General features: G+C 59.6%; 205 protein-coding genes and 1 pseudogene (1 of these 206 cut by a window edge). 114 read left to right on the top strand and 92 right to left on the bottom strand.

Going from position 1 to position 228,760, the window contains the following annotated elements:
• From PMI25_RS26035 to PMI25_RS25995, 9 genes are all read left to right on the top strand, one after another.
• On the top strand, positions 1-612 hold the 3' portion of the coding sequence (locus tag PMI25_RS26035) for an electron transfer flavoprotein subunit alpha/FixB family protein (protein WP_007961977.1). It extends 318 nt beyond the left edge of the window; 612 of the gene's 930 nt are visible here — the last part of the coding sequence; its start codon lies beyond the left edge, outside the window; it ends in the stop codon at positions 610-612.
• 80 nt (positions 613-692) lie between these two features.
• Positions 693-1,514 carry a substrate-binding periplasmic protein gene (locus tag PMI25_RS26030; protein WP_007961978.1) on the top strand — a complete coding sequence of 274 codons (822 nt, stop codon included), beginning with the start codon at positions 693-695 and terminating at the stop codon, positions 1,512-1,514.
• A gap of 9 nt (positions 1,515-1,523) precedes the next feature.
• Positions 1,524-1,880, top strand: a complete 357-nt coding sequence (locus PMI25_RS26025; protein WP_177325746.1) for a DUF4398 domain-containing protein — start codon at positions 1,524-1,526, stop codon at positions 1,878-1,880.
• Entirely contained in the window at positions 1,877-2,689 is an 813-nt protein-coding gene (locus PMI25_RS26020) for an OmpA family protein (protein WP_007961980.1), read from the top strand. The genes PMI25_RS26025 and PMI25_RS26020 overlap by 4 nt, the downstream gene beginning before the upstream one ends.
• 201 nt (positions 2,690-2,890) lie before the next feature.
• Entirely contained in the window at positions 2,891-4,330 is a 1,440-nt protein-coding gene (locus PMI25_RS26015) for an aminotransferase-like domain-containing protein (RefSeq protein ID WP_003226969.1), read from the top strand.
• Positions 4,331-4,408: 78 nt separating this feature from the next.
• Positions 4,409-4,900 carry a hypothetical protein gene (locus PMI25_RS26010; RefSeq protein WP_024164500.1) on the top strand — a complete coding sequence of 164 codons (492 nt, stop codon included), beginning with the start codon at positions 4,409-4,411 and terminating at the stop codon, positions 4,898-4,900.
• Positions 4,901-5,065: 165 nt separating this feature from the next.
• Entirely contained in the window at positions 5,066-5,320 is a 255-nt protein-coding gene (locus PMI25_RS26005; RefSeq protein WP_007965643.1) for a YkgJ family cysteine cluster protein, read from the top strand.
• A gap of 41 nt (positions 5,321-5,361) precedes the next feature.
• On the top strand, positions 5,362-5,967 hold the full coding sequence (locus PMI25_RS26000; protein ID WP_007965645.1) for an START domain-containing protein: 606 nt from the start codon (positions 5,362-5,364) through the stop codon (positions 5,965-5,967).
• Between the two features lie 311 nt (positions 5,968-6,278).
• Positions 6,279-8,372 (top strand): LTA synthase family protein, encoded by a 2,094-nt coding sequence (locus PMI25_RS25995; protein ID WP_007965647.1) that lies wholly within the window; start codon positions 6,279-6,281, stop codon positions 8,370-8,372.
• Positions 8,373-8,429: 57 nt separating this feature from the next.
• Here the strand turns inward: PMI25_RS25995 and PMI25_RS28375 are convergent, their stop codons facing one another.
• Positions 8,430-8,588 carry a DUF3309 family protein gene (locus PMI25_RS28375; protein ID WP_169432680.1) on the bottom strand — a complete coding sequence of 53 codons (159 nt, stop codon included), beginning with the start codon at positions 8,586-8,588 and terminating at the stop codon, positions 8,430-8,432.
• 322 nt (positions 8,589-8,910) lie between these two features.
• Here PMI25_RS28375 and PMI25_RS25985 point away from each other — a divergent pair, with 322 nt between their 5' ends.
• The 3 genes from PMI25_RS25985 to csrA all read left to right on the top strand — a co-directional run bounded on the left by PMI25_RS25985 (position 8,911) and on the right by csrA (position 10,454).
• On the top strand, positions 8,911-9,726 hold the full coding sequence (locus PMI25_RS25985; RefSeq protein WP_007965649.1) for an SDR family oxidoreductase: 816 nt from the start codon (positions 8,911-8,913) through the stop codon (positions 9,724-9,726).
• A gap of 63 nt (positions 9,727-9,789) precedes the next feature.
• Complete coding sequence (locus PMI25_RS25980; RefSeq protein WP_007965651.1) at positions 9,790-10,122, top strand: YnfA family protein; 333 nt, start codon at positions 9,790-9,792, stop codon at positions 10,120-10,122.
• Positions 10,123-10,268: 146 nt separating this feature from the next.
• The gene (gene csrA, locus PMI25_RS25975) at positions 10,269-10,454 is read left to right on the top strand and encodes a carbon storage regulator CsrA (RefSeq protein WP_007965653.1); all 186 of its coding nucleotides are present in this window, start codon (positions 10,269-10,271) and stop codon (positions 10,452-10,454) included.
• 4 nt (positions 10,455-10,458) lie between these two features.
• Here csrA and PMI25_RS25970 read toward each other — a convergent pair whose 3' ends face one another.
• From PMI25_RS25970 to mnmC, 5 genes are all read right to left on the bottom strand, one after another.
• Positions 10,459-10,686 (bottom strand): YheU family protein, encoded by a 228-nt coding sequence (locus PMI25_RS25970; RefSeq protein WP_007965656.1) that lies wholly within the window; start codon positions 10,684-10,686, stop codon positions 10,459-10,461.
• 170 nt (positions 10,687-10,856) lie between these two features.
• Positions 10,857-12,047, bottom strand: a complete 1,191-nt coding sequence (locus PMI25_RS25965) for an osmoprotectant NAGGN system M42 family peptidase (RefSeq protein ID WP_007965658.1) — start codon at positions 12,045-12,047, stop codon at positions 10,857-10,859.
• Positions 12,048-12,206: 159 nt separating this feature from the next.
• Complete coding sequence (ngg, locus tag PMI25_RS25960; RefSeq protein ID WP_007965659.1) at positions 12,207-13,955, bottom strand: N-acetylglutaminylglutamine synthetase; 1,749 nt, start codon at positions 13,953-13,955, stop codon at positions 12,207-12,209.
• Positions 13,956-13,958: 3 nt separating this feature from the next.
• Entirely contained in the window at positions 13,959-15,731 is a 1,773-nt protein-coding gene (locus PMI25_RS25955) for an N-acetylglutaminylglutamine amidotransferase (protein WP_007965661.1), read from the bottom strand.
• 149 nt (positions 15,732-15,880) lie between these two features.
• On the bottom strand, positions 15,881-17,860 hold the full coding sequence (gene mnmC / locus PMI25_RS25950) for a bifunctional tRNA (5-methylaminomethyl-2-thiouridine)(34)-methyltransferase MnmD/FAD-dependent 5-carboxymethylaminomethyl-2-thiouridine(34) oxidoreductase MnmC (RefSeq protein ID WP_024164499.1): 1,980 nt from the start codon (positions 17,858-17,860) through the stop codon (positions 15,881-15,883).
• 335 nt (positions 17,861-18,195) lie between these two features.
• On the opposite strand from mnmC, the gene pap reads away from it, so the two are divergent.
• Positions 18,196-19,710 carry a polyphosphate:AMP phosphotransferase gene (gene pap / locus PMI25_RS25945; protein WP_007963588.1) on the top strand — a complete coding sequence of 505 codons (1,515 nt, stop codon included), beginning with the start codon at positions 18,196-18,198 and terminating at the stop codon, positions 19,708-19,710.
• A 102-nt stretch (positions 19,711-19,812) separates the two neighbouring features.
• Complete coding sequence (locus PMI25_RS25940; protein WP_007963594.1) at positions 19,813-20,997, top strand: thiolase family protein; 1,185 nt, start codon at positions 19,813-19,815, stop codon at positions 20,995-20,997.
• Between the two features lie 132 nt (positions 20,998-21,129).
• Here the strand turns inward: PMI25_RS25940 and PMI25_RS25935 are convergent, their stop codons facing one another.
• Positions 21,130-21,318, bottom strand: a complete 189-nt coding sequence (locus tag PMI25_RS25935; protein ID WP_007963596.1) for a DUF6316 family protein — start codon at positions 21,316-21,318, stop codon at positions 21,130-21,132.
• A 208-nt stretch (positions 21,319-21,526) separates the two neighbouring features.
• Here PMI25_RS25935 and PMI25_RS25930 point away from each other — a divergent pair, with 208 nt between their 5' ends.
• Positions 21,527-22,486: a DMT family transporter gene (locus PMI25_RS25930; protein WP_007963597.1), complete on the top strand. Its 960-nt coding sequence runs from the start codon at positions 21,527-21,529 to the stop codon at positions 22,484-22,486.
• Positions 22,487-22,609: 123 nt separating this feature from the next.
• On the opposite strand, the gene PMI25_RS25925 is transcribed toward PMI25_RS25930, so the two are convergent.
• Positions 22,610-24,004 carry a class II fumarate hydratase gene (locus tag PMI25_RS25925; protein WP_007963598.1) on the bottom strand — a complete coding sequence of 465 codons (1,395 nt, stop codon included), beginning with the start codon at positions 24,002-24,004 and terminating at the stop codon, positions 22,610-22,612.
• 193 nt (positions 24,005-24,197) lie between these two features.
• Here PMI25_RS25925 and PMI25_RS25920 point away from each other — a divergent pair, with 193 nt between their 5' ends.
• The 5 genes from PMI25_RS25920 (at position 24,198) to PMI25_RS25900 (ending at position 28,704) form a co-directional block, all read left to right on the top strand.
• Positions 24,198-24,716: a DUF2059 domain-containing protein gene (locus tag PMI25_RS25920; protein ID WP_003226938.1), complete on the top strand. Its 519-nt coding sequence runs from the start codon at positions 24,198-24,200 to the stop codon at positions 24,714-24,716.
• A gap of 12 nt (positions 24,717-24,728) precedes the next feature.
• Positions 24,729-25,028 carry a BolA family protein gene (locus tag PMI25_RS25915; protein WP_007963599.1) on the top strand — a complete coding sequence of 100 codons (300 nt, stop codon included), beginning with the start codon at positions 24,729-24,731 and terminating at the stop codon, positions 25,026-25,028.
• Between the two features lie 286 nt (positions 25,029-25,314).
• Complete coding sequence (gene trhO, locus PMI25_RS25910; protein WP_007963600.1) at positions 25,315-26,256, top strand: oxygen-dependent tRNA uridine(34) hydroxylase TrhO; 942 nt, start codon at positions 25,315-25,317, stop codon at positions 26,254-26,256.
• Positions 26,257-26,291: 35 nt separating this feature from the next.
• Positions 26,292-26,894, top strand: a complete 603-nt coding sequence (locus PMI25_RS25905; protein WP_174823774.1) for a DsbA family protein — start codon at positions 26,292-26,294, stop codon at positions 26,892-26,894.
• Positions 26,887-28,704: an ABC transporter ATP-binding protein gene (locus tag PMI25_RS25900; RefSeq protein ID WP_007963606.1), complete on the top strand. Its 1,818-nt coding sequence runs from the start codon at positions 26,887-26,889 to the stop codon at positions 28,702-28,704. The genes PMI25_RS25905 and PMI25_RS25900 overlap by 8 nt, the downstream gene beginning before the upstream one ends.
• On the opposite strand, the gene PMI25_RS25895 is transcribed toward PMI25_RS25900, so the two are convergent.
• A complete protein-coding gene (locus PMI25_RS25895) occupies positions 28,705-33,321 on the bottom strand; it encodes a deaminase domain-containing protein (protein WP_007963609.1) in 4,617 nt (1,538 codons plus the stop codon). It abuts the gene before it with no gap.
• 173 nt (positions 33,322-33,494) lie between these two features.
• Here PMI25_RS25895 and PMI25_RS25890 point away from each other — a divergent pair, with 173 nt between their 5' ends.
• Positions 33,495-35,954, top strand: a complete 2,460-nt coding sequence (locus PMI25_RS25890; RefSeq protein ID WP_007963611.1) for an EAL domain-containing protein — start codon at positions 33,495-33,497, stop codon at positions 35,952-35,954.
• A 79-nt stretch (positions 35,955-36,033) separates the two neighbouring features.
• Positions 36,034-36,795 (top strand): TenA family transcriptional regulator, encoded by a 762-nt coding sequence (locus PMI25_RS25885; protein ID WP_443200895.1) that lies wholly within the window; start codon positions 36,034-36,036, stop codon positions 36,793-36,795.
• Positions 36,796-36,930: 135 nt separating this feature from the next.
• Here PMI25_RS25885 and PMI25_RS25880 read toward each other — a convergent pair whose 3' ends face one another.
• The 5 genes from PMI25_RS25880 to PMI25_RS25860 form a co-directional block, all read right to left on the bottom strand.
• Positions 36,931-37,857, bottom strand: a complete 927-nt coding sequence (locus tag PMI25_RS25880; protein ID WP_007963615.1) for a GGDEF domain-containing protein — start codon at positions 37,855-37,857, stop codon at positions 36,931-36,933.
• A gap of 362 nt (positions 37,858-38,219) precedes the next feature.
• Entirely contained in the window at positions 38,220-38,960 is a 741-nt protein-coding gene (locus PMI25_RS25875) for a YciK family oxidoreductase (RefSeq protein ID WP_003226924.1), read from the bottom strand.
• Positions 38,961-39,139: 179 nt separating this feature from the next.
• Entirely contained in the window at positions 39,140-39,811 is a 672-nt protein-coding gene (gene mupP, locus PMI25_RS25870; RefSeq protein ID WP_003226921.1) for an N-acetylmuramic acid 6-phosphate phosphatase MupP, read from the bottom strand.
• 4 nt (positions 39,812-39,815) lie between these two features.
• Positions 39,816-40,514: a bifunctional 2-polyprenyl-6-hydroxyphenol methylase/3-demethylubiquinol 3-O-methyltransferase UbiG gene (gene ubiG, locus PMI25_RS25865; RefSeq protein ID WP_007963616.1), complete on the bottom strand. Its 699-nt coding sequence runs from the start codon at positions 40,512-40,514 to the stop codon at positions 39,816-39,818.
• 57 nt (positions 40,515-40,571) lie between these two features.
• The gene (locus tag PMI25_RS25860; RefSeq protein WP_007963617.1) at positions 40,572-41,906 is read right to left on the bottom strand and encodes a TRZ/ATZ family hydrolase; all 1,335 of its coding nucleotides are present in this window, start codon (positions 41,904-41,906) and stop codon (positions 40,572-40,574) included.
• 108 nt (positions 41,907-42,014) lie between these two features.
• Between PMI25_RS25860 and mtnA the strand changes: the two genes are divergently transcribed.
• From mtnA to PMI25_RS25740, 26 genes are all read left to right on the top strand, one after another.
• Entirely contained in the window at positions 42,015-43,091 is a 1,077-nt protein-coding gene (gene mtnA / locus PMI25_RS25855; RefSeq protein ID WP_007963618.1) for an S-methyl-5-thioribose-1-phosphate isomerase, read from the top strand.
• A 424-nt stretch (positions 43,092-43,515) separates the two neighbouring features.
• Entirely contained in the window at positions 43,516-46,170 is a 2,655-nt protein-coding gene (gene gyrA, locus PMI25_RS25850) for a DNA gyrase subunit A (protein ID WP_007963619.1), read from the top strand.
• 223 nt (positions 46,171-46,393) lie between these two features.
• Positions 46,394-47,479, top strand: coding sequence for a 3-phosphoserine/phosphohydroxythreonine transaminase (serC, locus tag PMI25_RS25845; protein ID WP_007963620.1), 1,086 nt, complete (start codon positions 46,394-46,396; stop codon positions 47,477-47,479).
• On the top strand, positions 47,479-48,573 hold the full coding sequence (gene pheA, locus PMI25_RS25840) for a prephenate dehydratase (RefSeq protein WP_007963622.1): 1,095 nt from the start codon (positions 47,479-47,481) through the stop codon (positions 48,571-48,573). The genes serC and pheA overlap by 1 nt, the downstream gene beginning before the upstream one ends.
• A gap of 13 nt (positions 48,574-48,586) precedes the next feature.
• The gene (gene hisC / locus PMI25_RS25835) at positions 48,587-49,699 is read left to right on the top strand and encodes a histidinol-phosphate transaminase (RefSeq protein WP_007963623.1); all 1,113 of its coding nucleotides are present in this window, start codon (positions 48,587-48,589) and stop codon (positions 49,697-49,699) included.
• A 28-nt stretch (positions 49,700-49,727) separates the two neighbouring features.
• Complete coding sequence (locus tag PMI25_RS25830; protein WP_007963624.1) at positions 49,728-51,935, top strand: bifunctional prephenate dehydrogenase/3-phosphoshikimate 1-carboxyvinyltransferase; 2,208 nt, start codon at positions 49,728-49,730, stop codon at positions 51,933-51,935.
• The gene (gene cmk, locus PMI25_RS25825; RefSeq protein WP_007963625.1) at positions 51,932-52,621 is read left to right on the top strand and encodes a (d)CMP kinase; all 690 of its coding nucleotides are present in this window, start codon (positions 51,932-51,934) and stop codon (positions 52,619-52,621) included. The genes PMI25_RS25830 and cmk overlap by 4 nt, the downstream gene beginning before the upstream one ends.
• Before the next feature lie 119 nt (positions 52,622-52,740).
• A complete protein-coding gene (rpsA, locus tag PMI25_RS25820; RefSeq protein ID WP_007963626.1) occupies positions 52,741-54,426 on the top strand; it encodes a 30S ribosomal protein S1 in 1,686 nt (561 codons plus the stop codon).
• A gap of 213 nt (positions 54,427-54,639) precedes the next feature.
• Positions 54,640-54,918 (top strand): hypothetical protein, encoded by a 279-nt coding sequence (locus tag PMI25_RS25815; RefSeq protein WP_007963627.1) that lies wholly within the window; start codon positions 54,640-54,642, stop codon positions 54,916-54,918.
• Between the two features lie 152 nt (positions 54,919-55,070).
• Positions 55,071-55,367, top strand: a complete 297-nt coding sequence (ihfB, locus tag PMI25_RS25810) for an integration host factor subunit beta (protein WP_003189779.1) — start codon at positions 55,071-55,073, stop codon at positions 55,365-55,367.
• Positions 55,368-55,394: 27 nt separating this feature from the next.
• Positions 55,395-55,634: a LapA family protein gene (locus PMI25_RS25805; protein WP_007963628.1), complete on the top strand. Its 240-nt coding sequence runs from the start codon at positions 55,395-55,397 to the stop codon at positions 55,632-55,634.
• A 225-nt stretch (positions 55,635-55,859) separates the two neighbouring features.
• The gene (gene rfbB, locus PMI25_RS25800; RefSeq protein ID WP_177325745.1) at positions 55,860-56,936 is read left to right on the top strand and encodes a dTDP-glucose 4,6-dehydratase; all 1,077 of its coding nucleotides are present in this window, start codon (positions 55,860-55,862) and stop codon (positions 56,934-56,936) included.
• Positions 56,933-57,826: a dTDP-4-dehydrorhamnose reductase gene (gene rfbD, locus PMI25_RS25795; protein ID WP_007963632.1), complete on the top strand. Its 894-nt coding sequence runs from the start codon at positions 56,933-56,935 to the stop codon at positions 57,824-57,826. The genes rfbB and rfbD overlap by 4 nt, the downstream gene beginning before the upstream one ends.
• Positions 57,823-58,713 carry a glucose-1-phosphate thymidylyltransferase RfbA gene (gene rfbA, locus PMI25_RS25790; RefSeq protein ID WP_007963634.1) on the top strand — a complete coding sequence of 297 codons (891 nt, stop codon included), beginning with the start codon at positions 57,823-57,825 and terminating at the stop codon, positions 58,711-58,713. The genes rfbD and rfbA overlap by 4 nt, the downstream gene beginning before the upstream one ends.
• A 56-nt stretch (positions 58,714-58,769) precedes the next feature.
• Positions 58,770-59,693: a glycosyltransferase gene (locus PMI25_RS25785; protein WP_007963636.1), complete on the top strand. Its 924-nt coding sequence runs from the start codon at positions 58,770-58,772 to the stop codon at positions 59,691-59,693.
• Entirely contained in the window at positions 59,690-60,652 is a 963-nt protein-coding gene (locus tag PMI25_RS28370; RefSeq protein ID WP_007963638.1) for a UDP-glucose 4-epimerase family protein, read from the top strand. Before PMI25_RS25785 ends, PMI25_RS28370 begins: the two co-directional genes overlap by 4 nt.
• A complete protein-coding gene (locus tag PMI25_RS25780) occupies positions 60,649-61,665 on the top strand; it encodes an MraY family glycosyltransferase (protein ID WP_007963642.1) in 1,017 nt (338 codons plus the stop codon). The genes PMI25_RS28370 and PMI25_RS25780 overlap by 4 nt, the downstream gene beginning before the upstream one ends.
• A gap of 324 nt (positions 61,666-61,989) precedes the next feature.
• Positions 61,990-62,928 (top strand): glycosyltransferase family 2 protein, encoded by a 939-nt coding sequence (locus PMI25_RS28365; RefSeq protein WP_007963643.1) that lies wholly within the window; start codon positions 61,990-61,992, stop codon positions 62,926-62,928.
• Between the two features lie 181 nt (positions 62,929-63,109).
• Complete coding sequence (locus PMI25_RS25775; RefSeq protein ID WP_007963646.1) at positions 63,110-63,940, top strand: ABC transporter permease; 831 nt, start codon at positions 63,110-63,112, stop codon at positions 63,938-63,940.
• Positions 63,930-65,333, top strand: a complete 1,404-nt coding sequence (locus PMI25_RS25770; RefSeq protein WP_007963648.1) for an ABC transporter ATP-binding protein — start codon at positions 63,930-63,932, stop codon at positions 65,331-65,333. Before PMI25_RS25775 ends, PMI25_RS25770 begins: the two co-directional genes overlap by 11 nt.
• Entirely contained in the window at positions 65,326-66,525 is a 1,200-nt protein-coding gene (locus PMI25_RS25765) for a sulfotransferase (protein ID WP_007963650.1), read from the top strand. The genes PMI25_RS25770 and PMI25_RS25765 overlap by 8 nt, the downstream gene beginning before the upstream one ends.
• Before the next feature lie 23 nt (positions 66,526-66,548).
• Positions 66,549-68,564, top strand: coding sequence for a rhamnan synthesis F family protein (locus tag PMI25_RS25760; protein WP_007963652.1), 2,016 nt, complete (start codon positions 66,549-66,551; stop codon positions 68,562-68,564).
• Between the two features lie 114 nt (positions 68,565-68,678).
• Positions 68,679-70,508, top strand: a complete 1,830-nt coding sequence (locus PMI25_RS25755; RefSeq protein ID WP_007963653.1) for a rhamnan synthesis F family protein — start codon at positions 68,679-68,681, stop codon at positions 70,506-70,508.
• Between the two features lie 77 nt (positions 70,509-70,585).
• Positions 70,586-72,013: an MBOAT family O-acyltransferase gene (locus tag PMI25_RS25750; protein ID WP_007963654.1), complete on the top strand. Its 1,428-nt coding sequence runs from the start codon at positions 70,586-70,588 to the stop codon at positions 72,011-72,013.
• Positions 72,014-72,016: 3 nt separating this feature from the next.
• Positions 72,017-73,516 (top strand): alginate O-acetyltransferase AlgX-related protein, encoded by a 1,500-nt coding sequence (locus PMI25_RS25745; RefSeq protein ID WP_007963656.1) that lies wholly within the window; start codon positions 72,017-72,019, stop codon positions 73,514-73,516.
• A gap of 28 nt (positions 73,517-73,544) precedes the next feature.
• Positions 73,545-74,609, top strand: a complete 1,065-nt coding sequence (locus PMI25_RS25740) for an NAD-dependent epimerase/dehydratase family protein (protein ID WP_007963657.1) — start codon at positions 73,545-73,547, stop codon at positions 74,607-74,609.
• A 79-nt stretch (positions 74,610-74,688) separates the two neighbouring features.
• On the opposite strand, the gene PMI25_RS25735 is transcribed toward PMI25_RS25740, so the two are convergent.
• On the bottom strand, positions 74,689-76,068 hold the full coding sequence (locus PMI25_RS25735) for an FAD/NAD(P)-binding protein (RefSeq protein ID WP_007963658.1): 1,380 nt from the start codon (positions 76,066-76,068) through the stop codon (positions 74,689-74,691).
• Entirely contained in the window at positions 76,065-76,658 is a 594-nt protein-coding gene (cysC, locus tag PMI25_RS28360; RefSeq protein ID WP_007963659.1) for an adenylyl-sulfate kinase, read from the bottom strand. Before cysC ends, PMI25_RS25735 begins: the two co-directional genes overlap by 4 nt.
• Before the next feature lie 369 nt (positions 76,659-77,027).
• Between cysC and PMI25_RS25730 the strand changes: the two genes are divergently transcribed.
• The 4 genes from PMI25_RS25730 to fabF all read left to right on the top strand — a co-directional run bounded on the left by PMI25_RS25730 (position 77,028) and on the right by fabF (position 81,770).
• Positions 77,028-79,022, top strand: a complete 1,995-nt coding sequence (locus tag PMI25_RS25730; protein ID WP_045122199.1) for a nucleoside-diphosphate sugar epimerase/dehydratase — start codon at positions 77,028-77,030, stop codon at positions 79,020-79,022.
• Positions 79,023-79,132: 110 nt separating this feature from the next.
• Complete coding sequence (locus PMI25_RS25725; protein ID WP_007963663.1) at positions 79,133-79,468, top strand: ComEA family DNA-binding protein; 336 nt, start codon at positions 79,133-79,135, stop codon at positions 79,466-79,468.
• A gap of 212 nt (positions 79,469-79,680) precedes the next feature.
• A complete protein-coding gene (locus PMI25_RS25720) occupies positions 79,681-80,478 on the top strand; it encodes an SDR family NAD(P)-dependent oxidoreductase (RefSeq protein WP_007963665.1) in 798 nt (265 codons plus the stop codon).
• 17 nt (positions 80,479-80,495) lie between these two features.
• Positions 80,496-81,770, top strand: coding sequence for a beta-ketoacyl-ACP synthase II (gene fabF, locus PMI25_RS25715; protein WP_007963666.1), 1,275 nt, complete (start codon positions 80,496-80,498; stop codon positions 81,768-81,770).
• On the opposite strand, the gene PMI25_RS25710 is transcribed toward fabF, so the two are convergent.
• From PMI25_RS25710 to eat, 3 genes are all read right to left on the bottom strand, one after another.
• The gene (locus PMI25_RS25710) at positions 81,767-82,324 is read right to left on the bottom strand and encodes a TetR/AcrR family transcriptional regulator (RefSeq protein ID WP_007963668.1); all 558 of its coding nucleotides are present in this window, start codon (positions 82,322-82,324) and stop codon (positions 81,767-81,769) included. The genes fabF and PMI25_RS25710 overlap by 4 nt on opposite strands.
• 158 nt (positions 82,325-82,482) lie before the next feature.
• Entirely contained in the window at positions 82,483-82,650 is a 168-nt protein-coding gene (locus tag PMI25_RS28355; protein WP_003226857.1) for a DUF2897 family protein, read from the bottom strand.
• 137 nt (positions 82,651-82,787) lie between these two features.
• Entirely contained in the window at positions 82,788-84,152 is a 1,365-nt protein-coding gene (eat, locus tag PMI25_RS25705; RefSeq protein WP_007963671.1) for an ethanolamine permease, read from the bottom strand.
• 409 nt (positions 84,153-84,561) lie between these two features.
• Between eat and kdpF the strand changes: the two genes are divergently transcribed.
• The 6 genes from kdpF to PMI25_RS25675 all read left to right on the top strand — a co-directional run bounded on the left by kdpF (position 84,562) and on the right by PMI25_RS25675 (position 92,631).
• Positions 84,562-84,651: a K(+)-transporting ATPase subunit F gene (kdpF, locus tag PMI25_RS25700; protein ID WP_007963673.1), complete on the top strand. Its 90-nt coding sequence runs from the start codon at positions 84,562-84,564 to the stop codon at positions 84,649-84,651.
• An 8-nt stretch (positions 84,652-84,659) separates the two neighbouring features.
• Complete coding sequence (gene kdpA / locus PMI25_RS25695; protein WP_007963676.1) at positions 84,660-86,354, top strand: potassium-transporting ATPase subunit KdpA; 1,695 nt, start codon at positions 84,660-84,662, stop codon at positions 86,352-86,354.
• A gap of 10 nt (positions 86,355-86,364) precedes the next feature.
• The gene (gene kdpB / locus PMI25_RS25690; protein WP_007963678.1) at positions 86,365-88,428 is read left to right on the top strand and encodes a potassium-transporting ATPase subunit KdpB; all 2,064 of its coding nucleotides are present in this window, start codon (positions 86,365-86,367) and stop codon (positions 88,426-88,428) included.
• A gap of 131 nt (positions 88,429-88,559) precedes the next feature.
• The gene (kdpC, locus tag PMI25_RS25685; protein WP_007963680.1) at positions 88,560-89,105 is read left to right on the top strand and encodes a potassium-transporting ATPase subunit KdpC; all 546 of its coding nucleotides are present in this window, start codon (positions 88,560-88,562) and stop codon (positions 89,103-89,105) included.
• A 127-nt stretch (positions 89,106-89,232) separates the two neighbouring features.
• Positions 89,233-91,884: a sensor histidine kinase gene (locus PMI25_RS25680; protein WP_007963682.1), complete on the top strand. Its 2,652-nt coding sequence runs from the start codon at positions 89,233-89,235 to the stop codon at positions 91,882-91,884.
• 48 nt (positions 91,885-91,932) lie between these two features.
• A complete protein-coding gene (locus tag PMI25_RS25675) occupies positions 91,933-92,631 on the top strand; it encodes a response regulator (protein ID WP_007963684.1) in 699 nt (232 codons plus the stop codon).
• A 124-nt stretch (positions 92,632-92,755) separates the two neighbouring features.
• Here PMI25_RS25675 and PMI25_RS25670 read toward each other — a convergent pair whose 3' ends face one another.
• Complete coding sequence (locus PMI25_RS25670) at positions 92,756-93,793, bottom strand: patatin-like phospholipase family protein (RefSeq protein WP_007963691.1); 1,038 nt, start codon at positions 93,791-93,793, stop codon at positions 92,756-92,758.
• Between the two features lie 217 nt (positions 93,794-94,010).
• On the opposite strand from PMI25_RS25670, the gene PMI25_RS25665 reads away from it, so the two are divergent.
• The 3 genes from PMI25_RS25665 to PMI25_RS25655 all read left to right on the top strand — a co-directional run bounded on the left by PMI25_RS25665 (position 94,011) and on the right by PMI25_RS25655 (position 96,172).
• Positions 94,011-94,289 carry a hypothetical protein gene (locus PMI25_RS25665; RefSeq protein WP_007963692.1) on the top strand — a complete coding sequence of 93 codons (279 nt, stop codon included), beginning with the start codon at positions 94,011-94,013 and terminating at the stop codon, positions 94,287-94,289.
• 79 nt (positions 94,290-94,368) lie between these two features.
• Positions 94,369-95,133, top strand: a complete 765-nt coding sequence (locus PMI25_RS25660) for a CHAD domain-containing protein (RefSeq protein WP_007963693.1) — start codon at positions 94,369-94,371, stop codon at positions 95,131-95,133.
• A 244-nt stretch (positions 95,134-95,377) separates the two neighbouring features.
• The gene (locus tag PMI25_RS25655) at positions 95,378-96,172 is read left to right on the top strand and encodes an acyl-CoA thioesterase (RefSeq protein WP_007963694.1); all 795 of its coding nucleotides are present in this window, start codon (positions 95,378-95,380) and stop codon (positions 96,170-96,172) included.
• Between the two features lie 5 nt (positions 96,173-96,177).
• Here the strand turns inward: PMI25_RS25655 and PMI25_RS25650 are convergent, their stop codons facing one another.
• The 3 genes from PMI25_RS25650 to PMI25_RS25640 form a co-directional block, all read right to left on the bottom strand.
• Positions 96,178-96,543, bottom strand: coding sequence for an Mpo1-like protein (locus PMI25_RS25650; protein WP_007963695.1), 366 nt, complete (start codon positions 96,541-96,543; stop codon positions 96,178-96,180).
• Positions 96,544-96,756: 213 nt separating this feature from the next.
• Positions 96,757-98,238, bottom strand: coding sequence for a methyl-accepting chemotaxis protein (locus PMI25_RS25645; protein ID WP_007963697.1), 1,482 nt, complete (start codon positions 98,236-98,238; stop codon positions 96,757-96,759).
• 175 nt (positions 98,239-98,413) lie between these two features.
• Positions 98,414-99,220 (bottom strand): TatD family hydrolase, encoded by an 807-nt coding sequence (locus tag PMI25_RS25640; RefSeq protein WP_007963698.1) that lies wholly within the window; start codon positions 99,218-99,220, stop codon positions 98,414-98,416.
• Positions 99,221-99,454: 234 nt separating this feature from the next.
• Here PMI25_RS25640 and PMI25_RS25635 point away from each other — a divergent pair, with 234 nt between their 5' ends.
• The 3 genes from PMI25_RS25635 to PMI25_RS25625 all read left to right on the top strand — a co-directional run bounded on the left by PMI25_RS25635 (position 99,455) and on the right by PMI25_RS25625 (position 101,976).
• Positions 99,455-100,876 carry a transglycosylase SLT domain-containing protein gene (locus tag PMI25_RS25635; protein WP_024164498.1) on the top strand — a complete coding sequence of 474 codons (1,422 nt, stop codon included), beginning with the start codon at positions 99,455-99,457 and terminating at the stop codon, positions 100,874-100,876.
• Between the two features lie 108 nt (positions 100,877-100,984).
• A complete protein-coding gene (locus tag PMI25_RS25630; protein WP_007964771.1) occupies positions 100,985-101,419 on the top strand; it encodes a DoxX family protein in 435 nt (144 codons plus the stop codon).
• A gap of 248 nt (positions 101,420-101,667) precedes the next feature.
• A complete protein-coding gene (locus PMI25_RS25625; RefSeq protein WP_003226820.1) occupies positions 101,668-101,976 on the top strand; it encodes a hypothetical protein in 309 nt (102 codons plus the stop codon).
• Between the two features lie 5 nt (positions 101,977-101,981).
• Here PMI25_RS25625 and greB read toward each other — a convergent pair whose 3' ends face one another.
• From greB to PMI25_RS25610, 3 genes are read right to left on the bottom strand one after another with little or no spacing between them, the layout of a single operon-like run.
• On the bottom strand, positions 101,982-102,479 hold the full coding sequence (gene greB / locus PMI25_RS25620; RefSeq protein ID WP_007964774.1) for a transcription elongation factor GreB: 498 nt from the start codon (positions 102,477-102,479) through the stop codon (positions 101,982-101,984).
• A gap of 34 nt (positions 102,480-102,513) precedes the next feature.
• On the bottom strand, positions 102,514-105,018 hold the full coding sequence (locus PMI25_RS25615; RefSeq protein ID WP_007964776.1) for an ABC transporter permease: 2,505 nt from the start codon (positions 105,016-105,018) through the stop codon (positions 102,514-102,516).
• On the bottom strand, positions 105,018-105,701 hold the full coding sequence (locus PMI25_RS25610; protein WP_007964778.1) for an ABC transporter ATP-binding protein: 684 nt from the start codon (positions 105,699-105,701) through the stop codon (positions 105,018-105,020). The genes PMI25_RS25615 and PMI25_RS25610 overlap by 1 nt, the downstream gene beginning before the upstream one ends.
• Positions 105,702-105,711: 10 nt before the next feature.
• Between PMI25_RS25610 and PMI25_RS25605 the strand changes: the two genes are divergently transcribed.
• Positions 105,712-106,317, top strand: coding sequence for an arylesterase (locus PMI25_RS25605; protein WP_007964780.1), 606 nt, complete (start codon positions 105,712-105,714; stop codon positions 106,315-106,317).
• A gap of 18 nt (positions 106,318-106,335) precedes the next feature.
• Here PMI25_RS25605 and hxsC read toward each other — a convergent pair whose 3' ends face one another.
• From hxsC to hxsA2, 4 genes are read right to left on the bottom strand one after another with little or no spacing between them, the layout of a single operon-like run.
• Positions 106,336-107,499, bottom strand: coding sequence for a His-Xaa-Ser system radical SAM maturase HxsC (gene hxsC, locus PMI25_RS25600; protein WP_045122198.1), 1,164 nt, complete (start codon positions 107,497-107,499; stop codon positions 106,336-106,338).
• Positions 107,493-108,950: a His-Xaa-Ser system radical SAM maturase HxsB gene (gene hxsB, locus PMI25_RS25595; protein WP_007964784.1), complete on the bottom strand. Its 1,458-nt coding sequence runs from the start codon at positions 108,948-108,950 to the stop codon at positions 107,493-107,495. Before hxsB ends, hxsC begins: the two co-directional genes overlap by 7 nt.
• Positions 108,943-109,245: a hypothetical protein gene (locus PMI25_RS25590; RefSeq protein WP_007964786.1), complete on the bottom strand. Its 303-nt coding sequence runs from the start codon at positions 109,243-109,245 to the stop codon at positions 108,943-108,945. Before PMI25_RS25590 ends, hxsB begins: the two co-directional genes overlap by 8 nt.
• 1 nt (position 109,246) lies before the next feature.
• A complete protein-coding gene (gene hxsA2 / locus PMI25_RS30040; RefSeq protein ID WP_081755238.1) occupies positions 109,247-109,531 on the bottom strand; it encodes a His-Xaa-Ser repeat protein HxsA2 in 285 nt (94 codons plus the stop codon).
• A 161-nt stretch (positions 109,532-109,692) separates the two neighbouring features.
• Here hxsA2 and PMI25_RS28345 point away from each other — a divergent pair.
• The 3 genes and pseudogenes from PMI25_RS28345 to PMI25_RS25580 all read left to right on the top strand — a co-directional run.
• A pseudogene (locus tag PMI25_RS28345) lies at positions 109,693-109,827 on the top strand (arylesterase); the annotation flags it as partial.
• A gap of 57 nt (positions 109,828-109,884) precedes the next feature.
• Positions 109,885-110,178 carry a hypothetical protein gene (locus tag PMI25_RS25585; protein WP_003226812.1) on the top strand — a complete coding sequence of 98 codons (294 nt, stop codon included), beginning with the start codon at positions 109,885-109,887 and terminating at the stop codon, positions 110,176-110,178.
• A gap of 136 nt (positions 110,179-110,314) precedes the next feature.
• Positions 110,315-111,286 (top strand): L,D-transpeptidase family protein, encoded by a 972-nt coding sequence (locus PMI25_RS25580; protein ID WP_007964790.1) that lies wholly within the window; start codon positions 110,315-110,317, stop codon positions 111,284-111,286.
• A gap of 121 nt (positions 111,287-111,407) precedes the next feature.
• On the opposite strand, the gene oprI is transcribed toward PMI25_RS25580, so the two are convergent.
• Positions 111,408-111,659, bottom strand: a complete 252-nt coding sequence (gene oprI / locus PMI25_RS25575; RefSeq protein WP_003199355.1) for an outer membrane lipoprotei OprI — start codon at positions 111,657-111,659, stop codon at positions 111,408-111,410.
• Between the two features lie 635 nt (positions 111,660-112,294).
• Between oprI and PMI25_RS25570 the strand changes: the two genes are divergently transcribed.
• Complete coding sequence (locus PMI25_RS25570) at positions 112,295-112,576, top strand: GNAT family N-acetyltransferase (RefSeq protein ID WP_003226804.1); 282 nt, start codon at positions 112,295-112,297, stop codon at positions 112,574-112,576.
• Positions 112,577-112,636: 60 nt separating this feature from the next.
• Here the strand turns inward: PMI25_RS25570 and PMI25_RS25565 are convergent, their stop codons facing one another.
• Positions 112,637-113,713 (bottom strand): 3-deoxy-7-phosphoheptulonate synthase, encoded by a 1,077-nt coding sequence (locus tag PMI25_RS25565; RefSeq protein ID WP_007908583.1) that lies wholly within the window; start codon positions 113,711-113,713, stop codon positions 112,637-112,639.
• A gap of 129 nt (positions 113,714-113,842) precedes the next feature.
• Positions 113,843-114,286, bottom strand: coding sequence for a PilZ domain-containing protein (locus PMI25_RS25560; RefSeq protein ID WP_007964792.1), 444 nt, complete (start codon positions 114,284-114,286; stop codon positions 113,843-113,845).
• On the opposite strand from PMI25_RS25560, the gene PMI25_RS25555 reads away from it, so the two are divergent.
• The 5 genes from PMI25_RS25555 to cysB all read left to right on the top strand — a co-directional run bounded on the left by PMI25_RS25555 (position 114,285) and on the right by cysB (position 118,251).
• A complete protein-coding gene (locus PMI25_RS25555; protein ID WP_052026419.1) occupies positions 114,285-114,671 on the top strand; it encodes a thioredoxin family protein in 387 nt (128 codons plus the stop codon). The two genes, PMI25_RS25560 and PMI25_RS25555, sit on opposite strands and share 2 nt — an antisense overlap.
• A complete protein-coding gene (locus PMI25_RS25550) occupies positions 114,672-115,628 on the top strand; it encodes a putative 2-dehydropantoate 2-reductase (RefSeq protein WP_007964796.1) in 957 nt (318 codons plus the stop codon).
• A gap of 28 nt (positions 115,629-115,656) precedes the next feature.
• Positions 115,657-116,562, top strand: coding sequence for a 5'-nucleotidase (locus PMI25_RS25545; RefSeq protein ID WP_007964799.1), 906 nt, complete (start codon positions 115,657-115,659; stop codon positions 116,560-116,562).
• 97 nt (positions 116,563-116,659) lie between these two features.
• Entirely contained in the window at positions 116,660-117,163 is a 504-nt protein-coding gene (locus PMI25_RS25540) for a universal stress protein (RefSeq protein WP_007964801.1), read from the top strand.
• A 113-nt stretch (positions 117,164-117,276) separates the two neighbouring features.
• Positions 117,277-118,251, top strand: coding sequence for an HTH-type transcriptional regulator CysB (cysB, locus tag PMI25_RS25535; RefSeq protein WP_007908591.1), 975 nt, complete (start codon positions 117,277-117,279; stop codon positions 118,249-118,251).
• A 9-nt stretch (positions 118,252-118,260) separates the two neighbouring features.
• Here cysB and PMI25_RS25530 read toward each other — a convergent pair whose 3' ends face one another.
• Both PMI25_RS25530 and PMI25_RS25525 read right to left on the bottom strand, forming a co-directional pair.
• Positions 118,261-118,743, bottom strand: a complete 483-nt coding sequence (locus PMI25_RS25530; protein ID WP_007964803.1) for a GreA/GreB family elongation factor — start codon at positions 118,741-118,743, stop codon at positions 118,261-118,263.
• Between the two features lie 2 nt (positions 118,744-118,745).
• Positions 118,746-119,156: a hypothetical protein gene (locus PMI25_RS25525; RefSeq protein WP_007964805.1), complete on the bottom strand. Its 411-nt coding sequence runs from the start codon at positions 119,154-119,156 to the stop codon at positions 118,746-118,748.
• 124 nt (positions 119,157-119,280) lie between these two features.
• Between PMI25_RS25525 and earP the strand changes: the two genes are divergently transcribed.
• Both earP and PMI25_RS25515 read left to right on the top strand, forming a co-directional pair.
• Positions 119,281-120,426: an elongation factor P maturation arginine rhamnosyltransferase EarP gene (gene earP / locus PMI25_RS25520; RefSeq protein ID WP_007964806.1), complete on the top strand. Its 1,146-nt coding sequence runs from the start codon at positions 119,281-119,283 to the stop codon at positions 120,424-120,426.
• Positions 120,427-120,474: 48 nt separating this feature from the next.
• Complete coding sequence (locus PMI25_RS25515; protein ID WP_003226785.1) at positions 120,475-121,044, top strand: elongation factor P; 570 nt, start codon at positions 120,475-120,477, stop codon at positions 121,042-121,044.
• A gap of 190 nt (positions 121,045-121,234) precedes the next feature.
• Here the strand turns inward: PMI25_RS25515 and PMI25_RS25510 are convergent, their stop codons facing one another.
• From PMI25_RS25510 to PMI25_RS25500, 3 genes are all read right to left on the bottom strand, one after another.
• The gene (locus PMI25_RS25510; RefSeq protein ID WP_007964807.1) at positions 121,235-121,654 is read right to left on the bottom strand and encodes an organic hydroperoxide resistance protein; all 420 of its coding nucleotides are present in this window, start codon (positions 121,652-121,654) and stop codon (positions 121,235-121,237) included.
• 323 nt (positions 121,655-121,977) lie between these two features.
• Positions 121,978-122,445, bottom strand: coding sequence for a MarR family winged helix-turn-helix transcriptional regulator (locus PMI25_RS25505; protein WP_007964808.1), 468 nt, complete (start codon positions 122,443-122,445; stop codon positions 121,978-121,980).
• Between the two features lie 73 nt (positions 122,446-122,518).
• A complete protein-coding gene (locus tag PMI25_RS25500; protein ID WP_007964809.1) occupies positions 122,519-123,475 on the bottom strand; it encodes a LysR family transcriptional regulator in 957 nt (318 codons plus the stop codon).
• Positions 123,476-123,585: 110 nt separating this feature from the next.
• Between PMI25_RS25500 and PMI25_RS25495 the strand changes: the two genes are divergently transcribed.
• Entirely contained in the window at positions 123,586-124,335 is a 750-nt protein-coding gene (locus tag PMI25_RS25495; RefSeq protein ID WP_045122197.1) for a sulfite exporter TauE/SafE family protein, read from the top strand.
• Here PMI25_RS25495 and PMI25_RS25490 read toward each other — a convergent pair.
• Positions 124,325-125,179, bottom strand: coding sequence for a LysR substrate-binding domain-containing protein (locus PMI25_RS25490; RefSeq protein ID WP_177325748.1), 855 nt, complete (start codon positions 125,177-125,179; stop codon positions 124,325-124,327). The genes PMI25_RS25495 and PMI25_RS25490 overlap by 11 nt on opposite strands.
• 96 nt (positions 125,180-125,275) lie before the next feature.
• Between PMI25_RS25490 and PMI25_RS25485 the strand changes: the two genes are divergently transcribed.
• Positions 125,276-125,497, top strand: a complete 222-nt coding sequence (locus tag PMI25_RS25485; protein WP_007964812.1) for a DUF1127 domain-containing protein — start codon at positions 125,276-125,278, stop codon at positions 125,495-125,497.
• Positions 125,498-125,561: 64 nt separating this feature from the next.
• A complete protein-coding gene (locus PMI25_RS25480; RefSeq protein WP_007964813.1) occupies positions 125,562-126,788 on the top strand; it encodes a winged helix-turn-helix domain-containing protein in 1,227 nt (408 codons plus the stop codon).
• Positions 126,789-126,905: 117 nt separating this feature from the next.
• On the opposite strand, the gene PMI25_RS25475 is transcribed toward PMI25_RS25480, so the two are convergent.
• The gene (locus PMI25_RS25475) at positions 126,906-128,252 is read right to left on the bottom strand and encodes a class II 3-deoxy-7-phosphoheptulonate synthase (RefSeq protein WP_007964815.1); all 1,347 of its coding nucleotides are present in this window, start codon (positions 128,250-128,252) and stop codon (positions 126,906-126,908) included.
• A gap of 153 nt (positions 128,253-128,405) precedes the next feature.
• On the opposite strand from PMI25_RS25475, the gene PMI25_RS25470 reads away from it, so the two are divergent.
• Positions 128,406-129,161 carry a spermidine synthase gene (locus tag PMI25_RS25470; protein ID WP_007964817.1) on the top strand — a complete coding sequence of 252 codons (756 nt, stop codon included), beginning with the start codon at positions 128,406-128,408 and terminating at the stop codon, positions 129,159-129,161.
• Positions 129,162-129,270: 109 nt separating this feature from the next.
• On the opposite strand, the gene PMI25_RS25465 is transcribed toward PMI25_RS25470, so the two are convergent.
• Complete coding sequence (locus tag PMI25_RS25465) at positions 129,271-130,062, bottom strand: crotonase/enoyl-CoA hydratase family protein (RefSeq protein WP_007964819.1); 792 nt, start codon at positions 130,060-130,062, stop codon at positions 129,271-129,273.
• Between the two features lie 422 nt (positions 130,063-130,484).
• Here PMI25_RS25465 and PMI25_RS25460 point away from each other — a divergent pair, with 422 nt between their 5' ends.
• Positions 130,485-132,158, top strand: coding sequence for a DEAD/DEAH box helicase (locus tag PMI25_RS25460; RefSeq protein ID WP_007964821.1), 1,674 nt, complete (start codon positions 130,485-130,487; stop codon positions 132,156-132,158).
• Positions 132,159-132,323: 165 nt separating this feature from the next.
• On the opposite strand, the gene PMI25_RS25455 is transcribed toward PMI25_RS25460, so the two are convergent.
• Positions 132,324-133,091, bottom strand: coding sequence for a DODA-type extradiol aromatic ring-opening family dioxygenase (locus PMI25_RS25455; protein WP_007964823.1), 768 nt, complete (start codon positions 133,089-133,091; stop codon positions 132,324-132,326).
• 104 nt (positions 133,092-133,195) lie between these two features.
• On the opposite strand from PMI25_RS25455, the gene PMI25_RS25450 reads away from it, so the two are divergent.
• The gene (locus tag PMI25_RS25450; RefSeq protein ID WP_007964825.1) at positions 133,196-133,843 is read left to right on the top strand and encodes a thiopurine S-methyltransferase; all 648 of its coding nucleotides are present in this window, start codon (positions 133,196-133,198) and stop codon (positions 133,841-133,843) included.
• A gap of 201 nt (positions 133,844-134,044) precedes the next feature.
• Here the strand turns inward: PMI25_RS25450 and htpX are convergent, their stop codons facing one another.
• Positions 134,045-134,932 (bottom strand): protease HtpX, encoded by an 888-nt coding sequence (gene htpX / locus PMI25_RS25445; protein ID WP_007964827.1) that lies wholly within the window; start codon positions 134,930-134,932, stop codon positions 134,045-134,047.
• 304 nt (positions 134,933-135,236) lie between these two features.
• A complete protein-coding gene (locus PMI25_RS25440; RefSeq protein WP_007964828.1) occupies positions 135,237-136,448 on the bottom strand; it encodes a pyridoxal phosphate-dependent aminotransferase in 1,212 nt (403 codons plus the stop codon).
• 223 nt (positions 136,449-136,671) lie between these two features.
• On the opposite strand from PMI25_RS25440, the gene msrB reads away from it, so the two are divergent.
• The 3 genes from msrB to PMI25_RS25425 all read left to right on the top strand — a co-directional run bounded on the left by msrB (position 136,672) and on the right by PMI25_RS25425 (position 138,200).
• Entirely contained in the window at positions 136,672-137,067 is a 396-nt protein-coding gene (msrB, locus tag PMI25_RS25435; RefSeq protein WP_007964829.1) for a peptide-methionine (R)-S-oxide reductase MsrB, read from the top strand.
• A 189-nt stretch (positions 137,068-137,256) separates the two neighbouring features.
• Positions 137,257-137,742, top strand: a complete 486-nt coding sequence (locus PMI25_RS25430) for a glutathione peroxidase (RefSeq protein ID WP_007969099.1) — start codon at positions 137,257-137,259, stop codon at positions 137,740-137,742.
• Complete coding sequence (locus PMI25_RS25425) at positions 137,739-138,200, top strand: MarR family winged helix-turn-helix transcriptional regulator (protein WP_007969098.1); 462 nt, start codon at positions 137,739-137,741, stop codon at positions 138,198-138,200. Before PMI25_RS25430 ends, PMI25_RS25425 begins: the two co-directional genes overlap by 4 nt.
• Here PMI25_RS25425 and PMI25_RS25420 read toward each other — a convergent pair.
• A complete protein-coding gene (locus PMI25_RS25420) occupies positions 138,184-140,505 on the bottom strand; it encodes a hybrid sensor histidine kinase/response regulator (protein ID WP_007969097.1) in 2,322 nt (773 codons plus the stop codon). The genes PMI25_RS25425 and PMI25_RS25420 overlap by 17 nt on opposite strands.
• 166 nt (positions 140,506-140,671) lie before the next feature.
• Here PMI25_RS25420 and PMI25_RS25415 point away from each other — a divergent pair, with 166 nt between their 5' ends.
• Together PMI25_RS25415 and PMI25_RS25410 are read left to right on the top strand one after the other, a co-directional pair.
• Positions 140,672-141,562, top strand: a complete 891-nt coding sequence (locus PMI25_RS25415) for an ATP-binding protein (protein WP_007969096.1) — start codon at positions 140,672-140,674, stop codon at positions 141,560-141,562.
• Positions 141,559-142,041 (top strand): GAF domain-containing protein, encoded by a 483-nt coding sequence (locus tag PMI25_RS25410; protein ID WP_007969095.1) that lies wholly within the window; start codon positions 141,559-141,561, stop codon positions 142,039-142,041. Before PMI25_RS25415 ends, PMI25_RS25410 begins: the two co-directional genes overlap by 4 nt.
• On the opposite strand, the gene PMI25_RS25405 is transcribed toward PMI25_RS25410, so the two are convergent.
• The 8 genes from PMI25_RS25405 to PMI25_RS25370 form a co-directional block, all read right to left on the bottom strand.
• Positions 142,042-144,987: an HD domain-containing phosphohydrolase gene (locus tag PMI25_RS25405; RefSeq protein WP_007969094.1), complete on the bottom strand. Its 2,946-nt coding sequence runs from the start codon at positions 144,985-144,987 to the stop codon at positions 142,042-142,044.
• 48 nt (positions 144,988-145,035) lie between these two features.
• Positions 145,036-148,680: a transporter substrate-binding domain-containing protein gene (locus PMI25_RS25400; RefSeq protein ID WP_007969093.1), complete on the bottom strand. Its 3,645-nt coding sequence runs from the start codon at positions 148,678-148,680 to the stop codon at positions 145,036-145,038.
• Between the two features lie 8 nt (positions 148,681-148,688).
• A complete protein-coding gene (locus tag PMI25_RS25395; RefSeq protein WP_007969092.1) occupies positions 148,689-149,315 on the bottom strand; it encodes a response regulator transcription factor in 627 nt (208 codons plus the stop codon).
• Between the two features lie 343 nt (positions 149,316-149,658).
• Complete coding sequence (locus PMI25_RS25390; protein ID WP_003226741.1) at positions 149,659-150,987, bottom strand: deoxyguanosinetriphosphate triphosphohydrolase; 1,329 nt, start codon at positions 150,985-150,987, stop codon at positions 149,659-149,661.
• A 76-nt stretch (positions 150,988-151,063) separates the two neighbouring features.
• Positions 151,064-152,227 (bottom strand): EAL domain-containing protein, encoded by a 1,164-nt coding sequence (locus tag PMI25_RS25385; RefSeq protein ID WP_007969090.1) that lies wholly within the window; start codon positions 152,225-152,227, stop codon positions 151,064-151,066.
• A gap of 124 nt (positions 152,228-152,351) precedes the next feature.
• Positions 152,352-152,690, bottom strand: coding sequence for a hypothetical protein (locus PMI25_RS25380; RefSeq protein WP_007969089.1), 339 nt, complete (start codon positions 152,688-152,690; stop codon positions 152,352-152,354).
• On the bottom strand, positions 152,687-153,073 hold the full coding sequence (locus PMI25_RS25375) for a phage holin family protein (RefSeq protein ID WP_007969088.1): 387 nt from the start codon (positions 153,071-153,073) through the stop codon (positions 152,687-152,689). The genes PMI25_RS25380 and PMI25_RS25375 overlap by 4 nt, the downstream gene beginning before the upstream one ends.
• Positions 153,074-153,075: 2 nt before the next feature.
• A complete protein-coding gene (locus PMI25_RS25370; protein ID WP_003226733.1) occupies positions 153,076-153,390 on the bottom strand; it encodes a DUF883 family protein in 315 nt (104 codons plus the stop codon).
• A gap of 305 nt (positions 153,391-153,695) precedes the next feature.
• On the opposite strand from PMI25_RS25370, the gene PMI25_RS25365 reads away from it, so the two are divergent.
• Positions 153,696-154,904 carry an ammonium transporter gene (locus PMI25_RS25365; RefSeq protein WP_007969087.1) on the top strand — a complete coding sequence of 403 codons (1,209 nt, stop codon included), beginning with the start codon at positions 153,696-153,698 and terminating at the stop codon, positions 154,902-154,904.
• Here PMI25_RS25365 and PMI25_RS25360 read toward each other — a convergent pair.
• Positions 154,901-156,613: a cation:proton antiporter gene (locus tag PMI25_RS25360; RefSeq protein ID WP_007969086.1), complete on the bottom strand. Its 1,713-nt coding sequence runs from the start codon at positions 156,611-156,613 to the stop codon at positions 154,901-154,903. The two genes, PMI25_RS25365 and PMI25_RS25360, sit on opposite strands and share 4 nt — an antisense overlap.
• A gap of 201 nt (positions 156,614-156,814) precedes the next feature.
• Here PMI25_RS25360 and PMI25_RS25355 point away from each other — a divergent pair, with 201 nt between their 5' ends.
• The 3 genes from PMI25_RS25355 to PMI25_RS25345 all read left to right on the top strand — a co-directional run bounded on the left by PMI25_RS25355 (position 156,815) and on the right by PMI25_RS25345 (position 158,504).
• Positions 156,815-157,051 (top strand): glutaredoxin family protein, encoded by a 237-nt coding sequence (locus PMI25_RS25355; protein ID WP_007969085.1) that lies wholly within the window; start codon positions 156,815-156,817, stop codon positions 157,049-157,051.
• A gap of 166 nt (positions 157,052-157,217) precedes the next feature.
• On the top strand, positions 157,218-157,535 hold the full coding sequence (locus PMI25_RS25350) for a transcriptional regulator (RefSeq protein ID WP_003226726.1): 318 nt from the start codon (positions 157,218-157,220) through the stop codon (positions 157,533-157,535).
• A gap of 78 nt (positions 157,536-157,613) precedes the next feature.
• Positions 157,614-158,504: a pseudouridine synthase gene (locus tag PMI25_RS25345; RefSeq protein ID WP_007969083.1), complete on the top strand. Its 891-nt coding sequence runs from the start codon at positions 157,614-157,616 to the stop codon at positions 158,502-158,504.
• A gap of 76 nt (positions 158,505-158,580) precedes the next feature.
• On the opposite strand, the gene PMI25_RS25340 is transcribed toward PMI25_RS25345, so the two are convergent.
• Positions 158,581-158,802, bottom strand: a complete 222-nt coding sequence (locus PMI25_RS25340) for a YgdI/YgdR family lipoprotein (protein ID WP_007908660.1) — start codon at positions 158,800-158,802, stop codon at positions 158,581-158,583.
• A 78-nt stretch (positions 158,803-158,880) separates the two neighbouring features.
• Positions 158,881-159,480, bottom strand: coding sequence for a molybdenum cofactor guanylyltransferase MobA (gene mobA, locus PMI25_RS25335; protein WP_007969082.1), 600 nt, complete (start codon positions 159,478-159,480; stop codon positions 158,881-158,883).
• An 82-nt stretch (positions 159,481-159,562) separates the two neighbouring features.
• On the opposite strand from mobA, the gene moaB reads away from it, so the two are divergent.
• Both moaB and PMI25_RS25325 read left to right on the top strand, forming a co-directional pair.
• A complete protein-coding gene (gene moaB, locus PMI25_RS25330; protein ID WP_003226719.1) occupies positions 159,563-160,102 on the top strand; it encodes a molybdenum cofactor biosynthesis protein B in 540 nt (179 codons plus the stop codon).
• Positions 160,086-161,312, top strand: coding sequence for a molybdopterin molybdotransferase MoeA (locus PMI25_RS25325; RefSeq protein ID WP_007969081.1), 1,227 nt, complete (start codon positions 160,086-160,088; stop codon positions 161,310-161,312). The genes moaB and PMI25_RS25325 overlap by 17 nt, the downstream gene beginning before the upstream one ends.
• Positions 161,313-161,369: 57 nt before the next feature.
• Here the strand turns inward: PMI25_RS25325 and PMI25_RS29525 are convergent, their stop codons facing one another.
• Positions 161,370-161,678, bottom strand: coding sequence for a hypothetical protein (locus tag PMI25_RS29525; RefSeq protein ID WP_177325744.1), 309 nt, complete (start codon positions 161,676-161,678; stop codon positions 161,370-161,372).
• A gap of 318 nt (positions 161,679-161,996) precedes the next feature.
• On the opposite strand from PMI25_RS29525, the gene yegS reads away from it, so the two are divergent.
• Positions 161,997-162,914 (top strand): lipid kinase YegS, encoded by a 918-nt coding sequence (yegS, locus tag PMI25_RS25315; RefSeq protein WP_007969080.1) that lies wholly within the window; start codon positions 161,997-161,999, stop codon positions 162,912-162,914.
• Here the strand turns inward: yegS and PMI25_RS25310 are convergent.
• From PMI25_RS25310 to PMI25_RS25300, 3 genes are all read right to left on the bottom strand, one after another.
• On the bottom strand, positions 162,898-163,557 hold the full coding sequence (locus PMI25_RS25310) for a response regulator (RefSeq protein ID WP_007969079.1): 660 nt from the start codon (positions 163,555-163,557) through the stop codon (positions 162,898-162,900). The genes yegS and PMI25_RS25310 overlap by 17 nt on opposite strands.
• Positions 163,554-164,447, bottom strand: a complete 894-nt coding sequence (locus PMI25_RS25305; protein ID WP_007969078.1) for a sensor histidine kinase — start codon at positions 164,445-164,447, stop codon at positions 163,554-163,556. Before PMI25_RS25305 ends, PMI25_RS25310 begins: the two co-directional genes overlap by 4 nt.
• 492 nt (positions 164,448-164,939) lie before the next feature.
• Positions 164,940-165,410 (bottom strand): hypothetical protein, encoded by a 471-nt coding sequence (locus PMI25_RS25300; RefSeq protein WP_007969075.1) that lies wholly within the window; start codon positions 165,408-165,410, stop codon positions 164,940-164,942.
• 454 nt (positions 165,411-165,864) lie between these two features.
• Here PMI25_RS25300 and PMI25_RS25295 point away from each other — a divergent pair, with 454 nt between their 5' ends.
• The gene (locus PMI25_RS25295; RefSeq protein ID WP_003226705.1) at positions 165,865-166,800 is read left to right on the top strand and encodes a chemotaxis protein CheV; all 936 of its coding nucleotides are present in this window, start codon (positions 165,865-165,867) and stop codon (positions 166,798-166,800) included.
• A 191-nt stretch (positions 166,801-166,991) separates the two neighbouring features.
• A complete protein-coding gene (locus tag PMI25_RS25290; RefSeq protein ID WP_007969074.1) occupies positions 166,992-167,798 on the top strand; it encodes an MOSC domain-containing protein in 807 nt (268 codons plus the stop codon).
• A gap of 71 nt (positions 167,799-167,869) precedes the next feature.
• On the opposite strand, the gene ppnP is transcribed toward PMI25_RS25290, so the two are convergent.
• The 8 genes from ppnP to PMI25_RS25250 form a co-directional block, all read right to left on the bottom strand.
• Positions 167,870-168,154, bottom strand: coding sequence for a pyrimidine/purine nucleoside phosphorylase (ppnP, locus tag PMI25_RS25285; RefSeq protein ID WP_003226701.1), 285 nt, complete (start codon positions 168,152-168,154; stop codon positions 167,870-167,872).
• A gap of 115 nt (positions 168,155-168,269) precedes the next feature.
• Entirely contained in the window at positions 168,270-168,812 is a 543-nt protein-coding gene (locus tag PMI25_RS25280; RefSeq protein ID WP_007969073.1) for an exonuclease domain-containing protein, read from the bottom strand.
• 70 nt (positions 168,813-168,882) lie between these two features.
• A complete protein-coding gene (locus PMI25_RS25275) occupies positions 168,883-170,844 on the bottom strand; it encodes an acetyl/propionyl/methylcrotonyl-CoA carboxylase subunit alpha (protein WP_007969072.1) in 1,962 nt (653 codons plus the stop codon).
• 109 nt (positions 170,845-170,953) lie between these two features.
• Positions 170,954-171,751: an enoyl-CoA hydratase/isomerase family protein gene (locus PMI25_RS25270; protein WP_007969071.1), complete on the bottom strand. Its 798-nt coding sequence runs from the start codon at positions 171,749-171,751 to the stop codon at positions 170,954-170,956.
• A complete protein-coding gene (gene atuD, locus PMI25_RS25265) occupies positions 171,748-172,905 on the bottom strand; it encodes a citronellyl-CoA dehydrogenase (RefSeq protein ID WP_007969069.1) in 1,158 nt (385 codons plus the stop codon). Before atuD ends, PMI25_RS25270 begins: the two co-directional genes overlap by 4 nt.
• A 30-nt stretch (positions 172,906-172,935) precedes the next feature.
• Entirely contained in the window at positions 172,936-174,552 is a 1,617-nt protein-coding gene (gene atuC / locus PMI25_RS25260) for a geranyl-CoA carboxylase subunit beta (protein WP_007969068.1), read from the bottom strand.
• 3 nt (positions 174,553-174,555) lie between these two features.
• Positions 174,556-175,425, bottom strand: a complete 870-nt coding sequence (locus PMI25_RS25255; RefSeq protein ID WP_007969067.1) for an SDR family oxidoreductase — start codon at positions 175,423-175,425, stop codon at positions 174,556-174,558.
• A 12-nt stretch (positions 175,426-175,437) separates the two neighbouring features.
• Positions 175,438-177,228, bottom strand: a complete 1,791-nt coding sequence (locus PMI25_RS25250; protein ID WP_007969066.1) for an acyclic terpene utilization AtuA family protein — start codon at positions 177,226-177,228, stop codon at positions 175,438-175,440.
• 183 nt (positions 177,229-177,411) lie between these two features.
• Between PMI25_RS25250 and PMI25_RS25245 the strand changes: the two genes are divergently transcribed.
• The 3 genes from PMI25_RS25245 to PMI25_RS25235 all read left to right on the top strand — a co-directional run bounded on the left by PMI25_RS25245 (position 177,412) and on the right by PMI25_RS25235 (position 180,023).
• Entirely contained in the window at positions 177,412-178,035 is a 624-nt protein-coding gene (locus PMI25_RS25245; RefSeq protein ID WP_007969065.1) for a TetR/AcrR family transcriptional regulator, read from the top strand.
• A gap of 92 nt (positions 178,036-178,127) precedes the next feature.
• Entirely contained in the window at positions 178,128-178,925 is a 798-nt protein-coding gene (locus tag PMI25_RS25240; RefSeq protein ID WP_007969064.1) for a substrate-binding periplasmic protein, read from the top strand.
• 84 nt (positions 178,926-179,009) lie between these two features.
• On the top strand, positions 179,010-180,023 hold the full coding sequence (locus PMI25_RS25235) for a GNAT family N-acetyltransferase (protein ID WP_007969062.1): 1,014 nt from the start codon (positions 179,010-179,012) through the stop codon (positions 180,021-180,023).
• Positions 180,024-180,121: 98 nt separating this feature from the next.
• On the opposite strand, the gene PMI25_RS25230 is transcribed toward PMI25_RS25235, so the two are convergent.
• On the bottom strand, positions 180,122-180,676 hold the full coding sequence (locus PMI25_RS25230) for an RNA polymerase factor sigma-70 (protein WP_003226680.1): 555 nt from the start codon (positions 180,674-180,676) through the stop codon (positions 180,122-180,124).
• A 367-nt stretch (positions 180,677-181,043) separates the two neighbouring features.
• Here PMI25_RS25230 and PMI25_RS25225 point away from each other — a divergent pair, with 367 nt between their 5' ends.
• Positions 181,044-194,042 (top strand): non-ribosomal peptide synthetase, encoded by a 12,999-nt coding sequence (locus tag PMI25_RS25225; protein ID WP_007969061.1) that lies wholly within the window; start codon positions 181,044-181,046, stop codon positions 194,040-194,042.
• Positions 194,043-194,270: 228 nt separating this feature from the next.
• Entirely contained in the window at positions 194,271-195,086 is an 816-nt protein-coding gene (locus tag PMI25_RS25220; protein ID WP_007969060.1) for an alpha/beta fold hydrolase, read from the top strand.
• A gap of 112 nt (positions 195,087-195,198) precedes the next feature.
• Here PMI25_RS25220 and dsbG read toward each other — a convergent pair whose 3' ends face one another.
• The 3 genes from dsbG to dsbD are packed head-to-tail and all read right to left on the bottom strand — an operon-like array spanning position 195,199 to position 198,548.
• Entirely contained in the window at positions 195,199-195,969 is a 771-nt protein-coding gene (gene dsbG / locus PMI25_RS25215) for a thiol:disulfide interchange protein DsbG (RefSeq protein ID WP_007969059.1), read from the bottom strand.
• A complete protein-coding gene (locus PMI25_RS25210; RefSeq protein WP_003226672.1) occupies positions 195,945-196,814 on the bottom strand; it encodes a TlpA disulfide reductase family protein in 870 nt (289 codons plus the stop codon). Before PMI25_RS25210 ends, dsbG begins: the two co-directional genes overlap by 25 nt.
• Positions 196,815-198,548 carry a protein-disulfide reductase DsbD gene (gene dsbD / locus PMI25_RS25205; protein WP_007969058.1) on the bottom strand — a complete coding sequence of 578 codons (1,734 nt, stop codon included), beginning with the start codon at positions 198,546-198,548 and terminating at the stop codon, positions 196,815-196,817.
• A gap of 153 nt (positions 198,549-198,701) precedes the next feature.
• Here dsbD and PMI25_RS25200 point away from each other — a divergent pair, with 153 nt between their 5' ends.
• From PMI25_RS25200 to PMI25_RS25180, 5 genes are all read left to right on the top strand, one after another.
• Positions 198,702-199,382 (top strand): response regulator, encoded by a 681-nt coding sequence (locus PMI25_RS25200; RefSeq protein ID WP_007969056.1) that lies wholly within the window; start codon positions 198,702-198,704, stop codon positions 199,380-199,382.
• Positions 199,379-200,704: an ATP-binding protein gene (locus tag PMI25_RS25195; RefSeq protein WP_007969055.1), complete on the top strand. Its 1,326-nt coding sequence runs from the start codon at positions 199,379-199,381 to the stop codon at positions 200,702-200,704. The genes PMI25_RS25200 and PMI25_RS25195 overlap by 4 nt, the downstream gene beginning before the upstream one ends.
• A 221-nt stretch (positions 200,705-200,925) precedes the next feature.
• Entirely contained in the window at positions 200,926-201,411 is a 486-nt protein-coding gene (locus PMI25_RS25190) for a GNAT family N-acetyltransferase (protein ID WP_007965482.1), read from the top strand.
• A gap of 143 nt (positions 201,412-201,554) precedes the next feature.
• The gene (locus PMI25_RS25185; protein WP_007965480.1) at positions 201,555-202,967 is read left to right on the top strand and encodes an aspartate aminotransferase family protein; all 1,413 of its coding nucleotides are present in this window, start codon (positions 201,555-201,557) and stop codon (positions 202,965-202,967) included.
• 83 nt (positions 202,968-203,050) lie between these two features.
• The gene (locus PMI25_RS25180; protein WP_003226665.1) at positions 203,051-203,275 is read left to right on the top strand and encodes an MbtH family protein; all 225 of its coding nucleotides are present in this window, start codon (positions 203,051-203,053) and stop codon (positions 203,273-203,275) included.
• A gap of 176 nt (positions 203,276-203,451) precedes the next feature.
• Here the strand turns inward: PMI25_RS25180 and PMI25_RS25175 are convergent, their stop codons facing one another.
• The 8 genes from PMI25_RS25175 to PMI25_RS25140 form a co-directional block, all read right to left on the bottom strand.
• Positions 203,452-204,357, bottom strand: a complete 906-nt coding sequence (locus PMI25_RS25175) for a metal ABC transporter substrate-binding protein (protein ID WP_007965477.1) — start codon at positions 204,355-204,357, stop codon at positions 203,452-203,454.
• Positions 204,358-205,257, bottom strand: a complete 900-nt coding sequence (locus tag PMI25_RS25170; RefSeq protein ID WP_003226663.1) for a metal ABC transporter permease — start codon at positions 205,255-205,257, stop codon at positions 204,358-204,360.
• Positions 205,257-206,102, bottom strand: a complete 846-nt coding sequence (locus PMI25_RS25165) for a metal ABC transporter ATP-binding protein (protein WP_024164497.1) — start codon at positions 206,100-206,102, stop codon at positions 205,257-205,259. The genes PMI25_RS25170 and PMI25_RS25165 overlap by 1 nt, the downstream gene beginning before the upstream one ends.
• A gap of 179 nt (positions 206,103-206,281) precedes the next feature.
• Positions 206,282-207,211, bottom strand: a complete 930-nt coding sequence (locus PMI25_RS25160) for a metal ABC transporter substrate-binding protein (protein WP_007965475.1) — start codon at positions 207,209-207,211, stop codon at positions 206,282-206,284.
• A 35-nt stretch (positions 207,212-207,246) separates the two neighbouring features.
• Positions 207,247-207,822, bottom strand: coding sequence for a DUF6162 family protein (locus PMI25_RS25155; protein ID WP_007965474.1), 576 nt, complete (start codon positions 207,820-207,822; stop codon positions 207,247-207,249).
• Complete coding sequence (locus PMI25_RS25150; protein ID WP_007965473.1) at positions 207,819-208,160, bottom strand: hypothetical protein; 342 nt, start codon at positions 208,158-208,160, stop codon at positions 207,819-207,821. The genes PMI25_RS25155 and PMI25_RS25150 overlap by 4 nt, the downstream gene beginning before the upstream one ends.
• Complete coding sequence (locus PMI25_RS25145) at positions 208,157-208,699, bottom strand: hypothetical protein (protein WP_007965472.1); 543 nt, start codon at positions 208,697-208,699, stop codon at positions 208,157-208,159. The genes PMI25_RS25150 and PMI25_RS25145 overlap by 4 nt, the downstream gene beginning before the upstream one ends.
• The gene (locus tag PMI25_RS25140) at positions 208,696-209,886 is read right to left on the bottom strand and encodes a PepSY-associated TM helix domain-containing protein (RefSeq protein ID WP_007965471.1); all 1,191 of its coding nucleotides are present in this window, start codon (positions 209,884-209,886) and stop codon (positions 208,696-208,698) included. Before PMI25_RS25140 ends, PMI25_RS25145 begins: the two co-directional genes overlap by 4 nt.
• A gap of 403 nt (positions 209,887-210,289) precedes the next feature.
• Between PMI25_RS25140 and leuC the strand changes: the two genes are divergently transcribed.
• Both leuC and leuD read left to right on the top strand, forming a co-directional pair.
• Positions 210,290-211,708 carry a 3-isopropylmalate dehydratase large subunit gene (leuC, locus tag PMI25_RS25135; RefSeq protein ID WP_007965470.1) on the top strand — a complete coding sequence of 473 codons (1,419 nt, stop codon included), beginning with the start codon at positions 210,290-210,292 and terminating at the stop codon, positions 211,706-211,708.
• A complete protein-coding gene (leuD, locus tag PMI25_RS25130; protein WP_007965468.1) occupies positions 211,705-212,319 on the top strand; it encodes a 3-isopropylmalate dehydratase small subunit in 615 nt (204 codons plus the stop codon). Before leuC ends, leuD begins: the two co-directional genes overlap by 4 nt.
• Before the next feature lie 123 nt (positions 212,320-212,442).
• On the opposite strand, the gene PMI25_RS25125 is transcribed toward leuD, so the two are convergent.
• From PMI25_RS25125 to soxR, 4 genes are all read right to left on the bottom strand, one after another.
• Positions 212,443-213,393, bottom strand: coding sequence for a LysR substrate-binding domain-containing protein (locus PMI25_RS25125; protein ID WP_007965465.1), 951 nt, complete (start codon positions 213,391-213,393; stop codon positions 212,443-212,445).
• A 23-nt stretch (positions 213,394-213,416) separates the two neighbouring features.
• Positions 213,417-214,292 (bottom strand): alpha/beta hydrolase, encoded by an 876-nt coding sequence (locus PMI25_RS25120; RefSeq protein ID WP_007965463.1) that lies wholly within the window; start codon positions 214,290-214,292, stop codon positions 213,417-213,419.
• 239 nt (positions 214,293-214,531) lie between these two features.
• The gene (locus PMI25_RS25115) at positions 214,532-214,990 is read right to left on the bottom strand and encodes a VOC family protein (protein WP_007965461.1); all 459 of its coding nucleotides are present in this window, start codon (positions 214,988-214,990) and stop codon (positions 214,532-214,534) included.
• 102 nt (positions 214,991-215,092) lie between these two features.
• Positions 215,093-215,542 carry a redox-sensitive transcriptional activator SoxR gene (gene soxR, locus PMI25_RS25110; RefSeq protein ID WP_007965460.1) on the bottom strand — a complete coding sequence of 150 codons (450 nt, stop codon included), beginning with the start codon at positions 215,540-215,542 and terminating at the stop codon, positions 215,093-215,095.
• A gap of 95 nt (positions 215,543-215,637) precedes the next feature.
• Here soxR and PMI25_RS25105 point away from each other — a divergent pair, with 95 nt between their 5' ends.
• A complete protein-coding gene (locus PMI25_RS25105) occupies positions 215,638-216,003 on the top strand; it encodes an antibiotic biosynthesis monooxygenase (RefSeq protein ID WP_007965457.1) in 366 nt (121 codons plus the stop codon).
• Here the strand turns inward: PMI25_RS25105 and PMI25_RS25100 are convergent.
• From PMI25_RS25100 to msuE, 4 genes are all read right to left on the bottom strand, one after another.
• A complete protein-coding gene (locus PMI25_RS25100) occupies positions 216,000-217,103 on the bottom strand; it encodes a sigma-54 interaction domain-containing protein (RefSeq protein WP_007965456.1) in 1,104 nt (367 codons plus the stop codon). The two genes, PMI25_RS25105 and PMI25_RS25100, sit on opposite strands and share 4 nt — an antisense overlap.
• Positions 217,104-217,127: 24 nt before the next feature.
• The gene (locus PMI25_RS25095; protein WP_007965454.1) at positions 217,128-218,315 is read right to left on the bottom strand and encodes an acyl-CoA dehydrogenase family protein; all 1,188 of its coding nucleotides are present in this window, start codon (positions 218,313-218,315) and stop codon (positions 217,128-217,130) included.
• Positions 218,316-218,445: 130 nt separating this feature from the next.
• Positions 218,446-219,591 carry an FMNH2-dependent alkanesulfonate monooxygenase gene (gene ssuD / locus PMI25_RS25090; protein ID WP_007965452.1) on the bottom strand — a complete coding sequence of 382 codons (1,146 nt, stop codon included), beginning with the start codon at positions 219,589-219,591 and terminating at the stop codon, positions 218,446-218,448.
• Positions 219,592-219,601: 10 nt separating this feature from the next.
• Positions 219,602-220,165: an FMN reductase gene (msuE, locus tag PMI25_RS25085; RefSeq protein ID WP_007965449.1), complete on the bottom strand. Its 564-nt coding sequence runs from the start codon at positions 220,163-220,165 to the stop codon at positions 219,602-219,604.
• Positions 220,166-220,556: 391 nt separating this feature from the next.
• Here msuE and PMI25_RS25080 point away from each other — a divergent pair, with 391 nt between their 5' ends.
• From PMI25_RS25080 to PMI25_RS25065, 4 genes are all read left to right on the top strand, one after another.
• Entirely contained in the window at positions 220,557-220,814 is a 258-nt protein-coding gene (locus tag PMI25_RS25080; protein WP_007965447.1) for a hypothetical protein, read from the top strand.
• A gap of 99 nt (positions 220,815-220,913) precedes the next feature.
• Complete coding sequence (locus tag PMI25_RS25075) at positions 220,914-221,528, top strand: LysE family translocator (protein WP_007965446.1); 615 nt, start codon at positions 220,914-220,916, stop codon at positions 221,526-221,528.
• A gap of 205 nt (positions 221,529-221,733) precedes the next feature.
• Positions 221,734-222,900, top strand: coding sequence for an aminotransferase class V-fold PLP-dependent enzyme (locus PMI25_RS25070; RefSeq protein ID WP_007965444.1), 1,167 nt, complete (start codon positions 221,734-221,736; stop codon positions 222,898-222,900).
• 56 nt (positions 222,901-222,956) lie between these two features.
• Entirely contained in the window at positions 222,957-224,765 is a 1,809-nt protein-coding gene (locus tag PMI25_RS25065) for an aminopeptidase P family protein (protein ID WP_007965442.1), read from the top strand.
• A gap of 48 nt (positions 224,766-224,813) precedes the next feature.
• On the opposite strand, the gene PMI25_RS25060 is transcribed toward PMI25_RS25065, so the two are convergent.
• Positions 224,814-225,410, bottom strand: a complete 597-nt coding sequence (locus PMI25_RS25060) for a 2-hydroxychromene-2-carboxylate isomerase (RefSeq protein ID WP_007965440.1) — start codon at positions 225,408-225,410, stop codon at positions 224,814-224,816.
• Positions 225,411-225,449: 39 nt separating this feature from the next.
• The gene (locus PMI25_RS25055; RefSeq protein WP_007965438.1) at positions 225,450-226,178 is read right to left on the bottom strand and encodes an SDR family oxidoreductase; all 729 of its coding nucleotides are present in this window, start codon (positions 226,176-226,178) and stop codon (positions 225,450-225,452) included.
• Positions 226,179-226,270: 92 nt separating this feature from the next.
• Between PMI25_RS25055 and PMI25_RS25050 the strand changes: the two genes are divergently transcribed.
• Positions 226,271-226,849: a TetR/AcrR family transcriptional regulator gene (locus tag PMI25_RS25050; protein ID WP_007965436.1), complete on the top strand. Its 579-nt coding sequence runs from the start codon at positions 226,271-226,273 to the stop codon at positions 226,847-226,849.
• Position 226,850: 1 nt separating this feature from the next.
• Here PMI25_RS25050 and PMI25_RS25045 read toward each other — a convergent pair whose 3' ends face one another.
• Both PMI25_RS25045 and rhtA read right to left on the bottom strand, forming a co-directional pair.
• The gene (locus PMI25_RS25045; RefSeq protein WP_007965435.1) at positions 226,851-227,132 is read right to left on the bottom strand and encodes a hypothetical protein; all 282 of its coding nucleotides are present in this window, start codon (positions 227,130-227,132) and stop codon (positions 226,851-226,853) included.
• Between the two features lie 169 nt (positions 227,133-227,301).
• A complete protein-coding gene (rhtA, locus tag PMI25_RS25040) occupies positions 227,302-228,189 on the bottom strand; it encodes a threonine/homoserine exporter RhtA (protein WP_007965433.1) in 888 nt (295 codons plus the stop codon).
• Positions 228,190-228,760 lie beyond the last annotated feature (571 nt).

Raw genomic sequence — 228,760 nt, 5'->3', positions numbered from 1 at the left:
GACGTTGACCAGATCTCCGAGATCATCTCGGTAGAAAGCGCCGACACCTTCAAGCGTCCGATCTACGCCGGTAACGCTATCGCTACCGTGCAATCGACCGCTGCGATCAAAGTGATCACCGTGCGTGCCACCGGTTTCGACCCGGTTGCCGCTGAAGGTGGTTCGGCGGCTGTTGAAGCCGTAGCGGCTGCGCACGACGCCGGCACGTCCAGCTTCGTCAGCGAAGAACTGGCCAAGTCCGATCGTCCAGAGCTGACCGCTGCCAAGATCGTCGTTTCCGGCGGCCGCGGCATGCAGAACGGTGACAACTTCAAACACCTGTACGCCCTGGCCGACAAGCTGGGCGCAGCCGTCGGTGCTTCGCGCGCTGCGGTCGACGCAGGTTTCGTACCGAACGACATGCAGGTCGGTCAGACCGGCAAGATCGTTGCGCCACAGCTGTACATCGCCGTCGGTATCTCCGGCGCGATCCAGCACCTGGCCGGCATGAAAGACTCCAAAGTGATCGTTGCGATCAACAAGGACGAAGAAGCGCCGATCTTCCAGGTGGCCGATTACGGTCTGGTGGCGGATCTGTTCGAAGCGGTACCTGAGCTGGAGAAGCTGGTCTAATCCGGCAGCTTCACTTATAAAGAGCCCGGCCTTGTGGTCGGGCTTTTTTTTGTCTCGAATTTGAGTGGGAGTGTTTTGCCATGGATCTGCGCCGCTGGCTGTTATCGGGATTGATCCTCTTGCCGGGCATGGCTGCGGCCGCCGGCAAATGTGAGCGCCTCGTCGTCACCGGCAGCCCGGATGCGCCGCCATACCTGTGGCAGGATCCGCAGAATCCCAAGCAGTTGATCGGCGCCAGTGCCGACCTGTTGCAGCAAGCGGCCAAGGATCTGGGGATCAAGGTCGAGCTGCTCTACGCCGGCAAACGCTCACAGGCCCTCGATGAAGTGCGCAGCGGGCGCATGGACATGCTGGCCGACACACCGCTGATGTTCAATGAACTGGAAAACCTCGACTACATCTATCCGCCGTTGCTGGAAAACGACTATCTGGTGTGGACGCGCAAAGGCTCGACGCTGGTCTACAGCGAAGCCAAAGACCTGCACGGGCACACCGGCGGGATGTCGGAAAAGTCTCGAATGACCCAGGCATTCGGCACTTTCGCCGAGCAGAATCTGACCCTGACCCGGACGGCAAACCTCACTCAGGCCCTGCAGAAACTTCTGCTGGGCGAGGTGGAATATATACTCGCCGGTCGCTACTCGGGGATGGCGGCCGCGCAGGCACTGGGTATGGCCAATGATCTGCTGGCCTTCGAGCAACCGATTGACCGGCCCGGTCTGTTCCTTGCGCTTTCCCACAACTCGGCCTGCAACGATCCGTGGTTACGCGGACAGCTGGCCAAAAAGATGACAGAATTGCCCGCGTCCGGCCTGACGGAAGCCGCGCTGCAACGCAACATCGAGCGCTGGAAGGCGCAGCAGCAACAGCCGCAGCCACCTGTCAGTGCCCCAAAACAGTAGGGATTCTTAGTGAGTATTCGACCTCTTTTCGCGGCCATGGCCGTTCTGGCCCTGGCCGGCTGCGCCAACGATCCTGCGCCCATTGAGCAAATGCGCCTGACCGAGCAGGCCATCACCCAGGCCAAGGCTGTCGGTGCGACCGCCGATGAAATGCCGGAAATGAAACTGGCCGAAGACAAGTTCAACCGGGCCAAGGGCAACATGACCGACGAGTCTTACAAGAACGCGCGCATGCGTTCCGAACAAGCTGAACTGGATGCGCGTCTGGCCGAAGCCAAAGTGCTGACGCAAAAGAGCGAAGAGCAATTGAATGTGTTGAACACCCGCATCATCCGTCTGCGCAAGCAACTGGGAGATGCCCAATGAGCCTCAAGTCCAAAGCCCTCGGCGGGTTGATTCTGGCCGGTTGCGCGAGCCTCTACGGTTGCGCCGGTCAACACAGTGAAGCCGCCTTGCAACAGGCCAGCAGCGACTTCCAGAAGGTCAAGGAAGATTCCAACGTGCTGCGTATCGCGCCCAAGGATGTGATCCGCGCCGGTGAGTCGCTGGCCCGTGCCGATCGCCTGTCGACCTATTGGGGCAGTGGCTCGGACGTGGTGCATTACGCCTACCTGAGTCAGCGCTATAGCGAAATCGCCCGCGAACACACCAATCTGGTGCTCAACGAAGAGCGCGCGGCGAAGCTGGAGCTGGAGCGCCAGCGCCTGCAGCTGGCCCTGCGCGAGTCCAAACTGCTGAGCGTGCAGCAGCAGGGCAAGTGGCTCGAAGAACAAATCGTCGCGCTGGCCACCACGCAAACCGATCGCGGTCTGGTGATGACCCTCGGTGACGTGCTGTTCGACACTGGCGAAGCGGAGCTGAAGAACTCGGCCAATCGCGTGGTGTTGAAGATCGTGCAGTTCCTGCAGCTCAACCCGAAACGCGTGGTGCGCATCGAGGGTTATACCGACAGCACCGGCGGCAAACAGGAAAACCTCAAACTGTCGCGTGATCGCGCGCAGGCGGTGGCCGATGTGCTGATGGACCTCGGGATTGAGGACAAGCGCATTCAGGTCGAAGGTTACGGCGATGAGTACCCGGTGGATGCCAACGCTTCCGAGCGCGGGCGGGCACAGAACCGTCGGGTGGAAATCGTGTTCTCAGACGAAAAAGGCCAGCTCGGCGCCGCCCGCTGAGGGCTGCGTCTCTGGAAAGCCCGGCCTGTGATGCAGCGCCGGGCTTTTTTACGTCTGTCGAATAGCGCGCAAATCCATACAGTTGTAGCTGACACTGCACTGTATGGTCGACTATGGTGGCAACTGTCCCAGTACACTTCTAAACTGTTCCGGTATTGTTTCACACAAGAATAAAATGCCCGTGAAATCGAGTGCTGCGTCATGACCAACCTCTTGCTCTATCAGCGTATTGCTCAACAACTGGCGGAAGACATCCGGCGCGGTGTCTATCAGCCCGGAGAACGCGTGCCGTCGGTGCGCAAGATGAGTTCGCAGCTCAATGTCAGCCATGCAACGGTGTTGCAGGCTTACGCCAATCTCGAGGATCAGGGCCTGATCCGTGCGCGGCCGCAGTCCGGTTACTACGTGCACCAGACACCGGCACTGACGGCGCCGACCCCGGACATCGCCCGGGTCGAGCGGCCAGGGCTGGTCACCCGCGCCAGCATTATTCAGCAAGTGTTGGTCGAATCCCGGCGCGAAGGGGTGTTCCCGTTGGGCGCTGCGGTGCCGAGTGTCGATTACCTTCCGGTGCGCGCGCTGCATCAACAACTGGCCAAGGTCACCCGATTCCATAGTCCGCGCGCGTTCAGTTACATGTTCAGCCCCGGGTTCGAACCGCTGCGTCGGCAAGTGGCGATCCGCATGCGCGACGCCGGGGTCGTGGTCGATCCGTCAGAAGTGGTGATCACCCACGGTTGTGTCGATGCCTTGCAGATGTCATTGCGCGTGCTGACCCGTCCGGGCGATCTGATCGCCGCCGAATCGCCAACCTATTACGGCTTGCTGCAACTGGCCGACCTGCTGGGCCTGAAAGTGATCGAGATCCCCAGCGATCCGGCCACCGGCATGAGCCTCGAAGCCTTGCAGCTGGCGGCGAACCAATGGTCGATAAAAGCCTTGGTTCTGACCACTCGCCTGAGCAATCCACTGGGCGGCACCATGCCCGAAGAGCGGCAGAAGCAGCTGCTGCGCCTGGCCTCGGACTTCGATATCCAGATCGTCGAAGACGACATCTATGGCGAGTTGATGTTCGAACAGGGCCGCACCAAAGCCCTCAAGGCCTACGACCGACTGGATCGGGTGATCTACTGCTCGAGTTTCTCCAAAACGTTATCGCCGGGTGTGCGCGTCGGCTGGATGATTGCCGGCAAGTATCAGCAGGAAATTCAGCGTCTGCAGACCTTCACCACGCATTCGGCGTGCAGCGTCACGCAGATGGCGATTGCCGCTTATCTGGAAAATGGCGGTTATGACCGGCATTTACGGTACATCCGCCAGGAATACCGAAAAAACCTCAGCGCGTTCCAGCTGGCGGTGCAGCAGTACTTCCCCGAAGGCACGCAAATGACCCGGCCTACGGGCGGTTTCATCCTCTGGGTGAGTCTGCCGGGCAGGGTCAATACCCAGGAATTGCACGTGCGCGCCTTGCAGCAGGGCATCAGCATTGCACCGGGGCTGATCTTCAGTAATACCGAGCAGTTCAATCACTGCATTCGCCTGAACTGCGGCACGCCGTGGAATCGCGAGGCGGAAAGGGCGCTGATGACCCTCGGTTTGCTGGCGACCCAACTGTGTCAGGAAACCGCTGGCGGTTTCTGAACGAGCGGCGCGTCGTGCTTGTCTTGTGACGCTCAACAAGCGAGCATATGGCCCTCTGCCGTTAGTGTTGTGGGGCTCATGAAAGCGATTTTGCCTGCTGCCTGGATTTTGCTTGGTGTGTTGACGATGGGCGATGCGCCCGGTGTCATGGCAGCCGCCGTTCAGGAAAAGCCTGCGGCGTCAGCTCCGGCGAGTAAAACCGCCAGCAGCAAAGCCGTTGCGGACAAGAAGGCTCAGGTTAAAAAAGCCCCGCAAAAGAAAGCTGCTCCGGTGAAGAAGCGGCCTCCAATCGCCTCCAAGTCAAAACCGGCCAGTGAGGTGGTGAAAACCAAACTGCCGCCGGCCAAGCTCGATTTGAGTCTGCCCAAGGACATGGTTCAGCAACTCAAACCCGCCGGCACCGTGTCGCTGCCCAAGCACGAGGCGATCCTGCCGCAGATGTTCGGCGAGAAGAACAGCGGCTTCCAGCTCAACGGCCGCCTGCTCAGCAACGAAATGCAGTTGCAGCTGCGCAACGAAGAGCGCCGCGAAGTCGAAGGCGCTGCGCTGGATTTCGAGTTCAAGCAATAAACTCAATCGATCCGTGACCCGCGAACCAGACGCTTTGTCGGAGACTGGTCAGTCACATTCAGTTATCGGTAAAAACCCCGGTTCAGGGAATTTGAAACAACCGTTTTAGCGGTTACTCTGTCCGTGTCTCTTTAACACATTGCCCGTCGCGAGGATTTGCTCGTCATGAAATGCCGTGAAGGCTGTGGCGCTTGCTGTATTGCCCCTTCCATCAGTTCTGCCATTCCGGGCATGCCCGACGGCAAACCTGCCGGCGAACGTTGCGTGCAGCTGTCGGTCGAAAACCTGTGCAACATTTTCGGCCAGCCGGAGCGTCCGGCGGTCTGCTCGGGATTTGCCGCCGATGTCGAAGTCTGTGGCAGCAGCTCGGAAGAGGCGATCAAACTGATCGGCTGGTGGGAGCAGATGACGGCGGCGTGATGTGTCAAACGAACGGAACTTCAACAATAAGGAATAAGACTATGGGTTCGCTGCATCGTATCGCTGTGTTGTGTGGTTTGACGGCTGTGCTGGCTACTTCGGTGGCTCAGGCTGAGGACTGGAAGGTCGCCAAGAACGAAGACGGGATTAAGGTCTCGCTGGCCGAAGTGCCGGGTTCCGATTACAAGTCCTATCAGGGGGTTGCCCTGATGAAGACCACCGTTGCCAAACTGCGTGCCTTGCAGGAAGACGTGGCCGGAGCCTGCGCGTGGATTCACGAATGCAAAACCCAGAAACTGCTCAAGCACGAGGGCGATCAGAGCTGGACCTATACCCAATTCAATACGCCGTGGCCAGTGACCCCACGTGATTCGGTGTTGCACATCACCACCGTTGAGGGCGCCGATGGCAGCCTGACCCGCAACCTCGAAGGCGTGCCGAAGTACCTTCCCGAAGAGAAAGGCTTTGTCCGTGTCGCTCAGGTCAAAGGGTTCTGGAAGTTCGTACCCAAAGGTGATCAAGTCGAAGTGACCTATCAGGTGCACACTGAGCCCGGCGGCAGCGTACCGAGCATGATTGCCAACAAGTTCGTGGTCGACGCGCCGTTCAATACCCTTAAAGCCCTGAAAGAACGCGCCGAGAAGTAAACTTTGCGCTGACAGCAAAACGCCCCGACCGATTCGGGGCGTTTTTGTTTTGTCGTTATATTGTGTTTCCAGATATGCGTTGGACGAAATTTTCACAAAGTGTTCCAGACAATTCGCCCGCGCAACCCCGCTTGTCCGTATCCGAATGCTTGCATGAAAGAGTCGGGCAGGGCGGCAGTAATCAATGGCAATGCTGCCGTTGATCGTGCAACATTTGCGCACCGCGCACGCCCCGGGGCCTGGAATGGCCAATAGAGGGCATGGCGCCGCTGTATTTTGCAACTTCAACTTCCAATGGGTCCTAAAACGACATGGCAAACCCGGACGCCCTGAATCAGCAGCGATCTTCCACTCGCCTGCTGCAACCGACCGTCAAATCGCATCTGGCCTACACACTGTTGTGTGCCCTGGTCATGATGGTGATGTTTTCCGTGCTGCGCCTCGCGCTGCTGGTCTACAACCGCGAGATGATCCTCGATACCCCGGCTTCGACCTTCCTCGAAGCCTTCGCCAACGGCCTGCGTTTCGACCTGCGCCTGGTGGTCTACGTCTGCGTTCCGCTGCTGCTGGCGCTGTTCAGTGCCCGGGCGATGGCTGCGCGTGGCTTCTTCCGGCTGTGGCTGACCGTGGCGTCCAGCATCGCGCTGTTCCTCGGTCTGATGGAAATGGACTTCTACCGTGAGTTCCACCAGCGCCTCAATGGCCTGGTGTTCCAGTACGTGAAGGAAGACCCGAAAACCGTGATGAGCATGCTCTGGTACGGTTTCCCGGTAGTGCGTTACCTGCTGGCGTGGGTCATCGGCACGGTGATCCTGACCCTGGCGTTCAAGGGCGCCGACCGCGCGACCCGGCCACGTGGCCCGTTCAGCGGCGGCAACGTCGGCACCCGTCAGGTGGCGCCGTGGTACACCCGCCTCGCGGTGTTCGTGGTTTGTCTGCTGATCTGCGTCGTGGCTGCCCGTGGCACCCTGCGCCAGGGCCCGCCGCTGCGCTGGGGTGACGTGTACACCACCGAATCGAACTTCGCCAACCAGCTCGGCCTCAACGGTACGCTGTCGCTGATCGCCGCTGCCAAAGACCGCATGGGCGAGGATCGCAACAACATCTGGAAAGCCACCCTGCCGCAGGAACAGGCGCAGAAAGTAGTGCGCGAGATGCTGGTGATGCCGGACGACAAACTGGTCGATGCCGACATCGCCGCCGTGCGTCGTGACTACACGCCACCGGCCGACAAGACCCTGCCGATCAAGAACGTAGTCGTGATCTTGATGGAAAGCATGGCCGGGCACTCGGTCGGCGCCTTGGGCGCACCGGGCAACATCACGCCGTACCTCGACAAACTGTCGAAGGAAGGCCTGCTGTTCGACCGCTTCTTCTCCAACGGTACGCACACCCATCAGGGCATGTTTGCGACCATGGCGTGCTTCCCGAACCTGCCGGGCTTCGAATACCTGATGCAGACTCCGGAAGGCAGCCACAAGCTCTCCGGCCTGCCGCAACTGCTCAGTGCGCGCAAGTATGACGACGTTTACGTCTACAACGGTGACTTCGCCTGGGACAACCAGTCGGGCTTCTTCAGCAACCAGGGCATGACCAACTTCGTGGGTCGTAACGACTTCGTCAACCCGGTGTTCTCCGATCCGACCTGGGGCGTGTCCGACCAGGACATGTTCGACCGTGGTCTGGTGGAGCTGAAGGCGCGGGAAAACGGCAAGCCGTTCTATGCGCTGCTGCAGACCCTGTCCAACCACACGCCGTATGCGTTGCCGACACCATTGCCGGTGGAGCGCGTGACTGATCGCGGCAGCCTCAACGAACACCTGACCGCCATGCGTTACGCCGACTGGGCGCTGGGTCAGTTCTTCGAGAAGGCGCGCAAAGAGCCGTACTTCAAGGAAACCCTGTTCGTGATCGTTGGTGACCACGGTTTCGGCAACGAGCGCCAGATCACTGAAATGGACCTGGGCCGCTTCAACGTGCCGATGCTGATGATCGCCCCGGGCATTCAGGAGAAGTTCGGTACCCGTGACCACACCGTGGGTACGCAGATCGACATCGTGCCGACCATCATGGGTCGCCTGGGTGGCGAAGTGCGTCATCAGTGCTGGGGTCGCGACCTGCTCAACCTGCCGGCCGGCGACACCGGTTTCGGTGTGATCAAGCCGTCGGGCAGCGAGCAGACCACCGCCATCGTCACTGCCGATCAGATCCTGGTGCTGCCGAAAGAGAAGGAAATGGCGCCGAAGATCTACCAGTACCAACTGGGCGCGAACCCTTCTGCCGAGATCATTCCGGACGCACCGCGTACCGCCGAACTGAAGCTCAAGCTTGAAGCGTTCCTGCAAACGGCGACCAAGAGTCTGATGGACAACACCGCCGGTGTGATCAACGGCAAGCCGGACTGATAAAACCGCTGCATAAAAAAAGAGGCCCCTGAAGGCCTCTTTTTTTGTCTTGGGGTTTTATATCCTGCCAAGTAACAGCAAGACCAACAGCACCACCAACACCACGCCGATAATGCCCGAAGGACCGTAACCCCAACTTCTGGAGTGCGGGAAGACCGGCAGACCACCGATCAGCAACAGGATCAGGATGATGATAAGAATTGTGCCCATGTCGATTTCCTTGTTGATAGTGTTCGAGAAGTCTTGGTGTTCAAGGGCGACTGGAGGCTAACTAATTCCAGACGGCTTACAAATTCCGACCGGTGCGCGTCAAAGAAAATTCAATGTTTTTTTAATGTATTTGGATTACTCGTTTATTTCCTTTAAAGCGCGAGATCAAAAGATCGCAGCCTTCGGCAGCTCCTACAGGAATCGGTGTAGGAGCTGCCGAAGGCTGCGATCTTTTGATCCTCCATTCAGCAACTTGATGGAGAGTGGGCGCACGCACAACCTTCGCTACACTTCGCGCAACTCCTACAGAACAACAAGGCTGTTTGCTATGCAAAATCGCATGATGATCACCGGTGCGGGCTCAGGTCTAGGTCGCGAAATCGCGCTGCGCTGGGCGCGTGAAGGCTGGCAGCTGGCCTTGTCCGACGTCAGCGAAGCCGGCCTGCAGGAAACCCTGAAACTGGTGCGCGAGGCTGGTGGCGACGGTTTCACCCAACGTTGCGACGTGCGTGATTACAGCCAGCTCACCGCGTTTGCTCAGGCTTGCGAAGTGAAGCTCGGCGGCATCGATGTCATCGTCAACAACGCCGGTGTGGCGTCCGGCGGATTCTTCAGCGAACTGTCGCTGGAGGATTGGGACTGGCAGATCGCGATCAACCTGATGGGCGTGGTCAAGGGCTGCAAAGCGTTTCTGCCGCTGCTCGAACAGAGCAAAGGCAAGATCATCAACATCGCCTCGATGGCGGCGTTGATGCAAGGCCCGGCCATGAGCAACTACAATGTGGCCAAGGCCGGTGTAGTGGCGTTGTCGGAAAGTTTGCTGATCGAACTGGCGCAGCAGGAAGTCAGCGTACATGTGGTCTGCCCGTCGTTCTTCCAGACTAACTTGCTCGACTCGTTCCGTGGCCCGACGCCGGCCATGAAAGCCCAGGTCGGCAAGTTGCTGGAAAGTTCGCCGATCACGGCTGCCGACATCGCTGACTATATCTACCAGCAAGTGGCCGCCGGCGAGTTCATGATCCTGCCGCACGAGCAGGGGCGCATGGCCTGGGCGATCAAACAGAAGAACCCGCAACTGATCTACAACGAAATGACCACCATGGCCGATAAAATGCGCGCCAAGGCCAGACAAACCAACGGCTGAACTTGCCCGAAGGGTGTCGCGTCGTTAGGGTGGCCGCAATGGTCACCCTGTCGAGACACATCAATGCTCAATTACCTGTGGTTCTTCCTTGCGGCGCTGTTTGAAATCGCCGGTTGTTTCGCCTTTTTCATGTGGCTGCGTCAGGGCAAGAGTGCCTTGTGGGTGATCCCGGCGCTGCTCAGCCTGACCCTGTTCGCCCTGTTATTGACCCGCGTCGAAGCGGCTTACGCCGGTCGCGCCTATGCCGCGTATGGCGGGATCTACATCGTCGCATCGATCGGCTGGCTGGCGGTGGTCGAGCGGGTGCGCCCGCTGGGTTCGGACTGGATCGGCGTGGCGCTGTGCGTGATCGGCGCCAGCGTGATCCTGTTCGGACCGCGATTTACTGCCGCTTGAGGCGAGACTGTTTAGCCATTTGCAGGAAACGTCTGAAGGGCGTAGCGACTCAGGATGTAGGGCAAGACTGAATTGCGCGCGACCCATTGTAGAGCGCGTGCCCACCGCGCATCTTCAGGGCTGGCTAACCCTGAAGGACGAACTCCATGCTTGTACTCAGCCGTGTTGTGGGCGAGTTGATTTCCATCGGTGACGACATTTCCGTACGGGTGTTGTCAGTCAACGGTTCCAGTGTGCGCTTTGGTGTCGAGGCGCCACAGAAGGTCAATGTGCACCGCTCTGAAGTCTACGAGCGGATCCAGCGCAAACAGATCAGCGAAAAGGTTCGCTGAGGTTTCACTCGAACAGATGTTTGGGCACATCGTGTTTGAGCATCAACTGGCATTGCTCGCTTTCCGGGTCGAACACGATCAGTGCCTGACCTTTGGTCAGCGCCTGGCGCACGCGCAACACGCGGGTCTCCAGCGGTGTGTCATCACCGTTGTCGGTACCGTCGCGGGTGACGAAATCCTCGATCAGACGGGTGAGGGTGTCGACTTCAAGAGCGTCGTAGGGAATCAGCATGGGCACCTCGGCTAAATCAATGACGGGATGCTACGGCGATTGGTGGTTGGCTGCCAGTTTTGTGTGGGCTGTATCGGCCTCATCGCGAGCAGGCTCACTCCTACAGGGAAATGCATTTCAACTGTAGGAGTGAGCCTGCTCGCGATAGCCATGGTTCAGACAACAAGGATTCAACTGTCTGAGCGCTGCCCCACCAGACTGTCCACCGACGGCACCCGCGTATCGCTCTCCATCTGCGTGTCATGCTCGATCTGATGACTGAAGCGATCCAGCGAAGCATTGGCCGGCGCCGCATCGCTGGCGAACACCGGCGGGCTCAGAATGTACGCCCCGAGCAGACGACTGAGCGCCGCGAGACTGTCGATGTGCGTACGCTCATAACCATGGGTCGCATCGCAGCCAAAGGCGAGCAGGGCGGTGCGGATATCGTGTCCGGCGGTCACCGCCGAATGCGCGTCGCTGAAGTAATAACGGAACAGGTCACGCCTCACTGGCAATTCGTTTTCACCGGCCAGGCGCAGCAAATGCCGTGACAGGTGGTAGTCGTAAGGCCCGCCGGAATCCTGCATCGCCACGCTCACCGCGTGTTCGCTGGAATGCTGGCCGGGCGCGACCGGCGCAATGTCGATGCCGACGAATTCGCTGACATCCCACGGCAATGCCGCCGCTGCGCCGCTGCCGGTTTCTTCGGTGATGGTGAACAGCGGGTGGCAATCGATCATCAATTCCTGACCGCTGTCGACGATGGCCTTGAGCGCGGCGAGCAATGCCGCCACACCGGCCTTGTCATCGAGGTGGCGGGCGCTGATGTGGCCGCTGTCGGTGAATTCCGGCAGCGGATCGAACGCCACCACGTCGCCGACGCTGATGCCCAGTGAATCGCAGTCGGCCTTGGTTGCGCAGTAGGCATCCAGACGCAGCTCGACGTGATCCCAGCTGATCGGCATCTCGTCAACGGCAGTGTTAAACGCGTGCCCGGAGGCCATCAGCGGCAACACGCTGCCGCGAATCACGCCGTTATCGGTAAATAGGCTGACCCGGCTGCCCTCGGCAAAGCGGCTCGACCAGCAACCGACCGGGGCCAGCGTCAGACGCCCGTTGTCTTTCACTGCACGCACGGCGGCGCCGATGGTATCCAAGTGCGCGGAGACGGCGCGGTCGGGGCTGTTTTTCTTGCCCTTGAGCGTGGCGCGAATGGTGCCGCGACGGGTCATTTCGAAAGGGATGCCAAGTTCTTCCAGACGCTCGGCGACGTAACGCACGATGGTGTCGGTGAACCCGGTAGGGCTGGGAATGGCGAGCATTTCCAGCAGGACTTTTTGCAGGTAGTTCAGATCCGGTTCGGGGATTTGTGTGGTCATGGAAACTCCTGATGAGTTGAGGCGCATCGATGGTTTCGATGAGAAGGATTTGTGGCGCCTGATGCGGCCCCTTCGCGAGCAAGCTCGCTCCCACATATGGATGCGTTCCCCTGTGGGAGCGAGCTTGCTCGCGAAGACATCAGCCCAGACAAAGCAGAATCAAGAAACAGCCGGCTGACTGTGCGGAAACAACAAATCGACAAACCGCTCCGCCGTCGGCTGCGGTTCGTGATTGGCCAGGCCGGCGCGTTCGTTGGCTTCGATAAACACGTACTCCGCTTGATCCGCCGCCGGCACCATCAGGTCGAGGCCAACCATCGGAATGTCCAGCGCCCGCGCCGCGCGCACCGCTGCATCGACCAGCGTCGGGTGCAGAATCGCCGTGACATCCTCCAGCGTGCCACCGGTGTGCAGATTGGCCGTGCGGCGCACAAACAGATGCTCGCCGGCCGGCAGAATGCTGCTGTAGTCATAACCGGCGGCATGCAAGGTGCGCTGGGTTTCGTGGTCCAGCGGGATCTTGCTCTCGCCGCTGGTGGCAGCTTGCCGACGGCGACTTTGAGCTTCGATCAATGCACCGATCGAATGGTGCCCGTCGCCGACTACTTCGGCGGGACGACGAATCGCTGCCGCCACCACCTCAAAACCGATCACCAGAATCCGCAGGTCGAGGCCTTCGTGGAAGCTTTCCAGCAGCACGCGGCTGTCGAAACGCTTGGCGGCTTCAATGGCCTGCTGCACCTCTTCGATGCTCTGCAGATCCACTGCCACCCCCTGACCCTGTTCACCGTCGAGCGGCTTGACCACCACGCGTTGGTGTTCGTCGAGAAACGCCAGATTGTCGTCGGCATTGCCCGCCAGTTGCTGCGAGGGCAGCTTCAGGCCGGCGGCTTTCAACACTTTGTGGGTCAGGCTTTTGTCTTGGCACAGACTCATGCTGATTGCGCTGGTCAGGTCGCTCAGTGATTCGCGGCAGCGCACTCGGCGCCCGCCGTGACTGAGGGTGAACAGCCCGGCTTCGGCATCGTCCACCTGCACGTCGATACCACGGCGATGCGCTTCCTCGACAATGATCCGCGCATACGGGTTGAAGTTGGCTTCCGGCCCCGGCCCGAGGAACAGCGTCTGGTTGATGCCGTTCTTGCGCTTGATGGCGAAGGTCGAGAGATTGCGAAAACCGAGTTTGGCGTAGAGGTTCTTGGCCTGACGGTTGTCATGTAGCACCGACAGGTCCAGATAGCTCAGGCCGCGACTCATGAAGTGTTCGATCAAGTGCCGCACCAGCACCTCACCGACACCAGGCCGCGAGCACTGCGGGTCAACCGCCAGGCACCACAGGCTGCTGCCGTGTTCCGGGTCGTTGAAGGCTTTCTGGTGATTGAGGCCCATGACGCTGCCGATCACCGCGCCGCTGTCTTCATCTTCAGCCAACCAGTACACCGGACCGCCCTGATGATGCGGGGTCAGTCGTGTGGCATCGATCGGCAGCATGCCGCGCGCCTGATACAGCAGGTTGATCGCCTGCCAGTCCGCTTCGCTTTGCGCCCGACGGATACGGAAGCCGCGAAACACCCGCGTCGCCTGGCGGTAATCGCTGAACCACAGGCGCAGAGTGTCGGACGGGTCGAGAAACAGCTGCGTCGGTTCCAGACCGAGAATCTGCTGCGGTGCGGCGACGTACAGGGCGATATCGCGCTCGCCGGGCTGTTCGTTGAGCAGTTCCTGCGCCAGCGTCGCCGGGTCAGGAAAGGTGTGACCGATCAGCAGCCGGCCCCAGCCGCAATGCACGGCAATGGGGTCGGCACCGAGTTCGCTGCCGTCTTCGGCCAGACGCGCCTGCAAGCGTTCATACGACGGGGTCTGACCGCGTAACAGGCGTTGGTTGATCGCCGTGGCGTGAGGTTTCATCAATCAGATTCCTTGTTCACTGAGCCACAGGTTCAGGGCCGCCAGTTGCCACAGTTTCGAGCCGCGCAATGGCGTCAGTTGGCCTTGCGGATCAGTCAGCAGTTTGTCGAGCATGGCCGGGTTGAACAGGCCACGATCCTGGCTCGGATCCAGCAGCAGTTCACGCACCCAGCTCAGGGTGTCGCCTTGCAAGTGCTTGAGGCCCGGTACCGGGAAGTAGCCTTTCTTGCGGTCGATCACTTCGCTTGGAATCACCAGGCGCGCCGCTTCTTTGAGCACCTGTTTGCCGCCATCGGGCAGCTTGAACTGGCCGGGAATTCGCGCTGACAGTTCAACCAGTCGATAGTCGAGGAACGGCGTGCGCGCCTCCAGGCCCCAGGCCATGGTCATGTTGTCGACGCGTTTCACCGGGTCGTCCACCAGCATCACTGTGCTGTCCAGACGCAGGGCTTTATCGACCGCAGCCTCGGCTCCGGGTTGGGCGAAGTGTTCCTTGACGAAGTCGCCGGCCGCGTCATTGGCGGTCAGCCATTTCGGTTGCACGGTGGCCGCATAGTCGTCGTAGCCGCGGTCGAAAAACGCTGCGCGATAGGCCGCGTATGGATCCGCCGCACCGTCGACTTGCGGGTACCAGTGATAACCGGCGAACAGTTCGTCGGCGCCCTGGCCGCTTTGCACCACTTTGCAGTGCTTGGCCACTTCGCGCGACAACAGGTAGAAGGCGATGCAGTCGTGGCTGACCATCGGCTCGCTCATCGCGCGGAACGCGGCGGGCAGTTGTTCGATGATCTCTTTTTCGTCGATGCGCAACTGATGGTGCTGCGTGCCGTAGTGTTTGGCGATCAGATCGGAATACTGGAACTCATCGCCACGCTCGCCGCCAGCATCCTGAAAACCGATGGAAAAGGTCGACAGGTTCTCCACGCCGACTTCACGCAACAAGCCAACCAACATGCTCGAATCGACACCGCCGGACAGCAGCACGCCGACATCCACCGCTGCGCGTTGACGAATCGCCACCGCTTCGCGAGTGCTGTCGAGCACGCGGTCGCGCCAGTCTTCGAGGGTCAGGTTTTTCTCGTCGTCGTGCGGGCCGTAGGGCAGGGTCCACCAGGTTTTCTGTTCGGTGCGGCCATCGGCTTCGACGCGCATCCAAGTCGCTGGCGGCAGCTTTTCGATGCCCGCGAGCAAGGTGCGTGGAGCCGGCACCACCGCATGGAAATTCAGATAGTGATTGAGCGCCACCGGATCGAGGATCGGGTTGATGTCGCCGCCCTTGAGCAGCGCCGGCAGGGCCGAAGCAAAGCGCAAACGTTGACCGGTGCGCGACAGGTACAAAGGCTTCACGCCGAGACGGTCACGGGCGATGAACAGACGCTGGGCATCGCGCTCCCAGATGGCGAAGGCGAACATGCCGTTGAGTTTCGGCAGCAGCGCTTCGCCCCAGGCGTGGTAGCCCTTGAGCAGCACTTCGGTGTCGCCACCGGAATAGAAGGCGTAGCCAAGCGCTTCGAGCTCGGCGCGCAGTTCCGGAAAGTTGTAGATCGCGCCGTTGAAGGCCAGAGACAAGCCCAATTGGCTGTCGATCATCGGCTGCGCCGAGCCGTCCGACAGGTCCATGATTTTCAGGCGACGATGGCCCAGGGCAATCGGCCCTTGGGCATGGAAGCCCCACGCGTCGGGGCCGCGAGGGGCCAGGTGATGGGTGATTCGCTCTACCGCTGCAAGGTCTGCAGGTTGATGATCAAAACGTAACTCGCCAGCTAATCCGCACATAAAGTCCTTACCGGTTTTTCCGTTGGGGAGGGGTCATTCAAGTCTGGCCAAAATGGCCGGTACTCAGAAACTGACCCGCTGCAGATGTGGGAGTTTTAGAACGATGAGTTATAAGAGGGGGCGACTGACCAGCGGCCCATCGCGAATTCTCATTTGCCGCGAATCAACGTACGCAGCGCGAAACGGTTGGGATGGCAGGCCTCGGCGACGCTTCGGGGCAGCGGCAGCGGCTCGTTGTCCAGCCACGCCGCAAGCAGTTCGCCAGACAGCGGCGCGGTGATCAGCCCGCGGGAGCCGTGGCCGCTGTTGATGTACAGGCCGTCGAGCCACGGACAAGGAATGTCCGGCACTTGTCGCGCATCCTTGCTCAACGCCGCGTAGGCCTGAGCGAAAGTTTCGCGGTCGGCGAGCGGGCCGACGATCGGCAGATAATCGGGGCTGGTGCAGCGGAAGGCGGCGCGTCCTTCCAGGGTTTCCGGGGGCAGTTGATTGATGTGCAGGCGCGCCACCAGATCGCTGGAGATCTCTTCGAGCATCGCCAGATTGCCCAGGTGTTCGGCGGTGGTCGGGGTCAGGTCGTCGCTGTTGAAGTCGAAACTCGCACCCAGCGTGTGTTCGCCCAAACGAGCCGGGGCGACATAACCTTCGGCGCAGACCACGGTGCGCAGTGTCTGGCTCTCGGTGGTTTGCGGCAGGCGCGTGATCTGTCCGCGAATGCGTTTGAGCGGCAGCTCGGCACTTTGCGCAAAGCGTTTGATCTCCGCCGCGCCGGCCAACACCACCACCGGTGCGCTGGCGAGCACGCGGTCACCATCGAGGGCTTGCCATTGCCCGTCGACCTTGCGCAACTCCAGCGCGTGGTGATGCTTGAACAATTCGATGTTCGCTTGCGTGGCTTGCGCCTGGCACAGCGCCGGCGGATGCACCCAGCCCCCTTCGGGGTAGAACAGCCCGCCGTGGGCCAGACCGATACCGGCTTGAGTTGCGGCTTGCGGCTGATCGAGCCAGTGCACCAGATCTTTCGGGAACGCCGTGGCCAGTTGTGCCTGACGCTCGGCCTCCTTGGCATTGAACGCCAGTTGCAGCACGCCGCAATCGTCCCAGTCGGTGCCGCGTTGCAGGGTTTCCAGCAGACGACGGGTGTAGCCGAAGCCGCTGACGATCAGTTGCGACAACGCAGTGCCGTGGGCCGACAGCTTCAGGTACAGCACGCCCTGTGGATTGCCCGACGCTTCCTGCGCCACAGCCTCGTGACGCTCCAGCAGACTGACTTGCCAACCGCGTGCAGCGAGGCTGGCGGCCGTAGCGCAACCGGCCAGCCCGGCGCCGATCACCAGTGCGCGACGCTCGCCAGTCAAAGGGGCAGGGCGGGCGAACCACGGTTTGTCCGGCAGCGGCGGCGCGACATCCTGCGGCCAGCCAAGAAACTCGCCGCGCAGGATCTCCCACTTGTGGCCGATGCCCGGGGTGCGTTTCATCTTGAACCCGGCCGCGTTGAGCAGACGCCGCACCCAGCCGGTGCTGGTGAAGGTGCTGATGGTCGAGCCGGACGCCGCCAGTCGCGCCAGTTCGGCGAACAGTTCGGCGGTCCACATGTCGGGGTTTTTCGCCGGGGCGAAACCGTCGAGAAACCACGCGTCGATCTGCGCATCGAGTTGCGGCAGTTGCTCCAGCGCATCGCCGATCAGCAGCGTCAGCGTCACTCGGCCATTGCCGAGAACGATCCGCTGAAAGCCCTGATGGATCGCCACGTAATGCTTGAGCAACTGATCGGCCAGCGGCTTGAGCGCCGGCCACAGGGCCAGGGCCCGTTGCAGATCCGCCGGACTCAACGGGTACTTTTCGACACTGACAAAATGCAGCCGCGCACCGGCCACCGCGTGCTGCTCGAACAGTTGCCAGGCGCAGAGAAAATTCAGCCCGGTGCCGAACCCGGTTTCGCCGATCACCAGTCGCCCGTGCGCCGACAACGCGGCAAAACGCTCGGCCAGACGGTTCTGTTCGAGGAACACGTAACGGGTTTCATCCAGCCCCGACTGGTCGGAAAAATACACATCATCGAACACCCGCGAGCGCGGACGTCCGTGGTCATCCCAGTCGAGTTGGGCGTGGGGCAATACAGGTTTCATGGCAGGCTCGGCAACGACAAGGCGGCCATTCTAGCTGAATGGGCGCGGGGTGCTTGATCCATGGCAGGTGATCCTTGAGTCGAATGCAGGATCATCACCAGCCTTTGTGGCGAGGGAGCTTGCTCCCGCCGGGGTGCGCAGCAGCTCCAAAACCTGCGACCACAATTTGTCCGGAGGACGGTGGTTGCAGGTCTTGCGACTGCTGCGCAGCCGAGCGGGAGCAAGCTCCCTCGCCACAGGTTTTCATTCATTTAACTCAACTTTGTGGGGGAATTTCTCCTCCATCGCCATGCCCAATCCGCTAGTCTTGCTGAATCCTGGAAGGAGCCGTCCCCATGTTTGAATCCGCCGAAATCGGCCATGCCATCGACAAAGAGACTTACGACGCCGCGGTGCCCGCACTGCGTGAAGCGCTGCTCGAGGCGCAGTTCGAGTTGCAGCAGCAGAAGCGTTTTCCGGTGATCATTCTGATCAACGGCATCGAGGGCGCCGGCAAGGGCGAGACCGTCAAGTTGCTCAACGAGTGGATGGACCCGCGCCTGATCGAGGTGCGCACCTTCGATCAGCAGACCGATGAAGAACTGGCGCGGCCACCGGCCTGGCGTTACTGGCGGATGCTCCCGGCCAAGGGGCGAATGGGGATTTTCTTTGGCAACTGGTACAGCCAGATGCTTCAGGGTCGAGTCCACGGTCTGTTCAAGGATCCGCGTCTGGATCAGGCAATCAATGCCGCCGAGCGTCTGGAAAAGATGCTCTGCGATGAAGGCGCGCTGATCTTCAAGTTCTGGTTCCACCTGTCCAAGAAGCAGATGAAAGCGCGGCTCAAGGCGCTGGCCGACGACCCGCTGCACAGCTGGCGCATCAGCCCGCTGGACTGGCAGCAATCGCAGACCTACGACAAGTTCGTCAAATACGGCGAGCGCGTGTTGCGTCGCACCAGTCGCGACTACGCGCCGTGGCACATCATCGAAGGCATGGACGCCAACTACCGCAGCCTGGCGGTTGGCAAGATCCTGCTGGAAGGCCTGCAGAATGCACTCAAGCGTGCGCAGGTAGAGACTGAGGAGGTCAACGCTGCACCGCTGGGCACGGCGGTCGATCAACTCAATCTGCTCGACAGCCTCGACCTCAATCAGCGGCTGGAAAAGAAAGACTACGAAGAACAGTTGATTACCGAGCAGGCACGGTTGTCCGGGCTGATGCGCGACAAACGCATGCGTCGCCATGCACTGGTGGCGGTGTTCGAAGGCAACGATGCGGCGGGCAAGGGCGGGGCGATTCGCCGGGTGGCGGCGGCGCTTGATCCGCGTCAATACAATATCGTGCCGATTGCCGCGCCGACCGAGGAGGAACGTGCGCAACCGTATCTGTGGCGCTTCTGGCGACACCTGCCGGCGCGCGGCAAGTTCACTGTGTTCGACCGCTCGTGGTACGGCCGGGTGCTGGTGGAGCGGGTCGAAGGCTTTTGCAGCCCGGCCGACTGGCTGCGGGCCTACAGCGAGATCAACGACTTCGAAGAGCAGATCGCCGACGCCGGGGTGATCGTCGTCAAGTTCTGGCTGGCGATCGACAAGGACACGCAGATGGAGCGTTTCCAGGCCCGCGAAGAGATCCCGTTCAAGCGCTTCAAGATCACCGAGGACGACTGGCGCAACCGCGACAAGTGGGACGCCTATCGCACGGCGGTCGGCGACATGGTCGACCGCACCAGCACCGAGATTTCGCCGTGGACCCTGGTCGAGGCCAATGACAAGCGCTGGGCGCGGGTCAAGGTGCTGCGCACGATCAACCGCGCGCTCGAAGAAGCCTTCGAGAAATCCGACAAGCACGCGAAAAAACACAAGCACTGAGCGATGGACACGCATACGCGGGGTGAATGATTGTCGCGGTCGGCGGCGGGCTGGACTTATCCTCGGTTCACTCTCCTCCGACAACAACAATTGAGGTATGCCATGCGTGAAGTGGTGATCGTCGACAGCGTGCGGACCGGCCTGGCCAAGTCCTTTCGCGGCAAGTTCAACCAGACCCGCCCCGACGACATGGCGGCCCATTGCGTCAACGCGCTGCTGTCGCGCAACGACATCGACCCGGCCAGCGTCGAGGACTGCATTGTCGGCGCCGGCTCCAACGAAGGCGCGCAGGGTTACAACATCGGTCGCAACGTGGCGGTGCTGTCGCGGCTGGGCACCAACGTGGCCGGCATGACCCTCAACCGTTTCTGCTCTTCGGGTTTGCAGGCGATTGCGATTGCCGCCAACCAGATCGCCTCCGGTTGCAGCGACATCATTGTTGCCGGTGGCGTCGAGTCGATCAGCCTGACCCTGAAAAGCGTCAACACCGATCACCTGATCAACCCTTTGCTCAAGCAGCAGGTGCCGGGCATCTACTACACCATGGGCCAGACTGCCGAAGTGGTGGCGCGTCGTTATGACGTGAGCCGCGAGGCGCAGGATCGCTATGCGCTGCAAAGTCAGTTGCGTACCGCCCAGGCTCAGGCGGCCGGGCTGTTTGATGACGAAATTGTGCCGATGGCGGTCAAGTACCGGGTCGAGGACAAAAACAGCGGCGAGGTGCAGATCCTCGACGGCAGCGTCGATCACGACGACTGCAACCGCCCGGACACCACTTACGAAAGTCTGGCCGGACTGAAACCGGTGTTTGCCGAGGACGGTTCGGTGACCGCCGGCAACTCATCGCAGCTGTCCGACGGTGCGTCGATGACGCTGGTGATGAGCCTGGAAAAAGCCCTGCAACTGGGGCTCAAGCCCAAAGCGTTTTTCCGTGGCTTCACCGTCGCCGGGTGCGAGCCGGATGAAATGGGCATCGGCCCGGTGTTCTCGGTGCCGAAACTGCTCAAGGCCAAGGGCCTGCAAGTGGCGGACATTGATCTGTGGGAGCTCAACGAGGCGTTTGCTTCGCAGTGCCTGTATGCCCGCGATCGGCTGGAGATCGACAACGACAAATACAACGTCAATGGCGGCTCGATTTCCATTGGTCACCCGTTCGGCATGACCGGGTCGCGGCAGGTCGGACATCTGGTGCGGGAGTTGCAGCGGCGCAATCTGCGTTACGGCATCGTGACCATGTGCGTGGGTGGCGGGATGGGGGCGACGGGGTTGTTTGAGGCTGTTCGCTGACGGGCCAACACAATCCTTGTGGCGAGGGAGCTTGCTCCCGCTGGGCTGCGGAGCAGACCTGAAATTTCCCGGTAAAGCCTGAAACGAGGGCCGCTGCGCGCCCCAGCGGGAGCAAGCTCCCTCGCCACAGGTCTACGCTGTCTGCGCCTGCATCCGCGCGATATACGCCTGAATTTCCTGCTCAGCCTTCTCCGGGGACTCAAACGGCCCCTCAAGAGTGTTCTCCCGCGTGCAGAAAAACAGTTCGCCATTGACCCGGCACAACCGGTCGCTGCGAAAGTGCGTGGCGGGGGCGGTGTCGTGGGCGCGCATTCCGTACATGATTGGCTCCTTGTGTGATCCGTTGAAAGGATCCAATCAGCTTATGCCTGAAGCACTTGGCACGCCCGGCGAGCCGATCAACGGCAAAGCGTCAAATTAATACTGCGACCTGCACAGTTTCATTCGCGGCCTGGCCCGAACTGTCCCTGTGTTACGCCGGCGGGCGGGCCTAGAATGACCGCTCTTGTCAGCAGGCATTGGGGTTCGCATGCACATTTCATCCGGTCGCTGGGTTTACGGTCTGTTCCTGGCGCTGCTGACGGCGTTTTTGTGGGGCATCCTGCCAATCAAACTCAAGCAGGTGCTGCAGGTGATGGACCCGATCACCGTGACCTGGTTTCGCCTGTTGGTCTCCGGTGGATGCCTGTTCATTTATCTGGCTTCGGTCAGGCGCTTGCCCAGTCGCAAGGTGCTAGGGCCAAAGGGCGGCTGGCTGGTGTTGATGGCGGTACTCGGGCTGGTGGGCAACTACGTGTTGTACCTGATGGGCCTCAACCTGCTGAGCCCCGGCACTGCGCAACTGGTGGTGCAGATGGGGCCGATCATGTTGCTGATCGCCAGCCTGTTTGTGTTCAAGGAGCGCTTCAGCATCGGTCAGGGCATTGGCCTGGCGGTGCTGCTGATCGGCTTTGTGCTGTTTTTCAATCAACGGCTGGCTGAACTGCTCACCTCGTTGTCGGACTACACCGCCGGCGTATTGCTGGTGCTGTTGGCCTCGACGGTCTGGACCTTCTACGCGTTGGGCCAGAAGCAGTTGCTCACGGTGTGGAATTCGCTGCAGGTGATGATGGTGATCTACCTGTTCTGCGCGCTGCTGTTGACGCCGTGGGTGCATCCACTCGAAGCACTGGAACTGAGCCCGTTGCAGGGCTGGCTGTTGCTGGCGTGCTGCATGAACACGCTGATTGCCTACGGCGCCTTTGCCGAGGCGCTGGCGCACTGGGAGGCGTCGCGGGTCAGTGCGACGCTGGCGATCACGCCGTTGGTGACCTTTGGCGCGGTGGCGATTGCCGCCGCGGTGTGGCCGGACTATGTGCACGCCGAGCAGATCAACGGGCTGGGTTATGGCGGGGCGGTGCTGGTGGTGCTGGGGTCGGCGCTGGTGGCGTTGGGGCCGTCGCTGATTGCCGGGTTGAAGGCGCGGCGGATGCGCATTGCAGCCAGTTAGACCGCGCTGCTCCCATTCGCGAGCAAGCTCGCTCCCACAATTGACCGCGATCCCATGTCAGGAATGCGATCGAATGTGGGAGCGAGCTTGCTCGCGAAGGCGGCCTGTCAGGCGCTACGAACCTCAGCCCTTGGCGCCAGCCTCGATCATGTTCTCCGGCCGCACCCAGGCATCGAACTCTTCATCGGTCAGATAGCCCAGCTGCAGCGCCGCCTCACGCAAGGTCAGGCCATCGCCGTAAGCCTTCTTGGCGATTTCCGCCGACTTGTCGTAACCGATGTGCGGGTTCAGTGCGGTCACCAGCATCAGGCCACGTTCCAGATGCTGGGCCATGACCTGCGCATCCGGCTCAAGCCCTGCGATGCAGTGCTGCTGGAAGTTGCTGCACCCGTCAGCGAGCAGGCGAATCGATTGCAGCACGTTGTGGATGATCACCGGTTTGTAGACGTTCAGTTGCAGGTGACCCTGACTCGCCGCGATGCCGATGGTGACGTCGTTGCCCAACACCTGGCAGGCCAGCATCGACAGCGCTTCGCACTGAGTCGGGTTGACCTTGCCGGGCATGATCGAGCTGCCCGGTTCGTTGGCCGGCAGCTTGACTTCGGCAAAGCCTGCGCGAGGGCCGGAGCCGAGCAGGCGCAGGTCGTTGGCGATTTTCATCAGCGCCACGGCCAGGGTCTTCAGAGCGCCGGACAGGCTGGTCAGCGGCTCATGCCCGGCCAGTGCGGCAAACTTGTTCGGCGCGGTAACGAACGGCAGGCCAGAGAGGGCAGCGAGTTCGGCGGCAATCGCTTCGCCAAAACCGTGCGGCGAATTCAGGCCGGTGCCGACCGCGGTACCACCCTGCGCCAGTTCACACACCGCCGGCAGTGCAGCGCGGATCGCCCGTTCGGCGTAATCCAGCTGCGCTATAAAGCCTGACAGCTCCTGACCGAAGGTGATCGGCGTCGCGTCCATCATGTGCGTACGGCCGGTCTTCACCAGTTTCATGTGCCGCGCGGCCAATTCGGCCAGGCCGCCGGACAGCTCGGCGATCGCCGGCAGCAATTGCTCCTGCACGGCTTTGGCAGTGGCAATGCTCATGGCCGTGGGGAAGCAATCATTGGAGCTTTGCGAGCGGTTGACGTGATCGTTGGGATGCACCGGCGTCTTGCCGCCGCGCGGGTTGCCGGCCAGTTCGTTGGCACGGCCGGCGATCACTTCGTTGACGTTCATGTTGCTCTGGGTGCCGCTGCCGGTCTGCCAGACCACCAGCGGAAACTGGTCGTCGTGCTGGCCGTCGAGGACTTCGTCGGCGGCTTGTTCGATCAGGCGGGCGATGTCGGCGGGCAGGTCGCCGTTGCGGTCGTTGACCCGGGCGGCGGCTTTCTTGATCAGGGCCAGGGCGTGCAGTACCGGCAGCGGCATGCGTTCCTGGCCAATGGCGAAGTTGATCAGTGAGCGTTGCGTCTGAGCACCCCAGTAGGCGTCGTCCGGGACTTCGATCTGGCCCAGGCTGTCGGTTTCGATACGGCTCATCGTGCACACTCCTGTTGGTTCGTTTGCGCAGTTTAGGCCCGGTCAGGCCCAGGTGGTTCCCTCGAACCGATTGTTGACCGGTAAAACCCGGCCAATCAAGCACGGCAAGGCTCGGGGGTTGAGCCACGAGGTTTTTTAGGCGCAGAATGGTCGCCCTTGGGGTTTTACCTCGCCTAGCTGAAAAGGAAACTCGATGACTCGTCTTCGTGCCATCTGCACCGCGGTTGCACTGGTTTGCGCCAGCGGCCAGGTGCTTGCCGATACCGCCAGCCACAACGCCAGTGCTGAAGCTTTCCTGACCCTGGCGCACGCTGACAAGCTGGGCACTCCGGTGTACATGCAAGTGCAGCAAATGTTCGCTCAGCGTTTTGAACAGACCAAAGCCCCGGAATCCAAGAAAGCCGTACTGGAAACCTACCAGGCCAAGGCCAACGCCGCCCTGGACCAGGCCATCGGCTGGAACAAGCTCAAGCCTGACATGGTCAAGCTCTACACCAGCAACTTCAGCGAATCGGAGCTCAAAGACCTGGTCGCGTTCTACCAGTCGCCACTGGGCAAGAAAGTCCTGGAGAAAATGCCGCAGCTGACCCAGCAATCGGCCCAGATGACTCAGGCCAAGCTGGAAAGCGCCGTGCCTGTCGTCAACAAGCTGCTCGACGACATGACCAACGAGCTGGCACCGAAAGGCGCTGCGCCGGCCAAGAAGAAATAAGCGGAGTTCGTGATGAGCATGCAACAACGCATCGAATCGACGCTGGGCCTGCTGCAGCCTGAGCATCTGCAAGTGCTGGACGAAAGCCACATGCACAGTCGCGGGTTACAGACGCACTTCAAGGCAGTGGTGGTCAGCGCGCAGTTCGAAGGCCTGAACCGGGTCAAGCGCCACCAGAAAGTCTACGGCACGCTCGGCGAGCTGATGGGCGAATTCCATGCGTTGGCGCTGCACACCTACACCCCGCAGGAATGGGCAGAAGTCGGCGCCGCCCCGGCGTCGCCGACCTGTGCCGGCGGTAGCAAACACTGATATTGGATGCAGTTGTGGCAGGGGCTTTTGTGGTGAGGGGATTTATCCCCGATGGGCTACGAAGTAGCCCTGAAACCATTCAATCCATTTACAACCGTTAAACCGCATTCTCAGGATTTACGACTGCTGCGCAGCCGATCGGGGATAAATCCCCTCACCACAGTAGTTTCAGCAGATCCTAAAACTGCTGTGTTTTTGCTAGAATCCGCAACGCGCCGCTCACCCGGCGCGTTTTTTTTTGAATCCGGTTCACCCTTTGCGAGGGTAGCCACCTGGAGAAATACCCATGACACAACCGATTGTCGTGGCGGCACTGTATAAGTTCGTCACCCTCGAAGACTACGTCAACCTGCGCGAGCCCCTGCTGCAAGCGATGGTCGACAACGGTATCAAAGGCACCTTGCTGATCGCCGAAGAAGGCATCAACGGCACCGTGTCCGGCAGCCGCGAAGGCATCGACGGCCTGCTCGCCTGGCTGAAGAACGACCCGCGCATGATCGACATCGACCACAAAGAGTCGTACTGCGACGAGCAGCCGTTCTACCGCACCAAGGTCAAGCTGAAGAAAGAGATCGTCACCCTTGGCGTCGAAGGCGTGGACCCGAACAAAAAGGTCGGCACCTACGTTGAGCCGCAGGACTGGAACGCGCTGATCAGCGACCCGGAAGTGCTGCTGATCGACACCCGCAACGACTACGAAGTGGCGATCGGCACCTTCGAAGGCGCCATCGATCCGAAAACCACCAGTTTTCGCGAATTCCCCGACTACATCAAGGAACACTTCGACCCGGCCGTGCACAAGAAGGTCGCGATGTTCTGCACCGGCGGCATTCGCTGCGAGAAAGCCTCCAGTTACATGCTGGGCGAGGGGTTCGAAGAGGTTTACCACCTCAAGGGCGGCATCCTGAAGTACCTCGAGGAGGTGCCGCAGGAAGAAACCAAGTGGCAGGGCGACTGCTTCGTGTTCGACAATCGGGTGACCGTGCGTCACGACCTCAGCGAAGGCGACTACGATCAATGTCATGCCTGCCGCACACCGGTCAGTGTTGAAGATCGCGCCTCCGAGCACTACGTGGCCGGCATCAGCTGCCCGCATTGCTGGGACAAACTGAGCGAGAAAACCCGCCGCAGCGCCATCGATCGGCAGAAGCAGATCGAACTGGCCAAGGCGCGCAACATGCCGCACCCGATCGGCTACAACTATAAACAAGCATCCACCGAGGCCTGATCATGACTGCGCGCCTGCTCTATGTGATGGATCCGATGTGTTCCTGGTGCTGGGGGTTCGCTCCGGTCGCCAAGGCCTTGGTCGAGCAGGCGCAGGCAGCCGGAGTGGAGCTGCACCTGGTGGTCGGCGGGTTGCGCACCGGCAGCGGTGCGGCGCTGGAGCCGACCACGCGGCGTTACATTCTTGAGCACTGGCAGGCGGTCACCGAGGCCACCGGTCAGCCGTTCAAGTTCGACGGTGCGCTGCCTGACGGTTTCGTCTACGACACCGAGCCGGCCTGCCGCGCGATCGTCACCGCACGCAGTCTGGCACCGGATTGCGCGTGGAAACTGGTCGGCCTGATCCAGCAGGCGTTTTACGCTGAAGGCCGCGATGTCACCCAGGCCAGTGTGTTGGTCGAACTGGCCGAACAGGCCGGCGTGCCGCGTATCGAGTTTGCCGCGCTGTTCGATCATGCCGATCAGCACAAGGCAACTCAGGCCGATTTCAGCTGGGTGCAGGATCTGGGCATCGCCGGGTTCCCGACCCTGCTCGCCGAGCGCAACGGCCAACTGGCGCTGTTGACCAACGGCTACCAACCGCTCAGTGAGCTGTCGCCATTGCTCGGCCGCTGGCTGGAGCGCGCAGCCTGTGCCTGACCGGGCCGATGACACGCCAGCCGTAAAGCGTGTCGACCGGCTGAGCTGGGCAGAAGTCCGGCGTCTGGCACTGCATCACAAAAAATCCCTGTGGATCGCCAACGGTGTGGCTGTGCTGGCGACGCTGTGCAGCGTGCCGATTCCGTTGCTGTTGCCGTTGCTGGTGGACGAGGTCCTGCTCGGGCATGGCGACGCCGCGCTGAAAGTCATGAACCACGTGTTGCCGTCGATGTGGCAGCAAGCGGCGGGTTACATCGGCCTGATGCTGCTGGTCACCCTGACTCTGCGTTGCAGTGCCCTGTGTTTTGGCGTGTTGCAGGCGCGGCTGTTCGCCCGGCTGGCGAAAGACATCGTCTACCGCATTCGCGTGCGCCTGATCGAACGCCTGAAGAGGATTTCCCTCGGCGAATACGAAAGCCTCGGCAGCGGCACCGTGACCACGCACCTGGTCACTGATCTGGACACCCTCGACAAGTTCGTCGGCGAAACCCTCAGCCGGTTTCTGGTGGCGATGCTGACCCTGGTCGGCACCGCGAGCATCCTGATGTGGATGCACTGGAAACTGGCGCTGCTGATCCTGCTGTTCAACCCGTTGGTGATCTACGCCACGGTGCAACTGGGCAAGCGGGTCAAGCACCTGAAGAAACTGGAGAACGACAGCACCTCGCGTTTCACTCAGGCCTTGAGCGAAACCCTCGATGCGATTCAGGAAGTGCGCGCCGGCAACCGTCAGGGCTTCTTCCTCGGGCGGCTTGGCTTGCGTGCGCAGGAAGTGCGCAACTATGCAGTCAACTCGCAGTGGAAGACCGATGCGTCGAACCGTGCCAGTGGCCTGCTGTTCCAGTTCGGCATAGACATCTTCCGCGCGGCGGCGATGCTCACCGTGCTGTTCTCCGACCTGTCGATCGGCCAGATGCTCGCGGTGTTCAGCTACCTGTGGTTCATGATCGGCCCGGTCGAACAACTGCTCAATCTGCAATACGCCTACTACGCTGCGGGCGGTGCGCTGGCGCGGATCAACGAACTGCTGGCGCGGGCTGACGAACCGCAATACCCGGGCGGCGTCGATCCGTTCAAGGGCCGGGAGACCGTGGGCATCGAGGTGCAGGGGCTGAGCTTCGGTTACGGCGATGAGCTGGTGGTGGATCAGATGAACCTGTCCATCGCCCCCGGTGAGAAAGTCGCGATTGTCGGCGCCAGCGGCGGCGGCAAAAGCACCTTGGTGCAGTTGCTGCTGGGGCTGTACACGCCGTCGGCCGGGGCTATCCGTTTCGGCGGTTCGACCCAGCAGGAAATCGGTCTGGAGCTGATTCGTGAAAACGTCGCGGTGGTGCTGCAGCATCCGGCGCTGTTCAACGACACGGTACGGGCCAACCTGACCATGGGCCGCACCCGCAGTGACGAAGCCTGCTGGCAGGCACTGGAAATCGCCCAGTTGGAGATGACCATCCGGGCGCTGCCGGATGGTCTCGACAGTATCGTTGGACGTTCCGGCGTGCGCCTGTCCGGCGGTCAGCGCCAGCGTCTGGCGATTGCGCGGATGATCCTCGCCGAGCCGAAAGTGGTGATTCTCGACGAAGCCACTTCGGCCTTGGACGCCGCCACCGAATACAACCTGCATCAGGCCATGGCGCGCTTCCTCAGTGGCCGCACCACGCTGATCATTGCCCATCGCCTGTCGGCGGTGAAGCAGGCGGATCGGGTGCTGGTGTTCGATGGCGGGCAAGTGGCCGAAGATGGCGACCACCAGCAACTGATCGCCGATGGCGGCCTCTACGCCAAGCTCTACGGCCATCTCCAGCGCCTCTGATCAGCCCCAGAGCACCTGCAACGCCGCCTCTCCGCCGTCATGGGCGAACTGCTTCATCACCACCGAACAGGATTCGCACGGGCGCATGGTCGTCGCGATGTCGACCGCGCGGATCTCTGTCGGATCGGGATATTTCTCGCGCAGCACGCTGATCAGTTTGCTTTCGCTGTCCAGCGAGGTCGGCCGACTGGTCTGCGTCGGTTGATAGCTTTTCAGGTCCTTGATGGTCAGCGGCACGGCGAGCAATTGCCCTTGCTCGGTAACCTCCAGCGAGGTTCGCGCAAACGCCGGGTTGTAGTCGATGTTGATGTAAGTGGTGTCGCCGATCGGCACGTGATTGGCGCCCATGTGGCGAAACAGCGGCAGACGCTGGGTACTGCCTTGAGCGCCGGAGACGCTCACGTAAATTTCCCGTTTGCCGCTGACCGTGGTGACTTCGGCATAGGCAATGTTGCGTGCGTTGACCGGCCGCTCCCGCATGGGCAACAGGTTGTGCAGTTTCTGCATGGTACTGTCGATGCGCAGTGCTGTGTTGGTGTTGGCCGGATTGATCGTCGGTGACAGAAACAGCGTATCGAAAATCTCTGCGGTTTTCTGCCGAAAGGCTTCCGGCGCCTCTTTGCTGCGCGCCCAGGTGGCGGCGCCTTCGGGCAGGCGGGTGACGATCATCCGTGTCGAGTGATCGAACATCAGCGCTTCGCCCGGGCTGGTGTCGACCTTCAGCCATTTCATGTTGTTTGCAGGGGTGGCCGTGGTGCCGATGGGGATCGCGATCTGTTCCATGGTGTGCATCGCGCGCTGCACCGATTCCAGGCCATGGAGGCGTACCATGTTGTTGGCATGCAGCGAGCCGGTGTAGACGGTCAGCAGTTCCGCACCGAGGGTGCCGTCGGCCAGTTCGGCGGGGGCCAGGCGCTTGAACGTCAGCTGCTTGCCGGGGATTTCGCCTTTGGCGAAGGTTGCCAGGTAGTACTCATGGTTGTTGACCCGGAAAAACACATGGGTGGCCGAGCCGTCGATGGCCGGCATCAGCACGGCGCCCACCTGATGTGAATCGTTGATTCCGTCATAGGTACCGCCGGTTTTTATCCGCGCATAAATGCCTTTGCGAAACTGTAGCGTGGCTTGAATCTGCTGCCTCGGCACCAGTTTGCCTTGATTGATGCCCAGCCGACGCAGGTCGCCGGTGAACAGCCGCGGGCGGTTATCCACGATCTGATAAAGCTTGGCATCGACCGCCAGCAACGGTGCGTCTTGCCGGGGCAGGGTGGCCGGCTCCGAAACCCGTTCGCCGAACCACGGGGCGTAACCTTTTTCCTTGTCGATCGTGCCGAGCGCGGGGGTCGGGGCGGGTTCTGCGGTGATGTAGCTGACGCGGCAGTCGCCCGCGCCCGGTGCGCGACGTATCCGGCACGGCAGCAGCGTCCAGTGCTGACTGTCATCGAGCAGATCGACCCGGCGCAGTTCATCGCCGTCAAGTCGATAGGGCACATCATCGATCAACACCGTGGTGCGTCCGCCAGCCTCGGGCATGAGTTCGACGCGCCTGTCGGGCATCAGCTCGATATCGATCTTGTCGTCGGTTTTTTTCACCGTGCTGTAGTGCGAACGCCCCAGCGAAAAGTCATGTTCGTGTGCGAGCAGCTGTGGCCCGTAAGGGCGGTCGGACAGCGGATCGAGCACGTGATACCGCGAGCCGCCGATGTTGCGCACCGGCACATCGTCAATGCCCCTGACCACGGCCAGATGATCGGCAGGCTTCAGCGCTTTCCAGCGTCCGGCATCCAGCGCCTGAGGCAGGCTGTGCAGCAGGTCATAGTCAGCGCTTCTGCCGGCGAGCCTTTTCAGACGCGCCACGGCACGGTGTTCCAGATGCGCTACGGCCCGCACCGCGCCGATTGCGCCTCGGCCACCGAGCTTGAGCAAGAGGGGTACGGCGGCCAGCGGGTTGACGTTTTTCAAGGTCGAAACCAGCAGGCTTTCCGACAGTCGCGCCATGCGGGGCAGGGCGACGCGAATCGACATTTTTCCTGCCACTGCGGCGAGGCGGATGCTGCCGGCGACGAACTTGCCCAAGGGAATTGCGAACGAGACGATATCGAGGAACAGGCCGAGCACGCCCAGTGCGCGTTTCCACAGCTTGTCCGATTGCAGGTCCTCGAGGCTGCCCCAGAACGGGATAAAGCCCCTGATGGCATGAATCCAGTGTTTTTTGCTGGTGTCGCGTTCGAAGCGGGTTCTTCCCCAGGCTTCACTGCGCAGCGCCTGCTCATCGACATAGAACAACTGGTTCGCGATGAGCGAGGCTAATTGCGTAGTGCGTGGCGAGATGAAGGTCAGGTTCGGTGAACTGTCGTGATGGGCCGCCGGGATCATCGAAGCCGGGAGGGGGCCGCCCAGAGGTTCGAGAATGGCAACGCACTTGGCGTCGGGGGCGGGTATCGAACCGTTCCAGTGTGCTTCTCGATCGAATGGCAGGCGGCGGGCGACGATGCGAGAGATGCTCTGGCCCTTGGTGCGTCCACGTTTGGGCGGTAGTGGTCGCAATAACAGACCGCCGATATGTGTGCCATCCAGATCCGGGCGTTGACGAATGATGCCGGCGCGTGGCAAGCATTCATAGAAGCGCGGCGGGCCCTGATACGTCGCCTGCAGCACGAAGCCCATGCGGGCCCGGTACGGCAGGATGTTTTCCGCTGTTTCCAGGTGAGCCTCGATATGCCGTGTCGGATCCCTGAGGCTGTGAATCCTCACTTCACCGTGCTCCAGTGCCCGGCGATCAGCCCACGGCAGCGTGACCAGCAGCGACTTGATCAGATATTCGTAGGCTTTGCGGGTCTTGCTCAGATAGCCGTCGAACTGCTGGTCGAACAAGGTCTTGATGTCGGGCAGAGTGCGGTTGCTCGGGAACCGGGAGAGGGGGCGGCCAGGTTGGTCGGAATTGACGAAGCCGCTTTGCAGTTTGCCTGCTGCATTGAGGCTGACCCACTCGCTGGCGTTGCGGCCATCATGACTGACGTACCAGCGCGAGTCGGTGCTCAGCCCGCCAGAGGCATAGACCTCAAGCAGCGGCCAGGTGGGCAATGCCACATCCGGGGTATCGATAATGCTGCGTCGGCTACGGTTGGGCGTTGAAGGGTGATGGCGTTTGAGGCGAATCGTCGTGTGATCGTACAGATCGTTGGCCAGCGCCTTGTCCAGTTGCTGTTTTGCCAGGGCGAGCCGCCGTGGCGGTTCGATGTCCAGTTGCAGGATCGCTGCGTTCAATTTTGTCTTGTGGTCTTCCAGCGCTTGCAGGGCAGCGTCATCGCCGGATGTCTCGTTCGCTGCGGTCTGGGCTCCGGTGGCCAGTGTCCAGGTCCGTGCGGCAGCCGCTCGGGTCATGGCGATCAGGGTCTGCAGTTCGGGGCTGGCGTTTTCGCTTTTGTGCAGCGGCAGATCGACCAGTTGCTGAAAGCTCAGATGCTCCAGCAACTGTGGATCAAGGGCATGGGCGAGGTGTACGCCATGCACGAAATTGACCCAGACCACCGAGCTGGCATACGGCAGGTCGTCAGGGATGTCTTGCACTTGAAAATCCAGTCCGAACTGCGCCAGGCATACCCATCCCAGCAGATGTTTTTCGCTGGTGGTCGAGGTTCGGTGCGTCTCCTCCAGATGCTGTAAAAAGTCCCGGCGAATGGTGGCGTAGCTGGCGCCGTGGTGAGCGCGTTGTTCCAGCGTAAAACCCGCCACTTCGGTCGAGTTGCTGTCGCCGGGCAGTTCGTACCACAGGCACAACGCTTCGAGCAGTAAACGCAGGCCGATGTCCGGGACGGTCGGCTCATCGGGCCGGGCGCCGTACCATTGCAGTTTCTGCAGCAAGCGCTGGCCCAGGTCGCGCGCCTTGGGAGTGTCGAGCAGGCGTTCCAGGCACGCGGCGGGCTGCTGTTCCAATTGCTGGCGGGTGAAGGGAGGCGTTACTTCAGCGGCCAGACTGTCGATCGCCGACAAGGTTTTGCCAGTGAGCCAGTCGCCAATCAGATCGTGAACCGCGGCTTTGTCAGCGTCGCTCATCAGTACCGTCAGCGCCGGGTGATGTCGCAGATTCAGCCGGTGGCTGGCGCGCCGTTCTTCGACCTTGGCGATCAGCCGGGCCAGTGCCGTGGCGTCCTGTGCGCCCGCAAATGTGAACCCCGACTCACTCAGCAGTTGTGACAACGGCAGCAGCCTGTCGGAACGCAGGTGTGCGCCTATACTCAGCAACGCTCGCTGAAACTCTTGAATGCAGCTGGAGGCCCGGCTGACATCCTCGATGGCGTAACGGGCGACACTGCCATCGGGACGGTTGAAGGAGAAACTGCAGTGACCGGCTGTGGCGTCGACTTGCAGCAGTGATCCTCTGGACGCTTGCAGGTGAGCCGCCAATAGGGGTTCGGCGCTGTCTTCGAACAGAGCTTGCAGAAGGTTTTGCGCCTGGTCGTGTGCAGCACCCAGGCGTGAATGTGTCTGGGGCGTGAGGTAGCAGGTCTCCACTGACGTCGAAGCGTCAAGGACGGCGCGCAGGGCGGTGATCATTGCGCGGTATTCGCTCTGTTGGGCAGTATGGCGTTGCAGCGTGGCGGAAGGTGACTGCATGGAAAACGACTCTGGAATGATTGAAAGCCGTCAGTGTCGAAGCATGGCGAACAGCGGGTGCGGTACATACGTATCGCCGGTTGAAAATGTCCTGGCTTGCTGGAAGGGGTCGCTCCCTGGTCTGGCTCTGGCGGTCTCCCCTTGAAGATGACAGTGCGTGCGCAAAGGACCTCATGAAGCAAAAAAGGACTCTCGGAACGCCACGGTTGTTGGGCATCGTCTGGCCATTTATTGCCGTCGTGTTATTTCAGGCGTTATTGGGGGGCGTGAGTCTTTACGTCCTGTCGGCCGTGCGCGGCTATGTTGCCGGCGAGAGTCTCTGGTCCAAGGGCCAGAAGGACGCCATCTATTACCTGAACCTGTATGCCGACAGCCGCGACGAGGCGATCTTTCTCAAATACAAGGAAGCGATCGCCGTGCCCCAGGGCGGTCACCAGTTGCGTCTGGCGCTGGATCGTCAGCCGCCGGATCTGCAGGCGGCACGGGAGGGGATTCTCAAGGGCGGCAACCATCCCGATGATGTGTCGAGCCTGATCTGGCTGTACCTCAATTTTCGTCATTTCAGTTATCTGGAAACCGCGATCGACCGCTGGACCATCGGCGACGCCTATCTGGTGCAACTGGACAATGTCGCGCGCGAGATGCATCAGCGCATCAGCGAAAACATCGCGACGCCGGCTGATATTCAGCACTGGAAAGCGCGGATCTTTGCCATCAACGACGGTGTGACGCCGGCGGCCAAGGCGTTCAGCGATGCCTTGGGCGAAGGTTCGCGGATGATCCTGCGCCTGCTGCTGTTCACCAACCTGGCCACAGCGCTGGGGTTGATCGTGCTGGCCCTGTTGCGCACCCACAAACTGCTCAAGCAGCGGCATGCCTTTGCTCAGGCGTTGCAGTTGGAGAAGGATCGGGCACACATCACCCTGCAATCGATTGGCGACGGGGTGATCACTACCGACGTCAACGGCGCGATCGATTACATGAACCCGGCGGCGGAGGCCATGACGCACTGGAAGTCCGAGCACGCGGCGGGTCTTCCGTTGGCGGCGTTGTTCAATCTCTTGGATGACAACGCCCAGGCCGAAGGGCTGACGCTGATCGAGCATATTCTCAGTGGGCAACTGGTCGGTGGCAGCGAACACTCCAAGCTGATCCAGCGTCTGGATGGCAGCACGGTCTCGGTGACGCTGGTAGGCGCGCCGATCCGCAATGCCGAGAAGGTCATTGGGACGGTGCTGGTGCTGCATGACATGACTCAGGAACGGCAATACATCGCCAACCTGTCGTGGCAGGCGACCCACGATGCCCTGACCGGTCTGGCCAATCGCCGCGAATTCGAATATCGCCTGGAGCAGGCGTTGCACAACCTGACGCGTCAGCCCGGTCGGCATGCGCTGATGTTTCTCGATCTGGATCAGTTCAAACTGGTCAACGACACCTGCGGTCACGCCGCCGGCGATGAGTTGCTGCGGCACATCTGCACGCTGTTGCAATCGGGCTTGCGCGAGAGCGACACCCTGGCGCGGCTGGGCGGTGACGAGTTCGGCATTCTGCTGGAGAACTGCGCCCCGGATGCCGCCGAGAAAATCGCCGAGAGCCTGCGCCAGACCGTGCAGAACCTGCACTTCGTGTGGAAGGGGCGGCCGTTCCTGACCACTGTGAGCATCGGCCTGGTGCACATCGCCCAGACCCCGACCACCCTCGAAGCCTCATTGCGCGCCGCCGACATGGCTTGCTACATGGCCAAGGAAAAGGGCCGCAACCGGGTGCAGGTCTACCATGCCGACGACTCCGAACTGTCGCTGCGTTTCGGCGAAATGGCCTGGGTGCAGCGCCTGCACATGGCGCTGGAAGAAAACCGCTTCTGCCTCTATGCCCAGGAAATTGCTCCGCTGGGCGCTACAGCCCATGGCGGCGGGCACATCGAGATACTCTTGCGTCTGCATGATGAAGCCGGACGGATGATCCTGCCGGACAGTTTCATTCCGGCGGCAGAACGTTATGGCCTGATGAGTCAACTGGATCGTTGGGTGGTCGAGAATGTTTTTAAAGTGATTGCCCAATGCATCGCCGAACAACATGAAGGTCCGTTGGCAATGTGTGCGATTAATCTTTCAGGCATTACTATCGGAGATGACGCGTTCTTGCACTTTCTGCGTGAACAGTTTGTTAGTTACTCGATACCCCCTGAAATGATTTGTTTTGAAATTACTGAAACCAGTGCTATTGCCAACCTGGGCAGCGCAATCCGATTTATTAATGAACTCAAAGGCTTAGGTTGTTACTTCTCACTTGATGACTTTTGTGCCGGAATGTCTTCATTCGCTTATTTGAAACATTTGCCTGTAGACTTCCTGAAGATCGACGGGAGTTTCGTAAAGGATATGCTGGACGACCCGATTAACCGCGCTATGGTCGAGGTGATCAATCACATCGGGCATGTCATGGGTAAGCAGACAATTGCCGAGTTTGTAGAAACAACTCAGATCGAGAAGGCATTGCTTGAAATCGGGGTGGATTACGCTCAGGGTTATGTCATCGAACGCCCGCAGTTGTTTACCTGCGACAGTTTGCAAAGTCGGCCCGCCAGACCGCAGCCGCTGTTGTTCAAGGCGCCTGGCACGTTCCGTTGAAAGCTCTTGCCGATCCTTACAATCACAAATCAAAAGGAGCCGAACAGTGATCGACACATTCAACCGAACCGGACCACTCATGGAAGCTGCAAGTTATCCTGCCTGGGCACAACAGCTCATAACGGATTGCAGCGAGAGCAAGCGCCGGGTTGTCGAACATGAACTGTATATGCGCATGCGTGATAACAAGCTCAGCGCCAAAACCATGCGTCAGTACCTGATCGGGGGCTGGCCAGTGGTTGAACAGTTTGCGTTGTATATGGCGCAGAACCTGACCAAGACCAAGTTCGCCCGCCATCCTGGGGAGGATATGGCGCGCCGCTGGTTGATGCGCAACATCCGCGTCGAACTCAATCACGCCGACTACTGGCTGAACTGGAGCCGCGCGCATGGCGTCAGCCTGGAGGATCTGCAGGCCCAGCAAGTACCGCCGGAACTGCATGCGCTGAGTCACTGGTGCTGGCACACGAGTTCGGCGGATTCGCTGATCGTCGCCATCGCTGCGACCAACTACGCTATCGAGGGGGCGACCGGGGAGTGGTCGGCGCTGGTCTGCTCAACTGGCGTGTACGCGGCGGCGTTCCCGGAAGAAGAGCGCAAGCGCGCGATGAAGTGGCTGAAGATGCATGCCCAATACGACGATGCCCATCCGTGGGAAGCGCTGGAAATCATCTGCACGCTGGCAGGCATGAACCCGAGCAAGGCGTTGCAGGCGGAACTGCGCCAGGCGGTGTGCAAGAGCTACGACTACATGTACCTGTTCCTGGAGCGCTGCATGCAACTGGAGACCGCCGAGCGTGCGTTGCACGGGCGTGAACGCCGGACACTCGTAGAGAGCTGATAGCCAATAACGCCGTAAAAAATGTAGGAGTGAGCCTGCTCGCGATCCGGTGTGTCAGTCAATGTAGAGGGTGACTGACACTCCGGATCGCGAGCAGGCTCACTCCTACAGTGGTTTTTGGGTGTCTGGAAGAATTCAGCCAGCCATCGCCAACCGATTGCGCCCCTCGCGCTTGGCCACGTACAGCGCACTGTCGGCCCGGCGCAGCAGACTGTCCGCGGATTCACCCGGCAGCAGAGTCGAGCAGCCAAGGCTCACAGTCAGGTCGATCAACTGCCCGTCCGCGAAATATTCCGCTGCCTGCGCGGCATGGCGCAGACGCTCGCCGACCATCGCCGCCGCTTCCCGGCCGGTGTTGCACAGCAAGATCAGAAACTCTTCCCCGCCATAGCGAAACACCATGTCGACGTTGCGCAGCTGGCCCTTGATCGAGGCCGCCACGGCTTTGAGCACGTCATCCCCGGCGCTGTGGCCGTGGCTGTCGTTGACTCGCTTGAAGTGGTCGATGTCGAGCATCAGCACCGACAGCGGTTGCAGGTGCCGGCGGGACATGTCGATTTCGCGTTGCAGGGTCTGCTCCATGGCGATCCGGTTGCCGGTTCCGGTCAACGGGTCGCGCAATGCACTTTGCGTCGCTGCGCGGTAGAGCAGGGCGTTGCGCATCGGGAATAACAGAGACGACAGCAGCGATTCGAGGTTGCCCTGATCCTGCTCGCTGAAGCGCTGATTGCGGCGGAAGACCAGTTCACCCAGGTGCTCGCCTTCGTGGCTGAGGCTGTAGCTGACCGAATGGTGACCGCGGGCACCGAACTCCAGGCGCAGGTCGCTGCCTGAATGCACGTAGCTCAAGGCATCCAGCGGCACAAGGCGCTGAACCTCGCGGAAAAACAGACCAAGGATTCGTTGCGGCTCAAGACTGGTTTGCAGTTGCAGGCTCATTTGCTGACGCAATTGCCCCAGGCTGGCCGGGCGTTCCAGCAGCGGAGGCAGCTGACCAAAGCCCAGGCGTTGCAATTTGGCACTGTCAAAGTCAATTGCATTGGTCTGGGAGGGTGATTTCATATGGCGTGAGCCCCTAAGCAGTAAGTCTGTCTTACAGGCTGGGTGAGAGCGGCTATGGGCTGCGCGTCATACTGATCCATCAGTCCCGTAGGACATTTGGCGTAAGTTTAGTCTGCCTGATGACGATTAGTCAGCTATCGAAATCGGCCTTGCCCCAGTGCCTTCACACGGCATGCTTTGAGGAAAATTAGAGCGAAAGTCGTGCCATTCAGTTCAGGTTTATTAAAACCTTTATGAATCAACAGGATGGCTTTTTGCTTTGAGGGCGGGTGGCGGATATTTGACTGAAGTGTGACAGCGGGAAGCGGCAATTGTGTGCCGCGACGGTAATCCGCCACGGCAACAAAAGCGACGTATGGCAGTTATTGCGCGTTGAATGCCTGGCCATTGATGCCCGTGCTGTCCGGGCCCATCAGGTACAGGTACACCGGCATGATCTCTTCCGGAGTCGGATTGTTCAACGGGTTTTCCCCCGGATAGGCCTGTGCACGCATGCTGGTACGCGTGCCGCCCGGGTTGATGCTGTTGGAGCGCACGGGTGCCACGCCATCGACCTCGTCGGCCAGCGTTTGCATCAGGCCTTCGGTGGCGAACTTCGACACCCCGTAGGCGCCCCAATAGGCGCGGCCCTTGCGCCCGACGCTGCTGGACGTAAACACCACCGAGGCATCCTGTGACAGCTTGAGCAGCGGCAGCAGGGTGCTGGTCAGCATGAACATGGCATTGACGTTGACCTGCATGACGCGCATGAAGTTTTCGCCCGACAGTTGTTCGATCGGCGTGCGCGGGCCAATGATCGAGGCGTTGTGCAGCAGGCCGTCGAGGTGGCCGAACTCGGTCTCGATCATCGCCGCCAGCTCATCGTACTGATGCGGCAGGGCGGTCTCGAGGTTGAACGGGATCACTGCCGGTTGCGGATGGCCCGCGGCCTCGATCTCGTCGTAGACCTGGGTCAGATTGGCTTCGGTCTTGCCCAGCAGCAGCACGGTGGCGCCATGGGCGGCGTAGGTTTTCGCCGCAGCCGCGCCGATGCCACGACCGGCACCGGTGACCAGAATGACCCGATCCTTGAGCAATTCGGGACGGGCAGTGTAATCAAACATAAAAACCTCTCCATAAGGCGAATGCTGAACTTTGTGGCGAGGGAGCTTGCTCCCGCTCGGCTGCAAAGCAGTCGTAACGCTAGTCAGTGCGGTGTGCCTGAGAAAATGCGCACTCAGGAAAAAAGGGCCGCTGCGCGACCCAGCGGGAGCAAGCTCCCTCGCCACAGGGGTGTGTCGGGTCAGCAGCTGCAAAGCGCGCTATCGAGCACCTTGCGCAACTCCAGCGGATGATCCACCACCACATCCGCGCCCCAGTGCCGCGGGTTATCGTCCGGGTGGATATAGCCATAGGTCACGGCGCAGGTTTTGGTGCCGGCATCGCGGCCCGACTCGATATCGCGCAGATCATCGCCCACAAACAAAACCGTCGACGGATCCAGATCAAGCATTTTGCACGCGAGGATCAGCGGCTCCGGGTCCGGCTTGCTGTTTTTCACGTGATCCGGGCAGATCAGCAGCGCCGAGCGCTCGGCCAGCCCCAGTTGCTGCATGATCGGCTCGGCAAACCGCACCGGTTTGTTGGTGACCACGCCCCAGATCAGGTTGGCCCGCTCGATGTCGGCCAGCAGCTCGCCCATGCCGTCGAACAGCTTGCTGTGCACCGCGCATCCAGCCAGATAACGCTCGAGGAATTCCTGACGCAGCTCCTCGAAACCCGGCGATTCCGGGTCCATCGAGAACGTCACAGCGACCATCGCTTTGGCGCCGCCGGAGATCTCGTCGCGGATGTGCTTGTCGTTCATCGGCGGCAAGCCACGATCCGCGCGCATCGCCTGACAAATGGCGATGAAGTCCGGCGCGGTGTCGAGCAGGGTGCCGTCCATGTCGAAAAGGACTGCTCTGATGGCCATCGGCTTACTCCTCGCGCAGGGTCTGGATCATGTAGTTGACGTCAACGTCGTTGGCCAGCTTGTAGTGCTTGGTCAGCGGGTTGTAGGTCAGGCCGATGATGTCCTTGACGGTCAGGCCGGCAATGCGGCTCCAGGCGCCCAGCTCGGACGGGCGGATGAATTTCTTGAAATCGTGGGTGCCGCGCGGCAGCAGCTTCATGATGTATTCGGCGCCGATGATGGCGAACAGGTATGCCTTCGGGTTGCGGTTGATGGTCGAGAAGAACACCTGGCCGCCCGGCTTGACCATGCGGTAGCAGGCACGGATCACCGATGACGGGTCCGGTACGTGCTCAAGCATTTCCAGGCAGGTTACGACGTCGAACTGCTCGGGCATTTCTTCAGCCAGGGCCTCGGCGGTGATCTGCCGGTATTCGACGTTGACCCCGGATTCCAGCTGATGCAGTTGCGCAACCGCCAGCGGCGCTTCGCCCATGTCGATGCCCGTTACCGTGGCGCCGCGCTGGGCCATGGCTTCGCTGAGGATGCCGCCGCCGCAACCGACGTCGAGAACTTTCTTGCCGGCAAGATTGACCCGCTCGTCAATCCAGTTCACCCGCAGCGGGTTGATGTCGTGCAGCGGTTTGAACTCGCTTTCACGGTCCCACCAGCGATGGGCCAGGGCTTCGAATTTGGCGATTTCGGCGTGGTCGACGTTGCTCATATCTATTCCTCGAAAAACTTGAAAAGGGTTGTAGCCGCGGAATCTGCTCCGCGGTGTTTACGATTCGGTGTGGCCGCTGATGCGTTGGCCCCAGGCCCGGGCGGTGGCGCCCAGCTGTTGTTCGTCCAGGCGGGTCAGGCGCCGGTCGTCGAGTAACTGTTTGCCGGCGACCCACAGGTGTTTCACGCAGTCGCGGCCGGTGGCATAGATAAGCTGCGACACCGGGTCATAGACCGGTTGCTGGGCCAGGCCGGACAGGTCGAACGCGACAATGTCCGCGGCCTTGCCAATCTCCAGCGAACCGACCTGTGCCTCAATGCCCAAGGCCCGTGCGCCGTTGAGAGTGGCCATGCGCAGCGCACGATGGGCGTCCAGCGCGGTGGCCGAGCCGGCGACGGCTTTGGCCAGCAGCGCGGCGGTACGGGTTTCGCCGAGCAGGTCGAGGTCGTTGTTGCTCGCTGCGCCATCGGTGCCGACGGCAACGTTCACGCCAGCCTGCCACAGGCGCTCCACCGGGCAGAAACCGCTGGCCAGCTTCAGGTTCGATTCCGGGCAGTGGATCACGCTGGTGTTGCTTTCTACCAGCAATGCCAGATCGTCATCGCTGATCTGGGTCATGTGCACCGCCTGGAAGCGCGGGCCGAGCAGGCCGAGGCGACCGAGGCGGGCCAGTGGTCGCTCGCCGCGATGCTCCAGCGATTGCTGGACTTCGAAGGCGGTCTCGTGGACGTGCATATGGATCGACGCGTCCAGCTCTTCGGCGATCACGCGGATTTTTTCCAGGTTCTCGTCGCCCACGGTGTAGGGTGCATGAGGGCCGAAGGTGATCTTGATTCGTTCGTGATGCTTCAGATCGCCGAACAGCTCGACGCCCTGACGAATGGCCTCATCGGCGCTGCTGGCGCCGGGGATCGGGAAATCGAGGATCGGAATCGCGATCTGCGCGCGAATGCCACTGTTGTGCACGCGCTCACTGGCGACCTTCGGGAAGAAGTACATGTCCGAGAAACAGCTGATGCCACCCTTGATCTGCTCGGCAATCGCCAAGTCAGTGCCATCACGGACAAACTCTTCATCGACCCATTTGGCTTCGGCCGGCCAGATGTGGTTTTCCAGCCAGGTCATCAGCGGCAGATCGTCGGCCAGGCCACGGAACAGGGTCATCGCCGCATGCCCGTGAGCGTTGATCAGGCCCGGGGCGAGCAGCACGTCCGGCAATTCGCGGACTTCCGTGGCGTTACACTTCAATGCTTCGGCGCGCGGGCCGATAAACACGATGCGACCGTCGCGAATGCCCAGGCCATGCTCCTTGAGCACAACGCCTGCAGGTTCGACGGGTACCAGCCAGGTCGGCAGCAATAATAAGTCGAGCGCAATGGCAGGTTTCGGCATCGAGGGTCGGTTCCAGTGCTTTTGTAAAGGATGGCGAAGTATACCCGAGCGTCTTCGCGGGGGGATCGCTATAATCGGCGGCTTTTGTTCATGAGTGCGGGGTGAGGGATGCGCGATCGACTGTTGGCTGCGGAGAAAGTAAAGGCCATCGATTGGCGAGATGGCGCGCTCCACCTGCTGGATCAGCGTATTTTGCCGTTCGAGGAAACCTGGATTGCCTATACCAGCGCCGCCGGCGTGGCTGAGGCGATTCGTTCGATGGTGGTGCGTGGCGCACCGGCCATCGGCATCAGTGCGGCCTATGGCATCGTGCTGGCGGCCCGCGCCCGGGTGACTGAAGGCGGCGACTGGTATGCGGCGCTGGAAGAAGATTTCGCCCTGCTGGCGGATTCCCGCCCGACGGCGGTCAATCTGTTCTGGGCGCTGAATCGCATGCACGACCGTCTGGATCGGCTGAAAGAAAACGCCGATCCGCTGGCGGCGCTGGAAGCTGAAGCCATTGCCATTCATGAAAGCGATCGCGAAGCCAACCTGACCATGGCTCAGCTCGGCGTCGATCTGATCCGCAAACATCAGGGCAACGCCCAGGCGATTCTCACTCACTGCAACACTGGCGCCCTCGCCACCGGCGGTTTCGGTACCGCGCTGGGGGTGATTCGTGCGGCGTATCTGGAAGGCATGGTCGAGCGGGTGTATGCCGATGAAACCCGGCCATGGCTGCAGGGTTCGCGCCTGACGGCCTGGGAGCTGGCGAACGAAGGCATTCCGGTGACGCTGAATGCCGACTCGGCCGCTGCGCACATCATGAAGACCAAAGGCGTGACCTGGGTGATCGTCGGTGCTGACCGCATCACCGCCAATGGCGACGTGGCGAACAAGATCGGCACCTATCAACTGGCGGTCAACGCCATGCACCACGGCGTGCGTTTCATGGTGGTGGCGCCGAGTTCGACCATCGACATGACTCTCGCGAGCGGCGACGACATCCCGATCGAGGAACGTGACGGCGCCGAACTGCTGGAAGTCGGTGGCAAGCGCGTGGGGGCGGACGTCGAGGCGTTCAACCCGGTGTTTGATGTGACGCCGGCGGATCTGATCGATGCGATCGTCACTGAAAAAGGCATCGTCGAGCGCCCGGATACGGCGAAAATGGCCCAGTTGATGTGCCGCAAACGCCTGCATTGATTGGCTTGATGTCTGCGTTGTCCTCTTCGCGAGCAAGCTCGCTCCCACAGGTTTTGTGAATGCCACAGAACATTGTGGGAGCGAGCTTGCTCGCGAAGGGGCCCTAAAAGTCAATAAACATCCACAAATCAGCCCCAAAATCTGCATTCAAAGAAGCTCTGAGCCTCTCTCGTCCCCTTTACGCCTGTCACCGGTCAACTAACTATGCTCCATGCGCATCTGGGGGATAGGTGCGTGGCGGCTCTTGTGATAACATCCGGCGTTTTCCGAGGCAGCTTCACGGAGCTGTCTTTACTGCGCAAATCACGGTCCGACTTGTTGATTTGTCGTAAGTCGGCGCACGGCACTCAGCCTGCCCCGACGAGCTTCGTACATCCCATATGGATATGACGAAGTTTCACCAGAAAAAGGAATCAGGCTTCTCATGGGCGAACTGGCCAAAGAAATCCTCCCGGTCAATATCGAAGACGAGCTGAAACAGTCCTACCTCGACTACGCGATGAGCGTAATCGTCGGCCGTGCACTGCCGGATGCGCGCGATGGCCTCAAGCCCGTGCACCGTCGCGTACTGTTCGCGATGAGCGAGCTGGGCAACGACTTCAACAAGCCGTACAAGAAATCTGCCCGTGTTGTCGGTGACGTGATCGGTAAGTACCACCCGCACGGTGATACCGCGGTGTACGACACCATTGTCCGCATGGCCCAGCCTTTCTCCCTGCGCTACCTGCTGGTAGACGGTCAGGGCAACTTCGGTTCGGTGGACGGCGACAACGCCGCGGCCATGCGATACACCGAAGTGCGCATGACCAAGCTGGCGCACGAGCTGCTGGCCGACCTGCACAAGGAAACCGTGGACTGGGTGCCGAACTACGATGGCACCGAAATGATCCCGGCGGTGATGCCGACGCGCATCCCGAACCTGCTGGTCAACGGTTCCAGCGGTATCGCCGTGGGCATGGCGACCAACATTCCGCCGCACAACCTCGGTGAAGTCATCGACGGTTGCCTGGCCCTCATCGACAACCCCGAGCTGACCGTCGATGAGCTGATGCAATACATCCCCGGTCCGGACTTTCCGACGGCTGCGATCATCAACGGTCGTGCCGGCATCATCGAAGCCTACCGCACCGGTCGCGGCCGCATTTACATGCGTGCGCGCTCGATCATCGAAGACATCGACAAGGTCGGTGGCCGTCAGCAGATCGTCATCACCGAACTCCCGTATCAGCTGAACAAGGCGCGTCTGATCGAGAAGATCGCCGAGCTGGTCAAAGAGAAGAAGCTCGAAGGCATCACCGAGCTGCGCGACGAGTCCGACAAGGACGGTATGCGCGTCGTGATCGAACTGCGTCGCGGCGAAGTGCCTGAGGTGATCCTCAACAATCTCTACGCCCAGACCCAGCTGCAATCGGTATTCGGCATCAACATCGTCGCGCTGATCGACGGCCGTCCGCGCATCCTCAACCTCAAGGATCTGCTGGAAGCCTTCGTTCGTCACCGTCGCGAAGTGGTTACCCGTCGTACCGTGTTCGAGCTGCGCAAGGCTCGCGAGCGTGGTCACATCCTTGAAGGCCAGGCCGTTGCCCTGTCGAACATCGATCCGGTGATCGCCCTGATCAAGGCTTCGCCGACCCCGTCGGAAGCGAAAGAAGCGCTGGTCAGCACCCCTTGGGAATCCTCGGCGGTGGTGGCGATGGTGGAACGCGCCGGTGCCGACTCGTGCCGTCCGGAAAACCTCGATCCGCAATACGGTCTGCGCGAAGGCAAATACTTCCTGTCGCCAGAACAGGCGCAAGCCATTCTCGAGCTGCGCCTGCACCGTCTGACCGGTCTGGAGCATGAGAAGCTGCTGGCCGAGTATCAGGAGATCCTCAACCAGATCGGCGAGCTGATCCGCATCCTCAACAGCGCCGTGCGCCTGATGGAAGTGATCCGCGAAGAGCTGGAAGTGATCCGTGCCGAATACGGCGACGTACGTCGCACCGAGATTCTCGATGCGCGTCTCGATCTGACCCTGGGTGACATGATCCCGGAAGAAGAGCGCGTTGTGACCATCTCCCACGGTGGCTACGCCAAGACTCAGCCACTGGCTGCTTACCAGGCTCAGCGCCGTGGCGGCAAAGGCAAATCGGCGACCGGCGTCAAGGATGAGGACTACATCGCTCACCTGCTGGTGGCCAACAGCCACACCACGCTGCTGCTGTTCTCCAGCAAAGGCAAGGTGTACTGGCTGAAGACTTACGAAATTCCGGAAGCGTCCCGTGCCGCCCGTGGTCGCCCGCTGGTCAACCTGCTGCCGCTGGATGACGGTGAATACATCACCACCATGCTGCCGGTCGAGGAATACACCGAAGGTCACTACATCTTCATGGCGACCGCCAACGGCACCGTCAAGAAGACCCCGCTGGAATCCTTCAGCCGTCAGCGCAGCGTCGGTCTGATCGCGCTGGAGCTGGACGAAGGCGACGTGCTGATCTCTGCGGCCATCACCGATGGCGAGCGCGAAGTGATGCTGTTCTCCGACGGCGGCAAAGTCACGCGCTTCAAAGAGTCCGACGTGCGTGCCATGGGTCGTACCGCACGTGGTGTGCGCGGCATGCGTCTGCCGGAAGGGCAGAAGCTGATTTCGATGCTGATCCCGGAAGAAGGCAGCCAGATCCTCACCGCTTCCGAGCGTGGTTATGGCAAGCGCACCGCGATCACCGAGTTCCCTGAGTACAAGCGCGGCGGCCAGGGCGTGATCGCCATGGTCAGCAACGAGCGTAACGGTCGTCTGGTCGGTGCGGTTCAGGTGCTCGACGGCGAAGAAATCATGCTGATTTCCGATCAGGGCACGCTGGTGCGCACGCGGGTCGACGAAGTGTCGAGCCTGGGTCGTAACACGCAGGGCGTGACCCTGATCAAACTGGCCAAGGATGAAACCCTGGTCGGTCTGGAGCGGGTTCAGGAGCCGTCGGAAGTCGAAGGCGAAGAGCTTGAAGGTGAAGAGGGTGCCGAGTTCGAGGGGGATGTCGTGATCGACGACGTTGCCGAGGACCAGCAACTCGACGCCGCAGCTGACGAAGAGCCGCAGGAATAAGCGGACAAGCGAGGGGGCGGATGAAAATTCGCCCCCTTGTTATTTGTCCGGAATGAAATATCGGCGCCCATGACGAGCCATGTGGGAGCGAGCTTGCTCGCGAAAGCGGAGTATCAGGCGACATTGTTGTTGAATGTCAGTCCGCCTTCGCGAGCGAGCTCGCTCCCACACAAGATTGGCGCCGACTGATATGTGATACCACCAAATCAGAGCGAGATTGGATGTGAGCAAGCGAGCCTATAACTTCTGTGCCGGTCCTGCGGCGCTTCCTGAAGCTGTCCTGCAACGTGCCCAGGGTGAACTCCTTGATTGGCATGGCAAGGGTCTGTCGGTCATGGAAATGAGCCATCGCAGTGATGAGTTCGTGTCCATCGCCACCCAGGCCGAGCAGGATCTGCGTGACCTGCTGAATATCCCGTCGAACTATAAAGTGCTGTTTCTGCAAGGTGGCGCCAGCCAGCAATTCGCGCAGATCCCGCTGAACCTGTTGCCGGAAAACGGCTCTGCCGACTACATCGACACCGGTATCTGGTCGCAGAAAGCCATCGAAGAAGCCTCGCGCTACGGCCACGTCAAAGTCGCCGCCACCGCCAAGCCTTACGACTACTTCGCCATCCCGGGCCAGAACGAGTGGAGCCTGTCGAAAGACGCCGCTTACGTTCACTACGCGCCGAACGAAACCATCGGCGGTCTGGAATTCCAGTGGATCCCGGAAACTGGCGACGTGCCGCTGGTGGCCGACATGTCTTCGGACATCCTCTCGCGTCCGGTCGATATCTCGCGGTTCGGCATGATCTACGCCGGCGCGCAGAAGAACATCGGCCCGAGCGGCATCGTCGTCAACATCATCCGCGAAGACCTGCTGGGCAAAGCGCGGTCGCTGTGCCCGACCATGCTCGACTACAAGGTCGCGGCCGACAACGGCTCGATGTACAACACGCCGCCGACCCTGGCCTGGTACTTGTCCGGTCTGGTGTTCCAGTGGCTGAAAGAGCAGGGCGGCGTCGAAGCGATCGCCAAGCTGAATGACGTCAAGCAGCGCACGCTGTACGACTTCATCGACGCCAGCGGTCTCTACAGCAACCCGATCAACAAGTCGGACCGCTCGTGGATGAACGTGCCGTTCCGTCTGGCTGATGATCGCCTGGACAAGCCGTTCCTCGCCGGTGCCGATGCGCGCGGCCTGCTCAACCTCAAGGGCCACCGCTCCGTGGGCGGCATGCGCGCCTCCATCTACAACGCCGTCGACATCAACGCCGTCAACGCGCTGGTGGCGTACATGGCTGAATTCGAGAAGGAACACGGCTGATGTCCGAGCAAGAACTCAAGGCACTGCGCATTCGCATCGACGCTCTGGACAGTAAAGTCCTCGAGCTGATCAGCGAACGTGCCCGCTGCGCCCAGGAAGTTGCGCGAGTAAAGATGGCCTCGCTGGCCGAAGGCGAAGTGCCGGTGTTCTATCGTCCCGAGCGTGAAGCTCAGGTGCTCAAGCGCGTGATGGAGCGCAATCAGGGGCCATTGGGCAACGAAGAGATGGCGCGGTTGTTCCGCGAAATCATGTCCTCGTGCCTGGCGCTCGAGCAGCCACTGAAAGTGGCTTACCTCGGCCCTGAAGGCACCTTCACCCAGGCGGCGGCCATGAAACACTTCGGCCACGCGGTGATCAGCAAGCCGATGGCGGCGATCGACGAAGTGTTCCGTGAAGTCGCGGCGGGTGCGGTGAACTTTGGCGTGGTGCCGGTGGAGAACTCCACCGAAGGCGCGGTCAACCACACCCTCGACAGCTTCCTCGAACACGACATGGTGATCTGCGGCGAAGTCGAGTTGCGCATCCACCATCACTTGCTGGTTGGGGAAAATACCAAGACCGACAGCATCAGCCGCATCTACTCCCACGCGCAGTCGCTGGCCCAGTGCCGCAAGTGGCTGGACGCGCACTATCCGAATGTCGAGCGCGTGGCGGTGGCGAGCAACGCCGAAGCGGCGAAGCGGGTCAAGGGTGAGTGGAATTCGGCGGCGATTGCCGGCGACATGGCTGCAGGTCTGTATGGCCTGACGCGCCTGGCCGAGAAGATTGAAGACCGACCGGACAACTCGACGCGCTTCCTGATGATCGGTAACCAGGAAGTGCCGCCGACCGGCGACGACAAGACTTCGATCATCGTCTCGATGAGCAACAAACCCGGCGCGCTCCACGAGCTGCTGGTGCCGTTTCATGACAACGGGATTGACCTGACCCGGATCGAAACCCGTCCGTCGCGCAGCGGCAAATGGACCTACGTGTTCTTCATCGACTTCGTCGGCCACCACCGTGATCCGCTGATCAAGGGTGTGCTGGAAAAGATCAGTCAGGAAGCAGTAGCACTCAAAGTGCTGGGTTCCTACCCGAAAGCAGTTCTCTAAGGGGCGGTAGCAAATGAGTGGCAACTTCCTCGCTCTGGCACAGCCGGGCGTGCAACAACTTTCGCCGTACGTTCCGGGCAAGCCTGTGGACGAACTGGCGCGCGAGCTGGATCTGGATCCGGCGAAAATCGTCAAACTGGCGAGCAATGAAAATCCGCTGGGTGCCAGTCCGAAAGCGCTGGCGGCGATCCGCGAAGAGCTGGCCGAGCTGACCCGTTATCCGGACGGCAACGGCTTTGCGCTGAAATCGCTGCTGGCCGAACAGTGCCGCGTCGAGCTGAACCAGGTGACCCTGGGCAACGGCTCCAACGATATTCTCGAGCTGGTGGCGCGCGCCTATCTGGCGCCGGGCCTGAACGCAGTGTTCAGTGAGCACGCGTTCGCTGTCTACCCGATCGCGACCCAGGCGGTCGGTGCGCAGGCCAAAGTGGTTCCGGCCAAGGACTGGGGCCACGACTTGCCTGCGATGCTCGCGGCCATCGACGCCAATACCCGCGTGGTATTCATCGCCAATCCGAACAACCCGACCGGTACCTGGTTCGGCGCCGAAGCGCTGGACGAGTTCCTGCAGGACGTGCCGGAGCACGTGCTGGTGGTGCTGGACGAGGCGTACATCGAATACGCCGAAGGCAGTGATCTGCCGGATGGTCTGGATTTCCTCGCGGCGTACCCGAATCTGCTGGTATCGCGCACGTTCTCCAAGGCCTATGGCCTGGCAGCGCTGCGCGTCGGTTATGGCCTGTCCACTGCGGTGGTGGCGGACGTGCTGAACCGTGTGCGCCAGCCATTCAATGTCAACAGCCTGGCGCTGGCCGCGGCCTGTGCGGCGCTGAAAGACGAGGAGTATCTGGCGCAAAGCCGTCAGCTCAACGAATCCGGCATGCAGCAGTTGCAGGCAGGGTTCTGTGAGTTGGGTCTGAGCTGGATCGAGTCCAAGGGCAACTTCATCTGCGTCGATCTCGGTCAGGTTGCTGCGCCGATTTTCCAGGGGCTGCTGCGTGAGGGCGTAATCGTGCGTCCGGTGGCCAATTACGGCATGCCGAACCACCTGCGGGTGACCATCGGTCTGCCGGCGGAAAACAGCCGCTTCCTCGAAGCGCTGCGCAAGGTTCTGGCTCGTGGGTGATGTCACTGCTCTGCAATCTGCTGCACCTATGATCGGTCGCCTTGTGGTGGTCGGTCTGGGCTTGATCGGTGGTTCGTTTGCCAAGGGTTTGCGCGAAAGCGGTCTCTGCCGCGAAGTGGTCGGGGTCGATCTCGACCCGCAATCGCGCAAGCTGGCGGTCGAGTTGGGTGTGGTGGACCGTTGCGAAGATGACCTGATTGCTGCCTGTCAGGGCGCTGACGTGATTCAACTGGCGGTGCCGATTCTGGCCATGGAGAAAGTGCTTGCCCGTCTGGCGAGCGTCGATCTGGGCCAGGCGATCCTGACCGATGTCGGCAGCGCCAAAGGCAATGTAGTGCGCGCGGCGACCGAGGCATTCGGCGGCATGCCGGCGCGTTTCGTGCCGGGTCATCCGATTGCCGGGTCCGAGCAGAGCGGGGTGGAAGCTTCCAACTCTGAGCTGTTCCGTCGGCACAAGGTGATCCTCACGCCGCTGGAGCAAACCGACCCGGCCGCACTGGCAGTGGTTGATCGCTTGTGGCGCGAGCTGGGCGCTGACGTCGAGCACATGCAGGTCGAGCGCCACGATGAAGTGTTGGCCGCGACCAGTCATCTGCCGCACCTGCTGGCCTTTGGTCTGGTCGACTCGTTGGCCAAACGCAATGAAAACCTTGAGATCTTCCGTTACGCTGCGGGCGGTTTCCGCGATTTCACAAGAATCGCCGGAAGTGACCCGGTGATGTGGCACGACATCTTCCTCGCCAATCGCGAGGCTGTCCTGCGCACACTCGATACATTTCGCAGCGACCTCGACGCCTTGCGCGACGCGGTCGATGCAGGGGATGGGCACCAATTGTTGGGCGTCTTCACGCGCGCCCGGGTTGCCCGCGAGCATTTCAGTAAAATCCTGGCCCGCAGGGCCTATGTGGACGCTATGAATTCCAACGATCTGATTTTCCTGGCTCAACCTGGTGGCCGCCTGTCCGGTCGGATTCGCGTACCAGGTGACAAATCGATTTCCCACCGTTCGATCATGCTCGGCTCGCTGGCCGAAGGCGTGACCGAGGTTGAAGGTTTCCTGGAGGGCGAAGATGCCCTGGCGACCTTGCAGGCATTTCGCGACATGGGCGTGGTCATCGAAGGCCCGCACCACGGTCGTGTGACCATTCATGGTGTCGGTCTGCATGGCTTGAAGCCGGCGCCCGGCCCGATCTATCTGGGCAACTCCGGCACTTCGATGCGTCTGCTGTCCGGCCTGCTGGCGGCGCAGAACTTCGACAGCACCCTGACCGGCGATGCGTCGCTGTCCAAGCGTCCGATGAATCGCGTGGCCAATCCGCTTCGTGAAATGGGCGCCGTGATCGAAACGGCTGCCGAAGGTCGTCCGCCGATGACCATTCGTGGCGGGCACAAGCTCAAGGGTCTGACCTACACCATGCCGATGGCCAGTGCTCAGGTGAAGTCCTGCCTGCTGCTGGCGGGTCTGTACGCGGAAGGCAAGACCACCGTGACCGAGCCGGCGCCGACCCGTGACCACACCGAACGCATGCTGCGTGGTTTCGGCTACTCGGTGAGCGTCGATGGCGCTACCGCGTCGGTCGAATCCGGCGGCAAGCTGACCGCGACCCACATTGAAGTACCGGGCGACATCTCGTCGTCGGCGTTCTTCCTGGTGGCGGCCTCGATCGCTGAAGGTTCGGAGCTGGTGCTGGAGCACGTGGGCATCAACCCGACCCGTACCGGTGTCATCGACATCCTGCGCCTGATGGGCGCCGATATCACTCTGGAAAACCAGCGTGAAGTCGGTGGCGAACCCGTAGCCGACTTGCGCGTGCGGGCAGCTAAACTGAAAGGTATCGAGATTCCGGAGGCGCTGGTGCCACTGGCCATCGACGAGTTCCCGGTGCTGTTCGTGGCGGCGGCCTGTGCCGAGGGTCGTACCGTGCTGACCGGCGCCGAAGAGCTGCGCGTCAAGGAATCGGATCGTATTCAAGTCATGGCGGACGGCTTGCTGGCGCTGGGCGTCAAGTGCCAGCCGACTCCGGACGGCATCATCATTGATGGCGGCCAGATCGGTGGCGGGGAAGTGCATGGTCACGGTGATCACCGTATCGCCATGGCGTTCAGTGTCGCTTCGCTGCGTGCCACTGCGCCGATCCGCATTCATGATTGCGCCAACGTCGCGACGTCGTTCCCGAACTTCCTCGCGCTGTGCGCGCAGGTCGGCATTCGTGTGGCTCAAGAGGCTCAGTCGTGAAAAACATTGCACCGGTCATCACCATCGATGGGCCAAGCGGTTCGGGCAAAGGCACGGTTGCCGGGATTCTGGCCAAGCGTCTGGGCTGGAATCTGCTGGATTCCGGTGCGCTGTATCGCCTGCTGGCGTTCGCTGCGCACAACCATGGTGTCGACCTGACCAATGAAGAGCTGCTGAAGAAACTGGCCGCTCATCTGGATGTGCAGTTCATTGCGGCGACCGAAGGTCAGCTGCAGCGCATCATTCTTGAGGGCGATGAAGTCAGCGATGTGATCCGTACCGAAAGTGTCGGTGCGGGCGCGTCCCAGGTGGCTGCGCTGCCGGCAGTGCGCGAGGCGCTGCTGCAGCGTCAGCGCGCCTTCCAGGAAGCGCCGGGTCTGGTGGCTGATGGTCGCGACATGGGCACAGTGGTGTTTCCCGATGCGCCGTTGAAGATTTTTCTGACTGCCAGTGCCGAGGAGCGGGCGCGTCGCCGATATTTGCAGTTGAAGGGCAAAGGCGAGGATGTTAGTCTGTCGAGTCTGCTAGATGAGATCCGTGCACGCGACGAGCGTGATACCCAGCGCGCAGTAGCCCCGCTCAAGCCGGCGGCTGATGCGATACAGCTGGATTCCACGGAGTTGTCCATCGATCAGGTGCTTGAACGCATCATGAGCGAGATCGCCATTCGCGATATCGCCGGGTGACCAAGAAGGCCGCAGGGGACCAGTCATAGTCCTGCAGCGCTTCTTTTAAATGAAACTAACCCACACCGTCTGGGGTGTGGAGATGGGCGTATTCTTCGCCCTCATCTACAGGAATTAAAATGAGCGAAAGCTTTGCGGAACTCTTTGAAGAAAGCCTAAAGACCCTGAACCTTCAGGCAGGCTCCATCATCACCGGTGTTATCGTTGATATCGATTACCAGGCTCGCTGGGTAACCGTTCACGCTGGCCTGAAGTCTGAAGCACTCATCCCGCTGGAACAGTTCTACAACGATGCTGGTGACCTGACTATCAATGTCGGTGACGAAGTTCACGTAGCTCTGGATTCGGTTGAAGACGGTTTCGGTGAAACCAAGCTGTCCCGTGAAAAAGCCAAGCGCGCTGAATGCTGGATCGTTCTGGAAGCAGCCTTCGCAGCCGAGGAAGTGGTCAAGGGCGTTATCAACGGTAAGGTTAAAGGCGGCTTCACTGTCGACGTTAACGGCATCCGTGCGTTCCTGCCAGGTTCCCTGGTTGACGTCCGTCCAGTGCGCGACACCACGCACCTGGAAGGCAAAGAGCTGGAATTCAAGGTCATCAAGCTGGACCAGAAGCGCAACAACGTTGTCGTTTCCCGTCGCAGCGTCCTGGAAGCCGAGAACTCCGCCGAGCGTGAAGCTCTGCTGGAATCCCTGCAGGAAGGCCAGCAAGTCAAAGGTATCGTCAAAAACCTCACCGATTACGGCGCATTCGTCGATCTGGGTGGCGTGGACGGCCTGCTGCACATCACCGACATGGCCTGGAAGCGCATCAAGCATCCTTCCGAGATCGTCAACGTTGGTGACGAAATCGACGTCAAGGTTCTGAAATACGATCGCGAGCGTAACCGTGTTTCCCTGGGCCTGAAGCAACTGGGCGAAGATCCATGGGTTGCTATCAAAGCCCGTTACCCAGAAAGCACTCGCGTTACCGCTCGTGTAACCAACCTGACCGACTACGGCTGCTTCGCTGAGCTGGAAGAAGGCGTTGAAGGTCTGGTACACGTTTCGGAAATGGACTGGACCAACAAGAACATCCACCCTTCGAAAGTCGTACAAGTCGGCGACGAAGTGGAAGTCATGGTTCTGGACATCGACGAAGAGCGTCGTCGTATCTCCCTGGGCATCAAGCAGTGCAAGTCGAACCCATGGGAAGACTTCTCTGGCCAGTTCAACAAGGGCGACAAGATCTCCGGCACCATCAAGTCGATCACCGATTTCGGTATCTTCATTGGTCTGGACGGCGGCATCGACGGTCTGGTTCACCTGTCCGACATCTCCTGGAACGAAGTGGGCGAAGAAGCCGTACGTCGTTTCAAGAAGGGCGACGAACTGGACACCGTCATCCTGTCGGTTGACCCAGAGCGCGAGCGCATCTCCCTGGGCATCAAGCAACTGGAAAGCGATCCGTTCTCCGAGTACGTCTCGGTTAACGACAAAGGCGCTATCGTTACTGGCACCGTGAAAGAAGTTGACGCCAAAGGCGCCATCATCGTTCTGGCTGACGACATCGAAGCGACCCTGAAAGCCTCCGAAATCAGCCGTGACCGCGTTGAAGACGCGCGCAACGTTCTGAAAGAAGGCCAGGAAGTTGAAGCCAAGATCATCAGCGTTGATCGCAAGAGCCGCGTAATCCAGCTCTCGATCAAGTCGAAAGACGATGCTGAAGAGAAAGAAGCCATCCAGAGCCTGAAAGCAGCTCCGGAAGGTGAAGCAGCTGACACCACTATGGCGGCACTGCTGCGTCAAGCAATGGCCAAACAGAACTAAGTTCTGCTTGATCATGAAAAAGGGCGACTTCGGTCGCCCTTTTTTGTGCCTGCGATTTGATGAGGTGTGCCACGGTTTGCGTATGTCGGGGCTGTGGTGAAACCAATCTCTTCAGCGAGTTGTCTGTTTCTTTAATCGGATCAATCGCCTATTCGCGACTAAGCTGGGTATTACTCATGCGGTAGTCGGGCGTTGCCTGGCATAAGGAAGTGGATGAACAGATTTATTGTGTTGATTGCAGTGTTGGTTTTGGCTGGATGTACCACAAGTGCCAAAACGCATGCCGTGCGCGGCGTCAGCGGCATCGAGATCGACTGCTCTGGTCTGGGTTCGGGGTGGGAGAAGTGCCAAAGACGCGCGGCGAAGGAGTGTAAGGGGGCGGGTTACAGGGTAATCACCCGATCTGACCAGGCCAGGGATGAAGATGAATATCCGTTTGGCTTCAATCCCGCAGGCTACGTCACTCGAACCATGCTGGTCATGTGTCGTTGAATGTGCGCGGCTTCGGTTTGTGCTTTTGTGCACTGAAAACAGGCGTTTCGGCACCAAGGAAGATATGTCAATCCCTGGGCTGTTCAAAATCTTCCGGGCGTGCTAAAACCTTTCAAGCGCTGATCTAGCTGCTTGAAAAAGAAGGGAAAAATATGACGAAGTCGGAGTTGATCGAACGAATTGTCACCCATCAAGGGCTACTCTCATCCAAAGATGTGGAGCTGGCCATCAAGACCATGCTTGAACAAATGTCCCAGTGCCTGGCTACCGGCGATCGCATCGAGATCCGTGGGTTTGGCAGCTTCTCTCTGCACTACCGTGCGCCGCGCGTCGGTCGCAATCCGAAGACCGGTCAGTCTGTCAGCCTTGACGGCAAGTTTGTTCCGCATTTCAAGCCGGGCAAGGAATTGCGTGATCGGGTGAACGAGGAAGAGGAGGAGGGGGTTTGACAGTCGCTGCCCTGCAAGGAGTTGCTCGTGCGTAACCTCAAACGCATACTTCTAGGTGTTTTCATATTGCTGCTGGTATTGGTGATTCTGGCGTTTGTGCTTGAGAATCAGCAGTCAATTTCGTTGATGTTTCTGGGGTTGACCGGGCCGCAGCTTCCAGTGTCATTGGTGGTGGTCATCGCACTGCTCGTTGGTATGCTGATTGGTCCGATTCTGGGGTGGTTTCTGGGGCGTTCGTCCAGAGCGGCGCGCAAACGTCTGGTCTGAGGTCGTCGGCCACTGGCTATCATTCAAATTTGGTTCGTCGCCTGTCCATATCCATTAGTAAAAGATTCATTAAGCTGTAAAATGTTACCCTTGTTCGATAGTGGCATATTCCCACATCGATTTAGACTGACTCTGACGGAAGCCTCCGGTTTGATGGCTTCTGCATTCATGGATTAGACAGTGCTCGTTGGTGTCACTGTCCGCAGCTCAAGGGTATGGTTTCGCGTGAAAATTCTAGTTACCGGCGGCGCCGGGTTCATCGGCTCGGCAGTCATCCGTCACATCATTTCCAATACCAGCGACGCAGTAATCAACGTCGATAAACTGACGTATGCCGGTAATCTTGAGTCGCTGGCAGAAGTTAGCGGTGATCCTCGCTACGTGTTTGAGCGTGTCGACATATGTGATCGTGACCAGATTGACCGTGTTCTGCGTGAGCACCAACCCGATGCCATCATGCACTTGGCTGCGGAGTCCCACGTCGATCGCTCGATTACCGGCCCATCGGAATTTATCCAGACCAACATCATCGGAACTTACACACTGCTGGAAGCTGCGCGCCAGTATTGGGCTGCACTGGATGATGTGCGTAAAGCCAACTTCCGTTTTCACCATATTTCGACCGACGAAGTTTACGGTGATCTTGAAGGGCCAGAAGATCTCTTTACCGAGACTACTCCTTATCAGCCAAGTTCGCCTTATTCGGCCAGCAAGGCCAGCTCCGATCATTTGGTTCGCGCATGGGCTCGTACTTATGGTCTGCCGACGCTGGTTACAAATTGCTCGAACAACTATGGCCCTTGCCACTTCCCCGAGAAATTGATTCCGTTGATCATTCTCAATGCGCTGGAGGGCAAGCCGCTGCCGGTTTACGGCAAAGGCAACCAGGTTCGCGACTGGTTGTATGTCGAAGATCACGCTCGTGCATTGTATAAAGTCGTCACTGAAGGTGTGATCGGCGAGACTTACAACATTGGCGGACACAACGAAAAGCAGAACATCGAGGTGGTTCACACACTTTGTGCTTTGCTTGATGAGTTGCGCCCTGATTCGGCCCATCGACCGCATGCGAGCCTGATCACTTACGTCCAGGATCGCCCGGGCCACGATCAGCGTTATGCAATCGATGCCAGCAAGATCCAGAAAGAGTTGGGCTGGACTCCGCAAGAAACGTTCGAGTCGGGAATTCGTAAAACTGTCGAGTGGTATCTGACTAATACCGAATGGGTGGAGCACGTGAAAAGCGGCAGCTACCAGCAGTGGATTGACGCCAACTATAGCGACCGTTCGGTGAAAAAATGAAAATCTTGTTGCTCGGCAAAAATGGCCAGGTTGGCTGGGAGCTTCAACGCGCTCTCGCCCCCCTTGGTGATTTGATTGCACTGGATCGTAATGCGGTTGGTGAATTGTGCGGTGATTTGGCAAACCTCGACGCACTGCGCTCGACTATTCGTCAGATCAAGCCCGATGTGATTGTGAATGCCGCGGCGTACACCGCAGTAGATAAGGCCGAGTCGGACAAGGAGCTGGCTGATCGGGTCAATGGTGAGGCGACCCGTGTGATGGCAGAAGAAGCAGCGCTTCTGAATGCTTGGCTGGTTCACTATTCAACCGATTACGTATTCAGCGGTCTCGGTGTGGATCCTTGGCAGGAGACAGACGGCGTGGCTCCGGTAAATCATTACGGAGCCAGCAAGCTTGCGGGTGAGCAGGGGATTCTGGAGTCCGGTTGCAAGCACCTGATCTTCCGTACCAGTTGGGTATATGGTGCGCGCGGTAACAACTTCGCCAAAACGATGTTGCGTCTGGCGAAAGACCGCGAAAGCCTCAATGTCATCGCTGATCAAATCGGCGCACCTACAGGTGCAGATCTCATTGCTGATGTTACTGTCTTGGCTATCCAGAAAGTGCAGCAGGCGCCTGAACTGGGTGGCTTGTATCACTTGGCCGCCGGTGGTGAGGTTTCTTGGCACGGTTATGCGGTTCACGTCATTGACTTCGCGCGAGCGGTTGGTGAGGAACTGGCAGTCAAGATGGTCAGTCCGATTGAAACGACGGCCTATCCGACCCCCGCTAGCCGGCCATTGAATTCGCGTTTGAATACTCAAAAAATCCGCGACAATTTCTCTCTGCACTTGCCGGATTGGCAAGGTGGTGTGACCCGAATGCTTATGGAAGTTTTAAATAAATGATCACTACAAATCGTAAAGGTATCATTCTCGCTGGCGGTTCGGGTACGCGCCTACATCCGCTCACCCTTGGCGTATCCAAGCAAATGCTGCCTATCTACGACAAGCCAATGATCTTTTACCCACTGTCGGTGCTAATGCTTGCGGGTATGCGGGAAATTCTCATTATTTCTACACCTGAGGATTTGCCTTGTTTCCGTAAGCTGCTGGGAGATGGCAGCCTGTATGGCATAAAGTTGACCTATGCGGAACAACCAAGTCCTGATGGTTTGGCTCAGGCATTCATTATCGGTGAGGAATTTATTGGTAAAGATCCTTGCTGTTTGATTCTTGGCGACAATATTTTCCACGGGCATCATTTCTCGGACAATCTGCGCGCTGCCAGTAATCAGGAAAGTGGGGCCACAGTTTTTGGCTATCATGTTTCTGACCCTGAGCGCTTTGGTGTTGTTGAGTTTGATGATTCTGGCCGTGCCTTGAGTATTGAAGAGAAGCCTGATCAGCCAAAATCCAGCTATGCAGTAACTGGCTTGTACTTCTATGACAATCAGGTTGTTGATATCGCCAAAAGCATCAAGCCGTCGGAACGAGGCGAGTTGGAAATTACTGATGTCAACCGAGTTTATCTTGAGCAAAAAGCGCTTAGTGTTCAAATGCTTGGGCGTGGTTTTGCATGGCTCGATACTGGGACTCATGATTCTTTGCTCGAAGCCAGCCACTTTGTGCACACCATTGAACATCGTCAAGGATTCAAGATTGCGTGTCTTGAAGAGATTGCCTATACCAATGGGTGGATTAATGCTGAGCAACTTGGGTCTCAGGCAGAGCGCTTGAAAAAAACCGGGTACGGCCAATATCTACAAAAACTATTGGATCATGGCTCGCTGTAAATAGAGCGAAGCACACTCTGGATTAGTAAATCCAGCACCGTCTATGCAGGATTCGCATGCCAGTAGAAAATCAAAGCGTTGCAGTTTTGCTGGCTGCCTATAACGGTATGCTTTGGATCGAGCAACAACTTGATTCGATTCAAGCCCAATCCATGACCGATGTATCGATCTACATCAGTGTCGATACGTCCACCGATGGCACTGAGGCTTGGTGTGCTGCCTATGCAGCACGCCACTCCAATGTGGTTGTTCTGCCGCCGCAAGGCAAGTTTGGTGGGGCCTCGCGTAATTTTTTTCGTTTGATACGGGACGTCGATTTTTCCCGGCACGACTTTGTTGCCTTTGCCGATCAAGATGATATTTGGCATGAAGAAAAGCTTGTTCGGGCGACCCGCACGCTGATTGATCATCAGTTTGACGCATATTCGAGCAACGTTACTGCGTTTTGGGCAGGCGGAAATGCTCGCTTGTTGGATAAGGCCCAACCCCAGGTCGAATGGGACTACTTGTTCGAGGCAGCAGGGCCGGGCTGCACCTATGTGTTAGGGCGCAGACTGGCAGACGCTCTTAAAGCTTCACTCCTTACTAATTGGTCTGCGCTACAGTGTGTTGATCTGCACGATTGGTACTGTTATGCGTTTGCTCGTAGTCGTGGGTTCAAGTGGGTGATTGATCCCGTGTCCACTATGCAATACAGGCAACATGACCGTAATCAAGTCGGTGCGAATACCGGATTCAAGACATTAGTCGCACGTTACAAAACAGTGCGGGACGGTTGGTGGTTCAAGCAGGTTCGAATAATTGTAGAGTTGTTGGATCTGATTGAGGAACGATTTGTTCGTCAGTGGATTGGCTTTAGCCGCAGAGAGTTAATATTTCTGTCATTGAGTTCATGCCAGTGTCGGCGACGTAAACGCGATAAAGCGCTTTTCTTTATTTTATGCTGGGTTGCAGCACTGTCAGGGACGAAGAAAAGATGAATCAGCCGTTGGTCTTGGTTACGGGGGCAACCGGATTCGTAGGTGAGGCGGTAGTTTTCAGGCTACTTGTTGATAAAGCATTTACGCCACTAGCTGCCGTGCGTTCCCAGTCAAAAATCAGTGGGCTGTGTAAAACTGTTTACTGGGATATGAATTCACCTGATATCGGGTTTGCTCTTGATGGCGTTCACGCAATCGTTCACTGTGCTGCCAGGGTTCATGTTATGGACGAAACTGCACCGGATGCACTGGCGGAATTCCGGAAAATCAATGTCAACAGTACGTTGAATCTGGCGCGAAATGCCGCCAGTTCGGGCGTAAAGCGTTTTATATATATAAGTTCAATTAAAGTTAATGGTGAGAGTACTCCTCCAGGTCGTCCATTCACGTCAGCCCTAAGCTCAGTGCCGAAAGATCCTTATGGGTTATCGAAATTCGAAGCAGAAGAGGGGCTAAGAGAAATAAGTTTAGAAACAGGTATGGAGTTGGTCGTTATTCGACCTCCGCTGGTCTATGGGCCAGGCGTCAAGGCAAATTTTCTAGATATGATGAACTGGCTGGACAGAGAGGTTCCTCTTCCGCTAGGTGCTATTCATAACCAGCGAAGCCTGGTATTTATTGAAAATCTGGTGGATTTGATTGTCACCTGTATCAGTCACCCTTCCGCTAAAGGGCGTGTATTGATGGTCAGTGATGGTGCAGATATATCCACATCGCAGTTGCTTGAATTAATGGCGAAAGCTTTAGGGAAAAAAAGTCGCTTGCTTCCTGTTCCGGTAACACTGTTGAAATTGGCAGGTTTTCTGACAGGGCGCAGGGCCGTGATTCAACGCCTTTGTAGTTCGCTGCAAGTTGATATCAGCGAAACATGCAGTTTGTTGGGTTGGTTTCCTCCGATTACAAGGGATCTAGCGTTTCGCCGCAGTGCGCTTCACTTTCAGGGTAATCGGAAAGTATGATTTTCTGTTGGCTATTAATAGTTGTTCTTTGCACCTCCCTCGCTTTGACGTGGGCTTTGCGCCATTACGCACTCAATGCAAGCATAATGGATGTCCCGAATGAGCGAAGTTCCCACACTGTGCCTACCCCGAGAGGCGGGGGCGTTGCAATTGTAATCTCTTTCATTACAGTGCTTCCGATACTTGTCGGGTTTGACTCTTTAACGCTGTCGGAGGCGGCAGCAGTTGGTGGTGCAGGCTTGCTTGTCGCCATTTTAGGCTTTGCTGATGATCATGGACATATCGCTGCTAGATGGCGACTTCTGGGGCACTTTATCGCTGCAGCCTGGCTTTTGTTCTGGTTGAATGGGTTGGCACCTGTTTTATTTTTTTCCCAAGTATTAGATATGGGGTGGGCTGGACCGGCATTGGGCGCGATGTATCTGGTTTGGGTTCTCAATCTATACAATTTTATGGATGGTATTGATGGTCTAGCAAGTATAGAGGCTATTTGTGCTTGTTTAGGGATGTGTGTCATTTACTACGTGGCGGGAATGCCAGAGCTTATCGGTGCGCCTTTGTTATTGGCTGCAGCGGTCATGGGCTTTCTCTTTTGGAACTTTCCTCCTGCGAAAATATTCATGGGGGACGCAGGTAGCGGGTTTCTTGGTATTGCGATAGGTGGACTCTCTCTTGTTTCAGCTTGGCATTCACCGCGTTTTCTATGGTGTTGGTTGATATTGCTTGGCGTCTTTGTGGTAGACGCCACATTTACGCTTTTGCGCCGAGTTGCCCGAGGCGAGAAAATTTATCAGGCTCACTGCAGCCACGCTTATCAAAATGCTTCAAGGTACTTTAGGAGCCATCGGTTTGTTACGTTGGCTGTATTCGCAATTAACATACTTTGGCTCCTACCCATTGCTGTGCTGGTCGCCGTTAACGTCTTGGAAGGTGTGGCAGGAATTTTGCTGGCCTATTTTCCCATCGCTGTTCTTGCCTGGAGGTTTGAGGCGGGAGCGGCTTCACCCCAATAGGGGGTTGCTTTCATGACTTTCGAGGATTGTCTGCCGTGAGGGCTAACGTTGGCCAGAACGTTTCTAAGAATCACGGTCCAGCGGTGATATTTTGAGATCCAGGCGTGGGTTTGATAAGATCAGACACCCTGATATTCGTATTTCCTTCGATTTCAGGATCCCCCAGCTGCTGACGTCAGAGCCAATGATTTCTGACAGTGGTCTCCGTTTTTTGACAAAAGCCCCGAAGGTATCGAACATGTTCCCCCCGAAAAACGTTTTGCACCTTGGAAAAGCGGTCTGCGTACGGTGAGTGACTCTTTTTTAGTCAAGGAAAGCAATGCGGTGAGCGTTAGTAATGAGACGATAGGGAAGGTCGCGATATTACTTTGCACCTATCAGGGGGAGCGCTATCTCGCAGAGCAGATAGACTCTATTATCAGCCAAACTTATGATAATTGGGTTATTTATGCGTCAGATGACGGATCGCAAGATCATACTTTGGAGATTTTGCGTGTCTATCAAAAAAAGATAGGCGCAGAACGATTTTTTATACTCTCCGGTCCGCAGCAAGGTTACGCGAATAATTTTATTTCTTTAGTCAAAAAACATTATATCGCAGCGGAATATTATGCGTTCTGTGATCAGGACGACATATGGTCAGAAGATAAACTCTGTGTTGCTATTCAGTGGCTAAAGAATTGTGCGGTAGACATCCCTTCACTTTATTGTGGGCGAACAGCGCTGGTCGATGAATTTGGAGTGAAGGTTGGTAACTCACCCCTCTTTAAATATCCGCCAAGTTTTAAGAATGCCCTGGTGCAAAGTCTTGCGGGCGGAAATACGATGGTTTTCAACCATGCGTTGAAAGCAATAGCTGGCGTTACCGCCAATTCAGAAATTATTTCACATGATTGGTGGTTTTACATATTGGTGACGGCTTGTGGTGGTCGAGTTTATTACGATTTCGAGTCGCATGTCAGCTATAGGCAGCATTCAGATAATGTTATTGGTGCCAATGCAGGGGTTTTATCCGGTTTTACGCGCCTAAGGAAAATGCTCGGTGGTCGTTTTCTTGAGTGGAATAGACGCAACCTTAAAGCGGTTGATCCATTAAAAGAGCGTATGCCATCCTCAAATTTGATGGTCCTGGAGAATTTTGAAAGGGCTAGATGCTCGCCGTTATTAAAACGGTGTGTCTTTTTAATACGTTCAGGTGTTTATAGGCAAACACTGCAGGGGAATTTGGCTCTCTGGGCTGCCGTGTTGCTCAACAGGATTTGAATAGGATTATGTATGCACGTGTGTAGATTTAAAGTTTTAACGGAAGAATTATCAGCTTCTGAAGGGAGTATGGGGGGTTCCCCAGTGCGTCAGTGTTGGTCTATGCAATTGATATCAGTAGTTTCTTTGATTATTGAGATTATTTTTTTTATTAGATAGTGCGATGCTTCTTGGAGTGGCTATGGCCAGTTTTGTTGGAAGTTTAAAAGCAAGTGTATTTGCACCGGTTGTTTCGGTTGTGCGTAATCGTTCGTTGATACTTGCATTGAGTAAGCGTGAAGTGCTTGGCAGATATCGTGGGGCTAGTTTTGGCCTGTTGTGGTCGATTCTAAGCCCTTTTTTGATGTTGTGTGTTTACGCTTTTGCATTCGGCAGTATTCTTAATAGCCGCTGGCCTCAGCCAGCCGGTTCGGTTAATAGTTTTGCGATAATTCTTTTTGTTGGACTTATCGTTCATGGTTTTTTTGCGGAGTGTTTCACTCGTGCTCCAATGCTGATTACCAGTAATGTAAGTTATGTTAAGAAAGTTATTTTTCCTATTGAAATACTTCCTTGGCCGATGGTGGTCTCGGCGTTGTTTCATACCTTTATGAATGTGGTAGTTCTAATCGTACTAAGGCTGGCGGTCGATCATCAATTCTCTTGGAGTATTGTTCTTTTGCCGGTAGTGTTTTTACCCTTGGTCATATTGATGTTGGGGGTTGGCTGGTTTCTTTCAGCACTAGGTGTTTATATTCGGGATGTCAGTCAGGTTACGGGAGTACTGTCCACCGCACTGTTGTTTACTTCTTCGGCTGTAGTGCCGGTTAATGCCATTCCAGAGCAATATCGATTTGTATTCTCGCTCAACCCATTGACCTTTATTATCGATCAGGCTCGAGAGGTTTCTCTTTGGGGGGGAATGCCTGATTGGAACGGATTGGGGCTGTATGCCTTGGCCAGTTCACTGTTTGCATTAGTCGGTTATACATGGTTTTCGGCGACAAGAAGGGGGTTTGGCGATGTGCTCTGATTCTGCAGTAATTGTGAGCAATGTAAGTAAAAGCTTTCCTGTGTATGACAAACCTCATCATCGACTTCTGCAGATGCTTTCTCCAGTAAGTAAGAAAAAGATATGGTTTAGAGAATTTCATGCTCTAAAAAGCATTAGTTTTGAAGTCAAACGCGGAGAAACGTTTGGGATCGTTGGTCGTAATGGTTCCGGTAAGTCAACTTTACTTCAACTAATTTGCGGCACGTTATTTCCTACTCAAGGTGAGATAAAGGTTAACGGACGAATCGCTGCGCTACTTGAGTTGGGGGCCGGCTTCAATCCGGACTTTACCGGCCGTGAAAATGTTTACTTGAATGGCTCTGTACTTGGCCTCTCCAAGGAAGAGATCGATTCTCGATTTGAGGAAATCGCAGCATTTGCCGATATCGGCGATTTTATAGAGCAGCCGGTAAAGAGTTATTCAAGCGGAATGTATGTTCGTTTGGCTTTCTCCGTAGCAATCAACGTGAGCCCGGATTTGCTTATTGTAGATGAGGCGCTGGCCGTTGGCGATGAAGCTTTCCAGCGTAAGTGTTTTGCACGTATTCAGCGTCTGAGGGATGCTGGTTCTACGATTCTGTTCGTATCTCATTCTGCCGGGATCGTGACAGAGCTTTGTGACCGAGCTATTCTCCTGGACCAAGGGGAGTTACTTGCCCTGGGTGGTCCAAAATCGGTTGTCTCCAAGTATCATAAGCTAATTTATTCTCCCGCTGATTCTGTAGAGGCACTTAGGGCAGAAATAAAATTGCAAATGAATGATGAATTACAAGGCGCTGATAAGTTTGTTTCGGTCGCCGATAGAGTCGACTCAAAGTTGGTAATCAGTGCTAAGAAAGATGCTGAGGCCAAAGAGGATGCGTATTACGACGAGGGTATGGTCCCGCAAAGTACATTAAGTTACAAGTCCAGCGGCGTGTCCATTATTAACCCTCAAATCGAGACTCTCGATGGTCGTCGAGTCAACGTGATTCAGGAAGGTGAGGCCTATAATTTTGTGTACGAAGCAGACTTTTCAGAGTCTGCCGAGAAGGTAAGATTCGGGATGATGATTCGTACTACATCCGGGCTGGAACTGAGCGGTGCAGTCAGTTCCACCATCCAGGATGCGATTGATATTGTAGAAAAGGGAACTCGAGTCAAGGCTGTTTTCCCTTTTGTTTGTCAGTTAATGCCTGCAATGTATTTTTTGAACGCCGGGGTGCTGGCCGTTCTAGATGGACAAGAGCAGTTCTTGGATCGAAAAATCGATATCGGAATGTTTCGAGTGCTGCCTAACCCATCACGCCTTTCTACCGGTTTGACGGATTTGGTTGAATCGCCCGATTTATGGTTTTCCTCGATAGATTTATCGGTAACTAATCATGAATAACCCTACAGCAATTTTAGTGTTGGGAATGCCTCGTAGCGGTACCTCGGCAGTCACCCGTGTGCTCAATCTACGCGGGGCGGCGTTGTCGGGAAATTTGTTGCCTGCAGCCAAACCCAACCCTAAAGGTTTTTTTGAAAGCGCAGACGCGTTGGCCATTCATGAGCGGCTATTAACGGCTTTAGGGCGCACTTGGTTTGATGTCAGTGAGATGCCTGAAGGATGGCTTGAGCATCCAGCGACCCATAAGGCACATGAAGAACTGGTCGAACTGGTTAGACGTGAATATGGCGACCAAGCGCTTTGGATTATCAAAGAGCCCAGAATGTGTCGTATTGTTCCTCTGTGGCTCAGAGTACTTCGCTCGCTGAACATTGCGCCCCGTGCGTTACTGGTAACCCGCCATCCGGATGAAGTTGCGAGTTCTGTCGCTCGAATGGTCGGTGAGGAAAAGTGGGGGGCCAAACATACTGAAATTCTGTGGCTTGAATACTTTTTTGAAGCTGAAAAAGCTACGCGTGAAATTCCTCGATCAATAATTACCTATGATCAATTATTGATGGATTGCGCTGTCAGTGTAGAGCGGGTTGCGGCCGAACTGGAGCTTCAGTGGCCCGTTTCGATCGAAGATTCGAAGCAAGAAGTTGATGCTTACCTGGGAGTTGAGAATCGTCATCATGATCACAATTCAAACGCAGATCCGCAACGCAAAGAGAGAACTTTTGCAGAGCGTGTGTATTCTGTGTGCAACGAAATGCGGAGTGATTACTGGCAGGTTATCGAAAATGCACAGATCGAATTCTCCGAAATGCTGGCTCTTTTCTCTTCGCCAATGCGCGAGGCAGTTGATAGGGCTCTAGAGCAACGAGATGAGCAGAATCTCTTGCAGCAGGCTGAACTACAGGCACTGAGACATCATCATAATGATGTTTTTTTTAAACAACACACTGAGTTGAGCGAGCTGAAAGAATCGCACAAGAAAATGGAGGAGGCGCTCTCCGAAAGCAGGGTGGAGATATCTAGATTGATAAATTCACTCAATGAAGTTTCATGTGAGCTTGGTGTCGTGGCTGCGCGAGAAGAAACTTGCCAGCAGCAGTTGCATGATGCCCAAGCGAGCTACGCGGACCTCCTTGCGCTTACCGCTAGCAGGACGTGGCTGGTGAAAAAAATCTTTTCGATTGCAAAAAAATAAGCCTTATTTGAATTGGTGGTTATATGAAGCGCGTATTATTTTATCTTTTCTATGATGAGCAGGGTCAGGTCGATGACTATGTTACTCATAAATTGAAATCGCTGAAGGACAGTATTGATACAATTTTTGTCGTGTCAAATTCTGCGCTGACAGTTGAGTCGAGAAAAAAGCTTGAAAATGTTGTTGATGTCGTTTATGTCCGTGAAAATATCGGTTTCGATGTTTGGGGATATAAAGAAGCTATGGAGACCTTTGGTCTCGATAAGCTAGAGGAATATGATGAACTGATTCTGATGAATTACACGTTCTTCGGTCCAATTTTTCCGTTTTCTGAAACGTTTGAAAAAATGGACGCGATGGAGTGTGATTTTTGGGGTATTACTGCGCACAAGGCGATGGTGCCCAATCCATTCACTGGCCGTGATGAACTCCCGCTTCATTTAAACTCGCACTGGATTGCTGTGCGTAAGAAAATGTTCACATCTCCGGAGTTCAAGCAGTATTGGCGTGAGATGCCAATGATCAACTCTTATGTGGACTCTATTCTTCAGCACGAGTCTCGCTTTACTAAGCATTTTAGTGATTGCGGATTCAGCTTTCAGGTTACATTTCCTGTAGAAGATTATCCAACTGAATACTCTGCGTTCCAGAGTATTGAGTTGATGTTTGAGAATCGCAGCCCAATTTTAAAACGACGCCCGTTTTTTCACGACCCAATATTTCTAGAACAAAACGCAATGACCCTGAAAGGGGTAATGAAAAAAATAGAAGAGGATAGTGATTACGACACTTCTCTTATTTGGAAGAATGTTGTCCGCAGTACTCAGCCGCGAACGCTTCATACCAATATGGATTTGCTCGAGGTTCTTCCGGGTGAGGATTTTGAAGAGCTGAGTAGTAAGCCGCGCCGTATCGCGGTACTGGCTCACTTGTATTATGATGACATGCTTGAAGAAGCTATGTCGTATATTACTAATATTCCATATGCATATGATCTTTATATCACTACTAGTGATGAGCAGAAGAAAAAGAATATCGAGCTTGCTCTGCTAAAATATGATGTGAATAAATTTGAAGTTCGCGTTACGGAGGAAAATCGTGGGAGGGACATGGGGTCCCTGTTCATGACGCTTCGTGATGTTCTTTTGTCAGGTCAATATGATTATTTGTGCCGGGTTCATTCAAAAAAATCCCCGCAAAATGGTCATAATATGGCGTTGCTGTTCAAGCAGCACATGTTCGACAATCTCTTGCACAGTCCTGGATATGTAAAGCGCGTTATTGGGTTGTTTGAAAAAAATGAAAGTTTGGGTATGGTTTTTCCTCCCGTTGTTCATATTGCCTACCCTACATTAGGACATGCCTGGTTCGAGAACCGCAAGCCCGCCACGGAGTGGGCGAAAAAGTTAGGCATTACCACCGCATTTGATGACTCAACACCAGTGGCGCCATATGGAACGATGTTTTGGTTCCGGCCAGAGGCTATCAAGAAAATTTCAACCTATCCATTCAAATGGTCCGACTTTGATCCTGAGCCGAATCATATGGACGGCGGTCTGGCTCACGTACTAGAGCGCTTGTTAGGTTATTCGGTGATGAGTGATGGCTATCACATGAGGTGTGTCATTAACACATATCAGGCATCAATCAATTACACCAAGCTGGAATACAAGCTTCAACGTCTTGGTTCTATGTTGCCTAATGGAAATATACAGTATCAAATTCAATGGTTGGATAAAGCCAAGGATATTTGTAATCGCGTAGACCATTATGCCTCAGCGAACAATACTTATGTGCCGCCTGCCGAGTGGCTGGATCAAGCGAGAGAGCTGCATGAGAAGCTGGTAACATTCTTGCCAGGTGGCACGTTTCGTGAAAAGATGGGAGCTTTGGATCAGGCTCGCCTTTTGAATGACAAATTGAACTCTTTCATGGGCGATTCGGATGTTTTGACCCGCCTGCGCTGGGTGGATCGAGCGAAGCTGTCCGTTCAACGACGAGTATTGAATCGACTCGTATCGTTGTTCAGAGGTAAGTAAGCAGCAATGATAATGGCGAATCTAACGGTTCGCCATTCTCATAAGTCTACGCATGTGCTTTTGAGTGTAGAGTACATACGGTTTGTTTGAGAGCTTAACGGAATCAGATTGAATATGCGTAGAGTTGCTTTTTATCTTTTTTATGATAATGACGGAGTTGTGGATGACTACATAGTCTATAAGCTTCGTAAGCTTCGCGCGCACGTCGATACCATATTTTTCGTTTCTAACTCTGAAATTGCTTCGGGTTGTCTCGAGAGGGTTGAGCAATTAGTCGATACTGTTTACTGCCGGAAAAATATCGGTTTTGATGTTTGGGCTTATAAAGAGGCGATAGAGAAGTTTGGTTGGGAGGAGCTCCGTCAGTACGACGAGGCGCTGTTTTTAAACTATACCTTCTACGCTCCGGTTTTTCCTTTTTCGGAGCTGTTTGATTCGATGAGTGAAGCAAAAGTGGATTTTTGGGGGGTGTCTGCTCATAATCAGATTTCGCCAAATCCATTTACTGGTAAAGGCATTTTGCCGTTTCATATTCAATCGCACTTCATCGCTGTGCGAAATGAGATGCTTTGCTCTGAAAGTTTTTATAAGTATTGGCATGATATGCCAATGATCAAGTCTTATGAGGATTCTATTTTAAAGCATGAGGGGCGTTTTACCCAGCATTTCAAAGAGTTGGGTTTTCAATTTGCTGTTTATTTAGATCCTGCGACTTACAATACCGATCATCCGGTTTTCTCCGAAATTGATTTAACCATCGAACGACGTTCGCCGATTTTAAAGCGACGGCCTTTTTTTCACGATCCCGCTTTTCTCGAATCCCAGGCAATTGATGTCAAACGTGCATTGGATTATGTACGAGAGAGGTCAGATTATGATGAAGCGTTGATCTGGAAAAACCTGATTCGTACCACGCCGTTGCGTACGATTTATACAAATCTCGAGCAATTGAGTATTCTTTCAGATTCTCATGCTAATTCCATTTCTCCTCGGCTCTCCCAGAAGAGGGTTGCAGTCATCGCGCATATTTATTACGTCGATATGCTGGATGAGATAATGGATTTGATAAAAAATGTTCCGTTGAGCTGTGCATTATTTGTCACTACTGATTCCGAAGAAAAGCAAACGCAAATCATCAATGCTCTCAGCCACTTGAGTGTGTGTGATTTTTCGGTATTGGTTTGCGCTTCCAATTTTGGCAGAGATACATCTGCATTATTTATTACTTGCCGCGATGTCGTGCTCCAAGGCGGATTTGATTATATTTGCAGGCTTCACAGCAAGAAGTCACCGCAAGATGGCTGGGCGAAAGCGTCGATGTTCAAACGCCACTTGTTCGAGAACCTTCTTTCCAGTAATGAATATGTAACCAATGTGCTTGAGATGTTTGAGGCCGAGCCGTGGGTGGGGGTTGCAATGCCGCCTGCAGTGCATATTGGTTATCCCACCCTAGGGCACGGATGGTTTCTCAATAGAGAGCGAGCTGTAGACGTTGCAAGAAAAATTGGCTTGAACGTCCCTCTAGACGTAGAGACTCCCATCGCAACGTATGGCTCGATGTATTGGTTTAAACCGGAAGCGTTGAAAAAGCTGTTTGAGCATGAGTGGAAATGGAGTGACTTTGATGAAGAGCACTATGGAGATGGAGACCTTCCCCATGTGCTTGAGCGGCTAGTTACGTATTGTGCTCAAGATGCTGGTTTTATAAGTCGGTGCATAATGACACCCGCGCAGGCGTCGAAGAACTATGTCAAGCTGGAGTATAAGGTGCAGGCGCTATCTAGTTGTTTTCCTTCGGGAGACCTGCGTGAACAGATGCAAATCGCCAGAACGGCACGCTTCGCAGGGGGAGTAATAGTTTCTTTGAAGCGTTCTATAATGTTCAGATTTCCACGGCTTGCACCACTTCTACGTAGTGGCTACCGTTGGGTGTTGAAAAAATAATAATGCCGAGAGGATGTCGATCTCGCCATTCTCTTGCGTAGGCAACAGTGCCATCGTTACCAACTGGAAAGTAGATTATGGTTTTTAGTTCTTACCTATTCATTTTTCTGTTTTTGCCCGCCTTTTTAATAGCTTACAAGCTAGTTGGGCATCGACTCAGAAATATTCTCATTCTGGTTGCAAGTCTGTTTTTTTACTACCTGGGAGACGCAAAAGGGGTCTGGATTCTCTTGGCTGCCATTGTCGGCAACTACGCGTTCGGTTACTTGATTGCTATATATCGACAGTCGGGCAGCGATGAAGGGGCAAATAAAACTGCCAGGATTTTTCTTATTGTTGGTCTTTTTTTCAACTTGTCGGTGCTAGGTTATTTTAAGTACATTGGTTTTATTACGCAGAACATCAATATCATCGCTGAGAAATTTGGTCACCCGTCGGCGGTTCCGGTTATATCGGTTCTTCTGCCTCTAGGTATCAGTTTTTTTGTTTTTCAAGGTATCAGCTATCTGGTCGATGTGTACCGTGGCACCATTCAAGCAACCAAAAGTTTATTGATTTTCGGTACATTCAAGTCGTTGTTTCCACAACTTATTGCCGGTCCTATTGTCCGTTACCGTGATATCGCAGCAGAGCTTCCGGATCGATCTGTCAATCCCGATATGGTCGTTGAGGGGATTACCCGATTTGTTATCGGCTTTGCAAAAAAAGTGTTGTTGGCTGATACCTTTGCAATCACTGCTGACGCCATTTTCGCACTGCCCTCGTCCGAACTGAATTTCGGAACGGCCTGGTTGGGTGCTGCCAGTTATACGTTGCAAATATACTTCGACTTTTCCGCATACTCTGATATGGCTATCGGATTAGGTCTGATGATGGGGTTCCGCTTTCCGGAAAACTTCAACTACCCTTATAAGGCGGCATCTATTCGCGACTTCTGGCGCCGCTGGCATATGACCTTGTCCGGGTGGTTTCGTGATTACGTCTATGTACCTTTGGGTGGTAACCGAGTTGGCGCCGCTCGAACTTACGTTAACCTCATGGCGGTTTTCATTCTGACAGGGTTATGGCACGGTGCTTCTTGGACATTCGTCGCTTGGGGTCTATGGCATGGTCTTTTCCTTGTTATAGAGCGCTTCACCAATATGGAGAGTCGCGGCATACCGTTCGTGCTGCGTTGGTTATATACCCTTGCAGTGGTGGTTTTCGGTTGGGTACTGTTCCGCTCTGAAACATTCGAGCATGCGTTCCACATGAGTGCCTTGATGTTGAACCTTCGCAGCGGCCCGGAAAATTATGTTATCGCCGAGTATATGAGCAACGGATTGTTGTTGGCCTTGGTGGTGGGAGCAATCCTCAGCTTCCCAGTTTATAAGTGGCTGTGTGATCGTCTATCATCCAGTCAACGAGTTGTTGTTGGCGTATTTGGACTCGGTTCACTCTTCCTGCTTGCAAGCATGAAAGTTCTTTCCGGCGCATACAGCCCTTTTCTCTACTTCCGGTTTTAATATATGAGATCAGTATTTAAGCCACGGGTCATCATTGGGTTGTTCATGCTCGCCCTGTGCGTGCCCGGTATTGCGGTGATGTTTTCTCCCCAATTCGCTCCTGCGATAAAATCCGTCATCAAGCATCCTGGTGAGTGGGCAAATCTGCGGGACGGAATTCGCAGAACCACACCGCTTTGGAACAACGCCGTCGAGGGCTATTCGAGTTTTCTTTACGCTCTTGGAACAACTAATGACAAGGCTATTGCTGTTGTGGGACGTGATGGCTGGGTTTTTCTTGGGGACTTCTTCAACAAGAACATGTCACAAGCCCTCGGCCGTCGTCACTACAATGAAGTTGAGCTGAACGCTTGGAGCGGCACAGTTGGGGGGCAAGAGCGGTGGTTGGCTCAACGCGATATACCGATGTTGTTTGTTGTTGCGCCAGCCAAGTGGTCTATTTATCCGGATAAGCTCCCTCAGTGGTCGGAAGGGCGCATTGGCACTCACATATTCGATCAGTTACTCAGTTCACAGCAGCATCTGCCATTGATTGATTTGCGACCAAGTCTGCAACAGGCTCGCTCAATTGGAGATACGTATTCCCCATTCAATAGTCATTGGACGGATTTTGGTGCTTGGGTAGGCTGGAAGGAAATCAGCCAAAAACTCGCCACCCTCAATCCGAAATTTAACGATCTGTACGTTCCTCCAGCTGATGGTGCCGTCGTCAATCCCGATTACGGTAGTGAATTCAAGGCAATGATCAGCCTCCCGGAGCCCAATCCCTGGACAATGCCCAAGCTGGCTTCTCCCTTGCCAGAATTTGCGATCGTGGGTGATGACGGCTCAGCTCAGATCGTGCCTGGCAGTACGCACACAGGTCTATTGGATCTACCAAGAAATACCCGTAATGAATCGGTGAAAAAACGCTTGAGAGCGTTGGTATTGCGGGATTCGATGGGTGACTCGCTATCGCCATATTTGCAAGCTGCTTTTTATGAAACGATTCAGGTTCGGCATAACATTGACAATCAGTCGCTCGCTCCCAATGTTCCGGCTCTGATTGAAAAATACAAACCGGATGTTGTGCTCTACGTGATGACTGAGCGTCATCTCGATAACGTTTTGAGCGAGAGTTATTTGTGGTTATCCGCTAATAACTATGATCTTGCTGTGAGCCAGGGCGCTCCCGTCTACGTCGCGAACGAATCCCCAGCCCTGATCACGAGCGGTAATTCGGATCTGAAGGGGCCCTTCGCTCTTACGTGGGCAGATTCGTCGAAAGGGTTGCGAACTGTGCGGGTTTTCCTGAAGGCGAGCGCCTCAGGCGTACTCAAGATTAAAGGGGTGAAGGACGGGCGACCGGTGGAGTTTGCCGAACGCTACGCACAGGGAGATAATGAACTTTTTTTGAGCCTGACCTCCGAGGTTGATGTGGCTCAAGTCAGTTTTGAAAATCTGGATCCTTCTGTTCAGGTGAGCTTGGGCAAGGTTTCCATGGTTGTGCAGGACGCGAAGTAATTTTTTGAATCAAGATCAGGAGTGGTTAATGAGCAAGACATGTCTAGTTACCGGTGGCGCAGGCTTTATTGGCTGTGCTTTGTCTCCTTTGTTGGCCGGGCAATTCAGCCGAGTTGTTGCTTTCGACAATCTCCACCCTCAGGTGCATCCAAGCGCAGAGCGTCCGGCGGCACTGGATTCGCGTGTTGAGTTTGTGAAGGGCGATGTCACCTGTCCTGAGGACTGGGATCGCGTCTTGAAAGAGTTTGCACCCGATGTTGTTATTCATTTGGCAGCAGAAACAGGTACCGGCCAATCATTGATGGAAGCGAGCCGCCACGCTCATGTCAACGTCACCGGTACGACCCAAATGCTGGATGCGCTCGTGCGCAACAATCCGGAAGCGTTGCCTGAGCGCATCGTTCTGACTTCCAGCCGTGCCGTTTATGGTGAGGGCGCGTGGAAAGATGCCAATGGCGCAATCGTTTACCCGGGCCAGCGTTCCCGTGAGCAACTAGAGCGTGCTGAATGGGATTTCCCTGGCCTCAAGGCTTTGCCATTTAACTCTCATACTACAACGCCTGACCCGACAAGCGTTTATGGTGCAACCAAGCTTGCTCAAGAGCATATCCTCAGCTCTTGGTGTCTTGCCTTGGGTGTGACGCCTGTAATGTTGCGTCTGCAAAACGTTTACGGCCCGGGTCAGTCGCTGATCAACTCTTATACCGGTATTGTTTCCTTGTTCGCGCGTATGGCGAAAGAAGGGAAGAGCATCCCGGTTTATGAAGATGGCGTAATTATTCGAGACTTCGTTTTTATCGACGATGTGGCCAATGCAATTTTTGCGGCGACCATCCATTCTGACGGTACCACCAAGCCTTATGACGTAGGTTCGGGCGAAGCGACTAGCGTAGCCCAGTTGGCGGGTATCATTTCTCGCTACTACAAAGCTCCTGAGCATCACATCAATGGCAAGTATCGTCATGGTGATGTGCGTCACGCTTCTTGCACCATTGACGAGACCAAAGAAGTTCTGAACTGGTCGCCAAAGATTATGGTTGAAGAGGGTGTACACATCCTTTGCAAGTGGATTGATGACGGCGCTCAAGCCTAAAATCGTCTGATACATGAAGGGTGATCGACTGATCACCCTTTTTTTCTGTGTTTTCTACGCAGGTGCTAATGCCGGTGCGCTAACTTTCAAACTTCTGGCATACACTTAATGCTACCGAGCGTGCAGCCACACGCAATTCGGGAACCGCAGTAAGCTCCCAATGATCGGCTTTTAACATAGGACCGACATAGCTTAGCCACTCATTAGGCTTCCCTTGAGCGTTTTTCAGATAGTAATGCTCATTTGCACAAATTCCCAATCCCAAGTTGTCCGAAACTACCAATCCCTCCTTCAATAGCTCCTTGATAAGCGGACTTTTCGTTTTTTCTGGATTGGAAGTGGGACCGGTGCAGTTCACAATCAGGTTGACTGTCAGTAATCTATTTGATGCCTTGCGACGTTCCTTTATCACCGCAGTCACAGAGCTGTTCACTACATCCATCGAGACAATGCGTCCGGCCAGGGGAATTAGTTGGCCACGATTCAGTGCATCCTCAAATATCTGGAATGTATCCGGCGCGACCCTGTGGCGATGTACGTCCCAATAGCTTTGGAGGTGGCGCAGGAATCGGCGGCGTTCGGTGTCGGGAAGGCGTCTCCAGAGCTCTGCCGTTACGGGACGAATCGATGCAATGATATCTCGCCAGTCAATCTGTTCATTCAGCCCGGTTTTTATCGCATTTCGGACGATTTTCAGATAGCCGAGTATTGACGGCTTTGACTCAAGAAGGCGGTTACGCGTTTGCATGTGATCCGTATGCTGGCCTCTCGCGACACGATGAGGTTTCGGTAACAAACCACGTCGCGAAAGCATATAGACCTTGCCGGTATGCTTTGACTTTATCAGGTTGCTGATGACATCTATTGCCGTGAGCCCGCCTCCGATCAAAAGTATTGGCTGATCCTTCTGGATTTTTGAGTCAGATCGTTGCTCCCAGGGATCCTGTTGATAGTAGTGTGTTTCGCTAACAGACCCGAGGCCCGATGGGTTGCTGGGAGGGAAATGTCCGAAAGCCAATGTGACTTGATCAGCTTTGAATATCTCTCCCGAGTCTAATTCAATTGTGGCCCCTTGACCGTTAGGGGTCAGGCTGACAACTTCGGCACTGATCTGAGTTGTTTTGACGCGAGGAGCTGAGCGTTCAATCGCCTGATTTAGCAAGTGTTCGAGATAATCGCCGTACACTTTCCGCGAAACAAACGAGCTTGCCGTCACTTCCATGTTGCGCTCGAGGCAATATTCCAGGAAGGAATCTGGCTCGTCTGCAAGGGCGGTCATATTGCCAGCTGGTACATTTAAAAGGTGCAGTGGACTATTGGTGCCATAAGCAAGCCCGCGAGCAATTAGTCCAGACCGGTTGATGATGAACAGTTGAGCTTCTTGTTGTATTCGATTCAAAAACTCGATAGCAGCAACGGTTCCGCTAAAGCCTGCTCCAACAACGACGAATGTGTTCATGCTTCCAGGTTTTCTTGAAGGACAGCAAGAATGCGCTGAACTGATTTCTCGAGATCCTCTTCAAGTGTGTTAATTCTTATTTTAGGCGCTAGAGGAACTTCATAGGCTGAATCAATTCCAGTGAAGTTCTTGATCAATCCCAGTCTTGCTTTTCCGTACAAACCTTTCGGGTCGCGTCGCTCACACTCGGTCAAAGGTGTATCGATATGGACTTCAATGAAATTTCGCTCGCCTATGACATTGCGCGCCAAGTCTCGGTCACGCCTGAAGGGTGAAATGAATGCTGTTATTACGATCAGTCCAGCGTCGAGAAATAGTTTTGAAACTTCTGAGATTCTTCGAATGTTTTCTTCTCGGTCTTGATCGGAGAATCCAAGATCATTACATAGACCTAGCCTGATGTTATCTCCGTCAAGAAGATAAGTGTGTCGTCCGGCTTTTAATAGTGCAAGTTCCAAGGCGTTGGCAATGGTTGATTTACCTGCGCCACTCAATCCTGTCAGCCATATAACAACCGGTCTCTGCCCTTTAAGGGCTGTTCGATTTTCAGATGTTACCACTTGAGGCGGTGAGGTAAGATTTCTGATCATGATATCTCTTTTGCAACAAATTGGTTACGAGCGCGGATTTATTTGATAGGCAAACAATATGTATTACTAATGTTTTCTAGAGTGCTTACATTTATTCTGAATAGCATTTCGAATGACCTCAAGTGTAGCTGATGTCCCTCTGCGTCTCAATTTCATTTCCGTTTTTTCGCCCTGACTTCTCTCAAAATATGACATTCTATGCATCAAAGGTTACATTTCAGTTGTCAGAGTTGCGGGATATTTGGTGTGCGAACGTCGTCGGCCGTCGTGGGCTGGCAACCAATTTGAGTTCACCTGGAGTCCTGGTAGACGGTTACAATGTGAAATGCTGACCTCGGTGAAAGGAGTGGGCACTAAGCCATTATGCTAATGGATAAAATTCGATCTTTTTTGTTGGGGCTACCGCGGCGCAAGAAACGCCTGATACAGGTCGCCACCGACGTCGTTCTTGTGTGGGGCGCGCTCTGGCTTGCGTTCATCGTTCGTCTGGGCATAGACGACATGTACAACCCCTTGAAAGTTCATTTCTGGCTCTTCGCTTGCGCACCGATCATCGCCATCCCGCTTTTTATCCGTTTTGGCATGTATCGCGCTGTAATGCGATATTTCGGCAACGATGCGCTCATCGCGATCATAAAGGCCGTAAGTCTCTCCTCGCTGTTTCTGGCTCTGGTGGTTTATTGGTACAGCAACCACGAGGCTGTAGTTCCTCGGTCTATCGTTTTCAACTATTGGTGGCTTAGTCTTGTCATCATTGGTGGTTTGCGCCTGTGCATGCGTCAATATTTTATGGGTGACTGGTTCACAGCAGCCCAACACGTACCCTTTACGTCCCGGGATGATGGTCTGACGAAGGTAGCTATCTACGGTGCCGGCGTTGCGGGTAACCAACTGGTCGCCGCGTTGCGCATGGGGCGAACCATGCGCCCTGTAGCGTTCATAGATGACGATTCCAGTATTGCCGATCGTTCAATTTCAGGTCTGCAGGTTTACAAGCCCAAGCATATTCAGCAGATGATTGACGCCACCGGGGCGCAGGAAATTCTTCTCGCGCTTCCGTCGTCGACGCGTGCTCGACGCAGGGAGATTCTGAATCTGCTGGAAGTATTCCCCCTTCATATACGCAGCGTTCCCAATTTCACGGATCTGGCTAGCGGTCGAGTAAAGGTTGAAGATATTCAGGAAGTAGACATTGCCGATCTGCTTGGACGCGATGCGGTGCCAGCACAGCCAGACCTGCTGGAGCGTTGTATCAAAGGTAAAACAGTAATGGTGACCGGTGCTGGTGGGTCAATCGGTTCGGAGTTGTGCCGACAAATCTTCTCACTGGAGCCGACGGCGCTATTGTTGTTCGAACACAGCGAATTCAACCTTTACAGCATTTTGACCGAGTTGGAGCAGCGTGGGTCTCGGCAATCGGTTTCCGTGCGGTTATTGCCGATCCTGGGCTCCATTCGTCATCAGGACAAGCTGCTTGATGTGATGAAAACCTGGAAAGTCGACACCGTCTACCATGCGGCAGCTTACAAGCATGTGCCGATGGTGGAGCACAACATTGCGGAGGGTGTCCTCAATAATGTAATCGGAACCCTCAATACCGCTCAGGCTGCGCTTCAGTCCGGGGTCTCGAATTTTGTCCTGATTTCTACAGACAAGGCAGTGCGGCCGACGAATGTCATGGGCAGCACAAAACGTCTGGCCGAGTTGATCCTCCAGGCGCTGAGTCGGGAGGTTGCCCCGGTGATGTTTGGTGACAAGGCCAACGTTTCCCGTGTCAATAAAACCCGCTTTACCATGGTTCGGTTCGGTAATGTTCTGGGGTCCTCGGGCTCAGTGATTCCGTTGTTTCACAGTCAAATCAAATCCGGTGGACCGTTGACAGTCACGCATCCCCGGATCACCCGCTATTTCATGACCATTCCCGAGGCTGCGCAACTGGTCATCCAGGCAGGCTCGATGGGGCAGGGCGGGGATGTATTTGTCCTGGACATGGGCGAGCCGGTAAAAATCGTCGAATTGGCGGAAAAAATGATTCACCTGTCTGGATTGAGCATCCGTTCTGAGCGAAATCCACAAGGAGACATCTCCATTGATTTTACGGGGCTTCGTCCGGGAGAGAAGTTATACGAAGAGTTGCTGATCGGTGACAACGTGGCAGCTACACCGCACCCGATGATCATGAGTGCCAGCGAAGATCATTTGCCATGGGACTTGCTCAAGCTTCGTTTGACGGATTTGCTGGCTGCCGTCGAGCAGGACGATTATGCCCGCGTCCGCCAACTCCTGCGAGAAACTGTCAGCGGCTATACCCCGGACGGCGAAATCGTTGACTGGATCTATCAGCAGCGTCGCCTCGAACCCTGATTGTTTCACATCCTGTAATAGACGCATTTTTGACACCCGCCAACCATCACCTAAGTTTGGAGAGCAGCTTCGGAAAAGCTGCTTTCTCAAACGATGATGGAGCGTCATTTATGCGTAACGGTTTTTTCTACTCTCTGGTTTTTGCTTTGCTCACCAGTGCTTCAATCGCTGTGGTGGCGGCACCTGCCGTTGTCCCGAACACGGATAACACAACGATGGTGAGCGACACCGTGACGACGTCTTCCAGTGAAAAAGTCGATCTCAACGGTGCGGATGCGATGACTCTGCAAAAACAGTTGTCCGGGGTAGGCGAGGCGAAGGCCAAAGCCATTGTTGCGTATCGTGATGCTAATGGGCCATTTGCCTCGGTGGATGAGCTGCTGGAAGTGAAGGGCATCGGCAAGGCGATCCTCGATCGCAACCGCGACAAGCTGGAAGTGAACTAAGCTGATTATTCAACGCCAAGGGGCCGGTCATTGACCGGCCTTTCTGCTTTCTGGTGGCAGAGATGCGGCAGAGGGAGCGCCGTCGCGTGTGTCGACGAGCTCAAAATTATGAGTATCATATTGTCTTGAGATTATGCCTATAATAATTTCCGTCACCTCCAGGCAAGTGAGCGTTGGAGGCCTATCTCCCAATATGTTTCAGGAGCGCTTTCATGAGTTCAGTCCAGTCTCAAGGTACGGCCGTCGTCACTGGCGCATCGTCCGGTATCGGTGCCGTCTACGCTCATCGGCTGGCAGCGCGTGGTTTTGATTTGCTGTTGGTTGCCCGTGATCAACAGCGTCTGGAAACCGCTGCGAACCAGTTGCGCGAGGCCCACGGTGTAAAGGTCGAAGTGCTCAAAGCCGACCTGACGCAAAAGGATGATGTCCTCAAACTCCAGCAACGCCTGCGCAGTGATTCGAGCATCAGCCTGTTGGTGAATAACGCGGGGGTCGCAGCCGATGGTTTGCTGGCCAATTCCGACGCCGAGCAACTGGAGCGTCTGATCCAGTTGAACGTCACCGCCGTGACGTTGCTGGCGTCGGCGGCTGCTGCCAGTTTCGCCAAGGCCGGACGCGGCACGATCATCAACATCGCCTCGGTGGTGGCGCTGTTTCCGGAGCGCTTCAACGCGACCTACAGTGCGAGTAAAGCCTACGTGTTGAGCCTGACTCAATCGCTCAACGCCGAGCTCGAAGGCACTGGCGTGAAGGTGCAAGCGGTGCTGCCCGGGGTTACCCGCACCGAAATCTGGGAGCGTTCCGGCATCGACGCCAGTGGCATACCGGCGGAGATGGTGATGGAAGCCGGCGAGATGGTCGACGCGGCGCTGGCCGGCCTGGATCTGGGCGAGTTGATTACCATCCCGTCGCTGCCTGACGCGGGTGAATGGCAGGCCTTTGTGCGTGCACGTCATGTCATGGCCCCGAATCTGTCGCGCAGTTCGGCGGCCCAACGCTACAAAAATTGATCAGAGGTAACTGCGGTATGAGTCAGCGTCGAATTGTTGTCACCGGTATGGGCCTGGTTTCGCCTTTGGGCAGTGATCTCGAGATTGTCTGGCAGCGCTTGCTCGCCGGGCGCTCGGGCTTGCGCAATTTGCCGGACGCGGTGAGCGCGGATCTGCCGACCCGGGTCGCCGGGATGGTGCCAACGGCGGCGGAGGACGTCGAGGCCGGTTTCGATCCGGATCTTGCCACGCCACCCAAGGAACAGAAGAAGATGGATCGCTTCATCCTGTTCGCCATGGAAGCGGCGCGCCAGGCGTTTGCGCAAGCCGGATGGCAGCCGTCCGAGGCCAGGGATCAGGAGCGTACCGCAACGATCATCGGCTCCGGTGTTGGCGGATTCGGTGCAATAGCCGACGCTGTACGCACCACCGACAGTCGTGGCCCGCGTCGTCTGTCGCCTTTCACCATCCCATCGTTTCTGGTCAATCTGGCGGCCGGACATGTGTCGATTCAGCACGCTTTGAAAGGCCCGCTCGGCGCACCGGTGACTGCTTGTGCGGCCGGGGTCCAGGCGATTGGTGATGCTGCACGGATGATTCGTGCCGGTGAAGCGGATATCGCGGTTTGTGGCGGAGCGGAAGCCTGTATTGATCGGGTCAGTCTGGCCGGTTTTGCCGCGGCGCGGGCGCTGTCCAGTGGTTACAACGACACCCCCGAACGAGCCTCACGACCGTTTGATAGCGGTCGCGATGGTTTCGTGATGGGCGAGGGGGCCGGGCTGCTGGTGATCGAATCGCTGGAGCATGCGCTGGCACGCGGTGCGCAGCCGTTGGCTGAGCTGGTCGGTTATGGCACCACTGCCGACGCCTATCACCTCACTGCCGGACCGGAAGATGGCAGCGGTGCGCGACGGGCGATGCAGTTGGCGTTGGCTCAGGCGGGTGTTGCGCCGGAGCAGGTGCAGCATCTCAATGCGCATGCGACCTCAACGCCAGTGGGTGATCTTGGTGAGTTGGCAGCGATCAAGGCGCTGTTCGGTACGGAGAATAAAATCGCCGTGACTTCGACCAAATCCGCCACCGGGCATTTGCTCGGCGCTGCCGGCGGACTGGAAGCGATCTTCACCCTGTTGGCCATCCGCGATCAGGTCGTCCCGCCGACGCTCAACTTCGAAAATCCCGATCCGGCGAGCGCGGGCGTAGACATCGTTCACGGCCAGGCGCGGTCGATGCCGATCGAATATGCGCTGTCCAACGGTTTCGGTTTTGGCGGGGTGAACGCCAGTGTGCTGTTCAAGCGCTGGCAGGCTTAGTCCTGCGATTGCTTGAGGTGATCGCGAGTGACGTCGAGAATGCGTTGGGCAAGCTTGGCGTCAGCGACACTGCGTGACAACAAGAGCGCGCCGACTAACGTCGACATGATGACGATGGCCTGGTCGGCGCTGTTGTCACCCTCGAGGGTGCCTTCGATTTGATTCAGTCGGGCATTGAGTACCGCATCACTGGTCGGGCTCGGCTGGCCGCGCAGACCCAGCTCTGAGGAAATGGTCAGCAGCGGGCAGCCTTCGTGCGGAGAGGTCTGATGCCATTCGGACAGGTAGGTGTCGATAAACGTCTGCAGCGGATGTTCCTGGGCAAAGATCTCGGCGCACAGGCCATCGACTTGATCGCCTGCCTCCTGCAAGGCTTTCTCGACCAGTTCGTCCTTGGATTTGAAGTGCGAGTAAAAGCCACCGTGGGTCAGCCCCAGCGCTTTCATCAGGGGTTGCAGGCCGGTAGCACCGATGCCGTCCTTGCGAAATCGCGCCGAGGCTTCCTTGATGATCCGTTGATGGGTTTGAGCTTTATGATCTTGCGAGTAACGCATGTGGAACTCTCCGCAACAAGGCCACCATCTTAACCAAGGTAAATGAAATGGTGACTGTACTTCTACTTCTTAAAAGCGTGCGGCTGAGTCCAACATGATCCTTGGAGTAATATTCTCCACAAAAAACAAACCCCGCCTGATCCGGCGGGGTTCTTCGTTCAGCGATCCTGCGCGTCCTTGATGTCCGCTTCGGCGTTTCGCTGCGCAACGCGTTTGCGTTCTTCGTCGGTCAGTTCAACCTTGTTGGCGGTGTCGCGCAGCATCATCAATCCGCCAACGATCGAGCCGATTGCAACGACCAGAATCAACCAGGCATACCAGGGCATAACGGCTCTCCTTAATGGCAGCTTGGCGGGCGAGGGTTCGCCAGCGACGCTGCATACCACTTATGAGCGAAGTGAGTTCGCAGTGGTTCCATTCTAGGCCCGATATCTCTGCCGCACCTTAATTCCTACATGATGGGTTATCGCCCCGTGAGCATCGCATCGGCCGGAGCGTCAGCGCGCAGTTGCCCGGTCAGCAGGAAGTAGCCAAAACCGACCGCCATGAAGCCAAGGAAAATCAGCCCGATCAGCGCGTTGAACCAGGCCATGGCGATCAGGCACACCACCGCCAGCACCAGTGCGATCAGCGGAATCAGCGGATAGCACGGCGCCCGGAAAGTGCGCTCGAGATTGGGTTCGGATTTACGCAGTTTGAACAGGCTGAGCATGCTCATGATGTACATCACGATCGCGCCGAACACGGCCATGGTGATCATCGCCGCGGTGAGGGTCATGCCGCCGAGGTTGATCAGGCCGTCGCTGTAGATCGCGGCGATGCCGATGATGCCGCCGGCGATGATCGCCCGGTGTGGAGTCTGGAAGCGCGAGAGTTTCGCCAGCGATGCCGGCAGGTAACCGGCGCGGGCGAGGGCGAAGAACTGCCGCGAGTAGCCGAGGATGATCCCGTGGAAACTCGCCACCAGACCGAACAGACCGATCCACACCAGCATGTGCAGCCAGCCGGAGTTGTCGCCGACCACGGTTTTCATCGCCTGTGGCAACGGGTCGTTGATGTTCGCCAGGGTGCGCCAGTCGCCGACACCGCCGGCGAAGAACATCACGCCCATCGCCAGCAGCACTAGCGTCAGAATGCCGCTGATGTAGGCCTTGGGGATCGTGCGCTTGGGATCCTTGGCTTCTTCGGCAGCCATTGCCGCGCCTTCGATGGCGAGGAAAAACCAGATGGCAAAGGGAATCGCGGCAAACATCCCGGCAATCGCTGGCGGCCCGAACACATCGGAGCCGGCCCAGCCGTTCAACGCAAAACTGCTGAAGCTGAACGCTGGCGCGACCACCCCCATGAACACCAGCAATTCGATCACCGCCAGCACGCAGACGATCAGTTCGAACGTCGCGGCCAGTTTCACCCCGAGGATGTTCAGGGTCATGAACACGATGTAGGCGCCGACCGCTGCGTGTTTCGGATCGAGGGCGGGAAACTGCACATTCAGATAAGCGCCGATCGCCAGGGCAATCGCTGGCGGTGCGAAGACGAATTCGATCAGCGTCGCCAGCCCGGCGATCAGTCCGCCTTTCTCACCGAACGCACGACGGCTGTAAGCGAACGGCCCGCCGGCATGCGGAATCGCCGTAGTCAGTTCAGTGAAGCTGAAGATGAAACAGGTGTACATCGTGGCGACCATGAACGAGGTCACCAGAAAACCCAGCGTGCCAGCCACGCCCCAGCCGTAACTCCAGCCGAAATACTCGCCGGAAATCACCAGCCCGACGGCGATGCCCCACAGGTGCAAGGTGCCCAGCGTGGGTTTGAGTTGTGTGTTCATGCGCTTGCTCCCGGAACGGTTTGGAAAGCTCGGGGGAGGGCGTGTGCAGTGGGCGTGCCATTGCTGTAAGTCAGGTCGTAAAGCGCTGAAAGCTGTCGTATCGGGGATGTTCGCGGCTGGATGAGCGTTTTTTGTGCGCCAGTTGGGTGCGATGTTGTCGGTTATGCCGTCTTCGCGAGCAAGCTCGCTCCCACATTGGATCTGTGGCGTTCACAAATCCCCTGTGGGAGCGAGCTTGCTCGCGAAGAAGCCCCGCCAACACGACGCGAAACCCACCTGTAACGAACGCATAAACCCACTCTTTACGCTTTCTTTATGCCCAGCCAACCCCCTCGGTCTCGTTCCTTTACAGCCTCCTTTCCGACAATGCCTCCACACGCGGCAATACGCCGTAACACGGAGATCTTCCATGAGCGTTCTGGACGGGGTGTCCCTGCTGTTGGCAGCCGGGCTGTTCATTTATCTGTTGGTTGCGCTGTTGCGCGCGGACCGGAACTAGGAGCGGCTATGCACAGTTATGACTATTGGCTGATCCTCGCGTTTTTTGCGGTGGTCTTGCTGCCGGCGCCGTTCCTCGGGCGTTTTTACTACAAGGTGATGGAAGGTCAGCGCACCTGGCTGACGCCGGTTCTCGGCCCGGTCGAGCGCGGTTGCTATCGGATTGCCGGGGTGGATCCGCAGGCTGAGCAGAGCTGGCAGAAGTACACGCTGGCCTTGCTGGCGTTCAACCTTGCCGGTTTCCTGCTGCTGTTCGCGATCCTGTTGTTTCAGGATCACCTGCCGCTGAACCCGCAAAACCTGCCGGGCCAGGAATGGACCCAGGCGTTCAACACCGCGGTCAGCTTCATGACCAACACCAACTGGCAGTCCTACAGTGGTGAAGCGACCCTCAGCTATCTGAGCCAGATGGTCGGCCTCACCGTGCAGAACTTCGTCAGTGCCGCCACCGGTCTCGCCGTGCTGGTTGCGTTGTGCCGTGGCATCGGGCGCAAGTCGACCAAGACTCTGGGTAATTTCTGGGTCGACATGACCCGCGCCACCCTCTATGGCCTGCTGCCTTTGTGCCTGCTGCTGGCGCTGTACCTGGTGTGGCAGGGCGTACCGCAGACCTTCGCGCAATACGTCAATGCCGTCACCATGCAGGGCGTCGATCAAGTGATCCCGCTCGGCCCGGCGGCCAGCCAGATTGCGATCAAGCAACTGGGTACCAACGGCGGTGGCTTCTTCGGTGTCAACTCGGCGCATCCGTTCGAGAACCCGACCGCGTGGAGCAACCTGTTCGAACTCGCCTCGATCATTCTGATTCCGGTAGCGCTGGTGTTCACCTTCGGTCATTACGTGAAAGACCAGCGTCAGAGCCGCGCGATCATCGCCTGCATGCTGGCGCTGTTCCTGATCGGCGGTGCGACCTCGCTGTGGGCCGAATATCAGCCTAACCCGGCGCTGAACAATGTCGCGGTCGAACAGACCGCGCCACTGGAAGGCAAGGAAGCACGCTTCGGTACCACCGCCACCGTGCTGTGGTCAGTGACCACGACTGCGGCGTCGAACGGTTCGGTCAACGGCATGCATGACAGCCTCAACCCGCTCAGCGGCATGGTCGCGCTGGTCAACATGATGGTCGGCGAAGTGATCTTCGGCGGCGTCGGTGCCGGGCTCTACGGCATGTTGCTCAACGCGCTGATCGCAGTGTTCCTCGCCGGCCTGATGATTGGCCGCACCCCGGAATACCTGGGCAAGAAACTGCAGGCGCGGGAAGTGCAATTGCTGGTGGTGACCTTGCTGGTGATGCCGGTGGGCGTGCTGGTACTGGGCGCCATCGCGGCTGCTCTGCCTGGCCCGGCGGCGACCATCAGCAACCCCGGCCCGCACGGTTTCAGCCAATTGCTGTACGCCTACACCTCGGCCAGCGCGAACAACGGTTCGGCATTCGGTGGCCTGAGTGCCAACACGCCGTTCCACAACCTGATGCTCGGTCTGGGCATGTTGATCGGTCGCTTCGGTTACATCCTGCCGGTACTGGCCCTGGCCGGCAGCCTGGCGATGAAGAAAACCGCACCGATCGGCCAGAACAGCTTCCCGACCCACGGCCCGCTGTTCGTGACCCTGTTGACCGTGACCATTTTGCTGGTGGGCGGCCTGACCTTCCTGCCGACTCTGGCGCTCGGTCCGATTGCTGAACACTTGAGCATGGGCTTCTAAGGAATCGATCATGAATATGCATGTTCCTGCAAAACCTGCAGTGCCGACCCAGTCGGCAGAAGCACCGAAAACCGCGATCTCGGCCCTGTGGCGTCCGGCGCTGGTGCAAGCCTTCGTCAAGCTCGACCCGCGTCAACTGCTGCGTTCGCCAGTGATGCTGGTGGTCGAACTGACGGCGATTTTCACCACCGTGCTGTGCTTCATCCCGGACAACGTCGTGCCGACTTTCGTCGCCGCGCAGATTGCTCTGTGGTTGTGGTTCACCGTGCTGTTCGCCAACTTCGCCGAAGCCTTGGCCGAAGGTCGCGGCAAGGCCCGCGCCGACAGTCTCAAGGCCGGTAGCGAAGGCCTCAGCGCGCGGCGCAAACTGGCCAACGGCAGCTTTCAGGTGGTGCCTGCCGCCAGTCTGCGCAAGGGTGATGTGGTGCGCGTCGAAGCGGGGGAGATGATCCCCGGTGACGGCGAAGTCATCGAAGGCATCGCGGCGGTCAACGAAGCGGCGATCACCGGTGAATCGGCGCCGGTGATTCGCGAGTCCGGCGGCGATCGCTCGGCGGTCACCGGCAACACGCGCCTGGTGTCCGACTGGTTGTTGGTGAAGATCACCGCCAACCCCGGTGAGTCGACCCTCGATCGCATGATCGCCCTGGTCGAAGGCGCCAAGCGCCAGAAGACCCCGAACGAAGTCGCGCTGGATATCCTGCTGATCGGCCTGACCCTGATCTTCCTGCTGGTTGTGGTGACCCTGCAGCCGTTCGCCCACTTCGCCAACGGCAGCCTGCCGCTGGTGTTTCTGGTGGCGCTGCTGGTCACGCTGATTCCGACCACCATCGGTGGCCTGCTGTCGGCCATCGGTATTGCCGGGATGGATCGTCTGGTACGGCTGAACGTGATCGCCAAATCCGGGCGCGCGGTGGAAGCGGCCGGTGACGTGCACGTGCTGTTGCTGGACAAGACCGGCACCATCACCTTCGGTAACCGTCGTTGCAGCGCGGTGTATGCCGCACCGGGCGTGAATGGTCGCGAACTGGCCGAAGGTGCGCTGTTCGCTTCGTTGGCGGACGAAACCGCTGAGGGCAAATCCATCGTCGAGTATCTGCGCGGTCTGCACCCGCAGCCTGAGCCTGCGCTCGACAGCTTGACCGCCGTGCCATTCAGTGCGGAAACCCGCCTGTCCGGTGTCGATTATCAGGGGCGCGTGTACCGCAAGGGCGCAGTCGATTCGCTGCTGGCCTTCCTCGGTCAACAACGCTCGGATCTGGCCCCGGCGCTGTCGCGGGAAATCGACAAGATCGCGCAGAGCGGCGGCACGCCGTTGCTGGTCTGCGCCGACGGCAAACTGTTGGGCGCGATTCACTTGAAGGACGTGGTCAAGCCAGGCATTCGCGAGCGTTTTGCCGAGCTGCGCAAACTGGGGATTCGTACGGTGATGGTCACCGGTGACAACCCGTTGACCGCTGCGGCCATCGCGGCAGAAGCGGGCGTCGATGACGTGCTGGCCGAAGCCACCCCGGAGAAGAAACTGGCGCGTATCCGCCTTGAGCAGAACGACGGTCGTCTGGTCGCCATGTGCGGCGACGGAGCCAACGACGCCCCGGCGCTGGCCCAGGCTGACGTCGGCATGGCGATGAACGATGGCACGCAAGCCGCACGCGAAGCAGCGAACATGGTCGACCTCGACAGCGACCCGACCAAGTTGCTGGACGTGGTGCAGATCGGCAAGGAATTGCTGGTGACCCGTGGCGCGCTGACGACGTTTTCCATCGCCAATGACGTGGCCAAATACTTCGCGATTCTGCCGGCGCTGTTCGCCGCGATTTATCCGCAACTGGGCGTGCTGAACATCATGCAGCTGACCAGTCCGCAGAGCGCGATCCTCTCGGCCATCGTCTTCAACGCCCTGATCATCGTGGTGCTGATTCCACTGGCACTGCGCGGCGTGCGCGTGCAGGCGGCGAGTGCCGCGGCACTGCTGCGGCGCAACCTGCTGATCTACGGACTGGGCGGGATTCTGGTGCCGTTCGTGGGGATCAAGGCGATCGACATGCTGCTCACGGCGCTGCATCTGGTGTGATCCCTTCGCGAGCAGGCTCGCTCCCACCTTAGCAATGCGGTCCCCTGTGGGAGCCAGCCTGCTGGCGATGAAGTCGACTCGGTCCACCTGAATCAACGCGGTATCCGCTTTCTGAATTCGAGGATTTTGCAATGTCCACAATGATACGTCCGGCCCTGAGCCTGCTGGTGCTGATGACCCTGATCACCGGCGTGGCCTATCCACTGGTGGTGACCGGCGTTGCGCAGGTCGCTTTCCCTGAACAGGCCAACGGCAGCCTGGTGCACGATGCCGACGGCAAGGTGCGCGGCTCGTCACTGATCGCCCAGGATTTCGTCGGTGATGCGTGGTTCCATCCGCGTCCTTCGGCGGGCGCGTTTGCTACCGTATCGAGCAGCGCCAGCAACCTCGCGCCGAGCAATTCGGCGCTGGCCACGCGGGTGATCGACGACGCCAACAAGTTGCAGGTGCCCGGCCAGGGGCCGGTGCCCTTGGCGTTGCTGACCACCTCCGGCAGCGGCCTCGATCCGCACTTGCCACCGGCGGCAATTGCCTATCAACTGGCGCGAGTCGCGCAAGCGCGCAACCTGCCGGTGTCGACCTTGCAGCAACTGCTCGATGCGCACATCGAACAGCCGCTGGTGGGGCCACCGGTGGTCAACGTGCTGGAGCTGAACATGGCGCTGGAAAAACTGTAATTCTGCGGCGCTGCCATTCGCGAGCAAGCTCGCTCCCACAAGAGCAACACTGAACCTGTGGGAGCGAGCTTGCTCGCGAAGAGGCCACAACTGGCAACGCATAAACATCTGACTGAAGAGATCAAGCATGAGCGACTCCGGCCGCGCCGACGCACTGTTAGCAGACCTGCCCCGCGACGGCCGTGGCCGGCTGAAGATTTTCCTCGGCGCCGCCCCCGGGGTCGGCAAGACCTACGCCATGCTCCAGGCCGCGCACACGCAATTGCGCCAGGGCGTGAAAATCATTGCCGGTGTCGTCGAAACCCATGGTCGTACGGAAACCGAAGCGCTGCTCGGCGGTTTGCCGCAGCAGCCGCTGGTGCGCTCGGAATACCGTGGCGTGATGCTCGAAGAAATGGACCTCGACGGCCTGCTCGCGGCCAAACCCAAGCTGGTGCTGGTGGATGAGCTGGCGCACACCAATGCCCCCGGCAGCCGCCATGCCAAGCGCTGGCAGGACATTCAGGAACTGCTCGCCGCCGGCATCGACGTCTACACCACGGTCAACGTCCAGCACCTGGAAAGCCTCAACGATCAGGTGCGCGGCATCACCGGCGTGCAGGTGCGCGAAACCCTGCCGGACTGGGTGCTGCAGGAAGCCTACGAACTGCTGCTGATCGACCTGCCGCCGCGTGAATTGCTGGAGCGTCTGCGCGAAGGCAAGGTCTACGTGCCGGAACAGGCGCGGGCGGCGATCGATGCGTTTTTCACCCAGACTAACCTCACCGCGCTGCGCGAACTGGCGATGCAAACGGCGGCGGCGCAGGTCGACAACGATCTCGCGCAAGGCTATCGCCAACTCGGTCAGGCAGCTCCGGCGGTGCGCGGGCGTTTGCTGGTCGGCGTCGATGGCGATGCGCATGCCGAACGCCTGGTACGTCACGCCAGTCGCGTGGCCCAGCGTCGGCATTTACCGTGGAGTCTGGTGCATGTCGACAACGGCACGGTGCGCGACGAGCAATCGCGCCTGCGCCTGCAAAATGCCCAGCAACTGGCCGAACGCCTCGGCGGCGAAGTGGTGTTGTTGCGCGCCGGCGAAGTGGCGAAAACCCTGATCCAGCATGCTGCCGAACGTCGTGCGAGTCTGCTGCTGGTCGGCCAGTCGCGGCCGAGTCTGCGCCGTCGGCTGTTCGGTGGCGGGCTCGCCGCACGGTTGCTGCGTCAGGCCCACGGCCTGGAAATCAACGTCCTCGACAACGACCATGAACACCCGCAGCCGCGTCTGCGGATGACGCCGACGCTGGTCTGGTTCGATTATCTGTTGGCGCTGCTTGCCACGTTGTTGGCCAGTGCCCTGGCGTGGGCGGTGTCGAGTATTTTGCCGCTGCCGAACATCTCGCTGGTGTTCCTCGCGGCGGTGCTGCTGGTGGCGGTGCGCAGCAGTCTGGGCCCGGCGCTGGCCTGTGCGGCGCTGTCGTTTCTGACCTACGACTTCCTGTTCATCCCGCCGAATTTTTCCTTCGCCATCCAGCGTGAAGAAGACGTTCTGACCTTGCTGTTCTTCCTGCTGATGGCGGCGCTCACCGGCAATCTCGCCGCACGCCAGCGCCGTCAGTTGCAGGCGTTGCGCGACACCCAGGAAGAGACCACGGAGCTGCTCGACCTGTCGCGCAAACTGACTGCGGCGACGGATCGTCAGGCCGTGATCAGCGCCGCCGCGCAGCACCTCAACGGCTGGAGCGATCTGCAATTGTGCCTGCTCAACCGCGACGGCCAGGGCGGTTGGAAAGTCGAGACCGGCGGGCCGCTGGAGTTCAGCGAATCCGAACGTGCCGCCGCCGACTGGGCCTGGCAGCACGATCAACCGGCCGGCATGGGCACCGGCACGCTGCCGTTCGGTCGCTGGTGGTGGTGGCCGCTGTCGGTGGAGGACGGCCCGCTGGCGCTGCTCGGGGTCTGCGCCAAAGAAGGCCAGACCTTGAGCGGTCAGCGTCGGCGCCTGCTCACCGCGTTGAGTCAGCCACTGGCCCAGGCGCTGGCGCGGGCGCAACTGGCGGACGATCTGGAAGCCGCGCGCCTGCACGGTGAAACCGAGCAGTTGCGCAGTGCGCTGCTGGCTTCGGTATCGCATGATCTGCGCACACCGCTGACCGCCATGCGCGGCAGCATCGACAGCCTGCTGGCCCTCGGCGAAGCCATTCCGCTTGAAGATCGCCGCGAGTTGCTCGAAGGCACCCGCGACGAGGCCGAACGTCTCGACCGCTATATCCAGAACCTGCTGGACATGACTCGTCTTGGCCACGGCGCACTGAAACTGGCGCGGGACTGGGTAGCGCCGGCGGACATCGTCGGCAGCTCGCTCAATCGCCTGCGCGCGGTGCTGGCGCCGTTGCAGGTCAGCACCGATGTGCCGGCCGAGCTGCCGCTGCTGTTCGTGCATGCCGCATTGATCGAACAGGCGTTGGTCAATGTGCTGGAAAACGCCGCACGCTTCTCGCCGCCACACGGTCGTTTGGAGTTGAGTGCCGGCGCCGATGACGAGGAGATTTTCTTCACGGTCAGCGATGAAGGGCCGGGGATTCCCGAGGACGAACGAGCGAAGATTTTCGACATGTTCTACACCGCCGCCCGCGGTGATCGCGGCGGGCAGGGCACGGGGCTGGGGCTGGCGATCTGTCAGGGCATGGTCGGCGCGCATGGCGGACGCATCAGCGTCGCCGACGGCATCGACGGGCGCGGCACCAGCATCACCCTGCACCTGCCATTGCAGGCGCAACCGGGGATGGACAATGAAGCCTGAGCCCGGCTGCGCTACTCTCTTGCCAATCTTTTGTGTTGATGTGAATTCATGAGCCAGACCGCGACCATTTTGGTCATCGATGACGAACCGCAGATCCGCAAATTCCTGCGCATCAGCCTCGCCTCACAAGGCTACAAAGTGCTGGAGGCCGGCACCGGCGCCGAGGGCCTGGCCCAGGCGGCGCTGAACAAACCCGACCTGCTGGTGCTCGACCTCGGCCTGCCGGACATGGACGGCCAGCAGGTGCTGCGCGAGTTTCGCGAGTGGGCCACCGCGCCGGTGCTGGTGCTCTCGGTGCGGGCCAGCGAAGGGCAGAAAGTCCAGGCGCTGGATGGCGGCGCCAACGACTACGTGACCAAACCGTTCGGCATTCAGGAATTTCTCGCCCGGGTCCGCGCGTTGTTGCGCCAGGCACCGGCCGGCGAGGCCCAGCAAGCGGCGCTGACGTTCGGCCCGTTGACCGTGGATCTGGCCTATCGGCGGGTGCTGCTTGACGGTGCCGAAGTGGCGCTGACCCGCAAGGAATACGCGGTGCTGGCGCAACTGGCGCGGCACCCGGGGCGGGTGATCACCCAGCAGCAATTGCTCAAGGACATCTGGGGGCCGACGCATACCGAGGACAGTCATTACCTGCGAATTGTCGTCGGGCATTTGCGTCAGAAGCTGGCGGATGATCCGACGCGGCCGCGGTTTATTGTGACGGAGGCGGGGGTTGGGTATCGGCTGTTGAGTGAGAACAGCCTGTAGCTTTGTAGTGGCCGATCCGGCGCTTTCGCGAGCAAGCTCGCTCCCACATTTGGAATGCATTCCCCTGTGGGAGCGAGCTTGCTCGCGAAGAGTCCAGAAAAAACACTGAAGTACTTTCAGGATTTCAACCCTGCTCACTCTCATACCGATCCAGCGTATCCCGCGCAATCTCCCGCCCCAGCGCGATCAGCTCCGGCGCCTTGTAGAACTCGAAAAACCGGCACACGCGCTTCGGCACGTTGATCAGAATGTCCGGCGGATAGCCGGCGATCTTGTACTGCGCCAGCGAAGTCTGCATCACCTCGAAACTCTGGTTGATCAGGTCCAGCAGTGACGCCGGCCCGACGTTGTCGATGATGAACGAACCGGTGGCGGACTTCGGCGCACCTTCGCGCTCAGGGGCGGCTGCCGGTTGCTGACTTTCCGGCTCGCTGCCCTCCAGCCACGGATTGATGTCTGCCGCTTCGGCGCGCAAGGCTTCCTGTTCGAGCAACAGCAATTGTTCGGCCTGTTTGCGGCGGAACGGCATCTTCGAACCCAGCGAACTGAGCAGGCTGTCGAAGCGCGAACGAAACGCCGGCGGGCGCTGGATCACCGGCAATTTGTAATGCCGCTGGTTGGTTGCGTTGAGATTGACGGCGATGATCAGGTCGCAATGACTGGACACCACCGGCACGATCGGCAACGGATTGAGAATGCCGCCGTCCACCAGCATCCGGTTGCCCTGCATCACCGGGGTGAACAGGCTGGGAATCGCCGCCGAGGCGCGCATCGCCTGATGCAGGCAACCTTCCTGAAACCAGATTTCCTGCTGGTTGGTCAGATCGGCGGCGACCGCGGTGTAGGGGATGCGCAGGTCTTCGATGTTGATCTCGCCGACGATCTTGCGGATCTGCCCGAAGACCTTTTCGCCACGAATCGCCCCAAGGCGAAAACTCACGTCCACCAGCCGCAGCACATCCAGATAATCGAGGGATTCGATCCAGGCGCGGTACTCGTCGAGTTTGCCTGCCGCATAGATCCCGCCGACCACTGCGCCCATCGAACAACCGGCAATGCAGGCGATGTCGTAACCGCGTCTTTCGATCTCCTCGATGACCCCGATATGGGCATAGCCCCGGGCGCCACCGGAACCCAGTACCAGTGCGACACGCTTTTTCATCCAGCTTCCTCCCCGACAAGCTTGCACAATGCACCCATCCGGGGGCGGGCGACAATCGTCAGGGTCGTTCGGGGCCGCAGGGGCGTCGTTTTTTCGATACTCCATGACCACTCGGCGCTATCCTTTGGTCACCGCAGATTCATGGGGCGCCAAGGCACTTTTCCCGCGCCGCAACGTCTTACCTGCACGACTGTTGACCTATTTTGAGGTGTGAGTGATGAAAGCCTGGATCTGTGTGCCGTTGATCGCGCTGGCATTGGCCGGTTGCGCGGGCAAGACTGCTTATCGGGACAGCTGTGGCAGTCAGCTGGATGCGGCGTGGCATGAACTGGACCTGGCCAAGGCCGAAGGTTTCGCCGGCACGGTCAGCTACTCCAAGGCGCTGTCGTTGCTGACGGCGGCCAAGACTCAACAGCAATTCGAAGGCTTTGAAGGCTGCAGCAACAAAGCCGAGAAAGCCCGTTTCTATATTCGCGAATCCCGCGCCGGGCGCTAAGCTGCTGACTTGACGCAAGGATGCGTCTGCCTTGCAGCGGCAGACTGGTCTTTCAAGCCATTTGAATCAGGAGCAAGCGATGTCTGCGTTGGTTGACCGGTTGGTGGCTCATGTCCTGAGCCTGGAAGTTCGACTGCTCGCCTGTCAGGCGCGCCTGACCGCGCGTACCGACCCCGAGGCGCTGCACGACTTGCGCACCACGGTGCGGCGCTTGCGCAGCCTGTTGCGACCCTTGCGTGGTTTGCCCGGAGTCGAGCAACTGGAAGTGGCGGCATCTGCGGTGGGGCAGTTGACCACACCGTGGCGCGACCGCGAGGTGTTGGCCGCCTACCTGCTCAAGCACGATCAGCCGCAAGCCGCACAGCGACGCATGGCGCAAATGGACGAAGCCTATCCCGCATTGGCCGCGAGCGCCGAAGTGGCTTCGCTGCTGATCATCCTCGACGCCTTCCCGCGATTCCTGCGTGCTTCCGAGCGTCAGGGGCTGCTCAAGGGCTTGGGCAAGCGCATCGAAAAACGCCTGCACAAACAATGGAAAAAACTCGACGAGGCCCTGCACGATCCGGCCCATGACCGCCATCGTCTGCGCCTGCTGATCAAGCGCGTGCGTTATGGCATCGAAGCCTACCCGGAACTCGATCGCCTGCCTGAATCAGCGCTGGCGCGATTGAAGTCTGCGCAGGGCGCGCTGGGCGACTGGCACGATTGCTGGCAGTGGCAGGCGCGGGCCGAGCTGGAAAGCGATCTGCAACCCTGCGTCGCGACCTGGCAGGCGGGCCTGATCAAGGCTGAAGCCAAGGCCGATCGCGTGCTGGATAAACTCAGTTCAGCCTGCTTCAAATAACCCCCAATATCGGCACATATCTCCTGTAGGAGTGAGCCTGCTCGCGATAGCGTTATATTCGTCAACATTGATGTCGACTGATACGAACTCATCGCGAGCAGGCTCACTCCTACAAGGGATCTGCGGTGCGGTTGATATTGAGTTAAGGCCTTTCTGTCAGTCCATTTGACCGGAATAGACGCTGCGGCGCTTTGCCATGCTGGTTAAGATCGCTGCATTCCTTTTTTCGCTTGCCGAGGTTGTCATGCGCTTTTCCGATCTGATTGAGGCGGTTCGCCGCGATCCAGAACTGACCATTCCTGCCGAATGGGGCCAGGGTCGAGCCAGTTTTGGTGGCCTGGTAGCAGCGCTGCAATACGAAGCCATGCGCGCCAGGGTGCCGGCCGAGCGCCCGGTGCGTTCGCTGGCGATCACCTTTGTCGGCCCGGTGGAGCCGGACGTCCCGGTGCGTTTCGAAGTCGATGTGTTGCGCGAAGGCAAAGCGGTCAGTCAGGTACTGGGTCGTGCGATGCAGAACGGTCAGGTGGTGACGATCGTGCAGGGCAGCTTCGGTGCTTCGCGGCCTTCGGAAGTGGCGGTCGAGGCCTACCCGGCGGTGGAAATGAAACACTGGGACGAATGCCCGGAACTGCCCTATATCAAAGGCGTGACCCCGGAGTTCATGCGGCATCTGGCGATGCGCTGGAGTGTCGGCGGCATGCCGTTCACCGGCAATCAATCGCGGCAGATGGGCGGCTGGGTGCGCTTGCGTGGCGATGTGAAGGAAGAGCCGGTCAATGAAGCGCATCTGCTGGCGCTGGTGGATGCGTGGCCACCGGCACTGTTGCCGTACCTGAAGAAACCGGCACCGGGCAGCACGCTGACCTGGACCATCGAATTCGTACAGCCGTTACGCGACTTGAGCACGCTGGACTGGTGTAAATACCTGGCGGACATCGAGTACGCTGCCGACGGCTACGGCCATGTCGCCGCCAAGCTGTGGAGCGCGGAGGGAGAGTTGATCGCCATGAGTCGCCAGACCGTGACGATTTTTGCCTGAGTCACTCAGTGCCGACGGTGGCGCTCACGCCAGGCGCGCCACCAGCCGCCGCTGAGGAAAAACCGTGGAAAGGTCAGGAACTGCTCGACCAGCAAGCGTGACACCGCATCTTTGCGATCACTGAACGGCTCGGAGACTTGCGCCTCCAGGCTGTGGCCGTGGCGCTGCAGACCCAGCGCCGCGACGATACCGATCATACCAATGGCGACACTGGCCAGACTCAGGCTGAACACCCCGGACACGATCAGCAGAAACGCAACGATGAACAGCGGCACGGCAATCAGGTGCAACACCAGATTGGTCGGGTGCTGGTGATTGTCCGGGTACGCGCGCCATTGCCACGCGGGAAGGTTAGGGTGACGTTTGCCCATGTTGACTACTCCTCGATCCATGTTGAACACATGCTTGAAGAATAGGCCGGGGCAAGGGGGGAGGCGAATCAAGGTTGGCTATGGTGGTGATAGGCGTCATCGCCGGATTCGATGTTGACCCGGCTGACGCCTTCGCGAGCAAGCTCGCTCCCACAGGATATCTGTGGTGTACACAAATCCCCTGTGGGAGCGAGCTTGCTCGCGAAGGCGCCTTCAGAGTTTCAACTGCCCGATTGCCTTGCTCAGCTCCCCGGCCAATGTCGCCAACTCATTGCTGGTAGTCGCCGAATCCACGGTCTGTTGCACAGTGTTTTCGGTCACATCACGAATGCTCACCACCGCCCGATTCATCTCTTCCGCGACCTGACTCTGCTGCTCGGCCGCCACCGCAATCTGCGTGTTGCTCTCGCGCATCTGCGCCACCGCGCCAGTGATTTCCGCCAGCGCCTCGCCCGCCTCCTGCGCCTGCTGCACGCAGTCGTCGGCCTTGTACGAACTCTCCTGCATGAAGTCCACCGCATCGCGGGTGCCGGCCTGCAGCGCCGAGACCATGGTGGTGATTTCATCGGTGGAAGTCTGAACGCGTTTGGCCAGATTGCGCACCTCGTCGGCGACCACCGCAAAGCCACGGCCCATCTCGCCGGCACGCGCCGCTTCGATGGCGGCGTTGAGGGCAAGCAGGTTGGTTTGCTCGGCGATGCTGTGGATCACACTGACCACACCGTTGATCTTCTGGCTGTCCTCGGCCAGGCGCTGGATCATCTCGGCAGTCTGCTGCACACCGCTGGAGAGTCCGGCAATCGACTGCTGCACCCGACTGACCACTTGTTGACCGCTGCCGGCCAGACCATCGGCGGTCTGCGACAGATCGCGAGTGGCGCCGGCGTGCTGGGCGATGTGATAAACCGTGGCGGTCATCTCGTTGATTGCGGTGGCGGCCTGATCGGTTTCGCTCTGTTGACCGAGCATGCCGTGGCGCACTTCGTTCATGCTCGACGCCAGACGCGCGGCGCCGACGTCCAGTTGCCGCGCCGTGTTGGCAACGGTGGTAACCACGCGCTGATAACCGGCCTGCATCGCGTTGAACGCATTGGCCATCTGCCCGACTTCATCCTTGCAGGCCAGCGGCACGCGTGCCGAGAGGTCACCGCTTTTCTCGACATGCAGCATCACGTCCTTCAACGTGTTGAGCTGACTGAGCAGGAAGCGGATCAGCAGCTGCGAAGCGCAGAGCATGGCGAACATCAAGATGAACACGGCAACGGCGTAGTTGGCAAAGCGTTCGCTGAACACCTGCGCCAGACTTGGGCCATAGGCGATGACCGCGACTTGCTGGCCGTCGGCACGACTGAACACTTCGGCACCCATCAGTGGGTTGTTGCCTAACAGCGGCAGGTGATTGACCTCGTTCCAGCCGTTGCTGTCGCTGATTTCCAGCACAGGCTGGTCGTTGAGGCGCGGTGCTTCACCCCGTTTGAAAGTCAGCACTTGATCGGCCTTGGGCAGCGCCTGCCCGGCCGGCCAGGCCTTGAGCAATTGCGCCTGGGCCTGTGCGGAGGTTTTCGACGCCTGACTGCGGGCCTGCTGCTCAAGCTGCACGGCGTACAACACCAGCAGCAGGGTGGTGACGAAGGCGACCGCATTGACCGCCCAGAATTTGTATTTCAGCGAGATATTGCTAAGCCAGGCACCCATGGAGGTCTTCTCTGATAGCGGAAACAGTTTCGGCAAGGTGCCATTATTGTGCCTCTATGTTGGAAGTCGGGCTTGATGTGGGTCAACAGATCAAAAGATCGCAGCCTTCGGCAGCTCCTACAGGGAATTCACCCTCTCAATGTAGGAGCTGCCGAAGGCTGCGATCTTTTGCTGTTTAAACCAGTGCCGGCAGGTTGAAGAACGCCCGGGCACACGCCGTGGTATGCGCCGCCAGATCGTCCTCGCTCTCGCCGCGGTGCAACGCCACTTCGCGCAGCACTTCGGTCAGATACGCCGGCTCATTACGACCGTTCTTCGGTTTTGGCCGCAAAGTGCGCGGCAGCAGGTACGGCGCGTCGCTTTCGAGCATCAGTCGTCCGCGCTTGATCTCCTTGACCAGCGGATGCAGGTGCGTGCCGCGGCGCTCGTCGCAGATCCAGCCGGTGATGCCGATGTGCAGGTCCAGATCGAGGTAACTGAACAGGGCTTTTTGCTCGCCGGTAAAGCAGTGCACCACGGCGGCGGGCAGTTGATCGCGGAAGTCCCTGAGGATTTCCAGCAGACGCTGACTGGCATCCCGCTCATGCAGGAACACCGGCAATTGCAGTTCTACTGCCAGCGCCAGATGTTCTTCGAGGACTTTTTCCTGTTGCGGGCGCGGCGAGAAATCGCGGTTGAAATCCAGCCCGCATTCACCCACGGCGACCACGTTTGGCTCTTGCAGCAGGCTGCGCAGACGGCGCGCGCTGTCAGCGTTCCAGTCACTGGCCGAATGCGGGTGAATGCCGGCGGTGGCGAACAGATGCTGGCCGCTGTCATCCAGTTGCCGGCAGAGCTCCAGCGCCTGTTCGCTACCCTCGACGCTGGTGCCGGTCAGCACCAATTGGCAGACCCCGGCGGCGTAGGCGCGATCAAGTACCGCCTGATGTTTTTCGGCGAAACTGGGGTTGGTCAGGTTGACGCCGATATCGATGAGTTGCATGGTTCTACCTCGGGCCGAAGGCCGGAAAGCATACCAGAGCAGTAGATTTATAAGAAAAGCCAAGAACTACAACGAGTTATAGCTGTCTTTTGATGCCGTGACGCAGCCCGGGTTGGCGCAAATGCCATCACTGTGCCAGTCTCTCGCACTTTGCCAGCGCTCCAGGCGCTCTGTTTTTGTCGGTGTTTTTGACCGTTCAGCGGTAAAACGCCCCGTATTCTTTCCGGAGAGTGGATGCATCGTCCCTCGGTTTTGCTCCTGCTGTGTGCGTCGCTGCTGCTGCCGATAACGGCGGTTGCGCGCTTGCCCGGGCCCCTGCAAGCCGTGCCGGCCGCCAAGGTTCGCGACCTGTCGGAGATTCGCAGCAGTCGCGTGTTGCGGGTGCTGGTCAACCAGAGCCGCAACAGCTCCGGTGAAGTCCAGGGCCAGGCCATTGGCGTCGAATACCATCGCCTGCGCGCCTTCGAGCAATACCTCAATGGCCACGCCCGTGACGGCCAGGAAATCACCCTCAAGATCATTCCCAAAGCCAAGGATCAACTGCTCGGCGCGCTGCAGCGCGGTGAAGGAGATCTGGTCGCGCCCGGTGAGCTGCTCGATCTGCAACCTGGCCACGCGGTTGCCAGCAGTGAGCCGATCGCCAGCAACGTGCCGCTGGTGCTGGTCGGCATCAAGGGCGAGCGCCGTTACACCAAGGTCGAGCAGCTTTCCGGCAAGACCCTGGCCTTGCCGACCGGCAGTGCGGCGGGGGAGGCGGTCAGCCAGCTCAATCAGAAACTGGCGTTGCACAAACTGGCGCCGATCAAGATCGAATGGGTCGACCCGACACTGGCGGTCGAAGACGTGCTGGAGATGGTGCAGGGCGGGATTTTCCACCTGACCATCGTCGAGCAACCGATCGCCGAGCGTTGGGGCAAGATCCTGCCCAAGCTGCGTTTCGACCGACAATTGATGATCAGCGAGCCGGGTGAGGAATACTGGTTCGTGCGCCGTGATGCCTCGATGTTGCGGGCGAGCATCGATCGCTTTCTGGGCGGCTACAAGAAGCCGGCGAACGAGGATGCAGAGTTTCTGCGGATCTATCGACGGCTCTACCAAGTGCACTATCCGTTGGCCAAGGCTGACCGCCAGCGTCTGGAGAAACTGCGCCCGACCCTGCAAAAACACGCCGACGCACAAAGCATGGACTGGCTGAACCTGGCGGCGCTGGCCTTCAAGGAGTCAGCCCTGCAACCCAGCGCCCGTAGCGGCAGTGGCCCGACCGGGTTGATGCAGATCACCCCGTCCGCAGCGCAGCGGGTCGGCGTGAACAATATTCAGAATCTCGATGCGAACGTGCAGGCCGGGGCCAAATACCTGGCGATGATCCGCCGCAAGTTTTTCAACAGTCCGAAACTCAATGAGCGCGAGCGCATGGCATTCACTCTGGCGGCTTACAACATCGGCCCGGAGAGGGTGCAAGGCATGCGCGCCGAGGCACGCCGGCGCGGGCTGAATCCGAACCAGTGGTTCTTTCAGGTCGAGCGCATCGCCATGGAACAGGTGGGCATGGGTCCCGTCAGCTATGTTAATAGCGTGAACAAGTACTACCTGGCGTACGACCGTGAGCGGGAGTCGTTGGAGCCCCGGGGCCAGAAAGTCGCCTCACGGAAGTAATCGAATAATTTGATTGTTATGGCGGAATAATTGCGCTTTTAACATGAATTTAACTGATTAATATAGCGGCCAATCCCAACACACTTCTCGCTAAACAAGGAATGCCCCATGAGCTCTCTGATCAACAAGGTTCTGTTCACCCGCGCCGGTTACGGCCTGACCATTCTGCGCATCGCGGTCGGCGTGATCTTCGCCGCCCACGGTTCGCAAAAGCTGTTTGGTCTGTTTGGTGGTTATGGTCTGGCGGGCACTGCGCAATACATGGACAGCATCGGCTTGCACCCGGGTTACCTGATGGCCACGCTGGCCGGCGGTACCGAGTTCTTCGCCGGCCTGGCGCTGATCATCGGCCTGCTGGTGCGCCCGGCAGCCTTGGGTTTGACCTTCCTCTCGCTGGTGGCGATTTTCACCGTACACATCAGCAACGGTCTGTTCATGGCCAACAACGGTTACGAGTTTGCCCTGGCGCTGCTCGGTGGCAGCCTCGCGGTGATGATCGAAGGCGCCGGCAAGCTGTCGGTGGATCGCGCCATCGCCGGTTGAGCGCTCTGGATCAAGCAAAAGGCCCGCATTGTGCGGGCCTTTTTTGTTGCGGCTGATTCTTGACACCCGTCGGTCACGTTCTCTAGGATGTTGCTCATGCGCCGATTTAAACAGCTACTTGCGGGGCGCCAGGTGACTCAGACAGTTGCCGTCAGAAGCCGGAACAGGGCTTCGAAATACCGCTAAAGCGCTGGTTCGGTGTTGCCTCTCACCTGCCATGCAGACTTTTGAGGCAGAGACACGACACGATGAATGCACTACGCCCTCCAGCACGTCCCGCGCCGATCACGGCACATATCACCCAGCGCAACCCGAAAATCCTGCTTGGCGGCAAACATCAGCCAACGCTGTTGCGTTATCTCGATGGCTGGCCACGTCGCAGCGGCGGTCCTGCCGCGTTCCTGATCCAGTTCGTTGAAGACGGCGAGTCGCTGGCGCGGTTCGCCAGTGACAGTTTTGATCTGGCAGTGATTCAGGCGCCGAGCGCTGAAGACGCTCCGGAAATGATCAAGCAACTGACCCGCGTTGCGCGGCAGGGTTTGATCACCCGCCGCTGAATCGCTCAGGGATAATCGATCGCCACGATATAGACAAACTGTTCACCGGTTGGCGTCTGTACCCGGACTTCGGCGTCCAGCGCCTTGCCGATCAAGGCGCGGGCCAGTGGTGAGTCGATGCTGATCAGACCCAGTTTCAGATCCAGTTCATCCGGGCCGACGATGCGGTAGCGCGATTGCTTGCCGTCTTCGTCCTCGATGGTGACCCAGGCGCCGAAGTAGACCTTGTTCGGATCGCTGGGTTTTTCGCTGACGACCTTTAGTGCTTCGAGACGCTTGGTGAGAAATCGCACGCGACTGTCGATCTCGCGCAGCATTTTCTTGCCGTAGGTGTACTCGGCGTTTTCCGAGCGATCACCCTGCGCCGCCGCTTCGCTGACCGCTTGCGTCACCTGCGGGCGGCGCACATGCCACAGCTCATGGAATTCGGCGCGCATCCGCGCTTCACCTTCAGGGGTGATCAGCGCGGTGCCGGCGGTGCGGGGAGGGCGATAACGGCTCATGGCAACTTCTTGTGGTGACGAAGGCTGGAGTCTATCAACCCTCGCGCAAGACTGTCAGCGGACTCGCATTCAACGCCCGACGCGTGCCGAACACCCCGGCACCGCCAATCAGTGCAGCGCCAATCAATGGCAACACCAGCAGCCACGGGTGCGGATGCCATGGCAGATCGAATGCGAAGCGATACAACACCAGACTCACCACTTCCGAGCCGATGGCCGCGAGCAGGCCGCTGACCGCCCCGAGCAAGCCGAACTCGATACGCCGGGCCTTGACCAGCAATTGCCGTTGCGCCCCCAGCGCACGTAACAGCGCGCCTTGGCGAATGCGTTCATCCAGCGTTGCCTGCAAGCCGGAGAACAGCACCGCCATCCCCGCCGCCAAGACAAACAACAACACGTATTCCACCGCCAGGGTGACCTGGGCGAGGATGCTGCGCAGTTGTTCCAGCAGCGCTTCGACCTGCAGGATGGTCACCGCCGGAAAGGCCCGCGACAGCTCGACAATCTGCTGATCGTGACCGGGTGCCAGATAGAAACTGGTCAGGTAGGTCGCCGGCAGATCTCTCAGCGTGCCGGGCTGGAAGATCATGAAGAAGTTCGGCTGGAAGTTGTCCCAGTTGATCTCGCGCAGGCTGGCGACCTTCGCCTCACGATTGACCCCGCCGACACTGAACACCATGTGATCGCCGAGTTTGAGCTTGAGGCTTTCGGCGACTTTGCCTTCAACCGATACGCCCGGTACATCATCCGAGGGTTGCCCGGTCCACCACGAACCGGCGGTGAGCTTGTTGCCGGCCGGGAGGTCGGCAGCCCAGGTCAGGCTCAAGTCCCGTTGCACGGCGCGGTCGCCGGCCGAATCCTTGCTGACGATTTGCTGCACCGGTTCGCCGTTGATGCTGATCAGCCGTCCCGGCACCACCGGGTACAGCGGCGCCGCTTGCGCGGACACATTGACCAGATGATCGGTGAAGGCCTGCTTATCGGCGGGCAGAATGTTCAGGGCGAAATAGTTCGGAGCGTTTTTCGGCAACTGGTTTTGCCAGGTGTCGAGCAGTTCGCCGCGCAGCAGGGCAATCAAGGCCATCGACAGCAGGATCAAACCGAACGCCAGCGCTTGCCCGGCCGCTGCCAGCGGATGACGCAGCAACTGGCCCAGACCGAGGCGCCACGGCAGCGGCGCACGGGCGAGCATCCGTCGCAGGCTGTTGAGCAGCAACAGCAGCAAGCCACCCAGCACCAGCGCGGCGACCACGCCACCGCCAAGCAGGGCGAAGGTCAGCAGCAGATCGAGACTCAGACGCCACATGATCAGGCCCAGTGCACCCAGTGCCGCGCCATAGACCATCCAGGTACTCGACGGGATCGGCAGCATGTCACGGCGCAGCACCCGCAGCGGCGGCACCCGACCCAGCGCGGCAAGTGGCGGCAGGGCGAACCCGGCGAGCGCCACCAGCCCGGTGCCGATCCCGGCGAGCGCCGGAAACAACCCACCCGGTGGCACATCGGCGGGCAACAGATCATGCAGCAGAGCGAACAGTCCCAGTTGTGCCAGCCAGCCGAGCACTGCGCCACTGAGGGCAGCGAATAGACCGAGTACGGTCAATTGAATGCTGAACAGCAGCATGGTTTCCCGACGTGACAGACCAAGGCAGCGCAATAGCGCGCTGGCATCGAAGCGGCGGCTGGCGAAGCGGTTGGCCGACAACGCGACTGCAACGCCAGCGAGCAACACTGCGACCAGACTGGCCATGTTCAGATAACGCTCGGCCTTGCCCAGCGCGCCGCCAATCTGCCGGTTGCCGTCGCGGGCATCCTGAATTCGCTGATTCGCCGCCAACCCTGGCTTGATCAGTTGTCGATAGGTTTCCAGTGCCTGTGGTTCGCCGCGCCACAACTCGCGATAGCTCACGCGGCTGCCGGGCTGCACCACACCGGTGGCGGCGAGGTCGTCGAGGTTGATCATCACCCGAGGCGTGAGGCTGTAGAAGTTGCCGGCGCGATCCGGTTCGTAGGTCAACACGCGGGTCAGCTTCAGGGTTTTCATGCCGACGTCGATGCTGTCGCCGATCTTCAGATCCAGCGCAGTCAGCAGACGAGCTTCAACCCAGGCTTCACCGGGTTGCGGCTCGCCGCCCGGCGTTTCAGCGGCAAACGGGGCCGGGGCACTTTTCAGTTCGCCGCGCAGTGGGTAGGCGCGGTCGACGGCTTTGATGCTCGATAACTGAATGCCGTTGTCGGTGGCAATGACGCTGGAAAACTCCACCACCTGCGCATGATTCAAGCGCAGCTCGGTGCCGCTGCGAATCTGTTCGTCGCGGGCCGGCGAGCTGCCCTCAAGCACCAGGTCGGCGCCAAGGAACTCGGTGGCGCGCAGCATCATTGCACCGTTGAGGCGGTTACCGAAGTAGCCGATGGCGGTGCTCGCCGCCACTGCGACGACCAGGGCAAAGAACAGCACGCGCAATTCCCCGGCGCGGGCATCGCGCAGGAGTTGACGTAGGGCGAGACTGAACAGACGCAACAGCGGCAGACGTGCCATCAAGGCTCCAGAGGGGCAACCAGCAGCCCGGCTTCAAGTCGGATCAGGCGCCGGCAGCGATGGGCCAGGCGTTCGTCGTGGGTCACCAGTACCAGAGTAGTGCCGCGTTCCTTGTTCAATTCGAACAGCAAGTCGCTGATGCGCTCGCCGGTGTGGCTGTCGAGGTTGCCGGTGGGTTCGTCGGCGAACAGCACGTCCGGCTCGGCAGCGAAGGCCCGGGCAATCGCCACGCGCTGTTGTTCGCCGCCGGAGAGCTGGCGCGGCGAGTGCGTCAGGCGCTGGCCGAGACCGACCCGTTGCAGCAGTTCGGTGGCGCGTTCGCGGGCGTCTTTGCGGCCATCGAGTTCCAGCGGCAGCATGACGTTTTCCAGGGCGTTGAGGCTGTCGAGCAACTGGAAGGACTGAAAGACGAAACCCACGTGTTCGGCACGGATTCGCGCGCGCTGGTCTTCGTCGAGATTGCTCAGGCCCTGCCCCGCGAGGATGACTTCGCCGCTGCTTGGCAGGTCGAGGCCGGCGAGCAGGCCGAGCAGGGTGGATTTGCCGGAACCGGACGCGCCGACGATGGCCAGGCTGTCGCCCTGGTTCAGTTCCAGGCTGAGTTCGTGCAGGATAGTCAGTTCACCTTCCGCGCTGGGAACCACTTTGCTGAGGTTCTTCGCGGTGAGAATGCTTGCGCCCATGGAGAATCCGATGCGTGTTTGGTTTTTGAGTGCTGGCCTGGCCTTGATGTGCATGGCCCAGAACGCAGCGGCGGGTACTGTCCTGATCGTTGGCGATAGTATCAGCGCCGGTTTCGGACTGGATACCCGCTTGGGGTGGGTATCGCTGCTCGAGCAACGGCTCAAGCAGGAGGGTTTTGACGACAAAGTGGTCAATGCCTCGATCAGCGGCGACACCAGTGCCGGAGGCCAGGCACGCCTGCCGGCGCTGCTTGCAGAGCACAAGCCGGAACTGGTGATCCTTGAGCTTGGGGGCAATGACGGCCTGCGCGGAATGCCGCCAACGCAATTGCAACAAAACCTTGCGGCGATGATCGACAGCTCGCGTCAGAGCGGCGCCAAGGTCCTGTTGCTCGGTATGCAACTGCCGCCCAACTACGGCAAGCGTTACACCGATGCCTTTGCCGAGGTCTACGGCAAACTCGCCGACGATAAAAAAATCCCGTTGGTGCCGTTTTTCCTCGACGGCGTAGGCGGGCATCCCGAGCTGATGCAGGCCGATGGTCTGCACCCGGCAGCCGGGGCTCAGGGCAAGTTGCTGGAAAATGTCTGGCCGACGCTAAAACCCTTGCTTTGAATTGGCCGTACGGAGGCTTCAGAAGGGAGTGAGCTGTTTGCTGTATCCAAACTTGATCCCGGACGCGAAAAATCCTCCGCATTCGCTTTGCCTTCGGCAGGTCAGGCATTCCGGCGCAAACTCATTTTTCCAGTCGCTGATTGATTTTCGGTAATGCGGAAGAATGTCTGGGTTGACCAGACACAGCTGATGGTTGTAGACCGAAACGTTCATTCCATATTTGGTAAGAATCTGTACCGATTTGCTGAGAATGTCTTTGTATTCAATGGGGTCAATCCAAAGCTCATCAAGATTGGCGCGGGTAAACCCCATCATTTCAAGCCCCATCAACGCAACCTGATCGACGAACAAGAGATTGCGCGCAATGAACTCACATAGCTGAGGAAGCCGCTGGATCGACAGTTTGTGCAAGACGACCCGAATCTCAACCTTCTGCCCCAAGCGTTTCAGGTTCAGAATGCCCTGAATGGTTTCGTCGAATGCACCTTGAGCTTGCACGATATAGTCATGAAGGGTTGGATCATCTGAATAGACGGGAATCCCGACCATTGCATCAGGTAGCCCTATTTCCGCATATTTTTCAGCAAACCTTGAGTCTTTGAAGCTTCTTCCGTTCGAAAGGATATGAATGGCGGTTCTCGGTAGGTAGCTTTTCGTCAGGCTGACAATTTTGAGAAAACGCTCCCTATTAGTCGTTGGCTCTCCACCAGTGAATCCTAGCTCGCGGGTTTCTTTTGGGATCAACGGGATCAAGCTTTCGATTTCATCGAGTATCCATGAGTCATCGACTGCTTTGGGCGGCTGTGAGCACATGAGGCAATAGTTGTTGCACTGCTCAGTTAGCAGAATGCTGTTGTTCGGCGACGAAGCCCGAAACAGAACCCGTATGCTTTGACGATCAGCAGAAAGCCGGACAATGTCATTGTTATCGATGTAATCGTAGTCATTCGGCAGAATCGAGTAGTCGGAATCCAGCGGGAGTTCTTTAGCCAAATCCTGATGCTGCTCAGTCAGAAGATAATGCGCAAATCCCACGGGGAGAGGGTGCCCGGTAACCAAGTAAGCCATTTCTCTTCGCAGGATCTGGGGCAGGTCCCTGTTTGTGGAAACCTTGATTAGCGTGAGATCCCTGGAAACATCAACTGCTTGGATGCGGATTATTTTGCCACTGAGCTTTAGCATCGATTGGCCCATCCCATGAAAATCCGTTTTGTGCCTTCGTCGTTTTCCATCAACTCAATGAGGTGCTTAAAGATCGCCATGTTTCGCTTACAAAAGGAGGATTCTGGCTTTCTTCCTACCAGATCCTTGTGCATGGCGTGATGGTAAACAGGTTCTGAGCCACAGAAGGGTTCAAATGCGCAGTCTGAACACATGGGCGAACTCAGTGTGAAGGAATCTTCCAAGGCATCTAAGAGTTGATCCGAGAGGATGATCTCCTCATAGGATTGTTCCAGAATATTACCTAATCTGAAGGTGTGGTCGCCCATTTCAGCAAGCATGCGACTCTCATCCGAAGCGTAAACGGAGCCATCATAATTGAAGACGATGGCAGCAATTCCAGCACCTGCGGGGTTCATCAGATCAACGAATCCGGGGTCTGTTGATGTGAGCATTTTTGCCAGCACAAGCGATGAGTACTGCTCCACAAATCGTATGCCGGACTTGTTCAGCTTGATGATGTATTCAAGACCTTCTTTGTAAAAGTCTAGCCAGCGCTCAGTATCATATGACAGGAATTTCTTGGTTTTGATTGCGAAGCCATACGGCGAGAGAGTTCGGAGAAATATCCCATCAAAGCCGAGGCGCAGGTACTCATCTATGATGGCTTTGACGTGGGGTAGGCTCTTGTCGGTGGTCGTCATCAGAGCAGACACTTGATCGTACCCGAGTGCTGCGCGTGCTTTTGTTAACCCTTCTTCGAATCGTTGGTGACTGTCCCGCCCAGGGCGCGGGCGATTGGCATTGTGGAGATTCACCGGTCCGTCGAGGGAGGATGAAAGGACAATGCGGTGCTGCTTGCAGAAAACAAGCATTTCATCTGTTAACAGCGAAAGCGTGGTTGCAATCACGAACTGAAGGTCACGGCCCTCTTTGAGGTTGCGTTTTTCAGCCTCAAGGACAATGTATTTCACCATCTCAAAATTCAGCAGGGGCTCACCGCCCTGAAACTCAATTTTGATGGCCGGATTCGGTGACATGAAAACGAAATCCAATGACCGATCAGCCATCTCTGAGGTCATGTCGAATTCATCTCTGCTTTCCGATTGCCGTGAGACTTGGCAATAGGGGCAGCTATGGTCACATCGAAGGGTTACAACAAAGATATGCAGATTGGTGAACTGAGCGAGCCTGGACAAGCGGGTGCGTATCTTGAGAGCGAGTAGCTGGAGAGGCGCCTCCTCTTCTTGAAAGCGAATGAACTGCTTCGAACGGAGCGTTGGGATCAGCTCTGAGGTAAGTGGCAGCGTTCTGCTGATCAGCGGTTCGAGTGCAGGCATTGGCAGGACGAGGTACTCGCCCGCCATATTGGTAATGACGTATTCGCAGTCATTTAAACGGTCGAATTTGAATGGCAGCAGCTCGTAAGGGCGTTGCTGAGCATAGAAATCCAGCTTCTGAAATTTACTCACTGATCAGTCCGGTTTTCGAGAAAGCCAGCCCAAGAATCAGGTTTTTGATGGGCAACGTTTCAATATTCAACTGGTAGCGCAGTTGGTAGTCGATCACGTCTTTCTTGAATTCTTGGACAGCGAGTAGAAATGAAGGCTCTTCGACGCCGATATTCGAGGACAAAACGCAGCTAAATTTTCCATCAGCGCACGCGATATCAACCGTCAGCGAGCTCATCGCCCGATAAGCAGCTTTTTGCAGAACTTGCGCTTCGTAAAGCTGCTGGTCAAATACGAGCGTCGTTTCCTGCTTCATGTCAGGAGCCAGAATGATGGGAACTATGTGAACTGTGCGACGAGTGGGAGCTGTGAGAGCTGTGGTAGGCCATGAATTGACCTTGGTCTCCGCGTTTCAGCACAAATGTGAACAGATCGTTGCCGCCGCGTACCGAAAGGTTTTCGCTCTGAGAAGGCGACTGGGTTGCGATTGTTTGGTCAATGGCGGGGACGGTGATCTGGTGAGGTGCTGATGCTGAGGCATGCTCTGTAGAAATTGCTGCTGCCAGAGTCGCCATAGGTACCAAAAAGGAGCGATTTTTCATTATTGGATTTCCTTATCAGGGGTGGGGTTACTCGCTGAGTCTCTCCGTCCGATGAGCGTGATGTCAATGTGGAATTAACTTGGCTGAGCGTTCCGCAGTAAAAATCCGACAGACGTAACAAGGAATCTAGGTTTCAGGCTGATACATCTATGAATAGTCTCCCGTTGGTGCCGTTTTTCCTCGACGGCGTAGGCGGGCATCCCGAGCTGATGCAGGCCGATGGTCTGCACCCGGCAGCCGGTGCTCAGGGCAAGTTGCTTGAAAATGTCTGGCCGACGCTAAAACCGCTGCTTTGAGGCTTTTCTAGCGGCAGGCTTTCGGCTAATGTGGCGCCCCCTTATTTGGAGCCCCCGATGCCGCGTCCTGCCTGGTCCCTGTTTGCCTACCAACTGATCGAGCCTGACGAACAGCTGGATCTGTTCGCCTGCCAGGAAGTGCGGGTGCATCTGGTGACCCGTCAGCTCGAACTCGGTGGCTCGGCAGACCGCACGTTGTGTGGCAGTCTGCTGCCGGCGCAACCGCGCTGGTCGAGTGTGGATCGCCGGGTGTTCCAGGATCAGCGTCTGTGTTCGTTGTGCCGGGCGATTCTTGAATCGCAGAAGCGCGGCACCTCGCCGATCTGGCCGGAGTTGCGTTTCGAGCTTTAAGATCAACAGATCGCAGCCTGCGGCAGATCCTACATGAAGACTTCTGGCTGCCCATCGGCGCATCTCCCCGAATTCTCGAGGTGCGGTGTACAATCGCGCTCTTATACCCTTGTTGATCATGCGAAGGATTTTCCGGATGTTGCCGCGCTTTCCTGCCGTCACCCGCTGCCTGTCACTTGCCGCCCTGTGTGTGGCCGGTCCCGTTGCTGCATTGGAGTTTCCCCTGCCACCACCCGGTGAGGACATCATCGGCCAGGTGCAGGTGATCAAGGCCAAGTACGAAGATACCTTCGCTGACCTGGGCACCCAATACGACCTGGGTTATTCGGAGATGGTTGCGGCCAACCCGGGCGTCGATGCCTGGCTGCCGGGCGCCGGTACCGAAATCGTCCTGCCGACCCGGTTCATTCTGCCGCCGGGTCCGCGTGAAGGCATCGTGATCAACCTTGCTGAATACCGCCTCTACTATTTCCCGAAAGGCCGCAACGTGGTGTACACCTTCCCGCTGGGGATTGGGCGTGAAGGTTGGGGCTCGCCAATCGCGCACACCTCGATCACCGCCAAGACGCCGAACCCGACCTGGACGCCTCCGGCGTCGATCAAGGCCGAGCACGCCGCCGACGGTGATCCGCTGCCGAACGTGGTACCGGCCGGCCCGGACAACCCGCTGGGTCCGTTCAAGTTCACCCTGGGCACTCCGGGCTACCTGATCCATGGTTCGAACAAGAAGTTCGGTATTGGCATGCGCACCAGCCACGGTTGCTTCCGCATGTTCAATAACAACGTGCTGGAAATGGCGGCCATGGTGCCGGTCGGCACTTCGGTGCGCATTCTCAACGATGCGTACAAGTTCGGCAGCAGTGGCGGCAAGGTGTATCTCGAAGCGCACACGCCAATCGATGACAAGGGCAACCCGTCGGTGGTCGACAAGCACACAGCGGTGATCAACGCGATGCTCAAGCGTGAAGATGTCACCAACAATCTGCGCGTGAACTGGGATGTGGTGCGTGACGTAGTGGCGGCCGAAGATGGCCTGCCAACTGAAATCGGCACGCCGAATACCTCGGCGCCGATGGTTTCGAGCACACCGATCGACTTGCAACAGTAAGCGCGATCCGGACCCGCCGATGCTTAAGCGTCGGCGGTTTTTTATTGCCTGGACAAAGCTGCCGGCAATAAAAAAGCCGACCCAAAAAATGGGTCGGCTTGATAACAATCCCGAGGGATTATTACTTGCGGCTAGCTTTGTCCAGCATGCGCAGAGCACGCTCGTTAGCTTCGTCAGCAGTCTGTTGTGCTTTTTGAGCAGCAGCCAGAGCTTCATCAGCTTTACGGTAAGCTTCGTCTGCACGAGCTTGGGAGCGAGCAGCTGCGTCTTCAGTAGCGGTCAGACGTGCTTCGGTTTCTTTCGATGCGCTGCTGCAACCGGTAGCCAGAACTGCGGCCAGAGCCAGAGCAGAGAATTTCAGAACGTTGTTCATCGTGTTCCCCTTCAAGGACTTTCAATTAAGTGGCTTTCTCCTCCGATTGAGGAAATAGCCGGCGTACATACTACCCATTACTTGTAGTAAGTAAACTGACGGAGCGCAAGAAGCAAAAAAAATTGTAGGCGTTGATTCTTTTTCGAGCAACTTTTAACTGGGCTGTATAAAAAATATCCAGCTGCAAGCCCCGGCCTGAGCGTGTTAATGAGAAAAAGTTCCCGCTGCCCGGTGCTGTTTCTGCGTGTTGCACCAAGTCTGCCTAGATGAATTCGTCTACACTTTTGTTCCGATTTTGCATGACGCCTCACATATCTTTGTCACTCTTGAGGTGACTTTAAAGAAGCGCCCGCGTCTTAAGTCTCGACATTCGGCAATGTTCCGGTGAGCGCTTCGGGAAGATCCTCCCTGCTCTCGCCGCTGCGTCCATCGGAGTCACCCGGTCAACCAGCATGATGACGAGCGCACCTTGAGCATTTTCGCCAATGGTGCCTACTATTTATCACGTGCTCGGTTGTGCGAGATCGGTGTGGTTTTTCTCGGTGTCCATCAGGCACGGGGTGGCGTAGATGTTCCTTCGCCGGAAAAACATCGGTAAGGTAGGGGTCAGAATTCAAGACCCGCGAGGAGTAGTGATGAGCGAGGCGTTGTCCATCCACCATGACCAGGCTGGTCATCAGTTCGAGACCAATGTGGACGGTCATCGTGCCTACCTGACCTATATGGATCTGGGGAAACAGACCCTGGATATCTATCGCACCTTCGTGCCCAATGCCTTGCGCGGCCGTGGCATTGCCGCCGCGCTGACCGAAAGCGCGCTGCAGTACGCCGAAGAAATGGGCTACACGGTGATCCCGTCGTGCTCCTACGTCGAGCGCTACATGGAGCGTCATCAGCGCCGCGCCGCCAAGATCTGAATCGCACACACAAAAACGCCGGGCAATGCCCGGCGTTTTTTTATGCCCGTGAAACGCAGATCAGCTGCGCTGACGTTTCGGCAGAACATCCTTGAGCTTGGCGTGCATGCTGCGCAGGGTGTTCTCGGTGGCGGACCAGTCGATGCAGGCATCGGTGATCGACACGCCGTATTGCAGGTCGGCGAGGTCTTTCGGGATGGCCTGGCAGCCCCAGTTCAGATGACTCTCGACCATCAGACCGATGATCGACTGGTTGCCTTCGAGGATCTGGTTGGCGACGTTCTCCATCACCAGCGGTTGCAGGGCCGGGTCCTTGTTGGAGTTGGCGTGACTGCAATCGACCATGATGTTCGGTTTGATCTTCGCCTTGTTCAGCGCCTGCTCGCACAGGGCGACGCTGACCGAATCGTAGTTCGGCTTGCCGTTGCCGCCACGCAGCACCACGTGACCGTAGGCGTTGCCCTTGGTGGTGACAATCGACACGCCACCTTCCTGGTTGATACCGAGGAAACGGTGCGGGCTGGACACCGACTGCAGGGCATTGATCGCCACGGTCAGGCCGCCGTCGGTGCCGTTCTTGAAGCCGACGGCTGAGGACAGGCCGGAAGCCATTTCACGGTGGGTCTGGGATTCGGTGGTACGCGCGCCGATGGCCGACCAGCTGATCAGATCCTGCAGGTACTGCGGGGAGATCGGGTCGAGCGCTTCGGTGGCGGTCGGCAGGCCTTTCTCGGCCAGGTCCAGCAGCAACTGGCGGCCAATGTGCAGACCGTCCTGAATCTTGAACGAGTCATCCAGGTACGGATCGTTGATCAGGCCTTTCCAGCCGACGGTGGTCCGTGGCTTCTCGAAATACACGCGCATGACCAGATACAGGGTGTCGGAGACTTCCGCCGCCAGCACCTTGAGGCGATCGGCGTATTCGTGGGCAGCCTTGATATCGTGGATCGAGCACGGGCCGATCACTACGAACAGACGGTGGTCGGTGCCATCAAGAATGTTGCGAATGACTTCGCGGCCCTTGGTGACGGTGCGCAGGGCAGCGTCGCTCAGAGGGATATCACGCTTGAGCTGATCGGGAGTGATCAGGGTCTCGTTAGAGGCGACGTTTAGGTCGTTGATCGGTAAATCAGCCATCGTTTACTCGTCAGGTCACGGGTGCCGGCCGCCAGCGATCCCCGCGCGGCGGAGCACAGCAGATTTAAGCGCGTCGGGGAGCCGAACCTTAGCGCGTCAGACGCGGCTCGACAATGGGCAAACGCGGCTTTAATCCAGCACTGGCTGGGCAAAAGCCTTGCGCACGCTGTCGTGCGAGAACTCGTCGGCGTGTTGTTCGACCCATTGCAGGGCCAGCGCCTGAATATCCTGCAGATCGTCGTGGGCCTCGTTCATGCGGCAATAACGTTCGATCTGGCACACCTGTTCGCCCATCCGGGCACTGAACAGCGTCTGCTCATCGGTGAACGCGATCCCCACCAGATAGCCTTTTTTGCGCCGCAGACACCATGCGACATAGCCCGGATAACAGATGTCGGCATTGAGTGTCGGCATGCGCACCTGCAGCGCCGTGCCGTGGCGCCAGGCGCGGTGATAATTGCAAGCGATCCCGCCTAGGCTGATAGTGTGCAGCTGTTGCCTGGAAATACACTCGGGCTTGAGCAAGGTTAATTCAACCGGCACTTCGTCCGGATGAGGAATGAAACGTCCCATGAGCACAGACTCCCTGTGTCGGCCATTTGACATTGTTTCCCCCAGTATAGTGGTCGAATCCAAGCTGACCGATTTCGACGCCGACCAGCGGCTGCTGGCGATGAGCGGCGTTTCGCTGGTGATTTTCACCAGTGTCGGCTGTTCCAGCTGCCGCTATGCCAGAGAGGTGTTGCCCGGGTTCGAGCTGGCGGTGGATCGCCTGTGCTGGATCGATGCCGGCAACAACGGCGGGTTGGTGGAGCGCTATCAGGTCTTTCATTTGCCGGCGCTGTTTGTGGTGCGCGACGGCGAGTTCTTTGGGGCATTGCACACGCGCCTGACCGCCGCTGCGCTGAACGCGGCTGTGGCTCAGGCACTGGGTCGAATTGCAGAGGAGTTGCCATAGATGGTGGGAGCAGACAGCAAACCGGTGATCGGGATCATCGGCACCGGCGCGATTGGCGGGTTTTACGGGCTGATGCTGGCGCGGGCCGGTTTCGATGTGCACTTTTTACTGCGCAGTGAATTCTCGGCGGTGGCCGAACGTGGTTTGCAGGTGGACAGTGCGGTGCATGGCACGCTGACGCTGAACCCGGTGCAAGCGTATGCCAAGGCCGAGGACATGCCGGCCTGCGACTGGTTGCTGGTCGGCGCCAAGACCACCAGCAGCGCCGGTCTGGCCCCGGCGATCATTGCTGCGGCCAGGCCCGGCGCGAAAGTGCTGGTGCTGCAAAACGGTCTGGACGTCGAAGACAGCCTGCGCGAGTTGCTCCCCGACTCCCTGCATCTGCTCGGTGGTCTGTGCCTGATCTGCGTGCATCGCGAAGGGCCGGGCCACATCACCCATCAGGCGTTGGGGGCGGTGAATGTCGGCTATCACAGTGGCTCGGCGGCGGATGAAGCGGCGCGCACGGCACTGGTCGAGGAGGGCGCCGGTCTGTTCCGCGCCGCCGGTATCGATTCGCAAGCGATGGCCAATCTGCATCAGGCACGCTGGCAGAAACTGGTGTGGAATATTCCCTACAACGGGCTCTCGGTGTTGCTCGGTGCCGGCACTACGCCGCTGATGGCTGACGCTGATAGTCGCGCGCTGATCCAGGCGTTGATGGCCGAAGTGGTGCAGGGCGCGAGGGCTTGTGGTCATGAAATACCGCCCGGTTATGCCGAATACCTATTCATGATGACTGAAAATATGCCTGACTATTGGCCGAGCATGTACCACGATTTCCTGCACAAGCGGCCGCTGGAACTAGAGGCTATTTACGCCCGGCCATTGGCCGCCGCCAAAGCGGCAGGATGTGAGTTGCCACGGATCGAAGCGCTGTATCGCACATTGAGTTTCATCGACCGACGCAACACCTGAGTCGGTTTTCTGGGGGAGTGGGGAAGGCATGGCCAAGAACATCGATGACAAACTGGTGCTGGCGATTTCGTCTCGCGCCTTGTTCGACCTGAGCGAGAGTCACAAGGTCTACCTGGCGAGCGGTGTCGAAGCCTATAGGCAATACCAGATCGAGCACGAAGACGAGATTCTCGCGCCCGGCGATGCCTTTCCCCTGGTGGAAAAACTCCTGAGCCTCAACAGTCGCCTCGACCGCGTCCGGGTCGAGGTGATTCTGGTTTCGCGCAACAGCGCCGACACCGGCCTGCGCGCCTTCAATTCAATCCATCATTATGGGCTGGACATTTCCCGGGCGGCCTTCGTCGGCGGGCGCAGTCCCTATCCGTACCTCAAAGCCTTTGGCTGTGACTTGTTTCTGTCGACGCACGCCGAGGATGTGCGCGCCGCGCTGGAAGCAGGATTTGCGGCGGCGACGATCCTGTCCGGTGGCGCCAGTCGCGCCGCCAGTGACGAATTGCGCATCGCCTTCGACGGCGACGCGGTGCTGTTTTCCGATGAGTCCGAGCGCATTTATCAGTCCGGCGGGCTGGAGGCGTTCCAGGCCAAGGAACGTGAGTCGGCACGCGAGCCCTTGCGCGGCGGGCCGTTCAAAGGTTTTCTGGCGGCCCTCAATGCGCTACAACGCGAGTTCCCCGAGGACGACTGCCCGATCCGCACGGCGCTGGTCACCGCGCGTTCGGCGCCGGCGCATGAGCGGGTGATTCGTACCTTGCGCGAATGGGATATCCGTCTCGACGAGTCGCTGTTTCTCGGCGGGCTGACCAAATCGGCGTTTCTCGAAGCCTTCGCTGCCGATGTGTTCTTCGACGATCAGACCGGCCACTGCGAGGCCGCGCGCGAAGTGGTCGCCACCGGTCACGTACCGCATGGCATCAGCAACGAACCGTCGATCTAAAGCCCCTGTGCTTCAAGACGTTGCGTGGCACGTCGTACTCGCCAAGGCACTGCTAAGCTGAATCAATCTCCGCCATGTTGGCACGCGAGGAGGTCATATGATTCGTTCGATGCTGTATGCCACTGACCTCGGTCTGTACGCACCGTTAGTGATGCAGCATGCCTTGGCGCTGGCGCGGACATTCAATGCCGACTTGTATGTGGTGCATGCAGTGGAACCCATGGGGCTGTTTGCCGAATCGGTGTTGCAGAGTTATCTCGACGAACAGGCATTGAACGAATTTCACAGTCAGGGTCTGAAAACTGTCATCGCCAATATCGAGCAGCGGGTGCTGGACAGTTTTCGTGAAGAACTCGGCGACGAGGGCGAGCAGGATCTGCAGCGGATTCGCGCGGTTCGGGTAGTGCAGGGCGATCCGGCGCAGGTGATTCTCGACCAGGTGCAGAAACTCTCTGTGGATTTGCTGATCGTAGGCACTCACAGCCACGGCGTAGGGGCGGAAACGCCTTTGGGGCGCACGGCGACCCGGGTCCTGCAATTGGCCAAGGTGCCGGTTTATCTGGTGCCGTTGGTGGAGCGTCGGCGCCGGGAGGATCGCTGAAGCGGGAATAATGGCGTTTTGATAAAAAAGTTCTAGATTTATTCGTCAAACCATTAATATAGTTATATACCGTCGCTGATGCCCGTGGCGTCTACCTGCTTTGAGGGATACATATGAAGCTTCAACAATTGCGCTACATCTGGGAAGTGGCGCACCACGACCTCAACGTTTCCGCTACCGCCCAAAGCCTTTACACCTCGCAACCGGGTATCAGTAAACAGATCCGCCTGCTGGAAGACGAACTTGGCGTTGAAGTGTTTGCCCGCAGCGGCAAGCACCTGACCCGCGTCACCCCGGCCGGCGAGCGCATCATCACCACCGCCGGCGAAATCCTGCGCAAGGTTGAAAGCATCAAGCAGATTGCCCAGGAATTCTCCAACGAGAAGAAAGGCACCCTGTCGATCGCCACCACCCACACCCAGGCGCGTTATGCATTGCCGCCGGTGATCAGCAATTTCATCAAGCAATACCCGGACGTGGCGCTGCACATGCATCAGGGTTCGCCGATGCAGATCGCCGAGATGGCCGCTGACGGCACCGTCGATTTCGCCATCGCCACCGAAGCACTGGAACTGTTCGGCGATCTGGTGATGATGCCGTGCTATCGCTGGAACCGTTGCGTGGTCGTGCCGCAGGGCCACCCGCTGACCAAGCTGCCGAAACTGACCCTCGAAGCGCTGGCCGAATATCCGATCGTGACTTACGTGTTCGGTTTCACCGGTCGTTCGAAACTCGACGAAGCCTTCAGCCATCGTGGCCTGACGCCGAAAGTGGTGTTCACCGCGGCCGACGCCGACGTGATCAAAACCTACGTGCGTCTGGGCCTGGGTGTGGGCATCGTCGCCAAAATGGCGGTCGACACCAAACTCGATAACGACCTGGTGGTGCTGGATGCCAGCGAGCTGTTCGAGTCGAGCATCACCAAGATCGGTTTCCGTCGCGGTACTTTCCTGCGTGGTTTCATGTGCGACTTCATCGAGAAGTTCGCCCCGCACCTGACCCGCGAAGTGATGGCCAAAGCCATCCAGTGCCACAACAAGCAGGAGCTGGAAGAGCTGTTCGACGGCGTCGAACTGCCGGTCCACTAAGACCCTGTCTCAAAGCACCTCGGTGACAGCGAACTGTTGCCGGGTGCCCGCCACCAGAATCTCCACCTCATCACCTTCGAACTTGCCCAGCAGGCTTTTGCCCAACGGTGAGCGCGGGGAGATGACGGTAATCGGTTGACCCACCACATCGACTTTCAGGCCCGCCGCATCCGGGGCCAGAAACAGCCATTGCTCGCGACCCTTTTCGTCTTCCAGACCCAGCAGGGCGCCGATCTCGATGCCGCGATTTTCGTCGTAGGCGCGCAGCGTCAGGTTCTGGCACAGCGCCAGTGACTGACGGATTTCCTCGACCCGTTTCGCCTGGCCCGCTGCCAGATAAGACGCCTCAAGCCCGAGCGTGTCGTACTTGTTCTCGGCGATGTTCTCCTCGTGGGTCGCGGTTTCGTAAGCGGTCTGCGCGGCGCGTTCGGCGATGTCGAGGTCGACGCGCAGTTTGTCGAGGATCAGTTGGTGGACGGTGTGTTTGTTCATGATCAATCGCAGAATTGCAAAACGTTGGCGCGGCTCTTTTCGCTCGGTGCGGTCTGGTCCTGTTGCAGCCAGAACTGGCACTTGGGATTCGACTGGTTGCGCGTGCTGCTGCGAGCCTGATCGAGGCGATTCTGCTGCTCGTTCTTGCGCAGGTTTTCCTCATATTGGTCGAACAGCGGACTCTGTGGCGGAATGTCCGGTTGCACCTGGACCGCCGCTGGCGGCTTGGCCAGTTGCTGCACGGCCTGGGCAACCGGTGCCAGTTGCTCGGTCAACACGAACCGCGAAATCAGCCAGCAGGTCAGGGCGATGGCCAGAAAGCCCAGCCACATGCCCAGGGCAATGCTGCCGGTCAGTTGCAGCGCGCTAAGCTGAACGGGCAAGGGACGACGCGGGTTGGGGCGATAGGGCATGGCTGCCTCCTGGCGGATGATTGCGGGCAAGTGGCGATTGTCGCACGAAGATTAATCGCCGTCGGCTCTTCTGCGCGAGGTCATTTATGCGGACAATCAGCGCTTTTGCCAACGGGAGACTTGCATGCCGGTACCGAAAACCCGCTGGGATATTTTTTGCACCGTGGTCGACAACTATGGCGACATCGGCGTGACCTGGCGTCTGGCCCGGCAACTGGTGGCCGAACATGGTGTGACGGTGCGGCTGTGGGTCGATGACCTGCGCGCCTTCGAACGTATCTGCCCCGAGATCGACATCCACCTGGCGCAGCAATCGCAGCAGGGCGTCGAGGTGTGGCACTGGCCGAGCGACTGGCCGCAAACGGAAGCCGCCGCCGATGTGGTGATCGCCGCATTTGCCTGCCAGTTGCCACCGGCGTACATGGACGCCATGGCCGAGCGGCAACGGCCACCGCTGTGGATGAACCTCGATTACCTCAGCGCCGAAGACTGGGTCAGCGGTTGTCACGGTTTGCCGTCAGTGAAGTACAAGTCGGTGCAGAAGTTTTTCTTCTTTCCCGGGTTTCAGCCGGGCACGGGCGGTTTGCTGCGTGAAAGAGGCCTGCTTGAGCGGCGTCGGCAATTTCAGCAGGATGCAGCTGCGCAGCGACAATTCCTGCAAGCCCTGGGCGTAGATCGCGCAGCGGACGCACAACTGATTTCGTTGTTTGCCTACGAGAACGCCGGTCTCGCCAGTTGGCTGGATGTGCTGGCCGCCGATGACGCGCCCACCCATCTGCTGGTGCCAGAAGGGCGGATTCTCGGTGACGTTGCGCGCTGGCTTCGGGTCGACTCTCTGGCTGTTGGTGACCTGAACGTGCGTCAGGCGCTGACGGTACAGGTGCTGCCGTTCGTCCGTCAGGATCAATACGATCAGTTGCTGTGGTGCTGCGATTTCAACGCAGTGCGCGGTGAAGACTCGTTCGTCCGGGCGCAGTGGGCCGGGCGACCGATGCTCTGGCACATCTATCAGCAGGACGAAGACATTCACCTCGACAAGCTCGATGCCTTTCTCGCGCTCTACACCAAAGGGCTTTCGCCGGCCGCAGTCGAGGCGATGAGCGGTCTGTGGCGGGCCTGGAGTGCCGGGCAGCCGATCGGCGAGCACTGGCTCCAGGCCCGTAAACACTGGCCAGAACTGCAGGAAAACGCCGAGGCGTGGTGTCTGGAACAAGGCTTGCAGGCGGATCTTGCCACGGCGCTGGTAAGGTTTTACCTAAATTGGATATGATACGCGGCCTAGATTTTTGTAAATCCCATCCAAATTCGGATATTCGCAATGAAAACTGGTAAAGAACTCAAACCCGGTACCGTGATCCGTATCGACAACGATCCTTGGCTGGTTCAGAAAGCTGAATTCACCAAGTCGGGCCGTAACAGCGCGATCATGAAGACCAAGCTGAAGAACCTGCTGACCGGTTACAAGACCGAAACCGTTTACGGTGCGGACGACAAGCTGGACGACGTGATCCTCGACCGCAAAGAAGCGACCCTGTCCTTCATCAGCGGCGACACCTACACGTTCATGGACACCACTGACTACACCATGTACGAGCTGAACGCCGAAGACATCGAAAGCGTTCTGCCTTTCGTTGAAGAAGGCATGACCGACGTTTGCGAAGCCGTGTTCTTCGAAGAGCGTCTGGTTTCCGTAGAACTGCCGACCACCATCGTGCGTCAGGTTGACTACACCGAAGGTTCCGCTCGCGGTGACACTTCCGGCAAGGTGATGAAGCCTGCCAAACTGAAGAACGGTACCGAGCTGTCGGTTGCTGACTTCATCGAAATCGGCGACATGATCGAGATCGATACCCGCGAAGGCGGTTCCTACAAAGGCCGTGCCAAATAAGCACTGCTTTTTACGGAAAGAAAAAGCCCGACCATTGAGTCGGGCTTTTTTGTGCCTGCGATTCCACGTCTACCACCTAACCCTGTGGGAGCGAGCTTGCTCGCGAATAGGCCCGGTCAGACAACCTGTTTGTTGAATGACACACCGCATTCGCGAGCAAGCTCGCTCCCACAGTGGATTGGCGTTGTTCTCAAACGGTGGTGTGCAGGCGTACGTCAACGTTGCCACGGGTGGCATTGGAGTACGGGCAGACCTGATGCGCCGCTTCGACCAGGCTCTGTGCATCCGCTTGCTCCAGGCCTGGCAGGCTGATGTGCAGGTCGATGTCCAGACCGAAACCACCAGGGATCTGGCCGATGCCGACGTGCGCGGTGATAGAGGCGTCGTCCGGGATTTTGCGTTTGGTCTGGCTGGCGACGAATTTCAGCGCGCCGATGAAGCAGGCGGAGTAACCGGCAGCGAACAGTTGCTCAGGGTTGGTCGCAGCACCACCGGCCCCACCCAGTTCTTTCGGAGTGGCGAGTTTGACGTCGAGGATGTTGTCGCTGGAGATCGCACGACCGTCACGGCCGCCAGTGGAGGTTGCGATTGCGGTGTAGAGAGTTTGCATGGTGTGGGCCTCGTTGGATGTATTTTTTCGCGCTAATTGTTTGCGCGCTAAGTAAGTGCGAGGTGAATGTAGCTCGCCAATGTTTGGTGCGCAAGATAATTTTTGAGAAAGCTGAATCTCGGTCCTTTAAAGGCACTGTCGAACAGCTTGAAAGTGAAGATTTAGAGCGGATGGTGGGGGCGTGGGCTGAAAAATATTTCTCCTGGGGAACCGATCCTTTGTAGTAGTGAGCCTGCTCGCGATAGCGGTGGAGCAGGCAATACGGGGGCTGACTGAACCACCGCTATCGCGAGCAGGCTCACTCCTACAAGAGGGCAGCGCTGTTATCCGGTCAGGCTGTCTTGCAGATGGCTGCGCAGGGCTTGCAGCTCGGATTGAAGATTTTGCAGGCGTTCCAGGGTGAACCCGCTGGCCCCGAGAATGCATTGCGGAATGCTGTTGGCCCGTTCACGCAAGGCCCGGCCCTGCGCGGTCAACTCGACAATCACCACACGCTCATCCTCGCGGCTGCGAGTTCTGCTCAGAAGGCCTTCACCCTCCAGACGCTTGAGCAGTGGCGTCAGCGAACCCGGATCGGTCAGCAACCGGGTGCTGATCTCGCCCACGGTCAAACCATCCTTTTCCCACAGCACCATCATCGCCAGATACTGCGGATAGGTCAGGCCCAGCGCTTGCAGTAGCGGTTTGTAGACCTTGGTCATCATCAGCGAAGTGGAATGCAGAGCGAAACAAGCCTGGTTGTCCAGCAGCAGGTGCTCGCAGTTATCGGGTGTGTCGCGTTCGGTGGTCATGGCAAAGCCTTGTTCGGTGATGGGCTTGAATCTAGCGCTCGAATGTTTAATGCGCCAGATAATTATCCAGAATCTAGTGCCGGCCCAGTTCACGCTGTAGCGCCAGATCCCACGGCGGCACCGGGCTGAAGCGGGTCTTGAGGTATTCCAGGAGCAGGCGGCTGCGCGAATGGGTCTGCTGTTCCATGCGCAGTGCATAGATGCCGGTGCTCTCTGGTTGCGGCAGACCGTTCTCGCAGAACAGCGGCAGCAGTTCGCCGCGCAGCAGGTACTCACTGGCCAGCCAGGTCGGCAAATGCGCGACGCCCAGCCCGGCCAGTGCCCCGCACACTAGCGCTTCGGCATTGTTGGCGCTCATGCGGATGCGTGCGGGGCGATGCAATTGCATTTGCCCGTCCAGTTCGAAGCGCCAGGCGAAGGGTGGGGCGAGACCTTCCCAATCAAGCCCGTCGTGTTCACTCAACTGCGCGGGATGGCTCGGTGCGCCACGGCGTTTGAGGTAGTCGGGGCTGGCGCAGGCAATGCGCACCATGCTCGCCAGGGGCGTGGCGACCAGCCGCGTATCGGCCATTTGCCCCGCACGCAGCACCAGATCAACTTTGCCCAGATTCGAGCCGTGCATGTCGATGAAGCTGTCGATCAGGTGCAACTGCACGTCGAGGCCCGGGTACAGCACCAGAAAATCAGCGATCACCGGAGCCAGATGGCGGCGACCAAAAGCGGCCGGGGCATCGATGCGAATCAAGCCTTCCGGCGCACTGCTCAACGACACCGCTTCGGCACGGGCCAGTTGCAGCTCGCTGACAATGCGCCGCGCCCGCTCGGCAAACGCCAGACCCGCCGGGGTCGCCCGCACGGCGTGGGTGCTGCGAATGAACAACTGGCTGCCGACCGCGCTTTCCAGGTTGTCGATGCGCCGCGCCACGGCAGAGGGCGTCAGCGGATGCCGACGAGAAGCTGCAGAAAAACTGCCACTCTCCAGTACATCGAGAAAAAGCCCGAGCTGTTCGGTCAATTGATTGGGATTCATGAATGCTTCGGTGGTTGTGCGAAATCGGCATAGCCATTGTGCGTTGCTGTGCGTTTCCCCGCCAGCTTCGACTGCGTAGGATGAATCGTCTGACGGATGAGGACATCGCTGTGATCGAGTTTTTGTTGTACCTGCTGTTTGGCGCCGCCCTTGGAACCCTGGGCGGGATCTTCGGCATTGGCGGTGGTTTGATCGCCATTCCGCTGCTGGGCGTGTGGTTCGGCCTCGATCAACAGATCGCCCAAGGCACGGCGCTGGTGATGGTGGTGCCGAACGTGATGCTGGCGCTGTGGCGCTATCACCAGCGCAATCGCATCGAGCTGCGTCATGCGCTGCCGTTGGCGGTGATGGGCTTTTGCTTTGCGTGGATCGGTTCGATCTGGGCGGTGGGCATCGATGCGCAGACCATGCGTATCGGCTTTGTCGCGTTCCTTGTGGTGCTCTCGGCGTACAACCTGCTGAAGATGTTTGGCAAGCGACCCGCCGCGACTTCCGAAATGCGCTATTCCTGGCCATGGCTGGGAGTGTTGGGCGCAGCGTCCGGAACCATGGGCGGTCTGTTCGGTGTCGGTGGCGCCGTGGTGGCAACGCCAGTGCTGACCAGTCTGTTCGGTACCAGCCAAGTGGTTGCCCAGGGCCTGTCACTGGCGTTGGCGTTGCCCAGCACCGGCGTAACCCTGGTGACCTACGCGGTGCATCACGAAGTGGACTGGATGATCGGCCTGCCACTGGCCATTGGCGGTCTGGCCAGCATCAGTTGGGGGGTGAAAGTCGCCCACGCCATGCCTGAACGGCTCTTGCGCGGGCTGTTTTGCGGCTTTCTGGTGCTGTGCGCGGTGATGCTCGCGTTTAAAGTTTGAAGCCTTCGACGATGTGCTCGGCCAGGCATTCGGTGATCGGCGACGGATTGTTCAGGTTGCGGATCAGCATGATGCTGGCCTCGGGCAACAGCGGCAGATCCTCGGCAGCGCCAAGAATGCGCATGTCCGGGGTGATCAGGCTTTCCAGTTGCGCGGTGATCGCCAGACCGGCGCTCACCACCGCCATCAGTGCCGACAGGCTGGTGCTGTTGTAGGCGATGCGGTATTCGCGGCCCATTGCGTCCAGCGCATTGCAGGCCCACAAGCGGCAGAAACAATCACTGTTGAACATCGCCAGCGGCAGCGGCGTCTGCTCATGGGCGCTGAAATTTTGCGCCTCGGCCCAGACGAATCGCTCCTTGCGCAGCAACTGGCCGATCTCGTTGCCCGGCTCGCGAGTGACGATCGACAGGTCCAGATCGGTGCGCTGCAACAGCTGTTTGCTGGATTCGCAGTGCACTTCGATCTGGATCAGCGGGTAGAACTGGGCAAACCGCGAGAGGATCCCCGGCAGAAACCGCATCACGTAATCGTCCGGCGTACCGATGCGCACCGTGCCAACCATGTGCGGCTCGCGCAAGGTGTTGAACACTTCGCTGTGCAATTTCAGGATGCGCCGCGCATAACCCAGCAGCACTTGGCCTTCGGCTGTCAGGCGCACCTGGCGACCGTCACGCTCGAACAACTGACGCTGCAACACGTCTTCTTCAAGGCGCTTCATCTGCATGCTCACCGCCGATTGCGTGCGGTTGACCATCTCGCCGGCGCGGGTAAAACCGCCCTGATCGGCAATTGCAACGAAAGTGCGCAGGACATCGGTATCGATACTGGGGTAGGCCGACAATTGATGAATCTCCGTGATGAATGCCATCAGAAACATTCGTTGGATTGATCTTAGCGCCAGCGCGAGACTTGAGCCATCCACAAGGAGGGCAACACGATGAAAGGTCAAAGAGAGTATGTAGACGACACAAAATTTTCCGGCCACGGCCATATCGTTTCTGATCTGCTGCACAAGTTTAGCCGTTGGTACGAACTGCACCGTGAGCGTGAGTTGCTTGCCAGCCTGAGCGATGAAGCGCTGAAGGATATCGGGGTCAGCCGTGCCGACGTCGAACACGAGGCCATCCGGCCGTTCTGGGACGATCCGATGCATAAATGATCAGGGCCTTACTACACAAACCACTTTCAGGTGAGGTAGGTTGCGAGCAGACAAGGAGATGCTCATGCCCGCGACTCTGGCCTTTTCCCTTAAACAGGCGCGACGTCTGGCGCTGGCGGCCCAAGGATTCAACGGGCGCCAGCCGCCGACGGTCAAGGCGCCGCAACTCAACCGGCTGATCGAACGGCTGGGCCTGCTGCAGATCGACTCCGTCAACGCCGTGGTGCGCTCGCACTACCTGCCGCTGTTTTCCCGTCTCGGTTCCTATTCTTCCGATCTGCTCGACCAGGCTGCCTGGAGTTCGGGTCGTCGGCGTACGCTGTTCGAATACTGGGGCCATGAAGCGTCGTTGCTGCCGCTGGCGATGTACCCGCTGATGGGTTGGCGGATGCAGCGGGCCAGAAATGGCCGGGACATTCATCAGCAACTGGCCAAATTTGGTCTTGAACAGCAGGACGTCGTACGCCGGGTTTTAAGCGCGGTTGAGGCGCGCGGTGCATTGGGCGCCGGCAGCCTGTCGACCCGCGAGGACAAGGCCGGGCAATGGTGGGACTGGAGCGCGGAAAAGCATGCACTGGAATGGTTGTTCGCCGCCGGTGAAGTGACGGTGGCCGGCCGTCGCGGTTTTGAACGTTTGTATGATTTGCCGGAGCGAGTCATTCCATCCTCAATTTTGCAGCAAGCGTTACCTAACGAGGCTGAAGCGCAGCGGGGCTTGCTGCTGCACGCGGCGCAGGCCTTGGGTGTTGGCACTGAAAAAGACCTGCGCGATTACTTTCGCCTGAATCCGGGAGATGCGCGACCACGTCTCGCGGAGCTGGTCGAGGACGGGCAGTTGCAGACCTGCGAAGTCGCCGGCTGGCGACAGATTGCCTACTGCCTGCAGCAGCCGAAAGTCCCGCGTAAAGTTGTCGCCAGTGCTTTGTTGTCACCGTTCGATTCGCTGATCTGGGAGCGCAGTCGTACCGAGCGGCTGTTCGATTTCCGCTATCGGCTGGAGATTTATACGCCGCAGGACAAGCGGGTTTTCGGCTATTACGTACTGCCGTTCCTGCACAACGAGCGGATTGCCGCGCGGGTCGATCTGCGCGCCGAGCGGGCGGCGGGGCGGTTGGCGGTGCATGCAGTGCACGAGGAAGCGCCGGGGCTGGACGAAGAGGGGATGCTGGCGCTGGCGTTGAATTTGCGGCAGATGGCCGATTGGCTGGGGCTTGCGCGGGTGCAGCTTAATTGTCAGCGCGAAAGTGCGGGGCGGTTGCGGGTGGCATTGGCTGAAATCTGTAGTGACTGAGCTGGCCTCTTCGCGAGCAAGCCCGCTCCCACATGGGTTTTGTGTACGACACAGATCCAGTGTGGGAGCGAGCTTGCTCGCGAAGGCGGCCTGCCAGACGCTTAAAATCTGACTGATTCAGCGGCGAACCTGTTTCAGAGTTTCGGCAATCAAAAACGCCAGCTCCAGCGACTGATCGGCATTCATCCGCGGATCGCAGTGGGTGTGGTAGCGGTCCGATAGCCCGTCTTCAGTGATCGGACGCGCGCCACCGATGCACTCGGTGACGTTCTGCCCGGTCATCTCGATGTGTATCCCGCCGGCATAAGTGCCCTCGGCTTCGTGTACCTGGAAGAACTGCTTCACTTCGCCAAGGATCTGCGCGAAGTCGCGGGTCTTGTAGCCGCTGCTGGCCTTGATGGTGTTGCCGTGCATCGGGTCGGAGCTCCACAGCACCTGCTTGCCCTCACGTTGCACCGCGCGGATCAGCGCCGGCAGGTGATCGCCGACCTTGTTCGCACCCATCCGCGCAATCAGGTTCAGACGGCCCGGATCGTTGTCCGGGTTGAGCACATCGATCAGTCGGATCAGATCATCCGGGTTCATGCTCGGGCCGACTTTCACCCCGATCGGGTTGTTCACTCCGCGCAGAAATTCGACGTGGGCGCCGTCGAGCTGACGGGTGCGGTCGCCGATCCACAGCATGTGCGCCGAGCAATCGTAGTAATCGTTAGTCAGGCTGTCGCGACGCACGAAGGCTTCTTCGTAGTTCAGCAGCAGCGCTTCGTGGGCGGTGAAGAAACTGGTTTCGCGCAGTTGCGGCGAGCTGTCCATGCCGCAGGCGCGCATGAACGCCAGGGTCTCATCGATGCGGTCGGCGAGGTGGCTGTATTTTTCCGCCAGTGCCGAGTTGGCGATGAAATCCAGGTTCCACTTGTGCACCTGATGCAGGTCGGCAAAACCGCCCTGGGCGAAGGCGCGCAGCAGGTTCAGGGTGGCGGTGGACTGGTGATACGACTGCAGCAGACGCTCCGGATCCGGCACCCGGCTCTTTTCATCGAAACCGATGCCGTTGACGATGTCGCCACGGTAGGCCGGCAGGGTCACGCCGTCGATGGTTTCGTCGTTGGCCGAGCGCGGCTTGGCGAACTGGCCGGCCATCCGCCCGACCTTGACCACCGGGCAGCCGGCAGCGAAGGTCATGACGATCGCCATCTGTAGCAATACTTTGAAGGTGTCGCGAATCTTCGCCGCCGAGAACTCGGCAAAGCTTTCCGCGCAATCGCCGCCCTGCAGCAGGAACGCCCGGCCCTGGGTCACTTCGGCAAACTGACGGCGCAGCTCGCGGGCTTCACCGGCAAACACCAGCGGCGGGTAGCTGGCCAGGGTCTGCTCGACCTGGCGCAGATGCGCCGCATCAGGGTATTGGGGTTGTTGCTGGATCGGCAGGGCGCGCCAGCTGTCAGGGCTCCACGGTTGGCTCATCACGGTCTCTAATTGGTTCTACGCACGGGAAGCCCATGGTAGCAGCAATTAGTGCGTGACCTGCTCCCGCCCCATCACCGACAATCGCCGCTTTGCCACGGCGCCGGAGCGGTGCCATCGCGTCACCGCGCCCGGTGACCATCAGGAGACGAAATGACTGAGGAGCGCGTCGAGCTGTTGCTCGCCGAGGTACAGGATGAGTTCGGCGTGATTCGCGTGCTGGAAGTGGCCGATTACCGCTTTCTGGAATTCGGCGATGCCATCGAGCAGAGCTGCGTGTTCACCGCCGATCCGAGCTGGCTCGAATACGACTACACCCGGGCGATGCTGATTGGCGCGTTGTGCCATGAGCAACCGGAGAGCGCGCTGTTTCTCGGCCTCGGTGCCGGCACCCTGACCCAGGCTTGTCTCAAGTTTCTGCCGCTGGAAGACGTCGAAGCCATCGAACTGCGCCCGGACGTGCCGCGCCTGGCGATCGAATATCTCGGCCTGGATGACGACCCGCGCCTTTACATTCGGGTCGGCGATGCGCTGGAACTGCTGCCGACGGCCGAGCCTGCGGATCTGATCTTTGTCGACCTGTACACCGACGTAGGGCCGGGTGTCGGGCATCTGGCCTGGAGTTTCCTCGGTGATTGTCAGAAGCGTCTGAATCCGGGTGGCTGGCTGGTGATCAACCAGTGGGCTACCGATGACGGCAAGCCGCTGGGTGCAGCATTGCTGCGCGGGCTGTATCACCGGCATTACTGGGAGCTGCCGGTGAAGGAGGGCAATGTGATTCTGATTGTGCCGGCGGATCTCGATCAGGACCTGGACATGCAAGCCCTGACCACCCGGGCCGAAGCGCTGGCGCCGCGGTTGGGGTATTCGTTGCATTCGTTGATCAAGGCGATTCGCCCGGCGACATGAGTGGTCAGTAATGGCCCCTTCGCGAGCAAGCTCGCTCCCACATTTGAAATGCATTCCAAATGTGGGAGCGAGCTTGCTCGCGAAGAGGGCCTGAAGAGCACCCGTTTTCTCAGATCCCTTTGAAGATTCCAGGGCGCCGCTCAACCAGCGACCGTACCCCTTCCTTGGCATCCTCAGTCCCCAGCAACTTCTTCACCAGCGCCGGCAACCCCTGTGCCGCCGCCGTCTCACCTTCATACCGCGCCTGCCGCGCCGACATCAGCGTCGCCTGCACACCCAGCGGTGCCTGCCGGGCAATTCGCTCGGCCAGTTCGATTGCCCGTGGCAACAGGTCTTCGCTGGCCATCACTTCCTGCACCAAACCCAATCGCAGCGCATCATGCGCATCGAACTCATCACCGGTGAGCAGCCAGCGCATCGCATTGCCCCATCCCGCCACTTGATGAAAACGTAATGTCGCGCCACCAAAAGGAAAAATCCCACGCTGCACTTCCATTTGCGCAAAACGGGTGTTGCTCGCGCACAGGTTGATATCGGCGGCCAGCATCAACTCGATGCCGATGGTCAGGCAGTAGCCCTGCGCGGCAACAATCACCGGTTTGCTCACTCGCGGTCCGACGAAAACACCCCATGGGTCGCAACCACCGGTCGGAACCTGCCAGCCTTCGGCAAGCGCAGAGCTCGCATTCAGTAAATCCAGACCGGCGGTAAAGTGCTCGCCATGCCCGAACACCACGGCCACCCGCGCTTCGGTGTCGGCCTCGAACTCACCGTAGGCCAGGCTCAGCGCGTTGAGCAGATCGAGGTCGAACGCGTTGCGTTTGGCCGCTCGATCCAGGCCGATCAGGTGGACATGACCACGACGTTCACGGCTGACGCGGCCGGGGCAGGGCTGATTCATGGGTAAATCCTCGGGCGGGGAAGGGCGGGTGCAGCGACGGTATGCCGCACATCGGTGAATCGTTTAAGCGTCATCGCCCGCAAGGCCGGGCCTTTGCAAAATAGACCTTCGCACGATTATCCGCAAAACCCCGTTACACAGCGGTGACACAGCGATTCAGCTGATAAAAAAAGCTCCCTTTTCGGGCAAATTCCGGTATAGTGCGCGCCGGCCTTTAACCGGGCCGCGTTTAGGTAGCGCAATTCCCCGAAGTCAGCTTCGGCTGCACGTCCGCACTGCGGGCTCTTCCTTGACGATTCTTTTTCATTCATACGTTTTCGCAAATCCCCGCCGACAAAGCTGCCAGGGCGACTCTTGAGTCTCAACACGGCATGTGCAGCTTTGGAGCATGGGTCTTTGCGGATGCACTTAGAGGCAGACCCATGACCCAGGAAATCGGCGGCTTCGCCGCTCTTGAACTTCATCCCAATATTGTCGCTGCAGTAGTCGCTACCGGCTATGAAGAGCCTTCGGCCATTCAGCAGCAGTCGATCCCGATCATCCTCGCCGGTCACGATATGATTGGTCAGGCGCAAACCGGTACCGGTAAAACCGCTGCCTTTGCCCTGCCTATCCTGCACCGCATTGATCCGTCCAAGCGCGAGCCGCAAGCTCTGATCCTGGCCCCAACTCGTGAGTTGGCGCTACAAGTTGCAACCGCTTTCGAAACCTACGCCAAGCAAATGCCGGGCGTAACTGTTGTGGCTGTCTACGGCGGCGCGCCGATGGGCCCACAATTGAAGGCAATCCGTAATGGCGCACAGATCGTTGTCGCCACTCCGGGCCGTCTGTGCGACCACCTGCGTCGCGACGAAAAAGTCCTCGCTACCGTGAACCACCTGGTTCTGGACGAGGCAGACGAAATGCTCAAACTGGGCTTCATGGACGACCTGGAAGTCATCTTCAAGGCCATGCCGGAAACCCGTCAGACCGTATTGTTCTCGGCGACCCTGCCGCAGTCGATCCGTGCCATCGCCGAACGCCATCTGCGCGATCCGAAGCACGTGAAGATCCAGAGCAAGACCCAGACCGTTACCGCGATCGAGCAGGCTCACCTGCTGGTTCACGCTGACCAGAAGACCTCTGCCGTTCTCAGCTTGCTGGAAGTGGAAGACTTCGACGCTCTGATCATGTTCGTGCGCACCAAGCAAGCGACCCTGGATCTGGCCAGTGCCCTGGACGCCAAAGGCTACAAAGCCGCTGCGCTGAACGGTGACATCGCCCAGAACCAGCGTGAGCGCGTCATCGACTCGCTCAAGGATGGCCGTCTGGACATCGTTGTCGCGACCGACGTGGCTGCCCGTGGTCTGGACGTTCCGCGCATCACCCACGTGTTCAACGTGGACATGCCGTACGATCCGGAATCCTACGTGCACCGTATCGGCCGTACCGGCCGTGCCGGCCGCGAAGGTCGTGCGCTGCTGCTGGTGACTCCACGTGAGCGCCGCATGCTGCAAGTGATCGAGCGTGTCACCGGTCAGAAGGTTGCCGAAGTGCGTCTGCCGGACGCTCAGGCTGTTCTCGATGCACGCATCAAGAAACTGACCAACAGCCTGTCGCCGCTGGTCGCTGATGCCGAGTCGACTCACGGCGAACTGCTGGATCGTCTGACTGCCGACATCGGTTGCACTCCGCGTGCACTGGCCGCTGCTCTGCTGCGCAAGGCCACCAATGGTCAGGCGCTGAACCTGGCAGCGATCGAGAAGGAACGTCCACTGGTGCCGAACAACGCACCGCGTGGCGACCGTCCTGAGCGTTCCGGTGATCGTCCTGATCGTGGTGACCGCGAGCGTCGCGCGCCAATGCCTTTGGGCGAAGGCCGTGCCCGTTGCCGTACCGCGCTGGGTGCGCGTGACGGTATCGCCGCCAAGAACCTGCTGGGCGCCATCCTCAACGAAGGTGGTCTGGCCCGCGAAGCGATCGGTCGCATCCAGGTGCGTGACAGCTTCAGCCTCGTCGAGCTGCCGGAAGATGGTCTGGACAAACTCCTGACCAAGCTGAAGGACACTCGCGTCGCTGGCAAGCAGCTGAAACTGCGTCGCTACCGCGAAGATTGATCCGCCCTTGGGCTGATTGATCGCACATGAAAAATCCCCGACTGGTTCGGGGATTTTTTTTGCCTGTCTTTCAAGCTCAAAAGATCGCAGCCTGCGGCAGCTGTTACAGGAGAAACGCATTCCAGATGTAGGAGCTGCCGCAGGCTGCGATCTTTTGATCTGCCTTTAACCAAAGCGATAGATATCCATGCCCAATGCACCCATGGTGAACCCCTGGTGCGCCACGCTGAACTCACCCCCGGCACCCCGTGCGAAATACAACGGCAACAAATGCTCATCACTCGGGTGGCTGCGCACGGCATTGGGTGCCTGCTGACGGTAGTCATGCAGAGCCGCTTCGTCGTTGGCTGCAAGCTTGTCGATGACCCAGTCGCGAAAATCCCTGGCCCATGGCTCGACACTGTCCGGGCCGGCATGCCAGTCCAGCTCGCGCAGGTTGTGGGTGATGCTGCCGGAACCGATCAGCAGAATGCCTTGCTCGCGCAGTGTCGCCAGCGCTCGTCCGACACGGGTTTGCAACACCGGGCCGCCGTGACTCGGCAGCGACACCTGCACCACCGGAATATCCGCCTGCGGGTACATCAGCGACAGTGGCACCCAAACGCCGTGATCGAACGGGCGTTGCGGGTCGAGGCGTGCCGGCAGATGCGCGGCGTCAAGCAATTCAGCCACTTCGGCCGCCAGTTGCGGATCCCCCGGTGCCGGGTACTGCACTTCGAAAAGGGCGCGCGGGAAGCCGCCGAAGTCGTGCCAGGTTTCTGGACGAGGGTTGCTGCTGACCAGCAACTCCTGGCTTTCCCAATGCGCGGAGACAATCACGATGGCTTTCGGCCGCGGCAGTTCGGCAGCCAGGCGCGCCAGAGCCGGGCCACTGGCACCGGGTTCCAGGGCCAGCATCGGTGAGCCGTGGGAGATAAACAGGCTGGGAAACATGGAAAGGTTCCTGAGCGGTAAGATGGCCTCATCTTCAGTCAGATCATTGATCTAAATCTAATATAAGTTTTAACGCCTTTTGATCGAATTTTTTGGGGTGATGCATGCAGCCTGAGTTTTGGCACAAGAAGTGGGAATCCAATCAGATCGGCTTTCATCTGCCTGAGGTGAACCCGTATCTGCAGCGGCACTGGGCGGTACCGGCAACGGCGCGAGTGCTCGTGCCGTTGTGTGGGAAAAGTCTGGATTTGGCGTGGCTGGCCGGGCGCGGCCATCAGGTGCTCGGGATCGAACTGTCGGAAAAGGCTATTGAGGACTTTTTCAGTGAGCATCAGGTGCAGCCGCAGATCAGCCAGAAGGGTGCGTTCAAGGTCTATAGCGGTGACGCCATCGAGTTGTGGTGCGGTGACTTTTTTGCGCTGACGGCAAGCGACGTAGCCGATTGCACCGCGCTATACGACCGCGCCGCGCTGATCGCCTTGCCACCAGCGATGCGTGAGCGCTATGCGGCGCATCTTCAGCAGATCCTGGCGCAGGGTGTGCAAGGGCTGTTGATTACCCTGGATTACGATCAGGCGCAGATGCCAGGGCCACCGTTTGCGGTGGGGGATGATGAAGTGCAGCGGTTGCTGGGTGATGTCTGGCAGGTGCGGATGCTGGAAGAGCAGGATGTGCTGGGGGAGAGCTGGAAGTTTCTGCAGGCGGGCGTGACGCGGTTGGAGGAGCGGGTTTATCGGGTTTCTGGCCGATAGGTTTTTATTGACAGGGCGGGCCTCATCGCTGGCAAGCCAGCTCCCACAGTGATCCGTGTTGTATCAGAAATCCAGAGAACACCACAAAACCCTGTGGGAGCTGGCTTGCCAACGATGAGGCCAGAACAGGCAGCGCATAACCCCCCGAGTACAAAAAAGGCCCGCATCACTGCGGGCCTTTTCGTTAATGTGCCAAACCGATCAACCGCGACGACGCAGCGCGTCGATACGCTCTTCCAGCGGCGGGTGGCTCATGAACATGCGGGCAAAGCCCTGTTTGATGCCGCCGTTGATGCCGAAGGCGTTCAGGGTGTCCGGCATGTGCACTGGCAGGCCCTGTTCGGCACGCAGGCGTTGCAGCGCACCGATCATCGCGTTGGTGCCGGCCAGGCGTGCGCCGGCTTCGTCGGCACGGAATTCGCGCTTGCGCGAGAACCACATGACGATGGCGCTGGCGAGGATGCCCAGGACCAGTTCGGCGAAGATCGTTGCCACGTAGTAAGCAATGCCCTGGCCTTCTTCGTTCTTGAAGATCACCTTGTCGACGAAGTTGCCGATGATCCGGGCGAAGAACATCACGAAGGTGTTCACCACGCCCTGGATCAGCGCGAGGGTGACCATGTCACCGTTGGCCACGTGACCGATTTCGTGGGCCAGAACGGCTTTCACTTCATCCGGCGAAAAGCGTTCGAGCAGGCCCTGGCTGACCGCGACCAGCGCGTCGTTCTTGTTCCAGCCGGTGGCGAAGGCGTTTGCTTCGTAGGCCGGGAAAATACCGACTTCGGGCATCTTGATCCCGGCTTCGCGGGACAGTTGCTCGACGGTTTGCAGCAGCCATTGCTCATGCCGGGTACGTGGCTGGCTGATGATCTGGGTGCTGGTGCTCATCTTCGCCATCCACTTGGAGATGAACAGCGAGAACAGCGAACCGGCGAAACCAAAGACCGCACAGAAAACCAGCAGCTGACTGAGGTTGAGATCAACCCCGTTGGCCGCCATGAACCCGTTGAAGCCAAACAGGCTCAGGGTGATGCTGGCTATCAGCACGACCGCCAGGTTAGTGGCCAAAAACAGCAGGATGCGCATCATGGTTGTAGAAATCTCCTCAAGCTAAAGATGTAGCGTACTGCGGGGTATATAAGGTGCGGCACCGGGTGATTCAACCGAGTGACTATTTCAAACTGTGTCCTACAGCGACTTCCCGAGTCTGCAGGTCATTGCCCACGGCCAAAACCGAAAGGGATTACAGCCAGCCGCCACCCGCCACCTCTACGCCAGAGGCGTGTGAGCCATACGAATCGCAAGTGTAGAAGGCGCAGCGGGGCGGAGAGTGCAGAAGTGTTGCTGAATCAGACAGTGCGCAACGTTCGGGCCGTTGCGCACCGTTGACCGGTTACTGGCGGTAGGACTTGAGGAAGTTGCCGATACGGCCGATGGCCATCTCGAGATCGTCGACACGGGGCAACGTCACCACGCGGAAGTGATCCGGCCACGGCCAGTTGAAGGCCGTGCCTTGCACCACCAGCAGTTTCTCGGAAAGCAGCAGGTCGAGGACGAATTTCTCGTCGTTGTGGATCGGGCAGACCTTCGGGTCGATCCGCGGGAACGCATACAGCGCGCCCATCGGTTTGACGCAGCTGACACCCGGAATATCGTTGAGCAGCTCCCAGGTACGGTTGCGCTGCTCCAGCAGGCGACCCTGCGGCAGCACCAGGTCGTTGATGCTCTGATAACCGCCGAGGGCGGTCTGGATCGCATGCTGACTCGGCACGTTGGCACACAGGCGCATGTTGGCCAGCATGTCGATGCCTTCGATGTAGCTCTGGGCATTGTGTTTCGGCCCGGAGATGGCGATCCAGCCGGAGCGGAAACCCGCCACGCGGTAGGACTTCGACAGACCGTTGAAGGTCAGGCACAGCAGGTCCGGCGCCAGCGAAGCGGTGCAGATGTGCACGGCGTCGTCGTAGAGGATCTTGTCGTAGATCTCGTCGGAGAACACCACCAGATTGTGTGCGCGGGCGATTTCCAGCATGCCCAGCAGCACTTCCTTCGAATACACCGCGCCAGTCGGGTTGTTCGGGTTGATGATCACCATGGCCTTGGTGTTCGGGGTGATCTTGGCCTTGATGTCAGCCAGATCAGGGAACCAGTCGGCGCCCTCGTCGCACAGGTAGTGCACGGCGTTACCGCCGGCCAGGCTGACGGCTGCAGTCCATAGCGGATAGTCCGGGGCCGGCACCAGCACTTCGTCGCCGTTGTTGAGCAGCGCCTGCAGCGACATCACGATCAGCTCGGACACGCCGTTGCCCAGGTAAATGTCTTCGATGCCGATACCTTCGACATTTTTTTGCTGGTAGTACTGCATCACCGCTTTACGGGCGCTGAACAGGCCTTTGGAATCGCTGTAGCCCTGGGCCGTCGGCAGGTTGCGGATCACATCCTGAAGAATTTCGTCCGGAGCTTCGAAACCAAACGGCGCCGGGTTGCCGATGTTCAGCTTGAGGATGCGCTGGCCTTCCTCTTCCAGACGTTTGGCGTGCTTGAGCACCGGGCCGCGAATGTCGTAGCAGACGTTGGCGAGCTTGTTCGATTTGCTGAACTGCATGGCGATGTGATCCCGAAAATGAACGATCCAGACGGCGGATGGCCAACCGTACTGGGATTCCTGCGTCTTCGCACAGGCGGAGTCTTGCGCCGTGGCGCCGAGAATCCGTTTGAATGCGCCCGGTCTGGCTGCCAGACTGGCGTGTGACGAGGCGCAATCATACGTGCCACCCGATCCGTGGAAAAGGTACAGATCGGGCTTTTTCAGCCGCTGAGGTGTGACGATGGAAAAGTTGGAAAAAACCCTGGAAGAATGGCGTGCGATGCTCGACCCCGAGCAGTACAACGTATGTCGCCTCAGTGCGACCGAACGGCCGTTCTCCGGTAAATACAACGCCACCAAGACTGACGGCGTTTATCACTGCGTCTGCTGCAATGAGCCGCTGTTCGACTCCAAGACCAAATTCGATTCCGGCTGCGGCTGGCCGAGCTTCTACGCGCCGATCGGCGAAAGCGCCATGACCGAAATCCGCGATATCAGCCACGGCATGATCCGCACCGAGGTCAAATGTGCCCGCTGCGACGCGCATCTGGGCCACGTGTTCCCCGATGGCCCGCCACCGACTGGCTTGCGTTATTGCATCAACTCGGTGTGCCTGAATCTCGAGCCGCGCGAATGAATTGCCCGCTCGACCGGATCGCTTGATCTACCCTGTAGGAGCTGCCGAAGGCTGCGATCTTTTGATTTTCAAGATCAACAGATCGCAGCCTCCGGCAGCTCCTACAGGGTTATGTGCAATTAATTAAATTGCACGCAATTTAATTGCTCGCTATGTTTACGCCTTCTTCCAGAATTCAGAGTGCGGATCATGAGCGACAACCTGCTGAATATTCCTGTCACCACCATCAAGGGTGAGCAAAAGACCCTGGCCGATTTCGCCGGCAAGGCGGTTCTGGTGGTCAACACCGCCAGCAAGTGCGGCTTCACCCCGCAGTACAAAGGCCTGGAAGAGCTGTGGCAGACCTACAAGGATCAGGGCCTGGTGGTGCTGGGGTTTCCATGCAATCAGTTCGGCAAGCAGGAGCCGGGCAACGACGGCGCGATCAGCGAGTTCTGTGAGTTGAATTACGGCGTGAGTTTCCCGCTGTTCAAGAAGATCGACGTCAACGGTTCTGCCGCGCATCCACTGTTCGTGCAGTTGAAAAAACGCGCTCCGGGTCTGCTCGGCTCCGAGGGCATCAAGTGGAACTTCACCAAGTTCCTGATCGGCAAGGATGGGCAACTGGTCAAGCGCTTCGCCCCGACCACCAAGCCGCAGGACATCAGCGGCGAGATCGAAGCCCTGCTCAAATGAGCAGCCTGCCCGACGATTCGCTGAAGCTCGACAGTCAGTTGTGCTTCAAGTTGTATGCCGCGTCCCGGGCGGTGATTCGTGCTTACAAGCCGATGCTCGATCAGCTCGGCCTGACCTATCCGCAGTACCTGGCGATGCTGGTGCTGTGGGAATGGCAGGACAGTGCGCCGGCGCAACCGACGGTCAAGGCCTTGGGCGAGCGTCTGGCGCTGGATTCCGGCACCCTGACGCCGTTGCTCAAGCGCCTTGAACAATTGCAGTGGGTGCAGCGCCAGCGCTCGGCGCGCGACGAGCGTGAAGTGCATCTGAGCCTGACCGCGCAAGGCCAGGCGTTGCGCGAGCAGGTCGGGCCGCTCAAGGCCCGGTTGTTGTGCGACAGCGGGGTGGACCTCGATCGACTCAACGATTTGCGTAACGGCCTCGATCAGCTGCTGGGGCAGATCAAAGCGCTGACGTAGCCGGAATCCACTGGTCGAGCAGGGCCGCCAGCTCTTCGCGGCGGAACGGCTTGGCCAGGTAATCGCTCATGCCGGCCGCACGGCAGCGCTCGCGTTCTTCGGACATGGCGTTGGCAGTCAGCGCGACGATCGGCAGGTGCGGCCAGCGCCCGCTCTGGCGAATCTGCCGGCTCGCTTCGTAGCCGTCCATCACCGGCATGTTGCAATCCATCAGTACCAGATCGAATTCATCGTGCTCCAGTTGATCCAGCGCTTCGGCGCCGTGGGCGGCGACCACCACATCGCAACCGAGCTTGCCGAGCATGCCTTTGGCCACCAGTTGGTTGACCGGGTTGTCCTCCACCAGCAGCACCTTTGCGCGCCGCCGAACCGGCAGGCTCTCGAGCTGCGCATCGTTGATTGTGGTGACGTCCGCCAGCAGGATGCGCCGCAGGATCTGATACAGCGCGTTGCGCGCCAGTGGTCGGGCCTGTTGCTGCAATGGCGCCAGCGCTGCGGCCTCTTCGCTGGGCATGAAACTGCCATAAGCGGTGACAACGAGGATCGGCGCGCTGAGGGTCGGGCGCAGACTGAACAGGCATTCCGGGCAGTCGGTGATCAGCAGATCGGGTGACAGACCCAGCAACGGGTCGTCCATCGTGCGCTGTTCATAAGTCACGCCCCACACCGGCAGCAATGTCTTGAGCAGTTCTGCCAAGCCGCTGCTGGCCGCAGTGATTGCCAAGACCTTGCCGTGCAGCGGTGGCGGCATCACCGCCCGGGTGTGACACGGCAATGGCAGATCGGCACAGAACTGGCTGCCGAAACCGGCCTCGGAACTGATGGTCAGCCGGCCTTGCATGGCCTCGCACAGGTTGTAGGTCAGTGCCAGGCCGAGGCCGGTGCCGCCGTACTGCCGCGTGATGCCGGCACCGGCCTGGGTGAACGGCTGGAAGATTTTCACCTGGGCTTCCTGGGCGATGCCGATGCCGGTGTCACAGACCTCGATGCGCACCCCGTCGTTATGCGCTGACAAACGCACATCGACCCGGCCGAAGCGGGTGAACTTCAGCGCATTGGACAACAGGTTGCTGACAATCTGCCGTACCCGGGTCGGATCCCCCAGCACCAGCGCCGGGAAGTGCGGGTCGATCAGGCAGGTCAGTTCGACGCTGGGCGCGGCGTTCTGCGACAGCAGGTTGGCGGTGTCCTCGATCAGCGAGCCGAGGTCGAACGGGATGTGTTCCAGCTCCAGTTGCCCCGCATCGAATTTGGACAGGTCGAGAATATCGTTGAGCAGCTCCACCAGCACCTTGCCCGAGTCATGGGCAATCGACAGCTGTTGCTGTTGCTCGGCGTTCAGCGGCCCGTCGAGGGACAGGGCGATCATCCCCAGCAGGCCATTGAGCGGGGTGCGAATCTCGTGGCTCATGTTGGCGAGGAATGCCGAGCGCGCTTCGGCCATGTCCAGTGCGGTGCTGCGGGCCACCTCCAGTTCCTCGTTGGATTGGCTGAGCCGGGTATTGATGGCCTTGAGCTCGGCGGTGCGGGCCGAGACGATGTGTTCCAGTTGCCCGAGGTAGTCGGTCAGACGGTTTTCCGCGTTGCGCCGTTGCTGGATTTCCGTGGCGATGTTGTCGAACTGCTGGTTGGCGACTTTGACCAGTACGCCGATCTCGTCATTGGCGTGGCCGGCCGGACATTCCAGGGTCGTCGGTTCCGCACTGCGTGCGTCGCGCGCGCTAAGTTCCCGGATCAGGCGCACCAGTGGCTTGGTCAGCATCACGTAGAACAGCGCCAGCAGGATCCCGGTGAGAATCAGGCTGCGGGCAAAACCGTTGAGCAGGGTGACTTCGGCGCGGCGCAGGAAACGGCTGCCGAACGCGTAGGTATCGACCTCAAGACTCAGCGTGCCCAGTGATTCTTCGGGCAGGTGATCGAGGTACAGGCGGTCTTCGAACTGGCGCTTGGCGCCGAACAGGAAGTCGCTGATCACCCGATAACCGCTTTGCAGCTCAGGGCGTTTGACGTTGGCCAGGACGTTGCCGTTGTTGTCGGTCAGTTGCGCCGAGATGATCGCCGGCGAGCGCAACAGGCCCAGGGTCAGTTCCTGCGCCAGTTCCGCGTCGATGTTGTAGGCGATACGCGACGCCGGATTGTGGCTGATTTCCAGCAAAGACAGGATTTCACGGTTGATGGAGGCGTCTTCGCTGGCATAATCGATGCCGATCTGCAGCAGGCTGAGCAGCGTGCCCAGAATGAACCCGACCAGCACAGTGAATCTGGCTTGCTTGTAAGACAGCCGGTGGGTGAATTTGATATCCATGGGGTGTTGAACCACTTCCGTTTCCCTTCGCTGCTCAAGCATAGTCGATCATGTATGGATACCGAGGTTCCCGAATCGCCTTGTAACAAGGCCTGAGCGGGGTTTGTTGATCTGATTGTCGTCGCTGAAGCACCATCATCACTTTGAACGTGCCCGAGGAGAAGACGTGGATTCCCGATTGAATGCTTTTCTTGAACGTGCCGAGTCGGTTCTCGCGCGGATCGAACCCTTGCTGCCGGCACCGCGTCCGCTGATCGACTGGGAAACCTGCCTGGCCGCGCGCTGGCAGCGTGACGGGCGCAGCGGCTATTTGTTGCCGCTGGACGTCAGCCTCGACATGCGCCTGTCCGACTTGATCGGTGTTGACCGTCAGTTGGAACAACTGGGCCGCAACACTCAACAGTTTCTCGACGGCATGCCGGCCAACCATGCGCTGCTCTGGGGCTCGCGCGGCACCGGAAAATCCTCGCTGGTGCGGGCGTTGCTGGCCGAACACGCCAAGGCCGGCTTGCGTTTGATCGAAATCGAGCGCGACCATCTGGCCGACCTGCCGCGCGTGGTCGAGCAGATCGCCAAACTGCCACAACGCTTCGTACTGTTCTGCGATGACCTGTCGTTCGAGTCCGGAGAGGGCGATTACCGCGTGCTGAAAAGCGTGCTCGACGGCTCGCTCGAACAGGCTCCGGAAAACGTGCTGCTGTACGCCACTTCCAACCGCCGCCATTTAGTGCCGGAAAAGGAAAGCGACAACGAAAACTGGAAGCGCGTCGACGGCGAACTGCATCCGAGTGAGGCGGTGGAAGACAAGATCGCCTTGTCGGACCGTTTCGGCCTGTGGCTGTCGTTTTATCCGTTTACCCAGGAACATTTCCTCAACGTCGTCGAACACTGGATCGGCCAGTTGGCGGCCAAGGCCGGCTTGAGCTGGCAGCGCGACGAAGCACTGGACATCCTCGCCGTGCGCTGGGCCACCGGGCGCGGCAATCGCAACGGACGTTGCGCGTACCAATTCGCCCGTTACTGGGTGGGACTGAAATTGCTGGAGCACAAGGCATGATTGATTTGCAACAAAGCGGCCAGGGCCTTGAAGGCTATGGCATGTTGGCCGCACAACTGGAATCGCTGCTGGCGGACGAGCGCGACTTCATCGCCAACGCCGCGCAGTTTTCGGCGTTCCTGTTCAATCAACTCGACGATTTGAACTGGGCCGGTTTCTACCTCAATCGTAACGAGGAACTGGTGCTTGGCCCGTTTCAGGGGCAGATCGCCTGCGTGCGCATTCCGTTCGGTCGCGGTGTGTGTGGCGCGGCAGCGGCCAGTCGACAGACCCAGCGCGTTGAAGACGTGCATGCGTTCCCCGGTCATATCGCTTGCGACAGCGCCTCCAACAGCGAGCTGGTCGTGCCACTGGTCAAGGACGGTCGGTTGATCGGCGTACTCGATCTCGACAGCCCGAAACTGGCGCGTTTCGGCACTGACGATCAGGCCGGTATCGAGCAACTGGCGGCGATCTTCCTGCGTCTGACCGACTGCTGATCAGGCGCTCAGGCCAGCCTTGCGCAACAGGCTGGCCGGATCCACCGCATCGATCTGGCGCGGATCGAGAAACCGTGCGGCGTACTGCATGTACACTTCGTCGTTGATGAACAGTGCAAACAGCTCGGGGTCGATGTGCGCCTCGCGGGACATGGTGGCCATGATCCCCAAGGCTTCGCTCAAGGATTTGGCCTTCTTGTACGGTCGATCCGCCGCTGTCAGCGCCTCGAAGATATCGGCAATCGCCATCATCCTCGCCGGCAGGCTCATGTCCTCGCGCTTCAGGCGTTTGGGATAACCGCTGCCGTCCATCTTTTCGTGATGACCGCCGGCGATTTCCGCGACGCTGTCCAGGTGCCCGGGGAAGGGCAGGTGGCTGAGCATCAGGATCGTCTGCACCATGTGGTGATTGATGATGTAGCGCTCCTCGCGAGTCAGCGTGCCTCGGGTAATGCTCAGGTTATACAGCTCGCCGCGATTGTATTTATAACGCGGCACATCCAGTTTGAACCCCCACGGATTGTCTTCCGGAATCAGCTCGCTGTCGGCACGCTGGATCAGATGTTCTGGCTTGTCCGCCAACAGTGGCTCGCTGACTGGCAGATTCGCCGCTGGCGTTTGCACCTGGCGGCGGTTTTCCTCCCATGACACGCCCAGACGATCATCGAGGGTGCGCGTCCAGCGGCGCTCGGCGATGCGCTCAAGGCGCTGCAGATCAGCGGGTGCCATGGCTTCACCACCCAGATTGCAGCGGGCAACGAAGGCAAAGTCATCGTCCAGTTGCGTCAGCGTGGCGTCACGCAGTTCGCTCAGTTGCACCTCGTTGCCGCCCAGCACCAGCGCCTGCCAGTAACTGATCCAGGCATCGCGCTTGAGCACTTCGAAGCGGGTGCGGATTTCGTGGATGCGATCGTTGAGGGTTTCCAGTTTGGTCGCCTTGTCGACGACATATTCCGGGGTCGTGACCTTGCCGCAATCGTGCAGCCAGGCGGCGATGTGCAGGGCTTCCCATTCGTCTTCGCTGGGCTGATAGCTCTGGAATGCCGGCGCCTGACTGGCGGCAGCGGCCTGCGCGAGCATCAGGGTCAGCTCCGGCACGCGCTGGCAGTGGCCGCCGGTGTAGGGGCTCTTGGCGTCGATGGCGCCGGCCAGCAACTGAATGAACGCGTCGAGCAACTGCTTCTGCTTCGCCTGCAGGCGCTGACTTTCGATACTCACCGCCGCCGCGCCAGAGACTGCTTGCAGGAAGGCGATGCGGTCCGGACGCAGTTTCTCCAGATCCTGAGCGCTGCCGCTGTCGTTGATCAGCAAAAGCAGCAGGCCGATGGTTTCGTTGTGGCGGTTGCGCAGGCGGATGCCGATCAGGTGGATGCGCGGCGAGGTCATTGCCAGCAAGACTTTCTGCAAGTCCCCGGCCTGTTCGAAGCCAAGGCTGCTGACCACGTTGTCAGCGTTGATCAGTTGCTGGAACCACGCCGGCCCTTGATCGGCCAAGAGATCCCGGCCCAGCACAGCGAACTCGCCCGGCTCGTGCGAGGCGCCATCAATGACCAGTCCGTAAGGCTCCATCCGGTTGCCATCGCTTTCGCGCAGGTAGATCAACCCAGCCTGCGCCTGGGCAATCTGAACGGTCTCGAACAGCACCCGTTGCAGCAGCGGGGCGAAGCGGGTTTCGGCGCACAGACTGTCGGTGATGCGGAAGAAACTGGCGAGTGTTTCCTTCATGCGGGCCATCGACAGGCTCAGCTGGTCGACCTCCAGCACCGGCGAGCGGCGGGTGACCGGAAAGTTGAAATCGAAGCTGCGGATCGCGTCGGCTTCCTTGACCAGCGCATGCAGCGGCTTGACCAGAATCCGTGAGGTCAGCCAACCCAGTGGCAGGCACAGCAGCAAGGTCGCCAAGGTGATCAGTGCACCCTGCCAGCGCATGCGGTAGGCGTCGGCCAGCAACTCGTCCTCTGGCACCACCAGGGCCATTTGCAGACCTCTCGGCCCACCCTCCTGCAAATGGCTGCGGGCGACGATCCAGTGGCGGCCATCGACGTTCAGCCGTTTGCCCTGATGCGTGGTGGACAGTAACGCGTGCAGAGTCGGGCTCAGGTCGGCGGCCTTGGCCAGGCGTGCACTGCTGTCGTCGACAATCAACCGGCGGCTGTCCGGGTAGGCCACGGCGTTGCCATCGGCATCGAACAACACGATTTCGGTGGAGGGGGTGACCACGTGTTTGAGCAAGGTGGCCGAGAGTGCTTCCAGCGTCAGGTCGGCACCGATCACACTGGTTGCGCCGCTGCGTCGGGCCAAAGTAGTGCCCACGTTGTGCGTGGAGAAAAACACATAGGGTTCGGTGGTGATCTGATCTCCCTGTTGCAGGGCGTTGGTGTACCAGTTGCGAGTGCGCGGATCGTAGCGGTCGTCGGGATTGTCCTGGCGCCCGACGGGCGTCAGCGCCTGGTCGAAGAATAGCGACTGCGACGACGCAGCGCCGCTGGCACCGTGCTCAATGCTCCAGACCTGATAGGCCGCCGTCGGCGGCGCCTTGAGCAGGGTTTTCAGGGAGCTGGTGCGCAACGGCCGAACCATGAAGAAGTCGCCGTTGCCGTAGCCCAGATACAGCGAAGCGAGATCGGTGTTGTCCTTGAGTGACTGACTGAACGGCTTGAGCAACGCCAGACGCTGCTGCAGGTTCGAGGCCCCGGCGGCCTGATTGTCGGCCAGCAGGCTCAGCAGATGACGGATCGGTTCGTAGGTTGAATGCAGGTCCAGGCGCACGTCCTGTTCGATGCGATTGAACAGGTTTTCACTGCTCGACAGGATGATCCGGGTGGTCTGGCGATAATTGAACAGCCCCAGCACCACGCCTGTCAGCAACAGCAGAAAGGTGAACATGACGCTGATGTGCACGTGCAACGGGAACCGGCGTTGATCCGGGCGCAGTGGGCTGGGCATTGCTGACTCTCCATTGAAGTAAACACACTGCTCAGCGTTCAAGCATAGTTAAGGCTCGGTCATTGTGCTTTCAGCGAACGGTTCCAATTGTTGCTGCAACGCCTGCTCCAGTTCGACCATCGCCGCGTCGGTGGCCTCGATGCAGCGCACGATGGCCGGCACCGACGTGGTCTGCTGGCAGGCATGTTCCAGCGCATCGCAGCAGACGATCAGACGCGAAGCCTGGGCGATCCGGGCGGCGCCCTTGATCTTGTGCGCCACCACCGCCAGTGCCTCGCGATCATTGTGCGGCGCCAGGGCCAGCAGCTCCTCGCGATCGAGGCGGCTGCTCTTGAGCAATTGCGTGAGCAGGCGCCGGGCTTGAAGCGGATTACCGCCGGTCAGTTGATGCAAGCCCTCGAGATTGAACGCGGGTTGCGGTGTTGCCGGTTGCAGCCCGTTGACCCACTGGCTCAGCGCGCTGAGGCTCAGGGGTTTGAACAGGCAGTCATTCATGCCCGCCTGTTTGCAGCGTTGCACTTCCTCGGGCTGCGCGTTGGCCGTGAAGCCAAGGACCTTGCAAGGAGGACGGCCTGTGCGTTGTTCTTCCTGGCGGATGGCCGCCGCCAATTCGTAGCCGTTCATCAACGGCATGTTGCAGTCGGCGATGACCAGGTCGAATTCACCGGCCTGCCACTTCGCCAATCCGCTGCGACCTTCTTCGGCAAGGCTGAAGCGATGCCCGAGGAATTCCAATTGCTGGCACATCAGCAGGCGATTGGCGGGATGGTCGTCGACCACCAGAATATTCAGCGGCGCACCTGACACGCGGATCGGCGATTCGGTTTTCGCCGTGGCCACCCTGCATGGCAGCGTATGCAGCGGCAGCGACAGGCAGACCTGGGTGCCGATCCCCGGCTGGCTACTCAATTGCAACTGACCGCCCATCATTTCACAGAGGTTGCGGCTGATCACCAGCCCCAGTCCGGCGCCGCTGCGGGCCTGCTGGCGGCCGCCGTCAGCCTGGGCGAACGGCTCGAACAGACGTTGTTGATCTTCAATGCTGATGCCGACGCCGGTGTCGTGGATCGTCAATTGAACGAGCGAACACTTGCCGGCGGCATTGGGCAGCACGTCCAATGTGACCCGCACCTGCCCGCTCTGGGTGAACTTGATGGCATTGCTGATCAGGTTTGACAGGATTTGCTTGAAGCGCAGCGGATCCAGTTCCACATCGACTTCGAGCCCTGGAGGATTGACGGTCAGGGGCAGGGCGAGGTTTTTCTGCCGCGCAAGGCCGTCGAAGATCCTCACCACCGAAGCGACGGTGTCGACCAGATTGATCCGCTCGGGCGCCAGGCTCAGGCGTCCGGACTCGATCCGGGCGATATCGAGGATGTCGCCGATCAGCCCCAGCAGATCCTTGGCCGAACAGTAGGCGGTTTCGATGGACGAGCGATCCGGCGCCTGATCGGTCATGCGTTCGAGCGTCAATTCGAGCATGCCGATGATGGCATTCATCGGCGTACGGATTTCGTGGCTCATGGTCGCCAGAAAAGTACTTTTCGCCCGGTTGGCGTTGTCCGCCTGTTCCTTGGCCGTGCGCAGTTCATCGAACAACTGGCGGCGATCACTGATATCGATCCAGCCACCGATGATCCCTTGTACATCGCCGCTGGAGTCGCGGTAAGGCAGGATCCAGTGATAGATCGTCAGACGCCGGCCACCGATGTGCAACGGACGGTCGAGCAGCAGCGGCGTCCCCTCGGCCACAACCCGCTGGTAATCCGCCTCGAAGGCCCGGGCTTCGAAGGCATTGCTCAGGGTGCCTTGCATGACACTCTTGCCGATCACGTCTTCGCGTTTCGCGTTGAAGGCTTCGAGGTAGCTGTCGTTGCAGCTTTGCAGCAAGCCTCGGCGATCGCGCACGTAGATCGGATGAGGTGTGCCGTTGACCAGTGAGCGCATGAACTCGAACTGATCGTTGAGTGCCCGCTCCGCGGCCTGGCGTTGCTTGATCTGGCGCCGCATGTAGGCGTTCCAGATCAGGGACAACAACAGCAGCAGACAGGCTGCGCCGATCAGTTGGTAAAACAGACGCTGATAGTGATGCCAGTTGCTTTGCGCGGCATTGGAAAAACCGCGCCAGCGGCTGTTGATGACCCCCAGCTCTTCGGGGCTGATGCTCAGCAGGGCCTTGTCGAGGATCGATCCGAGTTCGCTGTTGTCACGGGCCGTGGCCAGCGAAAAGGCCGCCTGCCGGGTGCCAAGGGTGGTGGTGATCTGCAACTGATGCTCGAAGATCCGCGACGAAATCAGATAGTTGGCGATCACCAGCGAGGCGACGGCACCATCGGCCTTGCCTTCGGCGAGCAAGGTCGCGGCGCCGAAGGTGTCGGAGGTTTCGGTCAGATGGATATCGGGGAACTCGCGGCGCAGGTAGGCGGCCATGGGACTGCCTTGGGCAATCGCCAGGTATTTGTCCTTGAGCTGCGCAGGATGGGTCGGGCTCTCAGTGGATTTGCGGGTCAGCAGGACGAAGGAGTTTTCCAGATAGGGACGACTGAATTGCAGGGTCTTTTCCCGTTGCGGGCTGGGCAGCAACGCCGCGATCAGATCGGCCCGGTGCTGATTGATCTGCTCGACCATGTCAGCGTCGCTGCGGCTGCGCACCAGTTCGAAACGCATGCCGGTACGCAGCCGCAGCAGTTCGAGCAGGTCTGCGGTGATGCCGCGCAGATTGCCGTCACTGTCAAAGAATGTCAGCGGCGCGAACGCCTCGTTCACCACCACGCGCAACACCGGATGCTGTTTGAGCCACTGTTCTTCGTGGTCGGTCAGTTGCAGTTTCTGGTCGGTCAGCAGGATGTCGCTGCCGGCGCTCCAGCGCTTGGCGATGCTGTCGCGTTCACTGGCCGGTATGGCCAGCAGTGCGGTATTGATGATGGCCAGCAGTTGCGGGTTATCGGCGTGCACGGCAAAGCTGAAACCATGGGCTTCCTGTTTGCCGAAATTGGCCATGCGGATGTTGTTCAGATAGCCCTTGTTGATCATGTAGTGGGTGGAAATGGTATCGCCCAGAAACACGTCGGCCTGATCGAAAGCCACTGCGTTGACTGCGTTTTGATAGGACGGGTAGGACGTCAGGATGGCTTTGGGGTAGAGCGCCTTGACTTCGTCCTGCGGCAGATAGTGATAGACCATGCTCAGGCGCAGTCCGGCCAGTCCCTCGGTGAGCGCGCGGGTTTCGTCTTCGCGGGTGACCAGTACCGGCTGGTCGATGGCGTAGGGGATAGAAAGCAGGATGTCGGCGTTACTGGCCTCGAAACCGTTGGCGGTACCGAGCATATCGACCTGCCCCGCTACCAGCGCGCGTACCGCAGCTTCCCGTGAGGCAAAGCGCTTGACCCGGACTGGCAAGCCCACGGCCTGTCCGAGCAGGCCGGCGTAGTCGGCGGTAAAACCTTCGTAATCGCGACCGCTGGCGGTCATATCGAACGGCGGATAATCCGGTGCGGAAGTGCCCAGTACCAGTTCGTGGCGAGTCTGTAACCATTGCCGTTGCGCGGGCTGCAGAGACATGGACAGCGCTTCGTGGCTCGAACGGCTACGCAGCACATAATCCTGCGCTGTGACAAGGTCGGCCTGTGCCTGAGAAGTCAGGCACAGGCTTGTGCACAATATGGCGAGATAGATCTTTAAACGACTGGGCATTCAGGCTCTCACACTAGCGCGTTGCGTTTGGCCATCTCGATAAGTTCCACCAGGGACCTGGCTTTCAGTTTCTGCATCAAGCGTTTTTTATAAGTGCTGACGGTTTTGTTACTGAGGAACATGCCCTTGGCAATTTCCTTGTTGGTGCGCCCCTGGGCAAATAATTGCAGGACCATGAGTTCGCGGTCATTGACGGCCTTGAACAATTCCAGCTCGGCGTAACGCACATCGTCACTGCGTACCGGATTCAATGCCTGACTGGGGAAATAGTTGTAACCGGAAAGTACCGCTTTTATGGCGCTGACCAGTTCGCTCAAGTCTTCTTCCTTGCACACATAACCGGATGCGCCGGACTGCATGCAGCGAATGCCGAACAGCGTCGGGCATTGCGCCGTCAGTACCAGGGTCTTGAGCGGAGTGCCCATGGCATTGAAGCGGGCGAGGACTTCCAGGCCGTCGAGTTTGGGGATGCTGATATCGAGGATGATCAGGTCGGGCATGCATTCGCGAACCATCTGCATGGCATCGACCCCGTTATCGGTTTCGCCGACGACCTTGTAACCTTCATGCTCGAGGAGCATTCGAACGGCAAGTCGGATGACGGGGTGATCATCGACAATAAAAACGGAGTTCATAATCAAATCCCATACGTGCGCGAATAAAGCGCGCACCTTAGCTCAGATAAAAGAGCGATCGCATGAACTCACAGGGCTCTAGCAGCAATATAGGATAAGTCCTACACACTAAAGGGAAATTGACTACGACAAAACTCTGTGTCGCGTAAGGAAGTGTTTAGATTATTTGTTTATCTGAATGTTTTAAGTTGCTGTTAGATTATTGAGAAAACAGCGTTTGTTTGCGTTCTGTCGTCGTTAAACGGATTACGTTTGGTCGGCGCGGCTGTCGAATACCGCTGAGCCGCTTTCATGGATCATCCTTCAACCGGGTGTCGCACTGACCCGGTTGAAGAAGGTTCTGTCAGTGGCTGGAGCGCCCGGTCATTTCCAGCGCCATGTCACTGGCGTAGCTGTCGGTCATCCCGGCGATGAAGTCGATCATGCGCAGGAACGAGGTGTGCAACGGCCCGTGGGGATCCGGTGCATTGTTGCCCAGCAGGTCGAGGATACGGCGGCTCTTGAACGACGGCGTGCGACCGCCATGTTGCTCCAGCGCGGCGCCGCAGAACGCGTTGAGGAGAATTTCCAGCGTGGTATAGGCGCCGATTTCATGCAGCGTCTTGCGCTTGTCCTGGAAGATCTTCTTGCGGGCGATGTCCTTGGCGTTGAGCACGCAGCGTTTGGCCGGGCCGTGCATGTGTTCCACCAGGTCGCCGTGCAGGGTGCCGGCCAGCAGCGCATCCTGTTGCTCGACGAATGCCCGGGCGGCGGCGTTGGTCAGGTGCTCGATGGCCTTGCCGCGCAGGATCGCCAGTTTGCGTCGACGCGAATCCTGCGGGCCGAGCTGGCGATAGGTTTCCGGCAGATCGTCACCGACCAGACCGAGCAGCAGCGATTCAACCTCAGCGTACTCCAGCAGCTCCATTTCCAGGCCATCTTCGAGGTCGATCAGCGCATAGCAGATGTCGTCGGCCGCCTCCATCAGGTACACCAACGGGTGGCGCGCCCAGCGTTGGTCCTCGAGTTGCGGCAGGCCGAGCTTATGGGCGATCTGCTCCAGCAGCGGCAGTTCGCTCTGATAGCAGCCGAACTTGTGTTTCTTGTAACCCAGCGAGTCGGCGTGACGTGCGGTCCACGGGTATTTCAGATAGGTGCCGAGGGTGGCGTAGGTGAGGCGGGTGCCGCCGTCGAACTGGTGATACTCAAGCTGAGTCAGCACCCGGAAGCCTTGCGCGTTGCCTTCGAAATTGAGGAAGTCACCGCGCTCGGCTTCGCTCATGCCGTCGAGCCAGCCGCGCCCCGCTGCCTGCTGGAACCAGTGACGAATCGCGTCTTCACCGGAGTGGCCGAACGGCGGATTGCCGATGTCATGGGCCAGGCAGGCCGATTGCACGACCATGCCCAGATCGCTCGGGTCGCACCAGTCGGGCAGGGCACTGCGCAAGGTTTCCCCGACGCGCATGCCCAGCGAGCGCCCGACGCAGCTGACTTCCAGCGAATGGGTCAGACGGGTGTGGATGTGGTCGTTACTCGATACCGGATGCACCTGGGTCTTGCGGCCCAGCCGGCGGAAGGCGCCGGAGAAGATGATGCGGTCGTGGTCTTTGTGGAACGGGCTGCGGCCCAGCTCTTGCGGGCTGTGCAGCGGTTTTCCAAGGCGTTCGCGGTTGAGCAGGGTCTGCCAATCCAAGGCTTGTTCTCTCCGTCGGTGACTGGGATGACTGTTGCCCTAGCTTCCCGGTTCAGCCACGCCCCTGCAAGCGGAACTACAAACCCGCGGCATCAATATCGATCAGCAGCAGGCGCTCGCCGTTATCGAAGAACTGGCCGGCGGTCAGGCAATACTGGTTGCTGGTGGCGTCGCGGTAGGTGCTGGACAGGGTCAGGCGCCGCTCCTCCCAGCCTTCAGCGAGCAAATGATAGAAGTACGGACGCCATGACCAGTTGTGGCCCAGGTAGCGGTTGTCGGCGACCCAACGGTTATGCCGCCACTCAAGGTTGGGTGTGAGTTGGGTGCCATGGCGGTCGCACTGGTAGAACCGCAGCAACCACGGAAAAGCCTCCAGTTGCGGCAGCGCACTGAGCGGTGCGTGGGCCTGAGCCCAGGTCTGGAGGATCGCCATCAGTTCGCCGAGCTGTTGACGCATCTGCATCAAGCGCCCGCGTTCGGCCAGTTTCTGCCGCACGTAACGCTGGCGCAGTTCAGCGAAGCGCTGCACGAAGGCATCGGTTGGATAGAACGCCTCCTGCGCCCGGGCGAACAGGAAGCCCTGGACGAAGCGCGAGCCGCATTCCAGGGCGAAATTGAGCTGGGCTTCGGTTTCCACGCCTTCGGCAATGATCCAGCAGCCGGTTTTCTCGGCCATTTGCGCCAGAGCCTTGACCACGTCACTACTCGGCCCGCCCAGCGCGGCAGCCTGAAACAGGCGCATGTCGAGTTTGAGAATGTCCGGCTGCAACGCCAGCACCCGATCGAGCTGCGAATAACCGGCGCCGAAATCATCGATGGCGATCCGCGCACCGGCCTCGCGGTAGCGCGCCACCACCTCGGCCAGACGCTGACTGTTGCCACCCAGTTCAGTGATCTCGAACACAATGCGTTGCGGATCGACGCCGTGTCGGAGCATTTGTTTGAGGCTGGGCAATGGCTGATCGGCGCGCAGGCGGCTGATCCAGCGCGGCGACATGTTCAGGCTGAGAAACCACTCGGCGGGGGCTTCATGCAGTCGACTCAGGGCGTTGTCGCGAATCTGGCGGTCGAGGCGGCGCAGGCCGATGGCAGGTGTGCGCGGGTCGGCGAACAACGGCCCGACCGAGGCCAGTTGGCCGTCGGGCTGGCGCAGGCGACCCAATGCTTCGACGCCTGCGATACGTCCGGTAGCGGTATCGATGAAAGGCTGAAAGCAGGCGAGCGGTTGCCCGTCGATCACGGGGCCTCCTTAGTCGTTGTTGTTCTGGATGAACCCGCCGACCGGGTAGGCGCGCGGGATTGAACCTCTTGGTGAAGAGGTTCAATCCCGCGGATATTGCAAGAATGCAGCCAGATGCGCCGGCTTAGCGTTTGCTTGAACTCTGCATCACCAGCCTGATCAGCGGCCCGAGGCTGGTGCCCAAGCGAATCAGCCGGGTCAGGCCACCGACGCCACCGCTTTTCGCGCCCTTGCCGGTGATGAAGCCCAGCAGGGTCACGGCGGCGACGCCCCACAGCGGCGCGTGTTTGATGCCGAAGCCGCCTTGCAGGTTTTGCGTCATGCCGCGCATGCGCTGCAAGGGTTGCAGCACTTGCCCGGCTTCGTGGCGGATTTCCTGACGATGCATTTCCATGCGCAGGCGGATCAGCGCCTTGCGCATTTCCCGGCGCGAGCTGTTGTGTGGCAGTTCAGGCAGGCTCATGGCAGTAGGCGCTCCCGATCATTGGCCAATTCTTCCAGCGTGCCGTGGAAGGGCGAGGATTCATCGAAGACTGCTGCCTTGAGGCGTAACCCGCAGAAAGCGGCCGCCAGTGTGTAGAACACGCACAGGCCAATGATCGCGGCCAGACGATAGGTATCCCAGAACACGATCAGCACCAGCGTCGACAGACCGACCAGCAACAGCAGGGCAAACACCAGCGCCAGGCCGGCGAACAACAACAGGCTGACGGTGCGTGCTTTCTGCTCCTGCAATTCGATGCCGAAGAGTTCGACATGGCTGTGCAGCAAGCCGAGAACAGCGGCGCCCAGACGCCGCGTGGAGGAAGTAGTGCCCGACCCCAGGCCGGATTCGCCGATCGACATGATCAGCGCCGCGTGGCCAGCAGGCCAATCAGAAAGCCTACCCCGGCAGCGATGCCCACCGATTGCCAAGGGTTGGCCGACACATAGTCTTCGGTGGCGGTGACGGCAGCCTGGCCGCGATCACGCAGGGTGTCTTCGGTCAGCTTGAGGGTTTCCCGGGCGCGCAGCAGGCTGTCGTGGATCTGATCACGCAGCTCATCGGCCTGATCGCCCGCCAGGGACGCAGTGTGTTCGAGCAACCGCTCGGTGTCGGCGACCAGAGTCTGGAAGTCGTTCATCAGGATTTCTTGAGCAGTCTTTGCCTTGATGCTGGCCATGGGTGGATCTCCGTAAGTGACGTCTGAAGCGTTCGAGTATGAGCCTTGCGCGAAGGTTCAGTACAAATGACTGGTACAGCTTTTGCTATGTCGTGGTGCGTCCTGTTGCCGCCGTGCGCTGTTGGCGGGCGGGCGTGCAGCAAAACCTTAACTCAAATAATCCTGGTTCGTGTCAGGACATCAACCTTGTGCGCCAAAGCGGTTCATCGCAGCTTCACTGCGCGGACCGAGCGGTCGCAACTTGGTGCATGAATTGTCCGCGCGAACCGCTTTGGTGCCTTTTTAGCCTTCAGGTCTGCCTCTTTATGGAAAATCTGCAAAGCGCTGTGGATACGCTGGTTCACAGCTCCAACACGTTGTTCATTCTGATCGGTGCGGTGATGGTGCTGGCGATGCACGCCGGTTTCGCCTTCCTTGAAGTCGGCACGGTGCGTCAGAAAAACCAGGTCAATGCACTGTCGAAAATTCTCAGCGACTTTGCCGTTTCGACTCTGGCCTATTTCTTTATAGGCTATTGGATCTCCTACGGGGTGACCTTCATGCAACCGGCGGCGGTGCTGAGTGCCGACCACGGTTATGGGCTGGTGAAGTTTTTCTTCCTGCTGACCTTTGCTGCGGCGATCCCGGCGATCATTTCCGGCGGGATTGCCGAGCGTGCGCGATTCGTTCCGCAGTTGTGTGCGACGGCGCTGATTGTGGCGTTCATCTACCCGTTTTTCGAAGGCATGATCTGGAACGGTAACTACGGTCTGCAGGCCTGGCTGACGGCGCGCTTTGGCGCGGCGTTCCATGATTTCGCCGGATCGGTGGTGGTGCACGCGATGGGCGGCTGGCTGGCGCTGGCAGCGGTGCTGCTGCTCGGTCCGCGCAACGGGCGTTATCGCGATGGGCGCCTGGTGGCGTTCGCGCCGTCGAGCATTCCGTTTCTGGCGCTGGGTTCGTGGATTCTGATTGTCGGCTGGTTCGGCTTCAACGTGATGAGCGCGCAGACCTTGCAAGGCGTCAGCGGTCTGGTGGCGGTCAATTCGCTGATGGCCATGGTCGGTGGCACGGTGGCGGCGTTGATCGTCGGGCGCAATGACCCGGGCTTCCTGCACAACGGCCCGCTGGCCGGGCTGGTGGCGATCTGTGCCGGTTCCGACCTGATGCATCCGGTGGGTGCGCTGGTGACTGGCGCGATTGCCGGTGCGCTGTTCGTTTGGTGCTTTACCGCCGCGCAAGTCAAATGGCGTATCGACGATGTTCTGGGCGTGTGGCCGTTGCATGGTTTGTGCGGGGTGTGGGGCGGGATCGCGTGCGGCATCTTCGGCCAGACTGCGCTCGGCGGTCTGGGAGGTGTCAGCCTGATCAGTCAGTTGATCGGCACTGCGCTCGGTGTGGTTGTCGCGCTGATCGGCGGATTCGCCGTCTACGGTTTGATCAAGGCCTTGCACGGCCTGCGCCTGAGTCAGGAGCAAGAGTATTACGGCGCCGACCTGTCGCTGCACAAGATCGGCGCGGTCAGTCAGGACTAGGCTTCCTTGTCTTCGGCGCCGGGGTAGAAGCCGTGCAGCAGGCGATAGCGGTCGATGCGCACTTGATCAATCTTCTCCTGCACCTGATGCGCCGGCAGCCCGAGCATGATCAAGGCGTGGGAGGCGAGCATCAGGCTCGATTCCAATAGTTCCGGCACCACTTCGGTGGCGCCGGCGGCCTTGAGTTCGGCCCATTGGCTGTCGTCGCGGGTGCGCACCAGAATCGGTATCCGCGCATTGAGCCGGCGCGCTTCCTTGAGGATCTGCAGGCTGACATCGCTCTGATCCACGGCAATCACCAGCAGCCGCGCGCGCAACAATCCGACCGCGGTCAGCAGGTCGCCGCGCGACGAGTCGCCGTAATGCACCTCGCTTTCGCCGGACGCGGCTTCCTGCACGCGCACCGGATCGTTGTCCAGCGCGATATAAGGCTGCTTGGCATTGCGCATAAAACGGCCGATGGATTGGCCGACACGGCCGTAGCCACAGATCACCACGTGCTGATCCAGCCCGGCGTTGAGGGCGCTGATTTCCTCGATTTGCGCCTCCTGATTCGGCTTGCGGTGCAGGCTTGCAGCAATGCGTGGCGCGGCGCGCAACAGCAGTGGCGTCAGCAGCATCGAACAGAAGGTGGCCGCGAGCAGCAGCGCGCCCAACTCGGCAGGCAGCATCTGGTTCTGTTGCATCTGCGCCATCAAGGCGAAGCAGAACTCCCCGCCCTGCGCCAGGGCCAGGCCGCTGCGCCAGGCAGTTTCGTGATCGCTGCCGCGCCACTTCACCAGTAGCGCGACGACAATGCCTTTGATCAGCATCAGGCCGAGGGTCAGGCCGAGAATCAACAAGCTGTGACTGACGAACAGTTGCAGGTCGATCAGCATGCCGATGCTGACGAAAAACACCCCGAGCAGGATGTCGCGAAACGGCCGGATATCGGCCTCGATCTGATGGCGATAGTGGCTCTCGCCGAGCAGCATCCCGGCCAGAAATGCGCCAAGGGCAGGGGACAGGCCCAGCAGGTGCGTCAGCCATGCGGTGAGCAACACAATGACCAGCGCCAGCAGCACGAACAGTTCCGCCGAACGCGACGCGGCCACTTCATGGAACATCCGTGGCAGCAACCAGCGGCTGGCCAGCAACAGACCGAAAAACAGCACCACGGTCTTCACCAGCGTCAGCGGCAACGCCCAGTACCAGGCTTGCGCGCTGCTCCCGGCGAACACCGGCACCAGGGTCAGCAGCAACACCGCGACCACGTCCTGAAACAGCAAGACCCCGACCGCGTTCTGCCCGTGACTGCTGAACACTTCGCCCAGGCTGCTCAACTCCTTGGTGACAATCGCCGTCGACGACAACGACAGCCCGGCGCCAAGCAATAGCGCCGGGACCAGCGGCATACCCAGCAGGATCAGCACCAGCCCGAGCAATCCGGTGCTGAGCAACACTTGCTGGCTGCCGAGGCGAAACACCACTTTGCGCAGCGCGATCATTTTCGACAGGGAAAACTCCAGGCCCAGCGAGAACAGCAGAAACACCACGCCCAACTCGGCCACATCCGGCAGGTGTTCGCTCTCGTTGACCCAGTTGAATGCAGTCGGCCCCACCATCAGGCCCACGCACAGATAGCCCAGCACTGGCGGCAAGCGCAGTCGGCGGAACAGGGCAATCATCACCAGGGATGAGGCGAGGATGATCAACAGGTTGGCAAACACAAGACACTCCGATGTCAGGCTCTGGCTTCTCAAGCGTAGAGGCAAAAAGTCCGGGAGCATCGCCTGATTGGCTTTTTTGCGGGCTGATTTGCGTCAGGGTTTTGCGAGTTCCCGGCTGTGCCTGGGTCTTTGGGCAGCTGTCGCTCGACGGGTTTTCGAGGCAGGCCTAGAATGAACGCTCACTTTTCCGGTTGAGCGATCATGCCTCCTGAATGTCAGTTGTTCGGCACCTTGGGATGCCATTTGTGTGAGGTGGCAGAGGCCGAGTTGATGCCTTTCGTCGAGCACGGTCTGCTGGTCGAACTGGTGGATATTGCTGACGATGAATCCTGGTTCGAGGCTTACAGCCTGCGAATTCCGGTACTGCGCCGAGTTGATACCGGCGCGGAGCTGAGCTGGCCTTTCAGTGCCGATCAGGTGGTGGCCTTCCTGCGCTGAGCCTGTTTCTTCGGTGACGCGGGTGGCTTTCCGCCGGTCGCTACCGTGCATCCTTCCCTTGGCACTTTGCGGTTTATTCGGTTACTGTATGTTCATACAGTAATTGGATGGGCCTGCTGCTTTTGATGGCTTGAGCAGGTGAATCCGGCAGTCAGAGGGACGAACCGTGGTCAATGTCGAACAGTTGAAGAACAGCGTGAACCGGATGTCGGTTGACGTGGTGCGTGAGGCGGTCCTCGAGTTGCGCCTGGACGGGCTGGTCACGGAGGGCAAGACGCCTTTCAACAAACTGCATTTCAACACCTGTTTTGCCGAGATCGAAGCGCTGTTCCAGCGTGCCGGTTATCACAAGCAACTGGATGTGGTCGGTTATCAGGGGTTGTTGTACGCCTTGTATGACCCGGGACGCTGGGAGGCGGTCGATGTGCTGCGCTGGCTCAAGGAGTTCACCGAGGCTGCGGCGCTCAAATCGATTCCGGCCTGAGACGGGCCGGATTCCGCACTAGGTTCGTTGCGCTCAGTGTTGGATAATGCCGTCCTGCATTGAGGGTTCGATTTCCGTATGTCCACACCAACGTTTTCCGCTGCGCAGAATCAGGCCAGCACCCTTTACCTGCCTCCGGGGGCCTGGCTTACCGTACTGGATTGCCTGTGTCAGCATTTCAGTGCGATCAGTCGCGAGCAATGGCTGGACCGGATCGCCCGGGGCCGGGTGCTGGATGGGCAGGGACAGCCGATTGCGCTGGATCTGCCGTACAAGGAAGGGCTGCGTATTCATTACTTCCGTGAAGTGCCGGATGAAAAGCCGATCCCGGTGCATGAGTCGATCCTCTATGCGGACGAGCATCTGGTGGTGGCGGACAAACCGCATTTTCTGCCTGTGACGCCGGCCGGTGAATACGTCGAACAGACGTTGCTGCGTCGTCTGATCCGCCGCCTCGATAATCCGCATCTGGTGCCACTGCACCGCATTGACCGGCACACGGCAGGCTTGGTGATCTTTTCGGCTAACCCACAAACCCGCTCCGCTTATCAGTCGCTGTTCCCTACGCGGCAGATCGATAAACGCTATGAGGCGATTGCCCGTGCGCTGCCGGAGCTGGAATTTCCCCTTGTACACAAAAGCCGTCTGATCGATGGCGAACCGTTCTTCCGCATGCAGGAAGGGCCAGGCGTCGCCAATACTGAAACGGCTGTAGAAGTCCGGGAAAAGAACGGTGATCTGTGGCGCTACGGCCTGTATCCGGTGACTGGCAAGAAGCATCAGCTACGCGTACACATGACCGCGCTGGGGGCGAGTATCTGCAACGATCCGTTCTACCCGGATGTGTTGAAAGACGTTGAGGATGATTACGCCAATCCGCTCAAGCTGCTGGCGCAGGGGTTGCGCTTTATCGACCCGGTGACCGGCGAGGAGCGCGAATTCGAGAGCCAGATCACCTTGCAATGGTGACGCCACTCACTTTGCAGCGCCCATGAAAAAGCCCGCATCAATGCGGGCTTTTCTGTATCCGGTGTCGACGTAAAGATTACAGCTCTTTAACGGTACGAACCTGATCCTTGTTGATGCGGGTCTCTTTGCCGTCCAGTTGCTTGAACTCGTAGAAGCCCGAATCGTCATCGTATTTCGGGGTGTCGACGGCCTGGATTTCGCGACCGTCATTCAAGGTGATCACTGTTGGCGACGAGCAACCAGCGAGGGTAGCCAGGCCCAGTGCGAGCATGAAAGTGGCGAGGGTCCGTTGAGTCATGAGTGTGTCTCCGAATGGGAATACTTTTGGTTACTGAGCTTGAGACGTGTACAAGGCGTGAGAGTTCCTTGAATGCTGTCAGTCTGACACAGTGTTATGTGTATTTAACAGTTCGGGGGTGTTCAGGTTGGCCAGTCGCGGGTCATTGTCCGGGCATTGCAGGGCAGTCGCACCGAGGTTGCGCATGACCCTTCCGGGGCTCCGTTCACCGGCGCTCCAGGCGTTTTCGAACATGGGCAGAAGCGCGACAGGGATCACGCAAAGCAGGGGTTCCCAGTGGTCGTCGTGACGCAACATTAAAGGTTTTTCAGGAAACTGGCTGGCGGTTTCACGCATGTCCCGCAATAGCGCTGCGTCAATTCGCGGAACGTCGCAGGGCAAGACCAGCAAGTGTGACAGACGGGCGGCCCTGAGGCCGGCAAGGATCCCCGCCAGCGGACCGGGGAAATCGCTCTGTTCATCGCTCACCAGTTGATCGGCGTACGCGGCATAACGCTCGCGATTGCGATTGCAGGAGATGATCAGGTCGTCGGTCAGCGGCCGCACCTTGCTGTGCAAGTGCGCAATCAGCGGCTCGCCCTGCCATTCGATCAGCCCCTTGTCCTGGCCGCCCATGCGCTGGCCGCGTCCGCCCGCCAGGAGCAGAATGGAACAAGGGGGCAGTGTACTTTTGGTCATGGCAGTTCTCCGGCAGGGCGGCGAAAAATTCAGGCGCTGTGATATAACACCGAGCTGTTTCTCCTACAACTGGACGAGCCTGATGAAAGCCAAGGCCGATGTACCTTTTGCGCCGCTGAACATTGCGGTGCTGACTGTCAGCGATACCCGAACCCTGGAAACCGACACCTCAGGCCAGGTCTTCGTCGACCGCCTGACGGCTGCCGGTCACCGTCTGGCCGAGCGGGTCTTGCTCAAAGATGATCTCTACAAGATTCGCGCGCAAGTTGCCCACTGGATTGCCGAGGACGTGGTGCAGGTTGTGCTGATTACCGGTGGCACAGGCTTCACCGGACGTGACAGCACGCCGGAGGCAGTCGCTTGCCTGCTCGACAAACAGGTCGACGGTTTTGGTGAGCTGTTCCGGCAGATTTCGGTGGCCGATATCGGCACCTCGACTGTGCAGTCGCGGGCACTGGCCGGTCTGGCCAATGGCACGCTGGTGTGCTGCCTGCCAGGTTCGACCAATGCGGTGCGCACCGGTTGGGACGGGATTCTGGCTGAACAGCTGGATTCGCGGCATCGCCCGTGCAACTTCGTTCCTCACTTGAAACAGGCGGCGCCTTGTGAATCCCGTGGGTAAGCCGGGCAAGACCGGCAGCCTGATGCCTGTCGAGGAAGCGCTGGCCCGTCTGTTGCAAATGGCCGAGGCCACGCCGATTGTCGAGCGCGAGTTTCTGCCATTGGCCGAGGTGCAAGGGCGGGTGCTCGCCGAAGACCTGGTTTCGACCCTGGATCTGCCGCCTTGGCCAAACAGCGCCATGGACGGTTATGCCCTGAATCTGGCCGACTGGACCGGCGAACCGCTGCCGGTCAGCCAGAAAGTCTTTGCCGGGCAGGCGCCTGTACCCTTGAAGCCCGGCACTTGCGCGCGAATCTTCACCGGCGCGCCAGTGCCCGCCGGAGCCGATTGCGTGGAAATGCAGGAGAACGCCGAGGTTCAGGACGACGGCAGCGTGCGTTTCATCGAAACCATGAGCGTCGGCCAGAACATTCGCCCGCAAGGCCAGGAAACCACCGTGGGTGAGTTGATTCTGGCGGCAGGTACGCGACTGGGACCGATCGAACAAGGTCTGGCGGCGTCGCTGGGATGTGCCGGGCTGAATGTGGTACGCAAGGTCCGAGTGGCGGTGCTGTCCACCGGCGATGAGCTGGTCGAGCCGGGCCAGCCGCTGGGGCCGGGGCAGATCTACAACAGTAATCGGGTGGTGTTGTGCAGCTGGCTGCAGCGCCTGGGTTGTGAAGTGATTGATGCCGGTATTCTTCCGGACGATCTGGCGACCACGCGCGCGCGCCTTGGCGACTTGCAGGGTTTCGACCTGATTCTCTCGACCGGAGGCGTGTCGGTCGGTGAAGCGGATTTTCTTGGCATCGCGTTGCGGGAAGAGGGCGAGCTGGCGCTGTGGAAACTGGCCATCAAACCGGGCAAGCCGCTGACATTCGGTCATTTTCGCAAGGTGCCCGTCATCGGTTTGCCGGGTAACCCCGCTTCGACACTGGTGACCTTTGCTCTGCTCACGCGGCCTTACTTGTTGCGGCGTCAGGGTGTACAGGATGTCGAACCTCTGAAGTTTACGGTTCCGGCAGATTTTGTCTGGCCTGTTGCCGGCAATCGTCGCGAATATCTGCGCGGTCGTCTTGAGCAGGGTCGGGCAATTATCTACCGCAATCAAAGCTCCGGCGTGCTGCGCAGCGCGGCCTGGGCGGATGGGCTGGTGGAAGTGCTGGAGGGCCGTACGCTGGTAAAGGGTGATGAGGTTGGATTCATTCCGCTGAGTGACCTGCTCGGCTGACGCGCGGCTGGTAACTGCAGGCTCGACCGATACTGCGTCGATGCCTGCATTTCTCTGTCAATGGCTCATCAGCGTGACCAGCTGGTCGAACCGGCTATTGGCAACCCACCCCAGCAATCCCAACACCACTGCCGTTGCACCTGCCGAATAGGCGAGACGGTGCTTGATGGTCTTTACATCACCACGCACTTCGTCCATATCGCGACGAATGTATTTGAGGTGGGTTTCCAGTTCGGTCACACGCGGTTCCATGTCAACTTCTCCAGCGGTTCTGGCGCTTTTCTTGAAATCGGATTTGTGACTGGCGCGACTTTCATTGAGCGGGGGGACCGAACTGGTGTGAACTCTGGCTTCATGGCTGAGCATCGGAATGTCCATTGGCGGTTGTAAATGTAAGCGCGTCGGCCTTCCCGTCCTTCCAGCTGTTACTAGCTCCGAGGGTGTATCCACTCATTACCTGCACATCCTTGTGTTGTTAAATCGAAAATTGATACCGCCTGCACACGGTGAATCAATGAGCGGGCCCGGTCAATTGAGCCGATTCCTCACATGTTGTAAGAAAAAATACCGTCGTGTAGGACGCGAGAGACCAGTCGCCTGAATTAAATGGAATTAATGCGGCTTTTTTGCGTGCGCCAGTGGTCAAGATGTTTCATACCGATTCAATCGTGGGGAGTAACCGTTATGAGTGAACGCAGGGCGCTGTTGATTCTGCATGGCAAGCAGGCACTCAACGAGGCGGTTCGCGCCGCCGTCGAAGCTAAACGCAAACAAGGCTGGGAGTTGGCGGTACGTCTGACCTGGGAGGCCGGTGACGCTCAGCGCCTGGTGGAAGAGGCACTGGCGGGTGGCTATCGGCAGATCATCGCCGGGGGCGGTGATGGCACCTTGCGCGATATTGCTGAAGCCCTTGCCGCGCATGCGCACAAGGCCAGTCTGGTGCTGTTGCCGCTGGGCACGGCCAACGACTTTTCCCGTGCGGCGGGGATCCCGCTGGAGCCGGCCGAGGCGCTTGAGCTTCTGGATGTACCGCCGCGGGACATTGATCTGGGCGCTGTCGGCGGACAGATTTTCCTCAATATGGCGACCGGCGGTTTCGGTAGCCAGGTCACGGCCAATACGTCTGAAGATTTGAAAAAAGTGCTCGGTGGGGCCGCCTATCTGTTCACCGGTCTGTCGCGCTTCAGTGAGTTGCACGCGGCCTACGGCGAACTGCAGGGGCCGGACTTTCACTGGAGTGGCGAGCTGCTGGCGCTGGGGATCGGCAACGGCCGCCAGGCGGGTGGCGGACATGAGTTGTGTCCGCAGGCACTGGCCGATGATGGCCTGCTGGATATCAGCATTCTGCCGGCTCCGCAGGAGTTGGTGGGGACACTGAAGACCCTGCTAAGCGACGGTTTCGGCCTCGACAATATGTTTGTCCGGGCCCGCCTGCCCTGGGTCGAAATCAAGGTTGCCGAAGGCCTGAGCATCAATCTTGACGGCGAGCCGCTGGAGGGCGACAGCCTGCGCTTCGAGGCGCGCCCGGGAGCCTTGCGGGTGCACTTGCCTGAGCATTCGCCGCTGCTGGGCGCTGATCGGTCGATCAATCGTCCAGGCTGATGATCTGCTCGCGCACTGCGAACAGTACCAGGCCCGCCACATCGTAGATCTGCAGGCGCTTCATGATCTGCGAGCGGTGGGTTTCGACGGTCTTGATGCTCAGGCCCAGGCCGTTGGCGATCTCCCGGGTGGATTTGCCGCGTACGATCAACCGCAGGATTTCCAGCTGACGGGCCGTCAGGTTGTGAGAGTCGGCCACTTCCGGCTGGTTTTTCTGCGTGCGGGTCAGCGCCTGATTGATCACGGTGTGGGCGATCGCCGGGCTCAGGTAGCGCTCGTTGTTGCGCAGGGCTTCGAGGGCATGTTCCAGCTCGGTGGCCGTGGTGTCCTTGAGCAGATAACCATGTGCGCCGGACTCCAGCGCCTGCATGATCAACGCCGGATCGGTGTGCATCGACAGAATCAGCACCTTGCTTTGCGGGCGCACCCGCTTGAGCCGTTGCAGGGCTTCCAGGCCACCGGTTTCCTTCATCGAGATATCCAGCAGCACGATGTCGGGCGCCAGTTGCTCGACCATTTCGAGCAACTGCGAGCCATCGCTGGCTTCGCCAACGACCGCGTAACCGGGAATGTCGAGCACCAGAGCGCGCACGCCGGCCCTGATCAGCGAGTGGTCATCCACCAGAAGTAAGTTACAAGTCAACGCATAACCTTATTCGTACTGGCCCGTTCGAGTGCACGGGGCGCCCAGGGGAACAGTGCTTCGATTTGAGTGCCTTTGCCCGGCTCGCTGATGACGTTCAGCGTGCCGCCCAACTGTTCGATCCTTTCGGCCATCCCGGCCATCCCGCGTTGTCCTTCGCGACCCGGATCCGCGGCAGGCGCAAAGCCTTGGCCATCGTCGCTGATCAGCAGCGTCAGACCTTTTGGCAGGCGTTGCACGCGGATCAGCAGGTTGCTGGCCTGTGCGTGGCGCAGAATGTTGGTGACCGCTTCCTGAGCAATGCGAAAGGCGGCGACCGCCATTTCTTCCGGAATACCGTTGAGCCGCTGCTGGCAATCGAGGCTCCAGTGCACCGACGTGTTCGCCAGGGTCTTGAGCAGGTGCGCTCGCAGGCTGGCCTCCAGCCCGAGACTGGTCAGTTGGCGCGGATTGAGAATGGCGGAAACGTCGCGCACCTTGTTGAGGGTTTCTTCAAGGGTGTCGCAGAGTGTCGAGCATTGCGCTTGCAAGTCGGGTGGCAGGCGTTTTTTCAGCCATTCGCTTTGCAGCCTGGCCGCTGTCAGTAACTGCCCGATGTCGTCGTGCAGTTCCCGGCTGAGACGGTGGCGTTCGTTTTCCTGGACTTCCAGCAAACGGTCGGCGAGTTCCTGAGGCTGGAACTTGATCGATTTGCGCGACAGTCGATATTGCACCCAGACGCAAGCGGTGGCAGCGATATTCAGCAGCAACAACCCCAGTGAGAGTGGTGCCGAAAAACCATAGGTCAGCAGGCAGCCGACGGTGGCGGTGACACACAATACGAGTGTGAACCGGCGTGCATTTTCCCGGGACGGTGGCCATGTGGTGATTGACTTGAGGCTGGCGTACATAACGGATGGAGCCAATGGATGTTCGCTGCGGGTAGACCGGCCGGTGGCGGGCCGATCTCTGTCTGAAAATGCTGTCAATTATGTTGTTGGTTTTAACCAGGTTCAGTGAACGATGTTTGACCGCCAACTTCGGTGGGTGACTGTCAGTGAATCACTGTGCCATTAATTGAGAGCAACTAATGGTCGGCATAATACCACTTAAGATACCGTTGGTCGCGTTTGCCATATATGTCCAATGAGTCAGGAAAGACGCCATGTTGGACGTGGGTTCCATAATGGAAAAAAGGCGCTTTATTGTGTTCGACAGATATCGATGTTACTCGAAGTTGATCATTACTCGGACACAGGTAAACCCTGAGGCCGCGGGAAAATTTCCGCTGGTGTCAGGTGTGATTATTTAATTCGAATTGTCGCTGGCAGGTATGAACTATTCATTTGCGACATTCTGCGCTTCGGATCAATGACCTTGACGTGTTCAGGGCCAGCCCTGAATCAGGCCTGACGTTCCGAATAAGACATGAGTGGTAGCGTTCGAGTCGCCAGTGGCGGCCGAAATTCGCTCTGACCGACCTGAAATGCGAAGGCTTCGATCAGGGAGGTCTGTTCGCTGGTGTCCAGGCTCAACTGGCCGGTGTTGTGATCGACCAGCTCGATCTGCCAGGCCATCAGGGTGAAGCAGTCTTTGAGCGCATCCAGGGCCTGTGCATGCAGATCGACAGGATCCGGCGCGTGGTCGAGCAGGCTGTGAATATGCAGGGAGAATTCGGAGATCGCCTCCAGTGCCAACGCTTCAGCCCGGCTCGCAAGTTTGAGCAGAGTGCTGCACATGCAGTCGATGGCGTCCTTGTCATTGCTGATCAGTTGCAGGTGGCTCAGGCATTCTTCGGACTTGGCCAGGAGCGTTTCAGCTTCGACGAGAAATTCGGGAAAGCGTTGTGCCCAGTCTTTACGGTCGATTGGCATGCTTATCTCCACAGCGTCATGTCTGATGAGGGAATGCCGTGTGTGTCGACGATCATGCACCGTCGGGAGATCGCGCCCCGCCGTGCAAGTGCACTGGCTGAGGTTTTCCAGAGGGTGGGGTTCCACTGACCTGCGATCGCACACAATAGCCTGACTCCGTTCATGCAATGAGAATGGCGTCACATTAATGGCTATTGGATATTGCGAACATCAGGTTGGGCCTGATTGTTACTAGGGGATTCCCTTACGCGCGGGAACCTGTGGCGCAAACGGTGGTCGCGCCAGGAGAGAATGTAGCAGATGAAAACACCGGGCCAGTAAACCATGATGTTAATGTGACATCAATGCCCGTATGTGGCATTTTGATGGTGAATTTTTTGGGGATCAAGAATCGCCATAAACAGCCGATAACCCCTCAATAGTGAATTCATCAGAACAAGCCCAGGAGTCATTGATGGCCGGCATTCTCGACACGGTAGACCAACGCACGCAACTGGTGGGTGAGAATCGCCTGGAAATTCTCATGTTTCGCCTGGCCGGACGCCAGTTGTTCGCGATCAACGTGTTCAAGGTTCAGGAAGTTCTGCAGTTGCCGAAGCTGACACTGATGCCGCAGCGTCACCCGTTTGTCTGCGGCGTGGTCAACCTGCGTGGGCAGACGCTGCCGGTGATCGACCTGTCCCAGGCGATCGGCATGCGTCCGCTGGTGCCGGGCCCGAACAGCACCATCATCGTCACCGAGTACAACCGTTCGGTACAGGCTTTCCTCGTCGGTGGCGTGGATCGCATCGTCAACATGAACTGGGAAGCCATCCTGCCGCCGCCGACCAGCGCCGGACGCCAGCATTACCTGACCGCGATCAGCAAGGTCGACGATCAGCTGGTGGAAATCATCGACGTCGAGAAAGTCCTTGCCGAAATCGTCCCGTACAACGCCAAGGTTTCGCGCGACAAGCTCGACGATCCGGTACTGGAGCGTGCCCGTGGCCGCGAAGTGCTGCTGGTGGACGACTCCAACGTAGCGCTTTCGCAACTGCGCGACACCCTCGGCCAGCTCGGCGTGAAAATGCACATCGCCAGCGATGGTCTGAAAGCGCTGAACATGCTCAAGGCCTGGGCCGATACCGGCGTGAACATGACCGACAAGCTGCTGATGGTGTTCACCGACGCGGAAATGCCAGAGATGGACGGTTATCGCCTGACCACCGAGATCCGCAACGATCCACGCCTGCGTGGCCTGTACGTGGTGCTGCACACTTCGCTGTCCGGCAGCTTCAACGATTCGATGGTGAAGAAAGTCGGCTGCGACAATTTCCTCTCCAAGTTCCAGCCGGACAAACTGGTCGACGTGGTGCGTCAGCGTCTGATGCTCGATGAAGTGCCTGCCTGACCACAAAACCACACCGCCCCTGTAGGAGCTGTCGAGTGAAACGAGGCTGCGATCTTTTGATCCTTAAAGTCAACGTCAAAAGATCGCAGCGTGCCGCAGCTCCTACCTTGTCGTGCAGTGCTCGAACTCAGGCTTTGATTCGCAGATAAAGCTCGTATAGGGTGGCATTTTTGCCCATCAGGAAGCTGGACATGTTGCGTCTGAGCGCGCTCTATCGTTACCCGTTGAAATCCGGCAAGCCCGAGATTCTGCAATCGATTGGCCTGGACAAACTCGGCCTTGAAGGTGACCGACGCTGGATGCTCGTGGACGAGGCCAGCGGCCGCTTCCTGACGCAAAGGGCCGAGGCGAAAATGAGTCAGCTGTCGGCGCTGTGGAATGCACAGGGCGGGCTGACCCTCAGTGCGCCGCAGCATGCCACGCTGGATATTCCTTTGCCGGAGGACGATGCCGAGTTGCGCGGCGTGACCATCTGGCGTGACACCCTGCGCGTACCGGATGCCGGGGATGACGCGGCCCGCTGGGTCAGCGATTTCATCGGCAAGCCGACCCGTCTGGTGCAGGTGCCACTTGATCGAGCGCGCATGACGCAGGCCGGTTACGGCCGCGAGGATGACCAGGTGGCATTCGCCGACGGTTTCCCGTTGCTGCTGATCGGCGAGGCATCGCTGCAGGATCTGGTGCAAAAGGTCGGACGACCGTTGGAGATGTTGCGCTTTCGACCGAATTTGGTGATCGAAGGCAGTACGGCGTTTGCCGAAGATGGCTGGAAGCGCATTCGCATCGGCGATGTCGAGTTTCGGGTGGTCAAACCGTGCTCGCGCTGCATCCTGACCACCATTGATCCACAAACCGGCGAGCGCAGTGCTGATCGCGAGCCACTGGCGACCTTGCAGAAATACCGCGCCCAGGCCGATGGCGCGATGTTCGGCCAGAACCTGGTCAACGACAGCAATGGTCGTCTGGAAGTCGGTATGCCGGTGGAAATCCTCGAGTAACCGAGGCCGGAAATGAAAAATGCCCGTGTCCATGGACACGGGCATTTTTTTTGCCGGGAAAAGCCGTGGGCTTAGCCGCGGTATTCGCACAGGTAAGCGGTATCAACGGCGACTTTCAGCTGGAACTTGCTGTTGGCCGGAACGTTGAACTGGCTGCCGGCGGCGAAAGTTTCCCAGTCGCTGCTGTCCGGCAATTTGACGGTCAGCGCGCCGGAAACCACGTGCATGATCTCGCGCTGAGCGGTGCCGAATTCGTATTCGCCCGGGGCCATGACGCCGATGGTCGCCGGACCTTCAGCGGTGCCAAAAGCGATCGACTTGACGGTGCCGTCGAAGTACTCGTTGACTTTGAACATGGGCGATTCCTCTCGAAAAGGGCAAAAAAAGGGTTAAAAAAGGCTGGCCAGTATGCACAACGCTCCGGGCGCCGTCACCTGCCCGGAGCGTGTCCGGCGCGTTCTCGCCCTGACTTCAGAGTGGCAAGACCAACGGCAGCAACCGCGCGGTATTGCGCGCATCTTCCAGGGCCCGGTGCTGTTGACCGCTGAACTGCATGCCGGCCAGTTGCAACGCACCGTTCAGGCCCAGTGGCCGCTCCAGGCGGCGGGCTTTGGCGAAGCGCTGTTTGAGGTTCATGTGCGGTACCCGGCTGAGCAGGCTGTCGAGTTGCAGGCGCTGCCATTCCTGGAGCAACTGCTTGCGGTCGTAATCGCCCCAACTGGCCCAGCCTTCGAGGCGCGTCTGATGTTGCCCAAGCCAGCGTTCAAACGCCGGCCAGACTTCGCTCACTGGCTGTGCGGCATCGATGTTGGCCTGGGTGATGTGCGTGAGTTCACGACAAAACGGCGTCAGCAACGGCCGCCGGGTCGGTTTGACGAACCGCTGAAAGTGATCCTGCTCGCGACCGGCGCGATCGACCAGCGTCGCGCCGATTTCGATGATTTCCATTTCCGTAACCGGCCAGCCACCTTCATCTGTGGTGGCTTCCAGATCAATGACCAGCCAATGGGGCATCGCAGGTTTCCTGATTTACGCGTCCTGATAGATCAGAGCGTAGTCAAACCTTGCGTTTGCGCCTGGCGACTCACTCGACCTGCAACAGAACCTGACGATTTTTTACCTGATCGCCGACCTTGACCTGCACCCGCTTGAGCACGCCGTCGATGCCGGCCTTGAGCGGATGCTCCATTTTCATTGCCTCCAGCACCACCAGCAATTGACCCTTGCTGACCGGACTGCCTTCGCTGACCAGCACGTCGACGATGGCACCGTCCATCGGCGCCTTCAGTGTCCCTGAGCTGACGCAGCTCTGACTGCTGATCAGCGCATGAGTTCGATCCTCCAGGCGCAGGTTGCCGGGGTGGGTGAACAGCCAGAGTTCTTCGCCATCGATCCGGTAAGCGTGACGTTGGCGCAGGCCGTCGACTTCCAGCGTCACCGAGCGTTCGTTGCAATTGATGACTTTCAGCTCCCTCGAATGCCCCATCGTGTTTACGGTGAAGATGCCGTTTGTGCCCGCAAGCAGTTGTACAGTCCAGTCCTGTTGTTCAAAGCTTAAGCGGTAATCGAGCGGCGCGCCCGCATTGTTGCGCCAACCCTTGAGCGGCGCACGATGCGCCTGCGCGCCAGACTGATAAAACAGCACGGCGGCGATGGCCAGTTCCTCGGCGGTGGGGGCGCAAGTGTGCAGGCATGGGTGGTCAGTGAAATGCTGAGCAATGAACGCGGTGCTGAATTCACCGCTGATGAACTGCGGATGTTGCAGCAGGCTGACCAGCAAACGCTGGTTGCTCTGGACGCCGAGCAGCACGCTGTCCTGCACCGCGCGTAACAGCTTGCGGCGCGCCTCTTCGCGGGTGGCGCCGTGGGCGATCAGTTTGCCGAGCATCGGATCATAGAACGGGCTGACCCACTGGTCTTCGCGCAAGCCATGATCGATCCGTGCCCCCGGAATCAACGCCGGTTCCCAGGCCTGTACACGACCGGTCTGCGGCAGGAAATTCTGCGTCGGATCTTCGGCATACAAACGCACTTCCATGGCGTGGCCATTCAGCGTGACCTGATCCTGGGTCAGCGGCAGCGGCTGCCCCTCGGCGACGGCCAGTTGCCAGGCGACCAGATCCTGCCCGGTGATCAGTTCGGTCACCGGGTGTTCGACCTGCAGACGGGTATTCATTTCCAGAAAATAGAACTGCCCGCGGGCATCGAGCAGAAACTCGACGGTGCCGGCACCGACGTAATTCACCGCGCGGCCAGCCTTCAATGCCGCTTCGCCCATAGCCTCGCGCAACTCGCGGGTCATCACCGGGCAGGGTGCTTCCTCGATGACTTTCTGATGGCGGCGCTGCACCGAGCAGTCGCGCTCGCCGAGATAGATCAGGTTGCCGTGACGGTCGCCGAACAGTTGCACTTCGACGTGTCGTGGTTCGATCAGCGCCTGCTCGAGGATCAGCTCGTCACTGCCGAAACCGTTCAGCGCTTCGGAGCGGGCGGTGCGCAATTGCGCTGGTAAATCTTCGCTGCTGTGCACCAGACGCATGCCACGCCCGCCGCCGCCGGCACTGGCCTTGATCATCAACGGGTAGCCGATGCGCTCGGCTTCGCGCAACAACGTTGCGTCGTCCTGCGCGGCACCTTGATAGCCGGCGATGCAGGGAACACCAGCGTCGAGCATGGCGATTTTCGACAGGCGCTTGCTGCCCATCAGTTCGATCGCCTCAGCACTCGGGCCGATAAAGGCCAGGCCGGCTTCTGCGCAGGCGCGGGCGAAGCCGGCGTTTTCCGAGAGAAAGCCATAGCCGGGATGGATCGCGTCGGCACCGCTACGCCGGGCGGCGTTGAGGATTGCCGGGATGTTCAGGTAAGACTGCTGCACCGGAGCAGGGCCGATATTCACGGCTTGATCGGCCATCTGCACGTGCAGGGCATCGGCGTCGGCATCGCTGAATACGGCGACGGTGCGATAGCCGAGGGCCTGGGCGGTGCGCTGGATGCGGCAGGCGATTTCACCGCGGTTGGCGATCAGGATTTTGTGAATGGCGGGCATGGCTGTTCCCTCGGAATTTGCGGTGTCGGTGCTGGCCTCTTCGCGAGCAAGCTCGCTCCCACATTTGGAACGCTTTCCATCTGTGGGAGCGAGCCCGATCGCGAAGCTGTTAAGACGCCCACTTCGGTTTACGCTTTTGCACGAAGGCCATGGTGCCCTCGATCCCTTCGGCACCGGTCACCGCTTCGCTGAACCAACGCGCCGCATCATCCAGCAATTCATTCGAGGGCTGCCCGGCACTGGCGAGCAGCAGTTTTTTCGTCGCCGCGTTCGCTTCCGGTGCGCAGCACAGCACATGATCGAGCACTTCATCGAGGCGCTCGGCCAGTGCCTGCGGATCCTGCTCGACGAAATGCACCAGCCCCAGCCGCCGCGCCTGATTGCCGTCGAAGCGTGCAGCAGTCAGCGCCAGACGGCGGGTTTCGGTCAGGCCGATGCGTTGCACCACGAACGGCGCGATCTGTGCCGGCAGCAAGCCAAGGCTGGTTTCCGGCAGACCGAACTGCGCCTGATGATCGGCCATGGCGATATCGCTGACACACGCCAAACCGAATCCGCCGCCCAGCACTGCGCCCTGCAGCACGGTGATCAGCACTTGCGGTGCGTGCTGCGCTTCTTGCAGCAGCGCGCCGAAAGCGCGGTTCAACTCGCGATAGGCATCGGCGCCCTGGGCGCGGGCATTGGCCATGTCCTTGATGTCGCCACCCGCACAGAAATGCCCACCGGCACCGCTGAGGACCAGAGCGCGAACACCGCGGTCATCGCGCACCGCCGCCAGCACCGCACGCAGTTCGCTGACCATCTGCAGGCTCATCGCATTGCGGCTGTCCGGGCGATTGAGGGTGATGTGCAGCACGCCGCCGTGCAGTTCCAGCAGCAGAGTCTGGCAGTCGGGCAGGGGGCTCATTTCTTTTTCCCCGGCAGGATGCCCATCAGTTTGCAGATGATCCCCAGCATGATTTCGTCGGCGCCACCGCCGATCGATACCAGCCGCACATCGCGATAGGCGCGGGCCACCGGGTTGTCCCACATGAAGCCCATGCCGCCCCAATATTGCAGGCAACTGTCGCTGACTTCACGGCCGAGACGGCCGGCCTTGAGCTTGGCCATCGACGCCAGGCGCGTGACGTCCTGGCCCTTCACATATTGCTCGGTAGCCTGATAGACCAGCGCGCGCAGGCATTCGATTTCGGTCTGCAATTCGGCGAGGCGGAAGTGGATCACCTGATTGTCGATCAGCGCATTGCCGAAGGTCTTGCGCTCCTTGCAGTACTCGATGGTGCTGTCGACGCAATACTCCAGACCCTTGATCATGTTCGCCGCGCCGAACAGGCGTTCTTCCTGGAACTGCAGCATCTGCATCATGAACCCGGCGCCTTCGTGGCCGATGCGGTTGCGTTGCGGCACACGCACGTTGTCGAAAAACACCTGGGCGGTTTCCGAGCTGCGCATGCCGAGCTTGTCCAGGTGCGAGCTGAGGCTGATCCCCGGGGTGTTCATCGGCACCATGATCAGCGACTTGTTGATGTGCGGCTTGTCGTCCGAGGTGTTGGCCAGCAGACAAATGAAGTCGGCACTCGGTGAATTGGTGATCCACATCTTGCTGCCGTTGATCACGTAGTCGTCGCCGTCCTTGCGCGCGGTGGTCTTGAGCCCGGCGACGTCGGAGCCGGCACCGACTTCCGAGACGCCGATGCAACCGACCTGCTCGCCGGTAATCGCGGGACGGAGGAACTCGTCGCGCAATTCATCGGAGCCGAAGCGCGCCAGCGCCGGGGTGCACATGTCGGTCTGCACGCCGATCGACATCGGAATGCCGCCGCAATGGATGGTGCCGAACTCCTCGGCGGCGACGATCGAATAGCTGTAGTCGAGGCCCATGCCGCCGAATTTTTCCGGTTTGGAAATCCCCAGCAGCCCGAGGTCGCCGGCCTTGCGGAAAATCTCGTGAATCGGAAAGCGTCCGGCCTTTTCCCATTCCTCGACGTGCGGGTTGATTTCGTGCTCGACGAATTGGCGGACGGTGCGGCGCAGTGCTTCGTGTTCCGGGGTGAAGATCATTTTTATTGTTCTCCTTGTTTTCCGAGGCAGTCAGAAGCGGCTGACGCCGAAGCTGTTGGGTTGCAACGTGCGAATGTCGGCTTCGTGGCAGATATCCAGCAGGTAACCGAGCAGGGTGCGTGTATCGCGTGGGTCGATCAGGCCGTCGTCCCACAGGTTGGCGCTGCCGTACAGCGCGGTGGACTGGCTGTCGAGTTTCTGCGCGGTGACCTGTTCGAGCATGTCGAGCATTTTCGGATCCGGCACCAGGCCTTCCTTGAGCTGTTTGGCCTCGGTGACGATGCGCAGCACCTTGCCGGCCTGCGCGCCGCCCATCACCGCGGTGCGGCTGTTGGGCCAGGCGAAGATGAAACGTGGATCGAGACCTCGTCCGCACATCGCATAGTTGCCGGCACCGTAGGAGCCACCGACGACCATCGTCAGTTTAGGCACTCGGGCATTGGCCACCGCTTGAATCAGTTTCGAGCCGTGTTTGATCACGCCTTGCTGCTCGGACTCGGTGCCGACCATGAAGCCGGTGGTGTTATGGAAAAACAGCAGCGGCGTCTGGCTCTGGTCGCACAGCTGAATGAACTGCGCGGCCTTGCTCGCCCCGGCCGGCGTTATCGGGCCGTTGTTGCCGATCAGGCCGCAGGCGCGACCGTGGATTTTCAATTGGCCGCAGATGGTTTGCTGATCGAACTCGCCCTTGAATTCAAGGAACTCCGATTCGTCGGCAATCCGCGCAATGATTTCGCGCACGTCGTAGGGTTTTTTCGGGTCATCGGGAATCAGCCCGAGCAGTTCGTCGATCGGGTACAGCGGCTCCTTGTATTGCGGTTCCGGCAGCCACGGCAGTTGTTCGTTCCACGGCAGCATGCGCAGGATTTCGCGTACCAGGCGCACGCCATCGGCATCGTTCTCGGCCAAGTACTCGGCGGTGCCGGCAACCTGCGCGTGCATCTCGGCACCGCCCAGCTCTTCATCGGTGGCGACTTCGCCGGTCGCGGCTTTGAGCAGCGGCGGCCCGGCGAGGAACAGCTTGGCTTTGCCGCGCACTACCACCACGTAATCCGACAGCCCCGGTTGATAGGCGCCGCCCGCCGTCGCCGAGCCGTGCACTACGGTAATTTGCGGCAGACCCATGGCCGACATCCGCGCCTGATTGGCAAAGCTGCGCGCACCTTCGACGAAAATTTCGGCAGCGTAGTTGAGGTTGGCGCCGCCGCTTTCGGCCAGGGTGATCACCGGCAGTTTGTTTTCCAGGGCGATCTGTTGCAGGCGCAGGGATTTTTTCAGGCCGGTGGGGGAAATCGTGCCGCCCTTGATCGCGCTGTTATTGGCCACCACCATCGCCCGTATTCCCGACACGTAACCGATGCCGGCGATCAGACCGCCACCGGCAGCGCTGCCATCCTTGTCGTCGTGCAGTTTGTAACCGGCCAGGCTCGCCAGTTCAAGGAACGGTGCACCGGGGTCGAGCAGCAGATTCAAGCGTTCGCGGGGCAGCAGTTGTCCGCGCTTGTCGAATTTGGCCTTGGCTTCGGCAGCCTTGTTCAGCAGGTTCTGTTCCAGTTGCTGGACGTGCTCGATGGCCGTGAGCATCGCCGCGCGGTTGCGGGCGAAGGCTTCGCTGTGCGGATCGAGTTCGGACTGGATCTGCGGCATGGCTTACTCCTTGTCCTTGAGCACGTCGGGCAGGTACGCCCGATGGAAACCGTTGAACGACTCGCTGTGGGTTGCCTTGTGCAACGGCCATGCGCGGCTGCCGAGACTGGCGGCGCCATCGATTTTCAAGGTGCTGCCGCTGATGAACGCCGCCGCCGGACTGAGCAGGAAAACAATCGCCGCACTGACTTCCGATTCGGTGCCGATGCGCTTGAGCGGTACGTGTTCGCGCAGGGTCGGGATCACGGCTTTGAAAGCGCCTTCATAAGTGTCCATGCCGCTGGACGCGATCCAGCCCGGCGCCACCGCATTGACCCGCACCCCGGCGTAACCCCATTCGAACGCGGCAGTCTTGGTGAAGTTGTCCATCCCCGAACGTGCTGCGCCGGAATGGCCCATGCCCGGCATGCCGCCCCACATGTCGGCGAGCATGTTGACGATGCTACCGCCGTGCTTGCTCATCGACTGGTTGAACACTTCCCGGGCCATCAGGAAGCCGCCGACCAGATTGGTACGCAACACGGTTTCGAAACCTTTCTGATTGATCGAGGCCAGTGGCGACGGGTACTGGCCGCCGGCATTGTTGACCAGACCGTGGATCGGCCCGTGCTCGGCGATCAACTCGGTGACCAGCTGCTTCACCGCGTCTTCGTCACGGATGTCGCAGGCTTGCCAGTGCGCGCGGCCACCGTCTTCGCTGATTTCGGCGGCGACTTTCTGCAGCTTCTCTGGCTTGCGCCCGACCAGCAGCACATTGGCTCCGAGCGCTGCCAGTTCATGCGCGGTGCAACGCCCGATGCCGCTGCCGCCACCGGTGACGATGAGAGTCTGACCGCCGAACAGATCGGCTTTGAAAATCGATGCGTAAGCCATGAAGCCCAACCTCTAGTCGAGTTGTTCGGCGATGCTCTGCGGCACCGGGATCTGGATTTCCAGCAACTGCTGGGCAAAGGCCTTGCCCTGTGGATCGATACGCAGACTCGCGACACCGCCGCCACCGAGAGCGTTTTCCAAGAGGAAATTCAGGCTGTGGGTGCCGGGCAGATACCAGCGTTCGACCCGACCGTGAATCGGGTCCAGTACATGGCGCATCCAGTCGACGATCACTGCCGGAGTCAGCGCTTCGGCGATCCATGGCAGGTATTCCGGGCGGCGCGGCAAGACGCCGATGTTGCTGTGATTGCCCTTGTCGCCGGAGCGCGCCACGGCCAGTTTCACCAACGGCACACTGGCGTCGGCGCGGCCCTGGGGTTTGGGTGGCTGCTCGGGGATTGGCAGATCGTGGCTGTCGAGTGGTGTTTGCGCGGGCAGAGCGCAGGGATGTTGTTCACCGGCCATGGCGACTTGCAGGGTGCAGGCGGTTTTATCGATCAGGAACGAGAACAGGCGAATCAACGGATACACCGTCGGCCGTCCGCCGACGATGCCGGTCAGCCCCGGCGCCATGCCAGTGGCGGCCTGGGCGATTTCCCGGGAGAACAGCACCAGCGCATGTTTCAGCGAATGGCGCACGGCGAGTTTGATCACCACCTCGCGGCTGTCGCGACGCTGGCCGTGCGGGCCGTAGGTGGCTTCGCTGCCGAGCAATTCGATGTCGACTTCGCTGTAGGGCGGCCAGCCGCGCTGGCTGAACATTTCGGCAGTCTTGTCGATGATTGCCTGACTGACACGCCGGGCTTTGTCCACCGCATCGATGCCGGCGATCAGGCAACTGGCGGTGCAGCGAAAACCGTCCGGGTACGTGGCACTGACCTTGTATTTATCGCTGGGTGGCAGGCCTTTGGCACCGTGGACATGCACGGCGTTTTTGCCTTGTTGCTGCAGTTTCACCTGAGTGAAATCGCAGACCACATCCGGCAACAGATAGGCCTGTGGATCACCGATTTCATAAAGCATCTGCTCGCCAACGGTCAGTGGCGTAACGAGACCGCCGGAGCCTTCGGGTTTGCTGACGATGAACTGGCCGTCGGCGCTGACTTCGACGATGGGGAAACCGATGTGTTCGTAATCCGGCACGTCGCGCCAGTCGGTGAAGTTGCCACCGGTGCATTGCGCGCCGCATTCGATGATGTGCCCGGCCAGCGCGGCCTGGGCCAGTTTGTCGTAGTCGTGCCACGCCCAGCCGAACTCATGCACCAGCGCCGCGCTGACCACCGCGCTGTCGACCACCCGGCCGGTAATGACGATGTCGGCGCCCAGGCGCAGAGCCTCGACGATGCCTGGTGCGCCGAGGTAGGCGTTGGTCGATACGCACATCGGCGGCAGCGGCGCGCCGTTGAACATTTCGTGGATGCCCTGAGCGGCGAGTTGCTTGAATTGCGGTTGCAGGTCATCGCCGAGCAGCACGGCAATTTTCAGGCTGACCCCGGCCTTGTCGCAGGCGGCTTGCAGAGCGGCGGCACAGGCTTTTGGATTGATCCCGCCGGCATTGCTGATGACGCGGATTTTCTGTTCAGCCAGTTGCGGCAGCAGCGGCGCGAGCACCTCAACGAAGTCCCCGGCGAACCCGGCCTGCGGGTCCTTCATGCGCGCGCCGGCCATGATCGACAGGGTGATTTCGGCCAGGTAATCGAACACCAGATAATCCAGCTGCCCGCCGGCCACAAGTTGTGCGGCGGCGGTCGAGGTGTCTCCCCAGAATGCGCTGGCGCATCCGATGCGGACGGTGGTTGGCATTTTTATCTCCGACTCAGGAACCTGCGACAGAAGTGTCTGGAGGCTACCAAGCAAGCGCTTGGTTTGTAAACAGCTGAAATATCTCTGCCCAAGCGCTTGCTTGGTTGCGGCCCCGGGCTTAAATTGCGCGCAACCCTGCGCGTTCAGGGGGGCAACAGACTGATCGACTGTAGGAGAGAACGGGTGGACGAGCAAAAAGCCCTGAGGGTCATGCGCGAACTGGTCGACCAGGGCCAGTTGACCGACCCTGACAGCGCCCGCGGCAAACTGCTGCAAGTGGCCGCTCACCTGTTCCGCAACAAAGGCTACGAGCGCACCACGGTGCGTGATCTGGCGGGGGCGGTAGGGATCCAGTCCGGGAGCATTTTTCATCACTTCAAAAGCAAGGATGAAATCCTCCGGGCGGTGATGGAAGAAACCATCCGCTACAACACCGCGCTGATGCGCGCCGCGCTGGCCGAAGCCAGCAACGTGCGCGAGCGGGTACTGGCGCTGATTCGCTGCGAGTTGCAGTCGATCATGGGCGGCAGCGGCGAAGCCATGGCGGTGCTGGTCTACGAATGGCGCTCGCTGTCCGAAGACGGTCAGGCCAAAGTGCTGGCATTGCGCGATGTCTACGAAGACATCTGGCTGCAGGTGCTGGGCGAAGCCAAGGAGGCCGGCTTCATCCGTGGCGATGTATTTGTAACCCGACGTTTTCTCACCGGCGCGTTGTCCTGGACCACCACCTGGTTCCGTGCCGGCGGCAGCCTGAGCCTTGATCAGTTGGCCGATGAGGCACTGATTCTGGTGCTCGAAGAGCGTTAACCCACGTTCCAACAGGTCAGGAAACTGGCTAACTGGGCGAAACCGCCTAGCTTGAATGCATTGATCGGTATTTTTTCGGGGAGTGGGGTGTTTTGAAGTCTTCGCCAATTCGGACGACCGCAGGGCTTTTGCTCGTAGCGCTGACGGTATTTTGGGTGTTGCCCGCGCAGGCAGCGCAACTGGTTCGAGTGGGCGCCGCGCACTTTCCGCCTTACACCATCCGCCCGGAAAGCGGTGCTGACACCGGTCTGCTGCCGGAATTGGTCGAAGCGCTGAATGCGTTGCAGACGGAGTATCAGTTTGTCCTGGTACCGACCTCGATTCCCCGGCGTTTCGGTGACTTGAAGGAAGGGCGCACCGACATGGCGATTTTCGAAAACCCGGAGTGGGGCTGGAAGGACATTCCACACACCACGGTCGATATGGGTCTGGAAGATGCCGAGATTTTCGTCGCGCAACGCAAAGATGCTCGCCAGGAGAACTACTTCGCCGATCTGAAGGGCAAGCGCCTGGCGCTTTACAGTGGATATCACTATGAGTTCGCCAACTTCAATGCCGATCCCAAATACCTGGCTGATACGTTCAATGCCTCGCTGACCTATTCCCACGACAGCAACTTGCTGATGGTCCTGCGCGGGCGGGCCGACATAGCGCTGGTGACGCGCTCGTACCTGTTCGATTATCTGAAGCGCAACGAAAAGGTCAAAGACGAGCTGCTGGTGTCGCAGCGCATCGATCAGATCTACCACCATTACGCGATTTTGCGCCCGAACGCACCGATCACCGGCGAGGCGTTCAGCAAGTTGCTGCAGGGTTTGCGCGACAACGGCCAGATGCTGAAGATCTTCGATCCGTACAAAATAGCCGTGGTACCGGTGCCGCACCCCTGAGCAATTTTCGCCCCGGCGGCTAAATTTCCGCTCTCGGCTCACGTCCCATCGTTGAACTGTCGCCGATTATCGTGAGCCCGACCCATGTCCAATCTGAATGACCTGACTGCCCTGGCCTTGCCTTCGGGCAGTGAACTGGTAGCCGATGCAACTGAAAGCCGTCTGAACCTGAGCCTGGACGGGCAACCGCTGATTCGCCTGCGTCTGAATCGTGACGGCACCGGATCGATTCAGCTCGATGAGCGTTTTGCCCTGCCGCCGGGCCTGGCGCTGTGGGCTGCCTGCTACTGGTTGTTCGCCCGTGAGCCGGAGCGTCAGCAATTGCTCTGGCAACTGGATCAGCCGCCCACCGAAGCCTTGCGCAGCGGCTTGCTGGTTGGCACCGACGTGGCCGGCGAATACCGTTGCGAGCGCACCTTGTTCTGGCAACTGCCGCAGCCATGGCTCGGTACATCGCTGAGCGGCAGTTATCCGCAACAAATGGTGATCAGCCAGGGCAAGCGCCATCCGCTGCGTCCGGTCAAGCCGCGCGGTGAAGTCTATCGACGCTTCGATGCGCGTCTCGGTGCGTGGATTTCCCTGCGTACACTGGAGATCGAGCAGGATCTGGCGCGATTCAATCGCTGGCAGAACAGCCCGCGTGTTGCCAGTTTCTGGCAGGAGGAGGGCAGTCTTGAGCAGCATCGCGAATACCTCAGCAAGCTCGACGCCGATCCGCATACGCTGACGCTGATCGGTTGTTTCGATGATCAACCGTTTGCCTATTTCGAAGCCTACTGGGCCAAGGAAGATCGGATCGCGCCGTTCTACGACGCCGACAATTACGACCGTGGCATTCACATGCTGGTGGGGGAAGAGAATCACCGTGGCCCGCACAAGGTCGCGAGCTGGTTGTCGGCGCTGGTGCACTATCTGTTTCTGGATGATCCGCGTACCCAGCGCGTGGTCGCCGAACCGCGTGCCGACAACGCGAAGATGATCGGCCACATGCAGAATCAGTGCTTCCACTGCGAGAAGGAATTCGACTTTCCGCACAAGCGTGCGGCGTTGATGATTCTGGGGCGTGAGCGGTTTTTTGATCGGTGCAAGCTGGCGTAAAAGCCAAAGATCGCAGCCTTCGGCAGCTCCTACATGAAATGTATTCCTCTGTAGGAGCTGCCGCAGGCTGCGATCTTTTTTTCTGCGATGAACCGGGCTTAACGACGCCCCATCGAGGCCGCATCCCCGCGACTGCCCGACACCTTGCGGCAATGCACCAGCGCATCACGAATCATGAAGTTGACCAGGGTCGGCGAGACGCCGAGTTCCTTGGCGATGTCCTTTTGCGGCACCCCGTGCAGGCGGTACATCTCAAAGGCGTAGCGGGTGCGGCTGGGCAGTTCGGTCAGCGCGTCGGCGATGTGTTCCAGCGTCGAGAAATTGATGTGCGAGGTTTCCGGCGATGCGCCCTGAATGACCACGTTCAACCCTTCCTCTTCCGGGCCTGCGTATTTCTGTTCCAGCGCCTGTTTGCGGTAGTGATCGATGGCGAGGTTGCGCACGATCTGGAACAGATAACTCAATTGCGCCTTGATCGACGACGTGATCGGCGGGGCCGACTGCAAGCGGAAGAACGCATCCTGCACCACATCTTCGGCGCGTGAACGGCAGCCGGTAATGCGCGCTGCAATCTTCACCAGAATCAGTCGATTGTCGACGAAGGCCTGAAGTAGCGGTGAATCGCACCTGCTTGTGGATACTTGTTCCGTCATGGAAATCACCTTGCTGCCAATAGGTTAGTGGGACGCCGGGGGACGAGGCCGTCCTACACATCGAGCGACAAATTATGTTGAATGATAATGATTGTCAATTGAGAAAGAGAACTAATGCTCCGTAAAGGTGCGAATCGAGAACTGCGACACACCGCCACACCCCAGCCCCGTTGGCGATCCAGCCTGCCGACTAATTATTTCAAGACGTCATCCGTTCTCATTGGTGAATGGTTCCGGGTATCGAGCCCCGGCCAGACAGCATTCCGCAGCCTTGCGCGGTCGGCACAGACCGCGCCCTGCACGCCCTCGACCGGCGTGACGCAGCAACCCGATTCCACTAGCAAGCCGAATTCAGGCAGGAAACCTCATGACCGACGCGTTCGAACTCCCCAGCACTCTGGTCCAAGCCCTCCAGCGCCGTGCGGCACAGACGCCGGATCGCCTGGCCCTGCGCTTTCTCGCCGAAACCGAGGAGCAGGGCGTGGTGCTCAGTTATCGCGAACTGGATCAACGCGCGCGCACCATTGCTGGCGCATTGCAGGCCCAGGCTGAGTTCGGTGATCGCGCGGTGCTGCTGTTTCCCAGCGGTCCGGATTACGTCGCGGCGTTCTTCGGTTGCCTGTATGCCGGGGTGATTGCGGTGCCGGCCTATCCGCCGGAGTCCGCCCGGCGTCATCATCAGGAGCGCCTGCTGTCGATCATTGCCGACGCCGAACCGCGTCTGCTGCTGACGAGTGCCGACCTGCGCGATGCCTTGCAGCAAATCGACGGCGCGCCACCGTTGCTGTGCGTCGATACTCTCGACAACGCCCTGGCCGAGCGCTGGGTTGAACCGACCTTGCCCGCAGAACACATCGCCTTCCTGCAATACACCTCCGGTTCCACCGCGCTGCCCAAAGGCGTGCAGGTCAGCCACGGCAATCTGGTGGCCAACGAGCTGCTGATTCGCCACGGTTTCGGCATCGATGTGAACCCCGACGACGTCATCGTCAGCTGGCTGCCGCTGTACCACGACATGGGGCTGATCGGCGGATTGCTGCAGCCGATTTTCAGCGGCGTGCCGTGCATCCTGATGTCACCGGCGTACTTCCTCGGTCGCCCGTTGCGCTGGCTTGAAGTGATCAGCCAATACGGCGGCACCATCAGCGGCGGGCCGGATTTCGCCTACCGCTTGTGCAGCGAGCGGGTCAGCGAATCGGCACTGGAGCGCCTCGACCTGAGCCGCTGGCGCGTGGCCTATTCCGGCTCCGAACCGATCCGTCTCGACACCCTCGAACGCTTCGCCGAGAAATTCACCCCGTGCGGCTTCAGCGAAGACAACTTCATGGCCTCCTATGGTCTGGCCGAGGCGACCCTGTTCGTCGCCGGCACACCACGGGGCACCGGCATTCCTGCGCTGCGTGTCGACGATCTGGCGCTGGCGCAAAATCGCGCCGAGCCGGGCGACGGCAGCCCGATCATGAGTTGCGGCATCAGTCAGCCGGAGCATGCGGTGCTGATCGTCGAGCCGAACAGCCTGCAAGAACTCAATGACAATGCGGTCGGCGAAGTCTGGGCCGCCGGGCCGAGCATCGCTCACGGCTACTGGCGCAACCCCGAGGCCAGCGCCAAGACCTTCGTCCAGCACGCCGGTCGCACCTGGCTGCGCACTGGCGACCTGGGCTTTATCCGCGAGGGTGAACTGTTCATCACCGGTCGCCTGAAAGACATGCTGATCGTGCGCGGTCACAACCTCTATCCGCAGGACATCGAGCAAACCGTCGAGCGTGAAGTGGAAGTGGTGCGCAAAGGTCGCGTCGCGGCATTCGCGGTCAATCAGGGCGGTGAAGAAGGCATTGGCATCGCCGCAGAAATCAGCCGCAGCGTGCAGAAAATCCTGCCGCCCGAAGCGCTGATCAAAGCCATTCGCCAGGCAGTGGCCGAGGCCTATCAAGAGGCGCCGAGCGTGGTGGTGCTGCTCAACCCGGGCGCGCTGCCGAAGACTTCCAGCGGCAAGCTGCAACGCTCGGCGTGCCGCAATCGTCTGGCCGACGGCAGCCTCGACAGCTACGCGGTGTTCCCGTCCGCCGAGGTGCAAAATACCGAATCGACCCTGGCGGCTTCCGAGCTGGAAGCCCTGATTGGCAAGATCTGGGCCGAGCAACTCAACCTCAAACAGGTCAACGCCGACGACCACTTCTTCCTGCTCGGCGGCAACTCGATTGCCGCCACGCAAGTGATCGCCCGGGTGCGTGAAGAGCTGGCGCTGGAGCTGAACCTGCGTCTGTTGTTCGAAGCCCCGACCCTGTCCGCCTTCGCCGCAGCCGTGGCACAGCAGCAACAGGACGGCGGCAGCGCCCAAGGCGCAATCAACACCTTGTCGCGCGGCGAAGCACTGCCGCAATCGCTGGCGCAAAACCGACTGTGGATTACCTGGCAACTCGACCCGCACAGCAGCGCCTACAACATCCCCGGCGCCCTGCGTCTGCGCGGCGAGCTGGACGAAGACGCGTTGCGCGCCAGCTTCCAGCAACTAATTGAGCGCCACGAGTCACTGCGCACGCGCTTCTTCGAGCGCGACGGCGTAGCGCTGCAACAAGTCGACGCCGCACCTGAATTCAACCTGCAACTGATCGACATCAGCGACCTGCCGGCGCACGAGCGTGAAGCCCGCGCGCAACAGATCCGCGAGGACGAGGCGCGCACCCAGTTCGATCTGGAAAAAGGCCCGCTGCTGTGGGTGACACTCGTACGCCTCGACGATGAAGATCATCAGCTTCTGGTGACCCTGCATCACATCATCGCCGACGGCTGGTCGCTGAACGTGCTGATCGACGAATTCTCGCGCCTGTACGCTGCGGCATCCCAAGGCCAGCGTGCGGAACTCGCGCCGCTGCCGACCCAATACGCTGACTACGGCAGTTGGCAGCGCCAATGGCTGGCGCAAGGCGAGGGCGAGCGACAACTGGCGTACTGGAAAGCCCAACTGGGCGATGAACATCCGGTGCTGGAACTGGCCACCGATCATCCGCGTTCGGCCAAACAATTGCACAGCGCCGCGCGCCACAGCGTGCGTCTCGGCGTCAGCCTCAGCGATGCGATCAAGCAGACGGCGCAGGCGCATCAATCGACGCCGTTCATGCTGTTACTCTCGGCGTTCCAGAGCCTGCTGCACCGCTACAGCGGTCAGCGCGATATCCGCATCGGCATCCCCAACGCCAACCGTCCGCGCCTGGAAACCCAGGGTCTGATCGGCTTCTTCATCAACACCCAGGTGCTGCGCGCCGAGGTTGATTCGCGGCTGTCATTTGTCGAGTTGTTGGCGCAGACCCGTGAGGCCGCGCTCGGCGCTCAGGCCCATCAGGATCTGCCATTCGAGCAACTCCTTGAAGCGTTCCCGCAGGCCCGTGAACAAGGTCTGTTCCAGGTCATGTTCAACCACCAGCAGCGCGACCTGAGTGCGCTCAAGCGCCTGCCGGGGTTGCTCGCTGAAGAACTGCCGTGGCACAGCCGCGAGGCCAAGTTCGACCTGCAACTGCACAGTGAAGAAGATCGTAACGGACGCCTGACTCTGTCCTTCGACTACGCCGATGAACTGTTTGACGCGGCGACCATCGAGCGTCTGGCGGAACACTTCAGCAATCTGCTGCGCGCTGTCTGCGAACAACCGCAACAGGCGATCGGCGACCTGCCATTGCTGACTCCGTGCGAGCAGGAACAGCAACAAGCGTGGAGCGTCGCCCCGTGCACCCCGGCGCAACAATGGCTGCCGGAACTGCTCAACGAACAGGCGCGGCAGACCCCGGATCGCACCGCGCTGGTGTGGGACGGCGGCAGTCTCGATTTTGCCGAATTGCACGCCCAGGCCAATCGCCTCGCGCATTATCTGCGCGACAAAGGCGTCGGCCCGGACGTGTGCGTGGCGATTGCCGCCGAGCGTTCGCCGCAACTGCTGATCGGTCTGCTGGCGATCATCAAGGCCGGTGGCGCATATGTGCCGCTGGATCCGGATTATCCGGCCGAACGCTTGGCTTACATGCTCAGCGACAGCGGCGTCGAACTGCTGCTGACCCAGACCGCATTGCTCGACCGCCTGCCGGCCAGTGACGGCGTCAGCGTGATCGCGATGGACGCGCTGCATCTGGAGAACTGGCCGAGCCAGGCGCCGGGTCTGCACCTGCATGGCGACAACCTCGCCTACGTGATTTACACCTCCGGCTCCACCGGCCAACCGAAAGGCGTTGGCAACACCCACGCTGCATTGGCCGAACGGCTGCAGTGGATGCAGAACAGCTATCGCCTGAATGACAGCGACGTGCTGATGCAAAAGGCGCCGATCAGTTTCGACGTGTCGGTGTGGGAGTGCTTCTGGCCGCTGATCACTGGCGCGCGTCTGCTGATCGCCGGCCCCGGTGAACACCGCGATCCGCATCGCATCGCCCAGTTGGTTCAGGAATACGGTGTGACCACGCTGCACTTTGTGCCGCCGCTGCTTTCGCTGTTCATCGACGAACCGCTGAGCGCCGAATGCACCAGCCTGCGCCGGGTGTTCTCCGGCGGTGAAGCGTTGCCGGCGGAACTGCGCAACCGCGTGCTGGCGCAACTGCCGGCGGTGCAACTGCACAACCGTTACGGCCCGACTGAAACCGCGATCAACGTCACCCACTGGCATTGCAACGTGGCCGATGGCGAGCGTTCGCCGATTGGCCGTCCGCTGGGCAACGTGGTCTGCCGCGTGCTCGACAGCGATCTCAATCCAGTGCCGGCCGGTGTGCCAGGTGAGCTGTGCATCAGCGGCATCGGCCTGGCCCGTGGTTACCTCGGTCGCCCGGCGCTGACCGCCGAACGTTTCGTGGTCGATCCGCTGGGCGAGCAGGGTGCGCGTCTGTACCGCACCGGTGACCGCGCGCGCTGGACGAGCGATGGCGTGATCGAATACCTCGGACGTCTCGATCAGCAGGTCAAACTGCGTGGTTTCCGCGTCGAGCCGGAAGAAATCGAAGCGCGCCTGCTGGCGCAAAACGGCGTCGCCCAGGCCGTGGTGCTGGTGCGCGAAACCGCAGCCGGTGCGCAACTGATCGGCTACTTCACTGCCGCCGACGCCAGCGAAGATCAGGACGCACAGATCGCCCGCCTGAAAACCGCACTCGCCGCCGAGCTGCCGGAGTACATGGTCCCGGCGCAACTGATGCGCCTGGACGCAATGCCCCTCAGCCCAAGCGGCAAACTCGACCGCCGCGCCTTGCCGGAGCCGCAGTGGCAAGTGCGCGAACACGTCGAACCGGTCACCGAGCTGGAACAACAGATCGCCGCAATCTGGCGCGAAGTGCTGGGCCTGCCACGGATCGGTCTGCGTGACGACTTCTTCGCCCTCGGCGGGCACTCGTTGCTGGCCACACAAATCATCTCCCGCAGCCGTCAGGCCTGTGACGTCGAGCTGCCGTTGCGCGCCTTGTTCGAGCACAGTGAACTCGGTGACTTCGCCGAACAGATCCGGCTGATCCAGGCCAGCGGCCAGACCAACCAACAGCCGCCGATTGCCAAAGTCGATCGCCGCCAGGCGGTGCCGTTGTCCTATTCGCAGCAACGCATGTGGTTCCTCTGGCAGATGGAGCCGAACAGCCCGGCGTACAACGTCGGTGGCATGGCGCGCCTGCGCGGCGTGTTGCACGTCGAGCATTTCGAGGCGGCCTTGCAGGCGTTGATCCTGCGTCACGAAACCCTGCGCACCACCTTCCCGAGCGTCGATGGTGTGGCCCGTCAGCAAGTGCATGCCGAAACTGGCGTGCGCATGGGCTGGAAGGATTTCTCGAAACTGCCGGCTGACCAGCGTGAGCAGCAGGTCCAGCAACTGGCCGATGACGAAGCGCATCTGCCGTTCGATCTGGAAAGCGGGCCGCTGCTGCGCGCCTGTCTGGTGAAGACCGCCGAGCACGAACACTACTTCGTGCTGACCCTGCACCACATCGTCACCGAAGGCTGGGCGATGGACATCTTTGCCCGCGAACTCAGTGCGCTGTACGAAGCGTTCGTCGATGACCGCGACTCGCCGCTCGAAGCGTTGCCGGTGCAGTACCTCGACTACAGCGTCTGGCAACGGCAGTGGCTGGAGTCTGGTGAACGTCAGCGCCAACTCGACTACTGGACCGCGCAACTCGGTCGCGAACATCCGTTGCTGGAACTGCCCGGGGACCGTCCGCGGCCACCGGTGCAAAGCCATCAGGGCGAGCTGTTCCGTTTCGATCTGAGCGACGATCTCGCCGCCCGCGTCCGAGCGTTCAATGCGCAAAACGGTCTGACCCTGTTCATGACCATGACCGCCGCGCTCGCCACCTTGCTCTACCGCTACAGCGGCCAGACCGACCTGCGCATCGGCGCACCGGTGGCCAATCGGATCCGTCCGGAAAGCGAAGGGCTGATCGGCGCATTCCTCAACACTCAGGTGCTGCGTTGCCAGCTCGACGGCCAGATGTCGGTCGGCGAACTGTTCGAGCAAGTGCGCCACACCGTTATCGAAGGCCAGTCGCATCAGGACCTGCCGTTCGATCATCTGGTCGAAGCGCTGCAACCGCCGCGCAGTGCGGCGTACAACCCGCTGTTCCAAGTGATGTGCAACGTGCAGCGCTGGGAATTCCAGCAGAGCCGCATGCTCGCCGGGATGACCGTCGAGTACCTGGCCAACGATGCGCGGGCGACCAAGTTCGACCTCAACCTGGAAGTCACCGACCTCGACCATCGCCTCGGTTGCTGCCTGACCTACAGCACCGATCTGTTCGATGAACCGACCATTGCGCGCATGGCCAAACATTGGCGCAACCTGCTGGAAGCGTTGATCGCCGATCCGCAACAGCGTCTGAGCCAATTGCCGCTGCTCGACCCGGCTGAACAACAGCAGCTGCTCGACAGCCTTGGCGTCGAACCGGGCGAACGTCGTCTCGACCAGTGCATCCATCACCTGTTCGCCGAGCAGGCGCTGGTGCGCAAAGATGCCCCGGCCCTGACCTTCGCCGGACAGACCCTGAGCTACGCCGAACTCGACGCCCGCGCCAATCGCCTGGCCTGGGCCTTGCGCGAGCGGGGCGTCGGCCCGCAAGTGCGCGTTGGCCTGGCGCTGGAGCGTTCGCTGGAAATGGTCGTCGGCCTGCTGGCGATTCTCAAGGCCGGCGGCGCTTACGTGCCGCTGGACCCGGAATATCCGCTCGACCGTCTGCATTACATGATCGAAGACAGCCGCATCGGTCTGCTGCTCAGCGACCGGGCGATGTTCAACGCCCTCGGCGATCTGCCGTCGAGCGTGGCGCGCTGGTGCCTGGAAGATGACAGCGCCGCGCTGGCCGATTACCCGGTCAGCGAGTTGCCCTTTATCAGCCTGCCGCAGCATCAGGCCTATCTGATTTACACCTCGGGCTCGACCGGCAAGCCGAAGGGCGTGGTGGTGTCGCACGGTGAAATCGCCATGCATTGCCAGGCGGTGATCGAACGTTTCGGCATGCGCCCGGACGACTGCGAACTGCACTTCTATTCGATCAACTTCGACGCCGCCACCGAGCGTCTGCTGGTGCCGCTGCTCAGCGGCGCGCACGTGGTGCTGCGGGCGCAAGGGCAGTGGGACGCGGAAGAAATCTGCGGTTTGATCCGCACCCATCGGATCAACGTACTCGGTTTCACTCCGAGTTACGGCAGCCAGTTGGCGCAGTTCCTCGCCACACAAAACGACATCCTGCCGGTGCGGATGATCATCACCGGCGGCGAAGCGCTGACCGGCGAACACCTGCAACGGATTCGCGCAGCGTTCAAACCAAGCCTGTTCTTCAACGCCTACGGCCCGACCGAAACCGTGGTCATGCCGCTCGCCAGTCTCGCCCCGGAAGTGCTGGAAGAGGGCGCCGGCAGCGTGCCGATCGGCAGCGTGATCGGTGACCGCCTGGCGTACATTCTCGACGCCGATCTGGCGTTGGTGCCGCAAGGCGCGACCGGTGAGTTGTTCGTCGGCGGCGCCGGTCTGGCCCAGGGGTATCACGACCGTCCGGGCATCAGCGCCGAGCGCTTTGTCGCTGACCCGTTTGCCGCCGATGGCGGGCGCATGTACCGTACCGGCGACTTGGTGCGCCAGCGTGCCGACGGTTTGGTGGAATACTTGGGGCGGATCGACCATCAGGTGAAGATTCGCGGTTTCCGTATCGAGTTGGGCGAAATCGAAACCCGTCTGCTCGATCACCACTCGATCCGCGAAGCGGTGGTGCTGGCGCTGGATGCGCCGAGCGGCAAGCAACTGGTGGGCTACCTGGTCAGCGAAGTTGCCGAGCAAGGCGAAGCGCAACAGGCCGAACTGCGTGAAGCACTGAAGTCGCACCTCAAGGCACAACTGCCGGATTACATGGTGCCGACGCACCTGATCCTGTTGGCGAGCATGCCGCTGACCGCCAACGGCAAACTCGACCGCCGCGCCTTGCCGGCGCCGGATCCGGAGCTGAATCGTCAGCACTATGTCGCCCCGAGCAATGAGCTGGAGCAGACCCTGGCACAGATCTGGTGCGAGGTGCTCAACGTCGAGCAGGTCGGTCTCAATGACAACTTCTTCGAACTCGGCGGCGACTCGATTCTGTCGATTCAGGTGGTCAGTCGTGCGCGGCAGCAGGGCATTCATTTCAGTCCACGGGATCTGTTCCAGCATCAGACGGTGCAGACCCTGGCCGCTGTCGCCAGCCGTAGCGAGCAAGTCACTGCCGAGCAGGGACTGGTGCTCGGTGAGTCGGCGATGACGCCGATTCAACACTGGTTCTTCGACAGTGATATTCCTGAGCGGCAGCACTGGAACCAAGCCTTGTTGCTGGAACCGACAGTGGCGCTGGAACCGCATCGTCTGGAGCAGGCGCTGCTGGCCGTGATCGAGCAGCACGACGCCTTGCGTCTGCGCTTCACCGAGGCCAACGATCAGTGGCACGCCACTCATCAACCGGTCTCCGATGCCGCCGTTTTGTGGCAAGTGCGTGTAACGGCGATGGACAAGTGCGCAGCGCTGTTCGCCGATGCCCAGCGCAGTCTCGATCTGCAGAACGGCCCGCTGCTGCGCGCCTTGCTGGTCGATGGTCCCGAAGGTCAGCAACGTCTGTTCATTGCGATCCATCACCTGGTGGTCGACGGTGTGTCGTGGCGCGTCTTGCTCGACGATCTGCAAACCGTGTACCGCCAGCTCGAAGCCGAACAGTCGGTAAAACTGCCGGCGAAAACCAGTGCCTTCAAGGACTGGGCGGCACGTTTGCAGGCCTACGCCGGCAGCGAATCACTGCGTGAAGAACTGAACTGGTGGCAAACCCAACTGGCCGGATCGAACGCCGATCTGCCGTGCGAAAACCCGCAGGGCGGACAACAGAATCGTCACGCGCAAACTGTCAGCGTGCGCCTGGATGCCGAGCATACCCAACAACTGCTGCAACAGGCACCACGCGCCTACCGCACGCAGGTCAACGACCTGCTGCTGACCGCGCTGGCCCGCGTGCTGTGCCGTTGGAGCGGGCAGCCGTCGGCATTGATTCAACTGGAAGGCCACGGCCGTGAAACCCTGTTCGACGAGATCGACCTGACCCGCACCGTCGGCTGGTTCACCAGCGCCTACCCGTTGCGCCTGACCCCGCACAACATCGAAGAGGCCGCCGGGCAGGGGGCTTCGATCAAGGCGATCAAGGAGCAACTGCGCGCGGTACCGCACAAAGGCCTCGGCTATGGCGTGCTGCGTTATCTGGCCGATGACCTCAGCCAGCGCAGCATGGCGGCGTTGCCGAACGCACCGGTGACCTTCAACTACCTCGGCCAGTTCGACCAGAGTTTTGCCAGCGATGCGCTGTTCCGTCCGCTGGATGAGCCGGTTGGTGCGGCCCACGATCCGCAGGCGCCGTTGCCCAACGAGTTGAGCATCGACAGTCAGGTGTACGGCGGCGAACTGCTGCTGCGCTGGACCTTCAGCGCCGAGCGTTATGACGCGCAGACCATCAACGATCTGGCCGACGCTTACCTCGGCGAGCTGCAAAGCCTGATCGAACATTGCCTGCAAGACACAGCCGGTGGCCTGACGCCGTCGGACTTCCCGCTGGCGAAACTGACCCAGGCGCAACTCGATGCACTGCCGGTGCCGGCCGCGCAGATCGAAGATGTTTATCCGCTGACGCCGATGCAGGAAGGCATGCTGCTGCACACCTTGCTCGAACCGGGCACCGGTCTGTATTACATGCAGGATCGCTATCGCATCAACAGCGAACTCGATCCCGAGCGTTTCGCCCAGGCCTGGCAAGCGGTGGTCGCCCGTCACGAGGCGTTGCGCGCATCGTTCTGCTGGAACGTTGGCGAAGACATGCTGCAAGTGATCCACACCCCGGGTCGCACGCCGATTGAGTACCTGGACTGGAGCGCCGTTGCCGAGGACGAGCAAGAACCGAAGCTGCAGGCACTGCTGAAAAGCGAGCGCGAGGCCGGGTTCGATCTGCTCAATCAGGCACCGTTCCACCTGCGCCTGATCAAGGTCGGCGCGGCGCGCTACTGGTTCATGATGAGCAACCACCACATCCTCATCGATGCCTGGTGCCGCTCGCTGCTGATGAACGATTTCTTCGAGATCTACACTGCCCTCGGTGAAGGACGCGAAGCACAGTTGCCGGTGCCGCCGCGTTACCGCGATTACATCGGCTGGCTGCAGCGCCAGAGCCTGGCCGAGGCGCGGCAGTGGTGGCAGCAGAACCTGCAAGGCTTCGAGCGCACCACGCCGATCCCGAGCGACCGACCGTTCCTGCGCGAACACGCTGGCGAAAGCGGCGGCATGATCGTTGGTGACCGCTACACCCGTCTCAACGTTGAAGATGGCGCGCGTCTGCGCGAGTTGGCCCAAGCCCATCAACTGACCATCAACACCTTCGCTCAAGCCGCGTGGGCCTTGGTGCTGCGCCGTCTGAGCGGTGATCGCGACGTGCTGTTCGGCGTCACCGTGGCCGGGCGTCCGGTGGACATGCCGGAAATGCAGCGCACCGTCGGCCTGTTCATCAACAGCATCGCGCTGCGGGTGAAAATGCCTGAGGAAGATCAGCGCAGCAGCGTGCGGCAGTGGTTGAGCGGGCTGCTCGACAGCAACATGCAACTGCGCGAGTACGAATACCTGCCGCTGGTGAACATCCAGGAGCAGAGCGAATTGCCGAAAGGCCAGCCGCTGTTCGATAGCCTGTTCGTGTTCGAAAACGCCCCGGTGGAAGTCTCGGTGCTGGACCGTGCGCAGAGCCTCAACGCGACTTCGGACTCCGGACGTACCCACACCAACTTCCCGCTGACGGCGGTGTGCTACCCGGGGGATGACCTCGGTCTGCACCTGTCGTATGACCAACGCTACTTCGACGAATCGACCATCGAACGCATGCTCGGCGAGTTCAAGCGCCTGCTGCTGGCGTTGGTCGAAGGCTTCCATGGCGACATGGCTGATCTGCCGCTGCTGGGGGCCGAGGAACAGGACTTCCTGCTGCACGGTTGCAATCAGAGCGCGCACGACTATCCGCTCGAGCAGAGCTACGTGGCGCTGTTCGAAGCGCAGGTCGCGGCGCATCCGCAGCGCATCGCCGCTACGTGCCTTGATCAGCAACTGAGCTATGCCGCGCTCAATCAGAATGCCAACCGTCTCGGTCATGCACTGGTTGCGGCCGGGGTGCAGATGGATCAACCGGTGGCGTTGCTGGCCGAGCGTAATCTTGATCTGCTGGGGATGATCATCGGCAGCTTCAAGGCCGGTGCCGGTTACCTGCCGCTGGATCCGGGCCTGCCGAGCCAGCGTCTGCAACGCATCATCGAGTTGAGCCGCACGCCGGTGCTGGTGTGCAGCGAAGCCTGCCGCGACCAGGCGCAGACCTTGCTCGATGAGTTCAGCTGCGCCAACCGCCCACGGCTGTTGGTCTGGGAAGAGGTGCAGGAGTTGGCGACCTCCGCGCAAAACCTCGGCATTTACAGCGGCCCGGACAACCTGGCCTACGTGATCTACACCTCGGGTTCCACCGGCTTGCCGAAAGGCGTGATGGTCGAGCAGCGCGGCATGCTCAACAACCAGTTGAGCAAGGTGCCGTACCTGAGTTTGACGGACGCCGACGTGATCGCGCAGACCGCTTCGCAAAGCTTCGATATTTCGGTCTGGCAGTTCCTCGCCGCGCCGCTGTTCGGGGCGCGGGTGGACATTGTGCCGAACACCATCGCCCACGATCCGCAGGGGTTGCTGGTGCATGTACAGGCGCAGGGCATCACCGTGCTGGAGAGCGTGCCGTCGCTGATTCAGGGCATGCTCGCTTCTGATCGCCTGAGCCTCGACGGCCTGCGCTGGATGCTGCCGACCGGCGAAGCGATGCCACCGGAGCTGGCGCACCAATGGCTGCTGCGTTACCCGGACATCGGTCTGGTCAACGCCTACGGGCCGGCGGAATGCTCGGATGACGTGGCGTTCTTCCGGGTGGACATGGCCTCGACTCGCGGCAGTTACTTGCCGATCGGTACGCCGACCGACAACAACTTGCTGTACCTGGTCGATGGCGCGCTGGAGCTGGTGCCGTTGGGTGCAGTGGGTGAGTTGTGCGTGGCCGGGACCGGTGTCGGTCGCGGTTACGTCAGCGATCCGTTGCGCACCGCGCCGGTATTTGTGCCGAACCCGTTCGGCGCGCCGGGAGAGCGTCTGTATCGCACCGGTGACCTTGCGCGGCGGCGCAGTGACGGGGTGCTGGAGTACGTCGGCCGGGTTGACCATCAGGTGAAGATTCGCGGTTACCGGATCGAACTGGGCGAGATCGAGGCGCGTCTGCACGAACTGCCGGAAGTCCGCGATGCGGCGGTCGGCGTGCAGGAAGGCGTGAATGGCAAGCACTTGGTCGGCTATCTGGTCGCGGCGGATTCGGCGCTCAACCCGAGCGAACGCCTGGAGCGAATCAAGCAACGCCTGCGCAGCGAACTGCCGGAATACATGGTGCCGCTGCACTGGTTGTGGCTGGATCAGTTGCCGCGCAACGCCAACGGCAAACTCGACCGCAAGGCCTTGCCGGTGCTGGAGATCGGCCAGTTGCAGAGTCAGGATTACCTGGCCCCGCGCAACGAGCTGGAGCAGACCTTGGCCGACATCTGGGCCGAGGTGCTCAAGGTCGACAAGGTTGGGGTGCGCGACAACTTCTTCGAGCTGGGCGGTCATTCGTTGCTGGCCACGCAGATCGCCTCGCGGGTGCAGAAAACCCTGCAACGCGATGTGCCGCTGCGGGCGATGTTCGAGTGCAGCACGGTGCAGGAACTGGCCGAATACATTGAAGGGTTGGCGGCCGGTGACATGACCGAGGACAAGGTGGATCGCTTGAATGATCTGATGGCGGAGCTTGAAGGCTTGTAATCTCCAGCGCCTGTTACGGCCTCTTCGCTGGCAAGCCAGCTCCCACAGGTTTCACGGTGGACACAAAATTCGTGTACACACTCGATCACTGTGGGAGCTGGCTTGCCAGCGATGGCGTCAGTGAATTCAACACAAATAAACCGGCATATTCACGTACATATCCAGGGTTGACGATCATGAACCGGCAGCTCAGTCTGCCGGTTCTCTTTTTTGTCGCGGGGGTGGTGAATGCCTTTCTTCACGGTTGACGGACAAGCGCTGCATTACATTGACCAAGGCACCGGCCCGGCCGTGCTGCTGGCCGGCAGTTACCTGTGGGACACGGCCATGTGGGCGCCGCAGATCGCTGCATTGTCGCCGCACTATCGGGTGATTGCGCTGGACCTGTGGGGCCATGGCGAATCCGGGCGCTTGCCGCAGGGCACCACCTCGCTGGATGACATCGCGCGGCAGGTCGAGGCCTTGCTCGATCATCTGCAGATCGAACGGGTCACGCTGGTGGGCCTGTCGGTCGGCGGCATGTGGGGCGTGCGTCTGGCGTTGTCGGCACCGCAGCGGATCAACGGTCTGGTGCTGCTCGACACCTACGTCGGCGTCGAGCCTGAGCCAACCCGTCAGTACTATTTCTCGCTGTTCAGGCAGATCGAGGAAAGCGGCGAGATTTCCGAACAATTGCTCGACATCGTGGTACCGATCTTCTTCCGCCCGGGCATCGATCCGCAGTCGGCGCTGTATAAGGACTTCCGCGCCAAACTCGCGGCGTACACCGCGGATCGCCTGCGCGAAAGCATCGTGCCAATGGGGCGCATCACCTTCAGTCGTGATGATCTGTTACCGCGTCTGCGCGAGTTGAATGCCGCAACCACCCTGTTGCTGTGCGGCGATCAGGACAAACCGCGACCGCCGTCGGAAGCACAGGAAATGGCTGAGTTGATCGGTTGCCCGTGGGTGCTGGTGCCGGAGGCGGGGCATATTTCCAGCCTGGAGAATCCGCAGTTTGTGAATGAGGTGTTGTTTACTTTTTTGGCTGAGCGCAACCGTTAAACCGTGTCATCGTTCTTTTCGCGAGCAAGCCCGCTCCCACAGTGACCGCGGTGACCCTGTGGGAGCGGGCTTGCTCGCGAAGAGGCCCGATCAGGCAATAAAGAAGCCGGACTCACTTTGGCCCGAGAATCTTCGCCAGTTTCTCCGGTGAAGGCGCCCCTTGCTGCTGTTGCAGCTCCCCCTTGTCATCCATGTAGAAAATCGCCGGTGTCGCCTGCAGTTCCAGGTCTTCCATCAACTGCATGTTGGTGGCCAGTTTGGTCTGCACCGCTTTTGGAATGTCTTTCAATGGCTTGAGGGTGCTGGCCTTGCCGGCTTTCTCGTGGTCTTCCAGGGCCTTGGCCGGATCTTTCGCCGCCATCAACGCCGCGGATTTCGCCGGGCTGTCTTCGCGGATGATCCCGACCATGATGTGCCGCAGCTGCACCTTGCCGGCCTTGACCCATGGCCGCGCCTGTTCCCAGAACATGTTGCAGTACGGGCAGTTCGGATCGCTGAACAGGTACACGGTACGCGGCGCATCCTTGTTGCCGTCCTGAATCCAGTTGCTGGCTTCGAACTTGCCCCAGATTTCCTTGGCCATCGGCGCATAGACCAGTTTCTGCAACGGCTCGCTGCTCAGATCCTTGCCGTCGGCGTCGTACAGATTGCCGAGCAGCACGTGTTTCCCGTCCGGCGTCAGGTACAACGCCATGCCACGGTTCTGGTACTGCGCCGCATAACCACGCAAGCCGTCCGGGGCGTCGAACTGGCCGACGATTTTTGCGCCCTTGGCTTCGATCTGCTTGATCGCGGCGGGCAATTCTTCGGCGGCCTGCACCGACGGCAGGTGCAGCAGGGCAGTGCCCAGAGTCAGCGTCAGCAGGTGGCGGAGGCGGGGCATGGCAGTTTCCTTGCAGAGGTGGCCGGTGCGGCGGTTGGATTCGGGATGTCGAAATTTTCCAGGGCGCGGGCCAGGCTGGCGTTCGACAGTTCGCCCAGATGACTGCTCAGCAAGCGACCGTCAGGGCTATAGAACAGCGTAGTCGGCAACGCCATGGAGCCCACGGCCTGACCCAGTCGACCGCTGCGGTCGAACAGCACGTTGTTCAGGCTCAGACCCTGGGTTTCCAGGAAGGTGGCAACGCTTTGCATGCTTTCGGCCTGATTGACGAACAGAAAGGTCAGGTCCGGGCGTTGTTGCTGAGCGTTTTCCAGCACCGGCATCTCGCGCCGGCACGGCGGGCACCAGGTCGCCCACAGGTTGATCACCAATGGACCGCCCTGATAGTCGCTGAGCTGGATGGTCTCGCCGGCGGCGTTGCGCAGGGTGATTTCCGGCAGGCGCGTGCCTTGTTCGTAGATGTTCAGCGACAGGGTCGCCAACAGCCAGAACAGCACACCGCTGGCCACGCCAAAACCCAATGGCCGACGCAGGCCGGGGCGGCGCCAGCCACGATAGAGAGCGGCGAGCAGCAGCACGATCACCCCCGGCCAGGCGAGGAAACCGCCGTCGCGCAGGTCGATGATCTGCCACGGATCGTTACGATAGTGACCCCAATACAGGGCGACAAACGCCACGCGTGCCGCGAGCATGCCCAGCAAAAACAGGCTGAACAGCGCTGACTCGGGATTATCGCCACCACGCTTGGCCACCCGCCAGCCGACAAAGGTCGCCAGCGCCAGGGCACTGATCAGCAGCAGGTGGTTAAGCGCGATGGCAAAGGTGCCGAGGGTGAACGTCAGCATTTAATTGGCGTCTCGGGTAGTGGCCCAGCGTTGCAGGAACGTCTCGGCATCCACCTCACCGGTGATGCGCTGGCTACGTCGTTCTTCGCCGTCGGTGCCGATCCAGACAAAACTTGGTGGCCCAGGGACTTTGTAGCGGCCGAGCAGCTCGCGGCTGGCGGCGTTGTCAGCAGTGACATCGAGGCGCAGCAGGCGCACGTCGCTCAGCGCCTGCATGACCTTGTCCTTGCCGAACACCTGTTTTTCCATGACTTTGCACGACACGCACCAGTCGGCGTAGTAATCGAGCAGCACCCACTGGCCCTGAGCCTTGGCGCTATCCAGTTCGCGCTGCAGGGCTGCCGGATCCTTGATCGTGGTGAACGCGTAATGCCCGCTCGGTGTGGCGCTGGCGACGCGGCCGGCGCTGTACACCTGCAGTGGCTGATACGGGTCGTCGCTGCCACCGGCGGCACCGATCAGCAACAAGCTGCCCCACAGACCGAGCAACAGCGAACTGGCGCCGAACAACTGGGCGACGCGGCCGAAACCTTCCGATTGCTTCCACGCACAAAACGCAGCGATCAGCAGCAGCGCGCCACATAGGCCTAGCCACAGCGACGAGTCCAGCACCGGGCGCAGCATCAGCAGCGCGGTCGCGAGGAACAGGAAACCGAAGATGCCCTTGAGCAGGTTCATCCACGCGCCAGGCTTTGGCAGGAAGCGATTGCCGACGGTCACCAACAGCAACAGCGGCACCCCGATACCGATGCCCAACGCAAACAGAATCAATCCACCGTGCAGCGCATTGCCGCTCTGCGCGATGTACAGCAAAGCGCCGGCCAGTGGCGCGGTCATGCACGGGCCGACCAGCAGACCGGACAACGCACCGAGCACCCCGGCACCGATCAGGCTGCCACCGCTGCGACTGCGCGAGGCGTGCTCGAGACGATCACGCAAGGCCACCGGCAATTGCAATTCGAAGAAGCCGAACATTGGCAGTGCCAGCACCACGAACACTGCAGCGAAGGCACCGAGCAGCCATGGATTTTGCAGCCATGCCTGCAGGTTGGCGCCGAGCAGCGCGGCGATTACCCCCATGGCCGCATACACCAGCGCCATGCAGATCACATAGCTGCTGGCCAGGGCGAACCCACGGCGCGGGGTGGCACCACTGCCGACAATCATGCCCGCCAGAATCGGCAGCATCGGCAACGAACACGGGGTAAATGCCAGCAACAGGCCGAGGCCGAAGAACACCAGCAGGCTCCAGCCCAGCGCCCGTTGTTGCAGGCTGCTCGCCAAGGCCTGGTCCGGCGCTTCGGCACTGGATGTTGGCGTTGCTTGACCACCCAGATCGATGACCCGGGTCTGCGGCGGGTAACACAGGCCGGCATCGGCGCAGCCCTGATAACTGACCTTGATCTGACCGCTGGCCGAGGCCGGGACTTTCACCTCCAGCCCTTGGCGATACACCGGTTGTTCACCGAAGAATTCGTCACTGTGCGACTCGCCCTTGGGCAACGCCGGCTGCTGCTCTGCCGTCAAACCGTCGAATTTCAGGCGTTTCTGGTACAGGTAATAGCCGTCGGTGATTTGCCAGAACAGCTGGGTTTCCCCGGACTCAAGGCGTTCGGAGGTGAGCACGAAGGCTTTGTCGACCGGCAGAAACTCCGGTTTGGTCTCGAATGGGTTGTTTCCCGCCTGGGCCAGGCCGGAGATCAGCAGTGCAAACAAAAGAAAAAAATGACGCATGGAGGAGCCTTGTCCCTGTGCAAGTGTGGGCACAATGGTGGATGGCGATTAACCGATGATTAACCGTCACGCCCTTGTCGCTGTGGCGTTGGGCGCCATAATGTCAGCTTAATCGGCCAACGGCCTAATCGGCTTTTTTCTACGGGACGGATCATGCACGTACTGGTTTGCGAAGACGATGAACTGATCGCCAGCGGTATCGTTGCCGGTCTCACGGCGCAGGGCCTGACGGTCGAGCACGTCAACACCGCCTCGAAAGCACGGGCGATGCTCAAGGTCGCCGAATTCGACGTGATGGTGCTCGATCTCGGCCTGCCTGACGAAGATGGCCTCAAGTTGCTGCAACAACTGCGTCAGCAGGGCCTGGAAATTCCGGTGCTGATCCTGACCGCACGCGATTCGGTGACCGACCGGGTCGATGGCTTGCAGGCCGGGGCCGATGACTATCTGCTTAAACCGTTCGATCTGCGTGAGCTGTTCGCCCGTCTGCAAACTCTATTGCGCCGGGTCGCCGGACGCAGCGTCAACCTGATCGAACACGGCGCGCTGACCTACGACCCGAGCAGCCGTGAAACGACTCTGGCCGGGCAACCGGTGGACCTGTCGCGGCGCGAGCAGTCGCTGTTGCAGGCGCTGTTGCACAATCGTGGCCGGGTGCTGTCCACCGAGCAGTTGAAGGACAGCGTCTACGGCTTCAACGACGAGTTGGAGAGCAACGCGCTGAACGTGCATATCCATCACCTGCGCAGCAAACTCGGCAAGGGCATCGTTGAAACCGTGCGCGGTCTGGGCTATCGCCTCGGGCCGGCCGATGGTGGAGAACAACAGAAATGATGAGTCTGCGTCTGCGCCTGAGTCTGACCCTCGGCGCCGCGTTCGCCCTGATCTGGGCGCTGGCTGCGGCGTGGATGCTCAGCGACTTGCGCAATCAGATGATGTTTTCCCTCGACCAGCGGCTGGTGGCTTCGGCGCGCATGGTCGCCGGGCTGCTGGAGCAACTGCCAGCGTTGCCGAGCAAGGGCGAGGGCACCCATTTCAGCGCCGAACAATTGAACATTCCCGGTGGCATGGCCTGTCAGGTCAGCTCGTTGCGCGGGGAAATCCTGGCCCGCAGCCACAGCAGCCCCGAGCAAACCCTGGAAGCGGAAAAAATGGGCTTCCATGACCAGATGATCGATGGCGCGCCGTGGCGCAGTTTTACGCTCGCGCGAGGCGATGTGCGGATCACCACTGCCGACCGGCAGATCGAGCGCGAAGCGCTGAACATGTCAATCCTGCTGGCGGCTTCGGTGCCGGTTGGCGTGGCGTTGCTCGGTTGCCTGTGCCTGTTGTGGCTGGGCATCGGCCAGGGGCTGGCGCCGCTCAATCGCCTGCGCGAAGCCTTGATGCGGCGTAACGCCGACTCGCTTGAGCCATTGCAGTTGCAGGCGTTTCCCAGTGAATTGAAACCGTTGCTCGATACGCAGAACCAGCTGTTCCAGCGCATCGGCAAGACCATCGAACGCGAGCGTCGCCTGACCGGTGACGCCGCCCACGAACTGCGCAGCCCGCTGACCGCGATCAAGACCCACCTGCAAGTGGCGCGGATGACCGAAGGCAGTGCCCGCGATCAGTCGCTGGCCCGGGCCGAGGAGGGCGCCGACCGCATGCACCGCACCCTGGAGCAACTGCTGTTGCTGGCGCGGGTCGAGGGCAGTCTTTCGTTCGACGACGGCGTGCAATGCAGCGCCGAGCAGGTGGCGAAACTGGCGATGCAGGATGCGGCCGGTGGTGAACGCCAGCGCATCAGGTTGCAATTGCCCAAGCAGCTCTCCAGTGCGCCCGTGCAAATGCCGGCGGTGCTGTCGATTGCCGCGTTGCGCAATCTGCTCGACAACGCCCTGCGCCATACCCCGGCAGACGCCGAGGTGGAGCTGAGTCTGGAAACCGTCGGCCAGCGCGCCCGCTTTGTGGTGCGCGACCACGGCCCGGGGATTGCGGCGCAAGATCTGCAGCACCTGACCCAACGCTTCTGGCGCAACGGCCAGAGCACCGGCTGCGGACTGGGCCTGGCGATTGTGCAAGCCATCGTCCAGCGCTGCGCTTGCACCCTGCATTTCGACAGCCGGCCGGATGGGCTGCGCGTCGAGCTGACCATGCCGCTGCAATCCATCTGAAAATACCACCCCCTGTAGGAGCTGCCGCAGGCTGCGATCTTTTGATTTTGTTTTTCAAGATCAAGATCAAAAGATCGTCCGAACGCGGCCCGAACCTGCGGCAGCTCCTACAGGAGATTTGTGTAGGTCCACATCAAATGTAACGTCTGTGCGTTGGTGCTTTGGCGATTGCGGCGTTAAGGTCGGGGCTGCTCTGACTCAATGGATTGAGGGAACGTGCCATGGAAGCATCGATTTGCATCTGCCCGGCGAAACCCGCCGACGCCGGCCTCATCAGTCGCATCATCGAGCGATCGATTCGCGTCGGTTGTGCGCTCGATCATCGCAACGATCCGCAGCAGGTCAGCCACTGGATCGGCCGGCAATCTGCCGACGTCATCAGCGCGCACCTTGCCGATGCGCATTGCTACCTGAATATCGCCTTGTTGCAGGACAAACCGGTGGGTGTCGGCATGGCCACGACCAGCGGCGACATCGGCTTTTGCCATGTGCAGCCGGAATGGTTTCGCCGTGGCGCAGGACGCGCCCTGATGACTGACCTGGAAGGCTGGCTGCGGATTCGTGGTGTGGCGCAGGCGTGCATCGCCAGCACCCGTAGCGGCGCGGCCTTTTATCGACATCTGGGCTACCGCGAGTTGGCGCCGGCCTTCAGCGATCAAGGCTTGCACCGTGTTGCGCTGCACAAGCCATTGGTGGTGCCCGACTGACAACTCGATCAGGGGGCTAAATCCTCGCCCCGCTTAAGCGTTTCCAGAACAGGAAAACCTGCATGTGCGCCCCGCGACCGGAACGCGCACCTGTGCGGTGTGCTGTTTTGGTCACTATCCATAGCGTATTGAGGGGTCGAGAGATGTCAGTCGCCACCAGCCTTATCGAAGAGTCGTCGGCCCGGATCACCTCCGCGCCGGCGGAAACCCTGTATCAGTTCAACGAATCACCACTGCTGGCCCGGCAGAGCCAGCAGGAATCCAACGCCCGCAGCTACCCGCGACGCATTCCGCTGGCACTCAAGCGCGCCAAGGGCCTGTACGTCGAAGATGTCGAAGGTCGGACCTTCATCGATTGCCTGGCCGGTGCCGGCACGTTGGCTTTGGGCCACAACCACCCGGTGGTGATCGAGGCTATTCAGCAAGTGCTGACGGATGAGTTGCCGCTGCACACCCTCGACCTGACCACGCCGGTCAAGGATCAGTTTGTCCAGGACCTGTTCGGTTTGCTCCCGCCAGCACTGGCGGCCGAAGCGAAAATCCAGTTCTGTGGCCCGACCGGCACCGATGCGGTGGAAGCCGCGCTGAAACTGGTACGCACCGCCACCGGGCGCAGCACCGTGCTGTCGTTCTCCGGCGGTTATCACGGCATGAGCCAGGGTGCGTTGAGCCTGATGGGCAGCCTGGGGCCGAAAAAGCCGCTGGGCGCCTTGCTCAGCAACGGTGTGCAATTCATGCCGTTCCCTTACGACTACCGTTGCCCGTTCGGCCTCGGTGGCGCGGCCGGTGTGAAAGCCAACCTGAGTTATCTGGAAAACCTGCTCAACGATCCTGAAGCCGGCGTGCAATTGCCGGCAGCGGTGATTGTCGAAGCGGTGCAGGGCGAGGGCGGGGTGATTCCGGCCGACGTCGAGTGGCTGCGCGGCTTGCGTCGGATCACCGAGAAGGCCGGTGTGGCGCTGATTGTCGACGAGATCCAGAGCGGTTTCGCCCGCACCGGCAAGATGTTTGCCTTCGAACACGCCGATATCGTCCCGGACGTGGTGGTGCTGTCCAAAGCCATCGGCGGCAGCCTGCCACTGGCGGTGGTGGTCTATCGCGACTGGCTCGACACCTGGCAACCGGGTGCCCACGCCGGCACCTTCCGTGGCAATCAGATGGCGATGGCTGCCGGTTCCGCGGTGATGCGCTATCTGCTTGAGCACAAGGTCTGCGAACACGCTGCGTCGATGGGCGAACGCCTGAGCGAACACCTGCGCATCCTGCAACGCGACTTCCCGCAACTGGGCGACATTCGTGGTCGTGGCTTGATGCTCGGCGTCGAACTGGTTGACCCGAACGGCGCGCCGGATGCGCTCGGTCACCCACCCGCGTTCGCCCGTCTGGCACCGCTGGTGCAGCGCGAATGCCTCAAGCGCGGACTGATTCTCGAACTGGGCGGCCGGCATGGCGCGGTGGTGCGCTTCCTGCCGCCGCTGGTGATCACCGCCGCCGAAATCGACCGCGTTGCCGAGATCTTCGGCCGGGCCTTGGCCGCCGCTACCGCCGCCGAGTAAATTTTTCGCAGCGCCGAACGTTCTTTCTACATACCCGGCTGTACCCCGTGTGCAGCCCACCCTTACAACGATGGAGAACCAGCATGACGTCAGTATTCGACCGCGAGGACATCCTCTTTCAGGTCGTGGTCAACCACGAAGAGCAATACTCGATCTGGCCGGATTACAAAGCCGTGCCGGAGGGCTGGCGCACCGTGGGCAAGAGCGGCCTGAAGAAGGAATGCCTGGCCTATATCGAAGAAGTCTGGACCGACATGCGTCCGCTGAGCCTGCGCCAGAAGATGGAAGGGCAGGCGGCTGCTCAGTAATCTGCCAGGCAAAAACAAACCCGCTGAACTGGTGACAGTCAGCGGGTTTTTTCATGGCTGGCATTTGTGTTGACTGGCAGTGCCTCATCGCGAGCAGGCTCACTCCTACATTTGAAATGTAGTCCCCTGTAGGAGTGAGCCTGCTCGCGATGAACGATAACGCGGTGTAACTGAAGCTACGCCCCGCTCAACCCCTTGAGCAACAAATCGACATTCCCCTCCAGCTCCGCCACCGGATCTTCGGCATCGGTGCTCAACACCAGCAGTCGACTCCCCGATTCGGCAATCGCCGCTTTCACCGCTTCCGACGGCTGACGATGATGCAGCACCAGCGCCACATCGTTGTCCTTGAGCGTCGCTGTGAGCTTCTTCAAGTCTTCGGTAGTCCACTCGGCATCCGGCCGTGGATCCTGGCCGATCAGCTCCAGATTCAGGCTGCCGATCAGGTAACCGAAGTGATCGCTGAGGCTCATCACACTCAGGTTGTCGGCTTCGGCCAGGCGCGCTTCGCTGTCGGCGCTGAGTTTGAGCAGGCGCTGTTTCAACGCTGCCAGATTGGCCTCGATCTTCGGTTTGGCCGACGGCGCCAGGCGCACCAGGTCCGCCGCCATCACGTCAGCCATCCGTCCCATGTTGTTGCCCGCCAGCCACGGCTGACTGTTCAAGCCATCGACCTTCAATCCCGGCTGCACGGCAATCCCTGGCAGGGCGCCATCCACCGGGCGCGCCGCGTCGACTTCGACAATGCGAATGTTGCTGCGCCGCGCGATCGGGTACAGCGGATCATCGGCCCACAGCGAGCGCACGCCGATCACCGCGTCGGCATTGCTCGCCAGTTTGCCCAGCGCCGGCGCGCCGCGACCGGTGAAGTACGCGGTCTGACGGCTGCCCGGCAGATTGGCCGGGGCCGCACGCTCCAGGCTGACATCGGTGCCTTTGAGCAGCACTTCACCCAGACCGTAGGTGATGGGCAACGAGGCCAGTACGCGAAGTGGTTGAGGGTTTTCAGCCGCCAGCAACGGGCTGCCGACCACGCCGCACAGGGCCATGGCCAGGGTCAGTTTTCGCAGTGAGAAAGTCATTTATCCAAGGTTCCCTTTCAGACTCGGGACAACCCCGCGCGCGATGGCGGCGAGGGCGAAGGCGATGCCGGCGACCAGGATGATCGCGGCGCCGGAAGGGATCGGCAGATCGAAGACGATCGGCGCGAGAATCCCGCACAGCGTGCTGACGGTGGCAATCAGCACCGAACACCAGAAGAAGCCCTTGAGCGACTGGCTGAGCAACCGCGCGGCCGCCGCCGGAATCACCAGCAACGCGCCGACCAGAATCGCGCCGATGACCTTCACCGCCGCGACGGTGATCAGCGTCACTAGAATCACGAACAGATAATCCAGAGTCTTCACCGCGACGCCGCGCACCGCCGCCAGTTGCGGGTTGAAACTGGCGAGCATGATCCGGTTGTACAGCGGCAGCGCCAGGGCCATGACCAGCGAACCGACGATGGCCAGCACCAGCAGGTCGTTGCCATTGACGGTGAGCACCGAACCGAACAGCACGTTCTCCAGAATGTGCACGTTGATCTTGCCGGCCAGAATCAACAGCAGGCTCGCGCCAAGCGCCAGTGACACCGAGAGAAACACGCCGATCAGGGTGTCGGGCGCCAGGCCGGTGCGGTTGCGCAGGTAGTTGAGCAGGATGCCGAACAACAGGCAGTAACCGAACAGGCTGCCGTACGGCCCGGTGTAGGGTTCGCCGAGCAGAATGCCGATGGCCACGCCGGTCAGCGCCGCGTGCCCGACCGCTTCGGAGAAGAACGCAAAGCGCTTGACCACCACCAGCGTGCCGAGGCCGCCGAGCACCGGGCCGATCAACAGGCCGGCGAGCAATGCGTTGACCACAAAGCCGTAGGCCAGCGCCTCCGGCAGGTAACCGGACGACGCCCAGCCCTGAACCATCAAACGAAAGGCTTCGTAACTCATCAGACCGCGCTCCGTGGATGGGTGGAAAACAGACTCAGCAGCCGATCCGGGGTCAGCGCCTGTTGCGGCGTGGCGTCGAACAGCACGCGGCGGTTGAGGCCGGTGACCCGATCGGCCAGACGCTTGACCGCTTCCAGATCGTGCTCGATCCACAGCACCGTGATGCCGGCGGCGCGCCAGTCGCCGAGCAGGCGTTCGAACACCTGGATCCCGGCTTCGTCGAGGGCTGACATCGGCTCATCCAGCACCAGCAATTGCGGGGCCGGGATCAAGCTTTGAGCGAGCAACACGCGCTGCCGTTCGCCACCGGATAGCGCGCCCATGCGCCGCCTGCGTTTGTCCTGCATGCCGACCCGTTCCAGCGCCTCGCCGATGGCGTTGGCGTAATGCTTGCTCAGTCCGAGAAACGCCGGGCGGCGCTGACACATGGCGGCCATGAAATCGTCGACGGTCATCGGCAGGCCGCGATCGAACTCCAGCGCCTGCGGCACGTAGCCGATGGTGCCGGGTTGGCCGGGCCAGTGCAGGCTCAGTTGACCCTGATGCGGCATTTGCCCGAGCAAGGTCTTGATCAGCGAACTCTTGCCGCCGCCGTTGGGGCCGACCAGGGCGTGCACGTCGCCGGGCTGGACCTGGAAGGTGACGTTGTCGAGGATAGTCGTGCGTCCGAGCGTCAGAGAGACTTGCGCAAAATCCAGAGTCGGCCCCAATCCTTGTGGGAGCGAGCTTGCTCGCGAATGCGGTGTGTCATTCGATAAAGATGTTGGCTGACCCGGCGCTTTCGCGAGCAAGCTCGCTCCCACAGGGGATGGCGGGGTGTCAGAGAGGGTGTCTTTTGCTGTCATGCCCCGGACTCCTGAATCGCCCGCACCACGGTGTCGAGGTTGCCGGTCATCTTGTGGGAGCGAGCTTGCTCGCGAATGCGGTGTGTCATTCGATAAAGATGTTGGCTGACCCGGCGCCTTCGCGAGCAAGCTCGCTCCCACAGGGGATGGCGGGGTGTCAGAGAGGGTTTCTTTTGCTGTCATGCCCCGGACTCCTGAATCGCCCGCACCACGGTGTCGAGGTTGCCGGTCATTTCCTTTTCGTACTTGTCGGCGCTGTATTCGCCATAGGAAATGTGCGACAGCGGGTACAACTTCACCCCGGACTCACGCTGGATGGTTTCGACGTAGGTGGAAGGGAAATCCATCTCCGAGAAAATCACCTTCACGTCGAGCTCGCGCAGTTGGTCGATGGTCTTTTTCAACTGGCTCGGGCTCGGTTCGATGCCGTGGGCCGGCTCGACCACGGCCGTCACTTCCAGGCCGAATTCGCGCAGCAAGTAGTCGTAGGCCGCATGCACAGTGGCAACACGCAATTCGGCGTTAGGTGCCTGGGTCAGTTTCGCCAGAGCATCGGCGCGCATCTGCCGCAGGCGTTTGCCGTAGGCGCGGGCGTTCTGGGTGTAGGTCTTGGCGTTGTCCGGGTCGAGCTTGCCCAGCTCGCGAGCGATGTTGTTGACCTGAGCAATCGAGGCGCTGATCGACAGGAAGGTGTGCGGGTTGACCACTTTGCCGGCGCCGCGCGCAGCGGTACCGGTGGCGGCCAGCAGCGGCACGTTTTCGTTGGCTTCGATGGTCTTGATGTTCGGCGTTTCGCTGGCGGCGATCATGCGGTCGGCGAAGTCGTCATGGCCGACCCCGTTGAGCACGATCACATCCAGCCCGCTGATGCGCTTGATGTCTTCGGCGCGTGGCTCGTAGGCATGCGGGTTGAAACCGGCGGGAATCAGCGGCACCACCTCGGCCTTGTCGCCGACGATATTCGCCACATAGCTGTAATACGGATGCAGGGTGATGCCGATGCGCAGGCGTTTGCCCGGATCGGCGCTGGCCAGCGGGCTCAGCAGGCACGCGCACAGGCCTAACAGCAGGGTGCGCAGGAGGGGACGGCGAGTCAGGGAAATAAGCATGGGCAAGCGGTCTTCTCTCGGGTGAAGGCGAAGGTTCAGTGGCGATGCTCGCGGGTCACGCCGGCATCGAACTGCGCGACGATCTGTTTCCAGCCAGCGGCGGACAGCGCGGCATCGGTCAGTTCGGCGGGCGTCCGCAGTTCGGCGGCGCGGTTCAGCCAGATGTCCGGCGCGGCAGTGGCGTCGGCACTCAGCCGCATCACGAACGAACCGGCAACGGCGGGCGCCTGGCTGTGGCCGAAATAGGCCGTGTCCGCCAGCAATTGCCAGGCGTGACCGCCACGGCTGATCGAGCTGGCGTCCTGGGCGAACGGGGCGAAACCTTCTTCAGCCAGGGTCTGTGGTGTCGGCAGGCTTTGCTGTTCCTCACGCAGCAGACGGATTTCGTCGAGGGTCACCCGCAGGTCGGCGTAGATGCCTTGCTCGGCAGCGCTGAGATCGCGCCGTGCATCGAGCTGATGACTGGCGACCGGTTCCGGTTCATGGGACACCCCGCGCCAGGCTACCACCGAGCCGGCGACCGCGAGGATCAGCAAGCACAACAGCAGAACGTTAAGGGTTTCATGCCCGGCACCGGCCGGGCGGACGACTTGGGTGGTGGGCGTGCTCATGGGGCCTCGATGTCGGCTTGGTCGATTTCCACAACGTGGCCGGGGCCGGCGTCGAACAGCACATAAAACTCGGCCGCCGGTTTCTTGAACGTCACGGTCGAGTCGGCGCCGAGCTTGCCCGGCAGCAGAATGGTTTCGTCGTAACCGATCACATCGAGGGTCACCCCCGGCGCGCCGCTGCCGTCGGAGAAGCCGCCGGTGCATTTGATCTGCTCGGCGTCGACGGCCTTGCATTCGCACATCGGGTTATGGGCCAGGGCGCCGGCGCTGAAACCTGCGCACAGCATCAGCAACGCGGCGCGCAACCGCAGGCGGGAAGGGCGTTGAACGCGGTTCATGGTTTGGCTCCTTGTTGGTTCAGCCAGGCGAGGGTCGCGGGGGAGGCCTGGCTCAGGGGAATCGAGGCTTGGTGCATGCTGCCGTCCCAGCCTTCCATGGTGATCCACAGTTCGGCATCGGCCTTGGTCTTTTCCGCCACCGGCAATTGCGCGCCCATGCGATACGGCGTGCCGAAGAAAATCACCCCGGCGGCGCGCAGGCTGCGCGGTTTGCCGATGCGCAGGTAGGTGGCCTTGACCTGTTCGACACAGGCATCGCAGAGGGCGGCATTGAAGTCCTTCATGTAACCGGCGGGGCCGCTCAGGCGCGGTGCTTCGTTGCGCAGTTCGGCCAGGCGCAGGCTCCACGGGCCGACCTGGATCTCGCCGACCTCATGCTCACCAAGGCCGACGTCACCGCGAAACAGCGCGGCATCGGCGAAATACTTGGGCATGAAGCCCAACGGAATCAGCAGCAACAGGACGTTCAGATGAAAGCGCCATTTGTGCCAGAAGCGGCGCAGGGCGGACGGTTGGGCAGTGCGGTTGGACGGGCTCACAGGCTGACCTCCGCCGGTTCACGGCTGACGCGTGGGCTGCGGGCCTTTTTATTCTCGCGCTTGAGCGCGTTGGCGGTGGCCAGCGCGGTGCGCTTGGTCCAGATCAACAGGCCGCTGAGGACCATCATGCTCAGCAGCAGGCCGAAGAAGAACCAGATCAGTTTGATCCACAGACCGCCGAAATCACCGGTGTGCAGCGGGCGCATCGACTCGGTGACGAACTCCAGCGAGGAACGGTCAGTCAGCAGTCGGGTGGCGGCCATCTCACCGTTGTACGGATTCAGTGTGGCGGTCTGGAACATCAGCGGATACCAGCCGCGCCCGCCAACACTGAGGTGGCTGTAGGCATTGCCCGGCAGGCTGACGAAGCTGACTTCCAGCCCGGGGATGTGCTGTTCGGCGATTTTTACCGCGCGATCAAGGCTGATCCGTGGGGGAGGACTGGCGTCGCTCGACATCGGTACGCTTTCCCGGGACATGGCGGGAATGATCGGCTCGCTGCTGATGGACACCTGGTTGTCGGCCAGAATGGCCTGAATCAGAAACCAGGTGCCGGTGATCGAGATCACCGCGATGAACCAGATCGACCAGATGCCGCTCAGTCGATGGAAATCGCCCCAGAAGATCCGCGCGCCGTGGCGAAAACGCAGGGTGGGTTTGAAGAAGCCTTTCCAGAAGCGCTTGTACACCACCAGCCCGGTGACCAGCGAAGCGAGCATCGGCAGGCCGAGGAACGACACCAGGTACCAGCCCCAGCTGAAACCGTTGGTGAACGGCACCAGCCACCAGCCGTGCAGGGCACGGGTGAACGCCTTGAAGTTGAAGTCCGGCGCCGGGCCTTGAATCACCCCTGTGTAAGGGTTGACGTAGACCGTCTGCGAGCGGCCGTCGGGGTAGCTGACCTCGACATCGAGGGCGAAGTGCGACTCGTCGGGACGGCTGATGCTTTCCACCAGCGTCTGCGGTTCAGCCTGTTTGATCGCGGCCAGCACTTGATCGTAACTGAGCCGCGGTGCGTCATCCGACGGCTGACTGGCGCGCATTTGCGGGTTGGCCAGCCAGACGATTTCCTGGCTGACCACCGCCAGCGTGCCGGTGACACAGACGATCAGGACAAAAAACCAGATCGGCAGCGCGAGCCAGCTATGCACCAGGAACCACAGTTTGGAACGGGATTTCTTCGACATGATTGCGCGTCTTGATTTCGATGAAGGGCACGCGGCTACGGGCTTCGCAGCGCGGGTGTCCGCAAAAGGCGCGGTCGTGGCTGTTGCCTGTGCGAACGGCCTGCATCTTTATAGGACGGATGAGCCGGACAAATCCCGAAAGGTGATATGAAAGCAAATGTTTCGCAATTCCCCCAGTCACCACCAACCCCTGTGGGAGCGAGCTTGCTCGCGAATGCGGTAGATCATTCAACATTGATGTCGACTGACACGACGCCTTCGCGAGTAAGCCCGCTCCCACAGGGGCGTCGGTGATCAGCCAATTAAACACGATTCATAAATGCTGCTCTCACTGCCTGGCAATTGATGCGATCAAGGCGCTCCCTATGATGGAAAACAGCGCATTCCCTTAGTGAGCACCCTGATGAGCCCCAGAACCCTCTACGACAAACACATCGATTCGCACACCGTGTGCCGCCTCGACGATCAGGGCCACGTGCTGCTGTATATCGATCGCCAGGTGATCAACGAATACACCAGCCCGCAGGCGTTCAGCGGTCTGCGCGCCGCCGGACGCAAGGTCTGGCGGCCGGGTACGGCGTTGGCGGTGGTCGATCACGTCAACCCGACCACCCCAAAACGGGTGGCGGCGATGCCTGATGCCGGCGGTGCGCGGCAGGTGTCGTATCTGGCGGAGAACTGCCGGGATTTCGGCATCGAACTGCTGGATATTCTCGATAAACGTCAGGGCATCGAGCATGTGATCGCTCCGGAGCAGGGCTTCATTCTGCCGGGCATGGTCATCGCTGCCGGTGACAGCCACACCACCACGTACGGTGCGCTGGGGGCGTTCGGATTTGGCATTGGCACCTCGGAAATCGAGCACCTGCTGGCCTCGCAAACGCTGGTCTACAAGCGCCTGAAAAGCCTGCGCGTGACGGTGGATGGCGAGCTGGCGCCGGGGCTGACGTCGAAGGACGTGATCATGGCGCTGATCGGCCGCATCGGTGCGTCGGGCGCCACTGGTTATGCGATCGAGTTCTGCGGATCGACCATCGATGCGCTAAGCGTCGAAGCGCGCATGACCATATGCAACATGGCCGTGGAGGCCGGCGCACGCGGTGCGTTCATGGCACCGGACGAAAAAGTCTTCGCCTATCTCAAGGGCAAACCCCGGGTGCCACAAGGTGAGTTGTGGGAGCGCGGCGTGGCAAAGTGGCGTGAACTGCGCAGCGATTCCGGGGCGGTGTTCGACCGCGAAATTCACCTCGACGCCAGTCTGCTGGAACCGATGGTCACCTGGGGCACCAGCCCCGATCAGGCGGCGCCGATCAGTGCGCAGGTGCCGGACCCGCAAAGTATCGACGATCCGATCCTGCGACAGGACATGCGCCGCGCCCTGCATTACATGGGGCTGGAGGCGGGCATGGCGTTGCGCGATATCGTCATCAGTCATGCCTTTATCGGCTCCTGCACCAACGCGCGGATCGAGGATCTGCGTGACGCCGCCAGCGTGGTGCGCGGTCGGCAGGTGGCCGGGCATGTGCGGGCGATGATCGTGCCCGGCTCTAGCGAAGTGCGCGCTCAGGCCGAGGCCGAAGGGCTGGCGCAGATCTTTATCGAGGCCGGTTTCGAATGGCGTCAGTCCGGCTGCTCGATGTGCCTGGCGATGAACGATGACGTGCTAGCGTCAGGCGACCGCTGCGCTTCCAGCACCAATCGCAATTTCGAAGGCCGCCAAGGCGCCGGAGCGCGCACTCATCTGATGAGCCCGGCGATGGTGGCTGCCGCCGCGATCAGTGGCCACCTGACCGACATCCGCCACTTTGGAGAACGTCCATGAGTCTGCAACCCTTCTCGCAAGTCAACGGCCAGGCCGCGCCGCTGCTCGCGGCCAACGTCGATACCGACGTGATCATGCCCAAGCAATTCCTCAAGGGCATCGACCGTCAGGGCCTGGATCGTGGGCTGTTTTTCGATCTGCGCTTTCTCGCCGACGGTACGCCCAACCCGGAATTCGTGCTGAACCAGCCAGCCTGGCAGGGCGCAAGTTTTCTGGTGGTCGGGGCGAATTTCGGCTGTGGTTCCAGCCGCGAACATGCGGTGTGGGGGCTGCAGCAAATGGGCATTCGCGCGCTGATCGGCAGCAGTTTTGCCGGAATTTTCTACGACAACTGCCAGCGCAACGGGGTGTTGCTGATTACCCTCGACGAGGCGCAGGTGGAGCGCATCGGCCGGTTGGTGAGTCAGCCTGAAACGGCCCGGATCAATGTGGATCTGGAGGCGCAGCAGATTCGTCTGGCGGACGGTGAAATTGTGGATTTTCAGATTGATGGCTTGCGCAAGACCGCACTGTTGCTGGGGCTGGATGCGATTGGCAGTACCTTGCAGCGGCGCGAGCAGATCGAGGCGTTCGAACGCGAACACCTGGCGGCCAACCCATGGCTGGCCTGACACACGTCTAACTCTGTGGGAGCTGGCTTGCCAGCGATGAGGCCAGCACATCCAGCATTTATGTCGGCTGGGCTGACGCCTTCGCTGGCAAGCCAGCTCCCACAAGGTTTTGTGGTGTTTGGGTTACAGAGAAAGATTCTTGAAATGCCCCTGCAAAAACTCCACACACGCCCGCAGTTTCCCGGAGTTGGCCAGCCGCGTCGGGTACACCGCCCAGACATTGGCGCTCTGGCTGTAATCGGCCAGTACCGGCAGCAGTCGGCCCTGGTCCAGCAACGGTTTCACATCCCACAAGGAACGCAGCAACACGCCGCGTCCGTCGAGCGCCCATTGCAGGACGATCTCACCGTTGTTGGACGATAACGGCCCACTGACCCGCACGCTTTCCTGCGTGCCGTCGCGATCAAGATGCCAGACGCCGAAGGCGTTGTCGCGCTCCTTGATCACCAGGCAGTCATGTTGCTGTAGATCGTCCAGAGTCTGCGGTGTACCTCGGCGCTCAAGGTATTCGGGCGCAGCGCACAGCACCCGGCGGTTGCTCACCAGTTGCCGGCCGATGTGCTGGCCGGGCAGGTCGTCGCCGACGCGGATTTCCAGATCGAAGCCCTCGTTGACGATGTCCACTGCACGGTCGAACAGGTCCAGGCGAATCTGCAACTGCGGGTGAAGCTCGGCCAGCCGCGAAACCGCAGGCGCCACGTGGTTACGGCCGAAGCCGAAACTGCTGCAAATGTGCAAGCGCCCGCGCGGGCTGTCGTGGGCGTCGGCGAGGTCGTCGCGCAGTTGCTGGAAGTCATCGAGAATACGCAAGGCCCAGCGCTGCACCCGCTCGCCGTCCTCGGTCAGCGATACGCGGCGACTGGTGCGGTGCAACAGGCGAGTGCCGAGGGTCGATTCGAGAATCTGGATGCGTTTGCTGACGTAGGCCGGGGACAGGCCCAGCTCATCGGCAGCGGCGGCGAAACCGTTCTTGCGGATCACGGTCAGCAGCACGCGCAGGTCTTCGGGCAGGGGCACGGGGTCTTGGTTCTGGGACATGGCGGAACGGGCACTGGCGGCACAAGCCGCCAGCATAGCATCGGCGGGGAACGCTCGATTCAGCGCAGGAAATCCAGCGCCTCGGCGAGCAACAGTTCGGGCACTTCCTCGGCCAGATAATGCCCGGCGGGCAACGCTTTGCCGCTGACGTCGGTTGCCACGTGCTGCCATTCCTTGAGCGGATCGAAGCAACGGCCGACCGTGCCTTCGGCGCCCCACAACACCCGCAGCGGCAGATCAAGATGATGGCCGGCAGCGAGGTCGGCACGGTCATGTTCCAGATCGATGCTGGCGCTGGCGCGATAATCTTCGCAAATGCCCCGGGCACTGCCGGGACGTTGCAGGCAGCGCAGGTATTCGCCGATCGCTTGCTCGGTGAAAGGCGCCAGTCCGGCGCTGCGGCTGCCCATTACGCTGCGCAGGTAGGCTTCGGGATTCGCCTCGATCAGGGTTTCCGGCAACGGTGCCGGGCGGATCAGGAAGAACCAGTGCCAATAGGCGCGGGCGAAGGCTTCGTTGGTCTGGGTGTACATCGCCAGGGTCGGGGCGATGTCCAGCAGCATCATCCGCTGTACGGCAGATGGATGGTCCAGGGCCAGGCGATGGGCGACCCGGGCGCCACGGTCGTGGGCCAGAATCGAGAACTGTTCGAAGCCCAGCGCCTGCATCAACTCGAGGTTGTCCCTGGCCATTTCGCGTTTTGAATAGCTGCGGTGCTGCTCATCGGCGGCGGGGCGGGCACTGTCGCCATATCCGCGCAGATCGGCGGCGACCACGGTGAAGTGCTCGGCCAGTTGTTCGGCAATCTTGTGCCAGATCACGTGGGTCTGCGGGTGCCCGTGCAACAGCAACAGCCCCGGGCCGCTGCCGCCGAGGCGATAGGCGATGTCGACGCCGTTGACGTGGCGCTGGTCTTTGACGAATCCGGCAAACATCGGGCTGATCCTTGTTCAGGTGCGGGTGGGATGCATCCTGAAAGTGTTCGACATCCGAGGCAAGGGTTGAAGCGTGGTGTGGTGGTTCATGAAGTGTGATGTGTGTCGTCAGGGCTGGCCCCTTCGCGGGCAAGCCCGCTCCCACAGTGTTTTTCTGTGTGACACCCATCGTATAAACACCAGAGATCCCTGTGGGAGCGGGCTTGCCCGCGAAGAGGCCAGCCCAAACCCTGAAGATCTCAACCCTGACTGAACATCTCCATCGCCCGCTGCTTGATCTGCTCTTCTGTCAGATCCTCCTTGCGCGTCGCCAGAAACCACAGGTGCCCATAGGGATCCTTCAGCGTCCCGCTGCGATCGCCATAAAACTGATCCTTGACCTCCGACACTGCTTTCGCCCCGGCATCCAGGGCTCGTTGGAAGGACTTGTCGACATCGGTGACGTACAGATGCAGACCAACGGCCACGGCGTTGTCCGGATCGCTCAACGGCCCTTGATCGCACGGCGTGCCGAGCATGATCGCGCTGTCGCCAATGCGCAGTTCGGCGTGGCCGACGCGCCCGTCGGGCATGTCCAGGCGCATGACCTGCGTGGCGCCGAAGGCTTTCTTGTAGAACTCGATGGCTTCGGCAGCCTTGAGGATGCCGAGGTACGGGGTAATGCTGTGATACCCCTCGGGAATGGGTTTGACGCTCATGACGTTCTCCCTGTTTTTGTTTTCGAGGTATGGCTCCACCGGATTTGTGGAAGATTGACTATAGAACTGTCTGCGCGGCCAGGATTTTTCCCCGACGAGCAGTCAGCCGAGAAAGTGTGCCCCCGGCCCCTGCTCACCGAGCACATCGCCCTGGTTGCGCAGTGGGCAGGCTTCCATCGACAGACACCCACAACCGATGCAACCGGTGAGCCGGTCGCGCAACAAGGTCAGTTGATTGATCCGCTCATCCAGTTCGCGGCGCCATTGCTCGGACAGGAATTTCCAGTCTGCCGCTGTCGGCGCGCGGTCATCCGGGAGGGTTTTCAGCGCCTCGCCAATCTCTGCCAGCGGAATACCCAGGCGCTGCGCGACCTTGATCAACGCCACCCGGCGCAACACTGCCCGTGGGTAACGGCGCTGATTGCCGGCATTGCGCTGGCTGGTGATCAGGCCTTTGGCTTCATAAAAGTGCAGGGCAGTGACCGCGACTCCGCTGCGCGCGGCGACTTCGCCCACGGTGAGCTGTTTTTGCAGGTTTTCCGGGGTGATCATTTTGCAAAAGGGCTCTTGACCTTGACTTAACTAGAGGTTTTACCCTGCAGGACTTCGAGTCGCAAGACTCGGCTTACGATGAGTGGGGACTTCTCATGCAAACCTCGACGAAAAATCGCAGCTTTACCCAATTGATTGAATTCGAGATCGAACCGCGCCAGCAACCTGCATTGGTCTGTGCGCTGGCGCAACAGAGCGAACATCTGGCGCAGCGCTATGCAGGTTTTGTCAGCGCCAGCGTCCAGGTCAGCGACGACGGTCGGCGGGTGCTGAGCTTGCTGCAGTGGCAGAGCCGCGAGGCCGGGGAGGCGGCGTTCTGTCGCTATGAAAGCGGCGAGCAGGATTTCTGGCAACTGATCCGCGCCCATCAGGCGAAGACCGTGACCTTCAATTCATTTCAGGTGTTGAGCAGCATCGCCCGCAGTCATGACGATGCGCTGCACTGCAACCTGGTCGGCTAGATCGACAACTGGATCAGGCGTTCACCGTGCAGGTTCTCCGTGAGTCGCCGCTTGTTCACTGCCAGTTCGCCGATCTTGATCAGCCGCGTGCGCGTGACATTGCGGCTCAGACCGAGCAACGCGGCGGTGTGCACCTGGTTGTAATGGCAGAAGCGATAGGCGGCGCGCAGCAGGGCGTCTTCGACCTTTTCGTGGAGGGCGCCGGCCTGTTGTTCGAAGAGCTTCTGGAAGGCTCGCTCCAGCAGCGCTTCCGGTGAATCGTCGGCGCTCGACTGCTGTTCGTCCGGGCGCTCGATGCGCAGGTTAGACAGGCGCAGATCATCGCGCTCGATCACGCCGTTGCGGCAGATCAACAGGGTGTGATGGATGACGTTTTCCAGTTCGCGGATGTTCCCCGGCCAACTGTAGCTGCGCAGTTTCTGTTCGGCACCGGAGCTGATGCTGACCCGTCCGTAACCGAGGCGCTGGCTGTAGGCCTCGATGAAATGCCGGGTCAGCGGCAGGATATCGCCGGGCCGTTCGCGCAGCGGACTGAGTTCCAGATTGACCACGTTCAACCGGTAGAACAGGTCTTCGCGAAAGTTGCCGGCATTGATCGCCTTTTCCAGTTGCACGTTGGTCGCCGCCAGCACCCGCACATCGATCGGAATGCTCTTGCGCGAGCCGAGGCGCACCACTTCGCGCTCCTGCAACACGCGCAGCAACTTGACCTGAATCGCCATCGGCAAATCGCCGATTTCGTCGAGGAACAAGGTGCCGCCATCCGCCTCTTCGAACCAGCCGGCCTTGGCGCTGAGCGCGCCAGTGAAGGCGCCTTTTTCATGACCGAAGAGTTCGGCTTCCACCAGTGATTCGGAGAACGCGCCGCAATTGACCGCGACAAACGGCCGATGCCGACGGTGGCTCAGGTTGTGGATGTGCCGCGCCACCAGTTCCTTGCCGGTGCCGGTTTCGCCGATGATCAGCACGCTGGCTTCGCTCGGTGCGACCTGTTGCAGATGCGCCAGCAGGGCCTGGGATTTCGGGTCTTCGAAGACCTGCGCGGTGGCGCGGATCGACGTCGCCAGAGCGGGTGAGGGCGGAAGGGTCAGCAGTTGCATGGGCTCGCTCCATTAAAGGCAAGATCAGGAATAGAACGTCGGCACCGGCAGCGCCTGGTTCAGCGCCCAGTCGCCCAGCTCGTGGAGTTTGTAGTCGAGCGGGTCGTGCAGGGTCTGGGTGCGCAGGTTGCGCCAGTGTCGGTCGAGACGCAGCGAGGCGTGGGTCGAACGTGCGCCGGTGACTTCGAACAAACGGCTGCAAATCTCCAGCCCCTGACGACTGGCGGCGACCTTGGCGGTGGCAATCGCCGTGGCCAGATGTCCGCGCTCTTCTGCAGTCAGGTTCGGGCCTTTGGCCCAGGCCTCGTCGAGCAGCGCGGCAGCCCGTTCGACCAGCAGGCGGATGCCTTCCAGCGCCACCCAGAATTCACCGTAATGGGCGAGCACGTACGGATCTTCACGCACATTGCGGGCGGTGGATTTGTGCCAAAGCCGGGTTTCGCTCAGCGTGTACTGCCGCGCTTCCTTAAACGCACCTTCGGCGATGCCGAGGAACATGTGAGTGAAGGTCAGTTGCGCGATCAGCGGACGCAGGCAAGCGAACGGTGTGCTCAACGGACCGGGATCGAGCAGCAACTCGGACTCTTCGACCCGCACCCGCTCGAACGTGGCGCTGCCGCTGTCGGTCTGGCGCTGGCCGATGTTGTTCCAGTCATCGTGCAGGGTGATGCCGCTGCGACCACTGGGAATCGCCGCGATCAGCAACTTGCCGCCGGCACTTTCGTCCACCGCCGAGGCGATCAGCATCTGCGAATCGCTGGCGCCGGAGCAGAAGCTTTTCTTCCCGGAAAACTCGCACCAGCCACCGAAGTCCTTGACCACGGTGCGAGTGTCGAGCGGGTTGAGCGCGTTGCCCCAGAACCAGTTCTGCCGCGCGGTCTGTTCGAACCACGGCTGCCATTGTTCCGGCCGCGAGAACAGGCGCACGGTGGCGAGCATCAGGTGATGAAAACCGAAAACGTGGGCGATGGAACTGTCGACCTTGGCGAACTCGCGCACGACTTGCAGGGTTTCGCTCCATGTCGCGCCGAGGCCGCCGTAGCGGGTGGGAATGCTCAGGGCCAGCAGGCCGCTGTCGCGCAGGGCATCGCGTTCGACCTTTGGCGTGCCGCCGCGCTCGTCACGTTCGACGGCGGTGAGGGCGAATTCGGCGGCCAGTTGGCGCGCGGTCTGCAGCGGGGAGAGCAGGGTGCTTTGTGGTTCGGCGGTCACGCGGTGTTCCTCATCAAATCGACGCGACTCTCTTGTAGGAGTGAGCCTGCTCGCGATGTGGTCAGCACAGTCGACATCACCGTCGCAGACACACCGCTTTCGCGAGCAGGCTCACTCCTACAGGGGCGTTTTAGGCCTTGGCTTGGGTGGGCAGCACATCGTTGGCAATCATTTCGCCAAACGGCCCGGTGAGGTTGGTGACGCCGCGTCCGGCCAGACTTGCATACGGCTCGGGCAGCAGCGGAAACACCAGTTCGGCAAAGCGGTAGGCCTCTTCCAGGTGCGGATAACCGGAGAAGATGAAGCTCTCGATACCGAGGTCGGCGTACTCCTTGATCCGCGCGGCCACTTGCTGCGGATCGCCCACCAACGCGGTACCGGCGCCGCCGCGTACCAGACCGACACCGGCCCACAGGTTGGGAGCGATTTCCAGGTTGTCGCGCCGCCCGTCGTGCAACGCCGCCATGCGCCGCTGGCCTTCGGAGTCGAAGCGCGAGAAGGATTTCTGCGCGGCCTCGATGGTCTCGTCGCTGATGTGTTCGATCAGTTTGTCCGCGGCTTTCCACGCTTCTTCGGCGGTCTCGCGCACGATCACATGCAGGCGAATACCGAACTTCACCTTGCGCCCATGCCGAGCGGCGCGTTCACGCACATCGGCGAGTTTTTCGGCGACGGCGGCGGGCGGTTCGCCCCAGGTCAGGTACACGTCGACTTGCTCGGCAGCGAGGTCATGCGCCGCGTCGGAGGAACCTCCGAAATACAGCGGCGGATACGGTTTCTGCACGGGCGGATAGAGGGCCTTGGCGTTCTGTACTTTCAGGTGTTTGCCTTCGAAATCCACCGATTCGCCCTGCAGCACCCGGCGCCAGATCCTGAGGAATTCGTCGGTGACTTCGTAGCGCTCGCTGTGGCTGAGAAAGCTGCCATCGCCACGGTTTTCGTCGGGGTCGCCGCCGGTCACCACGTTGATCAGCAGACGACCGTTGGACAGTCGATCAAGCGTCGCCGCCATGCGCGCCGAAACGGTGGGCGAAATGATCCCCGGGCGAATCGCCACCAGATAACGCAGACGTTCTGTCAACGGCACCAGCGCCGAGGCGATCACCCACGAGTCTTCGCAGGAGCGTCCGGTGGGAATCAGCACGCCGTGGTAGCCGAGGCTGTCGGCGGCTTGCGCCACTTGTTTCAGATAATTCAGGGTGACCGGGCGCGCGCCTTGTGTGGTGCCCAGGTAATGGCCGTCGCCGTGGGTCGGCAGGAACCAGAAAACATCCATGAACAGCTCCTTATGCGATTTTCAGCAGCGGTTTGATTTGCGTGCCGAACAGCGGCGCGGCGCGTTCTGCGGCCAGGCGAATCCGCGCTTTCAGCGGTTCGCTGGTGATCTGGTAGTCGGCGAAATCGGCCTCGGTGGCGTAGACCCCGATCGGCAGGGTCACGGCCTGGAAGAAACTGAACAGCGGTCGCAACTGGTGATCGAGCACCAGCGCATGGCGCTCGCTGCCACCAGTGGCGGCGAGCAACACCGGGGTGTCGATCAGCGCGTTGAGGTCGATCAGGTCGAACAGGTGCTTGAGCAGGCCAGGATAGGACCCGCGATACACCGGCGCGGCGACGATCAGCAGATCGGCTTGTTCGATGGCTTGCAGTTCGGCCTCGACCTCGGCGCTCAGCTCCTGACGCGACAGGGCACCACCCAACGGGCGGGCGATGTCACCGAGTTCGATCAGATGACTGTCGACCGGCAAATGCCCGGCCAGTTCGGCCAGCAGCGCTTGGGTCAGCACCAGGGTGCGGGAGGGACGCCAGGTGCCGCCGGACAGGGCAACGACTTTCAGGGGACGCGACATGATCAGTTCCTTTTTATCAACAGTTGCTCAGCGAGCAGTGGGTCAGTGCCAAGGCTTGAGCAAGCGCTGTACCAATTCCTGAGAGGCCCGGTTTGCTTGGGTCTTAGCGCTCTGGCGTGAGTCGGTTGTGCAGATATCGGGCGGGTTTGTTGATCTGCTGTTGCCTGGGCAACAGTTGCTGGAGCAACAGTTGTTCGCCGGTGCAGGGATTTATAGCGGCTGCTGGTTATTCCGTAAAAGAACGTTAATCGATATTTATAGATCGTTAGGAGATATGAGGGCGTTAAAGCTGAAATCCTGATAGCCACTATTGAGAGTGTTGATTTTTGCCCGGACGGGCGCGGGCGTAGCCTTTGTTCATCGACTACCACCGCCCGCCAGGACGCTCCCCATGAATCGTTTACTGACTGTTTCGCTGCTGCTCGCTGTCTCCGTACTCGCCGGTTGCGCGACCCACGTTTCCCCCGAACAACGGCCGTACACCGCCGAAGAAACCCGCGAACTGGCAATGGAAGCGCTGAACCGCAGCGGCTTGTCTTTCGACGAATATCACGCGAAGAAAGCCGCACTGCTGGGCGAGTCGCCATTCGACAAGAAAGCTGAAATGAGCGCCGGGCGAGCCATACAGCTGCACGGTCGTCCGAGTTAATCGAAAACTGTACTGCTCGAATTTTCGCGTAACTGTCCGTGGGTTTGCGCGCTGCCGTGCGATAGGGTCAACACCTGAATGACCCTGACGGATTGCCCCATGACCCTCTCGCTTGATCTGCTGTTGGGCTTTGCCCTGTTTGCCCTTGTTACCTCGATTACACCGGGGCCGAACAACACCATGTTGCTGGCGTCGGGCGTGAACTTCGGCTTCAACCGCACCATTCCTCATATGCTCGGCATCACCTGCGGCTTCTTCGTTTTGGTGGTCGCGGTGGGCTTTGGCCTGGGCGCTGTGTTCCAGACTTATCCGATTCTCTACACGGTGCTGCGCTATGTCGGCGCCGCATATCTGTTGTATCTGGCGTGGAAAATTGCTCATTCGGGCCCGGTGGGCGATGGCGTGGATAGCGAGGCCAAACCGATCAGCTATCTCGGTGCCGCCGCGTTTCAATGGGTCAATCCCAAGGCCTGGATCATGGCCATCGGCGCCATCAGCACCTACACGCCGATGCAGGGTTACTTCACCAACGTGGTGGTGATCGCTGCGGTGTTCGCCATCATCAACCTGCCCAGCGTCGGCGTCTGGGCAGCGTGCGGCACGCTGCTGCGTAACGTGCTCAAGGACCCGCGCTGGTTGCGGGTGTTCAACTGGGGCATGGCGGCGCTGTTGGTAATTTCGCTGTACCCGTTACTTCTCGAAAGCTTTCACTGACGCATTGCTTCAACCGCCGGCCCGATGCCTGTTAAGCTCGGCTTCAGGAGCGTTCCTACGCACTTTTAAATGAAGTTGTTCTTCTTTAACGGCATCCGATCAGGTATTGATGACGGTCTCGAACCCAGGCGCAGCTCACAAGGCTGCGCTGTGCCGTTTGCAGACACGAGCCTCCTGATCCCGGAACACGCTCTGCGAGTCTTTTATGAATAAACGTCCGTTGTATTTCGATTACGCCGCCACCACCCCGGTGGACGAGCGGGTCATCCAGGTGATGATCGATTGTCTGGGTTTTCACGGTAACTTCGGCAACCCGGCGTCCAGCTCCCATGCCTTCGGCCAGCAGGCCCGGCACACGGTCGAGCAGGCCCGTCGGCAAGTCGCCGAACTGGTCGGTGCGGAGGCCGCGCAGATCGTCTGGACCTCCGGCGCCACCGAGTCCAACAACCTTGCCCTCAAGGGCGTGGCCCAGGCCCGCGGCGTTGCCGGCGGCCACATCATTACCAGTCAGATCGAACACAAAGCCATTCTCGATACCGCCCGGCAATTGCAGGACGCCGGCGTCGCGGTGACTTATCTGGTGCCGGACGCCGATGGCCTGATCACTCCGCAGGCGGTCAGCGAAGCCATGCGCGACGACACCTTTCTGGTGTCGCTGATGCTGGTCAACAACGAACTCGGCACGCTCAACGATATCCCGGCCATCGGTGAAGTCGTGCGCGGCCGTGGCGCGCTGTTCCATGTCGATGCCGCGCAGGGCGCCGGCAAAGTGGCGATCGATCTGCAGCAGTGGCCAGTGGACTTGATGTCGTTTTCGGCGCACAAGCTTTACGGTCCCAAGGGGATCGGCGCGTTGTATGTCGGCCCACGGGCGCAGCAGCGTTTGCAGGCACAGATCCATGGCGGCGGTCACGAGGGCGGATTGCGCTCCGGGACTCTGGCAACCCACCAGATCGCCGGCATGGGCGCAGCATTCGCCCTGGCGGCAGCTGAATTCGATGCCGAGAAAAAGTCCATCGTGGCGCTGCGTGCACGGCTGCTCGAACAGTTGCTGAGTCTGCCGGGCGTACGCCTCAACGGCAGCGCCAGCCAGCGCATTGCACACACGTTGAGCCTGACCTTCAGCGAAGGTGAATTCAACAGTGCGGCCTTGAGCCATTCGATCGCGTTTTCCGCAACCTCGGCCTGCAACTCGGCAAGTAACACGCCCTCTCACGTGCTGCTGGCACTGGGGCACGACGCCCGGCTGGCCGGTCGCACCATTCGCCTGAGCCTCGGCCGTTTCACCACCGCCGACGATGTCGATCAGGCGGCAGCACTGATCAAAGGCGCCTGCGCCAGTGCCCCGGCATTCTGGGCGACAGGGCTTTAACCAGCCGAATTCCACGGCTACGAACAATAACGATGAAGTGATTGGCAGGAGACATGATGAGTACCCAGACTTTGACCGAAGGAACGGTTCCCCAGCGCTTGGCGCACACCCGTGAACTGATGCGCCGCGAAGGCATTCATGCGTTGCTGGTGCCATCGGCCGACCCGCATCTGTCGGAATACCTGCCGGGTTACTGGCAAGGGCGGCAATGGCTGTCGGGGTTCCATGGTTCGGTCGGCACTTTGATCGTGACTGCTGATTTCGCCGGGGTCTGGGCCGACAGTCGTTACTGGGAGCAGGCGACCAAGGAACTCAAGGGCAGCGGCATCGAACTGGTCAAGCTGCAACCGGGGCAGCCGAGCCCGCTGGACTGGCTGGCGGAGCAGACACCGGAAGGTGGTGTGGTGGCGGTCGATGGTGCGGTGATGGCCGTGGCTTCGGCGCGGACGCTGAGCAGCAAGCTTGAGACTCGCGGCGCGCGTCTGCGCACCGACATCGACCTGTTGAATGAAGTCTGGGCGGACCGTCCGAGCCTGCCGTATGCGCCGATCTATCAGCATCTGCCACCGCAAGCGACGGTCAGCCGTGGCGAGAAACTCTCCAAACTGCGTGATACCTTGCGCGAGCGCGGTGCCGACTGGCATTTCATCGCCACCCTCGATGACATCGCCTGGCTGTTCAACCTGCGCGGCGGCGACGTATCGTTCAACCCGGTGTTTGTTTCTTTTGCGTTGATCAATCAACAGCAAGCAACGTTGTTTGTGGCCTTGAGCAAAGTCGATGCCGAGTTGCGTGCGGTGCTGGAGCAGGACGGCGTGACGCTGCGCGATTACCGCGAAGTGGACGACGCCCTTCGTGCCGTGCCGAGCGGGGCGAGCCTGCTGGTGGATCCGGCGCGGGTGACTACGGGTTTGCTGGATAACCTCGACAGCGCGGTAAAACTGGTCGAAGGCCTGAACCCGACCACCCTTGCCAAGTCGCAGAAGAGCGAGGCCGATGCACAGCACATTCGCCAGGCCATGCAACAGGATGGTGCGGCATTGTGCGAATTCTTCGCCTGGCTGGAATCGGCCTGGGGCCGTGAACGTATCACCGAGCTGACCATCGACGAAAAACTCACCGCTGCCCGCGAACGTCGTCCGGATTACGTGTCGCTGAGCTTCAACACCATTGCCGCGTTTAACGCCAATGGCGCGATGCCGCACTATCACGCCACCGAAGAAGAGCACGCGGTGATCGAGGGCGACGGTTTGCTGCTGATCGACTCGGGCGGCCAGTACCTGGGCGGCACGACCGACATCACTCGAATGGTGCCGGTGGGTACGCCGACGGCTGAGCAGAAGCGTGACTGCACCCGTGTGCTCAAAGGCGTGATTGCCCTGTCGCGGGCGCAGTTTCCCAAAGGCATTCTGTCGCCGCTGCTCGATGCTATCGCCCGTGCACCGATCTGGGCGGAAAGCGTGGATTACGGCCATGGCACCGGTCATGGGGTCGGCTATTTCCTCAACGTCCACGAAGGCCCGCAGGTGATCGCCTATCAGGCAGCACCGGCACCGCAAACGGCGATGCAACCGGGGATGATCACCTCGATCGAACCGGGCACCTATCGTCCGGGTCGCTGGGGCGTGCGCATCGAGAACCTGGCAATGAACCGCGAGGCGGGGAGCAGCGAGTTCGGTGAGTTCCTCAAGTTTGAAACCTTGACCCTGTGCCCGATCGACACGCGCTGCCTGGAGCCGTCTTTGCTGACGCAGGAAGAGAAGCAGTGGTTCAACGCCTATCACGCCGAAGTGCGTGAGCGTCTGAGCCCGTTGCTGGAAGGCGCAGCGCTGGAGTGGCTGAACACGCGCACAGCGGCGATCTGAGTGGCTGAAACCCGGCGCTGCTGGCAGCGTCCGGGTTCTGTGGTTTTTCTAAGCCTGACGCAGGGCTTCTTCGACGAAATCGAGGCGGTCCTGGCCGAAGAACAACTGATTGCCGATAAACATGCTCGGCGCTCCAAATACACCGCGTTTAATGGCTGTCTCGGTGTTGTCCTTCAGGGCTGCCTTGACTGTCTCGTCGTTGGTCAGGGCCAGGACTTCATTGGGATCGAATCCGTGTTCGCTCAATACCGCAGCGACAGTTGCCGGCTCATCGAGAGGTCGTCCCTCCACCCACAATGCCTTGAACAGACAATCGATAAATGTATGAAAGCGTTCCGGCTGGCGCAGTTGGATGCCGGTGACCGCGCGCATCAGCATCAGCGTGTTGATCGGGAAGTGCGGATTGAATTTCAGCGGCACGCCATAGCGCTTGGCGTAGCGATCCAGATCCTGAAACATGTAGCGGCCCTTCGCCGGAATCATTGCCGGTGATGCGTTGCCGGTCGCCTTGAACACGCCGCCCAGCAGCATCGGGATGTAGATCAGTTGGGTGCCGGTGTCGGCACAGATCTTCGGCAGCTGGGTGTAGGCCAGATAGGTGGCAGGGCTGCCGAGGTCGAAATAGAACTCCACGGTTTTCGTCATCTTCGCTGCGCTCTCTTTATTGTTATGGAGGAGTGGGGCTTACCAGCGTTCGTTCCACGGGCGCAGATCCAGCTCAAAGGTCCAGGCGTCCCGTGGCTGGCTGTGCAGATACCAATAGTTTTCGGCAATGTGTTCGGGATTGAGAATACCGTCCTGATCCTTGGTCGCGTACTTCTCGGGAAAACTGTTGCGAATGAAGTCGGTATCGATCGCGCCATCGACCACTACATGGGCGACGTGGATATTCATCGGGCCCAACTCGCGCGCCATGCTTTGTGCCAGCGCACGGATACCGTGTTTGGCGCCGGCAAACGCGGCAAATCCGGAAGCACCGCGCAGCCCGGCGGTGGCGCCAGTGAACAGAATGGTGCCGCGCTGGCGCGTGACCATGCGCTTGGCCACTTCGCGGGCATTGAGAAAGCCGGAGAAACAGGCCATTTCCCAGATCTTGAAATACTTGCGCGCAGTTTCTTCAAGAATGCTGCAAGGCACGTTGGCGCCGATGTTGAAGACAAACGCCTCGATCGAGCCGAGACGGGTTTCGATCTCTTCAATCAACGCAATGACGTCTTCCTCCTTGCGCGCATCGCAGGCGAAACCGTGCGCTTCGCCACCCTCGGCCTGAATCGCCTCGACCAGCGGCTGCAATTTGTCGGCACTGCGCCGGGTGACGCAAGCGATAAAACCTTCTCTGGCAAAGCGCTTGGCAATCGCTCCGCCGGTAGCATCGCCAGCACCCACCACCAACACGACCTTCTTGTTATTCATGGGTAGATCCCTTTAGTAAACGATCGTTAAGTGAACGAACGTTATGCTAGGATCCGGACAACGTCAAGGCGGTCGATCAAGAGGTTAAGCACATGCGGTATTCCGCCGGTCACAAGCTGGAAACCCGAGAAAAACTGCTGAACAGCAGCGCGTTGTCAGCCAAGCGTTCGGGTTTTTCCACAGTCGGTGTCGATGGCTTGATGAAGGCTATCGGCCTCAGCGGCGCAGCGTTTTATAGCCACTTCTCGTCGAAAAACGAGCTGTTCACGGCGATCGTCGAGCGCGAACTGTGTCAGAGCCTTGAGCGACTGGGAGGGCAGGGAGCGCAGGACCGTGAACGGCTGGAACGCTGTCTTAAACAGTACCTGAGCATGGCTCACGTGGAGCAGCCTGAATCGGGCTGTGCCTTGCCGACACTGGGTGCGGAAATCGCCCGTTCAGATGATCAGGTTCGTGAGCAGGCGGAGTTGTGGATTTGTCGGCTGCATGCCAGTTGGGCACACATTCTGGAGAGCGACAGCCTGGCGTGGGCGATTCTGTCGCAATGCGTCGGCGCATTGGTGGTGGCGCGGATGCTGGTGACACCGGACATTCAACGGACGGTATTGAAATCCAGTCATGCGGAAATCGGACGTCAGTTGGCTGCTCGACAAGGCGAGCAGCCAGAGTGATTCATTTGCAAATGACGATCATGCTGCGGCTGGTATAACCGGCCGGATTAAGACCGAACGGGTAGTCGCCGGGTTCTTCCACGGCGTCCCCTGATTTGGCGATGACTTTGTAGCCCTTTGGGGCGCAAGCATTGGCGGCGCTGGTGTAGCACTTGTCCCAAGAGGACGACAGCCCGGAACAGTTGATGTGCAGCCCTTTTTTACCGTGCTTCACTTGGGTCTTGGAGGTGGCTGCGCACCCCGCTACTGCCAATACAGCGATCAGTATCAAAATTCGTTTCATTACCGTCCTTATGGTAGCCACGAGTCTGGCGCTCGGGTCTGCCTGTATTCGCCTGCGCTTTAAGCGGTTTGATATCCCTGTCCGAAAAAATCCATGCCTGGCACTGAGTTAAGGGGCCTAAACATGGCCTAAATGAACGCCAATTGCCAGACCTTCGTCAAATCCTGTTTCAATCTGCCGCAACAACGGGTTTGGCGTTACTGCCCATGGTCATGGTTGCTCCGACAGAGGCCAGAATAATGCACAGGATCGCCATCCATTGTGACAGCGTGAGGTATTCCTGCAGGAACAGCAGCCCGGACAACGCGCCAAAGGCCGGTTCGATGCTCATCAACGTCCCGAAGGTGCGGGCTGGTATGCGGGTGAGGGCGACCATTTCCAGCGTGTAGGGCAAAGCGGTCGAGAGGATGGCGACTCCGATGGCGACCGGGATCAACGACGGGGTGAGTAATGCCGCGCCGGCATGCACGATGCCGATCGGGGCGACAAACAGTGCGGCAATCATCACGCCCAGGGCTGCAGTCGTTACGCCGTTGTCGGCACCGGCTTTTTGGCCGAACAGAATGTACAACGCCCAGCACACGCCGGCACCCAAGGCATAACCGGCACCGACCAGATCAATTCCCGTGGAGGTCGCTCCGGTCGGGATCAACAGCAGCAGGCCAACTGCCGCCAAGGCAATCCAGAGAAAGTCGATTGCGCGGCGAGAGGCGTAGATGGCGACGGCCAGCGGGCCCGTGAACTCCAACGCAACTGCAATGCCAAGCGGCACAGTGCGCAACGACATATAGAAGAGGAAGTTCATCCCGCCCAGCGCCATGCCGTAAACGATCACCGTGCGCAGGGACTGAGCGGTCAGCCTGGCGCGCCACGGACGCAGCAGTAACAGCATGATCACGCTGGCGAAGATCAGGCGCAGGGTTGTCGTCCCTTGAGCGCCAACCACCGGGAACATGCTCTTGGCCAGAGAGGCACCAGACTGGATGGATGCCATGGCTATTAACAAAAGGCCAACCGGGAACAGCGTTGAGGCCAGAGAGCGAGGTTGGTCTGTCATTGCGAGGCATCATCCGAAGGTGAGATCAGGGTAATGTTTTACCTATTGGGCAATATACTGCGCATTCGCTGCCGTTGCGTCTATATAGAAGCGGGCTTTTTCGGTGCATTGATAGAAAACTGAAATTAACGGTTGACGGCAGATTCAGGAGGTCTATAATTCGCCCCACTTCCGGCGCAGTCGAAACGGAAAACTCCTTGAGATTCAATGAGTTACGCAGTTTTTGACAGCGGCTTGCTTCAGTTCACCGAAGCCTGGAAGGAGTTGAAAGAGTGGTGATGTTTGGCTCTTTTGACGGTTCGATCTTCTCGGTCGAAAGCGGAGGAAAAGAGGTGTTGACAGCAGCGTGTAACGCTGTAGAATTCGCCTCCCGCTAACGAGAGATCGGAAGCGCAAGTGGTTGAAGTTGTTGAAGAAATCTTCGAAAACTTCTGAAAATAATCACTTGACAGCAAATGAGGCTGCTGTAGAATGCGCGCCTCGGTTGAGACGAAAGATCTTAACCAACCGCTCTTTAACAACTGAATCAAGCAATTCGTGTGGGTGCTTGTGGAGTCAGACTGATAGTCAG

Origin of the sequence: Pseudomonas sp. GM30, from assembly GCF_000282275.2 — a bacterium.
Lineage (GTDB): Bacteria > Pseudomonadota > Gammaproteobacteria > Pseudomonadales > Pseudomonadaceae > Aquipseudomonas.
Note: the sequence above shows the minus strand (reverse complement) of the source record. Positions and strands in the feature narration are given on the sequence as shown.

What these genes read in the sequence shown, in the direction of transcription:
- oprI (WP_003199355.1), bottom strand. Translation starts at nt 111,659, where the DNA reads ATGAACAACGTTCTGAAATTCTCTGCTCTGGCTCTGGCCGCAGTTCTG.
- leuC (WP_007965470.1), top strand. Translation starts at nt 210,290, where the DNA reads ATGAGCCCCAGAACCCTCTACGACAAACACATCGATTCGCACACCGTG.
- PMI25_RS25460 (WP_007964821.1), top strand. Translation starts at nt 130,485, where the DNA reads ATGACCCAGGAAATCGGCGGCTTCGCCGCTCTTGAACTTCATCCCAAT.
- PMI25_RS25050 (WP_007965436.1), top strand. Translation starts at nt 226,271, where the DNA reads ATGCGGTATTCCGCCGGTCACAAGCTGGAAACCCGAGAAAAACTGCTG.
- PMI25_RS25680 (WP_007963682.1), top strand. Translation starts at nt 89,233, where the DNA reads ATGAGCGACTCCGGCCGCGCCGACGCACTGTTAGCAGACCTGCCCCGC.
- PMI25_RS25815 (WP_007963627.1), top strand. Translation starts at nt 54,640, where the DNA reads ATGAACAGATTTATTGTGTTGATTGCAGTGTTGGTTTTGGCTGGATGT.
- PMI25_RS25345 (WP_007969083.1), top strand. Translation starts at nt 157,614, where the DNA reads ATGTCCACACCAACGTTTTCCGCTGCGCAGAATCAGGCCAGCACCCTT.
- PMI25_RS25880 (WP_007963615.1), bottom strand. Translation starts at nt 37,857, where the DNA reads ATGAAATCACCCTCCCAGACCAATGCAATTGACTTTGACAGTGCCAAA.
- PMI25_RS25775 (WP_007963646.1), top strand. Translation starts at nt 63,110, where the DNA reads ATGGCCAGTTTTGTTGGAAGTTTAAAAGCAAGTGTATTTGCACCGGTT.
- PMI25_RS25230 (WP_003226680.1), bottom strand. Translation starts at nt 180,676, where the DNA reads ATGACGGAACAAGTATCCACAAGCAGGTGCGATTCACCGCTACTTCAG.
- rfbA (WP_007963634.1), top strand. Translation starts at nt 57,823, where the DNA reads ATGATCACTACAAATCGTAAAGGTATCATTCTCGCTGGCGGTTCGGGT.
- PMI25_RS25185 (WP_007965480.1), top strand. Translation starts at nt 201,555, where the DNA reads ATGTCAGTCGCCACCAGCCTTATCGAAGAGTCGTCGGCCCGGATCACC.
- PMI25_RS25565 (WP_007908583.1), bottom strand. Translation starts at nt 113,713, where the DNA reads ATGGCTGATTTACCGATCAACGACCTAAACGTCGCCTCTAACGAGACC.
- PMI25_RS25635 (WP_024164498.1), top strand. Translation starts at nt 99,455, where the DNA reads ATGCATCGTCCCTCGGTTTTGCTCCTGCTGTGTGCGTCGCTGCTGCTG.
- PMI25_RS25210 (WP_003226672.1), bottom strand. Translation starts at nt 196,814, where the DNA reads ATGCTGACGTTCACCCTCGGCACCTTTGCCATCGCGCTTAACCACCTG.
- PMI25_RS25170 (WP_003226663.1), bottom strand. Translation starts at nt 205,257, where the DNA reads ATGAGTTACGAAGCCTTTCGTTTGATGGTTCAGGGCTGGGCGTCGTCC.
- ppnP (WP_003226701.1), bottom strand. Translation starts at nt 168,154, where the DNA reads ATGTTCAAAGTCAACGAGTACTTCGACGGCACCGTCAAGTCGATCGCT.
- earP (WP_007964806.1), top strand. Translation starts at nt 119,281, where the DNA reads ATGCCGGTACCGAAAACCCGCTGGGATATTTTTTGCACCGTGGTCGAC.
- PMI25_RS26000 (WP_007965645.1), top strand. Translation starts at nt 5,362, where the DNA reads ATGGGTTCGCTGCATCGTATCGCTGTGTTGTGTGGTTTGACGGCTGTG.
- PMI25_RS25965 (WP_007965658.1), bottom strand. Translation starts at nt 12,047, where the DNA reads ATGACCACACAAATCCCCGAACCGGATCTGAACTACCTGCAAAAAGTC.
- PMI25_RS25740 (WP_007963657.1), top strand. Translation starts at nt 73,545, where the DNA reads ATGAGCAAGACATGTCTAGTTACCGGTGGCGCAGGCTTTATTGGCTGT.
- PMI25_RS25630 (WP_007964771.1), top strand. Translation starts at nt 100,985, where the DNA reads ATGAGCTCTCTGATCAACAAGGTTCTGTTCACCCGCGCCGGTTACGGC.
- PMI25_RS25470 (WP_007964817.1), top strand. Translation starts at nt 128,406, where the DNA reads ATGACTGAGGAGCGCGTCGAGCTGTTGCTCGCCGAGGTACAGGATGAG.
- PMI25_RS25555 (WP_052026419.1), top strand. Translation starts at nt 114,285, where the DNA reads ATGAGCACAGACTCCCTGTGTCGGCCATTTGACATTGTTTCCCCCAGT.
- PMI25_RS25280 (WP_007969073.1), bottom strand. Translation starts at nt 168,812, where the DNA reads ATGCCCCATTGGCTGGTCATTGATCTGGAAGCCACCACAGATGAAGGT.
- PMI25_RS25710 (WP_007963668.1), bottom strand. Translation starts at nt 82,324, where the DNA reads ATGCGTTACTCGCAAGATCATAAAGCTCAAACCCATCAACGGATCATC.
- cysB (WP_007908591.1), top strand. Translation starts at nt 117,277, where the DNA reads ATGAAGCTTCAACAATTGCGCTACATCTGGGAAGTGGCGCACCACGAC.
- ssuD (WP_007965452.1), bottom strand. Translation starts at nt 219,591, where the DNA reads ATGGATGTTTTCTGGTTCCTGCCGACCCACGGCGACGGCCATTACCTG.
- PMI25_RS25970 (WP_007965656.1), bottom strand. Translation starts at nt 10,686, where the DNA reads ATGCTGATTCCCTACGACGCTCTTGAAGTCGACACCCTCACCCGTCTG.
- PMI25_RS25580 (WP_007964790.1), top strand. Translation starts at nt 110,315, where the DNA reads ATGTTGCCGCGCTTTCCTGCCGTCACCCGCTGCCTGTCACTTGCCGCC.
- PMI25_RS25730 (WP_045122199.1), top strand. Translation starts at nt 77,028, where the DNA reads ATGGATAAAATTCGATCTTTTTTGTTGGGGCTACCGCGGCGCAAGAAA.
- PMI25_RS26015 (WP_003226969.1), top strand. Translation starts at nt 2,891, where the DNA reads ATGACCAACCTCTTGCTCTATCAGCGTATTGCTCAACAACTGGCGGAA.
- PMI25_RS25125 (WP_007965465.1), bottom strand. Translation starts at nt 213,393, where the DNA reads ATGCTGGCGGCTTGTGCCGCCAGTGCCCGTTCCGCCATGTCCCAGAAC.
- ubiG (WP_007963616.1), bottom strand. Translation starts at nt 40,514, where the DNA reads ATGAGCAACGTCGACCACGCCGAAATCGCCAAATTCGAAGCCCTGGCC.
- dsbD (WP_007969058.1), bottom strand. Translation starts at nt 198,548, where the DNA reads ATGCGTCATTTTTTTCTTTTGTTTGCACTGCTGATCTCCGGCCTGGCC.
- PMI25_RS25475 (WP_007964815.1), bottom strand. Translation starts at nt 128,252, where the DNA reads ATGAGCCAACCGTGGAGCCCTGACAGCTGGCGCGCCCTGCCGATCCAG.
- PMI25_RS25225 (WP_007969061.1), top strand. Translation starts at nt 181,044, where the DNA reads ATGACCGACGCGTTCGAACTCCCCAGCACTCTGGTCCAAGCCCTCCAG.
- PMI25_RS25305 (WP_007969078.1), bottom strand. Translation starts at nt 164,447, where the DNA reads ATGTACGCCAGCCTCAAGTCAATCACCACATGGCCACCGTCCCGGGAA.
- PMI25_RS25270 (WP_007969071.1), bottom strand. Translation starts at nt 171,751, where the DNA reads ATGAGCCCCCTGCCCGACTGCCAGACTCTGCTGCTGGAACTGCACGGC.
- PMI25_RS25755 (WP_007963653.1), top strand. Translation starts at nt 68,679, where the DNA reads ATGCGTAGAGTTGCTTTTTATCTTTTTTATGATAATGACGGAGTTGTG.
- gyrA (WP_007963619.1), top strand. Translation starts at nt 43,516, where the DNA reads ATGGGCGAACTGGCCAAAGAAATCCTCCCGGTCAATATCGAAGACGAG.
- PMI25_RS25365 (WP_007969087.1), top strand. Translation starts at nt 153,696, where the DNA reads ATGGAAAATCTGCAAAGCGCTGTGGATACGCTGGTTCACAGCTCCAAC.
- PMI25_RS25080 (WP_007965447.1), top strand. Translation starts at nt 220,557, where the DNA reads ATGAATCGTTTACTGACTGTTTCGCTGCTGCTCGCTGTCTCCGTACTC.
- PMI25_RS25290 (WP_007969074.1), top strand. Translation starts at nt 166,992, where the DNA reads ATGTTGCGTCTGAGCGCGCTCTATCGTTACCCGTTGAAATCCGGCAAG.
- PMI25_RS25935 (WP_007963596.1), bottom strand. Translation starts at nt 21,318, where the DNA reads ATGTACGGAATGCGCGCCCACGACACCGCCCCCGCCACGCACTTTCGC.
- PMI25_RS25610 (WP_007964778.1), bottom strand. Translation starts at nt 105,701, where the DNA reads ATGGGCGCAAGCATTCTCACCGCGAAGAACCTCAGCAAAGTGGTTCCC.
- PMI25_RS25070 (WP_007965444.1), top strand. Translation starts at nt 221,734, where the DNA reads ATGAATAAACGTCCGTTGTATTTCGATTACGCCGCCACCACCCCGGTG.
- PMI25_RS25780 (WP_007963642.1), top strand. Translation starts at nt 60,649, where the DNA reads ATGATTTTCTGTTGGCTATTAATAGTTGTTCTTTGCACCTCCCTCGCT.
- PMI25_RS25860 (WP_007963617.1), bottom strand. Translation starts at nt 41,906, where the DNA reads ATGCCGAAACCTGCCATTGCGCTCGACTTATTATTGCTGCCGACCTGG.
- PMI25_RS25930 (WP_007963597.1), top strand. Translation starts at nt 21,527, where the DNA reads ATGCACATTTCATCCGGTCGCTGGGTTTACGGTCTGTTCCTGGCGCTG.
- kdpB (WP_007963678.1), top strand. Translation starts at nt 86,365, where the DNA reads ATGAATATGCATGTTCCTGCAAAACCTGCAGTGCCGACCCAGTCGGCA.
- PMI25_RS25410 (WP_007969095.1), top strand. Translation starts at nt 141,559, where the DNA reads ATGATTGATTTGCAACAAAGCGGCCAGGGCCTTGAAGGCTATGGCATG.
- PMI25_RS25440 (WP_007964828.1), bottom strand. Translation starts at nt 136,448, where the DNA reads ATGCAGTTCAGCAAATCGAACAAGCTCGCCAACGTCTGCTACGACATT.
- PMI25_RS25420 (WP_007969097.1), bottom strand. Translation starts at nt 140,505, where the DNA reads ATGGATATCAAATTCACCCACCGGCTGTCTTACAAGCAAGCCAGATTC.
- PMI25_RS25725 (WP_007963663.1), top strand. Translation starts at nt 79,133, where the DNA reads ATGCGTAACGGTTTTTTCTACTCTCTGGTTTTTGCTTTGCTCACCAGT.
- dsbG (WP_007969059.1), bottom strand. Translation starts at nt 195,969, where the DNA reads ATGCCCCGCCTCCGCCACCTGCTGACGCTGACTCTGGGCACTGCCCTG.
- PMI25_RS25195 (WP_007969055.1), top strand. Translation starts at nt 199,379, where the DNA reads ATGATGAGTCTGCGTCTGCGCCTGAGTCTGACCCTCGGCGCCGCGTTC.
- htpX (WP_007964827.1), bottom strand. Translation starts at nt 134,932, where the DNA reads ATGATGCGCATCCTGCTGTTTTTGGCCACTAACCTGGCGGTCGTGCTG.
- PMI25_RS25995 (WP_007965647.1), top strand. Translation starts at nt 6,279, where the DNA reads ATGGCAAACCCGGACGCCCTGAATCAGCAGCGATCTTCCACTCGCCTG.
- PMI25_RS25275 (WP_007969072.1), bottom strand. Translation starts at nt 170,844, where the DNA reads ATGCCCGCCATTCACAAAATCCTGATCGCCAACCGCGGTGAAATCGCC.
- PMI25_RS25940 (WP_007963594.1), top strand. Translation starts at nt 19,813, where the DNA reads ATGCGTGAAGTGGTGATCGTCGACAGCGTGCGGACCGGCCTGGCCAAG.
- PMI25_RS25155 (WP_007965474.1), bottom strand. Translation starts at nt 207,822, where the DNA reads ATGAGCACGCCCACCACCCAAGTCGTCCGCCCGGCCGGTGCCGGGCAT.
- PMI25_RS25890 (WP_007963611.1), top strand. Translation starts at nt 33,495, where the DNA reads ATGAAGCAAAAAAGGACTCTCGGAACGCCACGGTTGTTGGGCATCGTC.
- PMI25_RS25875 (WP_003226924.1), bottom strand. Translation starts at nt 38,960, where the DNA reads ATGTTTGATTACACTGCCCGTCCCGAATTGCTCAAGGATCGGGTCATT.
- PMI25_RS25060 (WP_007965440.1), bottom strand. Translation starts at nt 225,410, where the DNA reads ATGACGAAAACCGTGGAGTTCTATTTCGACCTCGGCAGCCCTGCCACC.
- PMI25_RS25985 (WP_007965649.1), top strand. Translation starts at nt 8,911, where the DNA reads ATGCAAAATCGCATGATGATCACCGGTGCGGGCTCAGGTCTAGGTCGC.
- PMI25_RS25550 (WP_007964796.1), top strand. Translation starts at nt 114,672, where the DNA reads ATGGTGGGAGCAGACAGCAAACCGGTGATCGGGATCATCGGCACCGGC.
- PMI25_RS25745 (WP_007963656.1), top strand. Translation starts at nt 72,017, where the DNA reads ATGAGATCAGTATTTAAGCCACGGGTCATCATTGGGTTGTTCATGCTC.
- rhtA (WP_007965433.1), bottom strand. Translation starts at nt 228,189, where the DNA reads ATGACAGACCAACCTCGCTCTCTGGCCTCAACGCTGTTCCCGGTTGGC.
- PMI25_RS25655 (WP_007963694.1), top strand. Translation starts at nt 95,378, where the DNA reads ATGCGCTTTTCCGATCTGATTGAGGCGGTTCGCCGCGATCCAGAACTG.
- PMI25_RS25915 (WP_007963599.1), top strand. Translation starts at nt 24,729, where the DNA reads ATGAGCATGCAACAACGCATCGAATCGACGCTGGGCCTGCTGCAGCCT.
- PMI25_RS25160 (WP_007965475.1), bottom strand. Translation starts at nt 207,211, where the DNA reads ATGCTTATTTCCCTGACTCGCCGTCCCCTCCTGCGCACCCTGCTGTTA.
- PMI25_RS25150 (WP_007965473.1), bottom strand. Translation starts at nt 208,160, where the DNA reads ATGAACCGCGTTCAACGCCCTTCCCGCCTGCGGTTGCGCGCCGCGTTG.
- PMI25_RS25120 (WP_007965463.1), bottom strand. Translation starts at nt 214,292, where the DNA reads ATGTTTGCCGGATTCGTCAAAGACCAGCGCCACGTCAACGGCGTCGAC.
- PMI25_RS25480 (WP_007964813.1), top strand. Translation starts at nt 125,562, where the DNA reads ATGCCCGCGACTCTGGCCTTTTCCCTTAAACAGGCGCGACGTCTGGCG.
- PMI25_RS28370 (WP_007963638.1), top strand. Translation starts at nt 59,690, where the DNA reads ATGAATCAGCCGTTGGTCTTGGTTACGGGGGCAACCGGATTCGTAGGT.
- cysC (WP_007963659.1), bottom strand. Translation starts at nt 76,658, where the DNA reads ATGATCAGAAATCTTACCTCACCGCCTCAAGTGGTAACATCTGAAAAT.
- rfbD (WP_007963632.1), top strand. Translation starts at nt 56,933, where the DNA reads ATGAAAATCTTGTTGCTCGGCAAAAATGGCCAGGTTGGCTGGGAGCTT.
- PMI25_RS25405 (WP_007969094.1), bottom strand. Translation starts at nt 144,987, where the DNA reads ATGCCCAGCCCACTGCGCCCGGATCAACGCCGGTTCCCGTTGCACGTG.
- PMI25_RS25735 (WP_007963658.1), bottom strand. Translation starts at nt 76,068, where the DNA reads ATGAACACATTCGTCGTTGTTGGAGCAGGCTTTAGCGGAACCGTTGCT.
- PMI25_RS25430 (WP_007969099.1), top strand. Translation starts at nt 137,257, where the DNA reads ATGAGCGACAACCTGCTGAATATTCCTGTCACCACCATCAAGGGTGAG.
- PMI25_RS25920 (WP_003226938.1), top strand. Translation starts at nt 24,198, where the DNA reads ATGACTCGTCTTCGTGCCATCTGCACCGCGGTTGCACTGGTTTGCGCC.
- PMI25_RS25675 (WP_007963684.1), top strand. Translation starts at nt 91,933, where the DNA reads ATGAGCCAGACCGCGACCATTTTGGTCATCGATGACGAACCGCAGATC.
- PMI25_RS25140 (WP_007965471.1), bottom strand. Translation starts at nt 209,886, where the DNA reads ATGTCGAAGAAATCCCGTTCCAAACTGTGGTTCCTGGTGCATAGCTGG.
- PMI25_RS25560 (WP_007964792.1), bottom strand. Translation starts at nt 114,286, where the DNA reads ATGGGACGTTTCATTCCTCATCCGGACGAAGTGCCGGTTGAATTAACC.
- PMI25_RS25760 (WP_007963652.1), top strand. Translation starts at nt 66,549, where the DNA reads ATGAAGCGCGTATTATTTTATCTTTTCTATGATGAGCAGGGTCAGGTC.
- PMI25_RS26010 (WP_024164500.1), top strand. Translation starts at nt 4,409, where the DNA reads ATGAAAGCGATTTTGCCTGCTGCCTGGATTTTGCTTGGTGTGTTGACG.
- mtnA (WP_007963618.1), top strand. Translation starts at nt 42,015, where the DNA reads ATGCGCGATCGACTGTTGGCTGCGGAGAAAGTAAAGGCCATCGATTGG.
- PMI25_RS25905 (WP_174823774.1), top strand. Translation starts at nt 26,292, where the DNA reads ATGTGTTCCTGGTGCTGGGGGTTCGCTCCGGTCGCCAAGGCCTTGGTC.
- csrA (WP_007965653.1), top strand. Translation starts at nt 10,269, where the DNA reads ATGCTTGTACTCAGCCGTGTTGTGGGCGAGTTGATTTCCATCGGTGAC.
- PMI25_RS25180 (WP_003226665.1), top strand. Translation starts at nt 203,051, where the DNA reads ATGACGTCAGTATTCGACCGCGAGGACATCCTCTTTCAGGTCGTGGTC.
- PMI25_RS25400 (WP_007969093.1), bottom strand. Translation starts at nt 148,680, where the DNA reads ATGCCCAGTCGTTTAAAGATCTATCTCGCCATATTGTGCACAAGCCTG.
- hisC (WP_007963623.1), top strand. Translation starts at nt 48,587, where the DNA reads ATGAGTGGCAACTTCCTCGCTCTGGCACAGCCGGGCGTGCAACAACTT.
- pap (WP_007963588.1), top strand. Translation starts at nt 18,196, where the DNA reads ATGTTTGAATCCGCCGAAATCGGCCATGCCATCGACAAAGAGACTTAC.
- eat (WP_007963671.1), bottom strand. Translation starts at nt 84,152, where the DNA reads ATGAACACACAACTCAAACCCACGCTGGGCACCTTGCACCTGTGGGGC.
- PMI25_RS25485 (WP_007964812.1), top strand. Translation starts at nt 125,276, where the DNA reads ATGAAAGGTCAAAGAGAGTATGTAGACGACACAAAATTTTCCGGCCAC.
- PMI25_RS25770 (WP_007963648.1), top strand. Translation starts at nt 63,930, where the DNA reads ATGTGCTCTGATTCTGCAGTAATTGTGAGCAATGTAAGTAAAAGCTTT.
- PMI25_RS25720 (WP_007963665.1), top strand. Translation starts at nt 79,681, where the DNA reads ATGAGTTCAGTCCAGTCTCAAGGTACGGCCGTCGTCACTGGCGCATCG.
- PMI25_RS25670 (WP_007963691.1), bottom strand. Translation starts at nt 93,793, where the DNA reads ATGAAAAAGCGTGTCGCACTGGTACTGGGTTCCGGTGGCGCCCGGGGC.
- PMI25_RS25105 (WP_007965457.1), top strand. Translation starts at nt 215,638, where the DNA reads ATGCAAACCTCGACGAAAAATCGCAGCTTTACCCAATTGATTGAATTC.
- PMI25_RS25895 (WP_007963609.1), bottom strand. Translation starts at nt 33,321, where the DNA reads ATGCAGTCACCTTCCGCCACGCTGCAACGCCATACTGCCCAACAGAGC.
- mupP (WP_003226921.1), bottom strand. Translation starts at nt 39,811, where the DNA reads ATGGCCATCAGAGCAGTCCTTTTCGACATGGACGGCACCCTGCTCGAC.
- mnmC (WP_024164499.1), bottom strand. Translation starts at nt 17,860, where the DNA reads ATGAAACCTGTATTGCCCCACGCCCAACTCGACTGGGATGACCACGGA.
- PMI25_RS25590 (WP_007964786.1), bottom strand. Translation starts at nt 109,245, where the DNA reads ATGAAGCAGGAAACGACGCTCGTATTTGACCAGCAGCTTTACGAAGCG.
- PMI25_RS25980 (WP_007965651.1), top strand. Translation starts at nt 9,790, where the DNA reads ATGCTCAATTACCTGTGGTTCTTCCTTGCGGCGCTGTTTGAAATCGCC.
- kdpA (WP_007963676.1), top strand. Translation starts at nt 84,660, where the DNA reads ATGCACAGTTATGACTATTGGCTGATCCTCGCGTTTTTTGCGGTGGTC.
- PMI25_RS25045 (WP_007965435.1), bottom strand. Translation starts at nt 227,132, where the DNA reads ATGAAACGAATTTTGATACTGATCGCTGTATTGGCAGTAGCGGGGTGC.
- trhO (WP_007963600.1), top strand. Translation starts at nt 25,315, where the DNA reads ATGACACAACCGATTGTCGTGGCGGCACTGTATAAGTTCGTCACCCTC.
- hxsA2 (WP_081755238.1), bottom strand. Translation starts at nt 109,531, where the DNA reads ATGAAAAATCGCTCCTTTTTGGTACCTATGGCGACTCTGGCAGCAGCA.
- PMI25_RS25750 (WP_007963654.1), top strand. Translation starts at nt 70,586, where the DNA reads ATGGTTTTTAGTTCTTACCTATTCATTTTTCTGTTTTTGCCCGCCTTT.
- PMI25_RS26030 (WP_007961978.1), top strand. Translation starts at nt 693, where the DNA reads ATGGATCTGCGCCGCTGGCTGTTATCGGGATTGATCCTCTTGCCGGGC.
- PMI25_RS25665 (WP_007963692.1), top strand. Translation starts at nt 94,011, where the DNA reads ATGAAAGCCTGGATCTGTGTGCCGTTGATCGCGCTGGCATTGGCCGGT.
- atuD (WP_007969069.1), bottom strand. Translation starts at nt 172,905, where the DNA reads ATGATCTTCACCCCGGAACACGAAGCACTGCGCCGCACCGTCCGCCAA.
- ngg (WP_007965659.1), bottom strand. Translation starts at nt 13,955, where the DNA reads ATGAAACCTCACGCCACGGCGATCAACCAACGCCTGTTACGCGGTCAG.
- PMI25_RS25455 (WP_007964823.1), bottom strand. Translation starts at nt 133,091, where the DNA reads ATGTTTCCCAGCCTGTTTATCTCCCACGGCTCACCGATGCTGGCCCTG.
- PMI25_RS25500 (WP_007964809.1), bottom strand. Translation starts at nt 123,475, where the DNA reads ATGAATCCCAATCAATTGACCGAACAGCTCGGGCTTTTTCTCGATGTA.
- hxsC (WP_045122198.1), bottom strand. Translation starts at nt 107,499, where the DNA reads ATGCTAAAGCTCAGTGGCAAAATAATCCGCATCCAAGCAGTTGATGTT.
- PMI25_RS25165 (WP_024164497.1), bottom strand. Translation starts at nt 206,102, where the DNA reads ATGACAGCAAAAGACACCCTCTCTGACACCCCGCCATCCCCTGTGGGA.
- kdpF (WP_007963673.1), top strand. Translation starts at nt 84,562, where the DNA reads ATGAGCGTTCTGGACGGGGTGTCCCTGCTGTTGGCAGCCGGGCTGTTC.
- kdpC (WP_007963680.1), top strand. Translation starts at nt 88,560, where the DNA reads ATGTCCACAATGATACGTCCGGCCCTGAGCCTGCTGGTGCTGATGACC.
- fabF (WP_007963666.1), top strand. Translation starts at nt 80,496, where the DNA reads ATGAGTCAGCGTCGAATTGTTGTCACCGGTATGGGCCTGGTTTCGCCT.
- PMI25_RS25515 (WP_003226785.1), top strand. Translation starts at nt 120,475, where the DNA reads ATGAAAACTGGTAAAGAACTCAAACCCGGTACCGTGATCCGTATCGAC.
- PMI25_RS25075 (WP_007965446.1), top strand. Translation starts at nt 220,914, where the DNA reads ATGACCCTCTCGCTTGATCTGCTGTTGGGCTTTGCCCTGTTTGCCCTT.
- PMI25_RS29525 (WP_177325744.1), bottom strand. Translation starts at nt 161,678, where the DNA reads ATGCTCAGCCATGAAGCCAGAGTTCACACCAGTTCGGTCCCCCCGCTC.
- greB (WP_007964774.1), bottom strand. Translation starts at nt 102,479, where the DNA reads ATGAGCCGTTATCGCCCTCCCCGCACCGCCGGCACCGCGCTGATCACC.
- PMI25_RS25570 (WP_003226804.1), top strand. Translation starts at nt 112,295, where the DNA reads ATGAGCGAGGCGTTGTCCATCCACCATGACCAGGCTGGTCATCAGTTC.
- PMI25_RS25220 (WP_007969060.1), top strand. Translation starts at nt 194,271, where the DNA reads ATGCCTTTCTTCACGGTTGACGGACAAGCGCTGCATTACATTGACCAA.
- PMI25_RS25545 (WP_007964799.1), top strand. Translation starts at nt 115,657, where the DNA reads ATGGCCAAGAACATCGATGACAAACTGGTGCTGGCGATTTCGTCTCGC.
- msuE (WP_007965449.1), bottom strand. Translation starts at nt 220,165, where the DNA reads ATGTCGCGTCCCCTGAAAGTCGTTGCCCTGTCCGGCGGCACCTGGCGT.
- PMI25_RS25450 (WP_007964825.1), top strand. Translation starts at nt 133,196, where the DNA reads ATGCAGCCTGAGTTTTGGCACAAGAAGTGGGAATCCAATCAGATCGGC.
- PMI25_RS25625 (WP_003226820.1), top strand. Translation starts at nt 101,668, where the DNA reads ATGAATGCACTACGCCCTCCAGCACGTCCCGCGCCGATCACGGCACAT.
- moaB (WP_003226719.1), top strand. Translation starts at nt 159,563, where the DNA reads ATGAAAGCCAAGGCCGATGTACCTTTTGCGCCGCTGAACATTGCGGTG.
- PMI25_RS25255 (WP_007969067.1), bottom strand. Translation starts at nt 175,425, where the DNA reads ATGGCTTACGCATCGATTTTCAAAGCCGATCTGTTCGGCGGTCAGACT.
- PMI25_RS25765 (WP_007963650.1), top strand. Translation starts at nt 65,326, where the DNA reads ATGAATAACCCTACAGCAATTTTAGTGTTGGGAATGCCTCGTAGCGGT.
- PMI25_RS25640 (WP_007963698.1), bottom strand. Translation starts at nt 99,220, where the DNA reads ATGCAACTCATCGATATCGGCGTCAACCTGACCAACCCCAGTTTCGCC.
- PMI25_RS25925 (WP_007963598.1), bottom strand. Translation starts at nt 24,004, where the DNA reads ATGAGCCGTATCGAAACCGACAGCCTGGGCCAGATCGAAGTCCCGGAC.
- PMI25_RS25250 (WP_007969066.1), bottom strand. Translation starts at nt 177,228, where the DNA reads ATGCCAACCACCGTCCGCATCGGATGCGCCAGCGCATTCTGGGGAGAC.
- PMI25_RS25395 (WP_007969092.1), bottom strand. Translation starts at nt 149,315, where the DNA reads ATGAACTCCGTTTTTATTGTCGATGATCACCCCGTCATCCGACTTGCC.
- PMI25_RS25660 (WP_007963693.1), top strand. Translation starts at nt 94,369, where the DNA reads ATGTCTGCGTTGGTTGACCGGTTGGTGGCTCATGTCCTGAGCCTGGAA.
- atuC (WP_007969068.1), bottom strand. Translation starts at nt 174,552, where the DNA reads ATGCCGCAGATCCAGTCCGAACTCGATCCGCACAGCGAAGCCTTCGCC.
- PMI25_RS25370 (WP_003226733.1), bottom strand. Translation starts at nt 153,390, where the DNA reads ATGGCCAGCATCAAGGCAAAGACTGCTCAAGAAATCCTGATGAACGAC.
- PMI25_RS25615 (WP_007964776.1), bottom strand. Translation starts at nt 105,018, where the DNA reads ATGGCACGTCTGCCGCTGTTGCGTCTGTTCAGTCTCGCCCTACGTCAA.
- PMI25_RS25295 (WP_003226705.1), top strand. Translation starts at nt 165,865, where the DNA reads ATGGCCGGCATTCTCGACACGGTAGACCAACGCACGCAACTGGTGGGT.
- PMI25_RS25190 (WP_007965482.1), top strand. Translation starts at nt 200,926, where the DNA reads ATGGAAGCATCGATTTGCATCTGCCCGGCGAAACCCGCCGACGCCGGC.
- rpsA (WP_007963626.1), top strand. Translation starts at nt 52,741, where the DNA reads ATGAGCGAAAGCTTTGCGGAACTCTTTGAAGAAAGCCTAAAGACCCTG.
- PMI25_RS25340 (WP_007908660.1), bottom strand. Translation starts at nt 158,802, where the DNA reads ATGACTCAACGGACCCTCGCCACTTTCATGCTCGCACTGGGCCTGGCT.
- PMI25_RS25885 (WP_443200895.1), top strand. Translation starts at nt 36,034, where the DNA reads ATGGAAGCTGCAAGTTATCCTGCCTGGGCACAACAGCTCATAACGGAT.
- PMI25_RS25510 (WP_007964807.1), bottom strand. Translation starts at nt 121,654, where the DNA reads ATGCAAACTCTCTACACCGCAATCGCAACCTCCACTGGCGGCCGTGAC.
- PMI25_RS25505 (WP_007964808.1), bottom strand. Translation starts at nt 122,445, where the DNA reads ATGACCACCGAACGCGACACACCCGATAACTGCGAGCACCTGCTGCTG.
- PMI25_RS25530 (WP_007964803.1), bottom strand. Translation starts at nt 118,743, where the DNA reads ATGAACAAACACACCGTCCACCAACTGATCCTCGACAAACTGCGCGTC.
- PMI25_RS25175 (WP_007965477.1), bottom strand. Translation starts at nt 204,357, where the DNA reads ATGACTTTCTCACTGCGAAAACTGACCCTGGCCATGGCCCTGTGCGGC.
- PMI25_RS26020 (WP_007961980.1), top strand. Translation starts at nt 1,877, where the DNA reads ATGAGCCTCAAGTCCAAAGCCCTCGGCGGGTTGATTCTGGCCGGTTGC.
- PMI25_RS25525 (WP_007964805.1), bottom strand. Translation starts at nt 119,156, where the DNA reads ATGCCCTATCGCCCCAACCCGCGTCGTCCCTTGCCCGTTCAGCTTAGC.
- PMI25_RS25300 (WP_007969075.1), bottom strand. Translation starts at nt 165,410, where the DNA reads ATGCCAATCGACCGTAAAGACTGGGCACAACGCTTTCCCGAATTTCTC.
- PMI25_RS25425 (WP_007969098.1), top strand. Translation starts at nt 137,739, where the DNA reads ATGAGCAGCCTGCCCGACGATTCGCTGAAGCTCGACAGTCAGTTGTGC.
- msrB (WP_007964829.1), top strand. Translation starts at nt 136,672, where the DNA reads ATGGAAAAGTTGGAAAAAACCCTGGAAGAATGGCGTGCGATGCTCGAC.
- PMI25_RS25585 (WP_003226812.1), top strand. Translation starts at nt 109,885, where the DNA reads ATGCCGCGTCCTGCCTGGTCCCTGTTTGCCTACCAACTGATCGAGCCT.
- yegS (WP_007969080.1), top strand. Translation starts at nt 161,997, where the DNA reads ATGAGTGAACGCAGGGCGCTGTTGATTCTGCATGGCAAGCAGGCACTC.
- PMI25_RS25200 (WP_007969056.1), top strand. Translation starts at nt 198,702, where the DNA reads ATGCACGTACTGGTTTGCGAAGACGATGAACTGATCGCCAGCGGTATC.
- PMI25_RS28355 (WP_003226857.1), bottom strand. Translation starts at nt 82,650, where the DNA reads ATGCCCTGGTATGCCTGGTTGATTCTGGTCGTTGCAATCGGCTCGATC.
- pheA (WP_007963622.1), top strand. Translation starts at nt 47,479, where the DNA reads ATGTCCGAGCAAGAACTCAAGGCACTGCGCATTCGCATCGACGCTCTG.
- ihfB (WP_003189779.1), top strand. Translation starts at nt 55,071, where the DNA reads ATGACGAAGTCGGAGTTGATCGAACGAATTGTCACCCATCAAGGGCTA.
- PMI25_RS25465 (WP_007964819.1), bottom strand. Translation starts at nt 130,062, where the DNA reads ATGAATCAGCCCTGCCCCGGCCGCGTCAGCCGTGAACGTCGTGGTCAT.
- PMI25_RS25375 (WP_007969088.1), bottom strand. Translation starts at nt 153,073, where the DNA reads ATGTCGATCGGCGAATCCGGCCTGGGGTCGGGCACTACTTCCTCCACG.
- PMI25_RS25785 (WP_007963636.1), top strand. Translation starts at nt 58,770, where the DNA reads ATGCCAGTAGAAAATCAAAGCGTTGCAGTTTTGCTGGCTGCCTATAAC.
- PMI25_RS25055 (WP_007965438.1), bottom strand. Translation starts at nt 226,178, where the DNA reads ATGAATAACAAGAAGGTCGTGTTGGTGGTGGGTGCTGGCGATGCTACC.
- mobA (WP_007969082.1), bottom strand. Translation starts at nt 159,480, where the DNA reads ATGACCAAAAGTACACTGCCCCCTTGTTCCATTCTGCTCCTGGCGGGC.
- PMI25_RS25355 (WP_007969085.1), top strand. Translation starts at nt 156,815, where the DNA reads ATGCCTCCTGAATGTCAGTTGTTCGGCACCTTGGGATGCCATTTGTGT.
- PMI25_RS25605 (WP_007964780.1), top strand. Translation starts at nt 105,712, where the DNA reads ATGCGTGTTTGGTTTTTGAGTGCTGGCCTGGCCTTGATGTGCATGGCC.
- PMI25_RS25235 (WP_007969062.1), top strand. Translation starts at nt 179,010, where the DNA reads ATGTCCAATCTGAATGACCTGACTGCCCTGGCCTTGCCTTCGGGCAGT.
- PMI25_RS25540 (WP_007964801.1), top strand. Translation starts at nt 116,660, where the DNA reads ATGATTCGTTCGATGCTGTATGCCACTGACCTCGGTCTGTACGCACCG.
- PMI25_RS25065 (WP_007965442.1), top strand. Translation starts at nt 222,957, where the DNA reads ATGAGTACCCAGACTTTGACCGAAGGAACGGTTCCCCAGCGCTTGGCG.
- PMI25_RS25380 (WP_007969089.1), bottom strand. Translation starts at nt 152,690, where the DNA reads ATGAGCCTGCCTGAACTGCCACACAACAGCTCGCGCCGGGAAATGCGC.
- PMI25_RS25650 (WP_007963695.1), bottom strand. Translation starts at nt 96,543, where the DNA reads ATGGGCAAACGTCACCCTAACCTTCCCGCGTGGCAATGGCGCGCGTAC.
- PMI25_RS25955 (WP_007965661.1), bottom strand. Translation starts at nt 15,731, where the DNA reads ATGTGCGGATTAGCTGGCGAGTTACGTTTTGATCATCAACCTGCAGAC.
- PMI25_RS25100 (WP_007965456.1), bottom strand. Translation starts at nt 217,103, where the DNA reads ATGCAACTGCTGACCCTTCCGCCCTCACCCGCTCTGGCGACGTCGATC.
- leuD (WP_007965468.1), top strand. Translation starts at nt 211,705, where the DNA reads ATGAGTCTGCAACCCTTCTCGCAAGTCAACGGCCAGGCCGCGCCGCTG.
- PMI25_RS26005 (WP_007965643.1), top strand. Translation starts at nt 5,066, where the DNA reads ATGAAATGCCGTGAAGGCTGTGGCGCTTGCTGTATTGCCCCTTCCATC.
- PMI25_RS25645 (WP_007963697.1), bottom strand. Translation starts at nt 98,238, where the DNA reads ATGGGTGCCTGGCTTAGCAATATCTCGCTGAAATACAAATTCTGGGCG.
- PMI25_RS25115 (WP_007965461.1), bottom strand. Translation starts at nt 214,990, where the DNA reads ATGAGCGTCAAACCCATTCCCGAGGGGTATCACAGCATTACCCCGTAC.
- soxR (WP_007965460.1), bottom strand. Translation starts at nt 215,542, where the DNA reads ATGATCACCCCGGAAAACCTGCAAAAACAGCTCACCGTGGGCGAAGTC.
- PMI25_RS25830 (WP_007963624.1), top strand. Translation starts at nt 49,728, where the DNA reads ATGATCGGTCGCCTTGTGGTGGTCGGTCTGGGCTTGATCGGTGGTTCG.